Raw genomic sequence first — 228597 nt, 5'->3', positions numbered from 1 at the left:
GTGAACACCACCGCCGGCATCGCCGTCAGGTCCAGCGCCGCGTCGCCGCCGGTCATGTTGATCGCGGCGCGCGTGCCGGCCGCCGCCGCCACATAGACGAACTGCGGCTGGTCGGTGCAGTCGCCGGCAGCAAAGATGTGCGGTGCGCTCGTGCGCATGGCGCGGTCGATGACGATGGCTCCCTGCGCATTGACTTCGACGCCTGCCGCTTCAAGGTTCAGGCTGCGCGTGTTCGGCGCGCGACCGGTGGCGACCAGCAGCTTGTCGGCGCGCACTTCCCCCTGCCCGGTGGTGAGCACGAATTCCCCGCCCGCATAGGCAACGTGGCTCGCCTGGGTGTGGTCCAGCACCTCGATGCCCTCGGCGCGGAAGGCGTCTGTTACGGCTTCCCCGATGGCCGGGTCTTCTCGGAAGAACAGCGTGCTGCGCGCCAGGATCGTGACCTGGCTGCCCAGCCGGGCGAAGGCTTGCGCCAACTCGACCGCCACCACGGAGGAACCAATCACGGCCAGCCGCTCGGGGAGCGAGCTGCTTTCCAGCGCCTCGGTGGAGGTCCAGTGGGGTGTGTCCGCAAGGCCCGGGATTGGCGGAAGCGCCGGGCTCGCGCCGGTGGCAATCAGGCAGCGGTCGAAGTTCACCTCGTGCGTGCCGCCGTCAGCGGTCGCCACGGTCAGCGTGCGCGTGTCCCTGAACCGGGCCTCGCCGCGCAGCACGGTGATGGCCGGAGTGCTTGCCAGGATGCCTTCGTACTTGGCATGGCGCAGCTCCTCGACGCGGCCTTGTTGCTGGGCCAGCAGCCGCTCGCGCAGTACAGCGGGCGCTGCGGCCGGCAGGCCAGCATCGAACGGGCTTTCGCGGCGCAGGTGGACGATGTGCGCGGCGCGGATCATGATCTTGGACGGCACGCAGCCGACATTGACGCAGGTGCCGCCGATGGTGCCGCGCTCGATCAGCGTGACGCGGGCGCCTTGCTCCACGGCCTTCAAGGCAGCCGCCATCGCCGCGCCGCCGCTGCCTATCACAGCCACGTGCAGCGCTTGTTCACCGCCAACATGCTTCGTTTCGCCACCGAGCCAGCCCAGCGCCTTGTCTAGCAGGCCGGCAGGCTTGTTCGGCGTGTCGGTAAGCCGTGCGCGATAGCCGAGCGTGGCCACTGCGGCAACCAGCGGGGCCACGCTCACGCCTGCATCCGCCTCGATTTCGGCCTGCCGCTGCGGATAGGACACCGAGGCCGCGCGCACGCCGGGCACGTTCGTCAAAGCCTGCTGGACGTGCTCGGCGCACGACGTGCAGGTCATGCCTTCGATGTGGAGGGTGATCGCCTCGGCCATGATTACGCCCTCACTGCTTGACGCTGGACGGGTAACCCGCGTTTGCGGTGGCCTTGGTCAAGGCGTCGGCATTGGTCTTGGCCTCGTCGAAGGTGACGACGGCCTCCCGCTTCTCGAAGCTGACTTCGGCCTTCTCGACGCCGGCGACCTTGGACAGAGCCGTCTTGACCGTGATCGGGCACGCGGCGCAGGTCATGCCGGGCACCGACAGGGTGACGGTCTTGGTGGCAGCCCAGGCGGGCGCGCTTAGAGCGGCGGCCAGGGCGATGAGGGTGGTGAGGGTGGTGAGTTTCTTCATGGTGATCTCCTTTCAGTAGAACAGCGGCAGGACGTAGGGAAACGCGAGGGCAACCAGAACCAGGGCGGCCACGATCCAGAAGATCACCTTGTAGGCAGTCCGCACTTGGGGCACGGCGCAAACGTCGCCGGGCTTGCAGGCATGGGCTGGTCGGAAGATGCTGCGCCAGGCGAAGAACAGCGCGATGAGCGCTGCGCCGATGAAGATCGGCCGATACGGCTCCAGCACGGTCAGGTTGCCGATCCACGCGCCAGAGAAGCCGAGCGCGACCAGGACAAGGGGGCCGAGGCAGCAGGCCGAGGCGAGGACGGCCGCGACGCCGCCGGTCGCCAGTGCGCCGCAGCCGTTCTTGGGTTCCGACATAAGGTTCTCCTTCCGGGACTTCGCTTGATGCTGTAACGTTACTTCCGTAGTCAACTACGGAGTCAAGCGCCATGGAGAACGCTCAAGAGAATCTGACCATCGGGGCCTTCGCCAAGGCAGCCCGGGTCAACGTGGAGACGATCCGCTTCTATCAGCTCAAGGGCTTGCTACCCCAGCCGGAGCGGCCCTACGGTCGCATCCGCCGCTACGGGCAGGCGGACGTGGCGCGGGTGAAGTTCGTGAAGTCAGCCCAGCGCCTGGGATTCAGCCTGGATGAAGTCGGCCAGCTCCTGAAACTGGAGGACGGCACCCATTGCAGCGAGGCGGCCGAACTGGCTGCTCACCGGCTGGCCGATGTGCGCGCACGCATGGCGGACCTCACGCGGATGGAAGAGGCCCTGTCGACGCTAGTGAGAGAGTGCAACGCGCACCATGGCAATGTTTCCTGCCCGTTGATCGCAGCTTTGCATTGCTGCTAAAGGGCCCACTTCGGCTCTTAGCGTACGATTTTTTTCCGTTTTCTGAGACGACCCCTGATTGGCGATGGCTTCGGTCAGCACGGGGCGCAGGTCAGCGCCTTTGAATCGCAGTGACATGGATGAAATCTCCTGTGTGGAAGAATGAGAAAGGCCTCCATCCGATGGGATGAAGGGCCTGTAGTGCACGCGGCCGGAACGGCTGGAACGCCGTGGCGGATGCCTCGGGTCAGCCGCAGGACCGCCCGGTTTCGCTGCGGGGCGTCATGCCGGGACGGCCTGGCGCTTGCGGGCCGCTTTCGCGTCGAGGATGCTCACGTCGATCTGGCGCCAGCGCCCGTCGTCGATGAGCCTCTCCAGCACTTCGCCGAGCATGTCGAAATACACCTCGTCGTGCCGATCGACCAGTTCGACCGATTCACCGTTCTGACGGTGCAGTTCCACCACGTAGGTGTCTCCGCCGCGGTCGTAGAGGATCGTCACCCGGCCCTCGAACTTCGCGGTCGAGACCGTGAAGCTGATCGCCGGCGGGGTCTCGATGATCTTGGAGGGCGTGGGATCGACCCAGGTGAAGTCGCGGGCACCGGCATCCACCAGCATGTGGGTGATGCGCCGGAAGCGATCGGGGGCCGGCATCTCCTCCAACTGCTCGATGAGCTGGCCCAACTCCATGCACTGCGGCGTGGGAATGGGCAGCTTGGCCGGCGCCGAGCCGAGGATGTGCCTCGTGATGGTGTACGGCGTGCCGTCCGAAGTCTCCTCGGTGATGACCTCCGGCGTGTCCGCGCGCAGTCCGTCGAAGCGACGACGGGCATAGGGTTGGACATGCACCTTGGCGCCTTCGGCAGGAACCGTGGTCACCAGGCTGGGATCGAGCACCGCGAACTCGGAAGGCTTGAGCTTGACGACGATGGCATCGTCGGTCGCGGCGACCACCTTGCCGTCGAAGGGTTGGGGGTCGATGGCGAAGCCCAGCGTTGAGGACAGCGGCTGATCATCGAACACGCGGTACTTGAACGACCGCACGTTGCGGGGCACATGGCCTGCGACCAGCGAAGGCATCATGGATTTGATGAGGGAACGATCCATGGGGAAACTCCTTGAGGAAAAACAAGGGATTCCCCGCCCGCAAGGGAGAGGTCCCTTGTGGGTGGCGTGGATGGACGCGGTAGGTCCGTAGGAAGAAACGACCAGCACGGTTTCCCGCGCTTGCAGCCTCGAAGGTCTCGACTGCCTGGGCATGTGCCGGCAACGCCGACGAACATGGGGCAAGCATGGCCCTGGGGCGGTCTGCCTGCCCGCAGGAAACGGCACCGCACCACAACCGTTTTCCTGTGCTGCGGGCAAGAAAAAGCCCCTCGAAAGGGGCTGGAGGAATCAGGCTTGGTACACGAAGTAGTGCTCGCGCTGACGCGGAAAGAACACGTGTTTCCACGTGTCGCCGCTTGTGTTGCCACCGTCGAAGACGACCATTTCGTAGTCGTCCACGTCGGTGTCCACCAGGTCGGCGCTGGCGATATGGCGCATGTGCAGCGTGCCGCTCATGCGCTCGAATACCAGGATCTGGCCGATGGCATCTTCCTGGCTCATGGCGTTGACGCAGGCTCCGAGTTGGTGCTCGAAGTCGGATGCGGGTGTGATGAGGTCGGGGAACATGGGATCGCTCCTGTGAAAGTGCGCCGGCCCGGCTCTCTGGCGGGAGACCGGGCCGGCATGCGGTGAGGACAAGGAAGGCCGGGGATGTGTGTGGCAGCTATTCGCCGGCCAGCGATAGGCCCGGCAACACGGGTGCGTCGGCATCGAGGATGAGGATGCGCACGTCGGCCTGGCCGGCCAGTTCAAGGATCTGTGCCAGCTCGTCCGGCATGCCCTTGCTGCGGTGCTCCTGCCGAAGCTGCTCGGCGGCGATCCCCTCGACGTCCTGCAGGTGCTGGTCCGTCCAGGGCGTGGAGATCAGCTTGACGCCGATCGCCGGGCTGTAGGGAATCCGGAACGCGATGAACAAAAAGGCCTCCGGCGTCGCGAGGTCAGCCAGGTTGGCCAGGTACTGGCCGGTTTCGCGGCTGATGTGCGCGCTGCTGATTTCCCAGCACCGGCTGTAGTAGCCGGTCTCGAAGCTCAACCGCTGCACGACTTCCCGTGCGGCCTCGGCCGAATAGGTGTCGCCAATGTGGACGGGGCGGCCGTCGAAGTCGTCGCCGTGGATCGCGTACACCACGGCACCCACCATGCCTTCGCCGCTGCCCCCTTCAGCCGCGTCGCATTCGGCGATCAGTGCGGCGCCGACAGGTTCGGTGCCAGTCCTGACCACCGCGAAGTCGCTGGTGATGATGCAAGGAGAAGAAACCAGCGCCGCGTCGCAGAGGTGCTGCTGGCTCGGGTGGATGTTTCGCCAAACATGCGGGCTTCCGTCCTCGTAGCTGATGGACAGCGTGCGGACGATTTTCAGATTCCAGTAGCCGCGTAGAAAGGGATTGGGATTCTGGGACATGGGATTTCTCCAACAGAATAATGATGGAGCAAATCCCCGCCACCGGGAATTGACCCCGGTGGGTGGAAAGAAAGGAAACAGCGTCAGGTGACGCTGATCGTTGGCGTTTGGGCCAATCGCTCGGCGACGCGCCGGCGCAAATTCATGCGGAATGGCTCGTCGCTGACGCCCGCCAGCAGATTGATGGTCTCCAGCGCGATCAGGGCCGAAGCCTCTTCGATGTCGGCGGCCACAATGGTCTTGCGCAATTGGTCGCCGAGCTGGAGGGCCTGGGAGGAGGAGCTGATGAAGCGGACCTCGCGGCTCAGGTAGCAGCCGTTGCCGCCGAACTCGAACAGCCGCGGCTTGCTGCAGTACCAGCAGCCCTCGAACTGGATGGCGGTCAGGTGGTGCCCGTCATCGAACCGGGTGGCGATCAGAAACAATGCGTCGAGATCGGCGGTGTCCTCGAACGAATGACGGTCGATCAAGTTCCCCAGCTCTTCGTCCTCATCGGCACGGAAGTGCACGGCGAGCAGTTCGAGCAGCGGCGGGATCGACAGCCCTTCGTCGTCCGGCATCGGAATACCGAGTTGCGTGGCCAGGTCTTCCAGGCCATCGAGCACGTCCGGCCATTGCGGATTGGTGGTCTCGGCGATCTGGGCGATGTAGGCCTGCCCGTTGCCGGGGTGGCTCTCGTCCAGCGCGAAGGCGCCGAACAGCGCCTGGATGACGGGCGTCACACGGTCGAGCACGAGAACGCCGGTGGCTTCGTAGTAGTTGTTGGCCATGAAGGCTCCTTTCGATGAATGAACGGAGCCAGCCCTTGCGGACGATGGCATCCGCAGGGGAAACCGCCTGATGCCGGATGGCGCTGGGCGGGGAGAAAACGCGAGGGACATGGCCTCGAACGAGGCGCATGTCCCTCATGGGGTCCCGTGAACGCAGTGATGAAGGTGTGCCAGGGACCGGCTCACCAACCGCTGTAGTTCAGCAGCAGGTCGGCGATCACCTGGCGACGTTGCAGATCGAGACCATCGAAGTCCGACAGTCCTTGGAAGTGGCAGCGCTTGAGCATGGCACCGCCCTCGCGCGCGTTGTAGAAGCTGAACATGGCGGACAGGAACATGCGTTCCCCGCTGCTCAGGACGCCGAGTGCGTCGTTGGCACGCAGCATGTCGGGACGCAGATCCCACTTGCTCTTTGCCTGGTTCAGGCCTTCGCGCGTGCCGTCGCCAAACCATTGCGGGCCTGCGATCTCGACGCCGCGCTTCCAGACCTCGAAGAAGGCTTGGGGCGCGGCGGCGAAATGCTGCTCTTCCCGCATGATCTGATCGACGACTTCCTGGGGCAAAAGCTGGTTCATGACGTGGTTCCTCCAGTTGGATCAGGGTGTGGCGAGCTGGGACCAGCCGCCTCTTTCGAGGGCACGTTGAGCCGCGGCATAGCTGCGGAAGTACTGGCAGGATTCCCGCGAAACGGGACCTTCTGTATCGCGCGTGCCGATGTAGTGGCCGGCGGCGCTATGCAGGATTTCGAGCGGCAGGAACTTGCCGCAATGGATCAAGGCCAACTGGCCGAAAGAGGCTTGCTGGGACATGGACGGGCTCCTTGGAAAAAGCGGGGCCTCGTCCCTCACGGGATGGCAGCTCCCGCACGCGGTTGAGAAAAAAGCATCGGCGTCACGGGTGACGCGCGTCCGCAGACTCGATGCGATGGCGGACTGGCGGGTAGCGCGGAAAGAATCCGCGGCAGCCTGGAAACTCTGGCTGCTGGCATGGTGCTGACGAATCAGCGACACATGCGGGCAGCTTCATGCGCGAGGCGAGCCGCGTCAGCCGGAAATCGGCATTTGCAACAGCCCCGATTGGCGAACGCGGAAAAAAGAAAGCCCCGCAATAAGTGCGGGGCTGTCAGGAGGATGAGGCGAAACTGGGTCAGCGAGGCCTGTCGCCCAGTACATGCTGCTTCCACAGGGCGAATGCCTCGTCCGGTCCCAGCTCTGCGAGGATGACGATGGGCTGGCCCCGACGGGCACGCAGCGATGCGAAATACGCTGGCCGGTCGGCGATGGCGTTGAGCTTGATGCCCTTTAGGAACAGCAACTGGCGGGGGCGAACTTTGGTGGTAACGCAGGCATGATTGCGCTTGTTTGGGGCAAAAGGGCCAGCGAAGCGGGCGGACACGGCCAGAAAACCGCGACGAACTACTTGTACTTGCCAGGCGAGGCGAACGGGTGACATCAGCATATCGCTATGCGGTAAAGAAGACCGTCCTAAAGCTTGCAGGATCCCGGCATAGCTTCATCATCACCTCTCCGTGACGGCTCATTGGAACGAAAAAGGCCAGCATCGCCGTGATGGACTTTCATAATTGCCAGGTCAACTGGCTTGCGTGCTGTTTATTCACAGCAAGGCATTGCGACGTCGTTGCAGCAATCGCCGCCATCGCAACAGGGCGTTGCAGCAAAAGCGGCGGTGGGCGCTAGCATGAGGGCCAAGCCGCGGCCGCTCATGCTGGGGGCCGTTCTCTTCAGATTGGTGTCCTGCACCGTGTGCATTGCGAATTTCCGGATCGTCCCAATGTCACTGGGACTCCTTTGTGGCGGCCGGGTTCTCCACGCTCATGAACGACTGGGCCACCAGCGCGATCGCCCCGCCCACGATGGCCATGTCAGCGATGTTGAAGGCGGGCCAGTGCCAGCCGTGCAGGTGAAAGTCGATGTAGTCGATAACGTGCCCGCGCGTGGCGCGGTCGAACGCGTTGCCCAATGCGCCGCCCAGAATGAGGCTGTACGAAAGGCCTTCCGTTTTGCGCAGCGGCCGGGAGAGCAGCCATGCGAGCCATGCCGATATTGCGAACGCGATCGCCAGAAAAAACCACCGCTGCCAGCCGCCCGCGCCAGCAAGGAAGCTGAACGCCGCGCCGGGATTGAGAGCGTGAACTAGGTTGAAGAATGACGCCACCTCGTGCGACCAACCCAAGGGAGTTGTCGCGTCAATGTAGCTCTTAGCTGCCTGATCGCCGGCGAATATAACGATCGCGAGTGAGTACCACTGCGTCTTGCGAAGAGATGGTTCATCCATTGTTCATGCCGCCTTGAACTTCAGGAGGCGCAGCCCATTGACGACAACCAAAAGACTTGCCCCCATGTCAGCGAACACAGCCATCCACATGGTGGCATGCCCTGTGAACGTCAACGCAAGGAACACCGCCTTGATGCCAAGGGCCAGAACGATGTTCTGCGTGAGGATCGCCGCAGTGCTACGCGACAGCCGGATGAAGGCGGGGATCTTGCGCAGGTCGTCGTCCATCAGGGCGACGTCGGCTGTTTCGATCGCGGTGTCGGTGCCGGCCGCGCCCATGGCGAAGCCGATGTCGGCACGGGCGAGCGCGGGCGAATCGTTGATGCCGTCGCCCACCATGCCCACCTGGCCCTCGCCGCCGACCAGGCTTTCGATGGTCTTGAGCTTGTCTTCGGGCAGTTGGTCACCACGGGCTTCAGAGATTCCGACCTGGGCAGCGATGGCCGCGGCCGTGTGCTGGTTGTCCCCCGTCAGCATCAGCGTGCGCACACCCAGCGCCTGCAGGTCGGCCACCGCCTCACGGCTGGTTTCCTTCACGGTGTCGGCCACTGCAAAAATGCCGAGCACGGTCGCATCGTCCATCAGCAGGATCGCTGTCTTGCCTTGGCGCTCCAGGGTCTCCAGCCGAGCCTGGAGCGTCGCTTCGCTCAGGCCCAGCTCCTGGGCGAGCCTGTGGTTGCCCATGTGCAACATGCGCCCGGCGACGCGGCCGCGCACGCCGCGGCCAGGCAGCGCCGCGAAGTCGTCGACCTCGTGCAGCGCGATGCCGTCACGGTTCGCCTTGCGGGCGATGGCCTGAGACACAGGATGGTCCGAGCGTGCCGCGAGGCTTGCGGCCCAGGCGGCAACTTCCTGCGCCTCGCCGATCAGCGGCACGAAGTCGGTCTGCTCGGGCTTGCCATGTGTGAGTGTGCCGGTCTTGTCCAGGGCCAACGCCTTGAGCTTGCGCCCGCCCTCCAGGTAGACGCCACCCTTGATCAGGATGCCGCGTCGGGCGGCAGCGGCCAAGCCGCTGACGATGGTGACCGGCGTGGAGATGACCAGAGCGCAGGGGCAGGCGATCACCAGCAGTACCAGGGCCTTGTAGACCCAGTCAAACCATGCGCCGCCGAAGGCGAGCGGCGGCACGACGGCAACCAGCACGGACACCGCGAACACCGCCGGCGTGTAGACGCGGGCGAACTGGTCGACGAAGCGCTGCGTGGGCGCACGGCTGCCCTGCGCGGACTCCACGGCATGGATGATGCGCGCGAGCGTCGAGTCGCTGGCGCCTGCGGTCACCTTGTATTCGAAAGAGCCGGTCTCATTGATGGTTCCGGCGAAGACCTGGTCACCTTCGGCCTTCTCGACGGGCAGGCTCTCGCCGGTGATGGGCGCCTGGTTGATGGCCGATCGACCCGAGGTGATCAGGCCGTCCAGTGCGATGCGCTCGCCAGGACGCACGCGGACCACCGCGCCCTTTGCGACCTCCTTGGCCGGCAGCTCTGTCCATGAGCCATCGGCCTGCCGCACGGTCGCGGTCTCGGGCGCCAAGTCCATCAGCCCCCGAATGGCGTTGCGGGCGCGGTCCAGCGACTTCGCCTCGATCACTTCCGCCAACGCGAACAGGAACATGACCATGGCGGCCTCCGGCCAGTGGCCGATCGCCATGCCGCCGGTGACCGCGATGGCCATCAGGGCGTTCATGTTCAGGTTGAGGTTCTTCAGCGCGATCCAGCCCTTCTTGTAGGTGCTGAGGCCGCCGGTGAAGATCGAAACCAGTGCCAGCACGATCACGGCCCAATGATTGCCGTCGTTGACCCAGTACACGCCTTCGGCGGCCACCGCCGCAACGCCCGAAACCGCCATCGGCCACCAATTGGTCTTGTGCGCGGCCACCGGGGCATCGCGCGGCTCATCAGTCCTCTGGACCTCGGCTTCCATGCCCAGCGATTCGATGGCTTCGACTGCCGGCTTGATCGCGTCGGGTGTGTGCCGAACCGTGAGCGTGCGCTGCATCAGGTTGAAATCCATTCCCTGCACGCCCGGCATGCCTTGCAGCTTGCCGCGGATCAGACTTTCCTCGGTCGGACAGTCCATCTTCGCGATGCGAAGTACCGTGGTGGCTGTCTGCATGTCCTGCCGCGCAGCCTGCATTCCAATGGAAGCAAGCGCCTTCTCGATCGGCGCTGAGGTCGCCAGCGTGTGCTGGACTCCCAGCACACGCTGCATCAGATTGAAGTCGAGCGCGGTCACACCCGGCAGCTTGCCCAGCCGGTCGCGGATCAGCGCTTCTTCCGTCGGGCAATCCATGTTCTCGATCCGGTACGTCACCCGCTCGCCGATCGGCGGCGCGGAAACGGCAGCGGTTGGTTGCTGCTGCAGGGCCGAGGATGGGATCACAGCCGCGGCTTCGATCGGCCCCGTGTGGCCGAAGGTCTGCTCCTTGGCGCGCATGCCGATCGAGGCCAGGACCTGCTCCATCTGCGCGCGTGCCTGAGCGAGGTGTTTCACCGACAGGGTGCGCTCAGCGAGGTCGAAGTCGAGGTCCTGAATTCCCTCGACTGCCCCGAGGTGCGAGCGGATGAGTTTCTCCTCGCTCGGGCAGTCCATGTTCTCGATGCGGTAGGTGGTCGACACGGCGGCGTCTCGGACAGCCTGAGCCTTCATGCCCACCGAATTCAGCGCTTGCTCCAAGGCATCGGCCGAGACTTCGCGGTGCGAAATGGTCAACAAACGCTGCGGAAGATCGAACAGGAGCCGCTCGACACCGGGCATGCCCTCCAGCGTTCGCCGCACCAGTGCTTCCTCATTGCGGCAATCCATGTTGCTCACGTGGAAAACGGTGGTTTCAGTGCTGGCCTGCTCACTGGCGCACGCCGTCTGTTGGCCATTGCCGCCGGAGCAGGCGCATGGGCTGGAAGGTTCTTTGTTCATAGATCGCTCTTCATTGACAAGGTTTTCCCCGGATGCCATCATTAGAAAACCTCTAGTAGATATAGAGTCAAGTTTTTTATAGGAAGCAACCATGATGCGGATCGGTGAACTGGGCAAGAAGGCAGATTGCTTGGTGCAGACCGTGCGCTTTTACGAGTCAGAAGGCTTGCTGCCCGAGCCTGCACGTAGCGAGGGCAACTTCAGGCTCTATGACGAAGTCCATTTGCAGCGCTTGCTGTTCATCCGCCGCTGCCGGGCGAAGGACATGACGCTGGATGAGATCCGTCAACTGCTGAACTTACGGGATCGGCCAGAGTTGGGCTGCGGCGAGGTGAACGCGCTGGTCGACGCTCATATCGCGCAAGTGCGGACCAAGATGAAGGAATTGCGCGCCTTGGAGCGCGAGTTAATGGATCTGCGACGCTCCTGCGATAGCGCCCGAACCTCGCGCGAGTGCGGCATTCTCAACAGCTTGGCCGAGCCCGCCTGAAGCTCGAGCGTGTCATCGGTGCTGGAAGTGATCGGGTCCAGTTCTGAGAGCCACGTGCCGCGCTCCATCATGCGAAAGCGCGCGATTCTGACGTTTTGAGACGGCGTGCGACCGAGGGCGTGGCCCACAGGAGCCAGCGCGAGCCGGACGACCTGCGCGCCGCAATCTCCGCCACCTTACGGGTTCTCCAGGCCAGACCGAGCATCGCGGCGTGGCTGCGCAGGTGCAGGTGCAGGCCAAGGTAGCAGTGCGCCACGACGCGGCCCGACTCATGGGCACGCCACGCAACTCGCGATCGCTTCGCAAGAAGCCGCAAGGCCCGACTCGCGCAAGAATGCGACGTGGGCAAGATCGTATAGCCAGCAGCGCAAGCGTTTGCCGCTGCTGGCCGGCTCCGGAAGGGATAGACAAGCTGCGGGCCGTAGTCCATTGGAAAGTCCATCTTTCTTGAGTGTCACTCTTTGGCGCCCAGCGTGTGCTTTTGCGACCGGAAAGCGCTGAACAAGTGGCCCCCGGGCATCCAGAAATCGCCGTAGTTGACTTGGGCGTCTTCGTGCTCACGCTTGTGATGCCAGCGATGGGCTTCAGCCACCCCGATCAACAATCCCAACGGCCCGACCCGGTATCCCAGATTGGAGTGCTGGAAGGCCAGATGCACGACCAAGAAGCCGAGCCATGCGCCGACGGCCAACCACAGCTTGGAACGCCGCTACTGGCTCAACGGGGAGTGGAAAGGCCGCCCGCCCTCTAGCAAGGCGGCACAAGCGAGCGCGACGATCACTGTGAGTAGCTCCGTCGGAAAAGACGGCCGGCCGGTCGCGAGCTCGCCGAAGAGCACAACCGCAGTGGCGCCACGGATCAGTGGATAGCAGCCATACCGGATGACAGTCGCAATGAAGGGGGCGCATTGGTGCTCATCTGTTCTGTCCTAAAGCTCTGACTGGATTGGAAAACCTTCTAGCTACGGTAGAGTCAAGGGCGTCCGGGAAGACCCTGTGGCAAGTTCGTTGCATCTGCGCCTTGACTCTCCAGCCGCTACAGGCTTCAGCATCCATCGATTTGGAAGGAACAATGCATGGCTGAAAACCACAGAAATCACGAAAACGACGAGTTGGGCCGCCTAGATGCGAGCGATGCGAAGGACCGAAAGATTCTTCTGACTGTGTTGCTGATCAACCTGACGCAGTCCGCCGCCGGCATTGCCCTTGGCATCTGGGCTGGCTCTACGGCGCTGATGGGCGCCGGGTTGGACAACCTCGCCGATGCGTCGGTCTATGCGGTTAGCCTGTATGCCGTCGGTCGTGCGGCAACGGTCAAGGTGGGCGCGGCCCGCTTGTCGGGTTTCTTGCTAATCGGCCTGGCCGCGCTGCTGCTGTTGGAAGTCCTACGCCGCTTCGCTGGAGGGGAAGAGCCTGTCGGCCCAGCCATGATGGCCATGGCCGCGCTGAACGCGGCTTTGAACCTAGTGTGCCTCAGACTACTGCGCCGCCATCGCGGGGAAGATGTGAACTTCAAGGCGTCAGCGATCTTTACCAGCAACGACTCCATCGTCAATGGTGCGATTGTGCTGTCCGGGGTGCTGGTGATGGGGTTCGGGTCGAACATCCCGGATCTGGTGCTGGGCGTCATCGTGGCCGCAATCGCAGCGAATGGGGGGCGGGAAATCCTGCGCGAAGCATCGGAAACAGCTCGCCGTAAGGCGGGCACATAAGGCATGTTTTCGCCCAGTTCATCCCGAGGTTTACCTCTGCAAAAGAGGTAGTCCAGCCTTTGGGCTACGGCCTCGGCTGCAGCCGAGCGTACCATTGGCGATGGCCGCGCGATAGGCGGGCATGCCGTTCTCGACCTCCGTCTGCCGTACAGCAGCGGTGCGCAAGGTTGAGGGTGCATGTCGTCTCTCCTGTTCGTGTGGCCCAGGCCAATGGCCGGGCCGGGACGTTGATGGGCAGGAGAATGGCGCCGAAGGCCCAACGGCCTTCGGCTCGGGAGAAAAGAGGAACCACCCGTGGGCTGATTGGCAGGCCCGGTCGTCGCTAGAACCGTCTGCTCATCAAGCAATCACACCCGGCCCATGTCGTGGCTGGGGCCGGCATCGTCTGGCGCACATCCGCGCACAAAGGGAGCCCGTTTTTGCACCGGCGGGCACCGGCACCGATTACCGCTGACCACGAAGGGTCTCCCGGTGGCTCGTGCAGCCTGGCAAGCCACCGGGAGACCCTTCGCAGAGGGCGGAAGAAACGCAGATCAACAGAACGCGCGTGGTGCGGCTCGCAGAGAAGCTACCTTCAGGTCCCGCGGCCGGGGACGGCTGGGCGGGACGCGCACACGGATCAAGAAGGCGTTGCGCGCTGGGCGTCCCGCAGGGCATGCGGCGGAGTGCGGGACAGGGGCCACGCCGCCGAAGGCGGGCACGGCTCACGGGGAACGGGGGCGGTCAGGAGCCTTTGCGGCCGCTACGGCGCGGGCGCGAGGCGCCGCGCTTGGAGCTGCCGGATTCGACTGGCAGCGTGCCTTTGCAGTCCGGGTAGCGGCTGCACGACCAGAACGGGCCGCTCTTGCCGCTGCGCTGGCGCGTGGGTGCGCCGCACTGCGGGCATGCCGGCCCTTGGGGAACCTTGATGGACAGGGAGGCGCTGCCGTACTGCGCAATCAACTGCGAAATCCACGCGGCCTGCTTGCCGATGAACACGTCCAGGGTGAGCTGTCCGGCCTCGATCATGTCGAGCGCCTGTTCCCAGACGGCGGTGGTGCCAGGGTCGGCAATCGCCGCAGGCACGGCATCGATCAAAGTGAAAGCCGCATCCGAGGCGCGGATGGCGCGCCCCTTCTTCACGAGGTAGCCGCGAGCGATCAGGCCGCCGATGATGTTGGCCCGCGTCGCTTCGGTGCCGATGCCAACCGTATCCTTGAGCTTCTGCTTCAGGCGGGGATCGGACACCAGCTTGGCGACGCCTTTCATGGACTTGACCAACTCGCCTTGCGTGTACGGTTTGGGCGGCAGCGTCTTGAGTGCCTTGAGATCGACGTCGGCCACCTGGCATGCCAGGCCCTCATACAGTTTCGGCAGCGCGGGCAGCACCTGGGCGCGGACCGCAGTATCGCCCTCGCCATCACCGTCTTCGGCCTGCGGCTCGGCGAGCACCTGGCGCCAACCCGGGATGACAACCTGCTTGCCCGTGGCCGCCAGGTTCTGCCCCCCGCACGAAAACTTGGCCACAGTGCGGTCGAACTCGTGGTGAGGGAGGAACTGCGCCAGGTAATGCGACCGGATGAGCCTGTACACGGCCAGTTCCTTCTCGCTCATGGCGGAGAGCTTCGCCGGTTCGAGCGTCGGGATGATGCCGTGGTGCGCCGTGACCTTGCCATCGTTCCAGGCGCGCGAGCGCTGCGAGCGGTCGAGCTGGCCCATGATCGAGCGCAGCGAGGGATCGGTCTTGAGCAGGCTGTCGAGAACGGTGGGCACTTCGGCAAACATGCTCTCGGGCAGGTAGCCGGAGTCCGAGCGGGGGTACGTCGTGGCCTTGTGCGTCTCGTACAGGGCTTGGGCAATCTCCAAGGTTTCCTGCACGTCCAGCCCAAGCTGCTTGGAACACACTTCCTGCAAGGTGCCCAGGTCGAACGGCAGCGGCGGGCCTTCGCGGACACGCTCAGTCTCCACCGACACGACGTGGGCACTGCCCGCAGCGCGGATCTGCTGCATGGTCTGCTGTGCGACCGGCTGCCGCAGGCAGCGGCCTGCGTCGTCGGTGCACGCATCGGGTGGAACCCATTGCGCGGCGAAAGTCGAACCGCCTGCGAACAGGGACACGGCGATGGCCCAGTATGGTACGGACACGAAGCGCGCGATCTCGCGGTCGCGGTCCACAACGAGCTTGAGCGTCGGGGTCTGTACGCGGCCGACCGACAGCACGCCGTCGTAACCCGCCTGTCGCCCCAGCACCGTGAACAGCCGGCTCAGGTTCATGCCCACGAGCCAATCCGCACGGGAGCGCGCCAGCGCCGAGTGGTACATCGAAAGCGTCTCGGCCGAAGGCCGCAGCTTGCCCAGTGCCGCCCGAATGGACGCATCGTTGAGCGCCGACAGCCACAGGCGTTCGATGGGGCCGCGGTAGCCGCAAAGCTCCACGATCTCGCGGGCGATCAACTCGCCCTCGCGGTCGGCATCGGTGGCGATGACAAGCTGGGTCGCCTTCGCCAGGAGCGCTTTGACGACCTTGAATTGCGTGGCAGTCTTCGGTTTGACCTCGACCCGCCAATGCTGGGGAATGATGGGCAACTGCTCGATGGACCAGCGCTTGAGCTGCTCGTCGTAGGCTTCCGGTGCTGCTGCCTCTACGAGATGGCCGATGCACCAGGTGACCGTGACGCCGGAACCGTTGAGGCAGCCTTCACCGCGTTGCGTGGCGCCGAGAATTCGGCCGATGTCTTTGCCCTGGGAGGGCTTCTCGCACAAGAACAGCCGCATATCCGTCCATCCGATTCCCGTGGTTCATGAGTTGCTGGGATCGAGGATGCCGAGCGCCGTCGAGGGCGGCAGCAAACAAGCCGCATGCGGCGGCGACCGCTTTCACGCCGATGAAATGGCGTGTGCGGGGAAGGCGCGTGGCCGAAAGTGTGCGGGCCGATAGCCGCGATTTCCGGGAGCGCGTGGAACTCGGTGGACGTTGGTGGAGCTATCCCCTGGGGATAGTTCGCAGCGCATGGAGGGCGGCGAAGCACTGCGGCAACCGCCCTCCATGTCGGGTCACTTCCTGCGCTTCGTTTCCTTCGGTGTAGCCGGTTCCGGGGTGGCCTGGGGCTTCGGCTCTGCCTCCTGTGGCTTCGGACTGAGGGCCACGGACTCGATGCGGTACGGCAGGATGCCGACACTGCGCGCGTTGACCTGCCAGGTCTCGCGTGGCTGATCTTCGTTGTCCGTCCAGGGGTCGCGCTCCATGCGGCCGACGACCAGCACGCGCATGCCCTTCTGGTAGAGCTGCTGCCAGCGGTCGGCGTCGTGGTGCCAGAGTTCCACCGGCGCCCAGAAGCCGCCGCGGTCCTCGAACTCGCCGCCCTTGGTGGGGACGGGGTTGTCGAAGTACACGTTCAGCCGGAGCAGCCGGCGAGGATCGTCATTGCCGTTGGGGAATTCGCGGTACTCGGGGGGCGAGCCGATGTTGCCCTCGCCGATGAATTGTGTGCTCATGGTGCAATCTCCGTGGTGGTTGAAATACCCGTGCCTCGTTGGGCTCGGGCGCGTGCTCGGATGGCTGGCGCAATCACCGATCGCGCACTGCGGCAGGGACGGACGCGAGCCGGCGCAGGTAGGTGTTGTCTGCCTGCGCGGCCTTGCTGGCGCATTCCTGCGCTTGCCTGCCAAGGGTGTGCAGCAGGCTGATCTGCATGTTCAACGTGATGCGCTGCAGTTCGATCGCGTGCAGGTCGTGCAGCAGGTTGACCGGCGTGCTGGTCGTGGCGATCAGCTCCTGCCACAGGACCACGCCCATGGCCGATCGGTCGTGCTTGCGCCAGCGTAGAAAGGTCGTGCCTGCGCCAGTGGTCTGCTGAGCCAGCTCGACGGGAAGCAGGTGGAAGGGATGCCCGCACGCCTGTGGCAGCACCTGTCGCTGCGCCAGGGCAATCAATTCGTCGCGCATGGCGAAGCACTGGCTGGCCCAGCCCTCGAAGTCCCCTTTACCTTTAAAAGGCTTTAAAAGGCCTTTTAGAGAGGCCGCGTGTTCCAGCCGCATGAAGGCTGGCTGTTCCAGACCACGGAAGTAGCGCGGTTCGCGGTTCGGGTCGCTCATGCCTGTTCGTCCTCGCCGGTGCTGGCCTCAGCCGGATCGGCGGCAGTGCCTTCGTTGGTGGGAGGAGCGGCTGCGGCAGCGCTATCACCGCGCTGTTGCAGCCCGCGGCGTGCGATGGGCGGCGCAAACTTCGAGCGGCGCATGCCTTCGAGCACGTCCTGCGGCAGTTCGCCGAACTTCTCCAATGCTGCCCGAGCTGCGGCGTTCTTGGCCGCGAAGTCGTCGCGGGTGCAGCCCGAGTAGCGGTATTGCTGGGCCAGGCTGAACAGGCTGCGCAGCGCGTGGGCACCTTCGTTGAGCCAGCGCTCCAATGTCGAGCGATCGATCAGTGCGGTGTGATGGGCGAGGATAAGCTTGCGGGCGATGTCGTCGTAGTCGGCCAGAAGATAGACGGCGGCAAAGCCGAGCTGCGCGTTCACGAACAAGGGGAGCTTCACCGGCTGCACGTTGAGGTTCTCGCCCAGGCTCAACGCCGCAGGCACGCCGGCCAGTGCCTGGTCCACCTGCTCGCGCAGCGATTGCAGCGTGGTCTTGGTCTGGTCGAGCTTTTCCTCAATGCGCAACATCCACCAGTCGCTGTACGGGTCGTCCTGTTCCGAGCCGCGCTTCATCTTGTTCATCACGGCGATGTAGCCGTTCAGGCCGACAATGCCGGGTCGCCCCTCGGCGGCGGCGCGGCCATGCCAGATGCGCGAGGCGTGGTGGGTGTGAAGCGTCAGCGACATCGCGCTGCGCAAAGAGCCGAGATTGAGTTGCAGAGGTTCGTTGGTTGCCATGGTGTCCGCTCGCTTGGGAAAAGGAGCGGTCAGGATCGGCACGCAGCGGAAGGCAGTCAGTCAACAAACCGAAATGAACCAGTCCCCGGTTGTCCTGGCAACGGTGGCCTCTGGCACGAGCTATCCCCAGGGGATAGCTCCATCAAACGGCATGGAGCGCTGCTCGCGCGGATGGTGCGGGCCGCTCATGAAACCGACGCCATTACGGGCCCGTGGGCGGGAGTACCAGGCCGCGCCGGTCGGCGTTACACCTTGTAGTACATCTATCCCCTGGGGATAGCTCTACTGACGGCCATCGACGTCTGCTTCACGCCCTTGTCGCTCGTCGCGCTCAGCTACTGCGCAGAAGGTCGCGCAGCCGGTCGATGTGCTGCCGGGCTACCTCGGGTGGAACCACATTGCGCGGTGGCTCAGGCGGTGAATCTCGTGCAGGGGCAGGTGGCGGTGTTGACCCGGCCTGCTTGGCCCAGGCGTTGAACTCGCCACGGATGGCGCGTTGGATGATGCCGAACAGGTAGCCTGCCGGGTTGCGGATGGTGCTGCCGCGACAGCGATCCGCCCATTCGTCCAGCACGGCCTGGCGTAGCGGGGCATCGACCTGCTGCAATGCCACCATGGCGCCGGCCTGCTGCTCTTCCTTCAAGCCGAGGAAGCGATCAGGCAGACGAACTCCCGGCATCGCGCGCACCTGCCCACGCTCACGCGCGGTAGTACGTACTTCATTCATACGACTACTACGTACAGTACGGTCCTGCTTCGGATTCCGAAGAGTGCCGTCTGACGCGGGTTTCGGCCCTGCTTCGGAATCCGAAGAGGGGTCATCAGAATTCCGAAGAAGGCTCGGCGCCCCTTCTTCGGAATCGTGAACCCTATCCTCCTGTGGATAACTCTCCTGCGACCCAATGCCCTGGTTGGCGAGGCGTTCGGCAAGGACCTGCAGCCGCGAGGGCAACGTGCGGCCGGAGAGCAACGGGTCTTCGGCGATCTCCTTGAGGGTGTGCAAGCCCACGACCTGAACGGCCCTGGCCGAATGGCCCAGGGCCTGGCTGACGAGCTCCAAGTAGTCCGGGTCGAGCTGCATCGCCTCGAAAGGCGTCAGGGGCTCATCGTGCAGGACGTAGAGGTTGCCGAGGATGCGCCCGGTCTTGGGGTCACGCCTGCGGCGCACGAGACTCAACCAGCGAGTCAGGCGCAACAGCGTCAGCGCCCGTGCCACGGTCTCGTGAGAGGCCTGTCCGGCGCAGGGCATTGACGCGAGCCACGGGCGAAGTTGCTCATACGTCGGAAACGCCGTGACCCCATCCTCGTTGAGCATCATCCGAAAGACTTGCCAGGCATTGCGTTCCAGCGGCGTCAGGCGTCGGTCCAGGAACAGCCGTCGCGGCACGCTCTCGTGCCGATTGCCGCTGAACAGAAAACCGTCGCCGGTTGCGGAGACAGGAGATGTTGCGGATGCGGGAGCTGGCGCGGACGCGGGCGGGCGAGGTTTCGGTGCAAGGTCTTTCAGCGCGCTGTCGAACAGATCAGCGAGGGCGACCGGGCCTTGGCGTGGTGCTCGTGGTGCAGCGTCGTCCACGGCCATGACTCAACCCAATCCCTGATCGATCCAGTTCTTGATCGCAGCCCAGACCACCGACAGCGGCAGTTCCATGCCTTCGGCGAGGTCCATTGCCGCATCAAGAACCGAGGTCTCATCCTCCAGCTCGACATTCCTGCTGCTGGTCACGGCCTTCCAGCGTCGCCACAGCTCGGTGTCCTGCTCCTCGTCCAGAACCGGATGGCGCCCCTTGCGTTTGGGCAGGCCGAGAACTTCACGCCGTAGCGCGACTTCCTGGTGCGTCAGCCCATAAAAACGGCTCGCCATTTCCGTACTGGCCCCCAGGCGCAGCATGCGATCGACGGTGGCGATCTCCTTCTCCACGTCCTGCGCCTGTTTGAGCAATCGCCGGAGCACTTCCCGGTTCACCGAGACAGAGCACCACGAGACGTTGGCATTGGCCAGCACGCTGATCAGCGCCGGATGCTTGAGCGCATCCAGTTCTTCCTCACCGAATCCCATCGCCTTGCAGCGGCGCAGTTGCCCGTTGCGCAGATCGTAGAGCGCCTGCGCGATGACGGCCTGGTTGAGTGGGTTCGGTGCGGACATGCTGGTCTCCCTCGCTCAGGTCCCAGAGCCGACAGCGCCGGCTTCCAGATCCAGCAGGCGCCGGGCCAGCCGCAGCAGCCGAAACAGCTTGACCAGCGTGTTGTCGCTCAATCGCCGGGCCCCGTCGTCATGACGTTGGCCCTGGCCATGCAACAGCGCTGGCAGGTCGGTGACGAAGTGCCCGACGTCCAAGCCGACGTCGGCCGGCTGCTGACCGGCCAGGGAAACCAGCAGCGCGAGCACGGCACGTGCGAGCGGCGACGAAACCTGGGCCGGGGCACGACACGCGAACCCGATGCCGTCAGAACGATCCTCGACACATGCGTCCAGGTCGGCCTCGCCCGCGATCTCGCGCGCGAACTGCGCGATGTGGATGCGCAGGCGGTCGGGTGTGTCGAGGCCAGGGTCGATATGCCAGATGTCCGAGATGGGATAGAGGCCCCCGGCCTGCACGGGAATCGACTGCAATACGTTGGCCGAGAAGTCGGGCGGCAGCACATCGCCCAACTGGTCGGCGACCATGCGCTGGATGGACTGGAGACGTTCCGTCGTGGGTGCCGGAGAGATGATGTGCTCGTCAAGCAGACCGCCAGCCGCTGCCGCAGGGCTGGCCGCGGATGCCTCGCTCGGGGCCGCATCGTCCTCGGGCCTCGTCGGCGCGGCCGCAGGGTGGCCTGCAGAAGGTGCTGCTGTAGCGGGGGATGGTGCTGGTTCGATCGGCGCCCGCGCAATGGCCCCAGGCTCAGGCAATGTCGGCGGCGCCGATGGCGGGGTTGGGTCGCTGACCAGGGCGCGGTGGCGGCTCTCGGATTCGGTCAGGTCCAGGGCGAGCACGTCGTAGTCGATGCCCAGCAGCTCGGACATCTGACCGATCAACTCGTCCTGCACACGCTGCGGCGAAAACTCGTCGGCCTGGATATCGAACTGCGACAGCACTTCTTGGAAGAAACTGTCGAAGTCCAGCGGCAGGGAGCGGCCCTTGGCATACTGCTCCCACGTGCGCTCACTGGCCTTGCGCATGACCGACAGCCGCTCGACCTGGTGGCGACCGAGGCCACCATAGAGCACGGTTGGGATCGCCGGCAGCAGGTAGCGCACCGCATCGGCCATGCGGCTGATGTGCGACTGCTGCACGGGGAAGCCGTCGGCGCCCAAGCGACGGGCCAGCTCGGACTGGCTCAAGGTCGTGCTGCTTTCCGCTTCATAGAACTCGCGCGCCTTCTCGACGCCCAAGGCGCGCTCGATGAACGTGAGGCCGCCGCGCAGTTCGTTCTCGGCGAGATGCCCAGTCAGGGCGACGATCTCCCCGCGCGCAGGCCAGGGCCGGAACAGGCACGATATGCGGAAAAAGCGCTCGTCCTTGGTCTCCGCCCAGAGTTCACGCAGGATCGCCAGCCTGGTGTTGCCGCCGTTGCGGATGATGTAGTGCGCCTCGCCAGGACGGCGTGTGATGGCGGGCGCCGCATCCAGGCCGCGCTCGCGGATGGAGGCCTTGATTTCATCGTAGGCCGAGTTGCGCTTTTTGCGGGGGTCGTGGTCGTAGGGCCGCAACTGGTCCAGCGTCACGACCATCGGTGTGTCGGCGATCGGGTCGCTCAAGGCCGTGGCCGATGGCCCACCGCGCTCGAACCCGGCAGCAAGCAGCTTGCCGGCCATGTCCTGGGAGGTCATCTCAGCCATGGCCGCATCCCTCGGCGTTGGCGGGCCGGGCCATGCGGGCCTCGCGCTCGGCTCGGCGAATCTGCGCACGGGCGTTGAGGTCTGCCCGGTAATCGCTCGCGGTCGAGCTGGTGTAGATGGCGGCGCAGCCGGTCTTGGTGAATTTGAGGTGTCCACCCCGGGTGCGTTTGACGTGCCAGCCTTCGCTCACCGCAAACTCGATCAGAGCGCGCAGCCGCTTGTGGCCACGGGCAAGCTCATGTGCGTTCGCCATGGGGCCTCCCGGTTTCAAAAGAACGTGGAGGACGGCCGGACACGAGGGCGAATCTGTCTTGCCACTGAGGGAACAATTCGCCAGCAAGCGCGCGCATGGTGTCGAGCGCGGCGGGCGCAACTCTGCCTGGTGGCTGTCGATACTCGACGCGATGCACCGGCAGGCCGCGGGTCGCAGCGCGCGGATAGGCTTCGATGGCCGGCACGTCGGTGCCCAGCACGCGGATGCCGGCATGGTCCTGGAACAGGTCGCGCAGCGCCTGCTGGATCATCCGTGCATTCGCGGACACGGGGTGGACGCGATTGATGAGCAGGTCCAGCGGTGGCGGTTCGATGCCGAGGTGCCGGTACGGCGCGATGTCCTCCAGCAATTGCATGGTGCCGCGCCGCAGTTCGCGGGCCGCGAGGATTTCCGGGGTCACGGGCGATAGCGCCAGGCCGGAGGCGAGTACCGCCATCTCCAGCAGCACCGAGCGCGCGCCCTGGGTGTCGATCAGCACCAGGTCATAGAGCGGCGCCAGCGCCGGCAGCAGGTGCCGCAGTCTCAGGCGTCCGTCTGGCGCGTGCAGTAGCAACGTGTTCAGTTCACCCCGGTGATCGTTCGAGAGCACCAGGTCCAGGCCCGCGACGATGGTGCGGGACACGAGCTGGTCGACGGCGCGCTCGTTGAATGCCAGCAGCTCGTAGATGCCGCCGGGCGCACGGTGGGCAAGCTCGTAGTAAGAGGACAAGGTGGGTTGCACGTCGAGATCGAGCAGCAGCACGCGCAGCCCCGCGTCCGCGGCGAGCCCGCCGAGGTTGGCGGCCGTCGTCGTCTTGCCGACGCCACCTTTCGTTGAAATGATGGATACGACCTGCATGGCGCTCTCCGTTTGGCGATGGGAAATCCGAGGGGGAGCGGGTCAGGTGCGGTTGTTGAGGCGTTCGGCGATCCACTGGTCGATCTCGACCGAATCCCAGCCCACGGCGCGCACACCCAGGCGCAGCGCCTGTGGAAACTGGCGCTTCTTCATCAGGTTGTAGATGTGGGCGCGTTTGAAGCCGGACTTCGCTTCAACTTCATCGAGCCGCAGGATGCGGCGCTCGTAAGGGGGCAGTACAGGTGCTTGCGACATGGCGGTCACTCCTGAACGCTCAGTGGCGTTTGTTGGCGTGACCTCTATTCAATAGACATGGCTGCGGAAAGACATTGCAAATGCAATCTCCGCGACTGCACATACAAGATGGAAGAATTCACGCGGCTGCGCTACGCACATTCTTCCTGGCATTGGCGAACTTGCCGTTCAAGGTTCGCTCCGTGATGCCCATGGTGCCGCCATAGTGGGCGAGCAATGCAGTGACGATGGCCTCCTGCGTCTTGAAGCTGGAGTACGGCACGCCCGATGGGGAATGGCCCAGCATCAGCGTCAGCATCCCGCCGATGATGTTCAGGTATGTGGTCTCTGCTCGATCACTGATCGTGCACTGCTGAGACGCCAGCAGGACCGCCGACTGCTTGAGCAAGGCTTCGTGCTGCGCTTGCAGTTCGCGTGTCTCACGCCGGCTATGGTCCAGCGCAGCCTGCAGAGCCAGCCGTTCCAGTAGAAGCGCCTGCCCTGTTTCCAAGGTGATGAAGGGATGCGCCATGCGCTCGCCACGGCTGAACAGGAATCCCGGCCGATGCTCGGGATAGTGGGTGCGCATCCAGCGCTTCAGATCGACATGGCGGACGGTCAGATCGGGTGAACTCACCAGTTCGGGGTCATTGATCGTGATCCCGTCCTTGCCGAAGGGCAGCTCCGAGTTGAGGATGCCGTCGTAGATGCGTTCCGAGTACAGCCGACACTCGTTCCATCGAGGGCAGTCCAACATCTGCGGCAGGCACCGCGGTGATGCGATCGACGCGAGAATCGAAGCCTTGTACCGCAGCAACCCAGCCCACCGTATGGCAGCTTCGATGGGACGATAGAACACCTTTGATAATGGTGGCTCCTTGTGCATGTTTTCGTCTCCTTTCGGAAGCGCTACATCACCGGCTCCTTTCTCGCCCTGCCAAGGGCTGTTGTGTCGTTATGCCTGTGGCGGATGCCAGGGACGAATGCCCCGGAACGTGGGCGGACGAGATCATGGCATCCGCCACAGGTGGCCCTCTCTTGCTCAATGTGCAAGAATCGACCAGTTGCCGGCCCGTCGAGTAACAAGGAAGAAGCACGCTCGACAATGGCGCTCACGGTGCCAGCGTCATGGGGTGCGTCAGGCGTATCAAGACCGATTCGCTATGGTCTGATATCCCTACGGTTTCACAAGTCGCGCTGGGGCGCAGTCGTTGCTCAACGTCCAGAGGGACGCAGAGAAAACCGCGCGTGTGATGCTTGTTCTGGCATCCTGATATATCGACATAGCATCCAGCGATCCTGGGCTGTGGCCAGTTTGAGGCTGTTGCGCGCCGCTCCCACACGGTCGCCAGCTGACCAGGTGATGTGAACATGCGCCCCATCTTTCCTTGCTCGCCGCTTGGCCTTCATCACGAACAGCCTTGGGCTGTGGTGCGCACTGCATCAACAAACCAAGCGCGGTCTCAACGTTCGATGCTGATGCCATTCCTGACGCAAGGAGACCTGAGTGTCGAGCGGCGTTGCAGGGGCGGGCCTCTGGTAGCCGTGTATTCTGCGTCGGTTGTCAGGGGATGAAATGGCAGTCCTTGGACGCTGATGGAAGTTGTTGGATGAGTTTTGTTGCCGAGGGCGAAGAACAAGGCTATAATTCAGGCCTTCGCTGCTCACGGCGGCGAAGAATGTGATTGGGAAACAAGGATTTAGCGCCCTAGTGCCTGTCTCGTTTCCCGCTCCAGTTTGTAAGATCGCGCCGCAGAAATCATGCGGCGCCTTCGTTTTGAGGCCGGTTGGCAGAGTGGTTATGCAGCGGATTGCAAATCCGTGTACGCCGGTTCGATTCCGACATCGGCCTCCATATTGAAGAGCCCCAAGCAATTCGTTGCTTGGGGCTTTTTCTTTTGCGTCCCAGAGCGGGCGGCCACCGGTACTGCCAGTGAGTGGCGGCAAGCGATTCCGCCGCTGCTATCTATACTGCATGGGCGCCTCTCGCTCAGGAGAATAGCCATGCGACGCCTCTCAGCCTTTGCCTTCGCGATTCTGTTCAGCTCGCCACTGCTGGCGATGCATTGCCCCATGGACATGGCCAAGATCGACGAATTGCTCAAAACCAACCCACCGAAGGACGCGGCTACCCTGCAGCAGGTGCGCGAACTGCGTGCCGAAGGTGAGCAGTTGCATCAGGCCGGCAAGCACGCCGATTCGGTGCGGGTATTGGGACGAGCGCTGTACCTGCTGGGTCAGAAACCCTGATCAGCGGACGCGGCGAACGCCAACCAGCAGCCAGAACAGCAGGCCCAGCACTGGGAAGAGGGCGATACCGATCGCCCAGAGCGCCTTTGCGCCCACGCTTCGCTCGCTTTTGAACACGCTGATGATCGCCAGCAAGTTCAGCGCGATGAGCGCCACCGCGGCTGCGATAGCCAGGTAAGTCATCGAATCGGACACTTCACATCTCTCCTGACGGCTCCGTTTATGAGGCCGCGAACCGTGCAGGAGGGTTCCGTGCCGTTAAATGCATCAAATGATGCGATGAGCCACGCCCGGTTCTAGGTCAGCCCAGCAGCTGCTGGAGTTCGTCGCTGCTGGGCACCTTGCCCTCGACGAGAATATCGTCATCGACCGCCAGCGCCGGCGTGCGCATGATCCCGGCATCGATGATCGCGTTGACGTCGGTGACTTTCTCGAGCTGATATTCCAGACCGAGGCGACGTGCCGCCGCTTCGGTATTGGCAATGAGTTGCTGGCACTTGGCGCAGCCGGAACCGTAGACGGTCAATTTCATCGTCGTCCTCACATCAGTTGGCCATAGAGATAGCCGCTGAGCGTGGCCATGACCACGACCAGCGTGCAGTACACCAGCGTCTTCTGGGTGCCCAGCACCGTGCGAATCACCAGCATGTTCGGCAGGGACAACGCAGGGCCGGCGAGCAATATCGCCAGTGCCGGGCCCTTGCCCATCCCGGCGCCCAACAGACCCTCCACAATTGGCACTTCCGTCAGTGTGGAAAAGTACATGAAAGCGCCCAGCAGTGAAGCGAGGAGGGTAGAGGCGAAGCTGTTGTCACCCACTGCCCAGACCACCCATTGACTGGGGATCAGCCCTTCATGACCGGGACGGCCGAGCAGCATGCCGGCGACCATCACACCGCCCAGCAGCAGCGGCATGATCTGTTTGGTGAAGTCCCAACTCTGCCCGATCCACTCCCGTCCGGCAGCGTCCTCACGACTGGCCTGCAACATCAGCCCGCCGATACCGATGACCATCGCCAGTTCCGGCCATTCGGATCGGAGCAGGGCGCTTGCAGCGACCAACCCGGCGACGACCAGCAACGGTTGTAGCGACCAGTGCCAACGGCGTACCAACAGCGCCGCCAGCAGGATGGCGAGCGCAGCGGTGATCGGCCACTTCCAGGCGTAAACGAGCATCCATGCCGGGCTTTCCGCCCTGGCCCAGTTGGCGAACACCAGGATGCCGATCATCAGGCTGAACAGGGCGACGATGTCGCCCAGCGGATGCCCGCTGTCGTCGGCGGTGAACCCGCGGGAGCCCTTGGCGGCACGGGCGGCCTCTTCGTGACGGTAGAGCAGGTGCATAATCGCGCCGATGACCAGGGCAAAGAGGATGGCACCGACAGCCCGGGCGATACCCAGCTCGGCGCCAAGCACCTTGGCCGTCACCACGATGGCCATGACGTTGATCGCCGGCCCCGAGTAGAGAAAGGCGATGGCGGCGCCGAGCCCGGCACCGCGCCGGTAGATGCCGCCGAATAGCGGCAGTACGGTACAGGAGCACACCGCCAGCAGCGTGCCGGCAACCGAGGCAACACCGAAGGCGATCGGCTTGGGCGAGGCCGGGCCGAGGTGCTTCATCACCGCGCCCTGGCTGATATAGACGGCCATCGCGCCTGCGATGACGAAGGCCGGCAACAGGCAAAGGATGACGTGCTCGCGGGCGTACCAATGGGTCAGGCGAAGGCCTTCGAGTACGGCATTCTCGAAGCGAGGCTGACCCAGCGGCAGGAAGAAGATCAGCAGAAATGCGGCAGACATGCCAAGCAGCACCTTGGCCTCGCCAGGGCGGTCGCGCCAGAAACGCGCCAGGTGTTTCCACAGCGAAGGGGAGGCGTCAGCCGAAGGAGCCGATCGCTCGGGCGCGGAGCTGTCCATGACCATGGTCCTGCTGGGTAGTCACGACCATGGTAGTTGGCTGGCGTGCAGCGAGGCTGATCCGCGTCAAGCGCAGGGCTATGTTCGGTTAGCCGTCAGCGCGCGGTTGTACCAGTCGCGGCTGCGATTGACGCTGCGCACCAGCCAGAGCATCACCGGCACCTCGATCAGCACGCCGACCACCGTGGCCAGTGCGGCACCTGAGTTGAAGCCGTAGAGCACGATGGCGACGGCCACCGCCAGCTCGAAGAAATTCGAGGCACCGATCATGGCCGACGGCCCGGCCACATCGTGGCGTACCTGGAAGCGGCGATTGAGCCAATAGCCCAGCCCGGCGATCAGCAGCGTCTGCAGCAGGATGGGCACGGCCAGCATGGCGATGATCAGCGGCTGGGCGACGATGGCCTCTCCCTGGAAGGAGAACAACAGCACCAGGGTGGCCAGCAGCGCAACGATGGAGAATGGTTGCACTCTTGCCAGGGCGGCGTGGAATGCCTCTTCGCCGCGCTTGAGCAGGCGTGCGCGAATTATCTGGGCGATCGCCAGCGGGATGACGATGTACATCACCACCGAGAGCAGTAGCGTGTCCCAAGGCACTGGAATCGAAGACACACCGAGCAGCAGCGCGACGATCGGGGCGAAGGCGAACACCATCACCACATCGTTCAGTGCGACCTGGGTCAGGGTGAAGTTGGCGTTGCCGTTACAGAGGTTGCTCCATACGAAGACCATTGCGGTGCAGGGCGCCGCGCCCAGTAGGATCAAACCGGCCATGTAACTGTCCAGTTCGGCGGCCGGCAGCCAGGGCGCGAAGACCTGCTTGATGAACAGCCAGCCCAGCAGCGCCATGGTGAACGGCTTGATGGCCCAGTTGACGAAGAGCGTGATGCCCATGCTAGCCCGCTGCGCGTAGACCTCCCGCAGGGCGGAGAAGTCGATCTTCATCAGCATGGGGATGATCATCACCCAGATCAGCAGGCCGACCGGGATGTTCACATGGGCCACTTCCAGGGCGCCCACGGCCTTTGCCGCAGCGGGCATGCCAAGCCCGAGCAGCGTGCCGGCAATGATGCAGAGGAATACCCAGAGGGTGAGGTAACGCTCGAAGAAGCCCAGTGGCGCCCCGGCCTGCTTGCTGGTCACTTGGCATTGAGTGGACATCTGGAACCGTACCTTTTCTTTCTGTAGGTGGTGGGTTGTGTCGCCGCGCTAGCGAGATTGTGCGGACAGCGCTTCGACCACTTCGTCGACCGTACTTCGGGCGCTGCGCGTGACGCCGATCAGCGTGGCAGATGCCGTGCCGGTCCACTCGCCGTAGCCGACCAGCCAGAGATTGGGCTGTTTCACGGCTCGGGTCCCTGCTACCTGCACCTTGCCGTCGGCCTCCACCAGCCCGCACAGGTGAAGATGATCGAGCGCCGGGCGAAAGCCGGTGCACCAGACCACCGCATCGAGGCGAGTCTGACGGCCGTCCGCCCATTCGACGGCAGTTTCGTGCAAGCGCACAAACGGCGGTTGCGCTACCAGCACGCCACGTTCCCGCGCGTCGAGCACCGAGGGCACCATGACGATATCGCCGAAGCCGCCGGGCAGGTCATCGACGCTGCGGCCCTCCTGCTGAGCCTTCCAGCGCGCGGTTGCACGCTCGAACAGCACGCGACCATCGACCTCATCGGGAAGGAATGCCGGCGGGTCCTGAGTGACCCGTATGGTTTCGCCGACCTTCGAGAGTTCCGCCAGGATCTGCGCGGCTGAATTGCCGCCGCCGACCACCATCACGCGCTTGCCGGAGAAGGGCGCAGGGTCCCGGTAGTACGCTGAATGCAATTGCAGCCCCTGGAACGCCTCGCGCCCCGGATAGTCCGGAATGAAAGGCTTGCTCCAGGTGCCGGTCGCACTGATTACTGCCCGGGCCAGCCAGCGCCGATCGCTGGCCTGAACCTGCCATAGATCGTCTACGCGCCTGATCGCATCGACATGAACCGGGCGCTGAATGGGAAAGCTGTAGCGGGTCTCGTAGCGTTGCAGGTAGTCGATCACATCGTCGCGCGACGGATTGCCCGGTTCGACGGGGGTCGGCATCGGCCAGCCGGCGATAGAACTCCAGGCCGCCGGTGAGAACAGCCTCAACGAATTCCAGGCGTGGAGCCAGGCGCCACCCGGGGCGGGTTGATCGTCCAGCAGCAGGTAGGAAAGCGCCGTACGCCGCATGAAGTACGCGGTCGCCAGGGCCGACTGCTCGGCGCCGATGATGATCACATCGAGCACATGGGGGGCTGACATCAGCAGACTCTCATCCAAGACATTCGGCTCGCCTTATATACGAACTTGGGAATATACGCGGATTGCATTACGCCGAGCAAATTCGCCCCGCCCAGGGGGCTGCCTTCAGTACCTGACCGCGTAACCTGCGCTTTACTCGCATATGCGTTAAGCAATATATTCGCCGACGCATACGTTTCGCGATCATCAACCGATCGGCAAGCGTCAGAAGGGTATTTTCGTGATCGAGCACCTGACACCTACCACCGTATTCAAATGCCTGGCGGACGAGACTCGCGTGCGCATCGCCTTGCTCATCGCCCGCGAAGGCGAGTTGTGCGTGTGCGAGCTGACCTGCGCGCTGGATGAAAGCCAGCCGAAAATTTCCCGTCACCTGGCGATGCTGCGCAGCTGCGGCATGCTGGAAGATCGCCGTCAGGGCCAGTGGGTCTATTACCGTCTCCATCCGCATCTGCCTGACTGGGTCACGGACATGCTGCAACCGATTCTGGCTGCCAACAAGAACTGGCTGAGCGACAACGTGCAGCGTCTGGAGCGCATGCGCAATCGTCCCGAGCGGGCGACGGTGTGTGGCTGAATCGCATCGTTCACTCGCCACAACTTTCAGGATTACCCCATGCACGACGACCTACCCAACATCGATCCAGCGCTGCTCGATCTGCCGGATCTCGCCAAGCTGGGCCTCCCAGACGGGCCTGCGCACAAACCGCGCATCCTGCTGCTCTATGGCTCCAACCGGGAGCGCTCCTACAGTCGCTTGCTGGTTCAGGAAGCGGCGCGGCTGCTGGAGCGTTTCGGTGCCGAGACGCGCATCTTTCATCCGGCAGGGCTGCCACTGCCGGACGATGCGCCTGACAGCCATCCGAAGGTCCAGGAACTGCGCGATCTGATGCAGTGGTCGGAGGGGCAGGTGTGGTGCTCGCCGGAACGGCATGGCTCGATGAGCGCAGTGTTCAAGGCCCAGATCGACTGGGTGCCGCTGGCCATGGGCGCGCTGCGCCCGACTCAGGGCAAGACGCTGGCGATAATGCAGGTCAGCGGCGGCTCGCAGTCATTCAATGCGCTCAATCAGATGCGCGTGCTGGGTCGCTGGATGCGCATGCTCACCATCCCCAATCAGTCCTCAGTGGCCAAGGCCTATCTCGAGTTCGACGAGGCAGGGCGGATGAAGCCCTCGGCCTATTACGACCGCGTGGTGGATGTGATGGAGGAGCTGATCAAGTTCACCCTGCTGGTACGCGGTCGCGCCGATTACCTGGTCGACCGTTACTCGGAACGCAAGGAGTCGGCCGAAGCGCTGTCCCGTCGCGTCAATCAACGCTCAATCTGACTTCCAGGAGTCGCCCGCGTGTCCCACCCCTACGACATCCTCGATGTTCCCGGTTGTGCCGGTCAGCTGATCTTCACGCCGTGTCCCGGCAGCAAGGGCAGCAGCCTCGACGAGGCGCTGGGCACGCTACAGGCGGCTGGTGCCGAAGCAGTGATCACCTTGATGCCCGCCGAAGAGCTGGCCCGTAACGACGCGAGCCAGCTGCCGCAACTCTGTGCCGAACGCCACCTCGAGTGGTTTCACCTGCCCGTGGCGGACGAACAGGTGCCGCTGGCGGACTTCGATCGGGCCTGGGAAGGGGCGGCAGCTCGGATCCATGAGTTGCTGGATGCCGGCAAGCGCGTCGCCATTCACTGCAAGGGTGGTTCAGGTCGTACCGGACTGATCGCAGCACGCATCCTGATCGACCGCGAAGTGCCGCGCGCGACCGCCATCGCCTGCGTCCAGGCGCTTCGCCCCAAGGCTATCCAGCATCCGGCGCATGTCGGCTGGATCGAACGCTTCGGCGCATGACGGGCCTCTCATGCTGAATACGCTCGGCTTGTTCGTCATTACCGCGATAGCGGAGATCGTCGGCTGTTATCTGCCGTACCTCTGGCTGAAACAAGGCAAGAGTATCTGGTTGCTGGTTCCGGCGGCGCTTTCCCTGGCGCTGTTCGCCTGGCTGCTGTCACTGCACCCCACCGCCGCCGGGCGGGTCTACGCCGCCTACGGTGGCGTTTACGTCGCTGTCGCACTGGTCTGGCTGTGGCTGGTCGACGGGGTTCGCCCCACCGGGTGGGACCTGCTCGGCTGCGCCGTGGCCTTGCTGGGTATGGCGATCATCATGTTCGCGCCGCGCAATCTCTGATCCATCATTTCAGGAGCGAGTCATCCATGAGCATAAAAGTAGGCATCAACGGTTTCGGCCGCATCGGTCGCCTGGCCCTGCGTGCGGCCTGGGATTGGCCGGAGCTGGATTTCGTGCAGATCAACGATCCGGCCGGCGATGCGGCCGCCCATGCGCACCTGCTCAATTTCGACTCTGTGCATGGCCGCTGGCAGCACGAGGCGAGCGCCGACGGCGACTGCCTGGTCATCAACGGCCAACGGGTGAAGGTCAGCGCCAACAAGGCGATCGCCGACACCGATTGGTCGGGCTGCGATCTTGTCATCGAGGCGAGCGGCAAGATGAAGACCGTTGCGGTGCTGCAGCAGTATCTGGAGCAGGGGGTCAAGCGCGTGGTGGTCAGCGCGCCGGTGAAGGAGGCGGGCGCGCTGAACGTCGTCATGGGCGTCAATGACGGCCTGTACGATCCGGCGCAGCACCGCATCGTCACCGCGGCGTCGTGCACCACCAACTGCCTGGCACCGGTGGTCAAGGTTATCCATGAGCAGCTGGGCATCCGCCACGGTTCGATCACCACCATCCATGACCTGACCAACACGCAGAGCATTCTTGATCAGCCGCACAAGGATCTGCGCCGCGCCCGCGCCTCGGGCATGAGCCTGATTCCCACCACCACCGGCTCGGCCACGGCGATCGCCGAGATATTTCCCGAGCTGCGCGGCAAGCTGAACGGCCATGCCGTGCGCGTGCCGCTGGCCAATGCCTCGCTCACCGACTGCGTGTTCGAGGTGGAGCGCAGCACCGATGTCGCAGAGGTGAACCGGTTGCTGCAGGCTGCAGCGGAGGGCGAGCTCAAGGGCATTCTCGGCTACGAGGAGCGGCCGCTGGTTTCCATCGATTACCGCACCGACCCGCGCTCGTCGATCATCGATGCGCTGTCGACCATGGTGGTCAACGGCACGCAGGTGAAGATCTACGCGTGGTACGACAACGAGTGGGGCTACGCCAACCGCACCGTGGAACTGGCGCGCAAGGTCGGGCTCGTCTACGTCCGGTAGGGCAGGTTACATCCCCTTAGGGGGGTTGCAGCCCGCTCTGAGGGTTCGCGCCTGTATCAGTGATCCGTACATATCTTCGAGCCGCCGCCATGCACGCTCTCCAACGTCTCGCGCCGGAAATCCGCCAGTACCTGGTGGTGACCGGTAACTACTGGGCCTTCACACTCACCGACGGCGCATTGCGCATGTTGGTAGTGCTGCACTTCCATGCACTGGGCTACTCGCCCTTGCAGATCGCCGCGCTGTTCCTGTTCTACGAAATATTCGGCGTCGTCACCAACCTGATTGGCGGGTACCTCGGCGCGCGGCTTGGTCTGAACCGGACGATGAACCTCGGCTTGGCGCTGCAGGTCGCGGCCCTGCTGATGCTCACCGTACCGGCCTCATGGCTGACCGTGCCCTGGGTAATGGGTGCGCAGGCGCTTTCCGGCATCGCCAAAGACCTGAACAAGATGTCCGCCAAGAGCTCGATCAAGCTGTTGGTACCCGACAGCCAGCAGGGCACGCTCTATAAGTGGGTCGCGATTCTCACCGGCTCGAAGAATGCCCTCAAGGGCGTAGGTTTCTTCCTTGGCGGCGCGCTTCTTACGCTGCTGGGGTTCGCCGGTGCGGTTCTCTCGATGGCTGCCGTACTGGCGCTGGTCTGGCTGGCCAGTCTGGTGCTGCTGAAAAAGGATCTCGGCAAGGCCAAGGCCAAGCCCAAGTTTCGCGACATCCTGTCCAAGAGTCGCGCGATCAATGTGTTGTCCGCGGCGCGCCTGTTCCTGTTCGGCGCGCGAGACGTGTGGTTCGTGGTGGCCTTGCCGGTGTATCTGAGCGCGGTTTTCGGCTGGGACTTCTGGATGGTCGGCGGCTTCCTTGCGTGCTGGATCATCGGTTACGGCATTGTCCAGTCGGCCGCACCGGCGATCACCGGCAAACGCAGTGGCAAGGTCCCGGATGGTCGGGCGGCATGCCTCTGGGCCGCCTCGCTGGCGGCATTGCCTGCGGCAATTGCGATCGGGCTGGCGACGGCTGCGTCGCCACAGTGGGTGCTGATCGGAGGATTGATGTTGTTTGGCGTGCTGTTTGCGGTGAATTCATCGCTGCACAGCTATCTGATCGTCAGCTACGCCAAGGAGGACGGTGTCTCGCTGGACGTGGGTTTCTACTACATGTCCAACGCCCTGGGGCGGCTGGTGGGCACGCTGCTCTCGGGTTGGGTGTTCCAGGTCTACGGCCTGCAGGCTTGCCTGTGGGTGTCGTCCCTTTTCGTAGTGCTCGCCGCGCTTATCTCTCTGTGGTTGCCGCGACACGACGGCTAGGGCAGGGCGGGCGCCGAGCACCCGCCTGACATGATCAATAGCTGTACTGCAGCTGCGCCCAGAGCTTCTCGGTATCCACCGAGTAATCATCGGCGTCGTAGCCGGCGTACTTGACGGTGGCCACCAGTCCTTTGACCAGCGGGATGGCATGGCTGTAGGCGACGTTGATCTCCTCGCCGTATTGCTGGCTGCCGCGTTCGGCGCGGAAATCGTGGTACCAGGCCTGCAGCGTTCCACCGAACAAAGGCAGAGTGCCGCCGAGATAGACATCCTGCACACCGTCCGCAGGCGTCAGCAGGAAGGCATCGGCCCAGCCCTGAAAGGCGTGCTTGGTAGCCAATGGCGTCTGGAAGGCCCGATTGCCCGGCCCCGAGTCGCCACCCAGGACTTCCACGCCCGCTTTCAGAGTCGCACCCTTGAGGGCATAGCCCAGTTCGGCCAGGTAGTACTCACTGCTCAGCTCCTGAGGATTGCCGGCGTAGTCCTGCTGGCGTGCATATTCAAGCGCATAGCTGATGCCGTGGAGGGCACCATTCAGACGCAGGCCGGTGGTCTTGCTGGACAGGGTGCCGAGCGCGGCGGTGGGTGCGCTAGCGATGTTGTCCAGTCCCAGCAGATAGCTGTAGGCGGTGGCCGTCAGCTCCGGTGAGTGCGCGTAGCGGGCGTTGAACAGATGGCTGTGGCCTTCGATATTGGCCGGGTTGGCGCGATTGTCGAAACGGTTGTCGTCCGGGCCGAAGATCGTGTTGATGTTATCGATGTAGGCGTAGGTCAGCATCAGCTTGTCGAGCGGTTGCAGCTGGCCCAGCACGCCGTCGTAGGTCTGCTCGTTCTGGCGCCAGGCGACACCACCAACGAAGCGTTGATTGTCCAGATTGATCCGCTGCCGCCCGACCACAGCATTGCCCAGTGCATGGTCGTACCGCAGCAGCGCCTGATTGATCTCGCTGCCGTCTGGGTCCGGAACGGTCGAATAGTCGGTCTGGCCGTTGCGCGTGCTGTTGTACGCCGCGTCGCCCAGGCGGCTGACGTTGTCGGCCTCGACCAGCGCGGACAGGCCGTACCACTGACCGGTCTGGAAGCCGATGCGGGTGCGCAGCGTCTGCGCATTGGCATGTTTCAGCGCGTTGTCCTGGTCGATGTGCTCGTAGCGATAGCGCAGATCCAGAATCGGCTTGGCATCGGTGAACAGATCGCTGAAGTTCTCGCCGGCGAGGATCGCCGGACTGCAGAACAGCCCGACGCTAAGCAGGCAGGGTGTCAGATGATGTGGACGCAGCTTTCTCATGTGTCGCTCCCTTGGTTGGCATCGGAGCAAACGATAGGCTGCTTACTATTTTTGCCATTGACAGCAGTCAAGGCCGAAAAAATGCTCTGCCGCGGGCATTGCAGCCCGCTTCGGGCTGCATGTGGCTCAGAAGTCAGCGTTTCGCTTAATGCGCAATGGCAGCTTTCAACATGCCGATATCGGTTGCGGCACGCTGGATCAGCGCCGCAGCGTTCGGCCCCGTTTTTTCCTGCCCGCTGCGACGACCACGACGCCAGTGCGCCATCGGCTGCAGTGCGCTGATATCCGAACGGGTTACCAGTTCTTCGAGTGATCGCTTGCTCATCGTCGCGTCCTCACATCGTCTGTTCGGGGGGGCGTCCGTGCGCCATGGGGGAGTCCTTGAGCAAAGGATGCGCGGAGTTTGTTACACCTGGTTGGCAGTGACGCGCGTGCGGACGAGCGGCGCCGGGGTGGGCCTACGGCGAAACCTCGCCGATGGCGCTGACACTGGTAATGCCGGCGTTCCAGATCATCTCGTAATGGGCGGTCTGGACAATGGAGAGCACATTGCGCGGCGTCATGAGCGCCCAGCAATGCTGGCCAGGCTTGCGCACCGAGCGGTAGCGCAGACCTGCAAAGCCGTCCTGCCGGAGCTGACGACCGAACTGGCGCGCCGCGGAATAGTCGTTCGGATCGTAGATCGGGTCGGTCAGCGCGACGGTCGTGGCATCCAGCAGGCCTGCCTCGTCGAACTGGCACGACAATCCGCGAAAGACGAAGCGCTCGAAGTTCAGACCCACCACGCCGGACCAGTACAGCTCCTGGTGATGGCGCACTTCGGCCAGGGCCGTTTCCATGCTGTCGGCCAGGTAGAGCACGCCGTAGCTGCCATCGCTGAAACGCGAGCCTGAGGGATTCACATGGGTGAACGGAGCGGTGGCATAGGAGCAGCCGGGAATGCCGAACGGGATCTCGTCGCGGGGAATCAGCTCGAGTCGCCCGGTCTCGTTGTGCAGGCGCGGGTTCGTCAGGGCCTGAAGCTGATAAAGCATGTCGAACTCATCGGCGTCGGCCACGTCATCGAATAGCTCGATTGGCGGAAACTTCGAGTTCACCAATCGATACGCCTGCAGCTTCGCCGGTGGCCGAATTGGCAGCCGCTTCGGCACTACCACTGCGCGCCCCGCAGGCTGTCGATCCGCCGAAATGTCTCGTACAGCGAAATCATGTCGCCCTGCGCCATGACCGCCAGCGGTGAACGGCCGTTGAAAAACTCGTTGTGATTGGGCATTCCAGGGAAACCGTAGGTGTTCTCCGGATTATCGAAGATCAGTCGCAGAGCGGCGTGGATATTGAGGATGAAACTGATGCGCTGCATCTGATCCGGATCCAGGCTCACCGACCAGTCGGCATTACGCAACTTGGCGCGCGCATGAGTGCTGCGGGAGATACGCAGAATTCGACAGGCCTGTTCAGTCGTGGCCTGCCATTTGTCCAGAATATTCACCGCAGCGCGCAATCCAGTTGTGCATTGGTCCTTGGAAAAAGCGGCTACTTGAAGGGTGGCTGACATGGCAATGGTTCCGACAGTTTGTTTCTGTAGACACAGATTAGCACAAATTTATTCTACAGATTTGTAGAGACGCCGATATTGCCCGCAACTTAACGCCCAACAAACGTGAAGGGCTTGAAGTACGCACAATCGAGCGCAACCGATCTTTGAGCGGCTGATGGGATATATAGGAGGGATATTCGAATGGGCTGCGCCGGCGCCAGTTGCTGGAACCAACGGAAGTTTGGTGCCCGGAGCGGGGGTCGAACCCGCATACCCTTTCGGATGAGGGATTTTAAGTCCCTTGCGTATACCAATTTCGCCATCCGGGCGTAGGCTGCGTCGCAGCGCGCCGATGGGGAATCGGCGGCGCAGGACTATAACCAGCCTCCGAGGCCCACGCAACCAGAACGACCGGCGTTCAACCACCAGAACTGCCAGACAAGGCCCACCACCCGGGCAGCAAACGACGCACCTGCGGACGGCCAAAACGATCGTCGATCAGATGCACGACGCCCTCGTCCTGCTGTGTGCGGATCACTCGGCCGGCGGCCTGCACGACCTTTTGCAACCCTGGGTAGAGATAGGTGTAGTCGTAACCGTGGCCGCGCCCGAACAGCTCGTCGAGCCGTATCTTGAATTGTTCGTTGACCGGGTTGACCTGCGGCAGGCCAAGGGTCGCGACGAAGGCACCGATCAGGCGCTGGCCGGGCAGGTCGATACCTTCGGCGAAGGCGCCGCCAAGCACGGCGAAACCGATGCCTTCGCTGTGTTCGGTAAAGCGATCGAGAAAGGCATTGCGCGCCGCTTCCTGCATGCCGCGGGTCTGCTCCCAGAAGGGTACGTCCGGGCATTGCTCGCGCAGCAGCACGGTGACCTGTTGCAGGTAATCGAAGCTGCTGAAGAAGGCCAGGTAGTTGCCGGGACGCTCGCGATACTGACGGGCAATCAGTTCGACCACGGCGCCCAGCGAGGCCTGCCGGTGCTGATAACGGGTCGAGACATGCTCGGCCAGACAGACGCGCAGTTGCCGGCTCTGGAACGGCGACTCGACATCGATCCAGGCGCTGCCGGCGGGCAGGCCCAGCATGTCGGCGTGGAACCTGCGCGGGCTCAGCGTGGCGGAGAACAGCACACTGGAACGCGCCTGTGCCAGGCGGGGAGCCAGAAAGGGGGCGGGAACCACATTGCGCAGGCAAAGGATCGAACGACGGGCCTTGCTGCGAGCAGTCGCCGGCAACAGGCTGATGTCGAACAGCGAGTGTTCACCGAACAGCTCGGCGACACGGCAGAAATGCATGGCGTCGAAATAGGCTCGTTGCAGTTCCGCATCCAGCCCTGCGGGTTGCTCGCCCAGATAGTCGGTGATGGCGCTGACCGCCTGTTGCAGCGCGCCCAGCAGCTTGAGCGGCAACTCCGGTTGCACCTGGTAGTCCGCCAGCTGCTCGCGATGCAGCTCGTTCCAGCAGCGCTGCACGCGCCCCAGTGGCCGCTTCAAGGGTGCTGGCGCCTGGCTGGCGAGGCCGACGAAGGCGCGCTGATCGAGCTCGGCGCTGTACATGCCACGTGCCCGGTCAATCAGGTTGTGCGCCTCGTCCACCAGCAGGCAGATGCGCCAGTCGTTGGCCAGCGCCAGGCCGTGGAGGAGGGCGCTGCTATCGAAGTAATAGTTGTAGTCACCGACCACCACGTCCGCCCAGCGTGCCACCTCCTGACTGAGGTAATAGGGACAGACCTGATGGGCAAGCGCCACTTCGCGCAGGGCAGCCTGGTCGAGCAGGGGCTGCCCCAGCGCGGCGGCCCGCGCCGCGGGCAGGCGGTCGTAGAAGCCGCGGGCGAGGGGGCAGGACTCGCCATGACAGGCCTTGTCCGGGTGTTCGCAGGTCTTTTCGCGCGCCACCAGCTCCAGTACCCGCAGTCCATGGTTGGCGTTGCGTTGCAGCGTCTGCAGCGCATCCAGTGCCAGGCGTCGACCGGACGTCTTGGCGGCGAGAAAGAACAGCTTGTCCAGCCGCTGCCCCGGAAATGCCTTGAGCTGTGGGAACAGGGTGCCAAGCGTCTTGCCGATGCCGGTAGGCGCCTGCGCCATGAGCGTGGTGCCCGTGCAGGCAGCCTTGTACACCGCCTCGGCCAGTTGCCGCTGGCCGGTACGAAAGCCGTCGTGGGGAAAGCGCAGGGCGGAAAGTGCCTGGTCGCGCGCAGCGCGGTGGGCCATTTCCTGTGCGGCCCAATCGATGAACGCCTGACACTGGGTCTCGAAGAACACGCGCAGCTGTGCTGCGGTGTGACGCTCGACGAACAGCGTTTCCTTGTGGCTGGTGACGTCGAAATAGACCAGTGCCAGTTCGAGTTCATCGAGCCCGCGTGTCTGACACAGCAGCCAGCCATAGATCTTCGCCTGCGCCCAGTGCAACTGGCGATGATTGGCGGGCTGGCGTTCCAGGTCGCCGCGAAAGGTCTTGATCTCTTCCAGGCGATTGCGCGCCGGGTCGTAGCCATCGGCACGGCCGCGCACGCTCAGTTGCCCGTATTGCCCCTCCAGGGCGATCTCGCGCTCGTAGCCATCGCCACGCCTGGCGGTGACCTGGGCGTGCCCGGCGATGCCTTCCAGCGCGGTGGGCGAGGGCGTGAAGCGCAGATCCAGATCGCCGACCTTGGCGGTGAATTCGCAGAGCGCGCGCACCGCGACCCGATAGCTCACGCCATGGCCTCGGCCCACTGGACATGGCAGACCGCAATAGGCAGACCGTGCTGATGGGCGTAGTCGATCCAGCGCTTCTGGTTGTCCTGCAGGCGATCGCCTGGGCCCTTCACTTCGATCATGCGATAGCGGCGCGCTTCCGGCCACAGCTGGATCAGATCCGGCAGGCCGGTGCGATTGCCAGTGACGTCCGCCAGGATGCGCTGGAACAACAGCTTCAGGTGCGCGGCGGGAATGCAGTCCAGCGCCTGCGCCAACAGTTGTTCGTCGAGCAGGCCCCAGGCGACGAATGCGTTATGGATGCCGAGCTTCGCCTGGAAGGTGCGCCAGATGCAGTCACGGTAGTCGTCGCTGTCGAGGCAGGCCAGGCAGGCGGCGAACAGATCGGCGCGGCGCTGGTGGAAGTCCGCGCGGTTCAGGTCGGCCGGCGCCCACTGGAACGGGTGAAAGAACGCGCCCGGCAACGGCGCGAAGATCGCGTCCCAGCAGAGCAGGCCGAACAGCGAGCCGACCAGGGCGTTCTCCACGTAATACACCGGCGCATCCGGCCTCGTCAGATGCTCGCGCACCGCCTGCTCGACGCTGCAGGTAGGCCTCGGCAGGACCAGATCGAGCTGTTCCGGCTTGCGGCTGCGTGCACGTTCGGTCGGGATGCCCAGGCTGCGTTGCAGACGTGGCAGGATGCGCTGCAGCTGCTGCACTTCATGTTCGCTTTCCGGCGCGGCCCGGGCCTGAAGCAACAGATCCAGCGCCGCCGCTGGCTGGCCGCCGCGCTCCAATACACGAATTGCCCGCTCACGCGCACCGGGATAACCGTTGAACGCGTGCACGCGCAAGGCGTCGTCGAGCTGGCCGAGCCGTTCGAACTGCTGACCGATGCGCAGCAGCAGTTTGCCGCGGCGGCTTTCCAGCCAGGCATTGCCGAACGGCGCGGCCGGTACAGCCGCCAGGATCGCCGCCAGCGGCTCGCCGGCATCGAAGCGCTCGCGACAGCGATGCAGATGCAGGTAGGCGTCCAGCTCGGCACGCGAACTGAACGCTCGTGAGGCGGGGGAAAAGGACACCTGCTCGTAGCGATAAACGCCCAGATCAGCCAGCACGAACTCCGACCAGTCCTGATGGATATTGCCGAAGAACAGCAGGCGCAGCCGCTCGCAAAGTTCGTCGATGCACAGGCTGTACACCGCGTCCTCGGAGCCCGCCCACCATTGCCCGAAGGGCTTGGCCAGGTCATGGTCGGCGCGCAGCCTTTCGAACAGCTCGGCCTTGCGCAGGCCGGCCGAGTTCGTGACGCCGAACAGCTGCAGCAGTTCGCCCTTGGTGAGCAGGCCGAACAGCTGTTCCAGCGTCAGCTCACGCTCGGCATCGATCCAGCCCTGCTCGATCAATGGCGCTGCCGCCCGACGTGGACAGCCGATCTCCCCGTAGTGCAGTTTGCTGGCGCGGAACAGCGCGCCCTTGCGCATCACCATGCGCACCAGCAATGCCTGAGACGCCTGCGGCAACAGAGCGAAACGCCCGATGAAAGCGCGTTCGGCGTCGTCCAGCAGGTCGCCATGATGCTGGTCCACCCAGGCCAGGACCTGCTGAAAGTTGTCGAGATAGTAGAAGGGGTTTTCCAGGGCCTGACGCATCGCACATCCGGTAAAACTGGGGCGCGGGCGGCCCGCTCGAAAGCTGGCTATTTATACAGTTCGAGCGGTATTTGGCAATGGCCGGTGATCAGCGGAAGGGGCGGCGTGGGTGCCGCCCCGGACGCGATGGAAGGATCAGACGGTGCGCGAGAAGCGTCCGCGCTGCTCACCACCGAGGTAGGCATCGAAAGCCATGGCGACGTTGCGCATCATCAGCTGCCCCTGCGGTAGCAGAATCAGCGCATCGTCGCGCAGCTCCACCAGACCATCGGCGACCGGCTCGGCCAGTTTGGCCAGCGAGTCGGCGAAATAGCTGCCGAAGTCGATGCCGTGCTTCTGCTCGATCTGCCGGTAATCAATACGCCCATGGCACATCAACGAGACGATCACATCGCGGCGCAGGCGATCGTCGTCGCTCAGCTTGTAACCACGGTGCACCGGCAGCATGCCCTCGTTCAGTCGCGCGTAGTACTGCGAGAGCTCCTTGACGTTCTGGCTGTAGCTGTCGGCGACCTTGCCGATGGAGGAAATGCCCAGCCCGATCAGGTCGCAGTCGGCATGGGTGGAGTAGCCCTGGAAGTTGCGCTGCAGTGTGCCGTTGGCACGTGCCAGGGCCAGTTCATCTTCCGGCAGGGAGAAGTGATCCATACCGATATAGATGTAGCCGGCGGCAGTCAGGCGCTGGATGGTCAGTTCCAGCAGCTCGAGCTTGCGCTCGGGTGGCGGCATGTCTTCGGGGCGAATCAGCTTCTGTGCCCGTACCAGATCCGGCAGGTGTGCGTAGCTGTAGGCGGCGATGCGGTCCGGGCGGATATCGATGATCTTGCTCAGCGTGGCATCGAAGCTGGCCACGGTCTGCAGTGGCAGGCCGTAGATCAGGTCGACGCTGATCGACTTGAACTGCGCATCGCGGGCAGCCTGGACCAGCTCGCGGGTCTGCTCTTCGGTCTGGATGCGGTTGACGGCGATCTGCACCTGCTCGTCGAAGTCCTGCACACCGAAGCTCAGACGGTTGAAGCCCAGCTTGCGCAGGCCGTGGATCTGCTCGGGCGTGACAGTGCGCGGGTCGACTTCCAGGGAGAACTCATGGTTGTCGCTGTCATCCATGTTGAACGCCTGATGCAGACTGGCCATCAGGTCAGCCAGCTGCTCGCTGGTGAAGTAGGTCGGCGTACCGCCCCCCAGGTGCAGCTGGGTCAGCTTGCGCGAGCGGTCGAACAGCGCACCCTGCATGGCGATCTCGCGCTTGAGGTACTCGAGGTACTCGACGGCGCGCTCGGTCTTGTGGGTGATGATCTTGTTGCAGGCGCAGTAGTAGCACAGGCTCTTGCAGAACGGGATGTGGATGTACACCGACAGCGGCTTGGGCGGCTGGGCCTGATTGCTGCGCGCAGCGGCAGCGCGGTAGTCGTCCTCGGCGAAGGCCTGATGGAACTGCGGGGCAGTAGGGTAGGACGTGTAGCGTGGACCGGGACGGTCGTATTTCTCGACCAGGGCCCGGTTGAAGCTCGGCAGTTGGTCCATTGTTCGTTTCACCTAAGGGTTGAATTCGGAGTCGGAAGCGGAACGCGGTGCCACCCTCGGGTGTTTCCGGCTCAGGCAGGTCATGGGCGCGAATTATGGACGATCAGGCCTCATGCGCCGACTGTCTCAGATCAAGAATAGCGCCCCGCACCGCACCGCTGGGCGGGATGCAGGGCGCAGAAGACGCGAGACCGCGGCTGGCCTCGCGTGCGTGCTCAGAGCTTGAACTGGCCGACCAGACGGTTCAGTTCGGTAGCCAGGCGCACCAGTTCATCGCTGATCTGCGAGGTTTGTGCCGCGTCGGCCGAGGTGGTGTCGGCAATGCGGCTGATGGTGGTGATGTTGCGGTTGATCTCCTCGGCCACCGCACTCTGCTGTTCGGCAGCCGTGGCGATCTGGGTGTTCATCTCGTTGATGGTGCCCACTTCGTTGGCAATCACGCTCAGGCTCTGTGCGGCTTTCTCGACGCACTGCGAGCCGGAACGCGCACGCAGCTGCGCCTCCTTCATCGCCTGTACCGCGTTGCGCACGCCGCTTTGCAGCTGCTCGATCATGGCCTGAATTTCTTCGGTGGACTTCTGCGTGCGCGAGGCGAGGGTACGCACCTCGTCAGCCACCACCGCGAAGCCGCGGCCCTGTTCGCCGGCGCGGGCTGCTTCGATCGCGGCGTTCAGCGCCAGCAAGTTGGTCTGCTCGGCGATGCCGTTGATCACGCCGAGCACCATGTCGATGCTGGCGCTGTCGCTCTCGACCCGCTGGATCACCTCGGCGGCCTTTTCGATTTCGGCGATCAGCACTTCGATACCATCCAGCGCTTCGCTGGCGACCTTCACGCCGGCCTTCGATTCATTGTCCGCTCCGGTGGAAGCAGTTGCCGTATGGCTGGCGTTGCGCGCCACTTCCTGCACAGTGGCACTCATCTCGTTCATCGCCGAGGCGACCAGATCTGTCTCGCTGCGCTGGTCGTTGACCGCGGCCAGGGTCTTTTCCGCGACATGGGAGACGCGTTCGGACACATCGGTGAGCTGGTGCGTGACCCCGGCGACTGCTTCCAGGCTATGGCGGAACTTGCCGATCATGCGGTTGAAGGCATCGCCCATGGCGCCGATTTCATCCTTTGCACCGACCGCGACACTGCGGCTGAGGTCCTCGTCTTCGGCCATGCTGTCCATGGTGTGGCGCATGGCGTTGATACGACGCAGGATCACATGGCGGACGGTCATGCACATCACCACCACGCCGACAATCAGCAACAACAACTGGATCGCGCCGCTGACGAGGATATTGCGGTCGACCTCCTGATCCAGCGCCTTGAGGTCGTAGCTGATGCGCACGGCGCCCATGACGGCGTTCTCGGCGACCTGGTGGCAGGTCAGGCAGTTGGTTCCGCGGTAGTCGGCATGGGCAAGGATCGGGTTGATCACGGTCAGCACCCGGCCGCCATCCTTCTTGTCGATCTGAATGATCGACTCGCCCGTCAACGCCTGACGATCGAGCGCGTCGGCAGGCGCCTGATGCGCGTAACCGGGACCGAACACCTTGGTCACTTCATCGCCTCGGATGATGCGCGCATCGATGACGCCGGGGCGTGCCAGGATCTTGTTTCGCAGCACCTCGCGCTGCGCCATGGTACCGGTCAGCATCATGGTGTTGATGCTGTCGAAGTACGAGTCGGCGGCATCCTTGGTCTGCTGCTCGACCACCTGCAGAACCAGCCGCTTCTCCGTGCTGGCAGCGATGAACAGCGAGGCCGACATGATCGCCACCAGCACCAGCACCAGCGCCAGGTTGATCTTCGTCTGCACGGACATTTGTCGAGGGGCGGAGTTGTTCATGGTTTTCCTTAGTACTACTGCCACGCGGAAGGTAGCTGTCACTGCACTCTTGTTTTATTGGTTTCCCATGACGACGCAGCAACGAGCTGGGCGATCTGAAGCTCGTATCGGCTAGTAGCGTGGATTCTTGAAACTTCGAAGCCGGTGGTAGCCTTGCGCCATTATGGCGCGCGCTATGGTATTGCTTTCTGAGGAATGTGAACCACGTCGCTCGACCAATGACGGAGCAAATGCAGCTTTCACTGACTCAGGTCATGAGTTCGAGGGCAGCGGCGGCGGTCCTGGTTGGCATCTTGCTGTAACCGCGCACTGCTAAAGAACAGAAGCGGCGTCATGCATCACGCCGGTGCGAATGGGCATGAGACATAGCGCCGCTTTACAGAATGGCAAAGCGATATTAGCGTTGCCGACCCGTCTGGCAGGCGATTGGAAAGGACGTCAGTGAACGGGCATCTTTTCTGCATTCCTCCGTTGCGTTCGCTGCGAACCCCTTATGAAAACGATGGTCGTAGGCTCTACGCCGGCAAGACCGGGCAACACCGCAAGGCAGCTGCTGTTCCTACAAGCAGTGCATCGATTGGAACCTTCATTTCAAGGACTCACATGATCAAGAAATGCCTTTTTCCCGCTGCCGGATATGGCACCCGTTTTCTCCCCGCAACCAAGGCCATGCCCAAGGAAATGCTGCCGGTGGTGAACAAGCCGCTGATCCAGTACGGGGTAGAGGAGGCGCTGGCGGCAGGGCTCACGCAGATCGCCATGGTCACCGGGCGTGGCAAGCGCTCGCTCGAAGACCACTTCGATATCAGCTATGAGCTCGAGCATCAGATTCGCAACACCGACAAGGAAAAGTACCTCGTCGGTATTCGTCGCCTGATCGACGAGTGCAGCTTTTCCTACACCCGTCAGGTGGAAATGAAGGGGCTGGGCCACGCAATTCTCAGCGGCCGTCCGCTGATCGGTGACGAGCCGTTCGCCGTGGTGCTGGCAGACGACCTGTGCATCAACCTCGATGGCGACCCGGTGCTGGCGCAGATGGTCAAGCTGTACAACCAGTTCCGCTGCTCGATCGTGGCGATCCAGGAAGTACCGCCGGAAGAAACCAGCAAGTACGGCGTGATTGCCGGCGAGATGATTCGCGACGACATCTTCCGCGTCAGCCACATGGTCGAAAAGCCCAAGCCGGAAGACGCCCCGTCGAACCTGGCGATCATCGGCCGTTACATCCTCACCCCGGACATCTTCGAGCTGATCGAGCAGACCGAGCCGGGCAAGGGAGGTGAAATCCAGATCACCGACGCGCTGATGAAGCAGGCAAAGGACGGTTGCGTGCTGGCCTACAAATTCAAGGGACAGCGTTTCGACTGCGGTAGCGCCGAGGGTTACATCGAGGCGACCAACTTCTGCTACGAGAACTTCTACCTCACCGGTAAGGCGTTCTGATCCAGTCGGGCCACCTCAGGGTGGCCCGATCGTTTTATGGCGGGGGCAATTCCTCGGCGCCCGGCCCGAGCGGCTGGCCATAGCTGAACTCCACATAGTTGCCCGCCGGGTCGCGTACCCCACAGTAGTAGCCCACCGGATAGGGCTCGTCGCGCGGCTCCCAGATCAAGCAGCCATCCGCGCGCGCCAATTCGGCTACCGCATCCACTTCCTCCCGACTGGCCATGGCGAAACCGAAATGGCTGTAGTCGTTCTCCGCCAGCGAGCGATCCATGCCGCCCGGCATGATCACGAAGATGAATTCCCGCTCCTTGCCGGGCTCGGCCATCCAGACGATGCGTGAGCCTTTGCCCGGGCGTTCGTGGAACACCCGCATTCCGCAGAACCTCGTGTAGAAGGCGATACAGGCGTCCAGGTCTGGCACATGCAGCGCCAGGTGGGTGAGGGTGGGGCGCATGGGGCACTCCTTCGGTGAATCAGGCGCAAAGCCTGGGTTATGCTGTTCGCTACAGAAGGAGACAACTCTACATGGCTTACGACTTCGATCTATTCGTCATCGGTGCGGGTTCCGGTGGCGTACGTGCGGCGCGCTTCGCTGCAGGCTTTGGCGCGCAAGTGGCCGTCGCCGAGAGCCGCTACCTGGGCGGCACCTGCGTCAACGTCGGCTGTGTGCCGAAGAAGCTGCTGGTCTACGGTGCGCACTACGCTGAGGACATCGGCCAGGCGCAGGGCTACGGCTGGACCATCGACGGCGCGACCTTCGACTGGAAGACCCTGATCGCCAACAAGGATCGCGAGATTCAGCGCCTGAACGGCATCTATCGCAGCATCCTGGTGGACAGCGGCGTGACCCTGCTGCAGGCACATGCGCAACTGGTCGATGCACATACCGTCGAAGTCGAAGGCAAGCGCTACAGCGCCGAACATATCCTGATCGCTACCGGCGGCTGGCCGCACGTGCCGGAAATCCCGGGCCGCGAGCACGCCATCACCTCCAACGAAGCCTTCTATCTGGACGCCTTGCCGCGGCGGGTCCTGGTGGTTGGCGGCGGTTATATCGCGGTGGAGTTCGCCTCGATCTTCCATGGCTGCGGCGCCGACACCAAGCTGCTCTACCGTGGCGAGCTGTTCCTGCGTGGTTTCGATGGCTCGCTGCGCGACCATCTGAAGGACGAGATGATCAAGAAGGGCGTGGACCTCCAGTTCAACGCCGACATCGTCCATATCGACAAGCTTGCCGACGGCAGCCTGCTTGCCACCCTGGAAGACGGCCGCACCCTGGAAGCGGACTGCATCTTCTATGCAACCGGCCGCCGGCCGATGATCGACGGCCTGGGGCTCGAAGCGGCCGGCGTGGCACTGGATGCCCGTGGCTTCATTGCGGTAGATGACGAGTACCGCACCTCGGTGCCTTCGATTCTGGCGATCGGAGACGTGATCGGTCGCGTCCAGCTGACGCCCGTTGCGCTGGCCGAAGGTATGGCGGTGGCGCGGCGCCTGTTCAAACCGGAGCAGTATCGCAAGGTCGACTACTCGACCATCCCTACAGCGGTGTTCAGCCTGCCTAACATGGCAACCGTCGGGCTGACCGAGGAGCAGGCGCGGGAGCAGGGCTACAAGGTCTCGCTCTTCGAAAGCCGCTTCCGTCCCATGAAGCTGACCATGACCGACAGCCTCGAACGAAGCCTGATGAAGCTGGTAGTGGATGCGCATACCGACCGCGTGCTGGGCTGCCATATGGCCGGGCCGGACGCCGGCGAAATCATGCAGGGGCTGGCCGTGGCGCTGAAGGCCGGGGCAACCAAGCAGGTCTTCGACGAGACCCTGGGCATCCACCCGACGGCGGCCGAAGAGTTCGTCACCATGCGCACGCCCGCCGCTATCTGAGGGCAGACAGGCGTGCCGCCTTGCGCGGCACGCCGCTCAGCTCAGTGATGATGGCCGGTTGCGGTATTCCCGGATGCCGGCGCATCGACCTCGATGCTCACTTCGGTGGTGATCTCGCTACCGCTTTCGAACTGCAGGGTTACCGGAAAACTTTCTCCGGCCACCAGTGGCTGCTTGAGGCCGAAAAGCATCACGTGATTGCCTCCCGGTTTGAATTCCACCTTGCCCGCCGCCGGCACCTCCACCGAATCGATCTGCTGCATCTTCATCATGTCGCCCTGATGCACATGGGTATGCAGCTCGGTCTTTTCCGCGCGTGGCGTCTGCGCACCGATCAGTCGCTGCGAATGCTCGCCACGATTTTCCAGAACGAAATACACCGCACCGGTGGGCGCGCTCGGCGGCATCGCGCGCGACCAGGCCTGGCTGATAGCCAGTTCCCCGGCGACTGCGGGTGCTGCAGCGCGATGATCGTGGTGGTCCTGCGCGAAGGCAGGCATGCAAAGCATGGTGAAAGCGCCTGCGGCCAGTAAGCGAAGCAGCATGGAAAACTCCGATTATCGTGTGAAGAATGGCGCCATCTTACGCCGCTTGGCGCCAGGCGCTACGTTCGGTTGCATGACGGCCTCCGGGACGTTGATTCCGATCAAACACAAGCCGTCGATGCCGGACAAATCGGCTGGGGGCTGCACGCAAGGATGCACGTCATGAACCTCACGAAGCCGCTGTTCCTGGTGCCGCGCGCGAGAGGGTATTGCACGGCGCCAATCGACTTGCCGAAACGAACCGCAACACCCACGGCTCCGAGTGCACTGCCAGCGCGATTGTAGTCAAGAAATGCATGCAGACCGGGCAAGCGACCAATCAACCGTACTCGCTCTTCAGCGCGGCGGCGACCATAGCGCTTGAGTCGAGCACCGTCAGGCGCCGGCTGACCAGCTCAGAGGGAATACGGAACGGCGGAACGGTGTCGGTGATCACCAACTGGTCGAATACCGGGCTCTCCAGGATTTCCGGCCCGCCGGTGAACAGGCCGTGGGCCGCCGCTGCGTGGACCTGCCGCGCGCCGGCCTTGCGGCAGGCCTCGCCGGCGCGTAACAGAGTGCCGCCGGTGCTGATCAGATCATCAACGATGATCGCGATCCGCTCGTGAATGTCGCCGACCAGCATCGTTCCGGTCACGATGTCGTTGCTGCGGTACTTCTCCATGTAGGCGCTGCCAACCGCGCGCCCGATATGCCGCTCCAGCGCCCGGCGAAAGGATTCCGCGCGCTTGGCGCCGCCGGCATCGGGGGAGACCGCTACCAGCTCGACGTCACCAGGCAGCTGCGTGAAGTGCGCAGCGAACAGCTCGGCGCTCTCGATATGCCGCGTGGGGATGCGGAACGCGTTGTCGAACGCAGCCAGGTTGCGTACCTCGAAGGTCGTCAGGCGATCCACCCGACAGGCCTCGAACAGCGCCGCCACGTAGCGGGTGATGATCGGGTCCTGGAACTGGGTACGACGCTCCTTGCGTGCATAGCAGAGATAGGGTGCGACCACCTGAACGTGGCGGGCACCGGCGTCCTTCAGGGCGCCGCAGAAGAACAACAGGCGGCAGAGCTTGTCGTTCACGCTGCGCTCGTCATCGCCGTACAACGCATGGAAGACGACGACGTTGCGGCTTTCCACAGACGTCAGGGCGCGGGTCTTGTGCTCGCCGTCTTCGAAGGCGCGCTCTTCGAGCTCGGCCAGCTCGAGCGCCATGTGCCGGGCGACACGAGCGGCATATTCCTGGGTGCCATGCAGCGCGAACAACAGAGGAGGGCGGGTGTTCATGTATGACTCCTGCTTGGACGGGGACGAGCGGACGCGAGCTGCGGGTAGCCCAGGCCCAGTGCCTGGTGATCGAGCAGATAGAGGCGTGACTGTCGCAGCAACGCACGTGCCTGTTCAGCCTTGGCCTGGGCAGCTTCGGCAGTGGCCTGGCGCTGGGCGCTGCCGGCCAGGGTGAAGCTGCGAGTCGCCGCGCGAACCGATAGGAACAGTGGCAACGGTGCACACTCCTCGGCCTCGCCACTCTCGTCCAGATAGGCTCGCAAAACAGCCGGCGCCAGATCAGCCAACTGGTGGTGCTGCAGGTCCATCAGCACGAAGGCGAGGTCATGCAGGACATCGATACAGGCAATCTCGTCACTGAACTCAATGCCGTCGAACAGGGTAGGCCGCCCTTCGAACAGGCAGATGTTCGCCAATCGCATATCGCCATGGCAGCGCCGCACGCATCCATCGCGGCGCCGTCGGTCCAGCTCTGCCGACAGCTGATCGAGCAGGGCCAACTGGTCCCGGTAGAGTGCCTGCACCGCGTTTCCATCGAGCAATGCGCACTGGCGGCGCAGCTCCTGATGATTGGTCTCGATGGATCGGCGAATGCCAGCGCTGCCACCAAAGGCCGGCGTTCGCTCGGCACCGGCATGAAAACGAGCGATCTCTACGCCCAAGGTCTGCATCAGCGAGGGCGTCAGCTCGCCGGCCAGGGCCATGCGATCGAACAATGCGGACTGCGGAAAGCGCCGCATCACCACGACCCAATCCTGCACCTCGCCGTCCGCGTCGAAGGCCAGTACGCCAGCGCGATCCCGGGTGATCGCGCTCACCCCGAGGTAAAGGCGAGGTGCCGTGCGCCGGTTCAGCCGCAGCTCGGCATGGCAGGCGCGCTCGCGCTTTTCCAGCGTGAGAAAATCCAGCGACGCATAGGCGATCTCGCGCTTGAGCTTGTAAACGCGTTCGCCACACAGAAAGATCAGCGAGCCATGGGTCTCGATACGCTCGACCGTACCGCCCGGGCAGCCGTAGCTGTCAGCGCGGGAAAGAAAGCCGATGACCTCGTGCTGACCGCTCATCTGTCCCTCAGGATTCTTCGGCACGGCCCCTTGGGCGCCGTCGGCGCGGAAACAAGGGGCAGCTGTCTGCGAGTCTAGCTGCGCGACGGCAAGCTGCTCGACGCATCGCTGATGAAACTCGGGACCGCCTCGCGGTTAGTAAAGAACGAAAGAGAAGCGAGGGTGGTAGCAATCAGGAAAGTGGAGGAAGCAAGCAGTAATGCGAAGTAAATATTTAAAAAGCTAGAAAAATGTAAAGTGATTGATTATCAGTAGGTTGCCGATGATATCTAGATTTTCACAAGAATATTATCTGTCATTGACTGAGAACTTTGAAGCTATGACAGAGCGTACATGGCAGAAAGTTGCTAATGCAGTTTGGTTATAAATAATATCTTCTCTATATCATCTAATAACTCCTGCAGGCCAAGCTGACCACGGCGCTCCACGCTACATTGACTAAAGAGAAGGAGGTTTTCCATCGCAGGTTTAAGGCATTTATGAGGCAGATATCGCTCCTGCTGATGATAGGCGTCGCTGGGGCTGCTTCCTGCTTCAGCAAGCGCACGTCTGCTGAGTTGAATTAAGTCAAGATGGTAGCTATGCTAAAGAAATGGACTATTTGGAATGCCCCGAACATAAGGAATTGAGATAAGGATCAGCATATCCACAACCCATCACGGGGGTGGTTATGCCTAAAAAAAGTAAAACCTCATATTTTACAAAGCGCGGCAACTATTTCGGAAACCTATGGGCAACCTATAGTACCAAGGCAGGGTGCGTACTATTGCTAGGTAGCGACCGCCAATTAGCTCACTGGCTTTTGAAGCTAGAATTCTCTCCTCTCATAAAAAACTTCAACTTCGAACCAGGATCCAAGTCGCTTGGTGCTTCTAGCACACTTGGCTTCATAGACTATCATGTCGAAGTTCAGCCGGTGAACGGGCCGATTGAACTGCATTTTCTACGAGTCAGCGGATTCTCTGATAATTATGCGGAGAAGTCGAGTGCTGCCGAAAGTATGAAATACAAGTACGTTGAGTATAATGATGAGCATTGGATAGCAGACAAGTCTAAGATTTTTACCCTACTGAGGGCTGCGAGCTTTCTTAGCGCTGGACGACATTTGTATGTGCCCACAGGTCTCATTGAGGAATCCAAGCGATATATTCATCTCGCAAAAAAAGGAAATTTACGGGCATTTCTTTCAGCAGTTTATGTTTACGATAGAAACTTGTGCTTGCTAGTTTTCTGTCGGATGTATTCCGCAAGATTAATAGATGTTAGCTTTGAAGATAATTTTTTCTCATTGAACACATGGTGGTGGTTGAATGAAGAATAAAATATCCAGAGAGCGATTGAGCAGTGTTGGATTCGAGAAGGTCGACCCATCGTTATTAGAGCCTGCAATTAGAGAAAGCTTCGTGCGGCGCCAGCACGCAATCGAGTTAAAACTTGATGGCCTGACAGGCGCAGAAATACACCGAATAACGGGGCTTCCTGAGAGCGAAATCACGAGATTCTTCAAAAGATATACAGCACTCACGGAAGAGGGGATTTTTTGGGGCGAGTCTGCCTTAATTCCCCAGAGCCGTATCGTATCGTATCAACGAAGGAAGCCTCTTGAAAAAAAAGGAAGCGAACAAAAAGGCGGGATGTCTGGCGCGCTAAGCTATACCTTGGCGAAGTTTCCAACTATTTCAGAAAAATTTAAGGCGGCGGTTTTTCGAACAGACCTTGAATATGCTTGCGGCAGCCGTTACGACAAAAGGCAACTGTGTAACATTTTTTATGATATCTGCGCTGCAGCTGGTCTTACTGCCGAAGATTGGCCTTTTAACCAAGCTCGGGGAGCTCGCCGGACGATTACGAGATATATAGATAAGCTTCTAAACGATGACTTTCAAAGAGCCGCGCTTGCAACCGGAGGCTCAATAGCCCTAATTCATAGCAAGGTCGGAACTGGATACAGTCCGTTTCTTGAGAGTTGCGATGTGTATGACCTTATTGAAATTGACTCCTATCATGTAGATGCTTTCTTTGTACTTAATATTAGTGGCGATAAGCGTACCAAGACTAAAGACGTCATAAGCCGTATCTGGTTAATGGCGGCAATCTGTAGGAGAAGCAATGCTATTCTGGCGACCAAGTTTGTATTCGCTAGCGAAGTAAGATCGCAGGATCTGGTGGATTTAATATGTGAGGCCTACGTCGGTGGCTGGGCGCCCCGCGAAATCCTCAATGTTAAGGATCTTCGGTATAGCGAGTTATCAGGCATGCCCTGCTACTCCGTGCCGAAGCTACGCCATCATATCTGGGGCGGAATTTGCTTAGACAATGCTATGCAGCACCATGCAAATAAAGTTTATGAATTAGCCCTGCACAGCCTTGGTTTCTCCATCAACTTTGGGCCTTTAGGGCAACCGGCTCGCAGACCCAATATTGAAAGACTTTTCAAACGCATAGCTACCAAGGTAATGCACCAACTTCCATCTACCACAGGAAGCTCCCCAGCCGACGGACGGGCTGATGCCCCTGAGAAGGCTGCGATCCGCTACCAGATAGATGTTGACGATGCACTTGAAGTCATGGACGTTTATACCGCAAATTATAATGGAACACCTCAAGGCGGGATGAATAAAGCGAATAGTCCCCTTGATATACTCAGGGACTATTGTGCTAATGATGATCTCCTGATCCCAGCCACACCAGAGAGTTATATAAATAGCGTATCATTGGGGAGCTCTACTCGAGAGGTTAAGGTTACCGGAAGTATAAAGCACGGTATCCGACCGCGAATAAAACTAGACCAGGCCATATATACAAGTACGGAACTGGCAAATTCTCCGCATCTAATAGGGAAAAAATTAACCATTCGGATAAAGCCGCACGATTACCGTTACGTAGAAGCTTATATAGATGACGGAATATACTTAGGCATGCTAACTGTAGAGGCCTCTTGGCGCCATATCGCTCATAGCGTCACCACTAGAAAACTAGTAAACCGGGCCTTAGCAAAAAAAGAATTTCAAATCGCGGAAGGCCAACACCCCGTGCTTGCGTGGCAAAAACACCTGATTGCCAACGCGAGTCCAGCGAACGCTCGCGAATTAAAGCGGCTGCAAGAAGAGCGTTGTGATACCAGTCAGCTAATACCTAAGGGGCAGGTAGAAATAGTACCTGAGCAACCAAGTAATTCTGTCTCCGAACGTTGGAGATTTCTAGATATCTTCAATTGAGAGAAGCCTATGGATTTCCTGCACCCTCTTCTCAGCACTGAATATCAGTTAAATACCCCTACCTTAATGTCAGTTGTGCAGAATGCCTGTTTCAAAGTGCTGATGCGTAAAACCGGTGTTGTGTTCACTGGTGAGCCTCGGATAGGGAAGACTCGATGCTGCGAAGCCCTTGTTCACGAAATACCAAAAAAATTTCACAACGTTTACGCCTTCATGATTGCGGCGACAAATAAAGATATACACCCACAGTATTCATCAATAGTCCATCAATTGATAGAGATGGAGGAAATTAGACCCAGCACCCGCACTACATTCATTCAACGTCAAGCTATGTTGATCGAAAGGCTGAAAATAAGAGCTGCAGCTAACAACGCAAAGCAAATAGTAATGCTTATAGACGAGCTGCAAAGACTATCTGCTGGTGATTTTAACCAGCTTGCTGATTTGTATAACAAATTGCGAGCTTGCAATATCACCTTGACGGTAGTCTCCTTTGCCATGCCTTCAATTGAAAAGAGAGTGGTGGAGTTTCTTTCGAATGATGACAGACATATAATCGGACGCTTCTTAAGCGACATAAGACCGCTATATGGTGTCACTAATCAAAAACAACTATGCACTATACTATCCCTCTACGACACGGACAGTCCATTTCCCGACAATCCTCGCGATAGCTTTACCAAAGATTTACTGCCTAAGGCTTATGCTAGGAACTTTAGGCTAGCTGATTTATCAGAAGACATTTGGCGAGAAATGTCTCGCGTCGCAAGTGGTAAATACGTCAATAACTTGCCAATGCAGCATTTGACGCAAACCATTGCATATTTATTCTTGATTCTTAGTCATGAGGACTGCTCGACGCTAGTCGTGGCGGTAGACTTAATAGAGGAGGCAGTCAGGGAAAGTAATTTTCAGGAATTCTGCCGAAGCATTAATGGGGGAGGTCAATGAACGATCTTTTCTACCCTGTTCCTGAGCCGATGCCCTATGAATCAATATTATCCATTTATTTGAAGTTGTCGCATGCGAATTTCATGGGGCTACCTTCTCTTGGCCGGGTTCTAGGGAATGAATGCTTGAATATGCGCCGCATTTGGCAATGGTTTCAGCCGGACTCTATTGATACTATAAAGTTAAAGTTCCCAGAATTGGAAAAACACTTACCCTGGAACTATGCGCCCTTTGAGGGTCTAGCTGATCTGGGCAGAGGCATCGTCTTCTGCCCCTATTGCATTCGTTTCGGTTATCACTCTGTATTTAATTTGGTAGAATGGCATAAGGTGTGTGTTTTGCATAAGTGCCACTTACTAGTAGCATGTTCGCTTTGCAGTGATAATTATCTGCGAGGCTTTCAAGCTAGTAAACCGATTCCTCAGATCACAAGTCGTTGTCGAGAGTGCGGATTCTACGATATAGGTTTGGTGAGAGAGATTAAGATGCGCCGAAGTAAAGGGTTGGATAGTGCTTTGCAGCACTTTGGTGAAGCCCAGGCCTCGTGGTATACCCAAGTTAAAAAAACTCATAAGGAAGGGTCTATCCATGGCGCGTATTATTATAAATTTTCGGGTTGTCGACAGGGTTTCACAGCTCCTTTCGAACGCGCTTTTAGAATGCAGAGCCCAGAGAGAATTGCCAAAATACGCCGCGATGAACAGCCGATAGCTTGGGTGAAACTTCCAAGCTTCTCTGAGGCAGGATCTTGGGGGAAATATGAATGTCGTATCGATAATATACAAGAGGCATGCGAACGCTTGGAGTCTTCATACTTATCAGGTCATCGTTCATGCGTAGCTAGCATTAATACCGTAACTGGTTATTCGGACGGGACAGAGAAAAAAGCTAAATTGTGCCCAGTTGCCTTGGCCTACATACTGTTGCGTCTAAAGCTTGCCTACCTAAATTGGCCTGTGCCTGGAAGTATATCAGCTCTTTCCTCAGGGTTCGCATACGCTGAGGATGTAATTCCATTACTAAGCCCAGAATGGAATTATCGTGAACTACGCGTGGCATATCTATCGATCTTAGGAAGATTGCAGCTCCAAGTGTCCGAAGGTAAGGAGTTTTTAATCTTGTGCCGGTTTGGAATTTCTTTACCGTGGCGCTACCGTTCGCTAGATTTCATTCGCAAATCTTCATATGGCTTCAGAACGTTGTGCCGAACTCCAACCTGTACCTTAGAAATTTATCGCGATGGTTTTGGTGGCCCTCTACTGATAAGACCTGATAGCGATAGCAGTGAGAGCGAAACTACAACGGTGATTGAGAGACTTGTTATCTGATCGTGGCGGTGAATATAGAGTCTCGCCGATCAAGGCATTTAGCGTGAGGGGTCAATCAAACGGTTGATGCTCAAGCAGTCGTGCAGCGTGTGCGTTACAATGTCTGCTCGGTGAGGGCAATTAATTCATATTCAAGCTCGTACAGCGTAAGCTCGCCCAGCGTGGGTTTACTGGGAAAGGCGTACTAGCAAGTGTGGAAGCTTGCCCGGTTGCCACGGTGTAGGTCACCTTTAGGGAAACTCTGAAGAAGACTTCCTGATTTTGGCAAAATGCCCGGACTCCACCCGCCGAGTTCTCCGATGAAGCAAATGACCTTCGCCGACGCCGAGTACGCCGGCAAGCGCAAGCAGACCCGCAAAGAGTTGTTCCTGATCGAGATGGATCAGGTGGTGCCGTGGAAGGGTTTGATTGCCCTGATCGAGCCGCACTACCCCAAGGATGAAGGTGGTCGTCCGGCGTATCAGCTGATGGCGATGCTGCGCGTACATTTGATGCAGAACTGGTTCGGCTACAGCGATCCAGCGATGGAGGAGGCGCTGTACGAGACCACAATCTTGCGCCAGTTTGCCGGGCTGAACCTAGAGCGTATTCCCGACGAAACCACCATCCTCAATTTCCGTCGCCTGCTGGAGAAGCACGAGTTGGCGGCCGGGATTCTGGCGGTGATCAATGGTTACCTGGGCGATCGGGGCCTGTCGCTGCGCCAGGGCACCATCGTCGATGCCACGCTGATCCATGCGCCGAGTTCGACCAAGAACAAGGACGGTAAGCGTGACCCGCAAATGCACCAGACCAAGAAGGGCAATCAGTATTACTTCGGCATGAAGGCCCACATCGGCGCGGATGCCGAGTCTGGCCTGGTGCACAGCGTGGTGGGGACGGCAGCCAACGTTGCTGACGTTACCCAGGTCGACAAACTGCTGCATGGAAAGGAAAACATGGTCGGCGCCGACGCGGGTTACACCGGCGTAGAGAAACGCCCGGAACATGAAGGCCGGGAGGTGATCTGGCAGATTGCGGCCCGCCGCAGTACGTACAAGAAGCTGAGTAAGCGCAGTGCGCTGTACAAAGCCAAGCGCAAGATCGAGAAATCCAAGGCCCAGGTGCGCGCCAAAGTCGAGCACCCGTTCCGGGTGATCAAGCGCCAATTCGGCTACGTGAAGACACGCTTCCGTGGCCTGGCGAAGAACACCGCGCAGTTGGTGACACTGTTTGCGCTGTCGAACCTGTGGATGGCGCGCCGACATTTGCTGACGAATGCAGGAGAGGTGCGTCTGTAATGCGGGAAATGGCCGGCGCGAGGTGCTCGCGCCGGCTATAAATCCGGAAAGAGGGGATGATTTGATCGTTTTTTAGCCGAATCACCGTTTTGAAATCGGCAAGGGCTGGAGTCAGCCAGAAATACCTGACTACTTCAGACCATCCTTAGATTTGTCTTGCGCTCTCACTATTTTCCGTTACTACTTTCAGCTTTCAGCAGCTGGGTTGCGCTGCTATTGAGGAGCAGTCCGGTCTGAAAATAGCCCATCACTGTGGCGACGCCGCGGTGCTCGGTCATTGCCATCACCTCGCCCAGCGGTACGCCCTGACGCCCTGCCTCGGTGACGAAACCTGAGCGCAGGCTGTGCGCGGCCCAATCGCCGTCCAGACCCGCCAGCTGGGCGCGGCGCTGGACAATCCGTGCCACCTGATCGGCTGACAGGCCTTGGGTGCCTACCTTGCCGCCCCTATACATTCGACGGAACAGCGGTCCGGATTCGGCTGGCGCAACTTCCAGCCAGGCGGCCAGGGCTCGTGCAGCCGGCCCGCGTAGAGGTTTGTCGCGGCGCAGCCCGCCAGTGTCGGTTTTTGTCGTGCCCAGTGCGTAGAGCCAGGTATCAGCATCCAATCGGCGTACATCACCGACCTGCAAGCCGACCACTTCGGAGCGCCGACGGCCACCGCCACTCCAGGCTAGGAGGAGGAGCGCGCGGTCACGCTGGCCACGCACGCCATCGGTGCAGGTAGCAAGCATGGCTTCCAGAGGTTCGCGCATTACCGCAGTTTTCTTGCGCACAGACACTCCCTGCCTGACCTGTGCCTTGCCCGCGTCGCGCAGCAGCGTTTTCACCGACGCCATCTCGGTCGGGCTAGGCCAGTTGTTCAGGTCATGCCACTTGGCGAGCACCGCCAGACGATGGCGCACCGTGCTGTAACTCAGGGCGCCGAGCTTGCCTTTGACGCCTGCGTCGACCAGCGCGGCATCCAACGCCGGCGGCAGTAGGTGAGTCCAGTTTCCGTCTGTCGGACGCGCCAGATGATCAAGGATGAACTGCACTGCCACCGTGTCGGCTAGCGGCCCCGCTTCCAACGTATAGCCATAGCGCAGTTGCAACCAGCCAGCCCAATAGGCGAGGGCGCTGCGGTAACTGCGCACGGTATTGGCGGCGGTGCCGGCGGCAACGAACGCTGCCGCGGCGGAACGGGCCTCTGCATTGAGGTGATGGACGGCTAGCAGACCGCAGTCACTAGATGTTGATATTGACGTATTATTCATTACGTTCAACGTATTAAATATTCGATTTAAATTAAATTAGGTCGGATAACGTTCTTTTATCAGACCTAATATAGCGAGGAGCTGGCGATGGCGGTAGGCGTACCGGAAACCGAAGTATTCGCCGCGGCGGATGCGGTGCTGGAGCGTGGCGAGCGGCCGACGGTGGAGCGGGTGCGCCAGGAACTGGGGCGCGGCAGCCCGGCGCGGGTCGGCGCCTTGCTAGACCAGTGGTGGGAACGCCTGGCTCAGCGCCTGCGTGGCGAAACACGCTTGCCAGCGCTGCCGACGGAGATCTCGCAGGCCTTTGTCGCAGTCTGGCAACAGGCCATGCTCTTGGCGGAGGGCGTTGCCGAGCAGGCGCTGGCCGAACACCGCGCCGTGATAGAAGCCGAGCGGCTCCAAGCGGCCACAGTCGAGGATGAGGCACGACAATTGATAGCTAAGGCCAGGCAGCAGGTAGCTGCCGCGCAAGCAGCTCAGCATACTGCCGAGACCCGTCTAGCCGACTTGGAGCTGCTGCTGGTACAGCAGCAGACACAACTGGCGGACCAAAAAAGCCGCTGCACTGAGCTTGCCGAGGAGCGCAGAGTAGCGTTGCAGGAGGTGACCGTGCTGCGCCAGGAGTTGCAGGTCGCGCAGCAGCAGCTGATCCAAGAGCGTGATGCCGCAACGACTTACCTGCGCGGTACCGAAGATCGTGCCCACCGCGAGGTCGATCGAGCTCGTGAGGAAAGTAGGGTAACCGCCGCTCAACTCAAGACGGTGACAAGGCAACACGGCCAGTTGCGCCAGCGCCTAGACACAGTGTTGTCTCAACTTCTCGAGGCGCAACAGGTCGCTGCCGCTGAGAAGGCACGGGCCAGCACACTAGAGCAACAGCTGGTGAAACCTCCCCGAGCCAGGCGCGCAAAGGCTAAGCCGACCAAGTCGAAGTCCAACACGGCTGCTCAAGCCGAGACTCGCGGCTCCGGGCATTAGTACTGGCTCCTCTAGGACCCTGATTCGTCTGGTGGTTATGCTTTCACCTTGTCCCGGAGTCCATGTGCTCAACCAATTCGTCAATTCGGTCTGGAACGCGGGGAGTCTTGCTCAACACAATACAGCGGGTAGTGCCGACATACTCTTCGATGAGATAGAGGCTATCGCCGACCTCAACTCCCATTACTTGGAGGATATCGTCCGGAATCCGGATGGCGCCATCGCCGTCCCAGTCTTGAATCACTACCTGAGTTGCATTCATCTTACGATACCTCTGAGGTAGAGCAGACGCCCCTACATTGACGGGCCACCTCTGTCGTTGCGAAATTCCCTCTAAGCATTGATGTCACTCCGCCGAAGATGCATCTCGGCCGAAAAAATAACGTCGGTGACGATCAGTGCGTCCAGGTTCCTCCGGTGATGCATTGAGTAGCTGACGCCATTGGCGACTTTATAGAGGTAGCCCGGATCTCCGGAGGGCCCATCTCGAACGACGCACACTTCTTTCAGTGGTTCCATCAGCCACCTTGAGTGGCCGTTGACGTGTGCCGGTGTGACCAGCTGCACTTCTTCCGCCCAGGCCAGGTTCGACTGGTCGTCAATGATCTTTTTTAGATCATGGGCGTGATTAACCATCAGCATGCTTCGGTAGGCCTGACGGCCGTGGCGCCGAACGATTTGCAGGTAGAACCAAGGCCAGCTGATTTCCTGCTCAACATAGCTCCACAGCTGGGTGGTGGTGCCCTCTGCGGTATCCAAGTGGATCTCCGCACTCCGATAGGTCGTGAACATAGCCCTTCACCTGAAAATGAATCCTATAGATTGTAGCCCTATAGTGTTCGTAAAGGCTTCATCGATCCTTTTTCAGGATCGGCAAAATGGAGCTGAGCACAGCATTCGGACTGGTACTTAAAAGGTTGCGCAAGCAGCAGGGCCTTACCCAGGAAGACTTTTCTAGCGTCAGTAGCCGAACCTACCTGAGCAGTCTGGAGCGCGGCATCAAGGGGCCGACCATCGAGAAGGTCGATCAACTCGCCAGTGTGCTGGATGTCCACCCGGCAACCATCCTAGCCGCCGCCTATCTGATCAAAGAAAGCGGAGTAGCGCGACGTGACCTTGTTCAGCGGATTGAGACAGAGCTGAAGCGCTTTGAGAATATGAATCATTAATAATGCGACTGTAGCCGATGAGGCATTCGATAGGATTTGAAATTGAGCGCAATCCCTGAACACGATAAAACCCTTTCGAATATTACTTGTGAGGTCTGCCGGCAAAGTGCTCGGGTGGAAGGTTTTGTCCGCAGCACGGTGTTCCTAGGGCGCTAGCCCTGGCGGTCATTAAGCTCCAACGCTCTTCGCATCCATCGAGGCATTTTGCAGGTCATCAGGGTGATTTGGTCTGCAGGTTTGAGTGCGTTTTGGATGGCTGTAATGCATCCTGCAGTTGCCCCCTCTTTGCCTAGATAAAACAGGGCACTGATTGCTGTCCCAACTTCGGTTCCGGCATGCTGCATAACGAATGGCGGGGCATGTATCAGGCGGACCTCACCTTTCCCGAACTGGTATGATCGACTTGGCCCACTGGTGTAGTAAATCGGGACCAATGGCATCTGGGTGCTGAGACCAAACATTCGTACAGCATTGGCGCCGTGAATTTGGAGGGTTTGACGGTTCTGCCTAGCAATCAACTTCACAATTTCCCAAGCACTAGGCCGGTACCGCGTCACATACAGACTAGGTTTGGGGCGCATGTAGATGCCTCGATGTAGCCTCTCTAGTTCGCCTCTGTTGATCAGCAGCGCTATTGCCTTGTAAACGGCATTGCGTGTTCCAATTTGCGCAAAGCGCCTGATTGAGAACGGATGTCCTTTCGGTAGACGCTTGACCCGCTGAGCAATTCGGATAGATGTCGATTGAGATTTATTACTCGGCATTGCGGTTTCCACGTGTAGCGTGTGACCTCTATTGCAACTGCAACCTCCAGCGGTTGAGGCCGAATAGCGATTCGTCCATTTTTCAGCCTATCGCAATATTTGCGAAGCAAGCCAGGGTAAAAGGTGAAAGAGGGTGGATGGCGACAATCTCGACCACCAGCTCACCATTTGCGATAGCTGTGCTCGAGGTGGCCGTTGACGACAAAGGGGCAGTGCGCGTGCTGAGCGTGGACATGGCCATTGGCTGCGGCCCGCAGATCAATCCGGGCGGATCCGCGCTCAGCTTGAAGGTGGCACCATCATGGGTCTAAGCTTGGCACTGGGCAGCGAGATTACGTCCCCCAAGGCACGGCTCAGAGCAATTTCCATGACTCTTGAAGTATTCGGCCAGAACGCGTCGCCGCGGGTGATCCGTACCTTGGTAGTTGTACCGTCTGTAATGGACCCTAAGCGGTTACTGTTGCCCCGGGTGATGACTAGCGTGGCAAGGCTCGCCACTATCAAGCGCTTCATGGGGCTACTCGGGTAAAACGAAACGACATTGTACGGATTAGGCTGGAGGCGCCCAGCGCCTAAAGGCTTTGGTAGTAAAACGGCCTATGTAACCCCCGCTGTGCCTATAAAGAAGGGTTGTCGATTTGCTCGATCAAGTGCGCACCTTCGTTCCTCACATTCCCGACCGCCCGGTCCACTGCGTGCCATTCGAATGCTTGCACCGGCAGCGCCAAATTACTCACGATTTCCTCGGCGCGCTCAGGCGATATGCCGGGCTCTATCCATTCCCGCGCTAGATCCGGAGGCAGCACGACTGGCCGCCGGTCGTGGATGTCGAGCATCCCTTGGTCGCTGTCCGCCGTGATGATCACGAACCCGTCGCCTTCCTGCTCTTCCATCCTGTCCTCTCGCCTGAACTGCCCCAGCGCCGCGAACCACATCGGCTCGCCTGATCTCAATCGTATGTAGTAAGGCTGCTTCTTTTTCGGATCGGCCGGGTCCGTCACCCACTCGTACCAGCCGTCAGCGCCGACCAACATGCGGCCGGTGCGCCAGACATCCCGAAAGAACTTGCTGGTGGAGGCCGTCTCCACGCGAGCGTTAATTGCCGGCGGGCGTTTGCCCTTGGCCCACCAGGGCTGGTAACCCCACGGGAGCTTGGCCATGCGCAGGCCGGAAGCGGTCTCGAAGAACACTAATACTCTGGAGCGGGGCGGTACGTTGTAGCGGCCGATGGGCTCTGGGTCGATGCCGCTATCGATGGGCTTGTCGTAGCGCAGCGCCTCGAGGTACTCGATCGCTGTTCGGCACTGGCTGAATCGTCCGCACATGAACCCTCCGGTCATCGCAGTTAAATTGACCCGCGTGGCGCGTCTTTGGTATCTGTATATATATACAGTAATCGCAGAGCAGTACAACAATGCGGGTCACTATTCTGGGGCGCCTCAGCCCCGCAAAAATATTCTCTCAGTACGTGGACAGCCGGGTGCCGGCGGGTTTCCCATCACCTGCCGCTGACTACGAGGAGCTCACCCTATCGATCGACGACTTGGTCGATTTGCGGGCACCCAACGTCTATCTCGTGCGAGTGAGCGGGCCAAGTATGATTGGCGCTGGGATCTATGACGGGGATGTGCTGGTGGTCAACCGCGCCCTCGAGGCGCGGTCAGGCAACATAGTTGTCGCGTACGTGGACGGAGGGATGACGGTCAAGCGCCTGCAGATCTCCGCTGCGGGCGTGTGGCTGCAGCCTGAGAACACCGATTACAAGGCGTTGGCCGTCACCGAATCGCTGCACGTGTGGGGCGTGGCCACACACAACCTGCACAGCCTATGTTCGCGCTGATTGACTGCAACAGTTTCTACGCCAGCTGTGAACGCGTCTACCGACCTTGGCTCGACGCCGTGCCAGTCGTGGTGCTGAGCAACAACGACGGCTGCGTTATTGCTCGCACCCGCGAGGCTAAGCGCTTAGGCATCCCTATGGGCGCACCGTACTTCCAGTGGCGAGACCAGATGCGGGAGTGGGGCGTAGTCTGCTTCTCAAGTAACTACGAGCTCTATTAAGTTAGGTGGAATGCTTTTGAGCTAGGCTGAATCCGTTGACGCTCAGGGGGCGCCCATGACCACCACCCCATTGCACAAGCAAGTGTTAAGTCGTTATTCCAGTGTACAAGCTTGGCTGGAGCTCTTGGGTAATCTGGGGCGTGCGCCGGCCACCCTTGACGCCTATGGCCGTGCCCTTGCGCATTACTTATTGCATTGCGAAGGGAGTGGGCTGAAACCCGAATCCGCGACATTCGAACAAGTCACGCTCTACATCCGTGAGCTGCTACCTGGCGCAAAGAGCGCGGTGGCGAATTCAACCTTGCACCAGCGGCTTACTGCTATCCGGTTGTGGTACGACCACCTCGTTTTTCAGGGTCTTTGCGAGCACAACCCCGTGCCCCGCGGACAGCATGGTCGGCTGGCCCAAGTGCCTGGACATGGAGGGTTTGTCAGGGGCTTGCTCCCACGGCTGATTAAGTTGCCAGACATTCCCACCGATGAGCAGTGGCGACACTTTCTCAGTATTGCGGCCAGGTCGTCTATCCGTGATCGACTAATGCTGTCGTTGGCGTATTTCGGGGCTCTTCGCCGTGCCGAGTTGGTGGCCTTGCGTATTGAGGATTTAGACGTTGCACACCGACTGATCTCGGTGCGAGCGGAAACGACCAAAGGCAAACGCAGCCGCGTCGTGTGCTACAGCCCAGACATTGCACCTGTCTTGATAGAGCATCTACATGCTCTTCGCGGCGCTGGCTGGATGCGAGGTTCGTTGTTTCGATCAGCATCAGATCGTAATCGAGGCTCGCCACTGTCCCGTTGGGCGTGGAGTAAAACGGTTGAAGGGTGGGCCAAGGAAGCGAAACTATCGCACCTGAGCACTCATACCTTTCGCCACCTTCGGCTTACCCATCTGGCCCGTGCGGGCTGGAAGCTCCATGAACTGACCACGTATGCTGGACATCGAGACCCCAAAACCACTTTGATTTACCTGCACCTATCTGGCGCGGATTTAACCGCAAAGATGGCGCACTCCGTCGGCAGTCTCGATGCTCGGATGTTCTGTGAACTCTTTGGGTCTGAGGCATTGCTATGAGCACCCCCTCAGTCACCCCTTATGTTCCGTTCGACGCGAGCAAGTACGTACGTCAGAGCGATCTATCGAAAATCGAGCTGAGCATACTTTCGAATCGCTCTCACCGTTCAGACTGGGGCTACCTCCAATCAGAGATACCTGAGCTCATGAGGCCGCTAGCTGATATAGCGGCGCACAGCGGCGTTTCTCAGCGATTAGCCATTTCATCAGTGGCAGTCATTCTCTGGAATGTCAGCAAAACCGGTAAACCCTACTGGTGTTGGTCTGAGTCGCAGTGGTTGACCTTGCTCAGTAATCGAGCAGGATCACGACCATATCTCGCTTCCGTTGCTTACCATCTCGGCGATTTTCGAACCCCGCAGCGTATCGCCAAATTCCGGCAGCCGGCGATATATGCTTCTTTTATCTTCGGCCATGCCGTGTTCAGACATGAGCACGTTCGCTTGAGCCAAGCGTTGAGATCGCTGGGCTACGCTGCTCGCCATCTTGAGCAGTTCCTTTCCAACGTGCTGGGTGCCTTGATGCTGGAAAACGGCGATCCGCGGTTGGAGACATTCACCGAGGAACTGCTACTGAAGGGCCAACAGCATCGAAGCGAAGGTGTCGCGAGATCGGTCGGAAAGGTATCTCACGGCCTCGCTGCCATGGGGATTTTGGCGAAACCTTTACGCATGCGAGGCTATACCTGTTGGCGGGCGAAAAGCATCGAAGGCATCGATCCGACTTGGGCAATGTGGTGCCGTCGATGGCGAGACACTTCCACCTTGCGTCCACGCACACGTGAAAGCAATTACAGTTTTATCTTGAGGACCGGTGTCTGGCTAGCGCGCGAGCAATCAGGAATGGCGGCGCCTACCGATTGGAGCATGTCCACTTGCGCTGCATTTATTGCTGCCGTCGACCGGATGACGGTCGGTGAGTGGGCTTTGGAGTCAGCGAAGGGAACACAGCTAAAGGGGCTTGGTCAGCCTATCGCTGCCAACTCGAAGCGCGGCTTTCTACATGCCTTGCGACGATTTTTTACAGACTTTGAACTCTGGGGATGGGGTCGTTTGAAGTTCAGCCCCCGGCATCACCTCGCCACCCCGCGATCCGTGACATTCAACTCGGGTATCAACCCGCGGGTAATTGATGACTCGACCTGGCTCAAGCTGATTTGGGCGAGTCTAAATCTTGAGCGTAGTGATCTGCTTTCGGAGATTCACTATCCGCTGTCGATGGTTCAAGCCATTGCTGTAGTGTGGACGCACGCTGGTTTGCGCAGCAATGAAATCATGCGCTTGGATAAAAGATGCGCGCATCCTCAGACCAATGATGTGGTACACGAGGATGGGACCATCGTTCCAGCAAAAACTTTATGCTATCTCGATATTCCTGCCAGCAAGACGTTCAAAGCTTTCGTCAAACCTGTAGCGGTGGTCGTGAAGGAGCGCATTGACGCCTGGCTGGAGGACAGGCCTGCTAACCAGGCCGCTTTGCTGGATGAGCGAACCGGGGAAAAAGTTAGCTACCTATTTCAGTTTCGAGGCAAGCGCATAGGCTCCAGTGTCATTAATGGCACCATCATTCCAATGCTATGCGCCAAGGCGGGTGTGCCACTGGAGGACAGTCGCGGGCGAATCACCAGCCACCGGGGACGTGCCTCCGCAGTGACGGCGCTCGCCAGCGTCCCTCAGGGCATGTCGCTGATCGAGCTAATGCAGTGGTCGGGACATAGCTCGCCGAATTCGACTTTGCATTACATTCGAATTCGGCCTACCAAGCTGGCAGCATCCTTCGTTAAAGCCGATCAAATGGCCCATATGGTCTCCGTTTTGATCGATCATGACGTAATTGTTCGCCATTCAGATGCCCCCTACACCTTCTATGACTTGGGCGACTCGTATTGTTCAAATCCCTTCTGGAGCAGCTGCCCACATCGCATGGCCTGTGCGGGGTGTGACTTCAACTTGCCGAAAGCCAGCGCAAGGGCCCAAGCATTGGAAAGCAAATCGTCTATCGGACGGTACTTGGAGGCCGTGCCTTTAACTCCCGACGAGCGAGCCATTGCCGAGGGCGACTTGGAAAAGCTGGAGAGCCTCATTCGAAAGCTGGACAATGTGCCGGCTCTAGACGGCAGGATGCCGAGGAGATCGATGAGAGAAAGAGGAGGCTATAAGTAGAAAAGTTCTTAAGCGACTAGTGGCTCGCTAGACATACCTGTCGCGTTACTCCTAAGTTATGCGACACACTAGATTTTTCGGGGTTTTGCTGGGCTGCGGGTGTCGCAGGAGTGTGCCGCACGTAGATCGAAGTTAAACCTGATGCTAGGCCGGCTCATGCACTAGCCGGATGTCGATTTCTCTGTCGACATACTGCCACTCCACCGAGGCTCGGAGTTCGGCCAGAAGCCTGTTAAAGGCCGTCTCATCAGACGGGGAATATTCGAACCAAGTCAAGAAGTCGAAGGGTTCGTTCTCGCCCAGGTCCCGACAATGGTGGAGGCGGCGGGCCACAGCAGGGAGATATTGGAGCCCGATGTGAATGTGACGGGACTGTTCCTCAAAAATCTTCCGGCGTTCGTCTTGAGACAGTCCCCACCATGAGGGGTTTTTCCGGATAGGGATCAGGGCGGCGCAGGTAGCCTCTGCTCGACCCAAGCTTGGCTGCTTCGCCACGAGACGATCCTTCTCTTCACGCACGACATAGCGCTCGTTACTCGTTATCCCGCGAAGGAGCCATTTGGTGCCCGGAGGCTGCGGCGAAACAGAGCCAGCGGCTACGTTGAGCCGTGGGATTCCAGGGAGAGGGGCTCCTGCCACGGCATTCATCGCAACAACGCGCCAAACCCCCGTTTCTCCACCAGCGAACGTAAATACTCGTGTATTCATCAGGTTCCTCTCAGGCCTTTCGCCTATTTCTCAGATAACGCAAAACGCTGCACTGCCCGGCGCAACCACGGAGACAAATATGAAAGGTCCTGGACCAGAGTTCACGGCACCATGTACTTGCCCAGGTTTTGCAATGGCAATATCTCCAGCTTTAAGATGAATTTCTACGCCGTTGCCTTGATAATACTTGGCCTCACCTGAGATAACCGTCCAAGTATCTTGGCCGTGAGGATGGACATGGGCAGCTATTTCCTGCCTAGGGTAGGCGTGCCAAACTACAACGACAGAATCGTTGGTCTCCAGAACAACTGAACGGATCGGTTCGCCGTTAGACGGACGGACATATTCGTCCACCGAAAAAATCCGCGATTCCGTTTCTGCTTTCATGTTCACACTCCATTCCTGCACCGCAAGGTGACGTGCATCTGGCACTAACACCAAGACGAAGCCTTGATCTTGATGGGGGCGGAGAAGCTCGACACGCCGAACGGCATCATGAAGAGCACTTTCATGCGGCACCAACCATTTCTTTTAACGACACGAGGCTCGTATGCACATGACGATATGTACTTGAGCGCCTTTCGGAAAAGCTATGTTATAGGACGGAGACCGTCAATACTCCGTCGTGGGTAGGCATGACAGAACGGTAGGATAACGGCGACGTTTTGGTCATATGTACATGGGAGGGCGGTTCACCGCTCGGCAGGGGTGTTGTCGATGGACAGGTGTCCGCCTTCGATGTAACAGATCAGCTTTGACCGGTTACTAACAGGATGACCGGATGATCCGGTGAGCGACGGCGATCTCCTCAGAAGCTACAGCCATACCGGTTGGGTATGAGAAGCTCCAAGGGCGAGCATGGCCCGGTTCTTATTGACTTTCTATTACACATAAACGGTCAGATGAGCGCGCGCGTGATGACCACGCTTGAGGAGATGTTCCCGCGGCTGGAGGTGTACAGCATCGACGAGGCATTCGCGGATCTGACTGGTCTGCAGAGTGACTTGGTCGAGCTGGGGCGCGAGGCAAGGGCTCGGGTACTGCTGTGGACTGGCATACCAGTGGGCGTTGGCATCGGACCCACTAAGACGCTAGCCAAGCTGGCTAACTGGGCGGCCAAGACCTGGCGCAAATCGGAAGGGGTAATTGACCTGCGCGATCCATCCAGGCGCGATCGCCTGCTGCAGATGACTGATGTGAGCGAAGTGTGGGGCGTCGGCCGCCGGCTAACCGCCCGGCTGCAGCCGCTGGGCATCAAGACGGCCTGGGACCTGGCGCAGTATGACCCGGTGTCACTTCGCCGGCAGTTCAGTGTAGTGCTGGAAAAAACAGCCCGCGAACTTCGCGGGATCTCGTGGCTGCAGCTTGAGGAGGCCGTGCCGCCGCGGCAGATAATCTGCAGTAGCAAGATGTTTGGTGCTCGGGTGCGCGAGTTACCGCCGATCCGCGAGGCGGTTGCCGCCTACGTGTCCAAGGCGGCAGAAAAGATGCGCGCGCAGGGTAGCCTTGCCGGTGCCCTGCAGGTGGCCATCCGCACCGGCATGCATAACCCCGACCAGCCGCGCTACGCCAACGCAATCAACTGCCCACTGCCGTACCCCACCGACGATACTCGTGTGCTCGCCGCAGCGGCAATTCGCGGCTTGGATGCCATCTACCGCCCCGGCTACGCCTACAGCAAAGCTGAGGTGTTGCTGATGGACCTGCGCCAGCGCGGGGAATTTACAGGCGACCTATTCGCGGCCTCACCTAGCCCTGGCGCTGATCGGCTGATGGCCGTGATCGACCGTATCAACGCCCGCGAGGGCAGGGGGACAGTACGACTCGGCCGCATCCCCGCCGCCCCTGAGTGGGCAATGCGGCGCGAAATGATGTCGCAGCGGTACACGACGAGGTGGGATGAGTTAATGGTAGTGAGATGAGTGCTGCTTGGAATTGCTGAGCGACAGCGATCGGCCGATTCTGTTGAAAAAGTCCCTCTACGATTTCTGCGTGCGAAAGTAGGCCGCTGACGTTGAAATCTGAAGCAGCTCCGCACCGAGTCTGCTTCAGAATTCGCGTAGCAACGCCAAAACCGTGCGTTTTTTGAACGATTGAAAGCGGCTCCAGCAAAGACCGCCTTTTTCAACAGAATCGGCCAAGAGCGGACGGTGATTCAGCTAGCCGCTGCGAGTAGAGCCTAGCCACCGGTTTGGCGGTGAAGCTATGCTCACGGAAGATCGAATAGAGGGTGTTGGAAAGTGTCTGCTGAGTACATTCTTGAACAATTCATTATTGGCCCGCGCTTGCAGCTGAGCATCTCCGAGGAGCGCTACAAGGAGCTTGCATATGCACGAAACGTGTTGTCCGAGGCTCTGGCTTTCGAGCAACGCTACGAATTATTGATTGGTAATTTTTTGGCCATGGAACTGGCTTTCACCGAAATTTGCCTGCGTACCAAAGTGGAGCCTCAACATCGGTATGTGGATTCAGCAGAAATCCTAGAGGAAGCAAATCGCCATGTCGTGAATATGCTTACGGCTATGCGAGCCTATGCCGACCAGGTAGTGCAGGACTTCAAATGCTTGGGGCTGGTTCCTAGCTTCAGCGAGGTGGCTAAGTCGGAGCTAAATGAGGCATTTGCCCGAAGCTCGGACTATCGATTTATGTGCAGTTTAAGGAACCACGTTCAGCATAAGGCTACTGCTGTTCACGGTTTTATAGCGAACGATGATGGGACGAGAGATGCCAACGGCTGGGTCGAGACAGTCAGTTTCTATGCAAACAAAGTGACTCTTAGGGCAGATAAGGACTTCAAGCTCCGAGTTCTAGATGAGCAACCGGAGAAGATCGATATTCGGCGGCGTGCGCGACGAAGTGTGCAAGCGGTAGGCGAGGTGCATATGGCTCTACGCAACTTGTCCAAAGACCAGGTAGCGCGAGCTAGGTCAGCAATTGAGCTGGCAATCCGCGAATACAAGGAAGCTGGTGCAACGTCAGCCATCGGTCTTGGCGCTCGACGCGTCGGGGATACCAGCGCAGATGTCGCCCTATTGCTGGACTGGGATGACGTTCGACTTCGGCTTGTCGATAAGAACAGCAGCCTTCCACGGCTTTGGCCCCGCCGTAGTCATCGTGAACCGAAGATTGAGGAGATTATTGCTCTGCGTGAGGCAATGGAGCATACCCAAGCCCAAGCAGCAGCGCTGGTGTTCGTTACCGAAGATCGCTGGCGAGACTACGAAGATGGTCTGCCGATGCCGGAGGGCCTATTTCATCTTTACAAGCTTCAGGTAGGACGCCATCCGACACACACTCTCCAGCGATCGAATGCTGTCGCCGACTGAAGGAATAGCCACCACCCGGTTGTAATCCGTGTCAGTGGCTTACGTGTGCCTTTTCAAGAGCTTATGTATGGGGCAGAAGTGCTCGCCGGTCGAGGGGATAACCCGACCGATAGCAGCTGTTGGTGAGAGGAGCTATTGGCCGGCAGCAGCCCGTTGTGACCGGCAACATCTGAGCCATAAATGCCTGTGGCGGGGTAGTGGCTACCTCCAACTGCTTTCGCGGAAGAGCCATAACCGGCCAATTGATCTCCGCCACGTCGTGGACTGTTACTCATCGGCTGGTGCTAAGCTCTTCGAGCTGTGTGTGCAGCCAGTTCACAGCCGTAACGGATGGGGCGGAATGGAAACTAGTAAAAACTTAGGAGTATGGCTGTGGTTTTGACCGATGCATCTCTAGAATTTGCCCGCAATCATATAACAGCTTTTTACGATACTGATTTTTATCCGAAGCCTTTTGAGTTTTATGCATTATGGAATTCTTGGGCCGAGGTTAAAAGCTATCTTCTCGCTGCATCATTAGCTGGAGCGCACACTAGCAATCCGAGAGTTCTTCCCTGGGCTAAGGCACGTGGAGGCTACCGAATTGTTCATCAGCTTGAACCCTTAGGGACACTCTGAAGAAGACTTCCTGATTTGGCAAAATACCCCGATCCTACCCGCCGAGTAGCCCGATGAAGCAGATGACTTTCTCCGACGCCGAGTACGCCGGCAAGCGCAAGCAGACCCGCAAAGAGTTGTTCTTGATCGAAATGGATCGGGTAGTGCCATGGAAGGGTTTGGTTGCCTTGATCGAGCCCCACTACCCCAAGGGTGAAGGCGGACGTCCGGCCTATCCGCTGATGGCGATGCTGCGGGTTCATTTGATGCAGAACTGGTTTGGCTACAGCGATCCGGCGATGGAAGAGGCACTGTACGAGACCACCATCCTGCGGCAGTTCGCGGGGCTGAGCCTGGAGCGTATCCCCGACGAAACCACCATCCTCAACTTCCGTCGCCTGCTGGAGAAACACGAACTGGCTGCTGGCATCCTGGCAGTTATCAATGGCTACCTGGGTGACCGTGGCCTGTCGCTGCGCCAAGGCACCATTGTCGATGCCACATTGATCAATGCACCGAGCTCGACCAAGAACAAGGACGGCAAACGCGACCCAGAGATGCATCAGACCAAGAAGGGCAACCAGTATTACTTCGGGGCCAAGGCACACATAGGTGTCGACGATGAATCGGGTTTGGTGCACAGCGTGGTGGTCACGGCAGCCAATGTCGCGGATGTCACCCAGGTCGATAAGCTGCTGCACGGCGAGGAGAACATGGTCGGCGCAGACGCCGGTTACACCGGCGTCGAGAAGCGTCCCGAACATGAAGGCCGCGAAGTCATCTGGCAGATCGCGGCCCGCCGCAGCACTTACAAGAAGCTGGATAAGCGCAGCGCGCTGTACAAAGCCAAGCGCAAGATCGAGAAGGCCAAAGCCCAGGTGCGCGCCAAGGTCGAGCACCCGTTCCGGGTGATCAAGCGTCAGTTTGGCTACACCAAGGTGCGCTTCCGAGGCCTGGCGAAGAATACGTCGCAGATGGTTACGCTGTTTGCGCTATCGAATCTGTGGATGGCTCGCCGACATTTACTGACCTCTGCAGGAGAGGTGCGCCTGTAATGCGAGGCATAGCCGCTGCGAGGTGCTCGCAGCGGCTCAAGCATCGAATTGAGCCGGCGACTTGATCGTTTTTTGATCATTATCCCGCTTTAAAATCAGCAGTGCCTGAAGTCAGTCAGAAAAACTCGACTACTTCAGACCATCCTTAGACTCACTAATATATACAGCCCTGATTTATCTGGTGGCCGAAAAAATAGAAAATTCGCGGATGCTACCATCCATTGCATGCTCCTACCGAATTGAAGTTGATGAAAATAGTTATTTCTCGAAAGGGTCTGGCTTTCCTGCGTATAGAGAAAGCTGTGAGAGGCTGGGAGGGGTTTATGAATATGTGCTTTCTACAGATATTAGTGATTTCTATAATCAAATATATCTCCATCGAGTAGGCAACGTAATTGACTCGGTCGGAGCGCCTGCTGGCGCTGGCAGGGAGATCGAGAGTTTCTTATCTCGACTAAATAACAAAGCATCTCAAGGCATACCGGTAGGGCCTGCAGCCTCAATAATTTTGGCCGAAGCTATTCTTCTTGATGTTGACCAATTCATATCCAATCACCACGTCGAACATGTTCGTTATGTAGACGATATACGTATATTTTCGGATTCGGAGGAGCAGCTTTCAGAGATTCTTGAAAATCTTGTGGTTTATCTCCACGACCAACACAGGCTGGGTCTGGTTTCAGAGAAAACCTCCATTAGATCGTCCGCTCAGTTTTTACAAGAAGAGCTTCAAAACCAGTATCAAATGGATAAGCTTGATATCCTGAATGAAATTGAGGCTGGAAACCAATATGGCACATATGAATCAGAACAGGATAATGAGTACGAAGACCACCAGGAATATGACGAATATGGGCAGTATTGCGAGGGAAACGACGACGAAGACGATGATAGCGAAGATCTAGGAGCATCATTGTTGGATGCCCTTTTAAGGGTTCGGAATTTTGGCTATGTAGATCTCGCTGTCTTGAGAGCCATCATTAGAAGGGCTAAGCATGGACAAGTATCTGAGATAGCGAAACCTATACTAGAGGACATAGAGTTTTACAAGCCCGTGATCAATGACGTTTGCCTGTACTTGGCTTCCTTGCCAGCAGCAGAAATTAAAAAGATTTTTCCGCTACTATCAACCCTGTGCCAAACCAACAGAATAAGCAATCGAAGCATGAGGGTTTGGATGGAGTGGCTTTTCACCCGTGACGCACAGTTTCTAGCCGATCAAAACATTCGACGTTATGTCTATCAAGGTACACCTACCAGCGCGGCCGCAGCTGCCTTACTGGAAGGAAACATTGCATGGGCAAAAGAGGCGAAGCAGAAAGTTTTGACTTCAGCATCGTGGGATAGGAGAGCCTACATCCATGCGCTCAATATATTGTCAAAGGATGAAGCTGAAAAATATCTAAAATTTATTAAGCAAAATCCATCCTTAACTCATACGGATAAATGGGTGTGTACTTGGGTCTTGGCCGGATGTCCAACTTAGTCGGCTTGTTGGATATTAGAGGCGCTGCTCATCCATGATCCTGGCCGCTCCGATAGGCAGCTCTTGGCCGGATAGCGACGGTTCAGCGGTACCGCGATGGCTACGTGCCGAAAGTCTACCTTGCTGGCCCGTTCTTCACGCTCGAAGAACCCTGGGTAGTCGGGCAGGCTCGCCGGGACCTGAAAGCCATGGGCCTCGATGTCTTCTCTCCCTACCACGATGTCGGCCTGGGCACCGCAGAAGACGTTGTGAAAAAAGACTTCGAAGGATTGCGCAACTGCGATGTGCATTTTGCAATCGGCGATGGCCTCGACTCGGGCACGATTTCGAGATTGGTTACGCCCGAGCTTTGAACAAGCCCGTCGTTTTCTATGCCGAGAATGAGTCCGAGCAGGGTCAGAAAATGATTGAGGGCTCCGACTGCACCATTACTGATGACTACGTCAGTGCGGTTTATCGGCATTTTGCTTCGGCTAATATCGCTCAGGTTGTTCGCTGCCTAAGTTTGCTCGCATGGATGGCTCCAAGAGACGCGGGGCTGATAGCTTCCCATCGCGCTCTGTACGCATCGCTAGGAATGCTGCTTCTGAAATTCCATCGCGTATATGGATGTTTCCTTCACGCTGCTGGGCAACGGTGCACTCGGCAATGAGGGCGCGGTGGTGAGGTGGGTAGTCGTGGCACATCATCATCCGTACATGCGCGGGCAAACTCAGCAGACGCTGGATGGAACGATACAGTATCTTGGCGCTGCCCCCTGGGAAGTCGCAACGCGCTGTGCCGACGTCCGGTGGAAAAAGCGTGTCGCCAACGAACACAACCTCATCATTCACCAGGTAGGCAATGTCAGCGGGCGTGTGGCCCGGCACGGCGAGCGCCTGTGTCCGCAGCGGACCGATGTAGAACACCTCGTCGGTGGCGAACAGGTGGTCGTACGGCCTCTGCTGGAACGGGCCGTACCGATCGGCGAGCGTGCAGCGTACCTCCATGACGCGGCCGCTGATGCCGATACGCCCGCCAAGTTCGGCGCGCAGGTAGCTGGCGGCCGACAGGTGATCGGCATGCACATGGGTTTCCAGCAACCATTGAAGCTGCAGCCCACTGGTCTGGATATAGGCTTTCACCTGATCAGCCATTTGCGTATCGGTCAGGCGAGTGACGGGGTCGTAACCCAACACTGCATCGACCACGGCGCATTGCGCCTGGCCTGACGCATGAACTACATGGGTGAAGGTCGAAGTGACCGGATCGAAGAACGAGCGAATAACCAGACTCATGAGGGTTCCTAAGCGAGCAGGTGGATGAGGCTGCGCGCGCCCAGCGCCAGGGCCACGCCAGCGGCAAGCGCGGCGAAACCGAGCTGGAGGGTGCGCGCCCTGAACTGCGCCGCCACCAGACGCCCGGCTGCCATGCCGAGCGCGCACGCGCCGATGAATAGCCAGCCTGCCGGGGGCACGATGATCCCGGCATGCAACGCCTGTCCGACGCTGACCAGCGAAACCAGCGCGATGACCGCAAGCGAGGTGGCTACCACCCCTTGCATGCCGAGTTCGCAGTAGCGCCGCATGAACGGAACGATGACGAATCCTCCGCCGACCCCGAGTAGCCCAGTGAGCAATCCGGCCGAGGCGCCGATCGCGGCAAAATGCATGAAGCAACGGGGCGTCCAGCGGAAGCGCCCCTTGTCCAGGGCCAGCCGGCACGGCTTGAACAGGGCAGCGTCAGCGATGCCGGATGCGATCGGCTTCATGCCCTGCGACCACTGCCGCACGGCGATATTGATTAGTACGAGGCAGAACAGCAGCATCACCGCGTCGGTCGGCAGCCTTTGGGCGAGGCGGGTACCGAGCGATGCGGTGAGCACACCGATCGCCGCCATGAACAGGGCCGCCCGGTAGCGCACCAAGCCGTGGCGCAAACCATCGAGACTTCCCAGCAGCGCGGCACTGCCGATCGCGAGCAGGCCAAGCGGTACGGCCTGATGCACGTCCAGCCCCAGCACCATCGTCAGGGCCGGAACCGCCAGTACACCGCCGCCAGCCCCGGTCAGCCCCATGCTCAGGCCAACCAGCATGCCGGCGAAGCCGCCAAGCAATAGTGGATCCATACGGGTTCTCCGCTGGGCCAGGATGAACGCCGGATCGGCGCTGCAGCCGATGGCCGCGGCGCGCTGAACCTGCATACGGAAGCTCGAGGGGGTCGGAAGGCCGCGCGGTTAGTAGCTCTTGTAGGGCAAGAACTTGCCCGACAGCACCACGTTCACGCGATCGCCTTTCGGGTCCGGCTGGCGCTGGATATCCATGGAGAAATCGATGGCGCTCATGATGCCGTCGCCGAATTCCTCGTGGATCAGCTCCTTGATGGTGCTGCCATAGACATTGACGATCTCGTACCAGCGGTAGATCAGCGGGTCGGTCGGCACGGCGGTAGGCAGCGAGCCCTTGTACGGCACGATCTGCAGCCAGGCCACGGCCTCGTCGGTGAGGCCGAACAGCTTGCCAAGCGTTTCGGCCTGGGGCTTGTCGAAGGCCATCTGCCCAAGCAGGCCGGCCGTGGTCCACTCCTTGCTCTTGCCTATGGCCTCGGCGGCTTGGCTCCATTTGATGCCCTGCGTCACCTTGGCGGAGATGATCATTTGGGTAACTTGTGCGCGGTCGGTAATCATCGATCGGTTCCTTCTGTAGGTGAATTCAAACAGCGTGAATGCGGCGCAGCGGTTGCTGCGTTCGCGGGTCTGGTGGAGGTGGGTCGGTATCGTCGAGGCCTGGGCGGACGATCAGCGGCTGGTCACCGCCCAAGCCCTCGCCACCTTGCTGAATGGTCTTGGAGCGACGCACCAGGAAGTCCACGAGGTGGTTGCGGATTCGGTAGAACTGCGGGTCGTGATGAATGGTTTCGCGGGTTCGCTCGCGAGGTAGCGTGTTGATCACGATTTCGGCGATCCGGGCCTTGGGCCCATTGCTCATGAGCATTACCTTGTCGGCAAGGAGGATGGCCTCGTCGACATCGTGGGTGATCATGAACACGGTCTGCCGGGTCGCCGCGCAGATCTTCACGAGTTCGTCCTGGATCACCCCGCGGGTCAGCGCATCGAGTGCGCCGAATGGCTCGTCCATCAGCAGCATCTTCGGCTCGACGGCAAAGGCTCGGGCGATGCCGACGCGCTGTTTCATCCCGCCGGACAGCTCCGCCGGCTTCTTTTGCGCAGCGCCGGTCAGGCCGACCATCTCGATGAAGCGTGCACCATGCTCGGCAATCTGCTGGCGCGACCAGGACGGGTGCCGGGACTTCACGGCGAAGGCGATGTTCTGCTCGACCGTCAGCCAGGGCATCAGCGCATGCCCCTGAAACACCACACCGCGGTCGAGGCTGGGCCCGGCGATCTCCTTGCCGGCCATGACGACGCCGCCGCTGCTCGGCTCTTCCAGGCCGGCAAGTACGTTGAGAATGGTGCTCTTGCCGCAACCGGAGTGGCCGATCACGCAGACGAACTCGCCTTGTTCCAGGCTGAAGTTGATGTTCTCGAATACGGGAGGCTGGCTTGGCTGGTAACGCTTGCTCAGGCCTTCGACCTTGAGGAAGGTTTTAGTCGACATAGGTCACCTTCTTTTGCAGTTGTGCGAAAAGGAGATCGAGCAGCATGCCGATGACACCGATCATCAGTACCGCGAAGATCACATTGGCCAGGGAGAGGTTGTTCCATTCGTTCCAGACGAAGTAGCCGATGCCGGTGCCGCCAATGAGCATCTCGGCCGCGACGATGACCAGCCAGGCGATACCCATGGAGATGCGCATGCCGGTGATGATGGTCGGAGCCGCGGCCGGCAGGATCACGCAGAAGGCTTTGCGCAGCGGCGATACCTCCAGCGTGCGGGCGACGTTCAGCCAGTCCTTGCGCACCCCGGCTACGCCGAACGCGGTGTTGATCAGCATCGGCCAGATCGAGCAGATGAAGATCACGAACACCGCCGAAACCGATGAATCGCGGATGGTGTAGAGCGCGATCGGCATCCAGGCCAGCGGCGAGATGGGCTTGAGCACCTGAATGAAGGGGTTGAGTGCCTGATACAGGAGCGGCGACATGCCGATCACGAAGCCGAGCGGAATCGCCACGGCCAGTGCGATCAGATAGCCGAGCGCGACGCGGCCCAGCGAATGCGCAAGCTGGATACCGATGCCCTTGTCGTTCGGGCCACGGTCATAGAAGGGTTCGCTCAGCTGCTGGCCAGCCAGTTCGAAGAACTGCGCCGGCGTGGGGAAGCCGTCCTTCTTCGGCGCTTCGGCCGCTTGCCCCATGAGCGCGGCGTATTCGGCGTCAGCCGCGCTTGCCTCGGTCTGCTGGGCGGGCGTATGGGTGGCCGCGTGCCAGACCAGCAACAGCACGGCCAACAACAATACTGAGACCAGCGCCGCCTTCAGGCGAAGATGATTGTTCATGGTCGGGTCCTCATGCGTGGCGGATGTCGAAGCCGGCCAGGTAGTCGTCCGGGTCCGTCGGATCGTATGGCCTGCCCATCACCTCGAACGGCTTGTAGCCACTGGCCGGCTGAGCCTCGGCTTCGGCCATGCCCAGCGCAGCCATCTGTCGGCGGGCGTCGGTGAGCAAAAACACCTGCTCGGCCAGCGCGCTGTAATTAACATCCGTCTTCACGTAACCCCAGCGCTTCATCTGGGTCAGCATCCAGGTGGCCATGGAGTACCAGGGCATGGGATCGAAGCCGGAGCGTTGCGGCTCGTTCTGTACCTGGCCCAGGCCATCGGCATAACGCCCGGAAAGCGCCTGGAGGATCACCGTCTCCGGCTGGTTGAGGTAATTCGGCGTCGAGATCGCCTTGGCGATGGTCGGCAGCTGGGCCTTGTCCTGAGCCATGGCGGCGGCGTTGAGAATGGCGCGGTAGAGCGCGGCGAACGTGTTGGGGTTTTCCTTGATGAAGGCTTCGGATACACCGAAGGAGCAGCAGGGATGGCCATCCCAGAGATCCTTCGACAGCACGTGAATGAAGCCGACCTGGTCATACACGGCGCGCTGGTTGAACGGCTCGGGGCCGAAGAAGCCGTCGATGTTGCCGGCCCGCAGGTTGGCGATCATCTCGGCCGGCGGCGTCACCCGCAGCTGCACGTCGCGGTCCGGGTCCAGCCCGTGCTCGGCGAGGTAATAGCGCAGCAGGAAGTTGTGCATCGAATATTCGAAGGGAATGGCGAACTTGAAGCCTTTCCAGTTCTTCGGGTCGCGGTTTTCCTTGTGCTTGAGCGCCAGCACGATGGCCTGGCCGTTGATGTTCTGGATGGTGGCGACCCGCATCGGTTGCGGATTCGAGCCCAGGCCCATGCTGATCGCCAACGGCATGGGAGCGAGCATGTGTGATGCGTCCAGCTCGCCGTTGAGCATGTTGTCGCGCACCAGTGCCCAGCCGGCAGTCTTCTGCAGGCTTACCGACAGGCCCTGCTCCCGATACAGGCCGAGCGGGTCAGCCATGATCAGCGGCGTGGCGCAGTTGATCGGGATGAAGCCGATCTTCAGGTTGGTCTTTTCCAGCGGCCCGCGCTCATCGGCCATCGCCTGCAGTGACGTCAGCGGCAGCACACTGGAGATCGCGGCCATTGCCGTGCCGACACCTACCGCCTGAAGAAAGCGCCGGCGCGTCACGTCGTTGGGAAAGAGCGCGCGCACCGCCGCGGCCTCGACGAAGTCCTGAGACAGGAGATCCCGGTCGAGCGATCGCGCCAGTCGCGCCTGTTCCGCAGCGCGGTCATGCGCTTCGGGGCTTTCGTGCTTGCCGCAGGCACAACCGGTCAGCGTGGTGTGCTCCGAATAGGGGCGGAAGAAGTTATCGTCGCTCATGTCTGTACCCTCCAGTTTGGTCTGCAGTCACGCGGCGTCGGCGCGGCCAACCCGCAGCGTTGACGTACTCGTGCCATTGGTTCGTTGTTCCATGAGCAGAAAGCCCTCGGTTTCCTGCACCACATGCCACTGCCCGTCTGCACGAGGCATGCCGTGCAGGGCGATGGGCAAGGAGGCGGTCTTCAGCCTGATGACGGGGTCGCTGTGGCAGTAGGGCGCGCCCGGCACGCCGGCGATATGGGCGGCGATCGCTCGCGCCTGACGGGCGATGGGTTCGATGAAGCGGCAGGGCATACCGCCAAGGCTGATGCAGTCACCCAGCGCATAGATGTCGGGGTCACTGGTCTGCAGCGTGGCGGGGTCAACGCTGATGCCGCGTGCGAAGTCCAGGCCTGCCAGGCGCGCCAGGCGGGGTTCGGTGGCCAGGCCGGTAGCGGCGATCACCTGATCCACGTCGCGGCGCTGACCACAGCGAGTCAGCAGGCGCTTGCGGCCGTCTCCAAGCGAGGTCAGCGAGGCGATTTCGACGTTGCCAAGCAGCTCGATGCCCAACTGGCGTTGCGCGGCGTGCAGACGGCGGGCCGCCGGCTCGGGCAACAGGGTCGCCAGCGGCAGTGATTGACGATCCACCAGCGTGACCCGGTGACCCGCTCGCGCCAGATCCTCGGCGATCTCGCAGCCGATCATCCCGGCGCCGATAACCGCCACGTCCTGGGCGCTGCGCTCGGCCAGCCGCGCCTGCAGACCGGCCCAGCCGTGCAGGTGGTTGACGCGCCAGCAGAGCTCGGCCGGCAGCGCGGCCGGCAGGGCGGGGCGGGCGCCCTGAGCGAGAACCAGCCGGGTGTAGCTCAGGTTGCCGCGTGTGGTGCGCAGTTGACGGAGCCGCGGGGAAAGGCCTACGGCGAAGGTTTCCGGCAGCAGGCGCACGCCAAGCCGAACAGCGGCCTCGGCGGCGCGCTCACGTACCAGCTTGTCGGCTGACTGACCGCGGCTGAGCGCAACGGACAGTTCGGGCTTGTGATAAAGGTCGCCCTTGCAACCGCTGACCAGCGTGATGGGGGTGCTCTGATCGATGGCGCGGATGGCTTCGATGACCGACCAGCCGGCCAGACCGCCGCCGACCACGACGATGCCTGTCTCGCGGGGGCCGACCGGCATCGCCACGGCAACCGGCGCCTCGCGCATCACGTAGGGTTCGAAGTCCAGCTTGGTCACGCCGCAAAGCGGGCATTCCCAGTCATCCGGGATATCCTCGAAGCGGGTGCCGGGCGCCAGCCCGCTGTCCGGATCGCCGGTCTCTTCGTCGTAGATCAGGCCACAGGCGCGGCAGATGAACTGCCGCCAGGCTTGGGTGATTGCGCTCATGCTGGTTGGGCCTCCTGCATCAGGCGGTTCATCTGGTAGCGCAGGTGCTTGATCGCCGGGGTGACGATCGCCACGAAGTGCGCCTCGCGGATGCGCCGTTGTGGCCCGGCACTCATCAGGTAACCGCGCGCGCCCTGGTGCAGCAGGGCCGACTGGGTCGCACGCAGCGCCAGCTCGGCGCCTTGCACGCGCGCATCGAGCACGTCGAGCATGAAGTCCTTGTCGGTTTCGTAAGGGGTACGCACCAGCTCGGCGACCCGTGAATTGAGCTCTGCAAATTCGGCTTGGAGCACGTCGGGACGGTCATGAAGAAACTGGTTGACGTGCCCCAGTACCGGCTCGACCTCGTTCATTGCATCCAGGCTGGCCTGCACCAGGCCGGTCGCCATGCCGACCTGCAGGAGAATGAAGGCGGCGCGTACACGGTTGACGAAGGGCCCGGCGGGGTCGGCGATGAGCTGGTCCTCACCGATGAAGTAGTCGGTCAGGCGGATACCCCAGGTGCTGGTGCCTTCCATCCCGGAAAACTCAGGGCAATGCCTGAGCTCGACCCGCTCATCCAGATCGAGCAGGAACATGATCTCGTGGGACCGACTGCCATCGGCGCGGTCGACACCTGCGATCGCGCCGCAGTACTGCCCTGGGGCGATGTGGCTGACCCAGGGCAGCGAACCGCTCACCCGGTAGCCGCCTGGCACCCGCTGTGCGCGCAACAGCATCGGCTCGATGCCGGCCATGGCCTTCATCGGGTTGGACAGGGCGGTACCGCCGAAGCGACGGCCTTCGACGTGATCGCTCAAGCGAGCCAGCAGAGCGGGGTTCTCCGATTGCTCCATGTACAGGCCGCAGACGTTATGGCACCAGGCGAGAAAACCGGTGGAGCCACAGCTGCGGGCGATCTCGCTGGTAGCTGCCAGCGCAAGCCCAAAGTCGGCCCCGCGCCGGTCCAGATGCGCGCCGAACGCGCCCACCTTGGCGAGGCGCGCCATGATGTCCAGCGGGTAGTAACCCTCCCGGTCGATACGGCTGGCGGCCTCGGCGAGAGGCCCGCCGGCTATCTCGGATACTCGCTGGAGCATGGGTTTGTCGTTCGTGCTGGTTGTTAGCCCAGCAACGGGCGCGGCGACACTGTTCATGGCGACCTCCTGGGATGCGTGACTCAGTCGGCCAGCGCGATGCTGAACGGAATGGGGTTGCGCATGCTGTTGGCCACGGGCGAGTAGAAGTTGGCGTGCTTGACGATCTCGTCGAGCTCTTCGCGAGTGGCGTCACCCTCGACCAGGACCTTTACGCGAATCTCCTGGAAGCCCATCTGCTCGGGCTGCATCGGCGCGCCGCCGGCGCCCCACGCCGCCGGGTTGCCGATGTCGGCTTCGAGGAAGATTTCCAGCTTGCTGAGCTTGACCTGCTTCCAGGTGGCCACTGCTGTAATCCCTACGGCGAGACAGCCACCCAGCCCGGAGAGCACGATCTCCCCCGGAGCGGGCGCGGTGTCTTCGCCGAACAGGTGCAGCGGCTCGTCGACCACAACGGCCTCGTGGTCACCGACATAGCTGAGGCTGCGGTAGATGCCCTGCATGACCGTATGGACCTTGTTGGTGCCACGGCTGGCCGGGTTGTTGCGGCCTTTCTCGGCGAAGGCCAGCAGGCCGTCGCGATCGATCGGTCGCAGGTAGGATTTAACGGTGGTAGGTGCAGGTGCGTTCATGGTGTTCTCCATTCAGTTCATCAGAACCGACGCAATGTCAGCCCTGGCTGAACGGGGTATTGCAACTGCCATGCCAGCTGTCGAAATTCTCGAAAAAGTACTTTTAAATCAATCGGTTATAATTTCTGTGTTTGGCTCTCGCCCGAGCACTTACTTTGCCGAGCCGGCCTGCGACTGAACACAACGTGAACAATGTCGACATTGTGTTCGGTCTCAGCGATGGGCTACCAGCTTCTGCCAGCGATAGTGGAACTGTCGCGCGGTCATGCCCAGCAGCTGAGCGGCGCGCGTCTTGTTTCCGCCACAGCGGTCCAGCGCCTGGCGCAGCGCATCGGCCGTATGGGAGGCGACCGAGACGTAAGGTCGGATGTCCTCGATATAGGCCGGGGGGCTGGGTGGTGGAGTGGCCAGGGCAGGTGTCGGCGCAGCTTGCTCGTTCTCCCGCGGCAGGTAACGGTCGACGTCCGCTGCGCTCAACAGGGCGTGATCGGCCAGCAGCACCATTCGCTCGATGACATTGGACAGCTCGCGAATGTTGCCCGGCCACGCGTGCCGCTGCAGACGCTTGATCGCCTCGGCACTTAGGCTGACGTTTCGCTGGTTGGCCTGGTTGATCCGGTTGAGGAAGTGCAGCACCAGCACGGGGATATCAGACCGGCGTTCAGCCAGCGAGGGCAGCCGTATCGGGATAACGTTCAGCCGGTAGTACAAGTCCTGGCGGAAGGTGCCGGCAGCGACTTCGGTTTCCAGATCACGGTTGGTGGCCGCCACCAGCCGGACGTCGATGTGCAGCTCCCGCTTAGCGCCGAGGCGGGTGATGGTGCCCTCCTGCAGCGTGCGAAGCAGCTTGGTCTGCATGGCCAGCGGGAGCTCGCCAATCTCATCGAGGAAAATGGTGCCGCCATCTGCCTGCTCGAACCAGCCGGCACGGGCCGTTTGCGCCCCGGTGAAGGCGCCCCGCTCGTAGCCGAACAACTCAGACTCGAACAGCGAATCGGGAATGGCTGCGCAATTGACGCGGATAAACGGCTTGTCCCGTCTGGGGCTGGACAGGTGCAGCGCACGGGCGAACAGCTCCTTGCCGGTGCCCGACTCGCCGAGCAGCAACACGCTTGCGGTGGTATTGGCAACGCGTTCCAGTTCTGAAAGCGCGCGCAGCAGCTGGGGCGCGCTGCCGATAATCCCGTAGCGGCTGGTGCGGGTCTCCAGTGCCCGGGCCAGCAGGGCGTTGCGCTGCTCGAGCGCCTCGGTCTTTTCTCGCAGGTGCTGCTCCAAATGGAGGATCTGCCCGGCAAACGTCGCCAGGATTCGCAGGATGGTGAGGTCATCTGCCAATGGGCGTGCGCGGCTTCGGATGCGATGGCAGGCCAGTACGCCGATGGTGCGCTGGCCGATCTGGATCGGTAATGCGATATAGGAAACCGGCCCGGAGGGGAGGTTGTTACGCGCGACCATGCGGCCCAGAAACAGCGGATCGTTATCGATGTCCTGAACGATGATCAACTGACCGCGCGCCAGCACTCGCCCCGTCACGCCTTCATCGTGTGTATAGCGGCCACGACTGATTTCGTCTGCGGTCAAGCCATAGGCATAACGGATCTGGCTCGATTGCCCTGACTCGTCGAGCAGCACGATTCGCCCACGGTTCAAACCGAGGAGCTCGGACAGCAGGTGGAGCATCTCCCGCAGCACGGTGTCGGGCGAGAAATCTCGCCCCGCCAGTGCGGTTACCTGTTGCAGCAGCAACATTTCCTGAGTTCGCCAGAAAACGGGGGAGTTCTCCGGTTCCTTGTCGCCGCTGGTCATGGTCGGCGTTCCTCGTAAGGCGTTAACGATGCGTCAGTATTGGGGTTAAGCGAAGCAATGTTCGTGCTCGTCGCAAAAACCCCCCTTAGCGGACCTGCGGTATCAAGCGGGCATTTTTCGCACATCTCTTCTGACGGCCTGAGGTGGCACGCCGAATCCGCGGACAAAAACCTCGCGCATATGGCGTCGGTCGCGAAAACCCGTTTCGCGTGCAATGACGTCCAAGGGCCTGCTGTCGACACTGTGTGTGATCGTCAAGCAGCGACTGCTGCTCAAGTCCAGTTAGGAAGTCTTCAAGTCAACGACCAAACTCAGCCTTAACGGCGGGCGCTTGTCGCGCGCTTTCGGCAGCTAGGGATGGTCTGAAGTAGCCATGTATTTCCCCGGCATACCACCTGGCGCAACTTTTAAACTCGCCAAATGATCAAAAAACAATCAATTCGACGAGTATTTCTTACGTTTTCGCCACCCGGACCCCACTCCGGTGGCCATTTCCCGCATTACAGGCGCACCTCTCCTGCATTCGTCAGTAAATGTCGGCGCGCCATCCACAGGTTCGACAGAGCGAACAGTGTCACCAGTTGCGCCGTGTTTTTGGCCAAGCCGCGAAAGCGCACCTTGGTGTAACCGAACTGGCGCTTGATTACCCGGAACGGATGCTCGACCTTGGCGCGCACCTGAGCCTTGGCCTTTTCAATCTTGCGCTTGGCTTTGTACAGCACGCTGCGCTTATCGAGTTTTTTGTAGGTGCTGCGGCGTGCCGCCACCTGCCAGATAACTTCACGTCCTTCATGCTCGGGCCGCTTTTCGACACCGGTGTAGCCTGCATCGGCGCAGACCACGTTTTCGTCGCCATGCAGCAATTTGTCCACCTGGGTGACATCCGCCACATTGGCCGCCGTGCCCACTACGCTGTGCACCAGACCCGATTCGTCATCGGCGCCGATGTGGGCCTTCATGCCGAAATAATACTGGTTTCCCTTCTTGGTCTGGTGCATTTCCGGGTCGCGCTTGCCGTCCTTGTTCTTGGTCGAACTGGGCGCATTGATCAGCGTTGCATCGACGATGGTGCCCTGGCGCAGCGACAGGCCGCGGTCGCCCAGATAGCCATTGATGACAGCGAGGATGCCGGCCGCCAGCTCGTGTTTCTCCAGCAAGCGGCGGAAGTTGAGAATGGTGGTTTCGTCGGGGATGCGCTCCAGGTTCAGCCCGGCAAACTGGCACAGGATCGTGGTTTCGTACAGCGCTTCCTCCATCGCTGGATCGCTGTAGCCGAACCAGTTCTGCAGCAGATGCACACGCAGCATCGCCATCAATGGGTAGGCCGGACGGCCACCTTCACCCTTCGGATAATGTGGCTCGATCAAAGCAATCAAGCCCTTCCACGGCACCACCCGATCCATCTCGATCAGGAACAACTCCTTGCGGGTTTGCTTGCGCTTGCCAGCGTACTCGGCGTCGACGAAGGTCATCTGCTTCATCGGGAAACTCGGTGGGTGGGGTCGCGGTATTTTGCCAAATCAGAAAGTCTTTTTCAGAGTTTCCTTAGCTAGTGCCCACGACCTGCACTTCATTTGGCCGGTCAGTGGAGACGACTGCTGGAGTGATGATACTTGGCCGTGGTATGACTGTTTCTACCCCATAAATGCGGAGATCAGGGATGTCGAGTCTGGCTAACGGAGTGGTGTACGTAGACGATTTCGAAAAGTGGTTGAGCGAGCGAGGTCGCTGGCTACAGACAGCGGCAAAGAAGCTCATCGAGCAGAAGCGGCCGCCTAATGCGGAGGAGCTTGCCGAGCTAGTTCGCCTCTGCAAGCTCGAGGCTGCCAAGCAGCAGGATCCGGGATTCGCGAACGTAGCTCCGGGATCATTCTCTGCAGCAACCGTACGGCCGGTCGTTAGAGTTGAAGGGGTTAGCCAAGTCTTTGGCGTTAATGCGATCAAGCCGGGCGCGTCTCTTCAGTTCGGAGCGGGCGGCTTGACCGTGATTTACGGCCAAAATGGTTCGGGGAAGAGTGGTTATGCCCGGCTGCTCAAACAGCTCTGTGGGTCGCGCTCAAAGGATGAAATCCGTCCAAACGTCTTCAGCGATGAGGAGCACGCATGCAGTGCGCAATGCCGAATCACTATCGATGGCACCCCCCGAGATATCAACTGGCAGCCTAATGCCGAGCCGCATCCTCAACTTAAACATGCGCAGGTATTCGATTCAAAGGCCGCGTCTCAATACATGGGGAAAACAGAGTCGAGCTACGAGCCCAGCAGCATGCGGTTCATCACTCTGCTCATTCAGGTATCGGACAAAGTTTCTGCGGAGCTGGCCTCTGAGAAGGCAAAGCTTGTCAGCTCCCTTCCACAGTTTCCCGCTGATCTGGCAGACACTGCGGGAAAAGGCTGGCTGGCCTCTTTGAAGGCTTCGGTCTCCGCCGAGAAAATTGAAGCGTATTGCCAATTCCCTAAAGAGTTGGATGAAGAACGGATCAAGGCTGAAGGCCTGCTGGCGGAAAAGGACATTGCGGGCAGACTAGTTTCCATTGGAAAAGAGAAGGTTGCGACCGACAGCATTAGGCAGGCGATGCGCACTCTGAAAGAGGGCCTGTCGGATGAGAAAGCTGCTGCGCTATTCAAGTCGAAGAGTGATGCAGCGGTAGCTAGGAAGGCAGCCAATGACGTCGCGCAACAGGCCTTCGCCAATGCGCCTCTCCAGGGCGTTGGCGAGGCTGCTTGGATGCTGATGTGGGAGCAGGCGCGCAACTACTCAGTTGCTAATGCTTACCCTGCCCACGAGTTCCCTGTGACCTCGGATGGTGCGCACTGCGTGCTATGCCAACAGGTGCTTACGGCAGACGCCGCATCACGACTCAAGAGTTTCGAATCATTCGTTACTGCCGGCCTCGAGACTGCGGCAAAAACTAAAGAAAGCGCTAATGCAGCTCTTGTTGCGGAAATAGTCCAGTTACCATCCATTGAAGATTGGATCTCAAGATTGGCTCAGCTGCAGTTCGACGAACTGGTTGCTCGTAGCTGGTATGAGTCATTGAAAAGCAGGCGTGCTCAGTTTGTTGAATGTGCTGCTGCGGTCGACCTATTGAGATTCGACTGGGAAGCTATTGATAATGCCTTGGAAAAGCGCGCTGCCGATCTGCTCGTAGAGGAAGCCGACCTTACTCAACTGCAGCAAGATGGTAAGCGGCAAGAGCTCGAAACTCGGGTGAGGCAGCTCAAGGCGCTACAGTGGTTATCCGAGAACAAGCCGGCCATCCTAGCGGAGCGTCAGCGGCTGGCCTCGATGGAGCTGCTGGATAAAGCTGCGAGGCTGACCGCAACCAATGCTCTGACGACCAAGCGCAATGAGCTCGCGAAAACTGAACTTGACGCTGGCTATCAGGCTCGTTTTGCTGCCGAGTTGAAAATGCTTGGTGGTAGTCGGTTACCCGTGGCACCGCAGAGCAAGGCTCAAGGAAAGGGGGTAATCACCTTTGGACTCACTCTTGTCGGGGCTCGGGTAAATCATTCACCTGAGGTCGTACTCAGCGAGGGTGAAGCGCGAATCGTCGCATTGGCCGCGTTTCTGGCAGATACAACTGGCTCTAACCAGCTAGCTCCTTTCATCTTCGATGATCCGATTTCCTCCCTGGATCAGGACTTCGAAGAGCGGGTTGTGGCCAGGCTAGTTGAGCTGGCGAAGACTAGACAGGTCATCATCTTCACGCACCGCCTATCTTTGATCGCTCTGGTCGAATCTGCGCTCAAAAAGCATGCGGAGAACCCAGGCAACCAAAAGATCAACCACACAGTGCTATCGCTTCGGCGGTTGAATAAGGTCGCGGGAATCTTGGCGCAGCACAACTTGCGTGATGCCAGGCCCGACAAGGCTATTAATGTAATTCGAGATCAGGTTATTCCGCAGCTAAAAAAACTTCAGGCTCAGGCCGATGCGGATGGATATGACCTGGCCGTGAAGAGTGCCTGTAGTGATTTCCGGATTATCCTTGAGCGGACGGTTGAGTTCATCCTTCTGCACGATGTCGTTGCTCGATTCAGAAGGGATGTCATGACCAAAGGGAAATTAAGAGGAGTCGCCAAGGTTACGGCTGTCGACTGCGATTACCTTGATCGGCTGATGACCACTTACTCAATGTACGAGCACTCACAGGCAGATGAACTGCCTCAAGTCCCAGTTGAGCTCGACGTTTTCGAGCAAGATGTGTTGGAGCTTGTAACGTGGATGGATGAGTTCAAGGGGCGCGTTGTATAGGGTATTTGCCGATAGGTGAGCCGTGCCTGTAGTCGCGGCTCACCTGCTGTGATGGCGAAGTCAAGTTCTAAGTCTCTGGTTATCGGGGCGAATGTCCCGTTCTGGCCGCTAGTGTGCGCTCTCTTGCTTGGATGGCATTACGTTCTGGCCCAACGTTACTGTAGCGAATCCGCAGCAGTATCAATCAAAGCTTCCTGTATCCCGCGTGAAGAAAGACGCTACGTTGCGCCCGTTCTTCCACGGCTTCGCTTGCCGCCCCGCTACGGCAGATTCGAAGCATTCATCGAAATGTCATCATTTAGAAGCAGTGCGTTAACAAGGAATTTCTACCCTTTGCATCGCGAACCGCAATTGTGCGGCCAGCAATATTGCGAAAGGTGATCAAATGACGCCCCATCCGATACAGGACGCCGTGCTGCGGGTCGACCGGTTGAGCGTCGTCTACCCAGGCGGCGTGACAGCCCTACGCGATACCTCGATTGCATTTCGGCGTGGTGAGTTCACCGTGCTGCTTGGTCTCTCGGGCGCAGGCAAGTCGACCTTGCTCCGTAGCCTCAATCGACTCGTCACGCCCACTCGCGGCAGTGTCACCAGCGAGCTCGGTGAGCTCGGCAGCGGCTCGGCCTTGCGTCAGCATCGTCGGCGTACCGCCATGATCTTTCAGCACCACCAGCTAATCGAACGTCAAAGCGCACTGGCTAATGTGCTTACCGGTCGGCTGGCCTTTCACAACACGCTCCGCTCGCTGTTTCCTCTGCCGCGTGCCGATCAGGAGATTGCGCTCAGTTGCCTCGCTCGGGTCGGTCTGGCAGACAAGGCGCTAAGCCGGGTGGACAAACTGTCCGGTGGCCAGCAGCAGCGGGTAGGCATCGCGCGTGCGCTAGCGCAACAGCCCGCGATCATTCTTGCCGATGAGCCGGTAGCCAGTCTCGACCCGGCCACTTCGGTCCGTGTTCTCGGACTGCTGCGCGACATCTGCAAGGAAGACGGCATCACCGCCATCGTTTCGCTGCATCAACTCGAATATGCCCGCCGCTTCGCCGATCGCGTCGTCGGGCTGGCCGATTCTCAGATCGTTTTCGATGCCGCGCCCTCGGAACTCACCGATGCGCAGCTTGAGCGCATCTATGCAGGCCGCTCTACGACTCAGCCAGCAACTGCTCCGGCTGAAACCCCTGTCATGCTCGCACCTTCACTGGAGATGTCCCGATGAAACACTTATCCGCTCTCTTATTGACCTGTTTGCTGTCCGCTGTTTCAAGTCTGTCCGCCGTAGCGGCCGATGCCGATCCGGATGTGCTAAAGGTTGCGCTGCTGCCGGACGAAAACGCCTCGGAGTTGATCAAGCGAAACCAGCCGCTGAAGGATTATCTGGAAGAGCATCTGGACAAGAAGGTGCAGCTGATCGTAACCACCGACTATTCCTCGATGATTGAGGCGATGCGCTTTGGCCGTATCGACCTGGCGTATTTCGGTCCGCTGTCCTACGTCATGGCCAAAAGCAAAAGCGACATCGAGCCCTTCGCTGCCATGGTCATCGACGGCAAGCCGACCTATCGCTCAGTGATTATCGCCAATGTGGCGTCAGGCGTGAATGAGTATGCCGACCTTAAGGGCAAGAAGATGGCCTATGGTGACCGGGCATCGACGTCCAGCCATCTGATTCCCAAAACCGTGCTTCTTGAGACGGCCGAGCTGACGGGTGGGCAGGACTACGAACAACATTTTGTGGGCACGCATGACGCCGTTGCCGTCAACGTGGCGAACGGAAACGCCGATGCGGGTGGGCTGTCGGAGGTAATTTTCAATCAAGTAGCCGAACGTGGCCTAATCGATCCGAGCAAGGTGAAAGTACTTGGTTACAGCGGCGAATATCCCCAATACCCCTGGGCGATGCGCTCGAACCTGAGCCCCGAGCTGAAAACCAAGGTGCGGGATGTATTCGTCGGTATCGACGATCCCGAAGTGCTGCGCAACTTCAAAGCCGAGGCCTTCGCGCCAATCACCGACGCCGACTACGATGTGATTCGCAACATGGGATCGCTGCTCGGCCTCGACTTCGCCACGATGTGAGCACCGATATGTCTACTCATCATGACGTGCAGGCGCTGCCTGCAGAGCAACGCGAGCACATCCTTCGAGGCTTCGGCCTCGGTTGGTGGCGCCAGCTGGGGCAGGTGGCAATTGTACTCGGAGTGGTGCTGTTGGCCTGCTGGTACGTGGGGCTGCTGGATGCCACCACGCTGCTGAACGGGCTGCCCTCCATCGCGACCCTGGCAGGCGAGGCCATGCCGCCAGACTTTTCGGGCTATCGAAGCTGGATTCGCCCGTTGATCGACACGCTGGCGATGAGCATCGCCGGCACGGCCATCGCAGTGGTGTTCTCGCTGGTGGTGGCCTTCGTTGCAGCGCGCAATACGGCGCCGCACCCCCTTGTGTTCGGTGTTGCCCGGGTGCTGCTCAATGCCCTGCGGTCGGTGCCGGAGCTGATCATGGGCATCATCTTCGTTGCAGCCGTAGGGTTCGGCGCCTTGCCGGGCGTGCTTGCCCTGGGTCTGCATTCGATCGGCATGGTCGGCAAGTTCTTCGCCGAGGCCATCGAGCACGTCGACGAAGCGCCGGTGGAAGCCGCTCGGGCGGCGGGGGCTACGCCGATGCAAGTGCTGCTGCACGCGGTTTTGCCACAGGTGACTCCGCAGTTCGCCGACGTGGCGATCTACCGCTGGGAATACAACTTTCGCGCCTCCACCGTGATGGGCATGGTTGGCGCCGGCGGTATCGGCTTCGAACTCATGGGCTCGCTGCGCATCATGCAGTACCAGGAGGTTGCAGCAATCCTGCTGGTCATCCTGGCCATGGTCACGCTAGTAGACGCCTTCAGTGGCGTGCTGCGCAAACGTTTCAAATAGGACAAACCATGCTGCCGAAACTCGTTATAACTCACCGAGTACACGATGAGATCCTGCAACTGCTGGCGCCACATTGCGAGCTGATGACCAACCAGAGCGACAGCACGCTGACGCGCGAGGAAATTCTGCGCCGCTGCCGCGATGCTCAGGCGATGATGGCGTTCATGCCCGATCGGGTCGATGCAGAATTTCTCCAAGCCTGCCCCGAGCTGCGTGTGGTCGGCTGCGCGCTCAAGGGCTTCGACAATTTCGATGTGGACGCCTGTACTGCCCGCGGGGTCTGGTTGACCTTCGTGCCTGATCTGTTGACGGTCCCGACTGCCGAGCTGGCGATCGGACTGGCGGTGGGGCTGGGGCGGCATCTGCGCGCAGCAGATGCGTTCGTCCGCTCTGGCGAGTTCCAGGGCTGGCAACCACAGTTCTACGGCACGGGGCTGGATAACGCGACGGTCGGCATCCTTGGCATGGGCGCCATCGGACAGGCCATGGCTGAGCGCTTGCAGGGATGGGGCGCGACCCTGCAGTACCACGAGGCGAAGGCTCTGGATACACAAACCGAGCAACGGCTCGGCCTGCGCCAGGTGGCGTGCAGCGAACTCTTCGCCAGCTCGGACTTCATCCTGCTGGCGCTTCCCTTGAATGCCGATACTGAGCATCTGGTCAACGCCGAGCTGCTTGCCCTCGTACGGCCGGGCGCTCTGCTTGTAAACCCCTGTCGTGGTTCGGTAGTGGATGAAGCCGCCGTGCTCGCGGCGCTTGAGCGAGGCCAGCTCGGCGGGTATGCGGCGGATGTATTCGAAATGGAAGACTGGGCTCGCGCGGACCGGCCGCGGCTGATCGATCCTGCGCTGCTCGCGCATCCGAATACGCTCTTCACTCCGCACATAGGGTCGGCAGTGCGCGCGGTGCGCCTGGAGATTGAACGTTGTGCAGCGCAGAGCATCATCCAGGCGTTGGCAGGTGCGCGCCCAATCAACGCTGCGAACCGTCTGCCCCAGGCCGAGCCTGCCGCATGTTGAATCCGGTCTGGCTGAAGAGCCTGGTAGCGATCGTTCAAACAGGCAGTTTTCAGAGCGCGGCGAGGGCGTTGGGGCTGGCCCAGCCGACGGTGTCGCAGCACTTGCAGAAGCTTGAAGAGCAGGTCGGCGTAACGCTGGTGCAGCGCAGTCGTAGCGGCTGCCAGCCTACCACACGTGCGCTGGCCTTCATGCCGCATGCGACCGCCTTGCTCGACATGCACGCCCGGGCGCTAGAAGCCCTGCATGGAAATAGTGAGCGCGTCGGGGCCAGCTCCAACATCGGCACCTACCTTCTCCAGCCATTCGTGCGCAGCTATCTGACGACCGCAAATGAGAGGGGCGAGGTGGATCTGCGCATCGCCGCCAACCCGGATGTGGCCGACCAGCTACTGGCGGGCCAGCTCGACGCCGCGATCATGGAATGGTGGCTACCTCACCCCGACTTCGAACACCGCCTCTGGCGGGTCGAGCCGCTGGTACTTATCGTCAGCCCCGACCATCCGCTGGCTGAAGCAGGGTGCATAGAACGCGATCGTCTGGTGGACCTGCCGATGCTGGGAGGTGAACCGGGTAGCGGTACCGGACGGCTTCTGACCGAATACTTTGGCGAGCTGGGCGTGCCTCGCAGCGGTATGCAGCTAGGCAGCACCGAGGCAGTCAAACAAGCAGTCAGGGCGGGACTCGGCGTGTCGTTGGTGATGGCTTCCGCAGTACAAGACGAAGTTCGCAGTGGCGCGCTGGTAGCTCTTCCCATCCCGGGGCTTGAAAAGCGTCTCCAACTGATCTGGCGCAAACCGCCCGGAAATCTGCACCCGCCGGGATTTGTGCGGCACTTATTGGCCGGTTAGCGACGGCCTGACTTTGGCCGTCGCTACACATGGTCACACTTCGGTCTGTTCCGCCATTTCCAAGGCGTCATCGACCTCAATTCCCAGATATCGAACGGTGCTCTCCAGCTTCGTATGGCCGAGCAGCAGTTGAACGGCCCGCAGGTTCTTCGTCCTGCGATAGATCAGTGATGCCTTCGTGCGTCTCATTGTGTGAGTGCCATACATGGCTGGGTCAAGGCCAATGGCTTTCACCCAGCCTTTGACGATACGGGCGTACTGACGAGTGGATAGATGGTCTGAGTTATGCAGTCGACTCGGGAACAGGTAGTCCTCGCCGCGGAGTTGTACTTGATGTATCCAAGCCGCGAGCGCCGCCCGAGTTTGCTCAGTGATCTCGAACTGCACTGGCCGCTGTGTTTTCTGCTGCATCACTATTGCTCGTGATGACACCTGCTCACCATGGGCAACGTCCCGCACACGGAGCTTGGTTAAGTCGCAGGCTCGAAGCTTGCTGTCGATGGCCAGGTCGAAGAGAGCCAGATCCCGAGTTCTTTCTGCAATTTGAAGCCTTACTCGGATGGCCCAGATATCTCTCAGTCGGAGTGGGGTTTTCTGTCCGACCAGTTTTCCTTTGTTCCAGGGCTGGCGGCTGCAGGTAGCGATGATGTTCATAGCAAGTCCTCCACGTGTGGGAGGACAAGAATGGCTAGCCTGAACGGTGGTCGCTAACCGGCCAAAAGCAGCCGCCCGAAGCCGTCTACGAAAAGAAGGTCTACTCACAGTATCAGTCAATCCGCTTGAAACACCTTGCGACCTTTCCTCGATTGAGAAGCCACAAATGCACCTCTAGAGTTGCCTCCGCAACGCCGGGCCCCTCTGACAGCTAACCGCTGCCATGTCGGAGTTGCAGTTTGCACAACTTCGACACTTAGAGGAGGGGCTCATGACTGCCCTAGAACCGTTCTTCCTGGCCGAATTTCTCGGCACTGCCACTTGGTTGTGGCTCGTTTTTATCAGCATAGTGATTGGCCTGTTGGTCTTCGACCTAGGGGTGCTTCACCGCGAGCATCGCGAAATTGGCATTCGTGAAAGTTCATTGGCAAGATTCCATCGGTAATCTCCCTGAGTCTGCTGCTGCTGCTGGGCGGCGTGCTGCTGTCCCTTTGGAAAACCCGTGGCCAGCCGGCCCCGGCTGGCCCTCAGGTGTAAATCAAAACAGGTGGAGGTAGCTAGTCGGCTGCCTACTGTCGAATTGGCAACTTTCAACACTGGAGGCGGTAATGAAAAAAACGCTGCAATTGACAGCTATGGGGCTGTTACTGGTGGGCTTGGCCGGCTGCGACGCAGCCGAGCAATCGGCGCAGAAACTGGCCGAGAAGGCTGAGCAGGCAATGCAAGACGTAGCCCGCGAAACGGTCGATGGGACCCTGCAACAACTCAATAAGCAACTGAATGAAGTACAGCAGTCAACCAATGAGTGGCTAGGCAAGCCGCCGTCCAAGGAAACGCAGGAGGGCGAGTTGCAGGAAGGTCTGCCTGAAACTAATGAGTCAGGAGAGCCTATCGACAAAACGGCAGTTGAAACCTAGTTGGCTGGCAGAGTGCGTGGTTTGTAACCATTTGGAGCAGACTACGATACGGCTAATTATAGTTGGCCGCTTTTGGCCGAGATTTGCCCGTCTACGGTTGAAGTAAGAATGAAAAAAGCCCGGCCTTGCCGGGCTTCCCTAAGGCGAGCCTTACATGCCCAATGCGTTCGGAAGTGCGAGCGACAAGGCGGGGATATAGGTGATCAGCACCAGAAAGCCGATTAGCAACATCAGCCACGGCATGGCCGCGCGCACAACCTGAGGCACTGACATCCCCGTCACAGCTGAGGTCACGAAAAGGTTCAGGCCAACCGGCGGTGTGATGAGACCGATTTCCATGTTAACCACCATGATGATGCCAAGATGAATCGGGTCAATGCCCAGCTCCATGGCGATCGGAAACAGAATCGGAGCCAGGATCAGAATGATCGCAGAGGGCTCCATGAACGCGCCGGCCACCAGCAATACGATGTTCACCACCAGCAGGAACATCCAGGGCTGCAGACCCGCCTCGAGAACCATAGCGGTAATCTGCTGTGGGATCTGCTCAGTGGTCAGCACGTGCGCGAACAGCATGGCGTTGGCGATGATGAACATGAGCATGATCGACAACTTGCCTGACTCAAGAACGACCTTCGGGCAATCTCGTAATGTGATGTCCTTATAGACGAATACCGCGACAAAAGCCGAGTAGATCGCGGCGACCGCAGCTGCTTCGGTGGGTGTAAACATCCCCGAATAGATACCGCCCAGAATCACCACCATCAGCAGCAAACCCCAAACGGCCTTGCGGGCGGCTGACAGCCATTCGCGAAACGTCGCCCGCGGTAGAGCCGGCAGTTTTTTCTTGACGGCAATAATGTAGATCGCCGCCATCAGCACCACGCCAAGCAAAACACCGGGCACGACGCCTGCCATGAATAGCTTGCCGACCGATGTTTCCGTCGCGGCGGCATAAACCACCATCACGACCGAGGGCGGAATGAGAATGCCCAGGGTTCCGGCGTTGCAGACGATACCTGCGCCAAAGGCTTGCGGATAACCTGAGCGGACCATGCCGGCGATGGCGATGGAGCCGACCGCCGCCACAGTTGCCGGCGACGAGCCGGACAGCGCGGCGAACAGCATGCACGCCAGCACGGCGCCGATGGCCAGACCACCACGGATATGGCCGACACACGCATTGGCGAAGTCAATCAATCGGCGTGCGACACCGCCAGTGGTCATGAACGCGCCGGCGAGAAGGAAGAAGGGGATGGCCAGCAGGGTGTAGTGCTCGGATGTCTCGAACAGCTTGATCGCCAGGGAGGTTACCGAGTCAGGGCTGAACAGCAGGATTGTCAGCGAGCCGGCGAGTCCCAATGAGATAGCAACCGGCACGCCGATAAACATCAACGCGAAGAGCGCGACGAAGAGGAAAAGAATGGTCATTTACTTCAACTCCTCTGCGCCCAGCTTCACGGCTTCGGCGGCTTCATCTGCCAGGCCTAGCCCGGTTTGCTCGTTACGCAGAAGGCGTACGAAGATCTCGGCGAAACGGATGAACACCAAAGCAAAGCCGATCGGAACGATCATGCCGATGTGCCATTGCTTAACACCAAAATGTCCAAGGTCCTCGGCGCCGATGTTGGCGTTAAGCAACGCCGATATCCAGCTGAAGCTCGCCGATGCCAGCAGCCCGGCATAGCCAAGGCAAAACAGGCACGCAAGGACACCGATATAGCGCTGGACATGGCGCGGAGCGAGTTTGACCAGGGCGTCGACCCCAATGTGGCCGGCGGTGCGTACCCCATAGGCCAAGCCGAAGAAGATCAGCCAGGCAAATAGCGCTTTGGTCAGGGCGGTACTCCAGGTCATCGACTGGGCCAATCCGATGGTGAAGTCGCCCATGGCGAAGAACAGGTCTTCAGCAGAAGCGAAGCGATCGCCCAAGCTGTAAAACGCGGTGTAGAGGTTATTGAGGATGACGTAGACAAAGGTGACTAGCGTCATGGCAGCAAGCAGGAAGGCAATGAAGCCCTCTTCAAAGTGATCCCAAGCGCGCCTGAGGGCGTTCATGGATGTCTCTCCAATAGACCAGCATTGTTATGTGGCACGTGAGGTGCCGTTGATAAGCCGTGGCAGGCGTGAATAGGGATGTTCATGGCGCTTGCCATGAACGGCGGTACTCAATGACCTGTCGAGAATCTGGAGAGCAAGGCATGTGCCAGAAGGCCGCAGGTGACGCTGGGATGGCCGAGGGAGATCGACCAAATCGGGGCGCCGCGCGTAAATCCTGGGCTCGGCATGAAAGCGCTCGCTCCCAGCCGCGGAGCCAATCAGCCATGTGGAGAAGAAGCACGGCAACCCGCGGGGATAACACCTAAAGACAGGGCGGATTTCCGCCTTTACTCAGGGTGTGAGGGCGGAGTTCCGCCAGAATTGTCGCGGCGCAGACCAAGCGCAACGGACAAGACCCGCCGGTGCTGGTCGGCGTAAGTTCAGGTGAGAGAAGCGAGAAGCAGGATGAACGTTGCCGGTGGAGCATGGCGATACGAAAGCAGGCGGTGGGCCCACACCGAGTGCCACTTATCTACCAGCAGCGTTGCGCGGCTGGGACGAGCCGATGGTAGGGAGCAGAGGTGTGAAGCAGAAGACTTTCGCCGATTCGTAATAGTCTCGGCTGGACCGGTGCCCGATTGCAGGCACCGGCGTTTATTGAACAGTACGGCCGCCGATTACTCTCGAGGCAGTGCTGCCTTTTTTTGATTGGCGCGCCGCGCCAACATGTTCAGCACCTCAACGCCAGCGGAGAACGCCATGGCGGCATACACATAGCCCTTGGGGACGTGGGCACCGAAACCCTCTGCGATCAGCGTCATTCCGATCATGAGCAGGAAGCCTAGGGCAAGCATCACTACGGTCGGATTGTCGTTGATGAACTTAGCCAGCGGGTTGGCCGCGACCAGCATCACGGTTACTGCGACAACGACCGCGATGACCATGATCGCCACATGGTCAGTCATGCCTACCGCCGTGATGATGCTGTCGACCGAGAACACCAGATCGAGCAGCAGGATCTGTGCGATCGCGGCGCTAAAGCCCATCACCGCAGCGTTCTCCAAAGGCTTGCCTTCAAACATGTCCCCGCCCGGCGTAGGGTCCATGCTGTGGTGAATTTCTTTGGTGGCCTTCCAAAGTAGAAACAGACCGCCTGCAATGAGGATCATGTCTTTCCACGACAAGGCATTGCCAAACAGCTCGACTACCGGCTCGGTGAGCTGAACGATCCACGCCACTGTGCCAAGCAGGCCCAAGCGCAGGATCAGCGCGAGGCCGATACCGATGCGCCGCGCTCGCTCCCGCTGATGCTCGGGAAGCTTGTTGGTTAAAATCGAAATGAAGATCAGGTTATCAATACCGAGAACCACCTCCATCGCGATCAAGGTAGCCAGGGCCACCCAGGTGGTGGGTTCGGAGAACAGCTGGATAAGCGATTCCATCAAGGGTCTCGAGGGTTAGGATGTGATGATGACGGTCCCGAAACAGAGGACCAAGGCGGCGAGAGCATATCCGGAACCCCTCATCGCAGAGAGCAGCAAGCCTGGGCTATTTGTTTCAAGACGATTCAACTCAAACTCGACGTCACGCCGCCCGCGTCATTGCTCGAAAAACCAGTTGATCGCCGTTCGAAATAGGAGTGGGATACGCCTCGATCACTATCGATCACACCTTCTTCCTACCTCTCGTGAGCTTCTACATGAACGCCTATCACATAGTCCTTTGCACCATCCTCAGCTTGGGTGTCTTGGGTACCGGGGTCCTGCTCGACTATCGCAATGCTGAAAGAGATCGCGCTGCGCGTACAACCGACTATTCGAACCCCAACACCCTTCTGACGGGACGGGCCAAGCCACGAGACGAGGAGGCGAACGGGAAAGTCTAGTCACTGGCCATTGAGCGAGGCTCCGTTTGCTGCCCGCCCAAGCTCGACCGGAGCGGCAATAAGCCGAATGCACGGCATGGGCTTCACTCGATCTGTGGGTGGATATCCGCTTAGCCTCGCTGCTTCTTCCAAGCCTGGCTGGCGATCACCAATAACGTCACCGCAGTCAGCGGCAGTACATAGCCCATCATTGCATCGCCGAAGGTTTCAGCGAACGACTCGCCAGCGCTTGTCATGACCAGATAGGCGGTATAAGCGATGTAATAGGCCAGGAACAGCAGACCTTCCCAGCGACTGATGCTGTAGCCAGTGAAAAATATAGGCAGACACGCCAGCGCCACCGCAATCATCACCGGAAAATCGAACGCCAGGGCACTCGCCGCCACCGCAACGTCCTGCGGTGCGACTAGCGCCGACAGCCCCAGCACGCAAAGCAAATTGAAAATGTTGCTGCCAACGATGTTGCCCACCGCGATGTCCCGCTCGCCCCGAATTGCTGCAAGTATCGAGGTGGCCAGCTCCGGCAGGGAGGTGCCAACGGCAATCACCGTCAAGCCGATCACCAATTCTGACAACCCCAGCGCGCGCGCCAGCGATACGGCGCCCTCCACCAGGAAGTTGGAGCCGACCACCAACAAGACCAGGCCAACGATGACCAGACCTGCATTGATGAAGCTGGAGTAGCGCTTGGGGTGCGCGTCGGCGCTGAACTCTTTGGCAAACTCGTCGCTTGCGGCGGCCTCGGCATTCGCGCGGCGGCTGCTTTGAATGAGGAACAGCGTGTAGCCGATTATCGCGGCGAACAGCAACGTTCCATCGAGACGGCTAAGCGTGCCGTCCCACGCCAATGCATAGGTGACCAGACTGGCACCGATCATGATCGGCACATCAAGGCGGATCAATTGACGGGAGACGATCAAGGGCGCGATTAGCGCCGTGAGACCCAAAATGAACAAGACGTTGGCGATGTTACTGCCGACCACATTGCCGATTGCAATATCGCCACTGCCCGCAAGTGCCGCCTGCACGCTCACCGCGGTCTCAGGCGCACTGGTGCCGAACGCAACCACCGTTAAGCCAATAATCAGCGGGGAAATACCGAATTGGGCGGCCAGCTTTGCCGCGCCGCGCACCAATACCTCTGCGCCAAACACAAGGAGCACAAGGCCTGCGATTAGATAAGCAAACGTTATAAATGTCACGGCACGGGTCCTCTAAAATCAGCGATACAGTGTGCTGCAGTAGCAACATACTAGATCACCCTATGCGTCGTGACGTTAGCAATCATGCGTTTCAAATAATTGCTGCAGCAGTCTGTCAGCAACCACTGCTCTTGCTAGCCATCCTTGTCCTCCCTAACGTGAAGGACCCGCCATGAATACCTTTTGCCACCTGAACCGTCAGCCTGAAACGAACGAAATTGGTCGGGCAGATAACGCCGCTCCGATTGAGACATGTGGAGATACGAGTGGTTACAGTAGATAAACACCCGGATCTGGCGCTGTTCGGGTTTGCCATCGATAGCAAGCTTCGAGCCTTAGGCTTAACCGAGCTTCTTATACATGACATTGCTTATGGCGAGCATGTACAGGCACCCGCCATAGTGATGCAGCAGAAAATGCTGCGCCCAGTCCAGTTCGAGATAATAGGGTCTGCGCTCGCGGAGTGGATACATCAAGCCCAGTTGCGCATCGACGAGAGCCTTTTCACGAGCCGTATGAATATTCCAGAACAGTTATCGACTCGTCAGCATGCTCTTATCGTCAAAGGTTGAGTGAAGTCATTGGCCTCGATCCTGCCATGTATGGCACCTCACACAATCAGACGTATGAAGGATGAGAGGTAGGAAGGCATCGCTGATCTATAGCAAGACGTCAAAATGATGCGCGCTTCGCTTTATCGATTTTTCGATCTAGGTCCGAATGGCCCCCAGCTATTAATTGCCTAAAGACGACACGTTTCGCATGGGAGTGATAATGCCAAGCACCCGATATCAATGGCAGGCAGGAAACTCTTTCGAGCTCTACGAGAATGGTCCGGCGTTTTTCCCTCGCATGCTGGAGTGGCTAAGCCAGGCTGTTTACAGCATTGACCTTGAGATATACCTGATTGAGGAAGGCGCTAGCCACCTACACCGACGATGTTATCTTCTTCGCCTGTAAGCTCGTCGACTGCATCACTTCACAAGGGATTAAAGTCCGTGACCGGTATGAAAAGTTGTCTGGGGAAAAGCGTCTAATTCGGCGAATAAAAACACTTGAGGAGAACACAGGTTTGATCCCTCCCGACAGTGCTTATGAAGGCTGGATGAGGGGGTGGGAACAGGATTTTAGCGGGGCAGATAATAAGCGCTGGTGGCATCGCAAACAGACGTGATGGCATCGATGCCCATCGTTTCCTGGTACGAACTGGAACGTGTGGTTTGTGCAGCATGAGTTTTGGTCAATTTTAAGAGAAAACGATGCATTAAGTGCGACGACGCAGCTACAACGGAGAAATGCTCGGAAACGTTCGTTCAAACGGCTACTAGCAATTAAGGCCACTCAGGTGGCCGCTTTTGGCCGGTTAGCGACGGCCTGACTTCGACCGTCGCTATACATGGTCAAACCTCGGTCTGCTCTGCCATTTCCAAGGCGTCGTCGACCTCAATCCCAAGATATCGAACGGTGCTCTCCAGCTTCGTATGGCCAAGCAGAAGTTGAACGGCCCGCAAGTTCTTTGTCCTGCGATAGATCAGTGATGCCTTTGTACGTCTCATTGTGTGAGTGCCATACATGGCCGGATCAAGGCCAATGGCTTGCACCCAGCCTTTGACGATACGAGCGTATTGACGAGTGGATAGATGGTCTGAGGTGTGCAGCCTGCTCGGGAAAAGGCAGTCCTGGCTACGGAGCTGGGCTTGGTGTATCCAGGCCGCGAGAGCAGACCGTGTTTGCTCAGTAATTTCGAACTGCACTGGTCGCTTCGTTTTCTGCTGCATAACCATTGCTCGTGATGACACATGCTCGCCATGAGCAACGTCGCATACACGGAGCTTGGTTAAGTCGCAGGCTCGAAGCTTGCTGTCGATGGCCAGATCGAACAAAGCCAGATCCCGGGTTCGTTCTGCAAGCTGAAGCCTTACTCGGATGGCCCAGATATCTCTCAGCCGGAGCGGGGTTTTCTGTCCGACCAACTTTCCTTTGTTCCAGGGCCGGCGGGTGCAGGTAGCAGTGATGTTCATGGCAAGTCCTCCACATGTGGGAGGACAAGCATGGCTAGCCAGAGAAGTGGTCGCTAACCGGCCAGAAGCGGACATTCACAGTGACTGAGGAATGAGGGGCGGGTCACTTTTGCTCGGATAACCTAACGTTGGAATTCAGCGGATGCCGTAGGCAGTCCGCTGGAATGACTTGTTAGGCAACAACTCCACTGCCTATGGGTTTATAGCGGATTTACTTAGGTTGGTACTCCAATGATGAATGGTGAAGGTTAATGCGCAAATTTCCCGCATCGTCTTTAACGTAACCCCACGTTTTGTCAACGGTAGTCACTTTCCCATTTTTATCTGTGAAGTGAACTTTCCCCATAGTAATTGCGCTATTGCCATCAAGAAAAATAGCAGAAGTGACAGGCTCACATTTTCTCCAGCCTTTTAGAGCAAAACCTGTGTCGGCAGGGAAGGATGGGTCACCGCCAACGAAATAAGATAGCGCACCGGCACGTGTGGGGCGAAATGTTTGAGGGTTCACCGTGAGCGTAGGCTTAAAGAGTACTGCGCCCATTTGGTAGGCGTAAGCGGAATCTATGACTTTCTCGGCCAATGCTCTCGCTGCTACTTTTCCATCCTTTTCGTATGCGGCGTTGATATCAAGAAGAGCAGCACACCATGCTTGCTGAGCTGTTAATGCTTCCTTCTCTGTTACTGCCTGATTTACAACGATGGGCTCGTTTGCGATTGAAGCGAATTCAAACACCCATCGAATTCCGCTTTTCCTCGAACAAGGTCGAGTATCGCAGGAACGTCCGCTTTTTCTGCCTTCCTGATTTCAATAATAAGAGTACCCTCTCTATGGATGCGCATAACGCCGCCAACACGCGCAGCTTTGTAGTGAAGGCGAAGCCGCAACCGAAATGGTGTCGCTATGCTTGGATTGGTTAGTGGCAGACGCCCGTGACGTTGGCTCTTGCCCAAAGCAGGCTCCCATGAAGCGTTGGCCGCCTACATTCTCTGCGGAGTGGTTGCCTCTCTAGTTCAGGCAACCAGCAGGTGACGTCTAACCGCGTGCTGTGCATCAGTCTTTCATATTCTTCCACGCGAATACCGAGGCCAAAATAATGATACCGATGGCAGCACCAAAGTATAACGTAGCGATCGTAGCGCCAATCTCTACCGCCTGCTCAAGGAACAGAACCATCAGTAGCACAACAGCCACTTGGCTTACTGTTATCTTCAAATCATGGAAGCTCTTAATGTCCAGAGGGTTTTGGGATTCTCTGTCATCATCAGACACCGGACGGATGAACAGACGATACAGGTTAACCGCCATGATCTGAAAAGTAATAGCGATCAGCAGGAGATCCAACAGCTTCAGGAGGCGAACCGCGAGGCTCTTGCCGTCGTCAGCAGAGACAGGTATATCACGTACTACATCCAGTGCGGTATTCCAGATTATGTTAACCGAGGCACCATACAAGAGCAAAGATGACACCGCACAGATAACGACTGCCACCCACACCATAAACCGACTACTTCTGAAAACTCTCTCGATCATAATTTCTCCGGGCCGCGTCACAACGTCAGTTACAGACTCACAATTTTCTCTTAGTCGGTTTCACCGGACCATCTACTATCTCGTTAATCAACCTCTAGATTGTGCTTTCTACGGCGTTAGCCGAACACTGGAGCTGTCGGATTACTGCTGGATTACTTCAAACGTTCGTGACCCTGACATGACCTGGAGAAAAGCCACTAACAGTGATTAGACCGAACGCTCGACTAATACGCAGCCTAACATTTCGCTAACAATGTTGACTTTTCTCTTGCGGATCAGTGTTTTATGCATCTTTCACTCCCTTCTGCTGCGACGTTATATCGAACGCGGTATAAGCCAGGGCGGCCGAATGCGGCATAAGCCCGCGCTTCACAGCATGTCGCCAAAGCTAGCAGGAATGAATGCTTGTGTGAGATAAGCAAGGCATCCATGCCGCCGAAGATGGGACTGCGCGTGAGCAGTTGTTTCCATAATGCTTTTTCTGCTGTTGATTGCCAAGAAATTAGTGGCCGCTTCTGGCCGGTTAGCGACCATTGCTCCGGCCAACCATCCTTGTCCTCCCACACCAGGAGGACTTGCCATGAACACCATTGCTACCTACAGCCATCAGCCCTGGAACAAAGGAAAATTAGTCGGACAGAAGGCCCCGCTCCGCCTGAGAGATATCTGGGCAATCCGGGTGAGGCTGCAAATCGCCGAGAGAAGTCGAGATCTAGCGCTCTTCGATTTAGCCATCGACAGCAAGCTGCGAGCCTGCGATTTAACCAAGCTCCGTGTGCGCGACGTTGCCCATGGCGAAAACCTGTCATCACGAGCCATGGTGATGCAGCAGAAAACGCAGCGGCCAGTGCAGTTCGAGATCACTGAGCAAACACGGTCTGCTCTCGCGGCCTGGATACATCAAGCCCAGCTCCGCAGCGAGGACTGCCTTTTTCCGAGCCGGCTGCATACCTCTGACCATCTCTCCACTCGTCAATACGCCCGTATCGTCAAAGGCTGGGTGAAAGCCATTGGCCTTGATCCAGCCATGTATGGCACTCACACAATGAGACGTACGAAGGCATCACTGATCTATCGCAGGACGAAGAACCTGCGTGCGGTTCAATTGCTGCTCGGCCATACGAAGCTTGAGAGCACTGTCCGATACCTCGGGATTGAGGTCGATGACGCCTTGGAAATGGCGGAGCAGACCGAGGTTTGACCATGTATAGCGACGGTCGAAGTCAGACCGTCGCTAACCGGCCAAAAGCGGACGATTGCTGGCAGGTATTCAAGCTATGTCCCCAGGCCCTGGGGAAATAGCTTGGGGTTTGAGAAAGCCTGCTTAAGGTGGTCGTACACCAATCGCACCCGCTTCGATACAGGACCCTGCTGCGGGCGGTATATGAACAGATCCCATGGTGCTGGAGCGTGATCAGCCAAAACGGCAACCAGCGTTCCTGACCGCAGATGAGGCTCAGCCAGATAGGCAGGAATTTGGCCAAAACACATGCCTGCCAGGGTGGCTTCCAATTCCGTATCTGGATCATCACAGATAAGCGCTGGCTGCCTGGGCGCGAACGTTTGCCCGTCGGCAAATAGCCAAGGCCAAGGGCGGCCATTTTTCCGGTCGATCAGGACTGAAAGTGGCAGCTTAGCTAAGGCATCCAAAGATTTAGGTGGTGTCTTTTGGCCTATGAGAGACGGGCACGCGACAACGTAAAACGGCACGGGAGCTAAGGCACGTGCAACGTAGCGCCGGTCGCGAATAACCCCCACCCTGATACCAATATCGATATGCGCCTCAACAGCATCAGTCATCTGATCTTCCAAGCGGAGATCGAATTGCAGGTCAGGATGTGCAGCGGCCAGGGGCTGAAGAAACGGTATCAGGAAGCGCCTGCCAATAGCATGTGGAGCCGTAATCCCCACCCTACCTGACAGCTCAGGCTCCGTCCTGTGCGACCGGAATAGCGTATCGAAATGATCCAGAGCTGACCTGGCATCTTTGGCGTAATCCTGACCGAAAGCAGTGATGCTCACCTGGCGGGTATTGCGGTGGAACAGTGATTCGCCAAGCTCAGTTTCCAGGGCTTGAATGGCTCGAGTCACCCCTTGTGGGGAGATGCCTAATCGAGTTGCCGCTTGGCGGAAGCTACCTGCCTCTGCTGCTGTGCAAAAAATCCTAACCATCTCCATGCGGTTAAGCATGTTGCCCCTCTCATTTATTCCATTTTCAGGAATAGCATAATCTAATCATTTCCATTTATTGAGATCAATCATGGGTCTAAAGTTTGCGCACTGCCAGGTTAACCAGCCATGGCGAAGTACAAACCCGCCGATGAGGTTCTCAGCATGAGCAATAACATTTCTGGAAAAGTTGTCGTTATCACCGGTGCCAGTAGCGGCCTGGGTGAGGTTACTGCGCGCCACCTTGCTGCGCTTGGCGCTCGCGTAGTGCTGGCTGCACGTCGCAAAGATAAACTCGACGCATTGGTGGCTGAGCTGATCAATGCAGGTGGTCAGGCAATCGCGTATCAGACCGATGTTACCTCTCAGGAAGAGGTCAAAACGCTCATTCAAGGTGCCGTGGACACCTACGGTCGCATTGATGTACTGGTCAACAATGCCGGACTGATGGCGATTGCACCGCTCAGCGATGCTCGCACTGACGAGTGGGATCGCATGATCGATATCAACATCAAGGGTCTGCTGTACGGAGTCGCGGCTGCATTGCCAGTCTTCCAGAAACAAAACAGTGGTCACTTCATCAACATCGCATCGGTTGCAGGCCTGAAGGTGTTTAGCCCAGGTGGCACCGTGTACAGCGGCACCAAGTTTGCTGTGCGGGCTATCTCCGAAGGACTGCGTCACGAAGTCGGTGGCAGCATCCGCACCACGACTATCGAACCGGGCGCCGTGGACTCCGAACTGAAATTCGGCAGCACCCACCAACAGAGCCGCGATTTCGTGGTGGACTTCTACAAGCATGCAATTCCCGCCGAATCGGTCGCTCGAGCTATCGCCTTCGCAATTGAGCAGCCTGCTGACGTGGATATTAACGAGATCGTTCTGCGCCCAACCGTGCAGGAATTCTAATGAGTTGAGGGCCTGTCTCTTCGGCGTCAGGCCCCGCTTATCTGGAGTGAAAAGCGGTGAGTGCCACATGGCCCGGAAGAAAAGAAGCAAGCGCTCGATGCAGGTGCTGAATGCCCTGCAATTCTTCAGCAGCTTGCAGCTGTTCGTGGGGCTGACAACGGATTGATGGCAACGGTTATGGAGAGCTATCTACGGGAAGAGTTTCCCAGTAGCGAAATCAGGAGCGATTCGCAGAACAAGTCCATTGACGAGACCATCTCCATCGTCCGCTCCTACCTGCGGTAGAGGCACCAGGGTGCCCTCGGTGAGGGAAAATTTAGTTAGCTAGTAAAGGAAGCGACATCATGAAATCACGTGCAGCAGTTGCCTTCGGGCCTGGAAAGCCACTGGAAATCGTCGAGATCGACGTCGAGCCGCCGCGCAAGGGCGAGGTGCTTGTCAGGATCACGAATACCGGCGTTTGCCATACCGACGCCTTCACCCTGTCGGGCGAGGACCCGGAAGGCGTGTTCCCGGCGGTGCTGGGCCATGAGGGCGCCGGCATCGTGGTCGAGGTCGGCGAGGGCGTGACCTCGGTCAAGCCGGGTGACCACGTGATCCCGCTGTACACCGCCGAGTGCGGTGAGTGCCTGTTCTGCAAGAGCGGCAAGACCAACCTGTGCGTGGCGGTGCGCGCCACCCAGGGCAAGGGCGTGATGCCCGATGGCACCACCCGCTTCAGCTACAACGGCCAGCCGATCTACCACTACATGGGCTGCTCGACCTTCAGCGAATACACGGTGGTGGCCGAAGTCTCGCTGGCCAAGATCAACCCGGACGCCAATCCCGAGCATGTCTGCCTGCTGGGTTGCGGTGTGACCACCGGCATCGGCGCTGTTCACAACACGGCCAAGGTTCAGCCGGGTGACTCTGTGGCCATCTTCGGCCTCGGCGGCATCGGGCTCGCTGCAATTCAGGGGGCACGCCAGGCCAAGGCAGGTCGCATCATCGCCATCGACACCAATCCAGCGAAGTTCGAGCTGGCTCGTACCTTCGGCGCGACCGAATGCCTCAACCCGAAGGACTTCGACAAGCCGATTCACGAGGTTCTCATCGAGATGACCGGTTGGGGTGTCGATCACACCTTCGAGTGCATCGGCAACGTCAACGTGATGCGCTCGGCACTGGAAGCAGCACATCGTGGCTGGGGCCAGTCGATCGTCATCGGCGTGGCTGGTGCAGGCAAGGAAATTTCGACGCGCCCGTTCCAGTTGATCACCGGTCGCACCTGGAAGGGCTCGGCTTTCGGCGGGGTCAAGGGCCGCACTCAACTTCCCGGCATGGTGGAGGACGCAATGAAAGGCGAGATCGATCTCGCCCCGTTCGTCACCCACACCATGGGCCTCGACGACATCAACAAGGCCTTCGACCTGATGCATGAAGGCAAGTCGATTCGCACGGTGATCCACTACTGACCGCCCACTACCCATTCAACGCCAACCACCAAGGAAATTAATCATGTCCACTCCTGTCATTTCTGGCGATGGCATCTTTTCGCACATCTTTATCGGCGCTGCCGACCTTCAGAAGTCGGTCGCGTTCTACGACGCCGCTCTGGGTGCTCTTGGCATCAAGAACCTCGGTCCTTTCAACAACGGATGGGTACTTTTCGGTCGCGAAAAGCCGGCTTTCATCATCGCCCGCCCGGGCAATGGTGAAGCGCCTTCCAGTAACGGCGTGACGATCGGCTTTGCGGCCGCCACTCCCGCTGAAGTGGATGCCTTCCACGCCGCCGGCCTTGCCGCAGGCGGCACTGACGAGGGCCAACCTGGCGCACGTGGTCACCTGCCGGGTGCCTATGCGGCCTACCTGCGTGATCCGGCGGGCAACAAGGTCTGCTCGTACACCTTCGTCTGAAAGCAAGGAAGCTGAGAGCGTTCTGACAGGGTCAGCACAAGCCTCTATTATACGGCGAGCCTGTTAGACGGACTGCGTAACGCGGTGCATGCTCATGAAGATCGGCCCGCAGCCATGTGTGAAACGCATGGCTGCGGGCATTTGTTTTGAAGCGTGCTTTTCAACCAATGAGAAATGAGGTCGTTATGAAAGAGCCGGCCAATATCAATACGACGACCGTACAACCCACCCCAACCGCCACCGTGTACGGCATGCCGGCTTATGCCGATCGTGCTGCAGCCGTGGGTGAAGTGCATGCGCGCCCGCATCTGTTGCTTGAGGCCCCCCGCGGTATATTGCAGCTCGCTTTCATGACCGAAGGTGACCAGACCAGGGATCAGATGGCGATGAGCGAGTTGTCTCATCGCTTCGGCGTTGCCGAGCCCGACCACGCTACGCCGCTACACGGCATGACATGGGATGAGGGAGACCTTCACTGTGAAAAGCACACCGAGTTCTCTACGTATCTCTGGTGCGCTTCGCTGGATTCCAAGACGGGAGAGCCTTGCGGAGAAAATCCCTTCAAACATGGATTTGTTCCTCCGGGCCCGGTCATATCCGGCATCCGCTTGAGACTTCTTCCGTGGATACCAGAAACGGAGAAGGAGGCTGATCGCTTCGATCCTGCCAGCCTGTGCTACTCGTTGGTAGAGAACGGCTCTGCCGCCATCTTGACCGACTTCCGACAGGATGAGGATGGCCTGACGCAGATCCTCATCCTTGCTCGTGATTTGACCCCGGCGCGGGCAGGTGCGCTGGCTCAACTTCTATTGGAGATCGAGACGTACCGTACCTTGGCGTTGCTGTCTCTGCCGTTGACGCGATCGATGACGTCGGAGCTGCGACACATGGAGTCGCGCCTTGCTGCGATCACTGACGAGATGTGTACGAATTTGGTAGAACGCCGCGATAGCGACGTGCTGCTTTCCGAATTGACAGGTCTGGCCGCCGAACTGGAAGCTGGCGTCGCGGCAAATCTCTATCGCTTCGGCGCCAGCCGTGCCTACTACGAGATCGTCGAGGAAAGGCTGGCTGCGCTTTCAGAAGTGGCCGTATCCGGATACAGCACCTGGGCGGATTTCCTGCAGCGTCGCATCGCTCCAGCCATGCGGGAGTGCCAATCCGTAAAGGAGCGCCAGGCCAAGCTCTCCGACAAACTGACCCGAGCCATCGCGTTGCTGCGTTCGTGGATCGACGTCGAACTTGAACGCCAGAACCGCGATCTGCTGGCTTCGATGAACAACCGGGCCAAGTTGCAATTGCGCCTTCAGCAAACCGTCGAAGGCCTGTCGGTCGCGGCAATTTCTTATTACGTCGTGAGTCTTCTCGGCTACCTGCTCAAGGGCATTCCGATCGTTCACGACAGCGTGGCGCCGGTGATGGCGGTTCTGGTACCTGCGGTGATGCTGACGATCTGGTGGATCGTCCGCAGGATAAGACACGCCCACAGCGACACGGCGGCGGAAGAGAAATCTTCCTGACGAGCTGCCGTCCTGGCGCGCGATAGCTGCGCCGTCCGTTTGAACAGAGGAGAACAACATGCCAAGCAATTCTTTCGGTGAATCCTCTTGTACCGCTGCGGCCTGCATTGAAGCGTTTGTAGACCTTATTCCAGTAGCCAAACGCCTTGGGCAGGTCTCTCCAGGGACATCCCGTGCGCATGCGGTACAGCATGCCCTCCACGGTCATTCGTAGATCACGCTTGTTGTAGATGGCCTTGTGCAGCAGAATTTCCCGCAGCTTCGACCAATGCTCATCGCTGAGCAGTAATCGGGGCATTGCAAGCTCGTATCGATGTTGGGTCAGAGCTTCAACGATACGGGCTTGCTCTTATAGATCAATGGGTTAGCGCGAAATGGCAACAGACCCTAGCAAACCAGTTCAAATAACGTGGCGCAGTAGTTTTATCAGGTCCAAATGCGCCGTTTGGCCTGCGTCAGTTTCCCGGCGGTCTCCAGCTGTACATACACCAAACGCCTCTGGTCATCCACCGCGTCGCAACTCCCTGACACCCCGGCCCAGCTTGCGGCGCAACAGGGCCCGCAGGGTCACCCCATCCGAGTACCCGACCTGTGCGGCGACTTGGTCGACGCTCGCGTTTCCGGTGCGCAAGAGATGGACGGCATGCTCCACGCGCAGGTCCTGGAAATACGACAACGGTGTCTTGCCCAAAACGCTTTGCAGCCGCCGCGCCAAGGTGCGCTCGCTTGTGCCCGCGGCGCTGGCCGCCTCGGCCAGCGAGAACCCCTTCGCGAGCTGACTTCTGGCCCAGGACTCGAAGCGCTCCACCATCGGGTCGGCATGCGCAAGGTGGTCGGGAATCACGAACTCGGCTTGCGAACTGCGTGCCTCGACCAGCAGATAGCGTGCTACTAGGGCCGCCAGCGCCGGACTGCGCCCCCGGATGATGCGCAAGGCCAGGTCGACGTGGGCCAAAGCGGCACCCGCGGTAGTGAAGCGTGTCGAGTTCACGATCATGCGTGACTCGTCCAGCGTGACGTTCGGATAGCGCTGCCGAAACATCGGCCCCAGCCACCATGACGTCGTCGCACGATGCCCATCAAGCAGGCCACTCTCTGCAAGCAAGAAACTACCGGAGCAGGCGGCACCAAGGTGCGCGCCAGCGGTGGACCACTGCTGTAGCACGGCGACCGCATCGGGCACGTCGGGGCGTGTGAGCCGAGCCGAGAGCGTGTCAGGCATCTTTTCACCAAACGCGGGCACGAGCACGACGTCTGGTTCCGGCACACCACGCGCAGTGACCACGGGGACCGTCAAGCCTTGCGCAGTTCGGATGCGACGCCGCACGCCCACCAGCGTGAGCTCTATGTGCGCGGGAGCCTGTGGCAGCGAGCCCGACATCGCATTGGCCAAGCCCACTGTGTCGGTGAGCGCCGCAAGCCCCAGATCAAACACGCCATCACAAACAAGGATGTGGATTTTCATGGCAACAATGATATCAATGTTGTCATTATTGTCTATAGAGATGGCTGTCATGAAGACTTAGACTGCAGGCTCGTCGATCCATTCATCTAACCCAGTTACCCAAAGGATTACAGTATGACCAAGCTCGCCCTGTTTGTTCGCCTCGAAGCCAAACCCGGCCAGGAGGCTGCGCTTGCCGACTTCCTGGCCAGCGCACTGCCGCTCGCCAACGCCGAGTCCGGCACCACTGCCTGGTTCGCATTGAAGTTTGGCCCTTCGACGTTCGGTGTGTTCGATGCCTTTGCCGATGAGGCAGGTCGCCAAGCACATCTGAACGGCCAGATCGCCGCGGCCTTGATGGCCAACGCCGCGACCTTGCTCAGTTCTCCGCCCAATATCGAGAAGGTCGAACTGCTTGCAGCCAAACTGCCTGCATGACAACCCGGCCTTGACCCAATCAGGTCACGCTGCAGGATGGGGGGCACAAGCTCTACGCAGCGATCCCCCCCTCGATTGCACTTGCCCAGGGAGCTACCTTCCACAGCGACGGGGGGCAATATTGCAGCCAGAACTTCCAAGCTGCGTCAGCAAGCAGGGGCAACATCAGGGCTGGCTGTGATGTTCCGATTCGTCGGGTAGTTATCGAGAAGTACCGACTGTTTGCAACGTGTCGGTACCGAGAGCCGTCTGGGCGAGCCAGATTTCCGGCCCATTGGAAGTCCGCAGTCCGCAAGCGCGGATCGATCGAGCGATTTGTTGAAAATCAACGACCTAGCACCGGGCCGTTCGGGCTAGTGAGGGTTTCTGGGGGGGCGTAACGATTCGAACTCCTGCAGGGGCTCGGTGGGGTGGAACCCTGCGCCAAACCTATGTAACTCAGCGCCTTGCGACCGCTGCAAACTCCTGCGGAAAGGTGCGGAATCCGGGCCTTGATGCCCGCAATCCTACCAGTTCTGCCCTGGTCGGGTCACCAACCGAGCGCATCAGACAGGGCGCCAGTTCTATTCCCGTTTGGGAATTGAACCCGCGTCAGCATCCACTCATCCGACGTTCGATCAGGCGGTGACGAACCGCTCCCGAAATGCTCGCCGGACCTGGTCGTAAGGCACAGGGCTGGTGGCGTGCGGGACCAGCGCGCTTCTGTCGCCGATGAGGTAGTTGATCCGGTAGGTGCAGTTTCCGGAGGGGTGCAGCATGCCGGCAATCACCCGGTCGGGATTCAGAACCCGCTCCTGGATCAGGCGGTCCAGCACGCTCTGGACCTACGGCCCCAAGCCAACGAACATGGCATCTTTCAGTTCTTCGACTTCCGCCGCGAAGTGCTACAGCAGGTACTTCCTCAGCAAGGGGTGCTTGGTCATATCCGGTGAGCCACGGTAATCGTCGTCCTTTACGAATACCGGATAGCGCAGACATTGATTTTCGTGCGTTAGAGAGGGCCTCGCTGCCCAAAAGCCTCACGCGCAAACTCCAAGAAGCTGCGCAGCTTTGGAGTCATTCTTCGGTCAGGGGCATAGAGGATGTGCATTGCGGTATTCGGCACCGGGTACTGCGGCAACAGACGCACCAGTGTCCCATCGCGCAGTGCATCGCTAACCAACTCTATCGGCTGTAGAACCACGCCTAGACCAGCTACAGCCGCTGCCAGCAGTGGATCACCTTGATTGATCGTTAATTTGCTTGTAATAGGAACATCTATACGCCCCTCCGGGCTGTCGAAGCTCCAGTGTGAGCGGCCATCAGAATAGGTAAACCCCAGACATTCCTGCTGCTGTAGATCCCACGGATTGATGATGGGAGGGCGACGTGCAAGATAGGACGGCGCAGCGCATAAAACCATCTGATAGGGCTCCAGTGGCAATGCCTTCAACCCACTGCTCGCCAGCTCGCCGATGCGAAATACCACGTCGTAACCATCATCAACGATATCGACCAGTTCGTTCGATAACGTTAGGTCAACAGACACCTGAGGATACCGAACCATGTATTCCAGCAGGCGTGGCGAAAGCGTGCGGATTCCGAACGTGACCGGCGCGTTGATGCGAAGGCGGCCGCTTGGTGTGCCCCGAGTGAGGGCAGCCAGGCTCTCGGCAGACTGCATGTCTGCAAGGATCAGTTTTGCTCGCGGGTAGAACGCCCTGCCGAAGTCGGTGAGGCTTTGCCTGCGCGTAGTCCGGTGCAGCAGGGAAACACCCAGATGTTGTTCGAGCATTTTCACCTGTTTCCCTACCAATTGAGGGGACAGATTCAGGTCGTCCGCAGCGGCGCTGAATGAACCCAGCTCAACTGTTTTGACGAACGTGGCCATCTGGGTCAGGCGATCCATTATAAACACTCTGTTTCTAGTAATACGCCATCGTAGGCATTTATCTAGCGCCAACCAATGACTAAATTTTTGTCACCTTTCGAGTGCCCGGATACCTTCCGGATGTACGTCGAGGCCCATTGATAAACGAGGTATTTATGATGGCACGCATTGTCAGAATTCATGAATACGGTGACGCCAGCGTTCTGAAGCTGGAAGATCTGGAAGTATCGGCACCAGCAGCAAACGAGGTGCAAATTAGTGTTAAAGCTTTTGGCTTGAACCGAGCCGAAGTGATGTTCCGCAATCACGCATACCTACAAGAAGCGGAGTTCCCCAGCCGCTTAGGCTACGAGGCCGCAGGCATCGTAACGGCAGTTGGGAGCGACGTAACCGAGATCACGATTGGTGACTCGGTCGCTCTGATCCCACCTCTGGATATTGCTCGCTGGGGCACCTACGGCGAGTTGGCCAATGTACCGGCCCACCTGGTGGTAAAGAGCCCTGAGAACTTGTCCTTTGAAGAGGCTGCGGCGTCTTGGATGCAGTACGTCACCGCCTGGGGGGGATTGATTGAACAGGCGAAGCTACGTCAGGGCGATTTTGTCATCGTTACCGCCGCGTCAAGCAGTGTTGGCTTGGCCGCCTTCCAAATGGCTCGTATGGTCGGCGCCACATCGATTGCGATCACTCGAACTCACGCGAAGAAGCAAGCCCTACTTGATGCAGGCGCTGCGCATGTCATCGTCAGCGATGAAGAGGATATCGTCGAGCGTGTTATGACGATAACTGCCGGTCAAGGCGCTCGCGTTGTATTCGATCCTGTAGGCGGGCCGTCCTTGGAACCTCTCACGCAGAGCATGGCGCGGGGCGGAATTTTGCTGGAGTACGGCGCACTTAGCTCTGAACCGACACCATTCCCACTGTTTACCGTGCTGGGCAAAAGCCTGACTTTGAAGGGCTATCTCTACGCAGAGATTGTGGCCGACCCTGAAGCCCTAGAGAGAGCAAAGGCTTTTATTCTGCAAGGGTTGGAGTCCGGTGCGTTGCGCCCGATCATCGCAAAGACATTCACACTTAGCGACATCCAGGATGCCCATCGTTTCCTTGAAGCCAATCAGCAGATCGGCAAGATCGTGGTAACTGTCTGACCAGCAATTATGGGGCTGAGAGCGTAATCCTTCGGCCCCGACTCAAGCCAGCCCTGATGACCGCTTTTGGCCGATTCTGTGTATCCGTCCGGCCAACACACCTTCTTGGCCCCGACGCCAAAGGCGATGGTGTCCACCTGATTTAAGTGGACACCATTTCTAGCCTTTTATGCCGCTGGGCAAACCTATTTTCCCGAGGGCGTGGCGCGGCCGGGTTGGTATCAGCCAACGGACAGAGGTGTTGAGCGCAGGCTGGGAGAAAGACTCGCTTGGCTGCGCTCGCTCGATGATGAGACGCCGCCAGAGGCGGACGCCTGATCGGTCCATCCGAAACCTGCCCATCGTGATCTCACAAACTACAGGATAAGCACATGCCAGCCTCTTCTTTCGGTGAGTCCTCGGCGCATATCAGACGGAGACGCGTTGCCCACTATCTACGCACGGAGTCTGGCGCTGCGGTGCTGCTGGTGATCGTCACGGTTGTGGCGCTCGTGTGGGCGAACTCGCCGCTATCTAACGCCTATTTCGAGTTGTGGCACCTAGACGTCGGGTTCAACTTCGGGCCACTGCGCCTACACATGGATCTGCATCACTGGGTCAACGACGGCCTGATGGTCGTCTTCTTCTTCCTGATCGGACTGGAGGTGCGTCAGGAGTTCGCCCACGGATCGCTCCGTGACCGCAGCCGTGCCCGCCTCGCCCTGATCGCGGGGGTCACGGGAGTCGTGCTTCCCGCGCTGGTGTATGTCCTGATCGTGAAACTAGCCGGAAGTGAGGGCCTGCACGGGTGGGGTGCGGTGGTCGGCACCGATACGGCGTTCATGCTGGGCACCTTGGCGATCGTCGGCCCGCGGCTATCGGGTCAGTTGCGCGTGTTCCTGCTCACCCTGACCGTGGTCGATGACTTCCTCGCAGTGTCCATCATCGGCATCGTCTATAGCGAGGAGATCCGGATCGTCCCGTTGCTTATCGCCCTCGCCAGCCTCGTTGGATTGTGGTTGTTGGGGCGCACCCGCCAGTGGCGGGCGACGCCGTATGTGTTGATCGTGATCGTGCTGTGGTTCGCGACCGTGTACTCCGGCATCCATGCCTCCCTGGCCGGGATGGCTGCGGGGCTCCTGATCCCCGCCTACGCGACGCAGCGTCACAAAGTCGTCGCGGCAAGACAACTGTTCCGTGACTTCTGGCAGTCTCCGAGTGCCGCATCGGCCCACGCGGTGGACCGCGGACTATCCCGCGGTATCTCTGTGAACGAGCGGCTGCACGAGTTCCTGCGGCTTCCGGCGGCACTGCTGATCGTGCCGGTGTTCGCCTTGGCGAACGCCGGGGTGGATCTGCGTGGCGGGTTGCTCGCTGAGGCCTTCGGCTCGCCCGTGACCTGGGGCGTCATCTCGGGACTCGTGCTCGGTAAGCTTCTAGGCATCGGGCTCATCACTCTAGCCGCAGTCCGCCTCGGACTGGGGCGCCTGCCGATGGGCGTCGGGATGGGGAGCGTGTTCGGTGGTGCGGCGCTGTCCGGGATCGGTTTCACCGTGTCGCTGCTCATCATCGGGCTCGCGTTCGGTACGACCTCTAACCTGGGCCGCCAGGCGACGGTCGGGGTGCTCGTGTCGATGGTACTCGCCACGTTGCTGGGGTGGCTCATATTCAAGGTCGCCGCTCTCAAGTGGGGGGAGGAGACTGCCGATTTGCCGATGGTACTTGAGCCACCAGTCGATCCGGAGGTCGATCACATCCGCGGTCCGGAGGACGCCCAGCTCACGCTCGTGGAGTACGTTGACTTCGAGTGCGCGTACTGTGCACACGCCACCGGTTCGTGGGACGATCTGCGCGCCCACTTCGGGGACGACCTGCGGTATGTGGTGCGCCAGTTGCCGCACCACCCCCACGGGCCGATCGCCGCGCGGGCGTCCGAGGCGGCATCGAACCAGGGGATGTTCTGGCCGTGGCTGGACTTCGTGTTCACCCGTCAGCATGCGCTGGAGCGAGAGGACTTGATCGGCTACGCCGCCGAGCTGGGTCTTGACATCGATCGGTTCATCGCGGATCTCGACAGTCCCGCAGTGATAGAGCGTGTTGAGCGTGACCTCGTCAGCGCGGTCGCCAGCGGTGCGCACGTCACTCCTACGTTCTTCATCGAGGGGCGTCGTCTGCTCGGCAGTTACGACGCCCGCACTCTCACCGCAGTGCTCGAAGCCAGTCGCCGCGGCCCTCGCACTCAGGAAGTCCCGTCCTGAGCGGGGCGAACTACAGGATAAGAACATGCCAAGCAATTCTTTCGGTGAATCCTCTTGTACCGCTGCAGCCAGCGGCCTCGTGCAGGTGCGTGGCGCGCGCGAGAACAACCTCAAAGAGGTGGACGTCTCCATCCCGCGGAATGCGCTGGTGGTGTTCTCGGGTGTCTCCGGCTCCGGGAAGTCCTCGCTGGCCTTCGGCACCATCTATGCCGAGGCGCAGCGACGCTACTTTGAGTCGGTGGCCCCCTATGCACGGCGCCTGATCGACCAGGCGGGCGTGCCGGACGTAGATGCGATCGACGGCCTGCCACCAGCGGTGGCGCTGCAGCAGCAGCGGGGGTCCAGCAATGCGCGTTCCTCCGTGGGCAGTGTGACCACCCTGTCCAGCCTGGTGCGGATGATGTATTCGCGCGCCGGCGCCTATCCCGCCAACCAGCCGATGCTGTACGCCGAGGATTTTTCGCCGAACACGCCGCAGGGGGCGTGCCCGACCTGCCACGGCTTGGGTCATGTGTACGAGGTGACCGAGGCGATCATGGTGCCCGACCCCTCCCTGAGCATCCGTGAGCGGGCGATTGCTTCCTGGCCACCCGCCTGGCAGGGCCAGAACCTGCGCGACATCCTGGTCAGCATGGGCTACGACGTTGACCGGCCGTGGAAGGACCTGCCGAAAAAGGATCGCGAGTGGATTCTGTTCACCGAGGAAACACCGACGGTGCCGGTGTACGCCGGCTTCACGCCCGCCGAAACCCGCGCCGCGCTCAAGCGCAAGATGGAGCCGAGCTACATGGGCACCTTCACCGGCGCCCGGCGGTATGTGATGCACACCTTTGCCAACACCCAGAGCGCGCTGATGAGAAAGCGCGTGTCCCGGTTCATGGAGGGCAAACCGTGCCCCACCTGCCACGGCAAGCGGCTCAAGCCCGAGGCGCTGTCGGTCACCTTCGCCGGCGTGGACATCGGCGCGTTCATGCAGATGCCGCTGGACCAGTTGGCGGCCTTGCTCGAACCCATCGCCCAGGGCGATTTCCGCGCCCATGCAGCGGGGGCGGCTACGGACAAGGAAGCGACCCGACGCGACCGTGCCGAACGCGCGGCCTCCGGTCGCGCCGTCCATGCGGTATCGCCCGACGTGCGCCGCACCTCGGCGCTATCGGAAGAAAAGCGCCTCGCCGCGCAGCGCCTGGCTGGAGGCGTGATGGCGCGCCTGCGCCAACTGCGCGAGCTAGGCCTGGGCTACCTGACGCTGGACCGGGCCACGCCGACGCTTTCGGCCGGCGAGTTGCAGCGCCTGCGGCTGGCCACGCAATTGAGTTCCCTGCTGTTCGGTGTCGTGTACGTGCTCGACGAGCCCTCCGCGGGCCTGCACCCCTCCGATAGCCAGGCCCTGTACGACGCACTCGACCGGCTGCGCGACGCCGGCAACTCGGTGTTCGTGGTGGAGCACGACTTGGACCTGATGCGCCGCGCGCAATGGCTCGTGGATGTCGGGCCGGATGCTGGGGAGCGTGGCGGCCGCGTGCTCTACAGCGGCGAGCCGGATGGCCTGCGCAAGATTGCCGAATCGCGCACCGCCCGCTATCTGTTCGAGGAGATCCCCGCGCCGGGAAGCCGGGCACGCGAAGCGACCGGCTGGCTGGAACTGCAGGGCATCCACCGCCACAACCTGCATGGCGTGGATGCACGCATTCCGCTGGGCGTGCTGACGGCCGTCACCGGTATCTCCGGCTCCGGCAAGTCCAGCCTCGTCGCGCAGGCCCTGCCGGAGTTGGTGCTGCTGCACCTGGGCCACGAGCCGGAAGACGATGCGGCCGAAAGCGCCACCAGCGAAGGGCCGGCGGTGATCGAAGCGACTGGCGGTCATCTGGCGGGCGATGTGGACGCCATACAGCGCCTGGTGCAGGTGGACCAGAAGCCGATCGGGCGCACGCCGCGCTCGAACCTGGCTACCTACACGGGTCTGTTCGACCATGTGCGCAAGCTGTTCGCCGCCACGCCCGATGCTCGACGCCGCCGCTATGATGCCGGACGGTTCTCGTTCAACGTCGCCAAGGGGCGCTGCGAGACTTGCGAGGGCGAGGGTTTCGTTAGCGTGGAACTGCTGTTCATGCCCAGCGTGTACGCGCCGTGCCCGACCTGCCATGGCGCGCGCTACAACGAGGCCACGCTGAAGGTGCAGTGGAACGGGCGCAACATCGCCGAGGTGCTGCAGATGACCGTGGACGATGCCAGCGAATTCTTCGCGGGTGAAGACGCGGTGGCAAGGCCCCTGCAACTGCTGCGCGACATCGGACTGGGCTATCTGCGCCTGGGGCAACCGGCCACTGAGCTTTCCGGTGGCGAGGCGCAGCGCATCAAGCTGGCGACCGAGCTTCAGCGCAGCCAGCGCGGCCGAAGCCTGTACGTGCTCGACGAGCCGACCACCGGGCTGCACGCGTCGGATGCCGACCGGCTGCTGGTGCAGTTGCAGCGCCTGGTCGATGCCAGCAATACCGTAGTGATGATCGAGCACGACATGCGTGCGGTGGCCCAAGCCGACTGGGTGATCGACGTAGGGCCAGGCGCGGGCGCTGCCGGCGGCAGCATCGTGGTGGCGGGTTCCCCTCAGCAGGTGGCCCGAAAGTCTGGCAGCCGAACCGCTCCGTTCCTTGCACGGGAGTTGGCGCGGGTCGAGTAGCTTAGTTCGCCAAATGTTGCCAGCTTCGCGGGGCATTGATCGTCGCCACACGGTGGTGACGGTCGCTGCCCGAGTCGCGTCATCCTTCCTGAGTCAAAGCAAGATAGGGATTGTTGGGCGGTATTTCGGCGAATACCAAGGACCCATTTTCGAGGAGGTAGCCATGCAGTCGGCGGGACTTCCTCGGGCCCGTGACTTCACAGGTCCAAATGTTCAGGCCATTTGAGTGCTTGCGGTGTAGCTGCAGTTTCTCAAAGCGCTTTTGCACCCACTGCCAATCCTGTTGCTTGTCCTGCCTGGCTAGCGCATCCACCTGGGGATGTTCCTGCGCATAGCGATGGAACACGCCGGGACTGACCAGGTAGGCGGTGTCGCTCACCGTATGCACGAGCGCCTTGGCGTCGTTGATGATGAGTCGCCGCGCGGCGACTCCCTGTTGCAGCCACGTCATGAAATGCTCCCCGGATGGTATCGCGACTATTGGAGTTGATGCAGGTCCAGGCGCAGGGGTAAGTGGCAAGGGAGACGCTGCGGCTGTGGTTGGGGCAGGAACGTCAGGCTGGGCAGGGACTTTCTCCACTGGCTCTTCACTCTTCCCCATGTCGGCCGTGCCATCCAATCCAACCATCGGCAGCATGTCCTCCATGACGTCGGGCACGGGCGGGGCCGCAGTCGGCAAGGCGGTATCGCTGCGAGGGCATTCCCAAGGGGGAGTCTCCTGACCTTCGGGTGCTGGCTGCCCCACGACCGCGGGCGGTGTGCCTGGTGCACTGCCGTTGATTTCCGCTGGCGTCGTGTCGATCGCCACCGTGCCTGCGAAAAGCGCTGGCCGCTCGCCGGATTCCCAGATCAGCGCGGGCGCGAGGCGCAACAGGGTGAACGAGTAGGACCAGCCGGTCGCACTGGTCACGGTCGCGCGCCAGACCGCCTTGCCGTCTGAGGTAGGCTGGAGCATGCCGTGGTCCTGCAGCACGTTGAAGACGGCGGTGTTGTTCGCAGGAATGCCGTCGATCCCCTGAGACAGCAGGTGCGCGCGCAGCTTGTCCGAGACAGTCTTGCTCACCAGCCACAGCCCATCCTCAGTGAGCCAGCCATCGGAGGCTTCCGGCTGATTCAGCTTCAACTGTTCCTTGAGCAGGAAGCGCAGCCCGTCCAGCAGCTTGCGTTGCAGCGCGTGCCTGGGCGCGGCCATGGCGCGCGCGGGATCGCCGCCCAGTTCCTGTGCCACAGAAGCGCGATCAGCCTGCACGACCAGTTCACCCAGCACGCCGGCGTGCTCGTACTGCCCGGCCAAGACGTAGAGCAATGGTGCCCACAGAGACGGATAGCCGCTGAGCCAGTCTAGGAGCGGACCATCGAGCAATTGGCGGTAGAGCAGCCCTGTTGCGGCGCTGTGCAACCGGTACTCGCGGTCTTCGCGGTAGCGGAAGCGGTACGACTGGTGCAGCGGGCCGTGCCAGGGATGCCACAGCGAGCCGTCTGCCAGCTCGACCAGCAGATCGACGGCCACCTTGCCGATGTCGTGCAGCCACGGCGTTGTAACCGGCGTAGTCGTCGGTCATCAGGTAGCCGCGGTAGCCATCGAGCAGGCGTAGCGGCACCTCCTGCGCGCGGCTGGCTGTGTAGTCGAAAAGGATCACCGGCTTGTCCGGCGGCCCACCGCTTTGCACCCACATCCAGGATTGTGCCGAGGGGTCGCGTCCCGGTTCATGCAGCACCTGCAAGCGCGTTTCGTCGCAGTGCAACACGGGGTAGTCCAGCAGCTTGTCGCGCATCAGGTTGAGCAACGGTTGCAGTTGCTCGCCACTTTGGATCACCCAACGCGCCAGGGGCTGGCGTGGGATGTCGACGCCGTGGCGGCTGCCCCCCTAAAGAAGGTTGGCCGTAGAAGAGCACTTGAAGGGCTTCGCGTCCCTCTCTGGAGTGTGCTGTCTTTTGCGTGTACAGCCCTGGTTTCAGCGTTGTCAAGTGGCAGTTTTGCTATAGGAGCGTTTTTTCCGCGCACCGCATCACTGGTAATGCTATTCGATCACTCGAAGCTTCGGATGATCTGATCGTTATTTGGTCAGATTGCTGTTTTTGACATCGGCAAAGACTGAAATCAGTCAGAAATACAAGGGTGTGCAGCCCTAGATTCTTTCTTGCAGCGCCTTGAAGAAGGCATCGATATTCTCATCGTGGCGTTTGTAGTAGGTCCAGGGGCCGATCCGCTGCGATGTCACCAATTGCGCGCGCTGTAGAGCTGCGAGATAAAGCGATGTCGTTGACTGCGAGAGGCCCGTGCGCTCTTGGATGATACTGACGCACACGCCTACCGTTTCTGGGTCGACTTCCTGCTCGGGAAAGACTGTCCTGGGATCCTTGAGCCAATTGAGGATGGCAAGGCGCGTCGGGTTCGCCAATGCTTTCAGGGCTTCGTTGACGTCAATAGTCATGAATTTTTTGAGACCTGTTTTTTTCGATATCTAGATATCTTCCTGATTCGCGCATCAAATTGGAAGGCTTCGCCATGATCTCTGCGCGCCTGCCCGTCGCAATGACGGGCTGGTTTGGACTGGAATCCTATTGCCCTGTCAGGTAGGACTATCGGGCACCTGTGCGCCGAATTGCGGGACGATATGTTTGCCAAGTTCCTCGATAACCTCTGCTGCGGGGCGTTTACCATACTTGAGGTTCAGGATGACGTGATCTACACCGATTTCCTGAAGTGTATCCAGCAAGGCCCGCAGGTGGTTACGTCCCAGTCGGAATCCTAGATGGATAGGCGAGGGTGGCGTGGATGGGTGTTCGTCCAGGTCGATATACAGCGATTGCAAGAACGGCTTGTAGATAGTGCCACATTGTTTAGCCGTTTCCTGTCGCCAATCTTCCACGATGAGTCGCTGCATTTTTGGCGGACGTGGATAGTTGATCCATCCATGGCTTTCACGCGCGATCCAATCGAGCGGCTGGCGGCTGTGTCCGGTTACGAATAGCGGTATTTCCCGAGTCGTAGGTTTGGGAACGAGATCGGCCCCCAGTAACTCGCCGTGACTCCAGCGAATGGGCTCGAAGTGTGTTCGATGGGCTTGGCGTATCACATTGAGGTTTTCTTGAAAGGTCTCGCCACGCTGTTCTGGATCAATGCTGAATGCGGGAAACTCCACGGGACGATCGCCAGAGGCTACTCCCAGGAGCAAGCGACCTCCGCTCAACTGATCAATGCTCGCTGCGGCCTTTGCCGTGTGCAAGGGATTACGCAGAGTAAGGGCGATGGAGGCGGTGCCTAGTGCGATTTTTGTTGTATGGGCTGCCATGTAGCCCAGATACACCCAAGGGTCGAAAACCTGGCCGACATCGCCGAAGCTTGGGTCCCTGAGTGGGACGTCGCGAAACCAGAGCGCCGAAAAACCAAGTGCCTCTGCACGTTTGGCCAGCGCGACCTGATCTAGCATGCTCGGTGTATCACCTTCGAAAGCCTCCAGGGGAAAGAACAGCCCAAGGCTTAGATGACCCTGCCTGAAGGTTCGTTTGAATCCCCTATGCTCTTGGTAGGGGATCGTGCTCGGTTGGTACATGCTTAACTTCCTCGGTCAACAATCGCTGAGCCACGCCCCTGAGTTATGGGGCGTGGCATTGAGCGTTTAGGATTTGTAAGTCGGGTAGTCGGTGTAGCCCTTATCGGTACCGCCGTACATGGTGCTTGGATCAACTGGGTTAAGCGGCCAGTTGTTGGCGATACGAGCGGGCAGGTCGGGGTTCGCAATGAAGGGGCGGCCAAAAGCGATCAGATCGCCCCAGCCAGCTTTTATCACGCGATTTCCTCGTTCAGCGGTGTACTTGCCGGCATAGATAATCTTGCCGCTGAATGTCTTACGAACAGCTTCCCGGAACGTCTCAGGCAGCTCGGGTGCGTTTTCCCAATCGGCTTCGGCGAGCGACAGGTAGGCAATGCCCACTTCCTCGAGGATCTTCACTGCCTCGATGTAGGTTTGATGAGGATCTTCTTCGACCAGACCAAGGTAGACGCGGTCTTCGTCTGTGGTCGCGAACAGCGGGGCGAAGCGAACGCCAACGCGCTCCTTGCCGACCACACCAGCAACAGCGAGGGTGATTTCGCGCAGGAAGCGAAGACGGTTCTGCAGCGAACCGCCATATTCATCATCACGCTGGTTGGTATGGGCCGAAATGAACTGGTTTACCAGGTACCCGTTCGCGCAGTGAAGCTCCACCCCGTCAAAACCTGCGTCCAAAGCATTTCGGGCTGCTTGGGCGTAGAGCTCAACCAGTTCCTTTACCTCCTTGGTGGACAGGGCTCGTGGGGTCGAAGGGTCGGCCAGTGTACCCGTGCCGGGGCCAGTTTCGATGAACACCTTGACGTTGTCCGCGCGGATGGCTGATGGCGCGACGGGCGCTTCACCACCGGGTTGCAGCGATGTGTGCGACACGCGGCCCACATGCCAAAGTTGAGCAAAGATCACCCCCCCTTCGGCGTGAACAGCGTCGGTGACCTTACGCCAGCCTTGTATCTGTTCCGGGCTATGAATGCCAGGTGTCCAGGCATAACCCTGTCCTCGGGGTTCGATCTGTGTGCCCTCGGTCACCATGAAGCCAGCACCGCTGCGCTGACGGTAATATGTGGCCATTAGGTCGTTCGCAATATTGCCGGGTTGGGAGCTGCGCGAACGCGTCAGTGGCGGCAGAACGATACGGTTCTTGAGGGTGTATGGGCCCAGCTGAGTCGTTTTGAAAAGTTCTGATTGTGTCATTTTGCTTACCTGCATATCTGAAATATTCGATGTCGTAGGTCGAAAAAACATGGATCAACGAGGTCTGAAGAGTCCGAGCGGTGCAGGTCACGAAGGCGCGCTGTGCGCCCTGCACCGCGCGGGCGACGTCGGCAGCTGTGGCGTTGGGATGTTGGTGAGAATTTTTCCGTTGGCGGGGTTGATAATGTCGAGGGCTTCACCGTATTCGTCCGAAACTCATTGGTTGTCAATAAACAGGCCGTAGCTGCTGTCGGGAAGGTGATTCGGACGGGTATCGCTGGAATCTTTCATGGGAGTACCTCCTGAGGTTTCTAGCGCGGTTATGGGTAGGCTATTCTCGATATTCATATATGTCAATATATTAATATCGCTTCCGGCACGTACGCATGGTTCCACGCCCTTGCAGCTCACTTCTGGATCAGCTGGGAGCGCGCCGTGCTTCGCGCTAGGGTTGCCTATGCAGTCAGCTCCCTTGAGCTTTTCATCATGGAGGCTGGCTGCATCAGGTATGCCATTGCCGTGATTGCGTTGATGCTATTGCCCGACAACAAAGGTATTCACCTTGACGATCTGGATGACAGCGAAGTTGACGCTACGCCCGCACTTCAACCTTCTTCTCCTCAGACGCATGTATAAGGAATGTTCGCGATGATCCGAATTGTCTACTTGTTGGTAAAGCCTATGTTCCGCCAGGAATGTTTGCGTCACTATCAGATGAGTGAGGGTATCCCTGGCCTGTTTAAATATGAGGTTAGGTTGGTGGCTGAAAACCCTGCCGATACCCATGTGCCATACCTGGATGTAGGGCCGGTTCACGCGATTGGCGAATGCTGGTTCCAAAGCCCGGAGGACTACCAACGATATATCGAGTCGGCAGTGCGCAAAGCCTGGTTCGAACATGGTAAAACGTTCATTGGCCAGCTCAAGCCCTTCGTCACTGAAACACTTGTTTGAAAGCTGCTCGAAGCGGTTATCTCCGATCAGGCCACCCCTCCATTCATTCTGGAGGGGCTTTCATCTACGAGTGAACCCCTGGTTATTGATTTAACGTAAATCACTGGCAGATTCCCCAATGAACATGGGGACCCGTGCGAGTCTCAATTCGCACGAGGTGCCGTCTATGTGTCGATTTGACAGCGTGTCCAACGACTGCGCGTGGGAACCATCGATCAGGTCGCCGATGGGGTAAAACATATCGAGCGGCTGATGCCTGCAAATCTCTCAGAAATCCTGGCAAGTTGCCGGGATGGTTCAGTGACGTGCCATGCAGCAACCCCAAGATGGCCCAACTGCAGGCAGTGAAACTCATTTCGCAGGGGTACACACCGGGACACTGCCTGGACATCAGTACCATCTGGTAGCGCAAAAGGTTGTAGCCCAGCAGCACACCCCATAGCTCTTGAGCGATCATCTCTGGCGTCTTGCTTCTCAGGGTATATTCGCCGCCCAGCAGTCTCTGCTTGATCGCCCGATAGCCCAGCTCGATTTCCCAGCGTTGACTGTAAAGGTCGACGATCTCCCCACCCGGAAAGCGCAGCGGGTCGACCATCGAAGTCAGTACGCTTACCATTTTTCCCTTGATCATCTTGCGCAACAACCGCGCTCGCATTTCGAGCGGACGACAGGTGGTATGTGGTCGGTAAATACATAGCGGCCATACTGTAAGCGCGAGTAGGCGGGTCTTTGGGCTGACGCCCGGCGATATCGTCAGGGCGTCAGATCCATACAGCCGTTCGATCAGGCTGCCGGCTTCAGAATGACCTTTGTCCAACCCTCATCTCGCGCATCGAAATGCTTGTACGCATCGGGCCCTTCCGCCAATTTCAGGCTGTGAGAGATGATCTGCGAAGGCTTGGCGCGGTCGTGATGGATCAGCTCCGCAAGCCTGCGGTTATAGGCTTTGACGTTGGCTTGCCCGGTGCGTATCTGCTGGCCCTTGAACCAGAACGCGCCGAAATCGAAGGCCATTTTGCCTTCCTTCGCCAGTTCATTTTTCGCGCCCGGATCCTGAGGAACAAACACCCCGACGACGCCGATGCCACCCGTGGCCTTGGTGGAAGCTACCAGGTTGTTCATCGTCAGGTGATTGGCCTCATGGCCGTGATTGTCACAGCACTGGTACCCCACACACTCACAACCTCGATCAGTGCCTTTGCCGTGAGTCAGGTTGAGGATCTGATCAACCGCCTCTTTCTCCAGGGAGTTGATTGGCGTGGCCCCCATCTGCGCGGCCAATTTCAATCGATCCGGATGGTTGTCGACCACGAACACTTGCGAGGCGCCTTTGATCATCGCGGCATGAGCTGCCATCAGGCCCACTGGCCCTGCACCGTAAATGGCGATGCTTTCACCCGGCATCAGGCCAGCCAGTTCAGTGGCATGCCATCCGGTGGGGAATATGTCTGACAGCATGACGTAGTCGTTTTCTTTCTCTTGCGCATCCTCTGGCAGCACCAGGCAATTGAAGTCCGCATATGGCACACGCAGCAGTTCTGCTTGACCACCCTGGTATGAGCCCATATCGGCAAACCCGTAAGCAGCACCAGCACTGCCGGGGTTGGCCGTGAGGCAGAAACCGGTCAAACCTTTTTCGCAGTTTTCGCAGAAACCGCAGCCGATATTAAATGGCAAACAGACGCGATCACCTACCTTGATGCGATCTACGCCGGCGCCGACTTCGATGACTTCCCCGAGGTTCTCGTGACCGAAAACACGTCCCGTCTCCATCGAGGTGCGGCCCTCGTACATGTGCAGGTCAGAGCCGCAGATATTGGTAGTGGTGATGCGCACTACGGCGTCGGTAGGTTTTTCGATCTTGGCGTCTGGGACATTTTGCACGCTGACGTCGCGTGGCCCGTTGTAAACGATGGCTTTCATTAGACTCTCCCGTTCAAGCGACGATGAGGTGGTTTCGTCTGCTTACGAGATATCTGTTTAGATCTACGAACGTATGTTCCACAAATCGAGCTATGACCAGACGAGTGGTGATGCCGTCGCCCGCGCGTGGCGGTCCTTGAATTTGCAGCTCGTGACGAACTTAGACAGTTGAACGCCATAGAAGGAATATGGCTACGTGTAGTGGTCTACTAATCCTGGACACCCTTTTAGGGCGAGAATGCTCGCCATTCAGAGGTGTTCGATGAGCAGACAACGACGTACTTTCACCCCCGAGTTTAAGCGCGAAGCAGCCAGTCTAGTGCTCGACCAGGGTTACAGCTGTCCTGAGGCAGCCAAATCCCTTGATGTAGGTGAGACCGCACTGCGGCGCTGGGTCAACCAGTTGCAGTTGGAGCGCGGTGGCATCACCCCCACAGCCAAAGCGCTTACGCCTGAGCAGCAGACTATTCAGGAGCTTCAAGCCCGCATCAACCGGCTGGAGCTTGAGAAGAAAATCTTAAAGGAGGCCACTGCGCTCTTGATGGCCGAGGAGCACGGGCGCAGACGTTGAAGTCGATTCGGCAGTTAGCAGCACGCTACCCAGTTCAACTGCTGTGTTCAGTGTTTGAACTGCCTCGTTCCTGTTACTACGCCCATATGGCTCGGCGCCGTCGCATTGATGTTCGGCGGGTGGGTTTACGCAGCCGTATTAGCGAACTTTTCAGTCAAAGCCGTAGTTCAGCTGGCAGCCGCAGTATCGTTGCCATGCTCAAGGATGAGGGCGTCAAAGTAGGTCGCTTCAAGGTCAGGGGCCTGATGAAGGAGCAGGGTTTGATCAGTAAGCAGCCAGGTTCTCATGCGTACAAAAACGCCACTGTTGAGCGGCCTGACATTCCCATGCTTTGGTGGCTGGTTGGGAGATCTAGAGCCACGATTCGCAGCCCTTTTCCGTCGATGGCGGCCTTGAGCTTCGACCAGTCTTCAGCCGGCAGGCGGGACAGTCGGTCGATAGATTCCACCAGCAGTACATCCCCCGGGTGGGAATCGGCCAGCAGGCGCACCAACTCGGGGCGATCAGCACGAGTACCAGATGCGTTCTCAATGTATTGCGCGGCAATGGCCTTGCCATGATCGGCAGCAAACTCCTCCAGGACGGAACGGGCTCGGGCAGCGTCTTGTTCGGCAGTAGAGGCCCGAAGGTAGGCACGGACAAACATTTCTTGATCCCTATGCGTGCTGTTTCAATTTGGGCGTTGCAGAAACATCGTTACAGTTTGGGTGTTAGTTATAGAGCGGCAAGGACGAATCTGCCGCGCCTTTTCCGTATCAGTTGAGGCATACCTCTAAAAACGCTAGCGTAGATTGATTACTTTTTGGTCTGCGATGGGCCGGAGTCGTTGCCGTAGCGGAGGTCCGTTGGCAACGCGACGGTGATTTTGGAAGTTAACGCCATCTCGAGCATGAGCCTGTTGCCGCAGTGGAGGTCAAACGGCAACGGTAGCTTCACCATTTGTCGCTCCTGAGCCCGAAACAGATGCAGTAGGTTCCGGGTACGGCCATGACGACGCAGACGATTGGCCCCACGCCCACGATTTGCCCCCAGAGGCTTTTCAGCAGCGGATAAGCGAAGAACACCGCTGCCGCTTCTGCCGGTTGCATGGTGGCCAGTCTGCCGAGGATGGCGGCACTCATTCCGGAAAGAAGTAGCAGCATGCAGCCTGTTACCGCCAATACTGGTCGGAGTCGGGATTGTGGATTGTGACGATAGCCAGAAGCTGGGACGTCCAGTGGCAATGGAATCTGCCGGACGAGCCTGCTGCGCCCAATGCGTGCGTCGAGGGTCAGGGCCAGCCAGGAAATTCCGATGGCGAATGTGAGGATGAAGCTAACAACCAGTGCAAGTGGCGACATGATCAAACTCCTCTGAGTGCTGTGGCGACTGCCCGTTAGTCGAAACCGAAGGACGAAAAACTGTCTCCGAAGCTGCTTATGCCGTGATCAAACGACAGGCTGTCAGTCATCGTGTCCGTGCCGAATGCGTTACCCATGACATCGAAACAGCTGTCGAGCATGGGCATTCCGTTGGCGGGATTGAGCCAGAAGGTTTCCATGGGTTCGAAGTGGGTCGATGAGAAAGCTGAGAAAGTATCCTCGGCTTGGGTCTGGCCTACCGGGTCAAATGAATCAGCCCAGTTAGTGTGATCCTGCAGGATGCTGTCGAACGACGTACTCGTGTCCCCATCTTCCAGCGAATCGACCTGATACCACCAACGTTCCTGGCGAATACCAAGGCCGTCATGCACCACGACCGCTTTTCCCTGGCTGGGATAGATGACCGTGGTGAATGCCGCTTTTTCTGGCCGGACGACAGAGGTGATGAGATTGGCAATGTGCGTAAACAGGTTCATGGCTAGCTCCTCGGTTTAGTTGGTTTCAGCATCTCCTGAACCCCAAATATGTTGCCGCTGACCGAAAACTGACCCAGTAGAGGCTGTTCTGCCGACTGAAAACTGACCCAGGTGTTCAACTGCTTCTGCTCAATTTTTGAGCAGGAGAACACAGGGTGATCAGTATGGAAATGATGGGCAAAATCCGCCGGATGTATTTCCGCGACAAGCTGTCGCTGCATGAGATAGCCAAGCGCACCGGGTTGGCGCGCAACACGATTCGCAAGTGGGTCAGAGCACCTGAGGCCAAGCCGCCGGTCTACCAACGCCGCGCGATCTTCAACAAACTCAGCCCTTTTCACACCACGCTGGAGCAGGCGCTAAAGGCCGATTCGCTGCGGCCCAAGCAACAGCGGCGCAGTGCCAAGGCGCTGTTGGCGCAAATCAAAGCCGAAGGTTATGACGGTGGCTACAGCCAGCTCACCGCGTTTATCCGTGCCTGGCGAGGGGGACAGGGCAAGGCGTCGCAGGCCTTTGTGCCGCTGACCTTTGCTCTTGGCGAGGCGTTTCAGTTTGACTGGAGCGAGGAAGGCTTGCTGGTCGGCGGCATTTACCGGCGTATGCAGGTGGCACATCTGAAGCTGTGTGCCAGCCGTGCGTTCTGGCTTGTGGCGTATCCGAGCCAGGGCCATGAGATGTTATTTGACGCCCATACACGCTCGTTCGGCGCCTTGGGCGGCGTGCCGCGCCGGGGCATCTACGACAACATGAAGACCGCCGTCGACAAGGTCAATAAGGGCAAAGGCCGGGCGGTGAATGCACGCTTTGCGGTGATGTGCGCGCATTACCTGTTCGATCCGGACTTCTGCAACGTCGCCGCTGGTTGGGAAAAGGGCATCGTTGAAAAGAACGTGCAAGACAGCCGCAGGCGTATCTGGCTAGACGCCCAGGACTGCCAGTTTCACTCCTTCGAGGAACTCAATGCCTGGCTGGGCCAGCGCTGCCGCGCGCTTTGGAACGAGCTGACGCACCCTCAATACAGCGGTCTGAGTGTGGCCGAAGTGCTGGAGTTGGAGCGCGCTGAACTGATGCCTGTGCCAGCGCCATTCGACGGTTACGTCGAGCGGCCTGCGCGGGTCTCCAGCACCTGCTTGGTCAGCGTCGGGCGCAACCGCTACTCGGTGCCGTGTGAGTACGCGGGTAAGTGGGTCAGCAGCCGTTTGTATCCGACGCGAATCGAGGTGGTGGCTGACGACGCGCTGATCGCCAGCCATGTCCGCTTGCTGGATCGCGACCAGGTCAGCTATGACTGGCAGCACTACCTCCCGCTGATCGAACGCAAGCCCGGTGCGCTGCGCAACGGCGCGCCCTTTGCTGATCTGCCGGCGCCGCTGCGTCAGCTTAAGCACGGTCTGGGGCGTCATGCCGGCGGTGACCGGATCATGGCGCAAGTTCTGGCTGCCGTACCGGTCGCCGGGCTCGATGCCGTGCTGGTAGCCGTTGAGCTGGTACTGGAGAGCGGCAGCCTGAGCGCCGAACACATCCTCAATGTCGTGGCACGGCTGACAGCATCCGAACCACCACCCAGCGTCGAAACCCACTTGTCGCTCAAGGAAGCCCCCGTCGCTAACACGGCGCGCTACGACCGCCTGCGTGGCCAGGCCGAGGAGGTCGGTCATGCGTGATTTGATGGCGGAACTCAAGGAGCTGCGCCTGCACGGCATGGCCACGGCCTGGGCGGAGTTAACTGCTCAGGGTGAGTCGAACACAGCCTCGTCCAAGTGGCTGCTCGAACACCTGCTGGAACAAGAGCACACAGATCGCGCCATGCGCTCGGTGAGCCACCAGATGAACATGGCCAAGCTGCCGATGCACCGCGATCTGGCCGGCTTCGACTTCAGCGCCTCCAGCGCCGACGCTCGCTTGATCAGCGAGCTGGCCAATCTGAGCTTTACCGACACCGCGCAGAACGTGGTGCTGATCGGTGGGCCAGGCACCGGTAAAACCCACCTAGCCACCGCGCTGGCCGTGTCCGGCATCACCCGGCACGGTAAGCGCGTGCGCTTCTACTCCACGGTCGATCTGGTCAATCTGCTGGAGCGCGAAAAACACGACGGCAAAGCCGGGCGGATCGCCCAGGCACTGCTGCGCATGGATCTGGTCATCCTCGACGAACTGGGTTATCTGCCGTTCAGCCAGGCTGGCGGTGCGTTGCTGTTTCACCTGCTGTCCAAGCTGTACGAACACACTAGCGTGGTGATCACCACCAACCTGAGCTTCGCCGAATGGTCGAGCGTGTTCGGCGACGCCAAGATGACCACCGCCCTGCTGGATCGGCTGACCCACCACTGCCACATCGTCGAAACCGGTAACGAGTCCTATCGCCTGCAACACAGTAGCTTGGCGGCCCAGGCCAAGATCAAATCACGGGAGCGAAAGCGTAAGGGCGGCCAGGAACCGGAGGACGATGAGTCGTTCTGATTTCATGGTGACGACGGCCTGCTGCATGGCTGCATGTGGCAGGTCTTCAACAGCTGAACTGGGACAGCGAGGGAGTGGGTTCAAAAGCAGCTGCGCTGGTAGACTTATCCACAGTTGCTGGTAACAAAATCAGCAATCCGCCCTGGGTCAAATTTCAATCGGCAGGGTGGGTCAATTTTCCATCAGCGCCAACACCCAAATAACCCAAGGCATGGGTAAGATCGCATACCGCCTTGGAGACGGATCATCTATTGCAAGCTCGGGTGCGTAGAGGGGCACAAGCACGGCCCGGATCAGCAATCCATTACCGCAGCCAGGCCCTTTCCCTTCCAGGAGAAGCAGCACAGCAGGCGCGCGATGCCGGCTACCGCGCGGATACCCGCCACAATTGATCTACTCGCGTCGTGAAACTCTGGCTCATCAGCTCGCGACGCATGCTCCAGGCGGGGGCTGCTGGTACCACACCAGGTCGCAACGTTCCCCGTCCCCATTTGGCGTTGATCGAATCAAGCACGGCCATCACCTTCTCCGAATTAGCTGGCTGACTGGAGGCGAACAGGTCGTCGGTGAAGGCGTTTACGTCGGGACTAGTCATGCTTCCGCAGTCAGCGGCGAGGTAGTCCCTGAGCTCACTGGAGCCCAGGGTTTCGAAGCAGGCCGTCTTCAGCGTCTTCCTCGATGAATTGACTCTCAAGCCAGCCTTAGCCGCGCTGAGATAAGATCGTCTCGAGCAAACCAGGAAATCGATTGTTCAAATCATCCCTGCGCAACGAGTTCATATGGGTCGTGCCGATGGTTTGGGTTTGGACCAACCCGGCATCTCGCAGCACCCTGAAGTGATGGGACATGGTGGACTTTGGTCGGCCACCGTCCAATTCGCCACAGCTGGCTTCGCCCAGTTCGGCAAGGCGTCGGACGATCTCCAGGCGCACAGGATCGCTCAAGGCGTATAGCAGACGCTCGAGGACGAATTCAGTGACGGGAGGGTGTTTGTAGGGGCGCATGAACGAAGCATACACGGGTTTGCTCTATCTCCATAGTTCGAATACTATCGAATTAACGTAATAGACAACCCTCGGAGAAACCAATGTCTGCGCTGTTCCAACCCTTCACGCTTAAAGACGTCACGCTTCGCAACCGTATTGCGATTCCCCCTATGTGCATGTACTCGTCAAACGATGGCCTGATCAACGAGTGGCACAGTGTTCACTACGCCTCCCTTGCGCGTGGCGGGGCGGGGTTGGTGATTGTCGAAGCAACCGCTGTAGCGCCAGAAGGGCGGATCACTCCTGGCTGTGCGGGTATTTGGAACGATGAGCTGGCCCAGGCCTTCGTACCGGTGGTGCAGTCGATCAAGGCAGCCGGCTCGGTCCCCGGCCTGCAGATCGCCCACGCCGGTCGCAAGGCAAGCGCAAACCGTCCATGGGAAGGCGATGACCACATCGCTGAAGATGACGCCCGTGGCTGGCAGACCATCGCTCCATCGGCCATAGCTTTTGGCGGTCACCTGGCCAAGCAGCCGCAAGCCATGACGCTGGAAGACATTGCCCGTGTGCGTGAGGATTTCGTCGCAGCCGCTCGCCGTGCGCGTGACGCTGGCTTCGAGTGGCTGGAGCTGCATTTCGCCCATGGTTATCTGGCCCAGTCGTTCCTTTCCGAACACTCCAACCATCGCGATGACGCCTACGGCGGCAGTTTCGACAACCGTAGCCGCTTCCTGCTTGAAACGCTGGCGGCTGTTCGTGAGGTTTGGCCGGAGCACCTGCCGCTAACCGCTCGTCTAGGGGTTATCGAATACGACGGCCGGGACGAACAGACGCTGACCGAGGCTATCGAACTGACACGTCGATTCAAAGATGGTGGCCTGGATCTCCTGAGCGTCAGCATTGGTTTCACCATCGCTGAAACCAACATTCCCTGGGCGCCTGGCTTCATGGGCGAAGTTGCCCAGCGCGTGAAGCGTGAGGCGGGGATACCAGTGGCTTCGGCATGGGGCTTCGGCACGCCAAGCGTTGCCGAAGAAGCGGTCAAGAGCGGTCAGCTGGACTTGGCGATGATTGGGCGAGCACATCTGGCCAATCCAAATTGGTCCTATCTTGCCGCCCAAGAGCTGGGCGTAGAGCGTGCGTCCTGGACCTTGCCGGCTCCCTATGCCCACTGGCTTGAACGCTACAAGTGATCCGTCGGGGCGAAGACGGCCGTCATGGCCTAATCGCCCGCTGCCTCAGCGCCGATGTGCGCTGGTGGCTACCTGGCTGGGCCGCTCATGGCTCGGCCCTTCCGATAGATAGCTGAGGATTACGCTATGTCTCGCGTCATACGCTTTCATCGCACCGGTGGACCGGAGGTTCTCCAGATCGACGAGATCGACGTGCCGGCTCCCGGCGCGAACGAGGTTCAAATCAACGTCAGGGCGCTCGGCATCAACCGGGCTGAAGTGATGTACCGCACAGGCCAGTACGTCATCGAACCGACGTTTCCCGCCATGCTGGGCTATGAAGCGGCTGGGACCGTATCTGCAGTGGGTCCCGGTGTGGTCGGCTTCGCTGTTGGCGATGCGGTCAGCGTAGTGCCCGCGTTCTCCTTTGACGAATACGGCTTGTACGGTGAATTGGTCAACGCGCCGGCTCACGCGGTGGTCAAACACCCGGAAGTGCTCTCTTTCACGGAGGCAGCAGCGACCTGGATGAAGTTTGTCACCGCCTATGGCGCATTGATCGAGCTTGGTGGGCTGCAGGCCGGCGAGACGGTGCTAATCCGTGCGGCGTCCAGCAGCGTGGGGCTTGCCGCTATCCAGATTGCGAACATGGTGGGCGCCGTTCCTGTGGCGCTGACCCGCACCAGCGACAAGCGCGAAGCCTTGCTTCAAGCGGGGGCGGCGGCAGTCATCGCGACCCAGGAGCAGGACATGGTGGCTGAGGTCATGACGGTGACTCATGGCAAAGGCGCTCGCATGGCCTTCGATCCCGTTGGCGGACCCGAAGTGGCCTTGGTGCTCAAGGCGCTAGCGAACCACGGCATCTTCTTCCAGTACGGCGCTTTGGACACTCGGGATATCCCTGTGTCGGTCATGGACCTGCTCGGCAAGCATCTGACGCTGCGCGGTTATCAGCTGTTCGAGATCACCCAGAATCGAGAAAAACTCGAACGGGCCAAGCACTTCATCAATGAAGGGCTCGCCTCTGGACAGCTGCGTCCGGTGATCGACCGTACATTCAGCTTCGACGAGATGGCCGAGGCTCACCGGTACATGGAATCGAATGCCCAGGTGGGCAAGATTGTTGTAACGCTGTAAACCACGTTCAGGTCTTCGCGGCATGGCCGGTAGGGTCACCTTCGGTAAGCCCATGCCAGTTCGATGCGTCTTTCACACATGCACAGACAGGAGGTTCGATGACCACCCCACTCACACTGGTTGCCACATTGGTCGCCAAGGCCGGCTCCGAAGATGAGCTCCAGCAGACGCTGCAGGATCTGCAAGGCCCAAGTCGCGCCGAAGCGGACTGCATCCAATACGACTTTCATAAAGATGCAGAACAGCCTCGCACCTTCCATATGGTTGAGCAGTGGCGAGACGAAGCGGCGCTGACTGCGCACGAGGCCACCCCGCATTTCCAGGCAGCGCTGCCGGTTATCGAGCGCGCCGCCGAAAAATTCTCCGTCATGAAAATGTACCGCGTCTCCTGAGGAGCTCCGAATGAAAGCGATTGCACACTTCAAATGCCTGCCTGTTGAGAACCCTGACGCCCTCGTGGAGATCGATCTACCCGAGCCAGTGCCGGGGCCGCGCGACCTGCTGGTAGAAGTCAAGGCCGTATCGGTCAACCCGGTCGATACCAAAGTCCGCCAGGGCTACGTGCCGCATACAGACGAAACACAGCCGCGCATCCTCGGTTGGGACGCTGCCGGCGTGGTCAAGTCGGTCGGTTCCGACGTAACGCTGTTCAAGCCCGGTGACAAGGTGTGGTACGCCGGGTCGCTGATCCGCCCGGGCAGCAACAGTGAGTTGCAGCTGGTAGACGAGCGCATTGTCGGATCGATGCCACAGTCGCTGGAGTTCGCCCAGGCCGCGGCGCTTCCCCTGACGTCTCTGACCGCTTGGGAATTGCTATTTGATCGCCTCGGCGTAGCGCGCGACACCACCGACCGTGGCGAAACGCTGCTGATCATTGGCGCTGCAGGCGGGGTGGGTTCAATCATGACTCAGCTGGCGCGTCAGTTGACCGGCCTGACCGTCATTGGTACGGCTTCGCGCCCTGAAACCCAGGCCTGGGTCACCGAACTCGGCGCCCATTACGTGATCGATCACACCAAACCACTGAGCGAAGAGCTCAAGCGCATCGGCCTTCCGCAGGTCAGCTACGTCGCAAGCCTGACGCAGACCGATCGGCATTACGAGCAGATCATCGAGTCACTGAAGCCACAGGGCAGGTTGGGCCTGATCGATGACCCGGCCACGCTGGACGTCGTACCGCTCAAACGCAAGAGCCTGTCGCTGCACTGGGAGCTGATGTACACGCGCTCGCTGTACGAGACCGAGGACATGCAGGAGCAGCACAACATCCTCAATGAAGTGGCCCGCCAGATCGATGCGGGTGTGTTGCGCACCACCGTTGGCGAAAACTACGGGCGTATCAGCGCCGAAAACCTACGTCGCGCCCATGCCTTGCTGGAGAGCGGCAAGGCAAAGGGCAAGATCGTTCTGGAGGGCTTCTGACGGTATCTGGCTACCGGCTCATGCGGTAGGTAGCCAATGCTGGATTCAAGAGTAGCGCCCATGAGCGATTCAGTGAGCGCCTTGAAATGCCTCCTATTGAGATCGTCTCGCAAGACCATCACCCAGCCGTCAACGACTTCATCCGAAACGTCCAACTAATAGGAACCCCATATGAACAACGCTACCGGCTATGCCGTCGATATCTCGGGATCGAGGTAGATGACGCTTTGGAAACGGCAGAGCAGACGTTTGGCCATGCATAAAGCACTGAATCCCAAACCGCATTTACGACAAGCAGACAGAATGTTGACATTGTAGACAGTCGGTCTAATGTATTCCCATGACTACTTCAAAGCCCCAAGCCCGCCGTGGCCGACCACCCAAAGTCGCGAGAGGCTTTGACGACACTCGCGAGGCATTACTGTGTTGCGGCATGGAAGTGCTGACCGAACAGGGTTTTGCCGCCACCGGCATAGATGCCGTCCTGAAGCGCGTGCGCGTACCAAAGGGTTCGTTCTATCACTACTTCGACAGTAAGGAAGCCTTCGTCCAAGAGGTGCTGCAGCGCTATGCCGCTTATTTCGCGCGCAAACTGGATCGCTGGCTGCTGGACGATCAGGTACCGCCCCTGCAACGCCTGAGCAATTTCGTCGATGATGCCAAAGCCGGCATGGCCAAGCATGAGTTTCGCCGAGGTTGTCTGGTCGGCAACCTTGGTCAGGAGATCACGGCACTACCCGCCAGTTTTCGCCAAGCACTGGAGGATGTCCTCCTCGACTGGCAAGACCGGCTGGCCAATTGCCTGGTTCAGGCAGTCAACCACGGGCAGCTGGAGCCCGACAGCGATTGCGATGCGCTTGCCGCTTATTTCTGGATTGGCTGGGAAGGCGCAGTACTACGCGCCAAGCTGGCGCAGAACGCCCAACCACTAGACACCTTTGCCAAGGGCTTTCTGGCCGGTGCCGCGAGGTAGTGTTTTTTCGACCATTTAAAGACGATCAGTCTAAATAAGGAGAGACCATGTTCCACGCATTACTCATCGAGAAAAACGACGACAACTATCAGACGCGGCTGACCGAGCTTGATGACTCGCAGCTGCCTGAGGGCGACGTTACCGTGCGCGTCGAGTACAGCACGCTCAACTACAAGGATGGTCTCGCCATCAGCGGACGTAGTCCGGTGGTACGGCGGTTCCCCATGGTTCCTGGCATTGACCTGGCAGGCGTTGTCGAAGCCAGCGATCATGCTCGTTACAAGGTTGGCGACCGGGTGTTACTCAATGGTTGGGGCGTTGGTGAGACGCACTGGGGGGGCCTTGCTCAAAAAGCCAGGCTTAAAGGTGACTGGCTGATTCCCCAGCCCGCTCAACTGAGCGCACGGCAGGCCATGGCAATCGGTACTGCCGGTTATACCGCCATGCTGAGCCTGATCGCACTGGAGCGTCACGGCTTGTCACCAGAGAGTGGTGAAGTGCTGGTCACAGGTGCCAATGGTGGGGTTGGTAGCTTTGCCATCGCACTGCTAGCCAAGCGCGGTTATTCGGTAACCGCTTCAACCGGTCGTCCGGCCGAAGCTGACTATCTGAAGCACCTGGGTGCTAGCACAATCATCGATCGAGCCGAGCTGGGTAGCCCAGGGCGCCCCCTGGCAGCAGAGCGCTGGGCAGCAGTAATCGACTCGGTGGGTAGCTATACTCTGGCCAATGCCTGCGCCAGCACACGTGCAGATGGCGCCGTTGCGGCATGCGGCCTGGCCCAGGGCATGGATTTCCCAGCCACTGTCGCCCCCTTTATCCTGCGCGGGGTCAGCTTGCTGGGAATCAACAGTGTGACCCGCCCCTATGAGGAACGGGTAACGGCTTGGCAGCGCCTGTCCTCAGAATTGGGCTTGGCGCTACTGGATGAAATGACTCGGGAGATCGCGCTCAGCGAGGCCATTGACATGGCCCATGATCTGCTCAATGGCAAAGTCCGAGGGCGCGTTGTGGTTGATGTCAACCGTTACTGATACCCCTGCTTTTAACAAAGCCCTTCCTGGGTTCGGCTCCCCTGACCTGACCCAGGCCGCCTGATCTAGGTCGGTTGGCACTTGAAGCCGTTGCTAACCGGCCTGACGAGCCCTTCAGGAATGTCGATTTTATCGAGCCTTAACACTCGCCAACCAGCCCTGTACGGATGGTATTTCGCGACAAGCCTTGGCTTCACTGGCCCATCACACTGTTAAACCATTGTAAACGACCGCTATTGGCCGAAACCAGCCATCGCCCCCCGTCAGCGATGAACGCGCCCCTGGGGCCAAGACGGCACCGGCCGGCTCGATGCGCAGCATGCCAGCGCGACCCGGCCCAGCCGGGTGACGTCTAATCTTGCTCTTTTGCTCTTTTGCTCTTTTGCTCTTTCGCTGTTGCTCTAACTCACACCCGTCGGAGACCCCGCCCCCCACCGCGACCTCACGCACCTACTCACACCGGGCGTTTGCCGCTACAGTGCAGGCAGCCCCGTAGTCTGTTGCAAGGATCGCCGTCCGGATGGCTTCACCGTCTCAACCCAAAAGCCTGATCTTCGATCTGGAAGTCGCCCCCGGCAATGCCGACCAACCTGACCGCATCTTCATGGTCGGTGCCCTACGCCCCGACACGGGCGAGGAACTCGAACGCAAGGTCGACAAGGACCTGCCCAGCGTCCTCGATGCACTGGACAGCCTGGGGCAGGGCGCAAGCTTCGTGCTCGGCCACAACGTCATCGACCATGACCTGCCGATCCTCAAACAGCAGGCCCCAGACCTTGCCCTGCACGGGCTCCCGGTGATCGATACCCTGCGCCTATCGCCCCTGGCCTTTCCGCAAAACCCGTATCACCGCCTGGTCAAGGACTACAAACTCATTCGTGACAGCCTCAACTCACCACTGACCGACTGCCGTTCCACGCTCACCCTGTTCAACGACCAGCGCATGGCCTTCGCCGAGCTCAACACGAGCCACCAGGCCGAGCTCCTGTGCTACCAGACGCTACTGGCTCCAACACTCAAAAGTGACTTGGGCTCGTTCTTTGCCTCGCTCAGCGGCAAAAGCCCCAAACCGGTCACCGAACTACGCAGCCTCATCCCCGAGCTTCTCAGAGAAACCGACCCGACCCTGACCCGTGCCTTCAAGGTCTGCAGCACCCGCCTGGAGCAGCTGCTCGAAACCGACCTGCTGGACGAGTCCCTGCATTGGCCCCTGGCCTATGCCCTGGCCTGGCTACGGGTCTCGGGCGGCAACTCGGTGCTGGCCCCCTGGGTACGTCACCAGTTTCCAGAAGTGGGCCGCCTGATCGCCGAGCTGCGCGACACGCCCTGCGGGCAAGCGAACTGCGGTTACTGCAGCACCACCCACGACCCACGCCACGAGCTCAAGCGTTACTTCGGCTTCGACGACTTTCGTACCGAACCTGACGGCCGCACCCTGCAGCACGACGTGGTGTTGGCGGGCATGCAGGGCAAGCACGTGTTGGCCATTCTCGCGACGGGAGGGGGCAAATCGCTGTGCTACCAGCTCCCGGCGCTGAACCGTTTTCATCGCAACGGCAGTCTCACGGTGATCATCTCGCCGCTGCAGTCACTTATGAAGGACCAGGTCGATGGCCTGCTGGCCCGCAACGTCCAATGCGCCGCCACCCTCAATGGCCTGCTAACCATGCCCGAGCGGGCCGAGGTGCTGGAGAAGATTCAGCTGGGGGACGTGGGCATCTTGCTGGTCTCGCCCGAGCAATTTCGCAACAAGGCCTTCCGCCGGGCCATTGCCCAGCGCCAGGTCGGTGCCTGGATCTTCGACGAGGCCCACTGCCTGTCCAAATGGGGCGCGGACTTTCGCCCGGACTACCTCTACGTCTCGCGCTTCATCAAGCAGTTCACAGGTGACGGTGAGCTGGCCGCCATCGGTTGCTTCACCGCCACGGCCAAGCCCGATGTGCTGGAAGACATCGTGCTGCACTTCAAGGACCAGCTCGACATCACCTTCGAGCGCTTCATCGGGACCCACGAGCGCACCAATCTGCACTTCGAGGTACTGCCTTGCGCCCGAGCCGAGAAGCGCCACCACACCCAGGCGCTGCTCGAGGACGAACTGGGTCGGAACGAGGGCGGGGCAGTGGTCTTCGTCTCCAGCCGCAAGGGTGCCGAGGAACTGGCGGACTTCCTGATTGGCCATGGCTGGGCCTGCAAGTACTTTCATGCCGGGCTCGAGCCCCACGAGAAAAAGGACATTCAGGACGCATTCAAGAGCGGCGAGCTCAAGATCATCGTGGCCACCAATGCCTTCGGCATGGGCGTGGACAAGTCCGACATTCGCCTGGTCGTGCATGCCGACATTCCAGGTTCGCTGGAAAACTACCTGCAGGAAGCCGGCCGGGCGGGGCGCGACCAAGGCGAGGCGCGCTGCGTGCTGCTGTACGACGCCCAGGACATCGAAAACCAGTTCGGCATGTGCGAGGGCTCGAAACTGACCCTGCGCGACATTCAGCAGATCCTGCGCAAACTGCGTAAGGAGAGCGAGCGGCGCAAGGGCGGCAAAGTCGTCATCACCGCCGGCGAAGTGCTGATGGACGAGCAGGTCGAGACGAGCTTCGAAGCCGGTGAGCGCGACGCCGAAACGAAGGTCGTCACCGCCGTGGCGTGGCTCGAGCGTGGGCAGTTTCTAAGGCGTGAGGAAAACCAGACCCAGATCTTCCCCGCGAGCCTGAAGCTCTCGAAAGAAGAGGCCGACAAGCGCCTGGCCAATGCCAAGTTACCCGCCCGTAGGCTGGAAGAGTTCAAGGCCATTCTGAGTTTTCTCTATGACGCGAGTGCGGATGAGCGCATCAACACCGACGCGCTGATGGCCCTGACCAGCCTGACCTCCGAAGAGGTCACCGCGACCCTGCGGCAGATGGAAGATTTAGGCCTGCTGGTCAACGACTCCAAGCTCACCCTCTACGTGCGCCACGGCGTGGTCGGACCGTCCACACAGCGCCTGCAAGCCACGCTTGAGCTCGAGTCGGCGCTGTTCGATCTCTTGCAGGAGCAGGCACCCGAGGCCGAGAGCGGCGACTGGCAGGATCTGAACCTGCCGTTGCTGACCGCAGCGCTCAAAACCGCCACGGGCAATCAGGAACTCATACCGCTGCACGTACTGCGTCTGCTCCGGAGCCTGGCTCAGGATCACGACAGCGAAACGCAACTGCGCAGCAGCTTCGAGCTGCGCCAGATCAGCCAGGACTTTCTCAAGCTGCGCATCCGCGGTGGGTATAACTGGCGGGGCATTCAAGGGTTGGGGGAGCGCCGTCGCGCCCTCGCCGCGGTGGTGCTGCCGTTTCTGATCGGCAAGCTGCCGCCAGGCTCGCGCAGCAAGGATCTGTTGGTCGACACCACGTTTGGTGAACTCATGGACCTGATCGACCAGGACCTGGACCTGCGCAGCCGCATCCCGGAATCCCAGCGCCGCAAAGCCATTGAGCACGTGCTGCTCTATCTGCACAAACAAGACGTACTGACCCTCAACCACGGCATGACGGTGATGCGTCGCGCCATGACCATCGAAGTCGAGCCGGACAAGCGCACCGGGTACCTCAAAGACGACTATCAGCGCCTGGACGAGCACTACCGCGAGAAGCGCATTCAGGTGCACGTGATGCGCGAGTATGCCGAGGTTGCACTGGGCTCGATGCGCGAAGCCCGCGACCTGGTGAAGCACTACTTCACCCTGGCCAAACAGGAGTTTATCCGACGCTACTTCGCCGGGCGCGAGGAGGTGCTCAAGCTTGCCACCAGCGAAGAGTCCTGGCGCAGCATCGTCGAGAAGCTGAGCGCCGCGCAGCGGGTCATCGTCTCCGATGACGATGACGTCAACCGCCTGGTGCTGGCAGGCCCCGGCTCGGGCAAGACACGGGTCATCGTTCACCGCATTGCCTATCTGCTACGCGTACGCCGGGTTCCGGCACGCTGCATCGTGGCGCTGACCTTCAACCGGCATGCGGCCAACGAGATCAAGCAGCGCCTGCTGAGGCTGGTTGGGCCCGATGCGTTCGGGGTCAACGTCATGACCTACCACCGCATGGCCATGCGCCTAACGGGAACCCGCTTCGAACGCGGCGAGACGGTCGAGGAGGGGCGGCTCGCCCAGGTGATGAGCGAGGCCGTCGAGCTGCTCGAAGGCAAGCGTCAGGTCGAGGGCGAGGATGACCTGCGCGAACAGTTGATGCGCGGGTACCGCTACATCCTAGTCGACGAATACCAGGACATCGACGACCTGCAATACCGCCTGGTCAGTGCGCTGGCCGGGCGCAAGGCCGAGGAAGAAGGGCGCCTGTGCATCTTGGCGGTGGGCGACGACGACCAGAACATCTATGCCTGGCGCGACACCAACAACCGCTACATCGAGCGCTTTCGCGAAGACTACTCGGCGTCGACCAGCTATCTGGTCGATAACTACCGCTCCAGTGCCTGCATCATCGAAGCCGCCAACAGTGTCATCGGGCGTAACCCCGATCGCCTGAAACAGGATCACCCCATTCAGATCGACACGGCCCGTCGTGAGCGACCCAAAGGTGGCGACTGGGAGAGCCTGGATCCGGAGCGGGCAGGGTGGGTGCTGCGTTTGAGGGTCGACGCCGAAGACGACACACGCGCAAACGTTCAGGCCCAAGCAGCGATGGCCGAGCTGCAACGGCTGCTCACACTGGACCCCGAGGATTGGCAGGGCTGCGCCGTACTGGCGCGCACCCACCAGTACCTGCTCCCGGTTCAGGCGTGGTGCGAGGCGCACGGCGTGCAGTACTGCCTGGCCGCGGACAAGGACAGTGCATTGCCACTTACGGCCCAACGGGGCTTTGTGCGCGCGGTCGAAGGGCTCCGCGCGATCACCGAACCGGTCACGGCCGCCGAAGCATGGGTGCCTCTGAGCGAGACGGCCTTGGTGCCGGATTGGTACGGCTTCTTCATGACCGCATTCGAACAGCTTACTGCTGAGTTCGGGCAATGCCCGCTCGCCGCCCACACGCTGATCGACTGGCTATACGACTACGCACGCGAGCTGCGCCAACAACCAAAGCAGGGGCTGTACCTGGGCACGGTGCACTCGGCCAAGGGGCTGGAGTTTCGGCACGTGGTAGTCTTGGACGGTGGCTGGTCATCGCAGCCCGACACCCTGAGCGACGAGCGCCGACTTTATTACGTGGGCATGACCCGCGCCGAGCAGACCCTAACCCTATGTGAATTTCCGGGAGGCAATCCCTTCGTACGCAACCTAACCCAAGAGGTGATAGGTAAGCGCTTCGTCGGCGAGCCCATCCCAGAACTCGAGAAGCGCTACCTGCAGCTCTCGCTCAAGGACATCGACCTGGATTTTGCTGGACGCCAGCCATCAAGCTCGACCGTCCACAGAGCACTTGCAAGCCTCGAGCCGGGCGATCTCCTCACAATCCAGCCGCAGGACGACCGCTTCCTGATCCTGGACGCCCACGATCGAATCGTTGGCCGCACCGCCAAGTCCTTCGAGCTCGACCTCGATGTCGAGCACTGCGAAGTGGCAGCGATTCTGGTACGCCACACCGATCGGTGTGATGAGCAGTACCGGGCCTGGCACAAGTGCGAGCAGTGGGAGTTGGTGGTGCCGCTGCTTACCGCCTGGCGAAAAAAATGAACGTGGGTCGCCCTGACCCGTACCTCGTACTCACTGGAAAGATCATGCCTTCAGAGTTATTTGACCTCGCACCACACGATAACCGCTGGTTCCCTTGGGTAGAAATCGCAGAGTGCTTCTGGCCCGGCAGAGGACGACGGTCACAGACGATTAACCCGAGCTTGGCCAGCATTAAGAACGCGGCGGGTATCTATTGTATAGCTTGGGCACCTATATCCACGATTCCCGCTCCAGATGAAGCGAATTTGCAATACGTCGGGCAAACGAAAAATTTTAAAGCACGCATGGCTCAGTTTGCCTCATCGGCAGGAATCTTTTGGGATGACCGTTATGCCGGCCATTCGGCAGCCTGGCGCTGGCCGCAAGGAGAGACTGCTCAAATGCAGATTGCATTCTTTCCGATCCAGCCCGAGCCGGACCACATGCTAACTGGGCGTTTGTTTTGGTATGAAGCGTTGGCTATAAACGCCTATTTTCAGAAGCACGACAACACTCTGCCACCTCTTAACGTGATCAAAAGTCCGGACCCGGTTGTGTTTGTTTAGCAGCTTGCTACTGTGAGCATGCTCCCGGTGTTGCCAGGCTCGGAGCCGCAGCTACAAGCACATATGCGCATCATCATGACTGTAAGTCTTTCAGAGGGTAGTTGCGTCGGATCGCTGACAGTGGCGGTCGCGCAATGTAAGCCTTATGTCCAGGCGACAGCTCAAGCTCCCGAGCCGAATCAACGCCTTAAGAAATGGGCACGTCCTGTAGCAAGCAGTAGAGAATGTTAGATGTAGGCGGGAATCCTGTAGAAAACACGGGAGCAGAACAATGACGACGGTATACGAACGCACCCGTAGCGTTGTGCAGACGCGTGAGTTTTTGCAGGTTCTGTCCAAGGATAAGAGCCTTCCTGAGAGCATACGACGTCAGGCAGAAACACTGCTTAGGCACTACCCAACAGCCGAATCCATCTGGTTGGCTGGTCGGGTGGAAGAGCGATCAAAGGAAGAACTCTCGCTGTTAGCAGACAAGCATGGTCCCATGCATCCAGTGCTAGTTAGCTGGCTGCTGAGTGATCCTATTTTCTGTGGCCGCGAGGTCGACCCAAGTAGTAACACAAGGGATGGTCTGAAAAAGACTTCCCGAATCTGGTGAAATACGCCGATCCCGTTGCCCGAGTTTCCCGATGAAGCAAATGACCTTCGCCGACGCCGAGTACGCCGGCAAGCGCAAGCAGACCCGCAAAGAGTTGTTCCTGATCGAGATGGATCAGGTGGTGCCGTGGAAGGGTTTGATTGCCCTGATCGAGCCGCACTACCCCAAGGATGAAGGTGGTCGTCCGGCGTATCAGCTGATGGCGATGCTGCGCGTACATTTGATGCAGAACTGGTTCGGCTACAGCGATCCAGCGATGGAGGAGGCGCTGTACGAGACCACAATCTTGCGCCAGTTTGCCGGGCTGAACCTAGAGCGTATTCCCGACGAAACCACCATCCTCAATTTCCGTCGCCTGCTGGAGAAGCACGAGTTGGCGGCCGGGATTCTGGCGGTGATCAATGGTTACCTGGGCGATCGGGGCCTGTCGCTGCGCCAGGGCACCATCGTCGATGCCACGCTGATCCATGCGCCGAGTTCGACCAAGAACAAGGACGGTAAGCGTGACCCGCAAATGCACCAGACCAAGAAGGGCAATCAGTATTACTTCGGCATGAAGGCCCACATCGGCGCGGATGCCGAGTCTGGCCTGGTGCACAGCGTGGTGGGGACGGCAGCCAACGTTGCTGACGTTACCCAGGTCGACAAACTGCTGCATGGAAAGGAAAACATGGTCGGCGCCGACGCGGGTTACACCGGCGTAGAGAAACGCCCGGAACATGAAGGCCGGGAGGTGATCTGGCAGATTGCGGCCCGCCGCAGTATGTACAAGAAGCTGAGTAAGCGCAGTGCGCTGTACAAAGCCAAGCGCAAGATCGAGAAATCCAAGGCCCAGGTGCGCGCCAAAGTCGAGCACCCGTTCCGGGTGATCAAGCGCCAATTCGGCTACGTGAAGACACGCTTCCGTGGCCTGGCGAAGAACACCGCGCAGTTGGTGACACTGTTCGCGCTGTCGAACCTGTGGATGGCGCGCCGACATTTGCTGACGAATGCAGGAGAGGTGCGTCTGTAAAGCGGGAAATGGCCGGCGCGAGGTGCTCGCGCCGGCTATAAATCCGGAAAGAGGGGATGATTTGATCGTTTTTTAGCCGAATCACCGTTTTGAAATCGGCAAGGGCTGGAGTCAGCCAGAAATACCTGACTACTTCAGACCATCCCAAGCTAAAAAGTCCACGATATACCGAGTTTTAGTTCTGAGCGCTTTCTCACTAAACGTTATCAGGGCTTCGAATCCTGAGCCAGCGGGATCCAGGTTATTGGATTTTCACCTCCGGATACTAAGCAAAACAGGTAAAGCGTTCTCCATTTCTTGAAGACTACTGCTGGGAGTTTTCTATCCTTAATTCGGTGTGCTGGTGCTAAGGCGAAGAAATTTCGAAATTGCGCATTCTAGGGCGAGATTATCCAAAATTTGTGCTCAAACGACAGGGAGCAGTGAGAGTTTCGCAGGAAAAGTCTCGAATTTTAGCAGTCGCATGGCCAGCTGGGCCGGGGTTTTAGACTCACTACCGGCTGAGGAAGACAAGATTTAAACCGGGGCAAAATACCTAGGTTTGGATGTTTAGGTGCTTAGAATTCGGATCTTCACTTCCAGGTACTCAAGCGCCGAGGATACGGAGCTGGCAGACGCAACCTATATCAAATTTAACATAATATAGATTATGCGAACTCGCAGGATATTCCTGCAGGTGCTCGGCCAGTCACTTTTATCGCTCGTCGACTCTGCAGTTGACGTGCCGATTGCACTCGCTTCGATTGCATTCACGCTCGTCCACGGAATGCTGCGCGAAATTCGCTGGGCTTGAGGCCAGCCTGCTTTCTGAAGAATCGGCTGAAATACGCAGCGTCGGCGTAGCCCAGGTCATGGGCGATCTGCTGGATGTTCAATGCGGTATATGCAAGCTGTCGTTGTGCTTCGCGCACGATGCGTTCGTTGATGACGGCTGTCGGTGATTCGCCGAGTTCTTCGCGGCAGGCTCTGCCCAGCGTGGCCGGCGTGATGCCCAGCGCTTCGGCATACAGTGCGAGCGGCCAATGCTGCTTGAAGTGCTGATCGATCAGTTCGCGGAACTGACCCAGCAATGCCGAGCGTCTGCCGTTGGCCGGCCTTGCAGTCAGGGTCGGCTGATTGAGCCGTGTGATCTGTACCAGCAAGGCGATCAGCAAGGCATGGCCGGCCGCCACGTTGTCGCGTTCCTGGCCTTGCGCTTCGTTCTGAATCAGCTGAATCAGTGGCCAGATAGGTTCCGTGCCATCCGCAATCCAGGGCAAGGGAATCACCACCGGACGCTGCATCATTGCCAGCAGATCGCTGGAGAGAATACGTGCCATGGACTCCAGCGGCCGTTGCGCTGCGGTGATGACCGGACCATCGGTCTCCGCGCTATAGCGAAACGCATGCACGGTGCGTTGCGGCAGCAGGATCAGGCACGGCGCATGGAAAGCCATGCGACTGTTCTCCAGCGATAGCATGCTGTGGTTCGTTTCCGGCTGGCAGCACGGCTACGGCGGCGTGTTCATTGCCGCCGTGGCGGGTTGCTTCTTCGCCAGTCAGGACAACCCGGCGCCATTCATCAGGTCGTTTCTGGCCGCCACACTGGTCTCAATCAGCGCCGCCGGCATCTACCTGTTCGCGCTAATGCCCAACGTGCACGACTTCGGCAGCCTGGCCACGCTGCTCGCCGGGCCGTTGCTGCTGCTCGGTACGCTCGCCGGTCGTCCGCAGCATGCCGGAACGGTGATCCTGGTGGCGGTCCAGACGATCTCCAGCATCACCATCCAGCGTGCCTACCAGGCGGATTTTCAACTGTTCGCCGATATTGCCCTGTCCACTGCCTTGGGCGTGGTGTTCGCCCTGGTCTGGGCGCGGTTGACCCGTCCGTTCGGCACGCTCTGGGCCGCGCGTCGGCTAGTACGCCACGGCTGGCAGAATCTGGCGCAGCTCGCGGACCTGAGCCGCGGCGCCAATACGGTCGCCAGCGCATCGGCGTTCGTCGATCGTATCGCTCAGCTGCTTCCTCGACTGACACAACTCGGTGACCAGGGCCTGGCGCTGAACGATGTCACCCGCGAGCTGCGGGTCTGCTTTCGCTTGCTGGAATTGCGCGAGCTGCGCCCAAGCGGCCCCCTGCGCCAACAGCTGACGCCGGTGCTGACGATGATTCAGACCTATTTTCGCGATTGCGCCATGGCGCAGCGTGAACTGCCGCCCCCGGCCGACCTGCGCCATGCCTTGGAAAGCACCGTTGTGCGTCTGCAGCAGGAGGCCCGGCAGGCGGCGCAAGCCCTCCACGGCCTGCGGCTGGCCCTGTTCCCGGACGCGCCGGCCAGCGTGCCGTGTCGACCATCCACCGGGCCCGCTGACGCAGGTGCCTTCGCATGACGGGCCATCTCAATCTCTACGGCGTCTATGTGCCAGTCCTGCTGGTGACAATGCTGGCGGCCTATGGCCTGAAGAGCCTATTGGCCGCGCTGTTGCAGCGTGTCGGCTTCTACCGCTGGGTCTGGCACCCGCCGCTGTTCAATCTTGCCCTGTACATCATCGTGCTCGGCGCCCTGTTCTATTTCGTAGCGCGGATTTGAATCGTGAAGAACTGGATACCCACCGCCGGCTCGGTACTGCTGACCCTGCTGGCTGTAGCCATCGCCACCGTCGTCAGCCTGCACCTGTGGGACTACTACATGGAAGCGCCCTGGACCCGTGATGGGCATGTACATGCCGATATCGTCCAGGTCGCGCCGGATGTGTCCGGGCTGGTCACCGAACTGCGGGTGCGCGACAACCAGCGTGTCACGCGTGGCCAGGTACTGTTCGTGATCGATCGGGCGCGCTTCCAGCTGGCCGTCGACGAAGCGCAGGCCACCGTGCTGGAGCGCCGCGCACAGCTGGAGCAGGCGCAGCGCGAAGCCCGACGCAACCGCGTGCTGAAGGATCTGATCGCCGCCGAGACGGTGGAAATCGGCGACACCCAGGTCAAGCGGGCCGAAGCGGCACTGGCAACCGCCGAGGCGGCCCTTGGCGTGGCGCAGCTGGACCTGGAGCGCACCACCGTACTCAGTCCCGTGGACGGCTATCTGGGCGACCAGACCATGCGGGTCGGCGACTACGTGAAAACCGGCACGCCGGTGCTGTCCATCGTCGACACCAACTCCCTGCGCGTCGAAGGCTACTTCGAGGAAACCAAGCTGCACGCCATCGGGATAGGCCAGCCGGTAGACATCCACGTCATGGGCGAAACGCAGCACCTGCGCGGCCACGTGCAGAGCATCGCCGCCGGTATCGAGGATCGTGACCGGGTCCGCGGCAACTCGCTGCTGCCTAATATCGACCCGAGTTTCAACTGGGTGCGCCTGGCGCAGCGGATTCCGGTGCGGGTAGTGCTCGACGAAGGCCAGCCGAGCGACATCCGCCTCGTGGTCGGCCGCACGGCTACCCTCTCGGTGCTGCCGTGGCCGGCCGCCGACGCGAGCAGCGCGACACCATGAGCCGCTACCTGTACCCCGCCCTGCCCCTGCTCGTCACGCTGCTCGCCGCTTGCAGTGCGGTCGGCCCGGACTACCGCGTACCGGACCAGGCCGTGGTGCGCCAGGCTGCAGCGCAGGCGCCATTCGATACGCTCGGCAATCCAGAAGTCGAACAGACGCCGCTGCCGGACGGCTGGTGGCAGCTGTACGACGATCCCCTGCTCGACAGACTGGTGCGCGAGGCACTGGCGGGCAACCGTGACATACGCCAGGCCTATTACAACCTGCGTCAGGCCTATCAGGGCTTCCAGATGGCCCATCACGCCCAGGAAGTGGTGGTGGGTGGCGACGGTTCACTGGCGCGCGGCCAGCTGTCCAGCGAGGCGCTGGCGCTGGAAGAGAAGCTGCCGGTGATGAACCTGGCCGATGCCGGCCTCGCCGTGAGCTATCAGCTGGACCTGTTCGGCCGGCTGCGGCGCGGCGCCGAAGCAGCCGGTGCAACAGCCGACGCCAGTGCGTCGCTGCTCGAGGCGGCACGCATCAGTGCGGTAGCCGGCGTCGTGCGCAGCTACATGACGGCCTGTCATGCCGGCGAAGAGCTGGCCATCGCCCAACACTCGCTGGCGATCCAGCAGCGCCAGCTTGAGGTGGCCTCCCGCCTGCTCGCTGGCGGCCGCGGCAATGAAGTGGATGTTGCCCGCGCCCGAGCGCAGGTCGAGACCCTGCGCGCCGAGCTGCCTCCCTTCGAGGCGAAGAAGGCCGCGGCGCTGTATCGGCTCGCCGCCCTGCTCGGTCACACACCGGGCGAGCTGCCTGAAGCCGCCGCGGCCTGCAACCACGCCCCACAGCTGAGTCAGCCGATCCCGCTTGGTGACGGCGCCGCCCTGCTCCGCCGACGCCCCGACATTCGCGCAGCCGAACGTAGCCTGGCCGCGGCCACGGCACAGATCGGCGTGGTCACGGCGATGATGTACCCACAGATCAGTCTCGGCGGCAAGGCAGGCTACACCGGCATGCTCGAACACCTCGGCGATGCGGTGACACAGCGCTGGGCATTCGGCCCTTCGATCAGCTGGCACTTTCCAACCCAGGTCGATCGGGCTCGGGTGCGTGCCATGGAGGCCGGAGCAGACGCCGCCCTCGCCCGCTTCGACGGTGTGGTGCTGGAGGCACTGAGGGAAACCCAGACCCTGCTCAGCCGCTATGCGCATGATCTGCAGCGCGACCAGGCATTGCACGAGGCGCGTGACGCGGCTCGCAACGCCGCCGATCACACCCGCCGGCTGTACCAGGAGGGTCGCCTGGGTTATCTCGACAGCCTGGACGCCGAGCGCACCCTGGCCACCGCCCAGGCCGCGCTGGCCGCCTCGCAGGCGCAGCTTTCACTGGATCAGGTCGACCTGTTCCTTGCCCTAGGTGGAGGCTGGCGCACGAGCCAGCCTCCCGCCGCCAGCCAGGAGGACGACGGTTGATGGACATGCTGCATGCGATGCGCGCCTTCGTCCGGGTCGTCGACGCCGGTAGCTTCACCGCGGCAGCCAGGCAGACCGACACCTCCACGGCGCAGGTGTCGCGCCTGGTCAGCGAGCTGGAGAACCATCTGCACGCCCGCCTGCTGCAGCGCACCACCCGGCGTCTGGCGCTGACCGAGGTCGGTGCACGCTTTCTCGAGCGTGCCCGCGAGATACTGGCGCAGCTCGATGACGCCCGGCAGGAAGCCTGTGGCGCGCACCTCACGCCGCGCGGTCGCCTGCGGGTGCACTCCACCACCGGCCTCGGCATCCAGCTCCTGTCCGGCCTCGCCGGGCACTACTGCGAGCGCTATCCGGAGGTCAGCCTCGATCTGAGCCTGTCCCAACGCCAGCCGGACCTGCTGGAAGCCGGGCTGGACGTGATCATCACCCTGTCTCGTGACCTGCCCGACTCGGAATTGATCGCCCAGCGGCTCGGGCCGGTGTTTCACGTCGTCTGCGCCGCACCGAGCTATCTCCAGCGGCATGGCGTGCCGCGACGGCCGACCGATCTGCATAACCACCGCTGCCTGCGGCTGCTCGATCCGGTGTTCGCCGACGACTGGCACTTCGTCGGCGACGGCGTCGAAGAGGTGATCCGCCCCGGCGAGACGTTCAAGGTGAATGTCGCCGAAGCCATGGCCAGCGCCGCCGAAGCCGGCATGGGTATCTGCCTGCTGCCTGACTACGTGGCGGCGCCGGCGCTGCAGCGCGGGACGCTGGTGCGCCTGCTGCCGCAGTACCGCCTGCAGGAAAAGCAGATTCATGCGCTCTACCCCTCCCGCCGCTTTCTCGACGCGAAGATCAGGACCTGGCTGGACTTTCTCGCTCAGGCACTGCCGCGCGCCTTCGACGACTATCACCGGGTGCTGCGGGACGAGACGCATTGGGCCTGAACGATTGTTGCGCGCTCGGTAAAGGTGTTTCACCGGCGGCGCGGTTTTTCCGGCCCAGCGCGCTTCCTAGAATTGGCGGGTGGCAGCGGACGGGCAACCCTCAGTTCCGCATTGCTGGCCGAATTGCTCCGTCGGCCAGCCGTCCGGCCACCTTCAGGCTGCTCCCCTCGTGGCAGCCTTGTTTATTCCTGACGCCCGCTGCTCGGCGGGCGCCGCTTGCAAGACCTGCCAATGCCCGTCGAAGCGTCTCGGGCGTGCAGGCGTTTCTGGAGGTTACCCGTGAAAAGACTGATCTGGATCGCCGCCCTGGCTTTCAGCGCCCAGCTGGCGCATGCCGCCGATGAGCCCAAGCCCTACCAGTACGGCGACAAGCTCGACATCGCCAAGGTCGTCTCGATGGACGTGCCCGCAGGCGGCTGCGAGATCGTGCAGGCCAGGATGACGTACGTGGACTCCAAAGGCGAAACCCACGAAACCACCTACCTGCGTCAGGGTCCGGACTGCATGGACCACTGAAAACGAAGTGCGACCGCCCATCGGTTGCGCCCGCTGACGCCTCAATAGCGCTGTGTGATCGACGCGCTATTCCCGGTGCCGTTCTGGATGATGGCCGTGGCGGGCACCGGGAATTCGAACTGTGTCGTCTGATTCAGCAGCGCGACGTTGCCATCGCCAGTCTGGGCGATTGACACGGTGCTGTAGGGGGTATGCTGCACCACATCGATTTCGTTGGCCGAACCGTTCTGGGCGATGTCGAGCACCGGGCTGTCATAGCTCTGGTCGATATTGACGCGGTTGTCGTTGCCAACCGTATTGCCTCGAATGATCCCGTCACGGGTCGCCTGCCGGGCGTTCAGTTCGTTGCCGCTACCCTCCTGGGTGAAGGTGAAGCTACTGAAACCGGCCCATTGCGTTACCTGCGCGCGGTTAGCGCTACCGAGCTGTCTCAACTCGACCTGGCCGACGTAGTAGCGCCCGCCTTGCTGGTTGACCGCCGCTTCATTCGAGCCGCCGTCCTGATACACCGAGACCAATCCGCCATAAGGCAGGAAACCCTGCTCGATAGTGATCCGGTTGTTGTTGCCGAGCTGGTCGGTACGGGCGCTGCCGGCCCACTCCTGACTGATCTCGGTCAGGTTGTTCGTGCCAACGGAGCGGCTGTCGGCCTCGTTCATGTAATACAGCTGCGTAACCCGGTGAACATTGCCCGCCCCCTCTTGGTGAATGTTCGCCTGTGCGCCATTGCCATCCATCTGACTGACCTCGGCGAGGTTGTCCGTCCCAAGCTGAACGATGGATGCCGAATGTCCGGCGTAGATATCTCCGATCTGAATGACGCTTGCCTGGTTGGACGATCCGTTCTGCACCACTTCAGTCCAATTGTCGAGATTGAGCTGGTTCGTCTGCACCCGATTGTCACCGCCGTCCTGCCTGACCCGCGAATAATTGCGATCCCCTTGCTGCACCTGGCTTGCCGAGTTCCAGCCGTTCTGCTCGAGAATGATTTCGTTGTCATTTCCGGTCTGGGTGGCGGCGGTCTGTGCCAGCGCCAGTGCCGGCAGCGAGCCGAATAGAAAGCAAGCGATCAGCGGTTTATGCGAGAACATAGGGAACACTCCTTTGAAAGTCGTCGTCGGCCGACATCATGCTGACCCTATCTGGCGTGTCCCTGCCGCTGCCACTCCCTCAACGCGCCGACTGTTTTGCTTGGCGCCGCGGAGCAAGTATTGCCTGTTCGGTGCAGACGAAGCGGCGTTCGGACGGATGGCGGCTTAATCCTGTGCATGTTCGGTCCCCAACGCGCGCTACGCCCAATCCCGTACAGATTCCATCAGGTTGCGCTCCGTCCGCGGGGCACCTTTTTGCGGGCGAACCCATTGCGCTTGAGAGGTCGGCGCACCGTCGCGCTCTCCCGGGCACGCGCCGGTGACGGCGGTGCCTCGATCGCCAACCGCCCGATGGTCGGAACCCGGTCGGGCAGGTCCGCTCTACAGGCTATGCCACCCGTGAGGAGGACCCGCCAATGCCTGCCCTATCCGCAACCCCTGATTGCTGCTGGAGCGCCAGCGCGCCGCGTGGCGACTTTCCGCGCCTGACCGGCCACAGCGAATGCGACGTGGTGGTGGTCGGCGCCGGCATCGTCGGGCTGAGCGCCGCCATGACGCTATGCGAAGCCGGCAAGTCCGTCGTGGTGCTCGAAGCCCGCGAGGTCGGCGGACAGGTCACCGGGCGCTCCACCGCAAAGGTCACCACCCAGCATGCGCTGATCTATCGCTACCTGATCGATACCTTCGGCCAGGAACTGGCGCAGTGCTACGCCGACGCCAACCGCGAAGCCGTGGAGCGTATTCGTCACTGGGTCACCGAGCACGCCATCGATTGCGACTACCAGCGTCAGTCCGCCTACGCCTATGCGTGCTCGGCGGACTGGCGCCCAGCCATCGACGATGAAGCCGAAGCGGCGCGCCGCCTGGGCTTCGCCGCACGGGTCATCGACCAGCCGCCCCTGCCCTTCGCCACCGCCGGCGCACTGGAGTTTCCGGATCAGGCCCAGTTCAACCCGACACGCTATCTGATCGGCCTGGCCAACTCGCTGCACGCCCGCGGCGGGCGCATCCATCAGCACACCCGCGCGACGAGCTTCGAGCGCCAGGGGCGCTGGCAGGTTGGCTTCGATGGCGGAAGTGTGGAAGCCGATCAGGTCATACTCGCTACGCACATGCCGGTGGAAACGCCGGTAGACCTCGTCAGCCCGACCCAGCCGCGTTGCCACGTGGCCATGGCCTTTCGTCCGCAGGACGGCGCGCATCTGGACGGCATGTTCATCGGCGTCGACGAGCCGACTCATTCCATCCGCATGGGCCGTGATGACCAGGGGCCGCTGTTCATCGTGCTCGGTCCGCGCTTCAGGACCGGCCAGGACGCAGACGTCGCCAGGCGGTTCATCGAACTCGAACACTGGGCACGCGGCCACCTGCCAGTGGGTGAGGCCGTCTGGCGCTGGTGCAACGAGGATTACGACACCGCCGACCGGGTCGCCTATGCCGGCGAGCCGGACCCGGAACAATCCCCCGGCCTGTTCGTGGCCACCGGTTTCAACGGCTGGGGTATCAGCAACGGCACCGCCGTCGGGCTGGGCATGGCCCGCCAGATCATCACCGGCCGCTGCCCGTGGAAGCAGCTCTACGACCCCAACCGTCCCTCCCCTGATGACTTCAATCAGAGCAGCGATAGCCAGACCAGGGTCGACGACCTCGATGCCATCGGCCCGGGCGAAGGCGGCGTAATCACCCGCGGCGATGAACAGCTCGCGGTGTGGCGCGACGATGCCGGCACCCTGCATGCCGTGTCCGCGGCCTGCACCCACATGGGTTGTAGCGTGACCTGGAACAACGCCGACCGGACCTGGGACTGCCCCTGCCACGGCTCGATCTTCCAGGCGGATGGCGAAGTCATCCACGGCCCCGCCATCGAACCCCTGGCCGCCCGCTCGCTTTGAGCCTTTCTGCAGGGCACCGCACTGGCGGATCCCTGCGTAACGCACGTGGCATGCCGCCCAGGGACGCCGTCGGCCTAATTCAACGCGAGCCTCGACCGATGGACGGCCAACGCCGCAACAGCTGCAGGATTTCCCATGCATTCCGACGACCATGACAGCTCCCGACGCAAGCTCATCCAGGGTGCGGCCGCAACCTTCGCCGCCGGCATGGTGTTGCCGGGCTTTGCCCAGGCCGCTGATGCCGACGCCACGCCGCAGGCGGCGCCCGCACCGCTGCGCGATCCCAAGGCTCTGCATCCGCAACCGCCCTTCGACAAGCAGTCGCAGCCCTGGCCCGGCCTTGCGCGGGACATGCAGCCACCGCCGGATCATGGCGAAAAGAGCTACCGCGGCTCCAACCGGCTTGCCGGGCGCAAGGCGCTGATCACCGGCGGAGACTCGGGTATCGGGCGTGCCGCAGCGATCGCCTTTGCCCGCGAAGGCGCCGATGTCGCCATCGGTTACCTGCCGGACGAGGAGCCGGATGCACAGGCAGTGGTGGCGCTGATCCGCGACGTCGGACGCAAGGCGGTGGCGCTGCCCGGTGACATCCGCGATGAGGCCTTCTGTCGTTCGATGGTCCAGAAGGCGGTGGAGGAACTGGGCGGGCTGGACGTTCTGGTCAACAACGCCGCGCGACAGAGCAGCGAGCAATCGATCCTCGACATTTCCAACGAGGCGTTCGATTGGACGCTCAAGACCAATCTCTATGCCATGTTCTGGATCACCAAGGCCGCCGTGCCGCATATGCCGGCGGGCGCTTCGATCATCAACACCTCCTCGGTCACCACCTACGACCCACCTGCCAACCTGCTGGATTACTCACTGACCAAGGCGGCAATCACCAATTTCAGCAAGGGGCTGGCCAAGCAGCTGATCGACAAAGGCATCCGGGTGAACGCCGTGGCGCCCGGACCGTTCTGGACGCCCCTGCAGGTCAGCGGTGGGCAGACCATGGAGAACCTGCAGCGCTTCGGCGGCGATACGCCCATGAGCCGCCCGGGCCAGCCGGCCGAAATCGCCCCGCTGTACGTGCTGTTGGCGTCCACCGAGGCCAGCTACGTAACCGGCCAGGTGTTCGGCGCCTCCGGCGGCAACGGTCAGCCCTAGCGCCGGGCCTGTGCCGCCTGCTGAAGGCGGCTTCAGCGCTTGTCCTTGCGGTGTCCTGGCAGGATCGAGCCGAGCACCTGCTTGGCGGTCTGCTTGATGATGCCGGCCTGGTCCGGATCGCCATGCAGCAGCACCGAGGCGTAGGCCTTGGCCTGCTCCAGCTTGATGTGCGGCGGCAGCGGCGGCACGTTGGGATCGGTACGAAACTCCAGCAGCACCGGGCGATCGGCGGCCAGTGCCTGCTCCCAGGCGGCGGCCACCTGGTCCTCGCGGTCGCAGAAGATGCCCTGCAGCCCGATCAGCTCGGCGAAGCGGTGATACGGCACGTCGGGCAGATTCTGCGAAGCCTCGAATTTCGGATCGCCCTCCATCACACGCTGCTCCCAGGTCACCTGGTTGAGGTCTTGGTTGTTGAACACGCAGCAGATCCACTGGTGGTTCTGCCACTGGCTCCAGTACTTGGCCACCGTAATCAGCTCGGCCATGTTGTTCATCTGCATGGCGCCGTCGCCGACCAAAGCCACCACCGGGCGGTCCGGATGGGCGAACTTCGCGGCGATGGCATAGGGCACCGCGGCGCCCATGGAGGCCAGCCCGCCGGACAGGGACCCCATCATTCCACGCCGCATGCGGATATCGCGGGCATACCAGTTGGCGCAGGAGCCGGAGTCGCTGGTGATGATGGCCCGCTCCGGCAAGCGCGGCGACAGTTCCCAGGCCACACGCTGCGGGTTGATCGGGTCGGCGGCCGCCATTGCCCGCTCTTCCAGCGTGCGGTCCCAATCGGCGCGCCATGCTTCGACCTGTTGCTGCCAGCTGCGATCGCTCTTCTTCTCCAGCAGCGGCAAGAGCGCGCGCAACGTTTCGCCGGCCTCGCCGTGCAGATTCACCTCCATGGGGTAACGGATGCTCAGCATGTCGGGCTTGAGATCGATCTGCACACCCCTGGCCTGACCTTCCTCCGGCAGGAACTCGGAATAGGGAAAGCCCGAGCCGATCATCAGCAGCGTGTCGCATTCATTCATCAGCTTGTAGCTGGGCTCGGTGCCGAGCAGGCCGATGGAACCGGTGACCCAGGGCAGATCATCGGGCACTGCCGCCTTGCCCAGCAGCGCCTTGGCCACGCCGGCGCCCAGCGTCTCGGCCACGGCAATGACCTCGTCGGTGGCCTGCAGCGCGCCAGCGCCGACCAGAATGGCGACCTTGCTGCCGGCGTTGAGCACCTCGGCGGCGCGCTGCAGGTCCGCGTCATAGGGAACGATCTTCGGCCGGCTGTAGCCGATACCGGAAAGCACGGCACCGTGAGTCCTCGGCGGCTCGCTGTAGGGCGCCTCCTGCAGGTCGTTGGGCAGGATGATGGCGGCGACCTTGCGCTCGCCGATTGCGCTGCGAATGGCCCGATCCACCAGGTGGCGTACCTGTGCCGGCGCGCTGGCCTGCTGGACGAAGGCGCCCGCGACATCCTTGAACATCGCCGGCAGGTCGATCTCCTGCTGATAGTGCGCGCCCAGCGCGGTGCGGGCCTGCTGCCCGGCGATCGCGAGCACCGGCACATGATCCAGACGCGCGTCGTACAGCCCGGTCAGCAGGTGTGAGGCGCCCGGCCCCGACGTGGACAGGCAGACACCCAACCCACCGCCGAACTTGGCATCGGCCGAGGCCATGAAGGCGGCCATCTCCTCGTGCCGAGCCTGAATGAAGCGAATCTTGCCGCCCGCCCGGTTCAGCGCACCGAGCACGCCGTTGATGCCGTCGCCGGGATAACCATAGATGCGCCGCACGCCCCACTGGTAAAGCCGCTCGACCAGGTAATCTCCGACTGTCATGTCACTCATGCTGCCTCCTCTGATAGTTGCGTGCGCACTGGCGGAATGCCGATGCGGGCCCAGTCGCCGCATCAGGCGTTCAGGCGGTCGCGTATTTTTTTGGTCAGGCGCTGGCGGGTCTTGCCGATGGCCGCCCAGGGGTCGTCGTCATCCAGTTCCTGCAGGCGTTCCAGCAGGTTGCGCACCGTCCACAGGTTGGCGCCCTTGAGGTCCGCCAGCTCGTCGCGGTGGATGGGTACGGAAACCGGCAGACCCTCGCGGGCGCGTACCGAGTACGGCGCGACGGTGCTGGCGCCACGGCTGTTGCGCAGGTAGTCGATGAAGATGCGCCCGACCCGGTTCTTCGGCCCGCTGACCGCGGAGAAATGGGAGGGCAGGAGTTTTGCCAGGTGCCTGGCAATCGCCTGACTGAAGGATTTCACCTCGCTCCAGTCATGCACGGGGTCGAGCGGTACGACGATGTGCAGCCCTTTGCCGCCGCTGGTCTTGAGAAACGATGCCAGGCCGATCTCGTCCAGCAGTGTCTGGGTCAGCTGGGTCGCCTCGAGCATGCGCTTCCACGGCAGGGCCGGATCGGGGTCGAGGTCCAGCACGAAGCGGTCAGGGTGCTCCAGATCGGGCGCCACGGCGTTCCAGCTGTGCAACTCGATAGAGCCCATCTGCGCGGCGCCGACCAGCGCCTCGGCGCTGTCGATCACCAGCAGCGCGCCGTGCTTCGGATCGAGCGCCGGGTCCAGCTGCGTGATATGCGGGATGGCCAGCTTGTCGGCGTGCTTCTGGAAGAACAGCTCGCCAGTGATGCCTTCAGGCGCGCGGACCAGCGCCAGCGGCCGGTTCTGCAATTGCGGCAGCGCCCAGGGGGCGATCTGCGCGTAGAAGCGGGCCAGTTCGATCTTGGTGATGCCGCTGCTGGGGTCGATGACCCGTTCGGGGTTGGAAATCTTGATCCGACCGCTGCCGAGGGCATCGGCCTTGGCGGCGACGTTCGGCTTTGCCCTGGCGACTGGTTTGGCCCGCTCGTGGGTGATGGCCTCGGCCGGCTTGTCGGTTCGCAGGCCGTGGAACACCGAGTGGCGCACCACACCCTGACGGGTCATTTCGGCATAGGCGACTTCGCACATCAGTTCCGGCTTTAGCCACTGCGCGCCACGTGCATCGGCTGCTGGGGGTGCCTTTGCCAGCGGGCTTTTATCGGTTTCCAGCTTCTTCAGCTTCTTGTGCAGGCTCTGCAGCGTTGCATGGTTGAAGCCGGTGCCGACCTTGCCGGCGTAACGCAGCTCGCCGTTGTCGTCGTGCAGGCCGAGCAGCAGCGCGCCGAAACCGGTGCGGGTACCCTTCGGCTGGGTATAGCCGACGATGATGAATTCCTGCCGGTTGCTGCATTTGATCTTCACCCAGCTGCTACTGCGTCGCGAGGTGTAGGTGCTGCCAGCGCGCTTGCCGATCAGCCCTTCGAGTTTCATCTGGCAGGCGCTTTCCAGAATGCTGTCCGGCTGCTCGGTGAAGTCCTCGGAGAAGCGCAGCAGCTCGCTGTCACTGCGCTCCAGCACCTCGCGCAGCGCTGCGCGGCGCTGCTCCAGCGCCACCTCGCGCAGGTCCATGCCGTTCAGGTAAGGCATGTCGAACAGGTAATAGAGAATGCTGCCGCTGCGCCCCGCCTCGAAAGCGTTCTGCAAGGCCTGGAAGTCCGGCGTGCCCTCCTCGTTCGGCACCACCACCTCGCCATCCAGCCACCCGGACTCGAGCCCGAGTCCCGCAAGCGCCGCGGCCTGCTGGGGCATCTTCGCCGTCCAGTCGTGGCCGTTGCGGGTAAACAGCCTGACCTCGCCAGAGTCGATGCGCGCGAGCATCCGGTAGCCGTCGAACTTGATTTCGTACCGCCAGTCCCCGCCCGGTACCGTATCGACCAGGGTGGCCAGCTGCGGTTTGAAATGCTCCGGTAGCTCGGCCGGAACCGCCCCCTCGAGCGCGACCTTTGCCTTTCGCCTGGCCGGTGTCCGCTTCTTGGCGGGCGCCTTGACTGGCGCAGGCGGGGTTTCGGCCACGCGGGCCTTCGCGCCGCGCTTGCGCGGCACCAGGGTGCGGTCACTGAGCACGCTGTCGGGCTCGGCGGTGACGATGTCGTACTCGCTCTCCTCGCGCGCCGCCTCGTCACGGGATTTGATGAGGAACCACTGCTCCTTCTTCCCGTCCATCTGCGTGCGCACCAGGTTCCAGCTGCCGGCAAGCTTCTCGCCTTCCAGGCTGAACTTGAGCTTGCCCTTGCGATAGCCCTCGTGCGGGTCGCCCTGGGGTGTCCACACGCCACGGTCCCAGACGATCACGTCGCCGGCACCGTAATGCCCTTCGGGGATGTTCCCTTCGAAGGTGGCGTACTCCAGCGGGTGGTCTTCCACGTGTACGGCCAGCCGGCGCACGCCAGGGTCCAGGCTTGGCCCCTTGGGAATCGCCCAGCTCTTCAGGGTGCCGTCCAGTTCCAGGCGGAAGTCGTAATGCAGACGCGTGGCGTCGTGCTTCTGGATGCAGTACTGCAGTGCCTGGCTCTTGCGGGACTTCGGCCGTGCCTTGCCGGCGGGTTCCGGCGTGGCGGCGAAGTCACGCATGCGTTGGTAATCTTCGAGCGCCATGGCCAACCTCCGCGAGCTATGCCGGCGGCTATTCCAGCTTGCCGGCGTCGGTGGAAGTGTCGTTGGGGCCGCCCGGCGCCGAATGCCGGTCCGGATCGGTTGAAGGTTCCTCGCTGCCCGGCTGTGGCGCCACCAGCTGGCCGTCTTCGGTCACGGTACGGCCCTTGTGATCCTTGCGGGTTTCCACTTCTTCCTGCGGCGTGGGGTTGCCCATCGGGCTCGGACGTGACCCGGTATCGTCACGCGGAGTGCCGGCGGGAAACTGCGCCATCGCAGGCGCCGCAACCATTGCACTGAGCATTGCGCTGAGCAGCAGTCTTTTCATGTGGGATCTCCGCGTAGGCTGGGTAGTCATGGCTGTTACTTAATTTGGTCATCCCCCGCTGGTATGAGTTCAGGGGGGCGGCGACCGGTCCGCCCGACGGGTTCCGATAAGCGGCACTGGTCTGAAAAGGCTAGCTAGAGCGCCTGGGCGACTTAATCCGCTCAATGGACATATCGCCGCATTTACAAGGCGAACAGTGCTGCTACGGTTGAAGGACGTCGGAACGCCAGGGGTGCGCAGCGGATGCTGTACTGCGCTTTAGTCACCTCCTTTGCTAGGGAGGATTTATGAATACGCGTCTTCCTCTGTTCAAGATCGAAGCCATCCTGCACACCTACCTGCGGCCGTTTCAGTGTGAATGCCGCGATGCTTCCGACAGTTCGCTCAGCGTGCGCCTCTACCATGAACCGCCAGATGAGGAACTGACCGTTCTCGGCATCTCCTACGACCAATGCCGCGACGCGGCCAACCTGGTGCGTCTGGCTCAGGAACTGCGCATCGAAATGTGCGCCACCCTCAGCACGCTGCCCGCCGAAACGAATCGGAGCGTGCGCACGGAGTGACCCGGCTCAGCGCGGCGTACGCGCCGCTCGGCCCCCGGCGGCCTGCCCCCGGCCCATGTACTTGAGGAACACATCGTGGCCGTAGCTGTGGGAGTGGGTCGCCTTCTGCCGGCCGAATCGCTGCCAGGCGCGTTCGTGCAGGTAGAACACCACGGTGTTGCACAGCGGCTCGATCAGGGCGACGGCGCCACCGATGACGACGCTTCCGGTCAGCGCATAAACGACGATGAAAGCCGTGGCGAAGTGCAGCACGGCGAAGGTCAGGGTCTTGACGAGCGGTCGTGGTCTCATGGACGGCTCCCGACGGACAGGCACGGCCGTTTGCGGTCCTGCAACGGCCCTGCGAAAGAGGATGGGGAAGGCCCGGCCGAGGTGGCCGGGCAATCAGGCAAGCCGTCTCAGCGCTTGGCTTCGACGTTGGGTTCCAGCGCGCGGGTCAGGTAGGCCTGGGTCAGCTCCGCCAGGTGGTCGCGCAGCCAGTCGGCCATGGCGACCTCTTCCACCAGGATGCGCTCGCAGACTTCCTTGGTCTGCATGTCGCCGACCGCTTCGGCGGCGGCAATCAGGATCTTGTAGGAGGCGATTTCGAGATTCTCGAAGACGTAGCCCATCTGCGCGCCTTTGACGATCTCGTCATTGACCATCATGCCGCCCATGGCCTGCCCCATCGCCATCATCTTGCCGCCGAGGTCCTTGAGGCCGGAATAGGACTTGTCGTAGCGCTGCAGGCAGCCTTCGATCAGCTTGGCCTGGTTCTGCGTCTCGGTGATGTGCTGCTCGATCCGCGCCTTGAGTTCGGGGTAATGCTCGATACGGCTGGCCTGCTTGTTCAGCATGGTCTCGGCCTGCGCTTCCATGGCATGCGCATCGCGCAGCCACTCGATGAGGCGTTCGGTACGGACGTCGTTGCCGGTCTGTGCACTTTGCATGGGATCACTCCTCAGGTCTGGAAAAGTCGGGGGGCGAAGGTGGCCCGCTTGGTTTTGTGAGAGACCCTGCCAGCAAGAGTTCCCCCTACCCGACCGGCGCGCCCCCAGGCGCAACGGCCTGAACTTTTGCCAGACACAGCCTGTCACTGGCCCTGACGAACGGTTAACCGGAGCCCCCCGCCATCGAACTGCCCGCCTATCTCTTGCAATGGGACCAGTACATCAGCCAGCCAGCGCTGCGCACGCTCGCTGCAGCCTTGTTCGTGGTGCTTATCCTCAGTCTGTTCGGCCGTCTGCTGACCGCTCTGATGCTGCGCCTGGCGCGGGCCTTCCTGTTCACCCGCGAGCTGTCCGAACAGCTGGAAAAGCCCATTCGCGCACTGCTGCCACTGATGGGCCTGCAGGGCGTCTGGACTTCGGCGCCTGATGACCTGCTGCTGATCGACGGCGCACGGCATGTGACCACGCTTCTGATCATCGGCACCCTGACCTGGCTGGTGATGCGCCTGCTGCGCGGGCTTCAGCAGTTCATCCAGCTGCGCAACCCGGTGGATGTGGTCGACAACCTGCGTGCCCGGCAGATCCAGACGCAATCTCGGGTATTGCTGCGGACCCTGGCGTTCTTCGTCCTGCTGATCGGTGCCGCGGCGATGCTGATGACCTTCCCCGGCGCACGCCAGTTCGGTGCCAGCCTGCTGGCTTCGGCGGGGCTTGCGGGGCTTGCGGTGGGCTTTGCCGCGAGGCCGGTATTGGCCAACCTGATCGCCGGACTGCAGATCGCCATGACCCAGCCGATCCGCCTGGATGACGTGGTGATCGTCGAGAACGAATGGGGCCGCATTGAGGAAATCACCGGCACCTACGTGGTGGTGCGGATCTGGGACGACCGCCGGCTGGTCGTGCCGCTGCAGTATTTCATCGAAAAGCCTTTCCAGAACTGGACCCGTCGTAGCTCGAACCTGATCGGCACGGTGTTTCTCTGGGCCGACTACAGCCTGCCTCTGGAGCCGCTGCGCGAGGAGCTGCGGCGGCTCTGCAAGGACGTACCGGAATTGTGGGATGGCCGGGTCTGCGTGCTGCAGGTGACCGATGCCAGCGAGAAGTCCATCCAGCTGCGCGCCCTGGTCAGCTCCCCGGACTCGTCACGCAACTGGGACCTGCGCTGCCACATCCGCGAGAACCTGCTGGGCTTCATCCAGCGGCAGTATCCGCATTCGCTGCCGCAAGTCCGGGCCGACCTGAGCGTCGGACACAAGCAGCGCGTCGATATGTCGCAGCCACAGCACGTCGAGCCGGAACGCCAGCCTCCGGTGTAGGCGTCAGGCGCCTTCACCCTGCTCGAGCTTCTCCACCAGCTGCGCATACCTGCTCTCCAGCTGGGTCAGGCCGTGCCGCGCCGCCTGCTTGCGAACCTCGACGCGGTCGCCGTCGAACTGCACCGTTTCGCTCACCACCACCTGTCGCTCGCCCCGCATCAGTGCATAGGCGTAGCACTGCGTGCCGCCTTCATCCTCCTGATGGTCGTCGGCCACGCCGGTATTGGCCACTGCCAGCGTGGCGACACTGGCGTTCAGTGCACCGATGGCCATCTCACGGGCCACCTCTTCGCTGGTCAGGCCGAATTTCTCGATGGTCTCGAAATCCACGTTGAGCAGGCGGTTCTTGGCTTTCGGCGAGTAGACGACGAACCCGCTGTCGAGCACCTGGCCGCAGCCCGGGATGTCACCCAGCAGCGAGGCCATCAAACCGCAGGTACAGGATTCCGCGGTGGTCAGCTTGAGTTCCTCGCGCTGCAGGAATGCCACGACTCGTTCGATCTCTTGCATGTTTTTTGCTCCGCCCATCGAAGGGGCTATTTCGTTGAGGTTTTTTATTCGGAGCGGGTTGGCCTGCTGTGAGTTCCAGCGCTGGTTTTTGTTCTACTCTATATTAAGAACTTCTACCGCGATGCGGGGTCTGGTTTCCAGTAGGGCCGGCGCAGCTCTACCTGCCCTCTCGGCAGCTCCTAACAATCTTTTTGCCTGGTCGTGTTCATTGTATGTGGCGGTCATCAGATCGTTGCATAGCAGAAATATGCTCGTAGCAGGCACCGGCAACGCCGGGGCTTTTGGGGAGATCGTGATGAGTATTGCCGCTGTGAACGCCCGGCCTCTCGGGCTACCGAAGGCCCAACCCGCTGTACCCCCGGTTGCTCGCCCTGCTCTGCAGATTCGCAGTAGCCACGATGACAAACGCAAGATCCTGTTCGTGACTTCCGAACTGACCGACCTGGTCAAGACCGGCGGGCTCGCCGACGTGTCCGCCGCCCTGCCGCGAGCACTTGGCGCACGCCACGATGTGCGTGTGCTGATTCCCGGTTATTCGCAAGTGATCAACAGCGGCCACCCTATCCGCATTGTCGGTTCGCTGAGCGGTTACGCCGAGCTACCCGGCTGCCGCATCGGCCGCATCGACATGCCGGATGGCCTGATCATCTACGTGTTGATCAGCCCTGAACTCTACGAGCGCGATGGCTCACCCTACGTCGACGGACACGGCAACGACTGGCAGGACAACCCGGTCCGCTTCGCCCGCCTCGGCCTGGCCGCTGCCGAGATCGCCGCCGGCACCGCCTGCATCAGCTGGGCGCCAGAGCTGGTCCACGCCCATGACTGGCCGGCAGGTCTGGCACCGGCGTACATGCACTGGCGCGGATTGTCGACGCCCAGCGTGTTCACCATCCACAACCTCGCCTATCAGGGCAATATCGACATGTCCCAGCGGCGCCTGCTGGGCATTCCCGGCGAGGCCAGCGACCCGGAGCGCATGGAGTTCTACGGCAAGCTGTCGCTGCTCAAGGCCGGCATCGCCTATGCCAATCACGTCACCACCGTGAGCTCGACCTACGCCAGGGAGATCACCACGCCGGAGTTCGGCTGCGGCATGGAAGGGTTCCTCAGCATGAAGGCCCGCCAGGGTCTGCTCAGCGGCTTGCTCAACGGCATCGACGAAAGCTGGGAGCCGGAGAGCGACCCTTACCTCGTCAGCGGCTTCAGTGCCCGTGACTGGGCCGGCAAGCAGGCCAATGCCGCCTATGTGCGGGACGCGTTCGGGCTGGAGAAGCGCGACGCTCCGCTGTTCGCCGTGGTCTCGCGCCTGGCGTATCAGAAAGGCGTGGACCTGACCCTCGATGTGGCCCATGCCATCGTCGAAGGTGGCGGTCAGCTGGCCATCCTCGGCCAGGGCGAGAGGCAGATCGAAGCGCAGGTCCGTCAGCTGGCCGAGCAGTATCCCGGACAGGTCGGAGCGCACATCGGCTTCAACGAGACCGACGCGCGCCGTCTGTTCGCCGGCAGCGACTTCCTGCTCATGCCGTCACGCTACGAGCCCTGCGGCCTGAGCCAGATGTACGCCCAGCGCTACGCCTCGCTGCCCATCGCCCGGCGTACCGGCGGGCTGGCGGACTCCATCGAGGACGGCATCACCGGCTTCCTGTTCGATGCACCCGACGCGGCCAGCTATCGCCAGGCCGTACAGCGCGCCCTGGCGGTGCATCACCACCCTGAACTGCTCGGCGCCATGCGCTGCCGGGCCATGGCGGCCGGCTTCTTCTGGCGTCATGCGATCGAGCCATATGACCTGCTCTACCGGCAGCTGCTCACGGAGCGCCGCGAGGTTCATCTAACCATCTGAAGAGAGTGATCAATGCAGAAGCAGCGTGCCTATATTGCGCATCACGGTCCGGAGTTGCTGGATAGCGGGACCACCCGCTTCCGCCTCTGGGCACCCGACGCGCGAAGCGTCAGCCTGATTGTCGTAGGCGCACAAACGCTGCCGATGACCGCCGCCGAAGATGGCTGGTACAGCATCGATGCGCCTTACGGCGTCGGAACCCTTTACCGCTTTCTCATCGACGATGAACTCCAGGTGCCGGACCCGGCCTCGCGCGGACAGGCCGGTGACATTCAGTCACCGAGTCTGGTGGTCGACACCGGCAATGGTTATCTGTGGCGCAACAGCGAATGGCAGGGGCGGCCCTGGCACGAAACGGTGCTCTATGAAATGCATGTCGGCCTCTACGGCGGCTTCGCGGCCATGGAAAAGCACCTGTCCGATCTTGCCGAGCTGGGTGTCACGGCCATCGAGCTGATGCCGATCGCCGAGTTTCCCGGTGACCGCAACTGGGGCTACGACGGCGTGCTGCCCTACGCGCCGGAAGCCGCCTACGGCAGCCCGGAAGAGCTCAAGCACCTGATCGATACCGCCCACGGCCTGGGGCTGATGGTGTTTCTCGATGTGGTCTACAACCACTTCGGCCCGGACGGCAACTACCTACGTCGCTACGCCAAGCATTTCTTTCGCCACGATCAGCAGACCCCCTGGGGCGACGCCATCGATTTCCGCCGCCGCGAGGTGCGCGATTTCTTCATCGACAACGCCTTGATGTGGCTGATGGACTATCGCTTCGACGGGCTGCGTTTCGACGCCGTGCATGCGATCACCGACCGCAGCTTCCTGCTGGAACTGGCCGAGCGTGTGCACGCGGCCATCGAGCCTTGTCGCCATGTCCACCTGGTGCTGGAGAATGAGGACAACCGCGCCAGCCTGCTTGATCAGGGCTTCACCGCGCAGTGGAACGATGACGGCCATAACGTGCTGCACACCCTGCTAACTGCCGAGCAGCAGGGCTATTACGCCGACTACTGCCAGAACGCGACGGCGAAACTCGCGCGCTTTCTTGGTGAGGGATTCATCTACCAGGGCCAGAACAACCGCCGCGGCGAGGCGCGCGGCGAACCCAGCGGCCACCTGTCGCCGACCTCCTTCGTGCTGTTTCTGCAGAACCACGACCAGACCGGCAACCGCGCCTTCGGCGAACGCCTGGTCAGCCTGGCCGATGCCGATGCATTGCGTGCCGCTACCGCCGTGCTGCTGCTGTCGCCCATGGTGCCGCTGTTGTTCATGGGCGAGGAATGGGGGGCGCGCCAACCATTCCTGTTCTTCACCAGCCACCACGGCGAACTGGCCGATGCAGTGCGCGAAGGGCGGCGCAACGAGTTCGCCGAGTTCGCCGAGTTTGCCGACGAAGCCACCCGCGAGCGCATTCCCGACCCCAACGCGGTTTCCACCTTCGAAAATTCGCGCCCGGATTTCAGCGCCCGCCAGGAACCTGGGCATGCCGAATGGTATGCGCTGTATCGCGAGTTGCTGGGCATCCGCCACCGGGAGATCGTACCGCGCCTGCAGGGTGCGCGCTTTCTCGAATCCCGTGTGCTGGCGCAAGCGGCGGTGCTCGCCCGCTGGCAGCTCGGCGATGGCAGCCGGCTGCGTCTGGAGCTCAACCTCGGCGCCCAGGCCGTGCCCCTTCCGACGGCATCGATCAGCGGCGAGCTGCTGTTCGCCAGCCGCGAGGCCACGCATGCGCATGACCAGTTGGCACCTCGTATGGCCAGGCTGTATCTGGAGAAAGCCGCATGAGTGACGAAGCCCTGATCCGCCTGGCTGACGCTGCCGGGTTGTCCATCGACTGGGTGGACGCCGACAACCGTCAGCAGCGGGTGGAGCCGCAAGTACTGCGTGAAGTGCTCGGTTGCCTCGGACTCGAGGCAGATACCGACCAGCAGATCGAAGCCAGCCTGAAAGTCATCGCGCATCAGAACAACCACGGCGGCGTACCACCGCTGCTGACCTGCGACCAGAACGCCGTGCTGGAGCTGGCGGCCTACTTCCCGCCGTCCAGCCGTTACGAACTGGTGGCCGAACAGGGCGACGTGCTGCACGGCACGCTGGACGACCAGGCACGGCTGCATGTGCCGGACACCCCGGGCTATCACCGCCTGAGGATCGACGAAACCGAGCTGACCGTGGCGGTCGCGCCGCCCTCGTGCCCCACGGTTGCGCAACTCGCCGGCCCGAACGCCTGGGGGCTGACGGCCCAGCTGTACAGCCTGCGCCGACCGGGCGACGGCGGGCTGGGCGACACCCAGGCGCTGGAAGCCCTGCTGCGCAATGCCGCTGCCCATGGAGCCGACGCGCTAGGCATCAGCCCGGTGCATGCCATGTTCGCTGCGCATATCAATCAGTACAGTCCCTACTCGCCCTCCAGCCGACTGTTCTACAACGTGCTGCACGCGGCGCCGGGCTCCATTCTCGGCGAATGGCCGGTGCGTCAGGCCATCGAGGCGTGCGGACTCGGCGAGGAGCTGGAGCGCCTCGAGCGACTGGACCTGATCGACTGGCCTGCCGTGGCGCAATCGCGTCAGCGCCTGCTGCGCCAGCTGTTCGACGACTTCAGCCAGGGCGAGAACCCGCAACAGGCCGATTTCGACAGTTTTCGCGCCAAGGGCGGCGAAGCGCTGGAGAACCATTGCCGTTTCGAGGCGCTGCACCACCATCTGCGTGACGCCGAGGGCCATCCGCAGCATTGGCGCAACTGGCCGCAGGACTACCGCGACCCGGCCAGCCCGGCGGTGGAACGCTTCGCCCGCGAACACGCCGACGAGGTCAGCTATCACGCCTTCGGCCAGTGGCTGATGGCGCGCGGGCTCGAGCGCGCACAGGTTGCCGCGCGCAGCGCCGGCATGCGCATCGGTCTGGTCACCGACCTTGCCGTCGGCGCCGACGGCGGTGGCAGCCAGGCCTGGAGCCGTCAGGGCGAACTGCTCGCTTCGCTGAGCGTCGGCGCACCGCCGGATGTGATGAACCGCGACGGACAGAACTGGGGCATCTCCGCGTTCTCGCCCTGGGGCCTGCGCCAGCATGGCTTCCGGGCCTATATCGAAATGCTGCGCGCCAATCTCGCCCACGCCGGCGGCATGCGCATCGACCACGTGCTGGGCCTCAAGCGCCTGTGGGTGGTGCCGGCCGGCGCCGACCCCAAGCGCGGCGTGTACCTCAATTTCCCCTTCGACGACATGCTGCGCCTGCTCTGCCTGGAGGCCTGGCGGCATCAGGCGGTGATCCTCGGCGAGGATCTCGGCACCATTCCCCACGGGTTTCGTGACGTGCTCGCCGCCAAGGGCATTCTCGGCATGCGGGTACTGCTGTTCGAACAGCACGACGGCCATTTTCAGCGTGCCGACCAGTATTCCGACCAGGCCCTGGCGACCAGTACCACCCATGACATCCCGACCCTGAGGGGCTGGTGGAACGGCCATGACATCGACTGGCGCATCAAGGTCGGTCAGGTGCAGGAAGCCGATCGCGATCAGCAATGGCGTTCCCGCGAACATGAGCGCGCCGGGCTCAACCGAGCGCTCTGCGAGGATGGCGGAAAAGACCCTCATCATCTGCTGAGCGCCGAACAAGCCGTCGATGCCGCGGCCTGTTTTCTCGGCCACACCCGCGCACCGCTGGTGTTGTTTCCGGTCGAGGACGCGCTCGGCCTGGAGGAACAGACCAACATGCCGGGCATCGTCGAAACCCACCCCAACTGGCGTCGCCGCTATCCCGGCGACAGTGCAACGCTGCTCGACGGCGAAGCCAGCCGCCGGCGCCTGAAATGCCTGGCGCAGGCACGCCGTAACCATCGTGGAGCTGCGCATCGATGAAAGACCTTACCGCGACCCTGCGACTACAGTTTCACCGCAACTTCACCCTGGATCACGCCACCGCACTGGTGGATTACTTCGCCGAACTCGGCATCAGCCACATCTACGCTTCACCGCTGCTCACAGCCCGCCCGGGCTCCATGCACGGCTATGACGTGATCGACCCGACCCGCATCAACCCGGAACTGGGCGGCGAGCCGGCGCTGCAGCGTCTCGTTGAGGCCCTGCGCGGCAAGGGCATGGGACTGATCCTGGACATCGTCTCCAACCACATGGCCGTGGGTGGTTCCGGTAACGCCTGGTGGCTGGACGTGCTCGAATGGGGTCGCCGCAGCCCCTATGCGCAGTTCTTCGACATCGAATGGAATTCGCCGGACCCCCTGCTCGAAGGGCAGCTGCTGGTGCCCTTCCTGGGCAGTGACTATGGCGAGGCGCTGCAACAGGGCACCGTTAAACTGCGCCTGGATATCGACAATGGCGCCCTGTACGCCGAGCACTACGAGCATCGCTTCCCGATCACCCCGCCGAGCTACGGCGAGGTACTGCGCGCCGCCGAGCATCCGCAGCTGCGGGCGCTGGCACAGCATTTCGATGCACTGAAGACCGAGCCGGCGCCTTACCAGACCGCTCGCCTGCTGCGTGCCGACCTGGCCGAACAGCTGCAGGACGCTGAAACGCGACAGGCGCTCGAGCAGGCGCTGAACTGCTACGACTCGACCAGCGAGGATGGCTTCAAGCGCCTGCACGGCCTCCTTGAACGCCAGCATTATCGACTGGCCAGCTGGCGCACCGCCGGCGACGACATCAACTGGCGACGCTTCTTCGACATCAACGAGCTGGGCGGCCTGCGCGTCGAGCGGCCGGTGGTATTCGAGGAAACCCACGCCAAGATCTTCGAGCTGATCGGCGACGGCCTGGTCGACGGCCTGCGCATCGACCACATCGACGGTCTGGCCGACCCGCGTGGCTACTGCCGGCGCCTGCGCCGTCGTGTCGACCGGCTCAATGCCGGCCGTCCGCCGGAAGCGGTACAGGATCACGTGCCGATCTACGTCGAAAAGATCCTCGCCGGTGGCGAGCGACTGCATGACGACTGGGGCGTGGACGGCACCACCGGCTACGAGTTCATGAACCAGGTGTCGCTGCTGCAGCACGACCCGGCTGGCGAAGCGCTGCTCTGCTCGCTGTGGAGCGAGACCAGCGGGCGCACCACCGATTTCATGGAAGAGGCCCGCCAGGCCCGCCAGCTGGTGCTGACCGGCCCCTTGGCCGGCGATTTCGAAACTGTCGCTCAGGCGTTGCTACAGGTGGCCCGGGGCGACGTGATGACTCGCGACATCACCCTCGGCGCGATCCGTCGAGCGCTGCTGGAGCTGATCATTCACTTCCCGGTGTACCGCACCTATATCGCCGCGTCAGGCCGGCGCGAGGCGGACGAGCCGTTCTTCCAGCAGGCGCTGGAAGGCGCGAAGACGACCCTGAGCGAAGCGGACTGGCCGCTGCTGGAGCATCTGCAGCGCTGGCTGGGCGGCGAGAGCCTGCGTCAGCTGCCGCGCTACCTGCGCAAGATTCGCCGCTACGCCTGCACACGCTTCCAGCAGCTGACCTCGCCGGCGGCCGCCAAGGCCGTCGAAGACACCGCCTGCTACCGCTCCGGCATCCTGCTCTCGCGCAACGACGTGGGCTTCGACCCGCAACACTTCAGCGCACCCGCGCAGGTCTTTCACGATGAATGCCTGCAACGCGTCGAGCATTTCCCGCGCAACCTGCTGACCACCGCCACCCACGATCACAAGCGCGGCGAGGACACCCGTGCGCGCATCGCGGTGCTCAGCGAGCGCGCCGACTGGTTCGCCGGCAAGGTCCGCCACTGGCGAGAACTGGCAGCAGGACAGATCCGCCAGCTGGACGATGGCGCCGCGCCCTCGCCCGCCGACGAGCTGATGCTGTTCCAGATCCTGCTCGGCAGCTGGCCGCTCGACCTGCAGGCTGACGACCGACCCGCCATGGAGCAGTACAGCGCGCGCATTCTGCAATGGCAGGAAAAGGCCTTGCGCGAAGCCAAGCTGCGCACCACCTGGAGCGATCCCAACGGCGACTACGAAGGCGCCTGCCGGCAATACGTGGAGCACCTGCTGCTGGCCGCCGAAGGCGCACCATTGCGGGACGAAATCGCCGCCGCAGCCGCTGAGCTGGCGCCCGCCGGTGCATTGAACAGCCTCGCGCAAACCTTGCTGCGCATGACCACCCCCGGTGTGCCGGATCTCTACCAGGGCGCCGAGTTCTGGGACCTGAGCCTGGTGGACCCGGACAATCGCCGCCCCGTGGACTTCGCCGCGCGCCGCAACAGCCTCGAGCAGCCCGCAACGCCTGACCAGCTGCTGCAAAGCTGGCATGACGGTCGCATCAAACAGCTGGTGATCAGCCGCACGCTGCAGGCCCGTCGACGTTTTCCGCGGCTGTTCACCGAGGGCCGTTATCTGCCGCTTTCGGTGAGCGGCGAGCAGGCCGAGCGCCTGCTCGCCTTCGCTCGCGAACTGGACGGGCAATGGCTGGTGGTGGTGGTGCCGCGGCTGGCTGCCGGCCTGCTGGGCGACAGCAGACAACCTCGGATTCCAGCGCAGCGTTGGGGCGATACCCGTATCGCATTGCCCGAGGCGCTGGACGGTAGTGAGTTCGAGCGACTTTTCGACGGAACGACAGTCACATCCCAACAAGCCAGCCTCGAGGCTGCGCGCGTTCTGGACGGCTTGTCGGTGGCCGTCCTGCATACGTCTACGAGAGCAACAGGAGAATCCCAACAATGAGTGCAGAAGAAAAACGTATCCGCGAGTTCGCCTACCAGATCTGGCAGTCCGAAGGCTGCCCGCACGGCGAGGAAGAGCGTCACTGGGAGATGGCTCGCAAGCTGGTCGAGGCCGAAAAAGGGGCCCCCGTGGCCAAACCGGCGACCCGCGCGCGCAAAACCGCCACCAAGCCCACCGATGCCACACCGAAGGTCAAGGAAGCGCCGGCTGTGAAGCCCCGCGCGAGCCGTGCCAGTGCCAAGGCTGATACCGCCAAGGCGGACACCGACGCCAAGGCCGGCACACCGGAAACCATCAAGAAGACCCGTACCCCGCGCGCAAAGAAGGAAAGCTGACCGGCGGCAGGCAATCTTGTCGGCGTCGGTTCGGTCCAATGACCGTCCGCGCCGACAGGCGCTTCGCTGTGCCTTCCTGAATCCGTCCTTGGAGTTTTCATGAGTAAGAAAAAGCCCCACGCGCCACAGGTCATGACCCCTTCCAGGATTCGCGAGGGCCTGCCCTTCCCTCTCGGGGCGACCTGGGACGGCTTGGGCGTGAATTTCGCCATCTTTTCCGCACACGCCACCAAAGTGGAGCTGTGCCTGTTCGATGCCAGCGGTGAAACCGAGATCGAGCGCATCGAACTGCCCGAGTACACCGACGAGATCTGGCACGGCTACCTGCCCGACGCCCACCCCGGTCAGATCTATGGCTATCGCGTGCACGGGCCCTACGACCCGGAGAACGGTCATCGCTTCAACCCCAACAAGCTGCTGATCGACCCCTACGCCAAACAACTGGTGGGCGAGCTGAAATGGTCGGAAGCGCTGTTCGGCTACACCATCGGCCATCCCGACGGCGATCTCAGCTTCGACGAGCGCGACAGCGCACCTTTCGTGCCCAAGTGCAAAATCATCGACCCGGCCTTCACCTGGGGCCGCGACCATCCGGTGCAGGTGCCCTGGGACAAGACGATCATCTACGAGACCCATGTGCGCGGTTACACCATGCGCCACCCGTCTGTGGCCGACGATGTGCGTGGCACCTTTGCCGGCTTCAAGACGCCGGAAGTGATCGACTACATCCGCAAGCTCGGCGTCTCGTCCATCGAATTCCTGCCCATTCATGCCTTCGTCCAGGACCAGCACCTGCTGGAAAAGGGCATGACCAATTACTGGGGCTACAACAGCATCGCCTTCTTCGCGCCGCATCCGAAGTACCTGGCCAACGGCAAGATCAGCGAGTTCAAGGAGATGGTCGCGCACTTGCACAACGCCGACTTGGAGGTGATCCTCGACGTGGTCTACAACCACACGGCCGAAGGCAATGAGCTCGGCCCGACGTTGTCCATGCGCGGCATCGACAACGCCTCCTACTACCGTCTGATGCCGGACGACAAGCGCTACTACATCAACGATTCCGGCACCGGCAATACGCTGGACATGAGCCACCCCTGCGTACTGCAAATGGTCACCGATTCGCTGCGCTACTGGGCCACCGAGATGCACGTGGACGGCTTCCGCTTCGACCTGGCGACCATTCTCGGTCGCGAGCACTACGGCTTCGACGAGCGTCACGGCTTCCTCGTCGCCTGTCGCCAGGACCCGGTGCTGGCCAAGACCAAGCTGATCGCCGAACCCTGGGACTGCGGCCCCGGCGGCTATCAGGTCGGTGGCTTCCCGCCGGGCTGGGCCGAGTGGAACGACCAGTTCCGCGACACCGTGCGGTCGTTCTGGAAAGGGGATGACGGCCAGCTGGCCGACTTCGCCAGCCGCCTGACCGGCTCCGGCGACCTCTACAACCAGCGCGGGCGTCGGCCGTTCAGCTCGGTCAACTTCGTCACCGCCCACGACGGCTTCACCCTCAAGGACCTGGTGTCGTACAACCACAAGCACAACGAGGACAACGACGAGGACAACCGCGACGGCAGCGACAACAATCTGTCCTGGAACCACGGCGTGGAAGGCCACACCGACGATCCGGAGATCAACGAGCTGCGCTATCGGCAGATGCGCAACTTCCTCGCCACGCTGCTGTTCTCCCAGGGCACCCCGATGATCGTCGCCGGTGACGAGTTCGCCCGGACCCAGCACGGCAACAACAACGCCTATTGCCAGGACAGCGAGATCGGCTGGGTGAACTGGGACATCAGCGAGGACAGCTACGGCCTGCTGGGCTTCGCCCGCAAGCTGATCCGCCTGCGTCAGCGCTTCCCCATGCTGCGCCGCAGCCGTTTCCTGGTCGGCGCCTACAACGAGGAACTGGGGGTCAAGGATGTCACCTGGCTGGCGCCGAATGCCGAAGAGATGACCATCGAGCAGTGGGAAGATGCGCACAACCGCTGCATGGGCATGCTCCTCGACGGCCGTGCCCAGCCGACCGGCATCCGCCGCGCCGGTTCGGATGCGACGCTGCTGATCATCGTCAACTCGCACCACGACCTGGTGAATTTCACGCTGCCCGAGGTGCCCCAGGGCATCTACTGGAACCGCCTGATCGACACCAACCACCCCACCGCGCGGCCGGAACGTTTCGACTTCAACGACGAGTACGCCGTCACCGGCCGCTCGCTGTTGCTGCTGGAACTGATCAAGGCTGACGAGTGATGAAGCGCCCCGGACCTTGACGGGTTCGGGGCGGCGTCGCCTGGCCCGTCGCGTTCTGACGTTGTCGGCTGCCCACACCGCTGCGGCGTGGGCTCCCGCTTCGGGCCGGCCGAGGCGTCCCATCCGCATTTCTCGCGATGAAAAAATCCACCTGAAAAAACGACATGCGGCAGTGAACCTCGTCGCGTGACTCCAGTCCCAAAATCCAGCGCGGCCCCCTTAAACAACCAACGGATTCGTTCTGCTCGTCGCCGGCAGTCTTGTCTTTTCCGTGATGGATCACACGTCATGCTCTCTCTGCGACCGCTCATCTATCCCCTTCTGCTGCTGATCGGGCTGGCTCCGCTGGCTCCCAGCTTCGCCTCCAGCAAGCAAACGAAAGCAACCGACAAACCGGGCTCGGTACGGCTGCTCATCAACCGTGCCGGCAGCGGCAAGGCCATGGATGTCAGCAATACCCTGGAGGTACCGGTGGAGGTGACGCTGCGCCTGACGCGCATGGTCAACGTGGCGGGCGTCGGCAACGGCGTGATCCGCAAGACGGTGCCGGCCAACAGCCGGGTACGCGTCGCCACGCTGAGCAAGCGTCAGGCGGGCGGGCCGATCATGTTCAAGCACTCGTTCAGCTATGCGCTGATCTTCTCGCCGGAGCCGGATCAGCCTGGTGTCGTCGATGGCCCGGCCTACGCGCTGCCGTGGCAAGGAGGGCCGTTCCGGATCTCCCAGGGCGCCGGCGGCGACTTCAGTCACAACTCGCCGAGCGGCCGTTATGCGGTGGATATCGCGATGCCGGTGGGCACGCCCATCGTCGCGGCCCGCGCCGGGACCGTGGTGAAGGTTCGCGACGGCCAGGGCGGGCGGCTGCCCGACCCGGCCGGCAACCATGTGCGCATCGAGCACGACGACGGCACCCACAGCGCCTATCTGCACCTGAGCCGGGGCTCGGTGCGGGTCGAGCCGGGCCAGCGCGTGGAAGTCGGCACACTGCTCGGCAAGTCCGGCAATACGGGCCGCAGTACCGGCCCGCACCTGCATTTCGTGGTACAGAAGCCCTACGGCGCGGCGATGGTGTCGATCCCCTTCCGCTTCAACCAGCCGGTGGAATCGCTGCCCAACTTCGCGTTGAGCAGCCAGTGATGAACTAGAGCATGCGCTGCATGATGTCGTCGCGCTTCACCAGCCGGTGATACAGCGCAGCGCCGATATGCCCGATCACCAGCAGCACGGTCAGCCAGGCCAGCGGCGAGTGCAGACCACCGATCGAGGCCGCCCAGGCGATCTCAGGCCCCTTCTCCACCAGTTGCTGGCCGAACACCTTCAGACCGTACCCATTGCCGACCAGATAGAGCACGCCGGTGATCGGCATCGCCACCATGCAGGCATACAGCGCCAGGTGCCCAGCCTTGACCAGCCAGGCCGTGGCCGGGTCGTGCAGCGGCCGTCGGCTCAGCTGGCTGGCCGACCAGAAGATGCGCAGCAGCACCAGAACCAGCAGCACGGCCCCCAGGGAAACGTGCCAGGGCACCAGCGTCTGCCCGACCCAGTGCTCCCCCTCTTCGATGCGGTCACCCAGCTTGAGGAACTGCCAGACGATCAGCAGTGCCATCAGCCAGTGGAATACCCGCGAAACGGTGCCATAGCGGCTTCTGGAATCCAGCGCGCGGTTCTCGGCCGGCTGTGCGGCTGGCTCGGCACCGGTTTCGGTCTGCCAGGCGATGCCAAGCGGCTCGTCGCCGGCCATGCGCGCCAGGTGATCGGCGACCACTTTCTGCAACTGTTGCAGCTGTGCCCGATCGTTGGACTCCAATCTTGCGTCCAGCACGCCCTCGTTGGCGCGCAGGCTGCAGCGGCCGAGCGGCAGTTCGATGTCGCCGCCCTGCTCGTCCAGCTGCACGGGAAACTTGTGCCGCCAGTGATTGCACAGGCGCTTGATCAGGCGCGACGGATTGCTCGCCGTGATTCGGCTTTGTGATCGGTACATGGTGTTCCCCTCGATGAAATGTGCGCGTCAGCCAAAACGGTAGGCTGACAGCGTGGTGTGCATGACGCGGTCGCTGAAGACCTTGCGTCCGTTCGAATCACCCGCTGCGCCGGCAGCCACCAGCAGCGGGATCAGGTGTTCCTCGGCCCTCGGCGGATGACACAGGCGCGCCGCCGGAGCGTCTTCCCAGCGCTGCAGCGCCCGGTCTCGCTCGCCGGGCGGCAGTTCGACCGCAGCGGTGAGCCAATGATCGAATTCGTCCGAAATCGGAGCGAAACGCGGGTCGCCATAGCCGCGCATGTTGTGAAAGCTCATGCCGCTGCCGACGATCAGCACGCCCTCGCCGCGCAACGCCTGCAGCGCGCGACCGGCCTCGATGTGTGCCCGCGGGTCGAGGTCGCTGCGCAACGAGAGTTGCACCACCGGGATGTCCGCGTCCGGGAACATCAGCTTCAGCGGGATGAACATGCCGTGGTCGAAGCCACGCTGGGCATCCTCACGACCGCCAAGTGCCGCACCGTCGAGCAAGCCGGCGATTCGGCTGGCCAGTGCCGGATCGCCCGGTGCCGGATAGCGCAGTTCGTAGGTGTGCGGCGGAAAGCCGTGATAGTCGTAAATCAGCGTGGGGCGTGCGGCCGTGGTCACGCTGAAGGTCGGCTGCAGCCAGTGGCCGGAAACCAGGACGATGGCGGTCGGCCTCGCCGGCAGGGTCGCGGCGATGTCCTTTAGGAAGTCCGCCATGGCATTCCAGGCGGTTGGCGGGTTCCAGTCCATGAAGAAACAAGGGCCGGCACCGTGCGGTACGAACAGGGTCGGCATGGTCTGGCCGACGCCCGACGAGCTGAAAGAGGTCATCGCATGAACTCCCGGAACGGATATGCGGGCATCATGGCTTACACTCAGAGGTGCGAGAACCTGGCATTACAAGGCGACACCTTTTACTGATAGTGAGAAATACCATGCTCGATCGCATCACCGGCATGCGTGTGTTCGTTCGCGCTGCCAGCGCTGGAAGCCTGTCGGCAGCAGCGCGGCACCTGGACATGTCCCCGGCCATGGCCAGCAAGCACGTGGATGCGCTGGAACGCCGCCTGGGCGTCAAGCTCTTCCATCGCAGCACCCGCCGCCTGAGCCTGACCGAGGCAGGCGGCAACTACCTGGAGGCTTGCCAGCGCATCCTCCCGGAGATCGACGAGGCGGAAGCCAGCGTCGCCTCCCAGCGGGTGGAAGCCACCGGGCTGCTACGGATGAACGTGCCCCTGACCTTCGGCACGCAGTTCATCGCCCCGCTGATCCCCGAATTCAGCCGCCGCCATCCGGCGGTAAAGGTGGAGCTGGGCCTGACCGACAGTCAGGTCGACCTGCTCGATGGTGGCTGGGACATGGCCGTGCGCATCGGCCGACTCGAGGACAGTCCCTTGCAGGCCAGGCGTCTGGCAGATTGCCCGCTATTGGTGTGCGCCGCGCCGAGCTATCTGGACCAGCGGGGCGTACCGCGCAGTGTCGCTGACCTCGGTCAGCACAACTGCCTGGGCTACAGCCTTTCGGCGCTGGCGGGGGGCAAGCACTGGGCCTTCGGCGAGCACGCCGAGGTGCGCGTCGCCGTCAGCGGCGACCTGCTCGCCAACAACGGCGAGGCGCTGGTGGCGGCGGCCGTGGGCGGCCAGGGGGTGATCTATCAGCCGCAGTTCATCGTCGCCTCCGCCCTGCGCAGCGGCGAGCTGGTGGCGCTGGAGCTGGACCAGCCGTGCATGGGGCTGGGTGGCATTCATGTGGTCTACCCGCCTGACCGGCGGCCGCCGGCCAAGGTCCGGGTCATGATCGATTACCTGGTCGACGCCTTTGCCGGCGAGCTGCCCTGGAGCCTGCCGCCCGCCTGACCGCCCTTCCCGCCTTTCAGCCGGTCACCCTAGTCGTCCGCAGCAGCCTTACCCCCCTAGAAAGCGGCGAGCCCACGTCGCATCGAACTCGCCGCACCAGAAAAAGATGAACCGCCAACGCCGGGAAAAGTCGGAACAGATGTGCCCGGCGAATCCCGTCGTGCGCGCGAGTATTCCAGTACCCCGCGGAGCCTTCGATCCGAACATTCGCGCCGGTCTTCTTTCCCGCCGTGCAGCCTGCTCGTCCGCTCCGCCAGCATCCGTCCCGGTCCGCGAGCCGGGCCAATGGAGTGACCATGAAAGCTGTTGTCTACCACGCCGTTGGCGATATCCGTTTCGAAGACGTGCCGGAACCACGCATCCTGGCGCCCACCGATGCCATTGTGCGCATCACCGCATCGGCGATCTGCGGCACCGACCTGCACTTCGTGAGGGGCACCGTCAGCGGCATGCAGCCGGGCACCATTCTCGGCCACGAAGGTGTCGGCATCGTCGAAGCCCTGGGCGCCGATGTGCGCAACCTGCAGATCGGTGATCGGGTCGTCATCCCCTCCACCATCGCCTGCGGCAACTGTTCCTACTGCCGGGCGGGCTACTTCGCCCAGTGCGACGGTGCCAATCCCAACGGCAAGGAAGCCGGCACCTCCTTTTACGGCGGGCCGCAGACCACCGGCCCCTTTCATGGGTTGCAGGCCGAAAAGGCGCGGATTCCCTTCGCCAACATCGGCCTGGTGAAGCTGCCGCCGGAGATCAGCGATGACCAGGCGATCCTGTTGTCCGACATTTTTCCCACCGGCTACTTCGGCGCCGAGATGGCCGAGGTCGGTAGCGGCGACACCGTGGCGGTGTTCGGCTGCGGCCCGGTGGGCCAGTTCGCCATCGCCAGCGCAAAGCTGCTGGGCGCTGGCCGGGTGTTCGCCATCGACCGCCATGACGATCGTCTGCGCATGGCGCAGCGCCAGGGCGCGGAGGCGATCAACTTCGATCGCGAAGACCCCGTCGAGACGCTCAAGCGGCTCACCGGCGGTATCGGTGTGGACCGGGTGATCGATGCCGTGGGCGTGGATGCCGAACATGGATGCTGTGGCGCCGGGGCGACCGCCAGCTCGGCTCAGGGTCAGCTCTGGCAGCCCGGCGATGCTCCCTCCCAGGCGCTGGAATGGGCGGTGCAGAGCATCGCCAAGGCCGGCACGCTGTCGATCATAGGCGTCTACCCGCCAGATGCGATGACCTTCCCCATCGGCATGGCGATGAACAAGAACATCACCATCAACATGGGCAACTGCCACCACCGCAAGTACATCCCGCGGCTGATCGAGATGGTCCAGGCGCGGCGTATCGACCCGGCGAAGATCCTTACCCAGGTCAAGCCGATGACCGACGTGATCGCTGCCTTCGAAGCCTTCGACCGTCGCGAGAATGGCTGGATCAAGGTCGAACTGCAGCCTCAGCGCGGCGATACACAGGGCAGTGAGGAGCAGATTCTCGATGAGGCAGTGGCCGATACCTTCCCGGCCAGCGACCCGACTACAGTGCAGAATCCCAGGTAGCTCGCCCATGGCTGGCATCCATATCGGCATCTCGGGCTGGCGTTATGCGCCGTGGCGAGGCGACTTCTATCCCAAGGGGCTGACGCAGAAGAAGGAGCTGCGTTTCGCGTCCCGGGCGGTCGGCAGCATCGAGATCAACGGCTCGTTCTATTCGCTGCAAACGCCCGAACGCTATGCCGACTGGTACGCCGATACGCCGAAGGGCTTCGTCTTCAGCGTCAAGGGACCGCGCTACATCACCCATGTGCGCAGGCTGCGCGAGGTCGACGGGGCGCTGGCCAACTTCTTCGCCTCGGGCATCTTTCGGCTCAAGGAAAAGTTGGGGCCGATCCTCTGGCAGTTCCCACCGTCGTTCAAGTTCGATCCCGCGTTGTTCGAAGCCTTTCTGCGCCAGCTGCCCCACGACACCGAAGCGGCGCTGGCGATTGCCAGAGACTGCGAGCCACGCATGGAGGGCCGCAGCTACCTGTCCGTAGACCGCAAGCGGCGCATGCGCCACGCCGTGGAGATCCGCAACGCCAGCTTCGTCGATCCGGCATTCGTCGAGCTTCTGCGCAAGTACCAGGTAGCGCTGGTAGTGGCTGATACCGCCGGCAAATGGCCGCATCACGAAGACCTCACCAGCGACTTCGTCTACATCCGCCTGCATGGTGCCGAGGAGCTCTACACCAGTGGCTACACCGACGCCGCGCTGGATGAATGGCGCCGCCGGATCGAATCCTGGAACGCCGGCAGCCAGCCCGACGACGCACGGCTGATCAGCTCGAAGAAGCCGCGACGGCGAGCCTCGCGCCAGGTGTACTGCTACTTCGACAACGACGTGAAGGTCCGTGCGCCGTACGACGCACGCCAACTGCTGCATCGGCTCGGCCTGGATGAGCATCTGCAGGTCAGCCCCGGAAAACTGGAAGGAGCTATCGATTGACTCTGGATAAAGACCACCCGATCGCAAGCGCCGACCTCGACGCGCACATGGCTACGGCGGTCAATGCCGTCCGCATTCTCACGGTGAACACCCACAAGGGCTTCACCGCCTTCAATCGGCGATTCATCTTGCCGGAGCTGCGCGAAGCGGTCCGCAGCGTCTCGGCCGACGTCGTGTTCTTGCAGGAAGTGCTGGGTACGCACGAAAAGCACGCCTTGCGCTTTCATAACTGGCCGCAGACCCCGCAGTACGAATTTCTTGCCGACAGCATCTGGACCGATTTTGCCTACGGGCGCAATGCGGTCTATCCCGACGGCGACCATGGCAACGCCCTGCTCTCGAAATTTCCCATCATCCGCTACGAGAACCTCGACATCTCCATCGCCGGCCCCGAGCGTCGCGGCCTGCTGCACAGCGTGCTGCAGGTGCCGGGGCACGAGGAGTTCCATGCGATCTGCGTGCATCTGGGCCTGCGCGAATCGCATCGCCAGCAGCAGCTGGAACTGCTCTGCAACCTGCTCGACTCGCTGCCCGAGGGTGCGCCAGTGGTGGTCGCTGGTGACTTCAATGACTGGCGATTGAAGGCCACGCGCACGCTAGATCGCTGCGCCGGGCTGCACGAAGTCTTCGCCGTTTCCCAGGGCAAGGTCGCCAAGACATTCCCGGCGCGCTGGCCGATGCTGCGCCTGGATCGCATCTATGTGCGCAATGCCAGCAGTCACAAACCGCGAATACTCGGTAACAAACCCTGGACGCACTTGTCCGATCATCTGCCCCTGGCGGTGGAGATACACCTATGAGTTACCACTGGAGAGACGGTAATCGCCTTCAGTTGCTGGAAAATGGCGAAGAGTTCTTTCCCCGCGTGTTCGATGTCATCGCACAGGCCAAGAAAGAGGTCCTGCTGGAAACCTTCATCCTGTTTCAGGACAAGGTCGGTGCCGAGCTGCAGCAGGCGCTGATCGCCGCGGCGAACAATGGCGCCAGCGTCGACGTGACAGTCGACGGTTACGGCTCGGCCGATCTGCACGGCGAGTTCGTCAGCGCGATGACGCGGGTTGGCGTGCGCATTCACATGTTCGATCCGGGCAAGCGTTTGCTTGGCCGCCGACTGAACGTGTTCCGCCGCATGCACCGCAAGATCGTGGTGGTCGATGGCGAAGTCGCCTTCATCGGCGGGATCAACTTCTCGGCCGATCACCTGGCTGACTTCGGCCCGGCCGCCAAGCAGGACTACGCGCTGCAGGTCGAAGGCCCGGTGGTGCGGGATATCCATCATTTCGCCCTCAGCCAGATCGCGCCGAACAAACCGCCGCAGCATCGCTGGTGGCGACGCCGCGTGCGGCAGCAGACGCCCGGCTATGGCGGCGTCAGTCGCGGCGAAGCTCGAGCACTTTTCGTCACCCGCGACAATGACCAGCATCGCAATGACATCGAACAGCATTACCTGCAAGCGATTCGAGATGCTCGCTCCAGGTTGTTGATTGCAAACGCCTATTTCTTCCCCGGTTATCGCGTATTACGGGAGATCCGCAATGCCGCACGGCGTGGCGTGCGGGTGCGGCTGATCCTCCAGGGCGAACCGGACATGCCGATCGCCAAGTTCGGCGCGCGCATGCTCTACAACTACCTGATGCGTGACGGCGTGGAGATTCACGAATACTGCCGGCGCCCGCTGCATGGCAAGGTGGCGCTGGCCGACTATGAATGGTCGACGGTGGGTTCGAGCAATCTCGACCCGCTGAGCCTGTCGCTGAATCTGGAAGCCAACCTGATCATCCGCGACCACGTGTTCAACCGGCACCTGCACGAGCGGCTCGATCAGCTGCTGCAGACCGACTGCCGACGCATCCCGCTGGAACGGATCATCCGGGGCTTCTGGTGGCGCGCGCCGCTGGCATTTCTGATCTTCCATTTCCTGCGGCATTTCCCCGGTCTGGTGGACCTGTTCCCCAAACACAAGCCACGTCTGGAGCTGCTCGATGCAGATGCGCCTCCACTCGATAGCGTGCCCGCCCCCATACAGCGAGAACAACGATGAGCCACACGACCCACGGCGAGGCGAAAGGCGGCTGGCGTCGGCGCTGGCCATTGATCAAGAGGATTCTCACGTACGTCTTCTTCATCCTGGTCGCAGGGCTGTTGATCGGGCTGGCCCGCAACCTCGACTGGCAGGAGGTCTACAGCACCCTGCGCAACTACCGCGCCGAAACGCTGTGGATGGCAGGCGCGGCTGCGCTAGGCAGCTACGTCGTCTATTGCTTCTTCGACGTGCTCGGCAAGCGTTACGCGCGCCATGACCTGCCGTTGCGGCAGATCCTGCCGGTCACCTTTGTCTGTTATGCCTTCAACCTCAACCTCAGTGCCTGGGTCGGCGGCATCGCCCTGCGCTTTCGCCTGTACTCGCGCCTCGGCCTGCGCCCATCGCAGATCACCAGGGTATTCACCCTGAGCCTGCTCACCAACTGGCTGGGCTACATGTGGCTGGCCGGGTTGATCTTCGTCATGGGCTGGATCACGCCGCCAGCCAACTGGGAAATCGGCTTCACCGCGCTGCGCGTGCTAGGCGCCGGATTGTTGTTGGCGTGCGTCGTCTACCTTGGGCTCTGTGGCTTTTCCAAACGGCGTTCGTGGACCATTCGCGGTCACGAGATTCACCTGCCGTCACTGCGCCTGGCACTGATTCAGCTGGTCCTCGGCGCGGCGAACTGGTCACTGATGGCGCTGGTGGTGTACTTCATGCTGTCCAGGCAGGCGGCCTATCCCGAGGTGCTGGGCATTCTCATGATCAGCAGCATCGCCGGCGTGGTAACCCAAATTCCCGCGGGGCTCGGCGTGATCGAGGCCGTGTTCGTGGCCATGCTCGCCGACGAGATGAGCAAGGGAGCCATCGTCGCCGGGCTGATCGGCTATCGGGTGATCTACTTCCTGATCCCCCTGCTGTTCGCCACCCTTGTCTACGTGGTACTCGAGGCGCGGGCGAAGAAGCTGCGTAAAAGTAACCAGGGCGCAGAGCAGCCGACGGCTACCCAGGAGACGAGCTGAGACCTGGGTCGGCTGCAGCTCCCGCCCCCACAAGGGGCGACGCTGCAGCCTCGCCATCAGACCAGTCGGCAGCCCGCTCCACGACAGGGTTGATCGCGGCACTCGCTGGAGTGGTCTTGACCGTGACATCAGCGACTCAAGCAAACCCGCAAAGTGCATTGACCAGATGCCCCGCTTCCCCGCCCTCCAGTAAAAAAACGCCGCTCAGGTTGCCCCGAGCGGCGCTTGTCATCGCTGTAGCCTTCAGACCTGCGGTCGCATTACCAGCACGCCCAGTGGCGGCAGGGTCAGCGACAGCGAAACCTTCTCGCCGTGACTTTCCACCGGCTCGGCCAGCATGCCGCCGCCGTTGCCGGTGTTGGAACCGCCGTAGCATTCGGCGTCGCTGTTGAACACCTCCAGCCACCTGGCATCCACCGGCACACCGATGCGATAACCCTCGCGCACCACCGGCGTGAAGTTGCCGATTACCAGTAGCGGATGGCCGGTCGAACTCTTGCGCAGCCAGGCGAACACGCTGTTCGCCCTGTCGTCGCCGATCAGCCACTGGAAACCGCGGGGGTCACTGTCCAGTTCATGCAGCGCCGGCTCCTGGCTGTACAGCCGATTCAGATCGCGCACGAGGTTTTGCACGCCGCGGTGATCGGCTTCTTCGAGCAGGTGCCAATCCAGCTCGCGATCATGATTCCATTCACGCCACTGGCCGAACTCGCTGCCCATGAACAGCAGTTTCTTGCCGGGATGTGTCCACATGAACGACAGGTAGGCGCGCAGGTTGGCGAACTTCTGCCAGCGGTCGCCCGGCATCTTGTCGATCAGCGAGCCTTTGCCGTGCACCACCTCGTCATGGGAGATCGGCAGCACGAAATGCTCGGAATAGGCGTAGACCATGCCGAAGGTCAGCTTGTCGTGATGGTACTGCCGGTGGATCGGATCTTCCTGGATGTACTTGAGCGTGTCGTGCATCCAGCCCATGTTCCACTTGTAGGAAAAGCCCAGCCCACCTTCGCTGGTCGGCTTGCTGACGCCGGGAAAGGCGGTGGACTCCTCGGCGATCACCAGCGCGCCGGGGGTCTCGGTGGCCACCACATCGTTCAGGTGACGAAGGAAATCGATCGCCTCCAGGTTCTCGCGCCCGCCATGGCGGTTGGGAATCCATTCGCCATCCTTGCGCGAATAATCCCGGTAGAGCATCGAGGCCACTGCGTCGACGCGTAGCGCATCGACGTGGAACTCACGCAGCCAATGCAGCGCCGAGGCCAGCATGAAGCCGTGCACCTCGGTACGGCCGAGGTTGTAGATGTAGGTGTCCCAGTCCTGATGGAAGCCCTCGAACGGGTGCGCGTATTCGTACAGCGCGGTGCCGTCGAACTCGCCGAGGCCATGGGCGTCGGTCGGGAAATGCGCCGGCACCCAGTCGAGGATCACGCCGATACCCGCGTTGTGGCAGGCGTCGACGAACTCGGCGAAGTCGTGGGCGTTACCGTAGCGCGCACTGGGGGCGAACTGCGAGAGCAACTGGTAACCCCAGGAGCCGCCGAACGGGTGCTCCATGATCGGCATCAGCTCGATATGGGTGAAGCCCATGTCCACCACGTAAGGGATCAGCCGCTCGGCCAGCTCGTGCCAGTTGTACATTCGCCCGTCGTCGCCACCCTCGCGTCGCCACGACCCGGCATGCAGCTCGTAGATGCTCATCGGCGCCTCGAGGGACTGGCGCGCGGACCGCTGTTGCAGCCAGGCCTGGTCCTTCCACTGATAGTCCAGTGGCCGGGCGATGACCGATGCGGTTCCCGGCGGATGCTCGGTGGCGAGTGCGACGGGATCAGCCTTCAGCGGCAGGATGCCGTTGGGGCCGAGAATCTCGTACTTGTAGGTATCGCCGGGCTGCAGGCGCGGAATGAACAGCTCCCATACGCCGGACGGAAAGCGCAGCCGCATCGGGTGTCGGCGTCCGTCCCAGCCATTGAAGCTGCCGACTACCGAGACCCGCCGCGCATTGGGTGCCCAGACGGCGAAACGCACACCCTGCACGCCGTCGACCTCGATCACCTGGGAACCGAACACCCGACCGATCTGCCGATGGTTGCCCTCGGAGAACAGATGCATGTCCAGTTCGCCCAGCTGTGGACCGAAGCTGTACGGGTCTTCGGTGATCTGCTCACCACCGGCCCAGCGAATGCGCAGCAGGTAAGGTTGCTGGTGAGTCAGACGGGCGACGAAGAAGCCGGGCACCTGGCCCTGCTCCATCACCGTCAGCAATTGCTGGTTGCGGTCCAGCACTTCCGCGCCCAATGCGTTGGGCAGGTAGGCGCGCACCACCATTGCTTCGCCATCGGGGTGCGGCCCGAGAATGGAGAACGGGTTGCCATGCTCGGCTCGCACCAGAGCATCTACATCGGCGTCACTAGGCATCAGGGTTTCCCCTGGCATGGTCAGGGCCGGGCGATCAGTCATTGGAATCTCCATCGAAAAGCTGTTGTGCCAGGGCCATCAGCCCCTGTAGCGGGACGGGCAACCAGGTCGGACGGTTCTCCGCTTCGTAAACGATCTCGTACGCGCATTTCTCCAGGCTGAACAGTAGCAGTGCAGCATTCGCGCCATCCTGCTCCTGCCAGGCATGTGGCAGCTCCCGGGTGGCGTCGCGGTACGCATCGAGGAAGGCTTGTTGTGCGCTGCGCTGGTAGCTCGCGGCAATGCGCTGGCGAGCCTGATCGGCCTCCGGCGTGCTGTCGCTGACCTGTGCACCACGAATGGTCATGGCCGCGGCGTATTCGAACGAGCGCAGCAGGCCTGAGACATCCTTGAACGGGCTGTGTTTCGCTCGCCGTTCGTCTAGCGAACGGGCCGGCTCGCCCTCGAAGTCGATGAAATACGCATCGCCCTGCACCACCAAAACCTGCCCGAGGTGCAGGTCGCCATGCACGCGGGTGCGCACGCCCCCCACCGTTCTAGCTGCCAGACGTTTCACTTGTGCGAGCAGCTGATCGCGGCGCTGGAGCAGCTGCCCCACCGCGGCGGCATCCCTGCGCTCGAGAGTGGAACGGTGTTCGTCGATCCGCTGCAGTGCCTGCTCGAGCTGGGCGCTGATGCTCTGCGCCCACTGCTCGACGTTCGCCGGGCTGGTGATTTCGTAGGCAAATGCGGCATCGTCGGTGTCCGCTGCCAGGGCCATGTGCATCTCGCCCAGACGCTGCCCGAGCAGCCGGTTGAAGGCCTGCAACTCGTCGAGGGCACTGAACTGGTTCTCGTGCATCGATACACCGCCGGCGATTTCGTCGCGTACCGCGCGGTCGAGGTTGTTCAGCGTCCATTCCCAGGCGTCGCCCTGACTGTCGAGGAAATGCTGGATCACCATCAGCGCCACTGGCTCGCCCTGCTTGTTGATCCGGCTGACCTGGCCGAGCATGCCGGAAATGTGGGCGAAACCACCGGCGGTGAGAAAACCGCCCATTTCCAGCTCGGGATGGATACCCGCCGCGACGCGACGCAGCAGCTTGATCATCACCTTGTTGTCGATGATCGCTGAACTGTTGGATTGCTCGGCGGAGATGAAGCGTACCTCCGGGTGCTCCGGCAACTGCAGCTCGTCCAGCTGCGGCATCGGTACGAAGCGGATCTCGCCATCGTTGCAGGGCAGCACCAGCTCGTCGCGCAGTCCCTGGATGACCGCTGCGCTGAACTGTTCCAGCGCGAAGGCATCGGTCATGAGTCCGACCTGTGGCCCACGGCGCACGCGGGCCAGCGCCAGCTGTTGCGGCAGTGCGGTGCCAAAGTCCGCCTCGTCGAGGAAGCCCAGCGGCAACTGATAGAGATCGCTGCGCCCGGCCGACTCGACACAGAGTTCGCTCAAAAGCACCGGCCGGTTGGGATCGCCGAACGGCACGCAGTAGTTGATGCGAATCGCCTCGATCGCCACGTCCTTTGCAGCGAACCAGCGACGCTTGGGCAAGTAGGCGGGTAACGACTCGGTCTCCAGAATGCGCCGGTTGCCGCTGGTGAGCGTGTCCAGGCGCTTGAGCACCAGGGTCCGGAAGTCCGGCATGGTGTCCACCGGTTCCTGGTGCCAGCTCGGCATCTGATTGGTGGGCGCCAACAGGAACCAGTAGAAGCCGTAAGGCGGCAGGGTCAGCAGGTACGGCAGCTGGCCGATGGGCGGGAAGGCACTGCCGCCGACCATCTCCACCGGCACCATGCCGGCGTATTGCGACATTTCCAGCTCCACCGCCTGGGCCGAACGCGAAACGTTGGCGACGCAGAAGATGATCTCGGTTTCGCCATTCGGCCCGGTGAATTCGCGCAGATAGGCCAGGATGCGCCGGTTGCTCGGCGCCAGCATCTTCAGCGTGCCGCGGCCGAAGGCCTTGAACTGCTTGCGGATGGTGAGCATCCGCCGTGTCCAGTTCAGCAGCGAATGCGGGTCGCGCTGCTGCGCCTCCACGTTGATGGTGTAGTAGCCGTAGAGCGGGTCCATCACCGGCGGCAGCACCAGATTCGGCGGGTCGGCACGGGAGAAACCGCCGTTGCGGTCCACCGACCACTGCATGGGCGTGCGCACACCGTCGCGATCGCCGAGGAAGATGTTGTCGCCCATGCCGATCTCGTCACCGTAGTAGATCACCGGCGTGCCCGGCATGGAGAGCAGCAGGCTGTTGAGCAGTTCGATGCGGCGACGGTCGCGCTCCAGCAACGGGGCCAGACGCCGACGGATGCCGAGGTTGATGCGTGCCCGCTTGTCCGAGGCGTAGTAGTTCCACAGATAGTCACGCTCGCGATCAGTGACCATTTCCAGGGTCAGCTCATCGTGGTTGCGCAGGAAGATCGCCCACTGACAGTTGTCCGGGATGTCCGGCGTCTGCCGCAGGATGTCGGTGATCGGAAAGCGGTCTTCCTGGGCGATGGCCATGTACATGCGCGGCATCAGCGGGAAGTGGAACGCCATGTGGCATTCGTCGCCAGGGCCGCCGTCTTCGCCGCCGAAATACAGCTGGGTATCCTCCGGCCACTGGTTGGCCTCGGCCAGCAACATGCGATCGGGATAGTTGGCGTCGATCTCGGCGCGGATGGCCTTGAGCACCGCGTGGGTCTCGGGCAGGTTTTCGTTGTTGGTGCCGTCACGCTCGACCAGGTAGGGAATCGCGTCCAGCCGCAGGCCGTCGATGCCCATGTCCAGCCAGAAGCGCATGACGGCCAGTACCGCCTTCATCACCTGCGGGTTGTCGAAATTCAGATCCGGCTGGTGGGAATAGAAGCGGTGCCAGAAGTACTGCTTGGCCACCGGGTCCCAGGTCCAGTTGGATTTCTCGGTGTCGAGAAAGATGATCCGCGTGCCCTGGTATTTGTCGTCGGTGTCGGACCAGACGTAGAAATTGCGCGCCGCCGAGCCCTTCTTCGCCTTGCGCGCCCGCTGAAACCAGGGGTGCTGGTCCGAGGTGTGGTTGATGACCAGCTCGGTGATCACCCGCAGCCCGCGCTTGTGCGCTTCGGCAATGAAGCGCCGTGCATCGGCCATGTTGCCGTACTCGGGATGCACGCCGCGGTAGTCGGCAATGTCGTAGCCATCGTCGCGCCGCGGCGAGGGATAGAACGGCAGCAGCCAGATGGTGTTCACGCCCAGGTCGGCGATGTAATCCAGCTTCTCGATCAGCCCGACGAAGTCACCAACGCCGTCATTGTTGGAATCGTAGAAGGATTTCAGGTGCACCTGGTACACCACCGCGTCCTTGTACCAGAGCGGATCCTTGATGAATGCGGCCGGTTTGCGCGGTTTTGCCATGTTGTTCATTCCTGTCGCAATGAAGGGCCGCGGTCGTTCGCAGCCCGGGCAACGACGAAACTGCAGCTGGAACCAACATCAACAAATCAATGCAACATGCTGATTTTGTACAGACTCCAGCCACATCCGAGAAACTACTTGAGGTCGGGGTCCGGCCGCTGGGCAGTCAGGCGCCAGATTCCGAATGGCAGATGCCACGGTTCGATACGCATCCACTGGGTCTTGCCGTACCAGGTCCAGCGATGCCCGTTCATCAGGTCCTCGCCTTGGGTATGCGCGTCGTCCGGCAGGCCGAGCTCCCACAACGGCAGTTCGAAATGCGCTTCCTGCGCGTTGTGCGGGTCGAGGCTGATGGCCACCAGGATGAAGTTGGACAGGTCCGGCGAGCGCTTGCCGAAGTAGAGGATGTTGTCGTTCCACGCCAGGTAGGGCTTGAAACCCAGGTGCGTCTGCAGCGCCGGGTTCTGCCGGCGGATGCGGTTGAGCTGGGCGATCTCGGCCACGATGTTGCCCGGCGCCTGATAGTTGCGTGGCCGGATCTGATACTTCTCCGAATCCAGGTACTCCTCCTTCCCCGGAATCGCCGCCGACTCGCACAGCTCGAAGCCCGAGTACATGCCCCACAGCCCCGAGCCCATGGTTGCCAGTGCCGCGCGGATCAGAAAACCGGCACGACCGGAGTCCTGCAGGAAGAACGGGTTGATGTCCGGTGTATTGACGAAGAAGTTCGGCCGGTAGCAGTCGCGCAGCGGCGGCTCGTTCAGCTCGCTGAAGTACTCGGAAAGCTCCGCCTTGGTGTTGCGCCAGGTGAAATAGGTATAGCTCTGGCTGAAGCCGACCTTGCCGAGGCGCGCCATCATGCCCGGGCGGGTGAAGGCCTCGGAGAGGAACATCACGTCGCGGTCGCGCTCGCGGATATCGGCGATCAGCCACTCCCAGAACGGCAACGGCTTGGTGTGTGGGTTGTCGACGCGAAAGATCTTCACGCCCTGCTCCACCCAGTGCCAGACCACGTCACGTAGCGCGATCCAGAGGTCGGGCATGGCGTCCTCGGCGTAGAAGTCGACGTTGACGATGTCCTGGTATTTCTTCGGTGGGTTCTCGGCGTACTTGATGGTGCCGTCCGGGCGCCAGGAGAACCAGCCCGGATGCTCCTTGAGCCAGGGGTGGTCCTGGGAGCACTGGATGGCGAAGTCCAGAGCGATCTCCAGGCCGTGCTCGCGGGCCGCGGCCACCAGTTCGCGGAAATCGTCCAGCGTGCCGAGCTGCGGGTGGATGGCGTCGTGACCACCCTCTTCGCTGCCGATGGCATAGGGGCTGCCCGGGTCGTTCGGGCCGGCTTGCAGGCTGTTGTTCGGACCCTTGCGGTGCTGGCGCCCGATGGGGTGGATCGGCGGGAAGTACAGCACGTCGAAGCCCATGTCGCGGATCGCTGGCAGACGCTTGTGCACGTCGCGGAAGGTACCGTGTCGATTGGGGTCATCGGTCTCCGAGCGCGGGAACAGCTCGTACCAGCTGGCGAACTGGGCCAGCGGACGTTCGACATCCAGCGGATAGACCGGGCTGCGACTGCAGTGCTCGCGCGGGTCGGCCGCGGCCATGGCTGCAGCGGTTTCCGCCGCCAGCAACAGCGACACGCGTTCGTCTTCCAGGTGCGCCGAGCCCAGCCGGTGCAGCAGGTCGTCGAGGATCGCGCGGTTCTCGCCCTGGGCGCGCGCTACGGCCTTCTCCAGCAGCAGCCGGCCCTCTTCCAGCTCCAGCTGAACCGGCACGCCGGCGGTGTGCTTCTTCGACAGCTCGTAGCGATAGCTTTCGAACACGTCCCACCAGGCCTCGATGACGAACTCGTGTTCGGCCACCTGGGTCGGGGTGAACTGGCCTTGCCAGTTGTCGTTGCCGAGCAGCTTCAATCGCGCGCGGCGCCAGTTGCTCTCGCCTTTCTCGCGCCAACAGACGGCGGCGGCCAGCTGGTCGTGCCCATCGGCGAAGATCCGGCTGGTCACCATCACCGGCTGGCCGATGATCGCCTTGGCGGCAAAGCGACCGTCATCCACCACCGGCAAGGTGGATTCGATGGCGATGCGCGGCATCTGCAAGGCTTGTTCGAGTCGAGGGTGAATCGTCGCGTTGGGCTGTGCATCGCTCATCGAACGGGCTCCTGAGGCGCAAGGGTTCGGATTGCCCGAGCCGCCTCTGGATGCGTCATCGTGCGGTTCGGGTGCCGACCCGCGGATGGCGGTTTTTGTCGGCTCTATCTTCCGAGCCGAGGGGCTGGGGAAAGTTCAGCGTTTTCCGGCCGCCAGGCAGCCCGTCCGGCGGCCGGTCGGCCGGCCCGCAGGAGCGATTGCAGCCGGCTGTCGCCGGGCGCTGGAGAGCCGACGTCTGGCCGGAACCGCTGCCCTGTGGCGCCCATCAATGAAGAACGTTCAGCACTGTCGCAAACCCCAGAAAAGGAGGAGGACGACCATGACGCATGCACGCCCCGATGTGCCACAGCCCGACCCGATCGTGCACGACCAGCCGGGCGACGTGCCGCAGGTACCCTGCGCCGACGAGCTGGACGAGCACAAACCCGGCTCCCCCTATGGCAACCAGACAGTGGTGGATGCCGATAGCGCGCAGCCGGCCTGAGCGCTACTCGCCAAAGACCAGCAGGGGGTTGTAGCCGCTTCTGGCATAGACGCCCTCGTCGGCCAGCATCAGGTCCAGCGGCAGGCTGGCAAGATCGTCGGCGACCGGGTCAGCGCGGCCCTGCAGTTGCCGCAGCACGATCTTCAGGTAGCTTTCGCAGGCGCCGCAGGCTTCCGCCTGTACCGGCAGGAATGGCTCGCCCTGCTCATCGTCCAGCCCCAGATAGAGCAGCTGCCCACCCGTCTCGCAGTTGCTGCACTTGACCCGCTCCAGGTGCCATTCCGTTGCACACAGCGCGCAGTGCAGGAAGCGCACGCCGCTGCGATACGGTTCGTTGTGCACCACGCTCGCTACGGGCGGCGAGCCACAGCACGGGCACAAGGCCCGCGCCTCGGCCAGCGGTTGCGCTGGCGGACGTGGCAAGGCCGCCGCCAGGCGCACCCAGGCCACCTGCAGCGCGGCTGCCACCAGCGGCATCAGCCCGCGGATATCGGCGCTGCCGGCGCGCTGTTCCAGTACATCCTCGGCGATCGCCTGCAGTGCATCGGCATTCGCGTCACGCAGGGCTTGCAGCAGCGGTCTCTGCCGCTCACCGACGTGCAGCGCCAGCGCATCGAGGATCGAGCGCAGATCACCCTGCCAGTCCAGATCGCGGCGCAACGCACGAAAGCCCAGCGGCGGCATGCGATGCTCCAAAGCCTGATCGAAGGCATCCGGCGCCGGACGCCAGGACGGTTCGCGCCCACTCAGGACCTGATGCTGGGCCTGCGCCAGGCGCGCCATGAAGTCGAGAAACTCGTCCAGCGCCGGCACCATGACCATCAGCTCGCGCAGCCGCAGCGCACGGCGGCTGAACAACTGGTCGTCCGGCAGGACTACCTGCGGCGGTTCCATGATGGTGGTGGGTGCGCTGCCGAATTCGTGGCTCGCGGGGCCGCGTTTTCCTTTCATGCTCGATTCCCTTGTTGGTCAGTCATGTTCGGGTTCTGGACGCCGCGGCATCGCCGGGCTCGCGATGGGGCAAGGCCGTCTCGTCGCCACGTTTCTCGCCGGCCATGACCTCGTCGTACCAGAGCTTGTGGTGATGCCGGGCCCAGGCCGGGCTGACCCGGCCCTGGGTCATCGCGCGGATCGAACCCTTGACCCAGATGGCCGAGTAGACGTGGATGATCAGCGTGAGGATGGCGACGAAGGCCGTCAGCGCGTGGATCAATGCCGCCCAGCGCAGCGCCCAGATCGGCATTTCACTGGCCACCCAGGGCCGCCAGAGCACCACACCGGTTACCAGCAGCACTGGTACCGTGGCCAGGAACACCCAGTACACCAGCTTCTGCCCGGCGTTGTTCTGCCCCACCGGCGGAAGGCGCTCGTCCCGGTTGGACAACATGTCGCCGATCTGCCGCGCCCATTGCACGTCGTAGCGGCGGAACAGATTGGCGCGAAAGAAACGCACCGCCTGGATCAGGAAGAACAGCGTCATGAACACACCGATGTACGGGTGCACGATGCGCGTCGGCTCCGGCCCGCCGAACAGCGCGGTGAGGCCGAAGAACGCCGGGTAGAACAGCGCCAGTCCGCTCAGGGTGAGCAGCACGAAACAGATCGCGACGATCCAGTGATTGGCCCGCGCCCAGGGGCCATAGCGCAGGATGCCCTTGCGTACGTTGGAATGACTCATGGCCGCCGCTCCTCGTCACGCAGATCCTGTTCACGGTCCGCCGCGGCGTTTTCCGCCTCGGGGTCGTCCTCCGGTTCTTCCTTCGGTCCCTTGGTCATGTAGTGGAAGAAGCCGGCCAGCACCGAGACGCCCAGTACCGCGGACATGATCGGCTTGGTCACGCCCTTCCACAGCTCCACCGTCGGGCTGATATGCGGGTCCTTCGGCAGGCCGCTGTAGATCTCCGGCTTGTCGGCATGCTGCAGCACGTAGACCACATGGGTGCCGCCGACGCCGGCCGGGTCGTAGATGCCGGCGTTCTCGAAGCCACGCTCCTTGAGCTTCTCGACCCGATGCGCGCCGTAGTCGAGCATCTGCTCCTTGGTGCCGAACTGGATCGAGCCGGTCGGGCAGCTCTTCACGCAGGCCGGCTCCAGACCGTGATAGACGCGGTCGGAGCAGAGCGTGCACTTGTAGGCCTTGTTGTCCTTCTTCGAGATCCGCGGAATGTCGAACGGACAACCGGCCACGCAGTAGCCGCAGCCGATGCAGTGCTCGGAGTTGAAGTCGACGATACCGTTAGCGTACTGCACGATGGCGCCGGGCGACGGGCAGGCCTTCAGGCAGCCCGGCTCGGCGCAGTGCATGCAGTTGTCCTTGCGGATCAGCCACTCCAGGTCGCCCTCCTCGTTCTCGTACTCGGAAAAGCGCATGACCTCGAACGACGACGGGGTCAGGTCCTGCGGGGCATTGTAGGTGCCGTCGCATTCGCCGACCTCGTCGCGCAGGTCGTTCCATTCCATGCACGCCACCTGGCAGGCCTTGCAGCCGATGCACACCGACACGTCGATCAGCTTGGTCACCTTCTCCACGCCGCCGGAGCGGATCTGCGGCGAAGGCTCGGTGGTCGCCGAACGCGCGATGATGTTCTGCAGGTTGATCTGGTCACCTCGCATCAGGCGTCTCCTATAGCTTCTCGACGTTCACCAGGAACGACTTGAATTCCGGGGTCTGGGTGTTGCCGTCGCCCACGAAGGGGGTCAGCGTGTTGGTCAGGTGAGCCTTTCTCGCCACGCCGGTGAAGCCCCAGTGGATCGGGATACCGACCTGATGCACGGTGCGCCCGTCCACCTGCAGCGGACGCAGGCGCTTGGTCACCACCGCCACCGCATCGATATGCCCGCGCTTGGAGCGCACCCGCACCTTTTCCCCCGCGGCGATGCCCAGCTCGCCAGCCAGCACCTCGCCGATCTCGACGAACTTTTCCGGCTGGACGATGGCGTTGAGCAGCACGTGGGTCGTCCAGTAGTGGAAGTGTTCGGTGAGGCGGTAGGTGGTCGCCGCATACGGAAACTCTTCGTAGGTGCCGAAGGTATGTCGATCTTCGGCGAAGATGCGGGCAACCGGGTTGTGGTAGGCCAGCGGATTGTCGGGGTGCAGCGGATTGTTGGGGATCGGCGATTCCAGCGGCTCGTAGTGCTCGGGGAACGGCCCCTCGCCCAGCCACTCGCTGGCGAAGAAGTGCCCGGTGCCGCTCTCGGTGAGGATGAACGGCTTGACGTCATCTTCCGGCGGCGCGGCCACGGGGTAGTCCGGTACGTCGGCACCGACCCAGCGTTCGCCGTTCCACCAGACCAGCGCACGGTTCGGGTCCCACGGCGTGCCGTCAGGTCGGGCCGACGCGCGGTTGTAGAGAATCCGCCGGTTCAGCGGCCAGGCCCAGGCCCAGCCGAGGGTGACACCGATGTCGTAAGGGTCCGAGTTGTCGCGCCGATCCATCATGTTGCCCTGCTCGGTCCAGGCGCCCGAGTAGATCCAGCAGCCGCAGGACGTCGAACCGTCCGCGCGCAGCTCGCCGAAGTCGTTGAGCAGCTCGCCCTTGCGACGGATGATCCGCCCCTGGTCATCGATGTCCGCCAGCGCGCGGCCGTTGTATTCCTTGGCCAGCTCCGACGCGGCGGGATGCGCCGGGTCGCTGTAGTCCCAGGTCAGGTTGAGGATCGGCTCGGGGAAGGCGCCGCCCTCCTGCTGGTAGAGCTTCTGCAGGCGGTGGAACAATCCGGCGAGAATCGCCGTGTCGGTCTTCGCCTCGCCGGGCGGTGGTGCCGCCTGATGGTGCCATTGCAGCCAGCGCGAGCTGTTGGTGATCGAACCGTCGTCCTCGGCGAAGGTGGTGGTCGGCAGGCGGAACACCGCGGTCTGGATCTGGCTCGGATCGACGTCATTGAACTCGCCATGGTTCTTCCAGAACTCGCCGGTCTCGGTGGCCAACGGATCCATGATCACCAGCCACTTGAGCTTCGACAGCCCATCCAGCACCTTCGCCTTGTTCGGAAAGGCCGCGAGGATGTTGAAGCCCTGACAGAAGGCGCCGGTCATCTTGCCCTTGGTCATGTCGTTGACCGCGTAGAGCACGTCGTACAGCGGCTCGGACAGCTTCGGCAACCAGTCGTAGCACCAGTCGTTATCGGCTGTTGCCGCCTCGCCATAGAACGCCTTCATCATGCTGACGAAGAAACGCTCGTAGTGCTTCCAGTACGACACCTGGTTGGGCAACAGCGGCTGGCGCACCTTCTGCCGGATGTAGTCCTCATAGCGCTGGGCGCCGGCCGCCGGCAGCGTCATGTAGCCGGTCAGCAGGTTGGAGAGCAGGCCGATGTCGGTCAGCCCCTGGATGTTGGAGTGCCCGCGCAGCGCGTTGACCCCGCCTCCCGGCATGCCCATGTTGCCCAGCAGCAGCTGGACCATGGCGCCGGTGCGGATCATCTGCGCGCCGATGGAATGCTGGGTCCAGCCCAGGGCATAGAGGATGGTCATGGTCTTGTCGGGCGCCGCGCTCTGCGCCAGCAGTTCCCAAAGCTGCAGAACCTTGGCCTGCGGCATGCCACAGACACGCTCGACCATCTCCACCGTGTAACGGCTGTAATGCTTGCGCATCATCTGGAACACGCAGCGCGGGTGCTGCAGCGTTTCGTCGCGACGGACGAAGCCCTGCTCGTCCAGGTCGAAGTTCCAGGTGGCCTTGTCGTACTGGTGGCGTTCCTCGTCGTAGCCGGTGAACAGCCCGTCGTTGAATTCGAAGCCTTCACGCACCAGGTGCGCCGCATCGGTGTAGTGCAGCACGTATTCGTGGGCGTAGCGATCGTTCTCGATCAGGTAGCTGATCAGCCCGCCGAGGAAGACGATATCGGTCCCGGTACGGATCCAGGCGTGATAGTCCGCCACCGCGGTGGTGCGGTTGTAGCGCGGGTCGATGGAGATCAGGATCGCGTCGCTGCGCTCCTTGGCCTGCATGACCCAGCGGAAGCCCACCGGATGCGCTTCGGCCGAATTCCCGCCCATGGACAGGATGATGTTGGCATTGCGGATGTCGACCCAGCTGTTGGTCATGGCACCGCGACCGAATGAAGGGGCAAGACCTGCCACCGTCGGTCCGTGTCAGACGCGCGCCTGGTTGTCGAGTTTGAGAATACCCAGCGCCCGGGAGATCTTCTGCGTGAGGTAGGCCGTCTCGTTGGTGCACGCCGAGGCCGCCACCATGGAGGTGGTCATCCAACGGTTGACCAGCTGTCCCTGGTCATCGTGGGTCTCGAAGTTGCGGTCGCGGTCGTCCTTCATCAGGCGGGCGATGCGGTCGAGCGCCTCGTCCCAGCTGATGCGCTTCCACTCGTCGGTACCTGGCTCGCGCACCTGCGGGTAGCGCACCCGCGAATCGCTCTTGATGAAATCGAGCACGCCGGCGCCCCGTGGGCAGAGCGAACCGCGGCTGACCGGATGATCCGGGTCGCCCTCGACATGGAAGATATGGTCATGGCTGTTGATCGCGCCGTCGCCGCGCGCGTACAGCAGCATGCCGCAGCCCACCGAACAATAAGTGCAGATGTTGCGGGTGACCTTCGCACCGGTGAGCTTGAAATGCCGCACCGAGGCCAGCGCCTCCTGCGGGGCGAACCCCATCATCGCCATGCTGGAAGCGCCCAATCCGGCTGCGCCCAACTTGAGAAACTGCCGCCGGGATACTCGTGCCGTCATCGGTATCTCCTGTCATGAATGCTCGGCTCAACTGCTAGAGGGTCGACTGGGTACGGCTGGCAGAGGTTCAGACGGGATGACGGGCGGCTCTACCGCCGGGGATGCAAGGTGGTCGGAATGCGCTGCGTCCCGTCGGAAGCGTGACTGCGAGGATGCACAAAGGGCCGCTTAGCGGCCCTCGCGCAACCGCTCGAGCAGCTCCCTTCCCAACCGCTGGCGGGTGTTGCCGTAGTCGGACCAGGGGTCGTCGCTGCGCGTATTCAGGTAGTCGCGGACGTTGCCCAGCCGCCACTGACCGGCGCCTTCCAGGTGGCGCACCTCTTCCAGGCTCACCGGCAGCGACACCCCAAGGCCGGGCCGCGCCCGCACCGAGTAGGCGGCGACAGTACTGGCGCCCTTCTGGTTGCGCAGGTAGTCGACGAAGATGCGCCCGACACGATTCTGCGGGCCCATCTTGTCGACGATCAGCTGCGGCGACTCCCGCGCCAGCCGCTCCGTCACCGAGCGCGCGAAGCTGCGCGCACAATCCCAGTCGTGGCGCCGCTCGATCGGCACCACCACATGCATCCCGCGCCCGCCGCTGGTCTTGAGGAAGGCGCGCAACCCCAGCTCATCCAGCAGCGCCAGGGTCAGCTCGGTAGCCTCGACCATGCTCGCCCAGGGCAGTGCCGGGTCCGGATCCAGATCGAAGATCACCCGGTCCGGTCGCTCGATGCGATCGCTGCGGGCGTTCCAGGTATGGAATTCGACGCTGCCCATCTGCACCGCCTCGATGACGGCGGTGATGTTGTCGGCCTGGATCAACCGGGCGTGCTCGGGATCGAGGTTTTTCGGCAGCGCGCGCATGTGCGGCATCTTCAACCGGCCGCAATGACGCTGGAAGAAGCTCTCGCCGCCAATACCTTCCGGCGCGCGGACGATGGAAAGCGGTCGCCCGGCGAGCTGTGGCACCAGCCAGTCCGCCACCGCCAGGTAATACTCTGCCAACGCCAGCTTGGTGGTGCCGCTGGCCTCGTCGATCACCCGCTGATGGCTGCTGATGCCGACACCGCCTACCAGTGGGCGAGCGCTGTCCTTTCGCGCGGCCATGCCTCAGCTGGCCTTCTTGCTGGATTTGCTGCTCGCCGCCGGTGCCTTGCGTGTGCGTGACGAGCTGGACGACTTGCTGGTCTTGGCCTTGCTCGCAGGCTTGGATTTGGCTGGCGCCTTTTCCGGCGCATCGTCCTCTTCGTCCGCCTCGGCGGCGCGCGCCTTGCCCGGCTTGGCAGCCAGGCTGCGCTTGAGCAGCTCGGTGAGGTCGATGACATCCGCCGAGCGGCGATCCACCGCCTCTTCCGGCCCGCCCACGGCTTCCAGCTTGCCTTCGCGAGCCTTCTTCTCCACCAGGTCCATGATCTGGTCCTGGAAGGTGTCCTTGTACTGCTCCGGCTTCCACTTCTCGGTCATGTCTTCCACCAGACGCTTGGCCATGTCCAGTTCGCGCTCGGCCAGGTCCGGATCGAGCGCTTCGTCCTTCAGTTCGAGGTACTCGACGCCGCGCACCTCGTCGGCCCAGCGCAGGGTGTTCATCACCAGCGCCTTGCCCAGCGGCATCACCACCGCCAGATGCTGCTTGTTGCGCAGCACCACGTTGGCGATGCCGACCTTGCCGGTCTGGATCAGCGTCTCGCGCAAGAGCGCATAGACCTTTTCCCCACGCCGGTCCGGGGTCAGGTAGTACGGCGTGTCGATGTAGAGAAAGGAGATGTCCTTGGCATCGACGAAGGCGACGATGTCCACGGTCTGCGTGGCCTTGGGATGCGCCGCCTTGATCTCGTCGTCGCTGATGACCACGTAGTGGCCCTTCTCGTACTCGACGCCCTTGACGATGTTCTCGCTGTCGATGTCCTCGCCGGTGGTCTTGTTGATGCGCTTGTAACCGACCCGATCCATGCTGCGCTTGTCCAGCCAGTCGAAATCGATGCCCTGCCGTGTAGTGGCCGGCACCAGCGCCACCGGGATGTGTACCAGTCCGAAACTGACCGCGCCTTTCCAGATCGTGCGTGGCATACCCTGTACTCCTTCGCGTAGGTGCCGGCCCGCGGTCAGCCGTTGACCACGGTGCCGCCGTTGACGTGAATCACCTGCCCACTGACATAGGCCGCATCGCTGCTGGCCAGGTAGACGTAGGCCGGCGCCACCTCTTCAGGCTGGCCAGGCCGTTTCATCGGCACGTTGGAGCCGAATTCGGCGACCTTGTCGGCATCGAAGGTGGAGGGAATCAGGGGCGTCCAGATCGGTCCCGGCGCCACCGAGTTCACCCGGATGCCGCGCTCGGCCAGGCTCATGGCCAGGGCACGGGTGAAGGCGACGATGGCGCCCTTGGTGGAGGAATAGTCGATCAGCATCGGGTTGCCCTTGTAGGCGGTCACCGAGCTGGTGTTGATGATCGAGGCGCCTTCCTGCAGGTGCGGCAACGCCAACTGGGTCAGCTGGAACATGCCGAACACGTTGGTACGGAAGGTCTGCTCCCACTGCTCCGGTGGGATGTCCTCGAAACGATCACGGGGATGCTGCTCGGCAGCATTGTTGACCAGGATGTCCAGCTTGCCGAACTGCGCCAGCGTCTCGTCGACGACCTTGCGGCAGACATCGCGGTCGGCCACGTCACCGGCGAAGGTCAGGCAGCGCCGGCCGTGTTGCTCGACGTCCTTGCGTGTCTGCTCGGCATCCTGGTGTTGGTCGAGGTAGAGGATGGCCACGTCGGCACCTTCGCGGGCGAACAGCACCGCCACCGAGCGGCCGATACCACTGTCGCCACCGGTGATGATGGCGACCTTGCCGGCGAGCTTGCCGGCCGCCTTGTAGTCCTCACCGCGATATTCCGGGCGCGGGTTCATCAGCCCTTCCTTGCCGGGTTCCGCCTGCTTCTGTGGGGGTAGGGTCTGATTGTCGTCGGCCATGGAAAATCCTCCGTCAAGGTAGTGAGCCTGTCTTCGGAGGACTGGAACGCTGCGAGAAAAGTTTCTGCGGGGCGATGAGAGGGCCCGGCCACGGGGCCCTCGCGGATCAGGAAAGCGTCAGGACGACACGACCACGCGGGATGCCGCTTTCGACGTAACGATGGGCCTCGATGGCCTGCTCGAAAGGAAACTGCCGGTCGACCTGCGGACGCACCAGGCGGTCGACGGTCAGTTGGTTGATGTGTTGCAGCGCGCGTTCGACGGCCTCGCGGTTCTGCTCGATGCCCAGCTCCGGCTGCCCAGTGAAGTCGCAAAGGCAATGCAGGAAGAATTTGAAGTTCTTCTTGAAGGCCGCACACACCGGCAGGGCCGTTTCGTTGCCGCCGTTCATGCCATAGAGGATCAGCTTGCCCAGCGGCGCCATGACATCGCCGAGCAGTTTCATCTGCGAGCCGCCACAGGCATCCAGCACCACCTCGACACCGCGACCTTCGGTCAGCTTCTGCAGGCGACCGACCAGATCTTCTTCCTCGGTGACGATCACCGTCTCGGCACCCAGTTCACGCAGGTAGTCACGGTCCTCGCTGGTGTCACAGGTGGCGATCACCCGCCCGCCCAGCGCCTTGGCCAGCTGCACGGCAGCCGGGCCGGTGCAATGCGCGGCCTGGTTGATCAGCACGTACTGACCGGGCTCCAGCTGAGCCAGTTCGACCAGGGCGAAATAGCTCACCAGCATCGGCGTATAGTGGATCGCCGCCTCGCTGGCGCTGAGCATGTCCGGGTAATGCACCAGGGCCTGCTGCGGCAGCAGCGCGTGTTCAGCATACAGCGGGTACTGATTGAGATCGTGGGCGGGGAAACCCGCCACCTGGTCGCCGACGCTGAAGCCCTGGACACCCTCTCCCACCGCCAGCACCTCGCCCGCCACCTCGCTGCCGAGCCCGGCGGGCAGACGCGCATGGCGCGGCGCCAGGTCCTGCCGCCAGAGCACGTCGTTCCAGCTCACGCCGACGGCGCGCACGGCGATCAGGACCTCGCCCGGGCCGGCAACCGGCACCGCGCGCTCTTCCTGACGCAATACGTCGGCCGGGCCGAACTGATGAAAACGGATGATGCGGGACATTGCGACCCCTCGCTTACTACTGTGCAAACGGACTCTATCGTCAGTATCGTCACAACTCCAGCGAGCGACGCGGATTCCCATCGATAGTTGCCATGCACGGCAATGATGGGTTTGCGTATGTATCCCCGCGGGGCGCATCGCAGGTTTGTGCATTTCGAAAGCGGAATCGGGCATGCGCTCGTCTGCGCAAGCTGTCTAGAATGCAGCGACCCACCGAACCGGACCGTGGTCCGGCCACCAGGCTCGACGTGAACCAGGCATGAATCGCAACGACCTTCGCCGTGTTGACCTCAATCTGCTGATCGTCTTCGAAACGCTGATGCACGAGCGCAGCGTGACCCGCGCCGCCGAGAAGCTCTTTCTCGGCCAGCCGGCGATCAGCGCCGCGCTGGCCCGACTGCGCGCGCTGTTCGACGACCCGCTGTTCGTGCGCACCGGTCGCAGCATGGAACCCACTGCCCGCGCGCTGGACATCGCCCAGCTGTTGTCGCCGGCGCTGGACTCGATCTCCACCGCCGTCAGCCGCGCCTCCAACTTCGACCCGGCCACCAGCACCCAGGTGTTTCGCATCGGCCTGACCGATGAGGTCGAGTTCGCCCTGCTGCCGCCGCTGCTGCGCCGCCTGCGCGCCGAAGCGCCGGACGTGGTGCTGGTGGTGCGGCGCGCCAACTACCTGTTGATGCCCGGCCTGCTGGCATCCGGCGAGATTTCGGTGGGCGTCTGCTACACCGAGGAGCTGCCGGCCAACGCCAAGCGCAAGGTATTGCGCCGGCCCAAACCGATGCTGCTGCGGGCCGACAGCATTCCCGGCCGGCTGAGCATGGAGGACTACTGCAGCCGTCCGCATGCCATGGTTTCCTTTGCCGGCGACCTCAACGGCTATATCGACGAGGAGCTGGCCCTGCACGGCTGCAAGCGCAAGGTGGTGCTGGCGGTGCCGCAGTTCAACGGCCTGGCCAGCCTGCTTGCCGGCACCGACATCATCGCCACCGTCCCGGATTACGCCGCGGCCGCGCTGGCGGCGAACGGCGGCGTGCGCGCCGAGCCCCTGCCCTTCCAGACCAGCCAGGACTTCGAGCTGTCCATGGCCTGGCGCGGCGCCCAGGACAATGACCCCGCCGAGCGCTGGCTGCGCTCGCGTATCCAGATGTTCGTCGGCGATCCGGATAGTCTGTAGGGTGGAAAACGGCGCAGCCTTTTCCACGCGTATCCATACCCACGCACACTGCCTCGTGATTCCAGTGCCCTGCCCTGGCGGCTCCTTTTACCAACCGGGATAGCCCTCGATTGGTGGAAAGACCTGGCGGCCGTTATCCACCCTGCGGATATCACGTGGGCCTGATACTCGATGCCTAACCATAACCGCCAATGATATTCACCTTCGCCTCGTTCGATTTCTGCTGAACGGCTTGACCACGCAGACTCCTGCCATCAACAAATCCGACTTGCGGAGTCAAGCATGGAACGTTCGCTCAACGCCTTGCGTTTTCCCCTCATTGCCGTGGCGGTGCTGATCACCGCCGCCTGCGGCAAGGCACCGGAGGCCACCCAGTCGGGCATGCCACCGCCCGCCGTCAGCGTCGCCTGAGGTCATCGAACAACCGGTGACCGAGTGGGACGAGCTCACCGGCCGCCTGGAAGCTCCGGAGTCGGTGGAGATTCGCCCACGCGTGTCCGGTTTCATCGACAAGGTGGCCTTCGAGGAAGGTGCGCTGGTGAAGAAAGGCGATCTCTTGTTCCAGATCGACCCGCGCCCGTTCCAGGCCGAGGTCAAGCGTCTGCAGGCGCAGCTGCAACAGGCCCGCGCCACCCAGCAGCGCACCGTGGCGGAAGCCGAACGGGGTGAGCGTCTGCGGCAGAAGAATGCGATCTCCGCCGAACTGGCCGATGCCCGCGTGAGTGCCGCCAGCGAAGCGAAGTCGGCAGTCGCGGCGATCCAGGCGCAGCTGGACAAGGCCCAGCTGGACCTGTCCTTCACTCGCGTGACGGCGCCCATCGACGGCCGCGTCGGCCGCGCGCTGATCACCTCCGGCAACCTGGTCAATGCAGGCGAGGCCCTGCTGACCACGCTGGTCTCCACCGACAAGGTCTACGCCTACTTCGAAGCGGATGAGCGCACCTACCTCAAGTACCGCGAACTGGCCCGCAATGGCGACCGCGGCGAGACCACGCCGGTCTACCTCGGCCTGTCCGACGAGGATGGCCACCCGCACCTGGGCCACATGAACTTCATCGACAACCAGGTCGACCCGCGCACCGGCACCATTCGCGGCCGCGCGGTGTTCGACAACCGCGACGGCAACTTTACCCCCGGTCTGTACGCGCGCCTGAAGCTGGTCGGCAGCGCCACCTACGACGCCGTGCTGATCAAGGACGTGGCGGTCGGCACGGACCTGGGCAAGAAGTTCGTTCTGGTCCTGGCCGAGGACGGCACCGTGGCCTACCGGCCGGTGGAGCTCGGGCCCAAGCTCGAAGGCCTACGTATCGTTCGCAGCGGCCTGGCCAAGGGCGAGAGCATCGTGGTCAACGGCCTGCAGCGGGTACGCCCGGGCAGCCAGGTGCAGCCGGAGAGCGTACCGATGGCCGATGCCGAGACCCTCGCGACCCTTGATCGCCAGCGCCGCGCGATCAGCGAGGCGATGAAACCGCAGGTGGTCGAGCGCACGCTGGCCCAGCGCCCGAGCAGCTGAGCATCGTTCGACAGCTGCCCTGAACCCCGGCGCGCCAGGCGCGCCCATCCGATCGATCCGCCAGGGCGCGCCCGCCGCGCCCTACCCCGGAGTGCGCCATGAATTTCTCGCAATTCTTTATCAAGCGGCCGATTTTCGCCGCCGTGCTGTCGTTGGTGATCCTCATCGGCGGCGCCATCTCGCTGTTCCAGTTGCCGATCAGCGAATACCCGGAAGTCGTTCCACCCACCGTGGTGGTGCGGGCCAACTTCCCCGGCGCCAACCCCAAGGTGATCGGCGAGACCGTTGCCTCGCCGCTGGAACAGGCCATCACCGGCGTCGAGGGCATGCTCTACATGTCGTCCCAGGCGACCGCCGACGGCAAGCTGACGCTGACCATCACCTTCGCCCTCGGCACCGACCTGGACAACGCCCAGGTGCAGGTGCAGAACCGGGTGACGCGCACCATGCCGACCCTGCCCACCGAAGTGCAGCGCCTGGGCGTGACCGTGGACAAGGCGTCCCCCGACCTGACCATGGTGGTGCACCTGACCTCGCCGGATAACCGCTACGACATGCTCTACCTGTCCAACTACGCCGCACTCAACGTCAAGGACGAGCTGGCGCGACTGGACGGTGTGGGCGACGTGCAGCTGTTCGGCCTGGGCAACTATTCCCTTCGGGTCTGGCTCGACCCGAACAAGGTCGCCCAGCGCAACCTCACCGCCACCGACGTGGTCAACGCCATCCGCGAGCAGAACCGTCAGGTCGCCGCCGGTGCACTGGGCGCACCACCAGCGCCGGGCGCCACCGACTTCCAGCTGTCGATCAACACCCAGGGGCGCCTGGTGGACGAGGAGGAGTTCGAGAACATCATCGTGCGCGCCGGCGAGGACGGCGAGATCACCCGCCTGAAGGACATCGCCCGCATCGAACTGGGTTCCAGCCAGTACGCCCTGCGCTCGTTGCTGAACAACCAGCCGGCGGTGGCCATCCCGATCTTCCAGCGGCCGGGCTCCAATGCCATCGCCATCTCGGACCTGGTGCGCGAGCGCATGGCCGAGCTGAAGCAGAGCTTCCCCCAGGGCGTGGATTACGAGATCGTCTACGACCCGACCATCTTCGTGCGCGGCTCCATCGAGGCGGTGGTGCATACCCTGCTCGAGGCCATCGTGCTGGTGGTGCTGGTGGTGATCCTGTTCCTGCAGACCTGGCGCGCCTCGATCATTCCGCTGGCCGCCGTGCCGGTGTCGCTGATCGGCACCTTCGCGGTGATGCACCTGCTCGGTTTCTCGCTCAACGCGCTGTCGCTGTTCGGCCTGGTGCTGGCCATCGGCATCGTGGTGGATGACGCCATCGTCGTGGTGGAGAACGTCGAGCGTAACATCGGCCTCGGCAAGTCGCCGGTAGAGGCGACCCGCCAGGCCATGAAGGAAGTCACCGGGCCGATCATCGCCACCGCCCTGGTGCTCTGTGCGGTGTTCATCCCGACTGCGTTCATTTCCGGCCTCACCGGGCAGTTCTACCAGCAGTTCGCGCTGACCATCGCGATTTCGACGGTGATCTCGGCGTTCAACTCGCTGACCCTGTCGCCGGCGCTGGCCGCTACCCTGCTCAAGGCCCACGATGCGCCCAAGGACGGTTTCTCGCGGCTGCTCGACCGACTGTTCGGCGGCTGGCTGTTCCGCCCCTTCAACCGCATGTTCGACCGCGCCAGCCATGGTTACGTTGGCATGGTACGGCGCATCCTGCGCGGCAGTGCCGTGGCCCTGCTGGTCTACGTCGGCCTGGTGGGCCTGGGGTACATGGGCTTCGCCACCACCCCGACCGGCTTCGTTCCACAGCAGGACAAGCAATACCTGGTCGCCTTCGCCCAGTTGCCGGACGCCGCTACCCTGGACCGCACCGAGGACGTGATCAAGCGCATGTCGGAAATCGCCGGCAAGCATCCGGGCGTGGAAAACACCGTGGCCTTCCCGGGGCTGTCGATCAACGGTTTCACCAACAGCCCGAACAGCGGCATCGTCTTCACCCCGCTCAAGCCCTTCGATGAGCGCAAGGACCCGTCGCTCTCGGCCAACGCCATCGCGGCGGACCTGAACGGCCAGTTCGCGCAGATCCAGGATGCCTTCATCGCCATCTTCCCGCCGCCGCCCGTGCAGGGCCTGGGGACCATCGGCGGGTTCCGCGTGCAGGTGCAGGACCGCGGCAACCTGGGCTACGAGGAGCTGTACACCCAAGTGCAGAACGTCATCGCCAAGAGTGCCGACTATCCGGAGCTGGCCGGCCTGTTCACCAGCTATCAGGTCAACGTTCCGCAGGTGGACGCCGATATCGACCGCGAGAAGGCCAAGACCCACGGCGTGGCGATCGATGACATCTTCGACACCATGCAGGTCTACCTGGGCTCGCTGTATGCCAACGACTTCAACCGCTTCGGCCGCACCTATCAGGTCAACGTCCAGGCCGACCAGAAGTTCCGCCTCGTGCCCGAGCAGATCGGCCAGCTGAAGGTGCGCAACAACCGCGGCGAGATGCTCCCTCTGTCGACCTTCGTCAGCGTCACGGACAGCGCCGGCCCGGACCGGGTGATGCACTACAACGGCTTCCTCACCGCGGAGATCAACGGCGCCGCCGCACCGGGCTACAGCTCAGGGCAAGCCGAAGCAGCCATGGAACGACTGCTCCAGACCGAGCTGCCCAACGGCATGACCTACGAGTGGACCGAGCTGACCTACCAGCAGATCCTCGCCGGCAACACCGCGGTGTTCGTCTTCCCGCTCTGCGTGCTCCTGGCCTTCCTGGTGCTGGCAGCGCAGTACGAAAGCTGGAGCCTGCCGCTGGCGGTGATCCTGATCGTGCCGATGACGCTGCTCTCGGCCATCACCGGGGTGATCCTGGCCGGTAGCGACAACAACGTCTTCACCCAGATCGGCCTGATCGTGCTGGTGGGCCTGGCGTGCAAGAACGCGATCCTGATCGTCGAGTTCGCCAAGGACAAGCAGGAGGAAGGCATGGACCGGCTCGCCGCCACCCTGGAGGCCTGCCGCCTGCGCCTGCGGCCGATCCTGATGACCAGCTTCGCCTTCATCATGGGCGTGGTACCGCTGGTGCTTTCCAGCGGGGCCGGCGCCGAGATGCGCCATGCCATGGGCGTGGCGGTGTTCTCCGGGATGCTCGGGGTGACCTTCTTCGGGCTGCTGCTGACCCCGGTGTTCTATCTGGTGATTCGCGCCTTCGTCGAGAAGCGCGAAGCGCGCAAAGCGGTATTCAAGGAGGCCCGCGCATGAAGTTCTTCGCCCTTTCCCTGCTCGCCCTGACCATCACCGGTTGCGCCGTCGGCCCGGATTACCGCGCGCCGCAACCGGAGCCGGCGCGGCTGCTTCAGGCCGAGCGCGGCGACCACGACCGCTCGCGCTTCGAGGCGGCCTGGTGGCAGCAGTTCGAGGACCCGACACTGGATGCCCTGGTCGGCGAAGCACTGGCTGAAAACCGCGAGCTGCGTATCGCCTATGCCCGTCTGCGTGCGGCGCGGGCTATTCGCGATGATGTCGGCAATGATCGTCTGCCCACCGTCACCGCAGGTGCGCGCGCCGATATCGGCAAGGCCCAGCAACCCGGTTTCAGCGAAGAGCGGGTGAACGCCGAGCGTTACGATCTGGGCGTGGACATGGCCTGGGAGCTGGACCTGTTCGGCCGTATCCAGCGCAGCCTGGAGGCCAGCGAAGCGCAGGCCGAAGCTGCCGAGGCCGAGCTCTATCAGCTGCAGGTCAGCCTGATCGCCGAACTGGTGGATGCCTATGGTCAGCTGCGCGGTGCCCAGCTGCGCGAGCGGATCGCTCGCGACAACCTGGCCAACCAGCGCAATTCCCATGAACTGACCGAGCAGCTGCGCGAAGCGGGTGTCGGCAGCGAACTCGATGTGCTACGCGCCGACGCCCGTCTGGCGGCCACCGAGGCGAGCCTGCCACAGCTGCAGGCGCAGCAGACCCGCGCCCGCAACCGCATCGCCACCCTGCTCGGCCAGCGCGCCGATCAGCTCAGCGTCGACCTCTCGCCCCGCGAGCTGCCGGCGATTGCCAAGGCGCTGCCGATCGGCGACCCCGGCGAGTTGTTGCGCCGACGCCCGGACATTCGTGCGGCCGAACGCCAGCTGGCCGCCGCGACTGCAAACGTCGGCGTGGCCACAGCCGATCTGTTTCCGAGGGTGAGTCTGTCGGGCTTTCTCGGCTTCATCGCCGGACGCGGCTCGCAGATCGGCTCCAGCGCCGCACAGGCCTGGGGCGTAGCGCCCAGCATCAGCTGGGCGGCGTTCGACCTGGGCAGCGTGCGCGCCCGTCTGCGCGGTGCCGAGGCGGATGCCGACGCCGCGCTCGCCGGTTATGAGCAGCAGGTGTTGCTGGCGTTGGAGGAATCGGAAAACGCCTTCAGCGACTACGCCCGCGCTCAGGAGCGCCTGTTGTCGCTGCTGCGCCAGTCCACCGCCAGCCGCGCCGCGGCACAGCAGGCGGAAATTCGCTACCGCGAAGGCACGGCGGACTTTCTCGTACTGCTCGATGCCGAGCGCGAACGGTTGCTGGCCGAAGACGCCCAGGCCCAGGCCGAAGTCGAGCTGTATCGCGGCGTAGTTGCCATCTACAAGGCGCTCGGTGGCGGCTGGAGGCCGAGCGCCTGATATCGGCTCTCTCGTTGGATCGCCTCCTGGTCGATCACTTCTGCCCCGGGTGCTGCAACGCCGCGGGGCATTTTTTTGTCGCTCGGCAGCACCACTCTTTCGTCCGCCTCGCTCTTGAGCGAAGCACGCCGTGTCTGGACGCCTCAGTAGCGTAGACTGCCGATGAATACACCGGCTGGCGCCAGCTTCGACCCGTTTGTATTGTCGGAGGCGGACAACAATCCGGACTGACCCAGATGCCCCTAGAAGCGCTCATGAACCCATCCGTGTCCAGCCAGCTCCAGCAGGCACTGGCGCTGCTGCAGCGTCACCTGGGCGGGAACCTGCTGGCCGTGCATCTGTTCGGCTCGGCCGTTGTCGGTGGCCTGAAACCCGGCAGCGATCTCGACCTGCTCGTTACCGTCGCCGCCCCCCTGCCGAAGGACACGCGTCACTCGCTGATGCGCGAGCTGCTGATGATTTCCGCCTGGCCGGCCAACGAGCGAATGCGCCCGCTGGAAGTCACCTGGGTGGTACACCACTCGGTACGGCCCTGGCGTTATCCGGCAATGCGCGAACTGCAATTCGGCGAATGGCTGCGCGCCGATATCGAAGCCGGCCGCATCGAGCCGCCCCAGCAGGACCACGATCTGGCCATTCTTCTGCATCAGACGCGCAAGAACGGCCTCTGTCTGATCGGCCCTGGCGCGGCCGAATTGTTCGACCCGGTGCCCGAGGAGGACATGCGCCAAGCCTTGCGCGACACGCTGGCGCAATGGCGCGAGCCCGCCGACTGGCAGGGAGACGAATGCAACGTGGTGTTGGCCGTGGCGCGCGCCTGGCTCACCCTGACCACGGACGCCATCGCCCCGAAGGACGTCGCAGCGATCTGGCTGCTCGAGCGTCTGCCGGATGAGCACCGTGCCGTGCTGGAGAAAGCCAGCCAGGCCTATCGGGGCGATGCGATCAAAAAGCCTGCCCTGAACCCACAGGCGGTGGAGGCGTTCATCCGGCATGCGCAAACGCGGCTGCAGCCGTCGCAACCAACAGGAGCAGAGCGATGATGACCACTGACCAGATCGCCGCCTTCTGCCTGGCTCTGCCCGGCACCCGTGAAGATCTCAAGTGGGGCAGCAATCGGGTGTTTTCCGTGGCGGGCAACAAGATGTTCGCCGTTCTCGATTTCCTTGGCGAGAACCTGGCATTCAAGGTCCACAGCGACCTCTTCCTGGGTTTCGTGGACCGTCCCGGCATCCGCCCTGCTCCTTACCTGGCACGGGCGCACTGGATCAGCATGAGCAGTTGCCAGATCCCCATGGGTGACGACGAGCTGCGCGACCTGCTGACCCGCGCGCACCAGCTGGTGGTACGCAAGCTGCCGAAGCGCCTGCAACCCGGGCTGTTACTGGATCTGGATTGAGTCAGCGCTGGACGGGTCAGTCGCAGCGAACCGACGGCGATGCACGCAGGCGATATCGAATCCTCCTGTCATTGCAGCGGCTGCGCCGGTCTCCTCCGCCCTCGGCGCTTCAGACCTGCCGGGCCAGCCGGTGTACCCGTGGCTGCTAGGCCACGGTCGCTGGGCCACCGGCAAAATGTGACGTAGTGCCGCTCCCGTCGGCTTGGCTCGGCAAAGCGCTTTAAGTCGTCACTCATCTTTGGCATAAGGAGCGGCTGAAAGCCGAGAAGCGTCCCCGCGGTCGGTCCGCATGGATGCACTGCCAACCAACCAGAATAAAGAGTCTTTCATGAAGCCGATCATTACCCTTGCCGGGCTCGTGCTGGCTGCCGCCAGCGCCTTCGCCCAGGCAGAGCCCATCGTCATCAAGTTCTCTCATGTAGTGGCCGAGGATACCCCCAAGGGCAAGGGTGCGTTGATGTTCAAACGCCTCGCGGAGGAACGCCTGCCCGGCCAGGTCAGCGTGGAGGTCTACCCCAATTCGACGCTGTTCGGTGATGCCACCGAACTGGAAGCGTTGCGCAATAACGAAGTGCAGCTGCTCGCCCCGTCGCTGGCGAAGTTCGAGCAGTACACCAAGCAGCTGCAGGTTTTCGACCTGCCGTTCCTGTTCGACGACATCGATGCCGTCAACCGCTTTCAGAAACGCACCAAGGGCAAGCAGCTGCTGCGCTCGATGGAAGACAAGAACATCACGGGCCTGGCGTACTGGCACAACGGCATGAAGCAGCTTTCGGCCACCCGCATGCTGCGCCTGCCGGGTGATGCGTCCGGGCTGAGCTTCCGCATCCAGCCGTCCGCGGTACTCGAAGCGCAGTTCGGCGCGGTGGGTGCCACCACCCAGAAGATCGCCTTCGCCGACGTCTACGACGCGCTGCGCACCGGCACCGTACAGGGTGCGGAGAACCCCTGGTCGAATATCTACAGCAAGAAAATGCACACCGTGCAGCCCTACATCATCGAAACCGACCATGGCGTGCTGGACTACATGGTGGTGAGCAACACACGCTTCTGGATGAGCATGCCGCACAAGATCCGCTTCGAGTTGGAGGCGATTCTCGACGAGGTCAGCTTCATGGTGAACCGCGAGGCGGAGGAGCTGAACCAGGCCGATCGCGAGCGGATTCGCAAGGCGGGTACCTCCGAGATCGTCACCCTGACGCCGGAAGAGCGCGAGCGCTGGCGCGAAGCGATGCGCCCCGTCTGGAAGGAGTTCGAACCGATGATCGGCGCGGACATCATCAATGCCGCCGAGACCGTCAACCGCAAGCAGCGCGACTGACGAACATCCAGATGAAAAAGCCCCGCCAGCTGGCGGGGCTTTTTTGTGTGGCCTGCTCAGGGTTTGCCAGTGCCCGTGGATAGCAGTGAATCCTGTTCCAGCTGCTGCGCGTCCCAGCCGCCGCCCAGTGCAGCGATCAGCAGGACGCTGGCCGTCAGGCGATCCCCCAGCAGGGTCAGGTTGGTGCGCTGGTTGTTCAACGCGGTGGTCTGCACGGTGGCCACGCTGAGGAAGTCGACGGTACCTGCGCGGTACTGGTTTTCGATCAGGCGCAGGGACTCCTGTGCGGCCTCCAGCGCCTCGCGCTGCACCACCGCCTCCTGTTCCAGCACGCGCAGCTGCACCAGGTAGTTCTCCACTTCGCGGAAGCTGTCGAGCACGGTCTGGCGGTAGTTGGCGACCGTCTGGTCGTAGCTGGCCTCGGCCCGCTCCAGTTCCGCACGACGGCTACCGAAGTCGAGCAGGGTCAGCGCCAGTTGCGGCCCCAGCGACCAGAAACGGTTCGGCACGCTGAACAGGTCGCTGAAGCTGCTGTTGCGATAGCCACCGCTGGCCGACAGTGTCAGGTCCGGATACCACGCGGCTTCCGCCACGCCGATGTTGGCATTGGCGGCCATCACCTGGCGCTCGGCCGAGGCAATGTCGGGGCGCCGCTCCAGCAACTGGGACGGCACAGCCAGCGGTACATCGGGCAGCGCCGGGATGTGCTCGCGTACGGCGATCTCCAGCTCCGACGGCGCGACGCCCACCAGCACCGCGATGGCATGCTCCATCTGCGCCCGCTGCCACTTGAGGTCGATGGCTTGCGCCTGGGTACTCTTGAGCTGCGTCTGCGCCTGGCTGACATCGGACCGGGGCACGATGCCGGCGCGGTACTGGTTCTCCGTCAGCCGCAGCGAGCGCGCATAGGCTTCAACGGTCTGGTCGAGCAGCCGCTGGTGTTCGTCGATCACCCGCAGCTGCAGATAGGTCTGCACCAGCTCGGCCTGCAGGCTCAGGCGAGCCGCCGCAAGGTCCGCTGCGCTGGCCTGCATGTTCGCCCGATTGGCTTCCAGGTTGCGCCGCAGCCGCCCCCAGATGTCGGCCTCCCAGGATGCGCTCAGGCCTGCTTCGTAGGTTTCGCCGACACCACTGGCAAAACTTCCGCTGGTGGAATCCGAGCGGCTGCCACCCTGCGCCGAGCGCGTGACGCCTGCGTTGCCGGAGAGGATCGGAAACAGCTGCGAGCGCGCGCCACGAACCAGTGCCCGCGCCTGACGAAACTGCGCCTCGGTCGCGGCGAGGTTCTGGTTCGAGACATTCAGCCGCGCCACCAGCGCATCCAGTTCGGCATCGCCGTACAGCCGCCACCACTCGCCCCGTTGCAGCGCATCGGCCGGCGTGGCGGGTTTCCAGCCTTCGGCCTGCTTGAATTCGCTGGCCACAGGCAGATCCGGTCGCTGGTAGTCGGGGCCGAGCGTGCAGGCTGCCAACGACAGCGTGAGCATGGCTACCGCCAGGGGGCGCAGGACATGGTTCAGCGATGAGGGGTGCAACGACGACGAGTTCATAGCGAGTTTTCCAGGGCGGCATCGGTGCGTACACCGCGCCAGCTGTTGAAACGGTGGCGCAGACGATCCAGGTACAGATAGACCACCGGCGTGGTGTAGAGCGTGAGGATCTGGCTCAGCAGCAGACCGCCGATGATGGTCAGACCCAGCGGCTGGCGCATCTCGGCCCCTTCCGCACCGCCGAGCAGCAGCGGCAACGCACCGAGGATCGCCGCCATGGTGGTCATCAGGATCGGTCGGAACCGCAGCAGACAGGCGCGATGGATCGAATCGGCGGGCGACAGCTTGTCCTGGCGCTCGAACTGCAACGCCAGGTCGATCATCAGGATCGCGTTCTTCTTCACCACCCCGATCAGCAGGAACAGCCCGAGCAGCGAGATCAGGCTGAACTGGTCGCCGGTGAGGATGATCGCCAGCAAGGCGCCTACCCCGGCCGAGGGCAAGGTGGAGAGGATGGTCAGCGGATGGATGTAGCTCTCGTAGAGGATGCCCAGCACGATGTAGACCAGCAGCAAGGCGCCGAGAATCATCAGCGGCTGGCCTTCCTGGGTCGTCTGGAACGCGCTGCCGGTGCCACCGAGCCGCCCCTGCACCTCGCTCGGCAGTCCGATGGCCGCTACCGCGCGTTCGATCGCCAGCGTCGCCTGGTCGAGGCTGACGCCGGGGGCCAGGTCGAAGTCGATGTTCTCGGCGGCGAACTGCCCATCGTGGCTGACCCGATCTTCCTCCAGGCTGCGCTCGTAATGGGCGAAGGCCGCCAGCGGCACCCGCCGGCCATCGCCGGTGACGACGTGGATCTGCTCCAGCACCTCGGGGTACTGCGCGTAGCTCGGGTCGATCTCCATCACCACCTGATACTGGTTGAGCGATTCGTAGATGGTCGAGATCTGCCGCTGGCTGAAAGCATTGTTGAGCAGCGTGGTCACGGTGCTCATGTCGATGCCCAGGCGCTTGGCCGCGTCACGGTCGATCTTCAGGCTGATCTGCTGCGCGCCCTCGCCGTCGTTGGCGTCGATGCTGGTAAGCTCCGGCAGTTCGGATAGCGCCCGGGTTACCCGCGGTACCCAGGTACGCAGGTCGTTGAGATCGCTCGCCAACAGCGTATAGGCGTAGGCCGAGCTGCTCTGCCGGCCACCGCCAAACTGCAGGTCCTGGTCGGCCATGAGGAACATGCGTCCACCGGGCACTTTCGGCTGGTTCTTGCGGATGCGCTCGATGACCTTCTGCGCCGAAATCTTGCGCTCGCCAAGCGGTTTCAGCCGCACGATCATGAAGGCATTGTTGATGCCGCCCTGCCCGCCGATGAAGCCGGCCACGCTTTCCACCGCCGGGTCGGCGAGGACTGCCTTGCGGAAGATTTCCATCTTCGGCTGCATGACCTGGAACGACATACCGTCGTCACCGCGGATGAAACCGGTGATCTGTCCGGTGTCCTGCTGCGGCAGAAAGGTCTTGGGCACCTGCACGTAGAGCACCACGTTCAGCGCGATGGTCGCCAGCAGGCTCAGCAAGGTGATGCGCCGATGACGCAGCGCCCAGCTCAGCGAGCGATCGTAGTAGCGCAGCAGCCATTGATGGGCGTCGTGGCTCCAGCGCTGCAGACGCCCTTCCTTCTCCGGTTCGTGCGGTTTGAGCCAACGGGCGCAGAGCATCGGCGTCAGGGTCAGCGAAACCAGCAGCGACACCAGGATGGCCGCGGCCAAGGTGATGGAGAACTCGCGAAACAGCCGCTCGACGATGCCGCCCATGTAAAGGATGGAAACGAACACCACCACCAGCGACAGGTTCATCGACAACAGCGTGAAACCCACCTCGCGGGTGCCGACGTAGGCCGCCTTCAGCGGTGGCATGCCATCGTCGATATGCCGTGCGATGTTTTCCAGCACCACAATGGCGTCATCCACCACCAGCCCGGCGGCCAGGATCAATGCCATCAGCGACAGCACGTTGAGCGAAAAACCGAACAGGTACATGACGGCGAAGGTGCCCACCAGCGACACCGGCACCGCCAGCGCCGGGATCAGTGCGGTGCGCAGGCGGCCGAGGAACAGGAACACCAGCACGATGACCAGGCCCACCGCAATCAGCAGCGTGCGCTCGGCCTCGTGCAGCGTCGCGCGAATCACCGGCGAGCGGTCCATGGCAATGTTCAGGTCGACGCTGCCCGGCATGATCGCCTGCAGGGCCGGCAGCTCGCGGCGGATGCCTTCGATGGTCTCGATGATGTTGGCACCAGCCTGGCGGTTGACGATCAGCAACACCGCCTGTTCGTTGTTGAAGAAGCCGCTGTTGTAGCGGTCTTCCACCGAATCCCGCACCCGTGCCACGTCGCCGAGACGCAGCGCGGCGCCATCCTGGTAGCGGATGATCAGCGGCATGTAGTCGGCCGCCTGGTGCAGCTGGTCGTTGGCGCGCACCTGCCAGTGCTGATCGGCGTCCTCCACCATGCCCTTGGGCCGGCGCACATTGCCGTTGGCGATGGTCTGGCGCACCTCGTCCAGTGACACACCGTACTGCTCCAGCTGCTGCGGCTGCAGTTCGACCCGTACCGCGGGCAGCGAGCTGCCGCCGACCTGGATTTCGCCGACGCCGGACACCTGCGACAGCTTCTGCGCCAGGATGGTGGAGCCGATGTCGTACAGCTCGGCCTTGCCCAGCACCTCCGATGTCAGCGAAAGCACCATTATCGGTGCCTGGGACGGATTGATCTTGCGGTAGGTGGGCATGCTGCGCATGCCGCTGGGCAACAGGTTGCGCGAGGCGTTGATGGCCGCCTGCACGTCGCGGGCAGCGCCGTTGATATCGCGATCCAGATCGAACTGGATGATGATCCGGGTCGAGCCCTGGCTGCTGCGACTGGTCATCTGGCTGACACCGGCGATGCTGCCCAGCGAGCGCTCCAGTGGCGTGGCCACGCTGGAGGCCATGATTTCCGGGCTGGCGCCGGGCAGGCTGGCCTGCACGGTGATCACCGGAAAATCCATGTTCGGCAGCGGCGACACCGGTAGCAGGCCGAAGCTGACTCCACCCAGCAGCAGGATCGCCAGGCTGAGCAGCATGGTCGCCACCGGGCGGGCGATGAACGGGGCGGAAAGGTTCATGCCTGCCCCCGCGCGATTGCAGTCCGGCTCACGCTTGCGCCTCCGCCAGCGGCTCGCGACGGCGCCCGAAGCGCTGGCCGAGGCGGTCGAAGAAGAGGTAGATCACCGGTGTGGTGAACAGTGTCAGCAGCTGGCTGAGCAGCAGGCCGCCCACCAGCACCAGGCCGAGCGGCTGGCGCAGTTCAGCACCGGATCCGGATGCCAGCATCAGCGGAATCGCACCGAACAGCGCCGCCAGGGTGGTCATCAGGATCGGCCGGAAGCGCAGCAGTGCCGCGCGGTAGATCGCATCCTGCGGGCTCATGCCTTGCTGCCGTTCGGCCTCCAGGGCGAAGTCGATCATCATGATCGCGTTCTTCTTGACGATGCCGATCAACAGGATGATGCCGATGATCGCGATCAGCCCCAGGTCGTTGCCGGTCAGCAGCAAGGCGAGCAAGGCGCCTACCGCTGCCGAGGGCAGCGTGGAGAGGATGGTGATCGGGTGGATGTAGCTCTCGTAGAGCACGCCGAGCACGATGTACATGGTCACTACCGCGGCGAGAATCAGCAGCAGCGTGCTCGACAGTGAGGCGCGGAACGCTTCCGCGGCGCCCTGGAAGCGCGTCTGGATGCCGGCAGGCAGGCCGATCTCCTGCTCCACCGCCTCGATCACCTGCACCGCCTTGCCCAGCGACACGCCACTGGCCAGGTTGAACGAGAGCGTCACCGCCGGGAACTGGCCGATATGGTTGATCAGCAGCGGGGCGTTGCGCTGCTCCAGCGTCGCCAGGCTGGACAGCCGCACTGGCGTGCCACCTTCGCTTTGCACGAACAACTGTTCCAGCGCCTGCGGACCCAGGCGGTTGCCCGCCTCCGCTTCCAGCACCACGCGGTACTGGCTGGCCTGGGTGAAGATGGTGGAAATCTGCCGCTGGCCGAAGGCGTCGTACAGCGCATCGGTGATGTCCGCGACCTGGATACCCAGGCGCGCCGCCGCGTCGCGATCGATGTCCAGGTAGATCTGCAGGCCATTGCTCTGCAGGTCGCTGGCCACGTCGGTCAGTTCCGGCCTTTCGCGCAGGGCCTCGACCAGGCGCGGCGTCCACTCCTGCAGCAACTCGCTATCCGGCGTTTCCAGGCTGAACTGGAACTGCGTGCGGCTGACGCGATCCTCGATGGACAGGTCCTGTACCGGCTGCAGATACAGCTCGATACCCGGCACCTTGGCCAGCTCCGGCCGCAGGCGATCGATCACCTGACTGGCGGTCAGGTCGCGCTCGCCGTGGGGCTTGAGGTTGATCAGCAGACGCCCGCTGTTGAGCGTGACGTTGTCGCCGTCCACGCCGATATAGGACGACAGACTGTCCACCGCCGGGTCGGCGAGGATCACCCGGGCCAGTGCCTGCTGGCGCTCGCTCATGGCGCGGAAGGAGATCGATTGCGGCGCCTCGCTGATGCCCTGGATGACGCCGGTGTCCTGCACCGGGAAGAACCCCTTGGGTACGGCGAGGTAGAGCACCACCGTCAGCCCCAGCGTGGCCACCGCCACCAGCAGGGTCAGGGTCTGGTGGCGCAGCACCCAGGTCAGCCAGCGCGAGTAGCCGCCGATCAACCGCTCGACCCAGTCGGGCTTGGCCTCGGCGACACTGTGCGGCTTGAGCAGCTTGGCGCACATCATTGGCGTCAGCGTCAGCGAGACCACCAGCGAGATGAGGATGGCCACCGCCAGGGTAATGGCGAACTCGCGGAACAACCGGCCCACCACGTCCTGCATGAACAGCAGCGGGATCAGCACGGCGATCAGCGAGAAGGTCAGCGAAATCAGCGTGAAGCCGATCTGCCTGGCACCCTTGAGCGCGGCATTGAGCGGTGTCTCGCCCTCTTCCAGATGCCGCGCGATGTTCTCCAGCATGACGATGGCATCGTCCACCACGAAGCCGGTGGCGATGGTCAGCGCCATTAGCGTCAGGTTGTTCAACGAGAAGCCGCACAGGTACATCACGGCGAAGGTGCCGACCAGCGACAGCGGCACCGCGATCGACGGGATCACCGTGGCCGACAGCTTCTTGAGGAAGACAAAGGTCACCATCACCACCAGGAAGGTGGCGAGCATCAGCTCATGCTGCACGTCCCGCACTGCGGCGCGGATGGTCTGGGTGCGGTCGGTGAGCACCACCACGTCCAGCCCGGCCGGCATGCTGGCCTTCACTTCCGGCAACAGCGCCTGGATGCGCTCGACCACCTCGATGACGTTGGCGCCCGGCTGGCGCTGGATGTTCAGCAACACCGCCTGGCTGTCATTGGCCCAGGCGGCCAGGCGCTCGTTCTCGGCACCGTCGACGATATCGGCGACGTCCTTCAGGCGCAGGGCCGCACCGTCCTGGTAGGTCAGGATCAGCTCGGCGTATTCCTCCGGCGTCTTCAACTGGTCGTTGGCATCGAGCATCGACACCCGGGTCGGCCCGTCGAAGTTGCCCTTGGGCTGGTTGACGTTGGAGCTGGTGATCAGCGAACGCACGTCTGCCAGCGACAGCCCATAGGCCGCCAGCGCCTCGGGGTTGGTGCGGATACGTACCGCCGGGCGCTGACCGCCGGCGATGCTGACCATCCCCACTCCGCTGATCTGCGCCAGCTTCTGCGCCATGCGCGTATCGACCAGATCGTGCAGCTTGGGCAACGGCAGCGACTCGGAAGTCACCGCCAGCGTCAGTACCGGCGTGTCGGCCGGATTGACCTTGTTGTACACCGGCGGTGCCGGCAGGTCGTTGGGCAACAGGTTGTTCGCCCCGTTGATCGCCGCCTGCACCTCCTGCTCGGCCACATCCAGTGCGACATCCAGCGAAAAGCGCAGGGTGATCACCGAGGCGCCGCCGGAACTGGTCGACGACATCTGTGCCAGCCCCGGCATCTGGCCGAACTGGCGCTCCAGCGGCGCGGTCACGGCGCTGGTCATCACCTCCGGGCTGGCGCCCGGATATAGCGTCATCACGCGGATGGTCGGGTAATCCACCTGCGGCAGCGCAGCCACTGGCAGCAGCTTGTAGGCGATCAAACCGGCCAGCAGGATCGCGACCATGCTCAGCGTGGTCGCGACCGGGCGCAGGATGAACAGGCGGGAGATGTTCATTGCGCCTCGCGCTCCGCAGCCTCGCCGCCACCGAGCACCGGGTTCTCGGCGGCCTCTTCGGCCATGCGGCGACTGCCGACCACTTCCACCTCGGCACCGTCACGCAGTCGGTCGGTCCCCTCCATCACTACCCGCTCACCCACCTCGAGCCCCTCGAGCACCACCGTCGTCTCGCCGTTGCTCGGCCCGGCCTTGAGCAGACGCAGCTGAACCTTGCTGTCTTCGCCAACGACGTAGGCGAAGGTGCCGCGCGAGCCGAACTGCAGCGCCGCGGTCGGAATCAGCACGGCATCGCGCAGGGTTTCGACCCGCAGGCGAACATTGACGAACTGGTTGGGGATGAGCAGTTCCTGCTCGTTGTCGAAACGCGCCTTCAGCCGCAGGGTGCCGGTGGTGGCGTCGATCTGGTTGTCGATGCTCTCCAGCACGCCCTCGCCGAACATGACCTTTTCACCACGGTCCCAGATCTGCACCACGAGCTTGTCGCCCTGGCGGTAGCGGGTCAGCACCGGCAGCAGATCGCCTTCCGGCAGCGTGAAGCTGATCGACATCGGTTGTGTCTGGGTGATCACCACCAGCGGCGTGGTGTCATTGGCAGCGACCAGATTGCCGACATCGAGCTGTCGCAGACCGACGCGGCCATCGATGGGCGCGCGGATCTGGGTGAACTCCAGGTTCAGTCGTGCCTCGTTGACCGCCGCCTGATTGGCCGCCAGCGTGCCCTGATACTGGCTGACTAGCGCTTCCTGGGTATCCAGCGTCTGCTTGGCAATGCTGTCGTCGGCATACAGGCCCCGATAGCGTTCGAAATCCACCTGGGCGTTCTTCAGCTGTGCGCGATTCTGCTGCAGGGTGCCTTCCGCCTGCTGCAACGCCACCTTGTAAGGGCGCGGATCGATCACGGCGAGCAGATCGCCCTTCTTGACGCGCTGTCCCTCTTCGAAGCGCAGCTCGACCAGCTCGCCCGCCACACGGCTGCGCAGGTTCACCGTGTTGAGTGGCGTGACGCTGCCGAGTGCCTTGTTGAACACCTCGAACTCGCCCTGCTCCACCTTGGCGACTCGCACGGGAACCGCCCCGCCGAACGCACCGAAGCCAGGACGCCCGCCCGGGCGCTGCGGCGCTTCGTTGTTGGGAGCAGGCCACAGCCACCAGAGCAGCGCTGCGATGGCAATGACGACGAGGATCAGGAGCGCCCAGCGGAGGCTGGAGCGCGCGGGAGTGGGATGCGTCTCGGACATGAACGGAGTTCGCTTGAAAAGGAGCGTGAACCATAAGCAGTCGCGAACCGCTCGCAAAGTGCCTTTACGGCATTTTTACGTATCGACATGTATGCGAACGGGTCGGCGCGGCAGACCGGAACCATGCGGCAGGTCTTAAGTCTATTTAACGTTCTTCTCGCGGCTCCGCGGCGAGAAAAACGCTGTAAGCGGGCCTCGCGCCGTGCAGCACGTCGAAATCGGACATTGTCGTGTCGTTAACCGGTCATTGCATCAATGACCGCATAGGATCAAGGAATGAATGTATCGCTGGTCATTCTGGCGTTGACTGTCGCCAGTTTTCTTCTGGGTTTTCTTCGCGACCTGTTCATTGCCCGCTCTTTCGGCCTCAGCTGGGAAGCGGATCTCATCTTCGTTGCGCTCATCCTGCCGCTGTTCTTCGAGAACTTCCTGGGCCTGGCATTGCGCGACACCATGATTCCCTACCTGCAGAAGCTACGCAGCCAGTCGCAGTCTCTGTTCGAATCCGTCGCGCGCTGGCTCTACTGGCGCATCATGCTGCTCGGTGGCGCAGCCTGCGCGCTGATCCTGCTGACCAGCTACTGGGTGCTCAACGCCCTGGCGCCGGGCTGGACGCCCGAGCAGGTCGCCAACGGCCAGCTGGTTTTCTGCGTCGGCGCGCTGCTGATCGGCGTCCAGGCCGCGCTGTACTGCCAGGGCGCGCTACTGAACATGGACAACGTGTTCATCATGCCGATGACCCGCACCCTGCTGCTCAATGCCGGCGCGATCATCGGCATTCTGCTGTTCGAGCCCAGCGGCATGGTCATTTTTCTCGGCATGCTGCTGCCGCAGGTGGTGCTGATCGTCCTGCAGCATCGGCGCATCCATTACCTGCGCGGTGAGGCGATGCCGCTCGAGAAAGGCCATGGCAGCCAGTTCGGCCTGGCTTTCGCGCCCATTCTGCTGGCAGCCGGTGCGCAGCAGGCCTGCATTCTGGCCGAGCGGATGTTCGCCTCGTTCCTCGAGGAAGGCAGCATCACCATGCTGTCGTTCGCGTTCCGTATCGTCACGATCCCGCTGACCCTGTATGCCATGTCGGTGCTGTCGGTGCTGTTCCCGCAGTTCTCCTCCAGCTGGAACGACGAGGACCACAACGCCCACGCCGCGGTGATCCGCAAGGGGCTGCTGGCGACTCTGCTGTTCCTGGTGCCGGCGACCGTCGTGCTCTGCTCCTTCCCGGAGGCCGTGGTGGCGGTTCTGCTGGAACGCGGCGAATTCGGCGCTGCGCAGACCCAGGCCACCGCCTCGCTGATGGTCATCTACGCGCTCGGCCTGCCGGCGATGGGTCTCGCGCTGCTCTGGGGGCGCGCGCTGCTCGCGCAGCATCAGGCTCGCCTGTTCCTGGTCATCACATTGATCAGCTCGACCATGACCATCGCGCTCGATGCAGTGCTCTATCGGCATTACGGCGCCGCAGGGCTGGCGCTGGCGTTCTCCAGCGGCGCCGCGCTGCAGGCACTGTTCATGGGCCTGTTCGTCTATCGCGCCTCGCCGCGCGGTGCCGGCGTACCGGTGCTGGTGCGCTGGCTGGCGACAGCAACCGTGCTGGCGGTGGCGCTGCATTTCGTACCGCAGCCAGAGGGGTTCATCCAGCTGTGCCTGTATATCGGCCTGGTGCTGATAGGCTTCGCCGCTGGCGTGATGCTGCTGGGTGAGCGGGATCTGTTCAAACCTGGCTACTGGTCCATGCGCAAGGCCTGAGGGGCGTAACGGCGGTAAGCGATTGCCGCATCTTCCCGCAATCAATCGCACAAACGAAAAGGCCGCTGCAGATGCAGCGGCCTTTTGCTGTGCGCGTCGTGCTCAACCACCCAGGGCAAGCATCCCCATCGTGTTGATGCAGGGGGCCGTCCAGCCTTCCGACTTCGACTCGACTTCCACCAGCCGCGGTTTGCGCTGCTCCATGACGATATCCAGGGCGCGGCTCGGCAGGATGTCGATATCGTCGAAGGTAATGATCTGGCCAGGCTCGACGGCACGCTTGAGCGCCGTCTTGCGCAGCAGGCCGATCGGCACGTGGTCAGGATGCTGGGCCAGCTTGATCGCCTCACCGCGGAACTGGAAGCCGCCGATGCCACGCTCGATCAGCTCGCCCGGCTTCATGGCGCGCTTGGCGATGGCGGCAACCCCGAGGGTCGGCTCGGTCGAGTTGTTGAGCAGCACGCCGCCGCCGCTGAGCACGCGGCGTACGGTCTTGCCCACTTCCAGCGAGCACAGATGGAACGGCCGCACCAGCGTGTAGAACGGGCCGCGTCCGAGCTTGAAATACTCGATGGCCCGGGCCTGATCCTCGTCGTGCCTGCCTACCAGGAACACGCCGCCAGCCGGATAGCCGGAGGGGATCACGTAATCGACGATGGGCTGCCCCACCCGTTCGGCCATCATGCCGAGCAGGCTGGCGCTGTCGTCCAAATTGGTCGAGGCGAGACCTTCCATACCCTGACGGGTGATGGTCGCACCCAGCCCGTTGCCGATGATCACCTGCTCGATCTGCACCTTGGTGCCGTCGGTGAAGGAGGTCGTCTGATCGACGCTGATGCCTTGCCGGTTGGCCCAGTAGGCCATGTCCTCGGGGGAAGGGTCATGGTTCAGATAGCCCTTCATGTTGCCGTAGACCAGCGGCTGGAAGCCCATCTGCAGCGCATCCTCACGCAAGGCCGCCAGCGAACCGGGCTGATCGCCCTCGGCTTCCGTAAGGAAGCCCTTGCCCGCCAGGTACGAACCCGTCGTGACCTGCAACTCGGCGTTGACGGTCACGACCTTCAAGCCGGCTTCGAAGGCGCGCTCGATGACGGCCGTTCCGTGGAACACATCACCACTGCACTCGACGATCAGATCGGAATTGTCGATCAGCTCGTCCAGCGAATTGGTAAGGACGTCCGCCAGCGGGAAGTCGGTCATCGTCGAAAGTGGTCGGCGCGTGAGGACACGGGAAATCTGCATGTCCTGATAGTGCTGTTTGATCAACCGGACGAAGCCGTGGGCGATCATTCCGGTTCCGGATACACCGATTCTTTTGATTTCTGAGGTAGGCATAACTGAATCCATTCAATGGGCATCAGCTCTATGACAGCAGCCGTGCGAAAAGATTTTTTAAAAAAGCTGCCTAATTGCCATGTTTGTGGCGCTGCGCTCACCCTTGAAATCCTGGGCACGGGCATGACGGAAAGTAGTTGGCCACCTCGGTTTGCGCTAATTGACGACGACAGACGGTTTCGCTTGAACTGCTGGCTTTCCGTCGCCAAAAAAAAACGGCGAGCCCCATCAGGGCTCGCCGCCGAGCTGCTAGCGGTGCACTTCAGCCAAGCGAGGCGATGGCCGCCTCGTAGTTCGGCTCGCTGCCGATCTCGCTGACCAGTTCGCTGTGCAGTACGCGGTCCTGCTCATCCAGCACGATCACCGCGCGTGCGGCGACGCCTGCCAGAGGGCCGCTGGCCAGGGCCACGCCGTAGTCGCGAAGGAATTCGGCACCGCGCATGGTGGACAGGTTGACCACGTTCTCCAGCCCTTCGGCACCACAGAAACGCTTCTGCGCGAACGGCAGGTCGGCGGAAATGCAGAGCACCACGGTGTTTGCCAGGGCGCTGGCCTGGGCGTTGAACTTGCGTACCGAGGTGGCGCAGGTCGGCGTATCGACGCTTGGGAAGATGTTGAGGATCTTGCGCTTGCCGGCAAAGGCTGCCAGCTCGACGTCGGCGAGGTCGGCGCCTACCAGGCGAAACGGCTTGGCCTGCTGGCCGGCCTGCGGAAACTCGCCGGCTACCTGGACGGGGGTGCCTTTCAGGGTGACTTCTGTCATTGCTTCGCTCCTCGATGGGTGACACGAAAAGGCCGCGGGGCCATCAGCCCCACGGCCTGAAAGAGGGCCCGAGTGTAGCCTCGGACCGCCGATCGGTGAACCGCCAGCTAGGGCGATTACCGACCCAGAGTGTGTAAAAACATCCCGGTAAACCCTTGCTATGATTTCCGAGAATCTCATCGCAAGGGACGCCCATGAAACGGTTTATCCAAGGTGAACATCGAGGCCAAAGCACCTTACTTCCCGAAAGCCTCGACGATTACGTCAGCGATACCAATCCGGTTCGGGTGGTTGACGTTTTCGTCGATGAACTCGATTTGGCCAAGCTAGGTTTTGATGGCGTCATTCCAGCCGAAACCGGCAGACCTGCCTACCACCCGGCGATCCTGCTGAAGATCTACATCTACGGTTACCTAAACCGCATTCAATCGAGCCGACGTCTTGAGCGAGAAGCCCAGCGCAACGTCGAACTCATGTGGCTAACCGGGCGTTTGATGCCCGACTTCAAGACCATCGCCAACTTCCGAAAAGACAACAGCAAGGCCATTCGCGGCGCCTGCCGACAGTTCGTTTTGCTCTGCCAGCAGTTGGGGTTGTTTGGCGAAAACTTGGTTGCCATCGACGGCAGCAAATTCAAGGCAGTGAACAACCGTGACCGCAATTTCACTAGCGCCAAACTGAAGCGGCGCATGGAAGAAATCGAGGCGAGCATCAGCCGTTATTTGGCTGCGCTCGATGCGGCTGATCGACAGATTCCTAGCGCCTCCGCGCCAGACACGGCCAGCCTGGAAGATAAAATCGCCAAGCTCAAAGCGCAGATGAAAGAGCTTCAGGGGATCGAA

Annotated in this window: 197 protein-coding genes, 2 tRNA genes and 14 pseudogenes (2 of these 213 only partly in view); 97 read left to right on the top strand and 116 right to left on the bottom strand. The window is 61.6% G+C overall.

Annotated features, from left to right (window positions below; genetic code table 11):
* The 3 genes in view from merA to merT are tightly spaced (at most 12 nt apart) and all read right to left on the bottom strand, a layout consistent with a single transcriptional unit that may run on beyond the window.
* Positions 1–1331: the 5' portion of a mercury(II) reductase gene (merA, locus tag P5703_RS10095; protein ID WP_003098932.1), read on the bottom strand. Its footprint begins 358 nt before the window's first position; 1331 of the gene's 1689 nt are visible here — the first part of the coding sequence; its start codon is at positions 1329–1331; its stop codon lies beyond the left edge, outside the window.
* A 10-nt stretch (positions 1332–1341) separates the two neighbouring features.
* Positions 1342–1629, bottom strand: a complete 288-nt coding sequence (merP, locus tag P5703_RS10090; protein ID WP_003116826.1) for a mercury resistance system periplasmic binding protein MerP — start codon at positions 1627–1629, stop codon at positions 1342–1344.
* A 12-nt stretch (positions 1630–1641) separates the two neighbouring features.
* Positions 1642–1992 (bottom strand): mercuric ion transporter MerT, encoded by a 351-nt coding sequence (gene merT / locus P5703_RS10085; RefSeq protein ID WP_003116827.1) that lies wholly within the window; start codon positions 1990–1992, stop codon positions 1642–1644.
* A 71-nt stretch (positions 1993–2063) separates the two neighbouring features.
* Here merT and merR point away from each other — a divergent pair, with 71 nt between their 5' ends.
* Entirely contained in the window at positions 2064–2471 is a 408-nt protein-coding gene (gene merR / locus P5703_RS10080; RefSeq protein WP_003098939.1) for a mercury resistance transcriptional regulator MerR, read from the top strand.
* Between the two features lie 261 nt (positions 2472–2732).
* Here the strand turns inward: merR and P5703_RS10075 are convergent, their stop codons facing one another.
* The 10 genes and pseudogenes from P5703_RS10075 to P5703_RS24015 form a co-directional block, all read right to left on the bottom strand.
* Entirely contained in the window at positions 2733–3557 is an 825-nt protein-coding gene (locus P5703_RS10075; protein ID WP_003098941.1) for a hypothetical protein, read from the bottom strand.
* Between the two features lie 288 nt (positions 3558–3845).
* Positions 3846–4124, bottom strand: coding sequence for a hypothetical protein (locus P5703_RS10070; RefSeq protein ID WP_003116828.1), 279 nt, complete (start codon positions 4122–4124; stop codon positions 3846–3848).
* 97 nt (positions 4125–4221) lie between these two features.
* On the bottom strand, positions 4222–4959 hold the full coding sequence (locus P5703_RS10065) for a DUF5983 family protein (RefSeq protein WP_003116829.1): 738 nt from the start codon (positions 4957–4959) through the stop codon (positions 4222–4224).
* A gap of 83 nt (positions 4960–5042) precedes the next feature.
* Positions 5043–5729 (bottom strand): hypothetical protein, encoded by a 687-nt coding sequence (locus P5703_RS10060; protein WP_003116830.1) that lies wholly within the window; start codon positions 5727–5729, stop codon positions 5043–5045.
* A gap of 182 nt (positions 5730–5911) precedes the next feature.
* A complete protein-coding gene (locus P5703_RS10055; RefSeq protein WP_003116832.1) occupies positions 5912–6304 on the bottom strand; it encodes a hypothetical protein in 393 nt (130 codons plus the stop codon).
* Between the two features lie 21 nt (positions 6305–6325).
* Positions 6326–6538, bottom strand: coding sequence for a hypothetical protein (locus P5703_RS10050; protein ID WP_003116833.1), 213 nt, complete (start codon positions 6536–6538; stop codon positions 6326–6328).
* 337 nt (positions 6539–6875) lie between these two features.
* Entirely contained in the window at positions 6876–7181 is a 306-nt protein-coding gene (locus tag P5703_RS10045) for a hypothetical protein (protein ID WP_223656317.1), read from the bottom strand.
* A 342-nt stretch (positions 7182–7523) separates the two neighbouring features.
* Positions 7524–8024 carry a signal peptidase II gene (gene lspA, locus P5703_RS10040; RefSeq protein ID WP_003098955.1) on the bottom strand — a complete coding sequence of 167 codons (501 nt, stop codon included), beginning with the start codon at positions 8022–8024 and terminating at the stop codon, positions 7524–7526.
* A gap of 3 nt (positions 8025–8027) precedes the next feature.
* Positions 8028–10673: a heavy metal translocating P-type ATPase gene (locus tag P5703_RS10035; RefSeq protein WP_425311436.1), complete on the bottom strand. Its 2646-nt coding sequence runs from the start codon at positions 10671–10673 to the stop codon at positions 8028–8030.
* A 33-nt stretch (positions 10674–10706) separates the two neighbouring features.
* A pseudogene (locus tag P5703_RS24015) lies at positions 10707–10940 on the bottom strand (heavy-metal-associated domain-containing protein); the annotation flags it as partial.
* Between the two features lie 91 nt (positions 10941–11031).
* Here P5703_RS24015 and cadR point away from each other — a divergent pair.
* Positions 11032–11430, top strand: coding sequence for a Cd(II)/Pb(II)-responsive transcriptional regulator (cadR, locus tag P5703_RS10030; RefSeq protein WP_003098965.1), 399 nt, complete (start codon positions 11032–11034; stop codon positions 11428–11430).
* Positions 11431–11497: 67 nt separating this feature from the next.
* Here cadR and P5703_RS23925 read toward each other — a convergent pair whose 3' ends face one another.
* Together P5703_RS23925 and P5703_RS10025 are read right to left on the bottom strand one after the other, a co-directional pair.
* Positions 11498–11860 (bottom strand): DUF3703 domain-containing protein, encoded by a 363-nt coding sequence (locus tag P5703_RS23925; protein WP_196495817.1) that lies wholly within the window; start codon positions 11858–11860, stop codon positions 11498–11500.
* Positions 11861–11884: 24 nt separating this feature from the next.
* Complete coding sequence (locus tag P5703_RS10025; RefSeq protein WP_014747696.1) at positions 11885–12094, bottom strand: sterol desaturase family protein; 210 nt, start codon at positions 12092–12094, stop codon at positions 11885–11887.
* 411 nt (positions 12095–12505) lie between these two features.
* Here P5703_RS10025 and P5703_RS10020 point away from each other — a divergent pair, with 411 nt between their 5' ends.
* Entirely contained in the window at positions 12506–13141 is a 636-nt protein-coding gene (locus tag P5703_RS10020; RefSeq protein ID WP_003098972.1) for a cation efflux transmembrane domain-containing protein, read from the top strand.
* A gap of 723 nt (positions 13142–13864) precedes the next feature.
* On the opposite strand, the gene P5703_RS10015 is transcribed toward P5703_RS10020, so the two are convergent.
* The 11 genes from P5703_RS10015 to P5703_RS09965 all read right to left on the bottom strand — a co-directional run bounded on the left by P5703_RS10015 (position 13865) and on the right by P5703_RS09965 (position 24050).
* Positions 13865–15895 carry a DNA topoisomerase III gene (locus P5703_RS10015; RefSeq protein WP_169884177.1) on the bottom strand — a complete coding sequence of 677 codons (2031 nt, stop codon included), beginning with the start codon at positions 15893–15895 and terminating at the stop codon, positions 13865–13867.
* 279 nt (positions 15896–16174) lie between these two features.
* Complete coding sequence (locus tag P5703_RS10010) at positions 16175–16615, bottom strand: single-stranded DNA-binding protein (protein ID WP_073664032.1); 441 nt, start codon at positions 16613–16615, stop codon at positions 16175–16177.
* 73 nt (positions 16616–16688) lie between these two features.
* The gene (locus tag P5703_RS10005) at positions 16689–17216 is read right to left on the bottom strand and encodes a DUF3158 family protein (RefSeq protein ID WP_113933224.1); all 528 of its coding nucleotides are present in this window, start codon (positions 17214–17216) and stop codon (positions 16689–16691) included.
* Positions 17213–17992, bottom strand: a complete 780-nt coding sequence (locus P5703_RS10000; RefSeq protein WP_113933225.1) for a PFL_4669 family integrating conjugative element protein — start codon at positions 17990–17992, stop codon at positions 17213–17215. Before P5703_RS10000 ends, P5703_RS10005 begins: the two co-directional genes overlap by 4 nt.
* A 331-nt stretch (positions 17993–18323) precedes the next feature.
* Entirely contained in the window at positions 18324–19574 is a 1251-nt protein-coding gene (locus P5703_RS09995; RefSeq protein ID WP_285586467.1) for an STY4528 family pathogenicity island replication protein, read from the bottom strand.
* Between the two features lie 3 nt (positions 19575–19577).
* Positions 19578–20138, bottom strand: a complete 561-nt coding sequence (locus P5703_RS09990) for a DUF2857 domain-containing protein (protein ID WP_134539721.1) — start codon at positions 20136–20138, stop codon at positions 19578–19580.
* 15 nt (positions 20139–20153) lie between these two features.
* Positions 20154–21818: a ParB family protein gene (locus tag P5703_RS09985; protein WP_013391783.1), complete on the bottom strand. Its 1665-nt coding sequence runs from the start codon at positions 21816–21818 to the stop codon at positions 20154–20156.
* The gene (locus P5703_RS09980; protein ID WP_013391782.1) at positions 21811–22071 is read right to left on the bottom strand and encodes a hypothetical protein; all 261 of its coding nucleotides are present in this window, start codon (positions 22069–22071) and stop codon (positions 21811–21813) included. The genes P5703_RS09985 and P5703_RS09980 overlap by 8 nt, the downstream gene beginning before the upstream one ends.
* Positions 22055–22930, bottom strand: a complete 876-nt coding sequence (locus P5703_RS09975) for a ParA family protein (RefSeq protein ID WP_013391781.1) — start codon at positions 22928–22930, stop codon at positions 22055–22057. The genes P5703_RS09980 and P5703_RS09975 overlap by 17 nt, the downstream gene beginning before the upstream one ends.
* 42 nt (positions 22931–22972) lie before the next feature.
* Positions 22973–23185 (bottom strand): AlpA family transcriptional regulator, encoded by a 213-nt coding sequence (locus P5703_RS09970; RefSeq protein ID WP_013391780.1) that lies wholly within the window; start codon positions 23183–23185, stop codon positions 22973–22975.
* Between the two features lie 118 nt (positions 23186–23303).
* A complete protein-coding gene (locus P5703_RS09965; protein ID WP_013391779.1) occupies positions 23304–24050 on the bottom strand; it encodes a hypothetical protein in 747 nt (248 codons plus the stop codon).
* A gap of 895 nt (positions 24051–24945) precedes the next feature.
* Between P5703_RS09965 and P5703_RS09960 the strand changes: the two genes are divergently transcribed.
* Both P5703_RS09960 and P5703_RS09955 read left to right on the top strand, forming a co-directional pair.
* Positions 24946–25019: transfer RNA gene (locus P5703_RS09960), tRNA-Cys, on the top strand.
* 149 nt (positions 25020–25168) lie between these two features.
* On the top strand, positions 25169–25414 hold the full coding sequence (locus P5703_RS09955; protein WP_011913223.1) for a PA2433 domain-containing protein: 246 nt from the start codon (positions 25169–25171) through the stop codon (positions 25412–25414).
* On the opposite strand, the gene P5703_RS09950 is transcribed toward P5703_RS09955, so the two are convergent.
* The 5 genes from P5703_RS09950 to P5703_RS09930 form a co-directional block, all read right to left on the bottom strand.
* A complete protein-coding gene (locus P5703_RS09950) occupies positions 25415–25597 on the bottom strand; it encodes a PLDc N-terminal domain-containing protein (RefSeq protein ID WP_017245094.1) in 183 nt (60 codons plus the stop codon). It lies immediately after the preceding gene.
* Positions 25598–25715: 118 nt separating this feature from the next.
* The gene (locus P5703_RS09945) at positions 25716–25946 is read right to left on the bottom strand and encodes a thioredoxin family protein (protein WP_014596684.1); all 231 of its coding nucleotides are present in this window, start codon (positions 25944–25946) and stop codon (positions 25716–25718) included.
* An 8-nt stretch (positions 25947–25954) separates the two neighbouring features.
* Positions 25955–27331: a permease gene (locus P5703_RS09940; protein ID WP_011913226.1), complete on the bottom strand. Its 1377-nt coding sequence runs from the start codon at positions 27329–27331 to the stop codon at positions 25955–25957.
* A 78-nt stretch (positions 27332–27409) separates the two neighbouring features.
* Positions 27410–28492, bottom strand: coding sequence for an ACR3 family arsenite efflux transporter (gene arsB, locus P5703_RS09935; protein WP_011913227.1), 1083 nt, complete (start codon positions 28490–28492; stop codon positions 27410–27412).
* Between the two features lie 48 nt (positions 28493–28540).
* On the bottom strand, positions 28541–29614 hold the full coding sequence (locus P5703_RS09930; RefSeq protein ID WP_285586423.1) for an ArsO family NAD(P)H-dependent flavin-containing monooxygenase: 1074 nt from the start codon (positions 29612–29614) through the stop codon (positions 28541–28543).
* Positions 29615–29834: 220 nt separating this feature from the next.
* On the opposite strand from P5703_RS09930, the gene P5703_RS09925 reads away from it, so the two are divergent.
* The 6 genes from P5703_RS09925 to arsJ all read left to right on the top strand — a co-directional run bounded on the left by P5703_RS09925 (position 29835) and on the right by arsJ (position 34135).
* Positions 29835–30191: a metalloregulator ArsR/SmtB family transcription factor gene (locus tag P5703_RS09925; protein WP_011913229.1), complete on the top strand. Its 357-nt coding sequence runs from the start codon at positions 29835–29837 to the stop codon at positions 30189–30191.
* 39 nt (positions 30192–30230) lie between these two features.
* A complete protein-coding gene (arsH, locus tag P5703_RS09920; RefSeq protein ID WP_019406162.1) occupies positions 30231–30944 on the top strand; it encodes an arsenical resistance protein ArsH in 714 nt (237 codons plus the stop codon).
* 18 nt (positions 30945–30962) lie between these two features.
* The gene (locus P5703_RS09915; RefSeq protein ID WP_151320666.1) at positions 30963–31457 is read left to right on the top strand and encodes a phosphatase domain-containing putative toxin; all 495 of its coding nucleotides are present in this window, start codon (positions 30963–30965) and stop codon (positions 31455–31457) included.
* A 10-nt stretch (positions 31458–31467) separates the two neighbouring features.
* Positions 31468–31794 carry a YnfA family protein gene (locus P5703_RS09910; protein WP_013982778.1) on the top strand — a complete coding sequence of 109 codons (327 nt, stop codon included), beginning with the start codon at positions 31468–31470 and terminating at the stop codon, positions 31792–31794.
* A 26-nt stretch (positions 31795–31820) separates the two neighbouring features.
* Positions 31821–32831 carry an ArsJ-associated glyceraldehyde-3-phosphate dehydrogenase gene (locus P5703_RS09905; RefSeq protein ID WP_095460100.1) on the top strand — a complete coding sequence of 337 codons (1011 nt, stop codon included), beginning with the start codon at positions 31821–31823 and terminating at the stop codon, positions 32829–32831.
* A gap of 89 nt (positions 32832–32920) precedes the next feature.
* The gene (gene arsJ, locus P5703_RS09900; RefSeq protein ID WP_095460101.1) at positions 32921–34135 is read left to right on the top strand and encodes an organoarsenical effux MFS transporter ArsJ; all 1215 of its coding nucleotides are present in this window, start codon (positions 32921–32923) and stop codon (positions 34133–34135) included.
* 34 nt (positions 34136–34169) lie between these two features.
* Here the strand turns inward: arsJ and P5703_RS09895 are convergent, their stop codons facing one another.
* The 9 genes from P5703_RS09895 to P5703_RS09855 all read right to left on the bottom strand — a co-directional run bounded on the left by P5703_RS09895 (position 34170) and on the right by P5703_RS09855 (position 44651).
* Entirely contained in the window at positions 34170–35423 is a 1254-nt protein-coding gene (locus P5703_RS09895; protein ID WP_045159042.1) for an alginate export family protein, read from the bottom strand.
* Positions 35424–35568: 145 nt separating this feature from the next.
* Positions 35569–35748 carry a hypothetical protein gene (locus P5703_RS09890; protein WP_013982782.1) on the bottom strand — a complete coding sequence of 60 codons (180 nt, stop codon included), beginning with the start codon at positions 35746–35748 and terminating at the stop codon, positions 35569–35571.
* Positions 35749–35881: 133 nt separating this feature from the next.
* Positions 35882–36574, bottom strand: a complete 693-nt coding sequence (locus tag P5703_RS09885; protein WP_151320667.1) for an RES family NAD+ phosphorylase — start codon at positions 36572–36574, stop codon at positions 35882–35884.
* A complete protein-coding gene (locus tag P5703_RS09880; RefSeq protein WP_026012474.1) occupies positions 36574–36978 on the bottom strand; it encodes an antitoxin Xre-like helix-turn-helix domain-containing protein in 405 nt (134 codons plus the stop codon). Before P5703_RS09880 ends, P5703_RS09885 begins: the two co-directional genes overlap by 1 nt.
* Positions 36979–37202: 224 nt before the next feature.
* Positions 37203–37289, bottom strand: a tRNA-Leu gene (locus tag P5703_RS09875).
* 89 nt (positions 37290–37378) lie between these two features.
* Positions 37379–39658: an ATP-dependent DNA helicase gene (locus P5703_RS09870; protein ID WP_151320668.1), complete on the bottom strand. Its 2280-nt coding sequence runs from the start codon at positions 39656–39658 to the stop codon at positions 37379–37381.
* Complete coding sequence (locus P5703_RS09865; protein WP_285586411.1) at positions 39655–41292, bottom strand: VRR-NUC domain-containing protein; 1638 nt, start codon at positions 41290–41292, stop codon at positions 39655–39657. The genes P5703_RS09870 and P5703_RS09865 overlap by 4 nt, the downstream gene beginning before the upstream one ends.
* Before the next feature lie 135 nt (positions 41293–41427).
* Positions 41428–42816, bottom strand: a complete 1389-nt coding sequence (gene hemN / locus P5703_RS09860; RefSeq protein WP_285586408.1) for an oxygen-independent coproporphyrinogen III oxidase — start codon at positions 42814–42816, stop codon at positions 41428–41430.
* Between the two features lie 215 nt (positions 42817–43031).
* The gene (locus tag P5703_RS09855) at positions 43032–44651 is read right to left on the bottom strand and encodes a methyl-accepting chemotaxis protein (RefSeq protein ID WP_279641961.1); all 1620 of its coding nucleotides are present in this window, start codon (positions 44649–44651) and stop codon (positions 43032–43034) included.
* A 603-nt stretch (positions 44652–45254) separates the two neighbouring features.
* On the opposite strand from P5703_RS09855, the gene galU reads away from it, so the two are divergent.
* Positions 45255–46094, top strand: coding sequence for a UTP--glucose-1-phosphate uridylyltransferase GalU (galU, locus tag P5703_RS09850; RefSeq protein ID WP_013982788.1), 840 nt, complete (start codon positions 45255–45257; stop codon positions 46092–46094).
* Between the two features lie 34 nt (positions 46095–46128).
* Here galU and P5703_RS09845 read toward each other — a convergent pair whose 3' ends face one another.
* On the bottom strand, positions 46129–46551 hold the full coding sequence (locus tag P5703_RS09845; RefSeq protein WP_125460015.1) for a VOC family protein: 423 nt from the start codon (positions 46549–46551) through the stop codon (positions 46129–46131).
* A gap of 71 nt (positions 46552–46622) precedes the next feature.
* Here P5703_RS09845 and gorA point away from each other — a divergent pair, with 71 nt between their 5' ends.
* On the top strand, positions 46623–47981 hold the full coding sequence (gorA, locus tag P5703_RS09840) for a glutathione-disulfide reductase (protein WP_285586404.1): 1359 nt from the start codon (positions 46623–46625) through the stop codon (positions 47979–47981).
* A gap of 41 nt (positions 47982–48022) precedes the next feature.
* Here the strand turns inward: gorA and P5703_RS09835 are convergent, their stop codons facing one another.
* The 3 genes from P5703_RS09835 to P5703_RS09825 form a co-directional block, all read right to left on the bottom strand.
* The gene (locus P5703_RS09835) at positions 48023–48526 is read right to left on the bottom strand and encodes a copper chaperone PCu(A)C (protein WP_285586401.1); all 504 of its coding nucleotides are present in this window, start codon (positions 48524–48526) and stop codon (positions 48023–48025) included.
* Between the two features lie 319 nt (positions 48527–48845).
* Entirely contained in the window at positions 48846–49799 is a 954-nt protein-coding gene (locus tag P5703_RS09830; protein WP_020306415.1) for a ribose-phosphate diphosphokinase, read from the bottom strand.
* On the bottom strand, positions 49796–50863 hold the full coding sequence (locus P5703_RS09825; RefSeq protein ID WP_279639697.1) for a phosphotransferase: 1068 nt from the start codon (positions 50861–50863) through the stop codon (positions 49796–49798). The genes P5703_RS09830 and P5703_RS09825 overlap by 4 nt, the downstream gene beginning before the upstream one ends.
* Before the next feature lie 670 nt (positions 50864–51533).
* On the opposite strand from P5703_RS09825, the gene P5703_RS09820 reads away from it, so the two are divergent.
* The 5 genes from P5703_RS09820 to P5703_RS09800 all read left to right on the top strand — a co-directional run bounded on the left by P5703_RS09820 (position 51534) and on the right by P5703_RS09800 (position 57640).
* A complete protein-coding gene (locus P5703_RS09820) occupies positions 51534–52184 on the top strand; it encodes a hypothetical protein (RefSeq protein WP_023100480.1) in 651 nt (216 codons plus the stop codon).
* Complete coding sequence (locus P5703_RS09815; protein WP_023100479.1) at positions 52174–54081, top strand: Mu transposase C-terminal domain-containing protein; 1908 nt, start codon at positions 52174–52176, stop codon at positions 54079–54081. The genes P5703_RS09820 and P5703_RS09815 overlap by 11 nt, the downstream gene beginning before the upstream one ends.
* Before the next feature lie 9 nt (positions 54082–54090).
* Positions 54091–55032: an ATP-binding protein gene (locus P5703_RS09810; RefSeq protein WP_023100478.1), complete on the top strand. Its 942-nt coding sequence runs from the start codon at positions 54091–54093 to the stop codon at positions 55030–55032.
* Entirely contained in the window at positions 55029–56360 is a 1332-nt protein-coding gene (locus P5703_RS09805; protein ID WP_171894472.1) for a hypothetical protein, read from the top strand. Before P5703_RS09810 ends, P5703_RS09805 begins: the two co-directional genes overlap by 4 nt.
* Positions 56361–56659: 299 nt before the next feature.
* Complete coding sequence (locus tag P5703_RS09800; protein ID WP_058182598.1) at positions 56660–57640, top strand: IS5-like element ISPst5 family transposase; 981 nt, start codon at positions 56660–56662, stop codon at positions 57638–57640.
* Positions 57641–57807: 167 nt separating this feature from the next.
* Here the strand turns inward: P5703_RS09800 and P5703_RS09795 are convergent, their stop codons facing one another.
* On the bottom strand, positions 57808–58905 hold the full coding sequence (locus tag P5703_RS09795) for a site-specific integrase (RefSeq protein WP_370691832.1): 1098 nt from the start codon (positions 58903–58905) through the stop codon (positions 57808–57810).
* A 78-nt stretch (positions 58906–58983) separates the two neighbouring features.
* Here P5703_RS09795 and P5703_RS09790 point away from each other — a divergent pair, with 78 nt between their 5' ends.
* Entirely contained in the window at positions 58984–59874 is an 891-nt protein-coding gene (locus P5703_RS09790; RefSeq protein WP_023100474.1) for a DNA-binding protein, read from the top strand.
* Positions 59875–59917: 43 nt separating this feature from the next.
* On the opposite strand, the gene P5703_RS09785 is transcribed toward P5703_RS09790, so the two are convergent.
* Complete coding sequence (locus tag P5703_RS09785; RefSeq protein WP_023100473.1) at positions 59918–60136, bottom strand: AbrB/MazE/SpoVT family DNA-binding domain-containing protein; 219 nt, start codon at positions 60134–60136, stop codon at positions 59918–59920.
* 71 nt (positions 60137–60207) lie between these two features.
* Complete coding sequence (locus P5703_RS09780) at positions 60208–60666, bottom strand: hypothetical protein (RefSeq protein ID WP_023100472.1); 459 nt, start codon at positions 60664–60666, stop codon at positions 60208–60210.
* Between the two features lie 86 nt (positions 60667–60752).
* Between P5703_RS09780 and P5703_RS09775 the strand changes: the two genes are divergently transcribed.
* Positions 60753–61043, top strand: a complete 291-nt coding sequence (locus tag P5703_RS09775; RefSeq protein ID WP_023100471.1) for a helix-turn-helix domain-containing protein — start codon at positions 60753–60755, stop codon at positions 61041–61043.
* A gap of 152 nt (positions 61044–61195) precedes the next feature.
* On the opposite strand, the gene P5703_RS09770 is transcribed toward P5703_RS09775, so the two are convergent.
* Both P5703_RS09770 and P5703_RS09765 read right to left on the bottom strand, forming a co-directional pair.
* The gene (locus P5703_RS09770) at positions 61196–61807 is read right to left on the bottom strand and encodes a DUF6088 family protein (RefSeq protein WP_023100470.1); all 612 of its coding nucleotides are present in this window, start codon (positions 61805–61807) and stop codon (positions 61196–61198) included.
* Positions 61808–62424: 617 nt separating this feature from the next.
* Entirely contained in the window at positions 62425–63132 is a 708-nt protein-coding gene (locus P5703_RS09765) for an SOS response-associated peptidase family protein (protein ID WP_023100468.1), read from the bottom strand.
* Positions 63133–63221: 89 nt separating this feature from the next.
* Between P5703_RS09765 and P5703_RS09760 the strand changes: the two genes are divergently transcribed.
* The 4 genes and pseudogenes from P5703_RS09760 (at position 63222) to P5703_RS09745 (ending at position 67105) form a co-directional block, all read left to right on the top strand.
* On the top strand, positions 63222–63647 hold the full coding sequence (locus tag P5703_RS09760; protein WP_023100467.1) for a LexA family protein: 426 nt from the start codon (positions 63222–63224) through the stop codon (positions 63645–63647).
* A pseudogene (locus P5703_RS09755) lies at positions 63635–63865 on the top strand (Y-family DNA polymerase); the annotation flags it as partial. The gene P5703_RS09760 and the pseudogene P5703_RS09755, both read left to right, overlap by 13 nt.
* Positions 63866–63923: 58 nt before the next feature.
* Entirely contained in the window at positions 63924–64943 is a 1020-nt protein-coding gene (locus P5703_RS09750) for a tyrosine-type recombinase/integrase (RefSeq protein ID WP_011914410.1), read from the top strand.
* Positions 64940–67105 carry a site-specific integrase gene (locus tag P5703_RS09745; protein ID WP_011914409.1) on the top strand — a complete coding sequence of 722 codons (2166 nt, stop codon included), beginning with the start codon at positions 64940–64942 and terminating at the stop codon, positions 67103–67105. Before P5703_RS09750 ends, P5703_RS09745 begins: the two co-directional genes overlap by 4 nt.
* Positions 67106–67249: 144 nt before the next feature.
* On the opposite strand, the gene P5703_RS09740 is transcribed toward P5703_RS09745, so the two are convergent.
* Positions 67250–67753, bottom strand: a complete 504-nt coding sequence (locus P5703_RS09740) for a chlorite dismutase family protein (protein ID WP_011914408.1) — start codon at positions 67751–67753, stop codon at positions 67250–67252.
* A gap of 90 nt (positions 67754–67843) precedes the next feature.
* Positions 67844–68200, bottom strand: coding sequence for a cupin domain-containing protein (locus P5703_RS09735; RefSeq protein WP_285586392.1), 357 nt, complete (start codon positions 68198–68200; stop codon positions 67844–67846).
* Between the two features lie 449 nt (positions 68201–68649).
* Between P5703_RS09735 and P5703_RS09730 the strand changes: the two genes are divergently transcribed.
* From P5703_RS09730 to P5703_RS09705, 6 genes are all read left to right on the top strand, one after another.
* On the top strand, positions 68650–69735 hold the full coding sequence (locus P5703_RS09730; protein ID WP_225043465.1) for a DUF4113 domain-containing protein: 1086 nt from the start codon (positions 68650–68652) through the stop codon (positions 69733–69735).
* A gap of 318 nt (positions 69736–70053) precedes the next feature.
* A complete protein-coding gene (locus tag P5703_RS09725; protein ID WP_023100462.1) occupies positions 70054–71139 on the top strand; it encodes a hypothetical protein in 1086 nt (361 codons plus the stop codon).
* Between the two features lie 372 nt (positions 71140–71511).
* On the top strand, positions 71512–71757 hold the full coding sequence (locus P5703_RS09720; RefSeq protein WP_171894471.1) for a hypothetical protein: 246 nt from the start codon (positions 71512–71514) through the stop codon (positions 71755–71757).
* A gap of 53 nt (positions 71758–71810) precedes the next feature.
* On the top strand, positions 71811–72791 hold the full coding sequence (locus tag P5703_RS09715; protein WP_021209969.1) for an IS5-like element ISPa52 family transposase: 981 nt from the start codon (positions 71811–71813) through the stop codon (positions 72789–72791).
* Between the two features lie 181 nt (positions 72792–72972).
* Positions 72973–74277 carry an RNA-directed DNA polymerase gene (locus tag P5703_RS09710; RefSeq protein WP_171894433.1) on the top strand — a complete coding sequence of 435 codons (1305 nt, stop codon included), beginning with the start codon at positions 72973–72975 and terminating at the stop codon, positions 74275–74277.
* Positions 74278–74381: 104 nt separating this feature from the next.
* Complete coding sequence (locus P5703_RS09705; RefSeq protein WP_224965662.1) at positions 74382–74630, top strand: nucleoside 2-deoxyribosyltransferase; 249 nt, start codon at positions 74382–74384, stop codon at positions 74628–74630.
* Positions 74631–74750: 120 nt separating this feature from the next.
* Here the strand turns inward: P5703_RS09705 and P5703_RS09700 are convergent, their stop codons facing one another.
* From P5703_RS09700 to P5703_RS09660, 9 genes are all read right to left on the bottom strand, one after another.
* Positions 74751–75554 carry an MBL fold metallo-hydrolase gene (locus P5703_RS09700; protein WP_023100459.1) on the bottom strand — a complete coding sequence of 268 codons (804 nt, stop codon included), beginning with the start codon at positions 75552–75554 and terminating at the stop codon, positions 74751–74753.
* A gap of 8 nt (positions 75555–75562) precedes the next feature.
* The gene (locus P5703_RS09695) at positions 75563–76459 is read right to left on the bottom strand and encodes a sulfite exporter TauE/SafE family protein (RefSeq protein WP_023100458.1); all 897 of its coding nucleotides are present in this window, start codon (positions 76457–76459) and stop codon (positions 75563–75565) included.
* Between the two features lie 33 nt (positions 76460–76492).
* The gene (gene cynS / locus P5703_RS09690) at positions 76493–76942 is read right to left on the bottom strand and encodes a cyanase (protein WP_023100457.1); all 450 of its coding nucleotides are present in this window, start codon (positions 76940–76942) and stop codon (positions 76493–76495) included.
* A 25-nt stretch (positions 76943–76967) separates the two neighbouring features.
* Positions 76968–77873 (bottom strand): ABC transporter ATP-binding protein, encoded by a 906-nt coding sequence (locus P5703_RS09685; RefSeq protein WP_023100456.1) that lies wholly within the window; start codon positions 77871–77873, stop codon positions 76968–76970.
* The gene (ntrB, locus tag P5703_RS09680; RefSeq protein ID WP_023100455.1) at positions 77863–78714 is read right to left on the bottom strand and encodes a nitrate ABC transporter permease; all 852 of its coding nucleotides are present in this window, start codon (positions 78712–78714) and stop codon (positions 77863–77865) included. The genes P5703_RS09685 and ntrB overlap by 11 nt, the downstream gene beginning before the upstream one ends.
* A 10-nt stretch (positions 78715–78724) precedes the next feature.
* Positions 78725–80119, bottom strand: a complete 1395-nt coding sequence (locus P5703_RS09675; protein WP_023100454.1) for an ABC transporter substrate-binding protein — start codon at positions 80117–80119, stop codon at positions 78725–78727.
* Between the two features lie 27 nt (positions 80120–80146).
* Entirely contained in the window at positions 80147–81484 is a 1338-nt protein-coding gene (locus tag P5703_RS09670) for an FAD-dependent oxidoreductase (RefSeq protein ID WP_023100453.1), read from the bottom strand.
* Positions 81481–82563: an acyl-CoA dehydrogenase family protein gene (locus P5703_RS09665; protein WP_078451026.1), complete on the bottom strand. Its 1083-nt coding sequence runs from the start codon at positions 82561–82563 to the stop codon at positions 81481–81483. The genes P5703_RS09670 and P5703_RS09665 overlap by 4 nt, the downstream gene beginning before the upstream one ends.
* A gap of 80 nt (positions 82564–82643) precedes the next feature.
* On the bottom strand, positions 82644–83192 hold the full coding sequence (locus P5703_RS09660; protein ID WP_023100451.1) for an OsmC family protein: 549 nt from the start codon (positions 83190–83192) through the stop codon (positions 82644–82646).
* Here P5703_RS09660 and P5703_RS09655 point away from each other — a divergent pair.
* On the top strand, positions 83191–83370 hold the full coding sequence (locus P5703_RS09655; protein WP_162492206.1) for a hypothetical protein: 180 nt from the start codon (positions 83191–83193) through the stop codon (positions 83368–83370). The two genes, P5703_RS09660 and P5703_RS09655, sit on opposite strands and share 2 nt — an antisense overlap.
* A 35-nt stretch (positions 83371–83405) precedes the next feature.
* Here the strand turns inward: P5703_RS09655 and P5703_RS09650 are convergent, their stop codons facing one another.
* The 3 genes and pseudogenes from P5703_RS09650 to P5703_RS09640 form a co-directional block, all read right to left on the bottom strand.
* The gene (locus P5703_RS09650) at positions 83406–84941 is read right to left on the bottom strand and encodes a sigma-54 interaction domain-containing protein (protein ID WP_285590149.1); all 1536 of its coding nucleotides are present in this window, start codon (positions 84939–84941) and stop codon (positions 83406–83408) included.
* A 159-nt stretch (positions 84942–85100) separates the two neighbouring features.
* A pseudogene (locus P5703_RS09645) lies at positions 85101–85223 on the bottom strand (GlxA family transcriptional regulator); the annotation flags it as partial.
* Positions 85224–85498: 275 nt separating this feature from the next.
* A complete protein-coding gene (locus P5703_RS09640) occupies positions 85499–86479 on the bottom strand; it encodes an IS5-like element IS1384 family transposase (RefSeq protein ID WP_031691316.1) in 981 nt (326 codons plus the stop codon).
* Positions 86480–86658: 179 nt separating this feature from the next.
* On the opposite strand from P5703_RS09640, the gene P5703_RS09635 reads away from it, so the two are divergent.
* The 6 genes from P5703_RS09635 (at position 86659) to P5703_RS09610 (ending at position 94032) form a co-directional block, all read left to right on the top strand.
* A complete protein-coding gene (locus tag P5703_RS09635) occupies positions 86659–89256 on the top strand; it encodes an AAA family ATPase (RefSeq protein WP_023100447.1) in 2598 nt (865 codons plus the stop codon).
* Between the two features lie 385 nt (positions 89257–89641).
* Positions 89642–90469 (top strand): phosphonate ABC transporter ATP-binding protein, encoded by an 828-nt coding sequence (phnC, locus tag P5703_RS09630; RefSeq protein ID WP_003117867.1) that lies wholly within the window; start codon positions 89642–89644, stop codon positions 90467–90469.
* Complete coding sequence (phnD, locus tag P5703_RS09625; RefSeq protein WP_171894434.1) at positions 90466–91329, top strand: phosphate/phosphite/phosphonate ABC transporter substrate-binding protein; 864 nt, start codon at positions 90466–90468, stop codon at positions 91327–91329. Before phnC ends, phnD begins: the two co-directional genes overlap by 4 nt.
* An 8-nt stretch (positions 91330–91337) precedes the next feature.
* Positions 91338–92165 (top strand): phosphonate ABC transporter, permease protein PhnE, encoded by an 828-nt coding sequence (phnE, locus tag P5703_RS09620; RefSeq protein WP_003298907.1) that lies wholly within the window; start codon positions 91338–91340, stop codon positions 92163–92165.
* A gap of 8 nt (positions 92166–92173) precedes the next feature.
* Positions 92174–93184: a phosphonate dehydrogenase PtxD gene (gene ptxD / locus P5703_RS09615; protein ID WP_003152798.1), complete on the top strand. Its 1011-nt coding sequence runs from the start codon at positions 92174–92176 to the stop codon at positions 93182–93184.
* On the top strand, positions 93178–94032 hold the full coding sequence (locus P5703_RS09610; protein ID WP_003118389.1) for a LysR family transcriptional regulator: 855 nt from the start codon (positions 93178–93180) through the stop codon (positions 94030–94032). The genes ptxD and P5703_RS09610 overlap by 7 nt, the downstream gene beginning before the upstream one ends.
* Positions 94033–94065: 33 nt before the next feature.
* On the opposite strand, the gene P5703_RS09605 is transcribed toward P5703_RS09610, so the two are convergent.
* On the bottom strand, positions 94066–94686 hold the full coding sequence (locus tag P5703_RS09605; RefSeq protein ID WP_003118388.1) for a tyrosine-type recombinase/integrase: 621 nt from the start codon (positions 94684–94686) through the stop codon (positions 94066–94068).
* Between the two features lie 271 nt (positions 94687–94957).
* Between P5703_RS09605 and P5703_RS09600 the strand changes: the two are divergent.
* Together P5703_RS09600 and P5703_RS09595 are read left to right on the top strand one after the other, a co-directional pair.
* Positions 94958–95113: pseudogene (locus P5703_RS09600) on the top strand (TerC family protein); the annotation flags it as partial.
* A 181-nt stretch (positions 95114–95294) separates the two neighbouring features.
* Positions 95295–95603, top strand: a complete 309-nt coding sequence (locus P5703_RS09595; RefSeq protein WP_015278135.1) for a hypothetical protein — start codon at positions 95295–95297, stop codon at positions 95601–95603.
* Between the two features lie 150 nt (positions 95604–95753).
* On the opposite strand, the gene dctM is transcribed toward P5703_RS09595, so the two are convergent.
* The 4 genes from dctM to P5703_RS09575 form a co-directional block, all read right to left on the bottom strand.
* Complete coding sequence (dctM, locus tag P5703_RS09590; RefSeq protein ID WP_017244574.1) at positions 95754–97034, bottom strand: C4-dicarboxylate TRAP transporter large permease protein DctM; 1281 nt, start codon at positions 97032–97034, stop codon at positions 95754–95756.
* Positions 97035–97661 carry a TRAP transporter small permease gene (locus P5703_RS09585; protein ID WP_017244575.1) on the bottom strand — a complete coding sequence of 209 codons (627 nt, stop codon included), beginning with the start codon at positions 97659–97661 and terminating at the stop codon, positions 97035–97037.
* Between the two features lie 659 nt (positions 97662–98320).
* Positions 98321–99085, bottom strand: coding sequence for a TerC family protein (locus P5703_RS09580; protein ID WP_017244576.1), 765 nt, complete (start codon positions 99083–99085; stop codon positions 98321–98323).
* A gap of 553 nt (positions 99086–99638) precedes the next feature.
* Positions 99639–100730, bottom strand: coding sequence for a calcium/sodium antiporter (locus tag P5703_RS09575; protein ID WP_017244578.1), 1092 nt, complete (start codon positions 100728–100730; stop codon positions 99639–99641).
* Positions 100731–100996: 266 nt separating this feature from the next.
* Between P5703_RS09575 and P5703_RS09570 the strand changes: the two genes are divergently transcribed.
* The gene (locus P5703_RS09570) at positions 100997–101302 is read left to right on the top strand and encodes a site-specific integrase (protein WP_017244579.1); all 306 of its coding nucleotides are present in this window, start codon (positions 100997–100999) and stop codon (positions 101300–101302) included.
* A gap of 828 nt (positions 101303–102130) precedes the next feature.
* Here the strand turns inward: P5703_RS09570 and P5703_RS09565 are convergent.
* The 3 genes from P5703_RS09565 to P5703_RS09555 form a co-directional block, all read right to left on the bottom strand.
* The gene (locus P5703_RS09565; protein ID WP_003152807.1) at positions 102131–102751 is read right to left on the bottom strand and encodes a tyrosine-type recombinase/integrase; all 621 of its coding nucleotides are present in this window, start codon (positions 102749–102751) and stop codon (positions 102131–102133) included.
* Positions 102752–102962: 211 nt separating this feature from the next.
* Entirely contained in the window at positions 102963–103484 is a 522-nt protein-coding gene (locus tag P5703_RS09560) for a metal-independent carbonic anhydrase family protein (protein ID WP_272468214.1), read from the bottom strand.
* A gap of 318 nt (positions 103485–103802) precedes the next feature.
* The gene (locus tag P5703_RS09555; RefSeq protein ID WP_017244573.1) at positions 103803–104282 is read right to left on the bottom strand and encodes a YqhA family protein; all 480 of its coding nucleotides are present in this window, start codon (positions 104280–104282) and stop codon (positions 103803–103805) included.
* A 580-nt stretch (positions 104283–104862) separates the two neighbouring features.
* Between P5703_RS09555 and P5703_RS09550 the strand changes: the two genes are divergently transcribed.
* Positions 104863–105483, top strand: coding sequence for a tyrosine-type recombinase/integrase (locus tag P5703_RS09550; protein ID WP_015278136.1), 621 nt, complete (start codon positions 104863–104865; stop codon positions 105481–105483).
* A gap of 74 nt (positions 105484–105557) precedes the next feature.
* On the opposite strand, the gene P5703_RS09545 is transcribed toward P5703_RS09550, so the two are convergent.
* The gene (locus tag P5703_RS09545; protein ID WP_046618255.1) at positions 105558–106472 is read right to left on the bottom strand and encodes a LysR family transcriptional regulator; all 915 of its coding nucleotides are present in this window, start codon (positions 106470–106472) and stop codon (positions 105558–105560) included.
* A 144-nt stretch (positions 106473–106616) separates the two neighbouring features.
* Here P5703_RS09545 and P5703_RS09540 point away from each other — a divergent pair, with 144 nt between their 5' ends.
* From P5703_RS09540 to P5703_RS09520, 5 genes are all read left to right on the top strand, one after another.
* Complete coding sequence (locus P5703_RS09540) at positions 106617–107360, top strand: SDR family oxidoreductase (protein WP_046618274.1); 744 nt, start codon at positions 106617–106619, stop codon at positions 107358–107360.
* 60 nt (positions 107361–107420) lie between these two features.
* Positions 107421–107645 (top strand): metal-sensing transcriptional repressor, encoded by a 225-nt coding sequence (locus P5703_RS09535; RefSeq protein ID WP_013970887.1) that lies wholly within the window; start codon positions 107421–107423, stop codon positions 107643–107645.
* A gap of 59 nt (positions 107646–107704) precedes the next feature.
* On the top strand, positions 107705–108814 hold the full coding sequence (locus P5703_RS09530) for an S-(hydroxymethyl)glutathione dehydrogenase/class III alcohol dehydrogenase (RefSeq protein WP_003291553.1): 1110 nt from the start codon (positions 107705–107707) through the stop codon (positions 108812–108814).
* A 43-nt stretch (positions 108815–108857) separates the two neighbouring features.
* Positions 108858–109256: a VOC family protein gene (locus P5703_RS09525; protein ID WP_017514589.1), complete on the top strand. Its 399-nt coding sequence runs from the start codon at positions 108858–108860 to the stop codon at positions 109254–109256.
* A gap of 185 nt (positions 109257–109441) precedes the next feature.
* Positions 109442–110776: a DUF3422 family protein gene (locus P5703_RS09520; RefSeq protein WP_042927609.1), complete on the top strand. Its 1335-nt coding sequence runs from the start codon at positions 109442–109444 to the stop codon at positions 110774–110776.
* A 103-nt stretch (positions 110777–110879) separates the two neighbouring features.
* Here the strand turns inward: P5703_RS09520 and P5703_RS09515 are convergent.
* From P5703_RS09515 to P5703_RS24005, 3 genes and pseudogenes are all read right to left on the bottom strand, one after another.
* Positions 110880–111074: pseudogene (locus tag P5703_RS09515) on the bottom strand (transposase); the annotation flags it as partial.
* Positions 111075–111278: 204 nt separating this feature from the next.
* The gene (locus P5703_RS24010; RefSeq protein ID WP_374367937.1) at positions 111279–111587 is read right to left on the bottom strand and encodes a helix-turn-helix domain-containing protein; all 309 of its coding nucleotides are present in this window, start codon (positions 111585–111587) and stop codon (positions 111279–111281) included.
* A gap of 123 nt (positions 111588–111710) precedes the next feature.
* Positions 111711–112241, bottom strand: a pseudogene (locus tag P5703_RS24005) (DJ-1/PfpI family protein); the annotation flags it as partial.
* Between the two features lie 114 nt (positions 112242–112355).
* Here P5703_RS24005 and P5703_RS09505 point away from each other — a divergent pair.
* On the top strand, positions 112356–112658 hold the full coding sequence (locus P5703_RS09505) for a putative quinol monooxygenase (RefSeq protein ID WP_007182542.1): 303 nt from the start codon (positions 112356–112358) through the stop codon (positions 112656–112658).
* Between the two features lie 617 nt (positions 112659–113275).
* Here P5703_RS09505 and P5703_RS09500 read toward each other — a convergent pair.
* Both P5703_RS09500 and P5703_RS09495 read right to left on the bottom strand, forming a co-directional pair.
* Positions 113276–113473 carry a hypothetical protein gene (locus tag P5703_RS09500; protein WP_023082110.1) on the bottom strand — a complete coding sequence of 66 codons (198 nt, stop codon included), beginning with the start codon at positions 113471–113473 and terminating at the stop codon, positions 113276–113278.
* 176 nt (positions 113474–113649) lie between these two features.
* The gene (locus tag P5703_RS09495) at positions 113650–114546 is read right to left on the bottom strand and encodes a LysR family transcriptional regulator (RefSeq protein ID WP_013970892.1); all 897 of its coding nucleotides are present in this window, start codon (positions 114544–114546) and stop codon (positions 113650–113652) included.
* A 140-nt stretch (positions 114547–114686) separates the two neighbouring features.
* Here P5703_RS09495 and P5703_RS09490 point away from each other — a divergent pair, with 140 nt between their 5' ends.
* From P5703_RS09490 to P5703_RS09480, 3 genes are all read left to right on the top strand, one after another.
* A complete protein-coding gene (locus P5703_RS09490; protein WP_042927614.1) occupies positions 114687–115676 on the top strand; it encodes a zinc-dependent alcohol dehydrogenase family protein in 990 nt (329 codons plus the stop codon).
* 371 nt (positions 115677–116047) lie between these two features.
* Positions 116048–117913: a Na+/H+ antiporter NhaA gene (gene nhaA / locus P5703_RS09485; RefSeq protein ID WP_046618251.1), complete on the top strand. Its 1866-nt coding sequence runs from the start codon at positions 116048–116050 to the stop codon at positions 117911–117913.
* Between the two features lie 25 nt (positions 117914–117938).
* Positions 117939–120590 (top strand): excinuclease ABC subunit UvrA, encoded by a 2652-nt coding sequence (locus tag P5703_RS09480; protein ID WP_046618249.1) that lies wholly within the window; start codon positions 117939–117941, stop codon positions 120588–120590.
* A 79-nt stretch (positions 120591–120669) separates the two neighbouring features.
* Here the strand turns inward: P5703_RS09480 and mobH are convergent.
* The 5 genes and pseudogenes from mobH to P5703_RS09455 all read right to left on the bottom strand — a co-directional run.
* Positions 120670–122118, bottom strand: a pseudogene (gene mobH / locus P5703_RS09475) (MobH family relaxase); the annotation flags it as partial.
* Positions 122116–122452 (bottom strand): annotated as a pseudogene (locus tag P5703_RS09470) (IS66 family transposase); the annotation flags it as partial. The pseudogenes P5703_RS09470 and mobH, both read right to left, overlap by 3 nt.
* Before the next feature lie 267 nt (positions 122453–122719).
* On the bottom strand, positions 122720–123025 hold the full coding sequence (locus P5703_RS09465; RefSeq protein WP_012464920.1) for an ArsR/SmtB family transcription factor: 306 nt from the start codon (positions 123023–123025) through the stop codon (positions 122720–122722).
* Positions 123026–123163: 138 nt separating this feature from the next.
* The gene (locus P5703_RS09460) at positions 123164–124147 is read right to left on the bottom strand and encodes an LLM class oxidoreductase (protein ID WP_003291626.1); all 984 of its coding nucleotides are present in this window, start codon (positions 124145–124147) and stop codon (positions 123164–123166) included.
* A 66-nt stretch (positions 124148–124213) separates the two neighbouring features.
* On the bottom strand, positions 124214–125338 hold the full coding sequence (locus tag P5703_RS09455) for an alkene reductase (protein ID WP_034000002.1): 1125 nt from the start codon (positions 125336–125338) through the stop codon (positions 124214–124216).
* A gap of 648 nt (positions 125339–125986) precedes the next feature.
* Here P5703_RS09455 and P5703_RS09450 point away from each other — a divergent pair.
* Complete coding sequence (locus tag P5703_RS09450; RefSeq protein WP_033999990.1) at positions 125987–126292, top strand: EthD domain-containing protein; 306 nt, start codon at positions 125987–125989, stop codon at positions 126290–126292.
* A 100-nt stretch (positions 126293–126392) separates the two neighbouring features.
* Here P5703_RS09450 and P5703_RS09445 read toward each other — a convergent pair whose 3' ends face one another.
* Together P5703_RS09445 and P5703_RS09440 are read right to left on the bottom strand one after the other, a co-directional pair.
* Positions 126393–127109, bottom strand: a complete 717-nt coding sequence (locus tag P5703_RS09445; RefSeq protein ID WP_196740286.1) for a transposase — start codon at positions 127107–127109, stop codon at positions 126393–126395.
* On the bottom strand, positions 127076–128215 hold the full coding sequence (locus P5703_RS09440) for a glutathione-independent formaldehyde dehydrogenase (protein WP_033999988.1): 1140 nt from the start codon (positions 128213–128215) through the stop codon (positions 127076–127078). The genes P5703_RS09445 and P5703_RS09440 overlap by 34 nt, the downstream gene beginning before the upstream one ends.
* A gap of 262 nt (positions 128216–128477) precedes the next feature.
* Between P5703_RS09440 and P5703_RS09435 the strand changes: the two are divergent.
* Positions 128478–129118: pseudogene (locus tag P5703_RS09435) on the top strand (transposase); the annotation flags it as partial.
* Here the strand turns inward: P5703_RS09435 and P5703_RS09430 are convergent.
* The 3 genes and pseudogenes from P5703_RS09430 to P5703_RS09420 all read right to left on the bottom strand — a co-directional run.
* A pseudogene (locus tag P5703_RS09430) lies at positions 129112–129432 on the bottom strand (recombinase family protein); the annotation flags it as partial. The pseudogenes P5703_RS09435 and P5703_RS09430 overlap by 7 nt on opposite strands.
* A gap of 286 nt (positions 129433–129718) precedes the next feature.
* A complete protein-coding gene (locus P5703_RS09425) occupies positions 129719–130126 on the bottom strand; it encodes a hypothetical protein (RefSeq protein WP_042927603.1) in 408 nt (135 codons plus the stop codon).
* A 35-nt stretch (positions 130127–130161) separates the two neighbouring features.
* Positions 130162–130623, bottom strand: coding sequence for a hypothetical protein (locus tag P5703_RS09420; protein WP_032904189.1), 462 nt, complete (start codon positions 130621–130623; stop codon positions 130162–130164).
* A gap of 164 nt (positions 130624–130787) precedes the next feature.
* On the opposite strand from P5703_RS09420, the gene istA reads away from it, so the two are divergent.
* On the top strand, positions 130788–132287 hold the full coding sequence (gene istA, locus P5703_RS09415) for an IS21-like element ISPst3 family transposase (RefSeq protein WP_141239078.1): 1500 nt from the start codon (positions 130788–130790) through the stop codon (positions 132285–132287).
* Positions 132280–133083, top strand: a complete 804-nt coding sequence (istB, locus tag P5703_RS09410; RefSeq protein WP_013983152.1) for an IS21-like element ISPst3 family helper ATPase IstB — start codon at positions 132280–132282, stop codon at positions 133081–133083. Before istA ends, istB begins: the two co-directional genes overlap by 8 nt.
* A 364-nt stretch (positions 133084–133447) precedes the next feature.
* Here istB and P5703_RS09405 read toward each other — a convergent pair.
* Positions 133448–133654: pseudogene (locus tag P5703_RS09405) on the bottom strand (DUF4113 domain-containing protein); the annotation flags it as partial.
* Between the two features lie 130 nt (positions 133655–133784).
* Positions 133785–134087 carry an ArsR/SmtB family transcription factor gene (locus P5703_RS09400; protein WP_025297873.1) on the bottom strand — a complete coding sequence of 101 codons (303 nt, stop codon included), beginning with the start codon at positions 134085–134087 and terminating at the stop codon, positions 133785–133787.
* 83 nt (positions 134088–134170) lie between these two features.
* On the opposite strand from P5703_RS09400, the gene P5703_RS09395 reads away from it, so the two are divergent.
* The 10 genes from P5703_RS09395 (at position 134171) to P5703_RS09350 (ending at position 147609) form a co-directional block, all read left to right on the top strand.
* Positions 134171–135262 (top strand): NADH:flavin oxidoreductase/NADH oxidase, encoded by a 1092-nt coding sequence (locus P5703_RS09395; RefSeq protein WP_013983157.1) that lies wholly within the window; start codon positions 134171–134173, stop codon positions 135260–135262.
* 126 nt (positions 135263–135388) lie between these two features.
* The gene (locus P5703_RS09390; protein WP_033999986.1) at positions 135389–136378 is read left to right on the top strand and encodes a zinc-dependent alcohol dehydrogenase family protein; all 990 of its coding nucleotides are present in this window, start codon (positions 135389–135391) and stop codon (positions 136376–136378) included.
* Between the two features lie 98 nt (positions 136379–136476).
* Entirely contained in the window at positions 136477–136770 is a 294-nt protein-coding gene (locus P5703_RS09385; protein ID WP_033999984.1) for a putative quinol monooxygenase, read from the top strand.
* Positions 136771–136780: 10 nt separating this feature from the next.
* Entirely contained in the window at positions 136781–137800 is a 1020-nt protein-coding gene (locus tag P5703_RS09380; protein ID WP_003288728.1) for a zinc-binding alcohol dehydrogenase family protein, read from the top strand.
* Between the two features lie 340 nt (positions 137801–138140).
* Positions 138141–138773, top strand: coding sequence for an acrylate utilization transcriptional regulator AcuR (gene acuR / locus P5703_RS09375; RefSeq protein WP_078465107.1), 633 nt, complete (start codon positions 138141–138143; stop codon positions 138771–138773).
* A gap of 47 nt (positions 138774–138820) precedes the next feature.
* The gene (acuI, locus tag P5703_RS09370) at positions 138821–139807 is read left to right on the top strand and encodes an acrylyl-CoA reductase (NADPH) (RefSeq protein WP_003288722.1); all 987 of its coding nucleotides are present in this window, start codon (positions 138821–138823) and stop codon (positions 139805–139807) included.
* A gap of 520 nt (positions 139808–140327) precedes the next feature.
* Positions 140328–145454, top strand: coding sequence for a RecQ family ATP-dependent DNA helicase (locus tag P5703_RS09365; RefSeq protein ID WP_023100444.1), 5127 nt, complete (start codon positions 140328–140330; stop codon positions 145452–145454).
* 44 nt (positions 145455–145498) lie between these two features.
* Positions 145499–145999: a hypothetical protein gene (locus P5703_RS09360; RefSeq protein ID WP_124078992.1), complete on the top strand. Its 501-nt coding sequence runs from the start codon at positions 145499–145501 to the stop codon at positions 145997–145999.
* A 271-nt stretch (positions 146000–146270) separates the two neighbouring features.
* Positions 146271–146597: a BPSL0761 family protein gene (locus tag P5703_RS09355; protein ID WP_283222622.1), complete on the top strand. Its 327-nt coding sequence runs from the start codon at positions 146271–146273 to the stop codon at positions 146595–146597.
* 31 nt (positions 146598–146628) lie between these two features.
* Positions 146629–147609 carry an IS5-like element ISPst5 family transposase gene (locus P5703_RS09350; RefSeq protein WP_074198750.1) on the top strand — a complete coding sequence of 327 codons (981 nt, stop codon included), beginning with the start codon at positions 146629–146631 and terminating at the stop codon, positions 147607–147609.
* Between the two features lie 749 nt (positions 147610–148358).
* Here the strand turns inward: P5703_RS09350 and P5703_RS09345 are convergent.
* Positions 148359–149066, bottom strand: a pseudogene (locus P5703_RS09345) (helix-turn-helix domain-containing protein); the annotation flags it as partial.
* Here P5703_RS09345 and P5703_RS09340 point away from each other — a divergent pair.
* The 6 genes and pseudogenes from P5703_RS09340 to P5703_RS09315 form a co-directional block, all read left to right on the top strand.
* Positions 149065–149979 (top strand): annotated as a pseudogene (locus tag P5703_RS09340) (FUSC family protein); the annotation flags it as partial. The pseudogenes P5703_RS09345 and P5703_RS09340 sit on opposite strands and share 2 nt — an antisense overlap.
* Positions 149976–150179 carry a DUF1656 domain-containing protein gene (locus P5703_RS09335; protein ID WP_049338722.1) on the top strand — a complete coding sequence of 68 codons (204 nt, stop codon included), beginning with the start codon at positions 149976–149978 and terminating at the stop codon, positions 150177–150179. The pseudogene P5703_RS09340 and the gene P5703_RS09335, both read left to right, overlap by 4 nt.
* 3 nt (positions 150180–150182) lie before the next feature.
* Complete coding sequence (locus P5703_RS09330; RefSeq protein ID WP_108241741.1) at positions 150183–151082, top strand: efflux RND transporter periplasmic adaptor subunit; 900 nt, start codon at positions 150183–150185, stop codon at positions 151080–151082.
* Entirely contained in the window at positions 151079–152533 is a 1455-nt protein-coding gene (locus P5703_RS09325) for an efflux transporter outer membrane subunit (protein ID WP_285531424.1), read from the top strand. Before P5703_RS09330 ends, P5703_RS09325 begins: the two co-directional genes overlap by 4 nt.
* Positions 152533–153468, top strand: a complete 936-nt coding sequence (locus tag P5703_RS09320; RefSeq protein ID WP_285586296.1) for a LysR family transcriptional regulator — start codon at positions 152533–152535, stop codon at positions 153466–153468. Before P5703_RS09325 ends, P5703_RS09320 begins: the two co-directional genes overlap by 1 nt.
* 279 nt (positions 153469–153747) lie before the next feature.
* Positions 153748–153984, top strand: a complete 237-nt coding sequence (locus P5703_RS09315) for a DUF2790 domain-containing protein (RefSeq protein WP_013982800.1) — start codon at positions 153748–153750, stop codon at positions 153982–153984.
* A gap of 41 nt (positions 153985–154025) precedes the next feature.
* On the opposite strand, the gene P5703_RS09310 is transcribed toward P5703_RS09315, so the two are convergent.
* Positions 154026–155075 (bottom strand): hypothetical protein, encoded by a 1050-nt coding sequence (locus P5703_RS09310; protein ID WP_095460108.1) that lies wholly within the window; start codon positions 155073–155075, stop codon positions 154026–154028.
* A gap of 416 nt (positions 155076–155491) precedes the next feature.
* Between P5703_RS09310 and P5703_RS09305 the strand changes: the two genes are divergently transcribed.
* Both P5703_RS09305 and P5703_RS09300 read left to right on the top strand, forming a co-directional pair.
* Positions 155492–156967 carry an FAD-dependent oxidoreductase gene (locus tag P5703_RS09305; protein WP_135265828.1) on the top strand — a complete coding sequence of 492 codons (1476 nt, stop codon included), beginning with the start codon at positions 155492–155494 and terminating at the stop codon, positions 156965–156967.
* A gap of 135 nt (positions 156968–157102) precedes the next feature.
* Positions 157103–158116, top strand: coding sequence for an SDR family oxidoreductase (locus P5703_RS09300; protein ID WP_048329164.1), 1014 nt, complete (start codon positions 157103–157105; stop codon positions 158114–158116).
* A 32-nt stretch (positions 158117–158148) separates the two neighbouring features.
* On the opposite strand, the gene P5703_RS09295 is transcribed toward P5703_RS09300, so the two are convergent.
* From P5703_RS09295 to P5703_RS09285, 3 genes are all read right to left on the bottom strand, one after another.
* Positions 158149–159951 carry a thiamine pyrophosphate-requiring protein gene (locus P5703_RS09295; RefSeq protein ID WP_045159055.1) on the bottom strand — a complete coding sequence of 601 codons (1803 nt, stop codon included), beginning with the start codon at positions 159949–159951 and terminating at the stop codon, positions 158149–158151.
* Between the two features lie 62 nt (positions 159952–160013).
* On the bottom strand, positions 160014–162569 hold the full coding sequence (ligD, locus tag P5703_RS09290) for a DNA ligase D (RefSeq protein WP_285586292.1): 2556 nt from the start codon (positions 162567–162569) through the stop codon (positions 160014–160016).
* Between the two features lie 28 nt (positions 162570–162597).
* Positions 162598–162894, bottom strand: a complete 297-nt coding sequence (locus P5703_RS09285) for a hypothetical protein (RefSeq protein WP_013982806.1) — start codon at positions 162892–162894, stop codon at positions 162598–162600.
* A gap of 287 nt (positions 162895–163181) precedes the next feature.
* On the opposite strand from P5703_RS09285, the gene P5703_RS09280 reads away from it, so the two are divergent.
* A complete protein-coding gene (locus tag P5703_RS09280; RefSeq protein WP_279640334.1) occupies positions 163182–163457 on the top strand; it encodes a DUF1652 domain-containing protein in 276 nt (91 codons plus the stop codon).
* A 6-nt stretch (positions 163458–163463) separates the two neighbouring features.
* Here the strand turns inward: P5703_RS09280 and P5703_RS09275 are convergent, their stop codons facing one another.
* Together P5703_RS09275 and P5703_RS09270 are read right to left on the bottom strand one after the other, a co-directional pair.
* The gene (locus P5703_RS09275) at positions 163464–163748 is read right to left on the bottom strand and encodes a DUF2061 domain-containing protein (protein ID WP_014596715.1); all 285 of its coding nucleotides are present in this window, start codon (positions 163746–163748) and stop codon (positions 163464–163466) included.
* A gap of 107 nt (positions 163749–163855) precedes the next feature.
* The gene (locus P5703_RS09270; protein WP_013982809.1) at positions 163856–164386 is read right to left on the bottom strand and encodes a ferritin-like domain-containing protein; all 531 of its coding nucleotides are present in this window, start codon (positions 164384–164386) and stop codon (positions 163856–163858) included.
* Positions 164387–164589: 203 nt separating this feature from the next.
* Between P5703_RS09270 and P5703_RS09265 the strand changes: the two genes are divergently transcribed.
* Positions 164590–165702 carry a mechanosensitive ion channel family protein gene (locus tag P5703_RS09265; protein ID WP_285586286.1) on the top strand — a complete coding sequence of 371 codons (1113 nt, stop codon included), beginning with the start codon at positions 164590–164592 and terminating at the stop codon, positions 165700–165702.
* A 3-nt stretch (positions 165703–165705) separates the two neighbouring features.
* Here the strand turns inward: P5703_RS09265 and P5703_RS09260 are convergent, their stop codons facing one another.
* The gene (locus P5703_RS09260) at positions 165706–166212 is read right to left on the bottom strand and encodes a CinA family protein (RefSeq protein WP_011913268.1); all 507 of its coding nucleotides are present in this window, start codon (positions 166210–166212) and stop codon (positions 165706–165708) included.
* 295 nt (positions 166213–166507) lie between these two features.
* Between P5703_RS09260 and glgA the strand changes: the two genes are divergently transcribed.
* The 7 genes from glgA to P5703_RS09225 all read left to right on the top strand — a co-directional run bounded on the left by glgA (position 166508) and on the right by P5703_RS09225 (position 178444).
* Positions 166508–168058, top strand: a complete 1551-nt coding sequence (gene glgA / locus P5703_RS09255; protein ID WP_037004740.1) for a glycogen synthase GlgA — start codon at positions 166508–166510, stop codon at positions 168056–168058.
* A 12-nt stretch (positions 168059–168070) separates the two neighbouring features.
* Positions 168071–169843, top strand: a complete 1773-nt coding sequence (treZ, locus tag P5703_RS09250) for a malto-oligosyltrehalose trehalohydrolase (RefSeq protein WP_020307474.1) — start codon at positions 168071–168073, stop codon at positions 169841–169843.
* Complete coding sequence (gene malQ, locus P5703_RS09245) at positions 169840–171915, top strand: 4-alpha-glucanotransferase (RefSeq protein WP_279640332.1); 2076 nt, start codon at positions 169840–169842, stop codon at positions 171913–171915. Before treZ ends, malQ begins: the two co-directional genes overlap by 4 nt.
* The gene (locus P5703_RS09240) at positions 171912–174722 is read left to right on the top strand and encodes a malto-oligosyltrehalose synthase (RefSeq protein WP_285586271.1); all 2811 of its coding nucleotides are present in this window, start codon (positions 171912–171914) and stop codon (positions 174720–174722) included. The genes malQ and P5703_RS09240 overlap by 4 nt, the downstream gene beginning before the upstream one ends.
* A complete protein-coding gene (locus tag P5703_RS09235) occupies positions 174719–175057 on the top strand; it encodes a DUF2934 domain-containing protein (RefSeq protein WP_270066510.1) in 339 nt (112 codons plus the stop codon). The genes P5703_RS09240 and P5703_RS09235 overlap by 4 nt, the downstream gene beginning before the upstream one ends.
* 99 nt (positions 175058–175156) lie before the next feature.
* Complete coding sequence (glgX, locus tag P5703_RS09230; RefSeq protein WP_285586266.1) at positions 175157–177307, top strand: glycogen debranching protein GlgX; 2151 nt, start codon at positions 175157–175159, stop codon at positions 177305–177307.
* A 288-nt stretch (positions 177308–177595) separates the two neighbouring features.
* Positions 177596–178444 (top strand): M23 family metallopeptidase, encoded by an 849-nt coding sequence (locus P5703_RS09225; RefSeq protein WP_061373613.1) that lies wholly within the window; start codon positions 177596–177598, stop codon positions 178442–178444.
* A 4-nt stretch (positions 178445–178448) separates the two neighbouring features.
* Here P5703_RS09225 and P5703_RS09220 read toward each other — a convergent pair whose 3' ends face one another.
* Complete coding sequence (locus tag P5703_RS09220) at positions 178449–179288, bottom strand: DUF2218 domain-containing protein (protein ID WP_048329147.1); 840 nt, start codon at positions 179286–179288, stop codon at positions 178449–178451.
* 27 nt (positions 179289–179315) lie between these two features.
* A complete protein-coding gene (locus P5703_RS09215; protein ID WP_106443191.1) occupies positions 179316–180143 on the bottom strand; it encodes a DODA-type extradiol aromatic ring-opening family dioxygenase in 828 nt (275 codons plus the stop codon).
* A gap of 104 nt (positions 180144–180247) precedes the next feature.
* On the opposite strand from P5703_RS09215, the gene P5703_RS09210 reads away from it, so the two are divergent.
* From P5703_RS09210 to P5703_RS09185, 6 genes are all read left to right on the top strand, one after another.
* Positions 180248–181168: a LysR family transcriptional regulator gene (locus P5703_RS09210; RefSeq protein WP_068505963.1), complete on the top strand. Its 921-nt coding sequence runs from the start codon at positions 180248–180250 to the stop codon at positions 181166–181168.
* 296 nt (positions 181169–181464) lie between these two features.
* Positions 181465–182718 (top strand): zinc-dependent alcohol dehydrogenase, encoded by a 1254-nt coding sequence (locus tag P5703_RS09205; RefSeq protein ID WP_279642682.1) that lies wholly within the window; start codon positions 181465–181467, stop codon positions 182716–182718.
* Between the two features lie 7 nt (positions 182719–182725).
* Positions 182726–183643, top strand: coding sequence for a DUF72 domain-containing protein (locus tag P5703_RS09200; protein WP_200629871.1), 918 nt, complete (start codon positions 182726–182728; stop codon positions 183641–183643).
* Positions 183640–184443, top strand: coding sequence for an endonuclease/exonuclease/phosphatase family protein (locus tag P5703_RS09195; RefSeq protein WP_063542259.1), 804 nt, complete (start codon positions 183640–183642; stop codon positions 184441–184443). The genes P5703_RS09200 and P5703_RS09195 overlap by 4 nt, the downstream gene beginning before the upstream one ends.
* On the top strand, positions 184440–185684 hold the full coding sequence (gene clsB, locus P5703_RS09190) for a cardiolipin synthase ClsB (RefSeq protein ID WP_200629870.1): 1245 nt from the start codon (positions 184440–184442) through the stop codon (positions 185682–185684). The genes P5703_RS09195 and clsB overlap by 4 nt, the downstream gene beginning before the upstream one ends.
* Entirely contained in the window at positions 185681–186688 is a 1008-nt protein-coding gene (locus P5703_RS09185; protein ID WP_200629869.1) for a lysylphosphatidylglycerol synthase transmembrane domain-containing protein, read from the top strand. The genes clsB and P5703_RS09185 overlap by 4 nt, the downstream gene beginning before the upstream one ends.
* A 243-nt stretch (positions 186689–186931) precedes the next feature.
* On the opposite strand, the gene glgB is transcribed toward P5703_RS09185, so the two are convergent.
* The 3 genes from glgB to P5703_RS09170 all read right to left on the bottom strand — a co-directional run bounded on the left by glgB (position 186932) and on the right by P5703_RS09170 (position 194611).
* Entirely contained in the window at positions 186932–189145 is a 2214-nt protein-coding gene (gene glgB / locus P5703_RS09180; protein ID WP_285586244.1) for a 1,4-alpha-glucan branching protein GlgB, read from the bottom strand.
* Positions 189138–192464: a maltose alpha-D-glucosyltransferase gene (gene treS, locus P5703_RS09175; RefSeq protein ID WP_285586241.1), complete on the bottom strand. Its 3327-nt coding sequence runs from the start codon at positions 192462–192464 to the stop codon at positions 189138–189140. The genes glgB and treS overlap by 8 nt, the downstream gene beginning before the upstream one ends.
* A gap of 134 nt (positions 192465–192598) precedes the next feature.
* On the bottom strand, positions 192599–194611 hold the full coding sequence (locus P5703_RS09170; protein ID WP_011913286.1) for an alpha-1,4-glucan--maltose-1-phosphate maltosyltransferase: 2013 nt from the start codon (positions 194609–194611) through the stop codon (positions 192599–192601).
* A gap of 319 nt (positions 194612–194930) precedes the next feature.
* Between P5703_RS09170 and P5703_RS09165 the strand changes: the two genes are divergently transcribed.
* Complete coding sequence (locus P5703_RS09165) at positions 194931–195095, top strand: hypothetical protein (RefSeq protein ID WP_013982827.1); 165 nt, start codon at positions 194931–194933, stop codon at positions 195093–195095.
* A gap of 3 nt (positions 195096–195098) precedes the next feature.
* Here the strand turns inward: P5703_RS09165 and fdhE are convergent, their stop codons facing one another.
* The 8 genes from fdhE to P5703_RS09125 all read right to left on the bottom strand — a co-directional run bounded on the left by fdhE (position 195099) and on the right by P5703_RS09125 (position 204849).
* The gene (gene fdhE / locus P5703_RS09160; RefSeq protein ID WP_011913288.1) at positions 195099–196046 is read right to left on the bottom strand and encodes a formate dehydrogenase accessory protein FdhE; all 948 of its coding nucleotides are present in this window, start codon (positions 196044–196046) and stop codon (positions 195099–195101) included.
* Between the two features lie 22 nt (positions 196047–196068).
* A complete protein-coding gene (locus tag P5703_RS09155; RefSeq protein WP_017244541.1) occupies positions 196069–196773 on the bottom strand; it encodes a formate dehydrogenase subunit gamma in 705 nt (234 codons plus the stop codon).
* Positions 196770–197708, bottom strand: coding sequence for a formate dehydrogenase subunit beta (fdxH, locus tag P5703_RS09150; RefSeq protein WP_014596733.1), 939 nt, complete (start codon positions 197706–197708; stop codon positions 196770–196772). The genes P5703_RS09155 and fdxH overlap by 4 nt, the downstream gene beginning before the upstream one ends.
* A gap of 10 nt (positions 197709–197718) precedes the next feature.
* Entirely contained in the window at positions 197719–200784 is a 3066-nt protein-coding gene (gene fdnG, locus P5703_RS09145) for a formate dehydrogenase-N subunit alpha (RefSeq protein WP_285586237.1), read from the bottom strand.
* A 168-nt stretch (positions 200785–200952) separates the two neighbouring features.
* The gene (ligD, locus tag P5703_RS09140; RefSeq protein ID WP_285586235.1) at positions 200953–201873 is read right to left on the bottom strand and encodes a non-homologous end-joining DNA ligase; all 921 of its coding nucleotides are present in this window, start codon (positions 201871–201873) and stop codon (positions 200953–200955) included.
* 3 nt (positions 201874–201876) lie between these two features.
* Complete coding sequence (ku, locus tag P5703_RS09135) at positions 201877–202833, bottom strand: non-homologous end joining protein Ku (protein ID WP_014596735.1); 957 nt, start codon at positions 202831–202833, stop codon at positions 201877–201879.
* Positions 202834–202868: 35 nt separating this feature from the next.
* On the bottom strand, positions 202869–203726 hold the full coding sequence (locus P5703_RS09130) for an SDR family oxidoreductase (RefSeq protein ID WP_125856195.1): 858 nt from the start codon (positions 203724–203726) through the stop codon (positions 202869–202871).
* 106 nt (positions 203727–203832) lie between these two features.
* Positions 203833–204849: a zinc-dependent alcohol dehydrogenase family protein gene (locus P5703_RS09125; protein WP_045159067.1), complete on the bottom strand. Its 1017-nt coding sequence runs from the start codon at positions 204847–204849 to the stop codon at positions 203833–203835.
* 259 nt (positions 204850–205108) lie between these two features.
* On the opposite strand from P5703_RS09125, the gene P5703_RS09120 reads away from it, so the two are divergent.
* From P5703_RS09120 to P5703_RS09090, 7 genes and pseudogenes are all read left to right on the top strand, one after another.
* Positions 205109–206026 carry a LysR substrate-binding domain-containing protein gene (locus tag P5703_RS09120; protein ID WP_285586228.1) on the top strand — a complete coding sequence of 306 codons (918 nt, stop codon included), beginning with the start codon at positions 205109–205111 and terminating at the stop codon, positions 206024–206026.
* 282 nt (positions 206027–206308) lie between these two features.
* A pseudogene (gene mexE, locus P5703_RS09115) lies at positions 206309–207539 on the top strand (multidrug efflux RND transporter periplasmic adaptor subunit MexE).
* Positions 207540–207637: 98 nt separating this feature from the next.
* A complete protein-coding gene (locus P5703_RS09110; RefSeq protein ID WP_285586225.1) occupies positions 207638–210808 on the top strand; it encodes an efflux RND transporter permease subunit in 3171 nt (1056 codons plus the stop codon).
* Positions 210805–212193, top strand: coding sequence for an efflux transporter outer membrane subunit (locus P5703_RS09105; RefSeq protein WP_285586221.1), 1389 nt, complete (start codon positions 210805–210807; stop codon positions 212191–212193). Before P5703_RS09110 ends, P5703_RS09105 begins: the two co-directional genes overlap by 4 nt.
* Positions 212194–212447: 254 nt before the next feature.
* Positions 212448–213236: an aminoglycoside adenylyltransferase family protein gene (locus tag P5703_RS09100; protein ID WP_285586216.1), complete on the top strand. Its 789-nt coding sequence runs from the start codon at positions 212448–212450 to the stop codon at positions 213234–213236.
* Positions 213236–213592 carry an MmcQ/YjbR family DNA-binding protein gene (locus P5703_RS09095; protein WP_026006504.1) on the top strand — a complete coding sequence of 119 codons (357 nt, stop codon included), beginning with the start codon at positions 213236–213238 and terminating at the stop codon, positions 213590–213592. The genes P5703_RS09100 and P5703_RS09095 overlap by 1 nt, the downstream gene beginning before the upstream one ends.
* A 328-nt stretch (positions 213593–213920) precedes the next feature.
* Complete coding sequence (locus P5703_RS09090) at positions 213921–214913, top strand: TRAP transporter substrate-binding protein (protein ID WP_285586213.1); 993 nt, start codon at positions 213921–213923, stop codon at positions 214911–214913.
* Between the two features lie 56 nt (positions 214914–214969).
* Here the strand turns inward: P5703_RS09090 and P5703_RS09085 are convergent, their stop codons facing one another.
* The 4 genes from P5703_RS09085 to P5703_RS09070 are packed head-to-tail and all read right to left on the bottom strand — an operon-like array spanning position 214970 to position 223914.
* Complete coding sequence (locus P5703_RS09085) at positions 214970–216463, bottom strand: efflux transporter outer membrane subunit (RefSeq protein ID WP_285586210.1); 1494 nt, start codon at positions 216461–216463, stop codon at positions 214970–214972.
* Positions 216460–219564: an efflux RND transporter permease subunit gene (locus P5703_RS09080; RefSeq protein ID WP_011913305.1), complete on the bottom strand. Its 3105-nt coding sequence runs from the start codon at positions 219562–219564 to the stop codon at positions 216460–216462. Before P5703_RS09080 ends, P5703_RS09085 begins: the two co-directional genes overlap by 4 nt.
* 28 nt (positions 219565–219592) lie before the next feature.
* Positions 219593–222673 carry an MdtB/MuxB family multidrug efflux RND transporter permease subunit gene (locus P5703_RS09075; RefSeq protein WP_011913306.1) on the bottom strand — a complete coding sequence of 1027 codons (3081 nt, stop codon included), beginning with the start codon at positions 222671–222673 and terminating at the stop codon, positions 219593–219595.
* Positions 222670–223914, bottom strand: coding sequence for an MdtA/MuxA family multidrug efflux RND transporter periplasmic adaptor subunit (locus P5703_RS09070; RefSeq protein ID WP_095460125.1), 1245 nt, complete (start codon positions 223912–223914; stop codon positions 222670–222672). Before P5703_RS09070 ends, P5703_RS09075 begins: the two co-directional genes overlap by 4 nt.
* Before the next feature lie 276 nt (positions 223915–224190).
* Here P5703_RS09070 and murJ point away from each other — a divergent pair, with 276 nt between their 5' ends.
* Positions 224191–225657, top strand: coding sequence for a murein biosynthesis integral membrane protein MurJ (gene murJ, locus P5703_RS09065; RefSeq protein ID WP_011913308.1), 1467 nt, complete (start codon positions 224191–224193; stop codon positions 225655–225657).
* Between the two features lie 102 nt (positions 225658–225759).
* On the opposite strand, the gene P5703_RS09060 is transcribed toward murJ, so the two are convergent.
* Both P5703_RS09060 and tpx read right to left on the bottom strand, forming a co-directional pair.
* The gene (locus tag P5703_RS09060) at positions 225760–226947 is read right to left on the bottom strand and encodes an NAD(P)-dependent oxidoreductase (protein WP_011913309.1); all 1188 of its coding nucleotides are present in this window, start codon (positions 226945–226947) and stop codon (positions 225760–225762) included.
* Positions 226948–227254: 307 nt separating this feature from the next.
* Positions 227255–227755 (bottom strand): thiol peroxidase, encoded by a 501-nt coding sequence (gene tpx / locus P5703_RS09055; RefSeq protein ID WP_011913311.1) that lies wholly within the window; start codon positions 227753–227755, stop codon positions 227255–227257.
* Positions 227756–227949: 194 nt separating this feature from the next.
* Between tpx and P5703_RS09050 the strand changes: the two genes are divergently transcribed.
* Positions 227950–228597, top strand: partial view of an IS1182 family transposase gene (locus P5703_RS09050; RefSeq protein WP_285586206.1) — the 5' portion only. Its footprint extends 783 nt past the window's final position; only the first 648 of its 1431 coding nucleotides appear in the window; the start codon lies at positions 227950–227952; its stop codon lies off the right edge, out of view.

Source organism: Stutzerimonas sp. FeSN7, from assembly GCF_030263795.1.
Classification (GTDB): domain Bacteria; phylum Pseudomonadota; class Gammaproteobacteria; order Pseudomonadales; family Pseudomonadaceae; genus Stutzerimonas; species Stutzerimonas stutzeri.
Note: the sequence above shows the minus strand (reverse complement) of the source record. Positions and strands in the feature narration are given on the sequence as shown.

Bases quoted from the DNA above. Each gene is read 5' to 3' on its own strand.
- merP (WP_003116826.1), bottom strand. From the start codon at position 1,629: ATGAAGAAACTCACCACCCTCACCACCCTCATCGCCCTGGCCGCCGCT.
- merT (WP_003116827.1), bottom strand. From the start codon at position 1,992: ATGTCGGAACCCAAGAACGGCTGCGGCGCACTGGCGACCGGCGGCGTC.
- merR (WP_003098939.1), top strand. From the start codon at position 2,064: ATGGAGAACGCTCAAGAGAATCTGACCATCGGGGCCTTCGCCAAGGCA.
- P5703_RS10075 (WP_003098941.1), bottom strand. From the start codon at position 3,557: ATGGATCGTTCCCTCATCAAATCCATGATGCCTTCGCTGGTCGCAGGC.
- P5703_RS10070 (WP_003116828.1), bottom strand. From the start codon at position 4,124: ATGTTCCCCGACCTCATCACACCCGCATCCGACTTCGAGCACCAACTC.
- P5703_RS10065 (WP_003116829.1), bottom strand. From the start codon at position 4,959: ATGTCCCAGAATCCCAATCCCTTTCTACGCGGCTACTGGAATCTGAAA.
- P5703_RS10060 (WP_003116830.1), bottom strand. From the start codon at position 5,729: ATGGCCAACAACTACTACGAAGCCACCGGCGTTCTCGTGCTCGACCGT.
- P5703_RS10055 (WP_003116832.1), bottom strand. From the start codon at position 6,304: ATGAACCAGCTTTTGCCCCAGGAAGTCGTCGATCAGATCATGCGGGAA.
- P5703_RS10050 (WP_003116833.1), bottom strand. From the start codon at position 6,538: ATGTCCCAGCAAGCCTCTTTCGGCCAGTTGGCCTTGATCCATTGCGGC.
- P5703_RS10045 (WP_223656317.1), bottom strand. From the start codon at position 7,181: ATGTCACCCGTTCGCCTCGCCTGGCAAGTACAAGTAGTTCGTCGCGGT.
- lspA (WP_003098955.1), bottom strand. From the start codon at position 8,024: ATGGATGAACCATCTCTTCGCAAGACGCAGTGGTACTCACTCGCGATC.
- P5703_RS10035 (WP_425311436.1), bottom strand. From the start codon at position 10,673: ATGAAGGCTCAGGCTGTCCGAGACGCCGCCGTGTCGACCACCTACCGC.
- cadR (WP_003098965.1), top strand. From the start codon at position 11,032: ATGATGCGGATCGGTGAACTGGGCAAGAAGGCAGATTGCTTGGTGCAG.
- P5703_RS23925 (WP_196495817.1), bottom strand. From the start codon at position 11,860: ATGGACTACGGCCCGCAGCTTGTCTATCCCTTCCGGAGCCGGCCAGCA.
- P5703_RS10020 (WP_003098972.1), top strand. From the start codon at position 12,506: ATGGCTGAAAACCACAGAAATCACGAAAACGACGAGTTGGGCCGCCTA.
- P5703_RS10015 (WP_169884177.1), bottom strand. From the start codon at position 15,895: ATGCGGCTGTTCTTGTGCGAGAAGCCCTCCCAGGGCAAAGACATCGGC.
- P5703_RS10010 (WP_073664032.1), bottom strand. From the start codon at position 16,615: ATGAGCACACAATTCATCGGCGAGGGCAACATCGGCTCGCCCCCCGAG.
- P5703_RS10005 (WP_113933224.1), bottom strand. From the start codon at position 17,216: ATGAGCGACCCGAACCGCGAACCGCGCTACTTCCGTGGTCTGGAACAG.
- P5703_RS10000 (WP_113933225.1), bottom strand. From the start codon at position 17,992: ATGGCAACCAACGAACCTCTGCAACTCAATCTCGGCTCTTTGCGCAGC.
- P5703_RS09995 (WP_285586467.1), bottom strand. From the start codon at position 19,574: ATGGCCGTGGACGACGCTGCACCACGAGCACCACGCCAAGGCCCGGTC.
- P5703_RS09990 (WP_134539721.1), bottom strand. From the start codon at position 20,138: ATGTCCGCACCGAACCCACTCAACCAGGCCGTCATCGCGCAGGCGCTC.
- P5703_RS09985 (WP_013391783.1), bottom strand. From the start codon at position 21,818: ATGGCTGAGATGACCTCCCAGGACATGGCCGGCAAGCTGCTTGCTGCC.
- P5703_RS09980 (WP_013391782.1), bottom strand. From the start codon at position 22,071: ATGGCGAACGCACATGAGCTTGCCCGTGGCCACAAGCGGCTGCGCGCT.
- P5703_RS09975 (WP_013391781.1), bottom strand. From the start codon at position 22,930: ATGCAGGTCGTATCCATCATTTCAACGAAAGGTGGCGTCGGCAAGACG.
- P5703_RS09970 (WP_013391780.1), bottom strand. From the start codon at position 23,185: ATGTCGCAAGCACCTGTACTGCCCCCTTACGAGCGCCGCATCCTGCGG.
- P5703_RS09965 (WP_013391779.1), bottom strand. From the start codon at position 24,050: ATGCACAAGGAGCCACCATTATCAAAGGTGTTCTATCGTCCCATCGAA.
- P5703_RS09955 (WP_011913223.1), top strand. From the start codon at position 25,169: ATGCGACGCCTCTCAGCCTTTGCCTTCGCGATTCTGTTCAGCTCGCCA.
- P5703_RS09950 (WP_017245094.1), bottom strand. From the start codon at position 25,597: ATGACTTACCTGGCTATCGCAGCCGCGGTGGCGCTCATCGCGCTGAAC.
- P5703_RS09945 (WP_014596684.1), bottom strand. From the start codon at position 25,946: ATGAAATTGACCGTCTACGGTTCCGGCTGCGCCAAGTGCCAGCAACTC.
- P5703_RS09940 (WP_011913226.1), bottom strand. From the start codon at position 27,331: ATGGACAGCTCCGCGCCCGAGCGATCGGCTCCTTCGGCTGACGCCTCC.
- arsB (WP_011913227.1), bottom strand. From the start codon at position 28,492: ATGTCCACTCAATGCCAAGTGACCAGCAAGCAGGCCGGGGCGCCACTG.
- P5703_RS09930 (WP_285586423.1), bottom strand. From the start codon at position 29,614: ATGTCAGCCCCCCATGTGCTCGATGTGATCATCATCGGCGCCGAGCAG.
- arsH (WP_019406162.1), top strand. From the start codon at position 30,231: ATGCACGACGACCTACCCAACATCGATCCAGCGCTGCTCGATCTGCCG.
- P5703_RS09910 (WP_013982778.1), top strand. From the start codon at position 31,468: ATGCTGAATACGCTCGGCTTGTTCGTCATTACCGCGATAGCGGAGATC.
- P5703_RS09905 (WP_095460100.1), top strand. From the start codon at position 31,821: ATGAGCATAAAAGTAGGCATCAACGGTTTCGGCCGCATCGGTCGCCTG.
- arsJ (WP_095460101.1), top strand. From the start codon at position 32,921: ATGCACGCTCTCCAACGTCTCGCGCCGGAAATCCGCCAGTACCTGGTG.
- P5703_RS09895 (WP_045159042.1), bottom strand. From the start codon at position 35,423: ATGAGAAAGCTGCGTCCACATCATCTGACACCCTGCCTGCTTAGCGTC.
- P5703_RS09890 (WP_013982782.1), bottom strand. From the start codon at position 35,748: ATGAGCAAGCGATCACTCGAAGAACTGGTAACCCGTTCGGATATCAGC.
- P5703_RS09880 (WP_026012474.1), bottom strand. From the start codon at position 36,978: ATGTCAGCCACCCTTCAAGTAGCCGCTTTTTCCAAGGACCAATGCACA.
- P5703_RS09865 (WP_285586411.1), bottom strand. From the start codon at position 41,292: ATGCGTCAGGCCCTGGAAAACCCCTTCTACTATCTCGACAACTTTCAG.
- hemN (WP_285586408.1), bottom strand. From the start codon at position 42,816: ATGGACCAACTGCCGAGCTTCAACCGGGCCCTGGTCGAGAAATACGAC.
- P5703_RS09855 (WP_279641961.1), bottom strand. From the start codon at position 44,651: ATGAACAACTCCGCCCCTCGACAAATGTCCGTGCAGACGAAGATCAAC.
- galU (WP_013982788.1), top strand. From the start codon at position 45,255: ATGATCAAGAAATGCCTTTTTCCCGCTGCCGGATATGGCACCCGTTTT.
- P5703_RS09845 (WP_125460015.1), bottom strand. From the start codon at position 46,551: ATGCGCCCCACCCTCACCCACCTGGCGCTGCATGTGCCAGACCTGGAC.
- gorA (WP_285586404.1), top strand. From the start codon at position 46,623: ATGGCTTACGACTTCGATCTATTCGTCATCGGTGCGGGTTCCGGTGGC.
- P5703_RS09835 (WP_285586401.1), bottom strand. From the start codon at position 48,526: ATGCTGCTTCGCTTACTGGCCGCAGGCGCTTTCACCATGCTTTGCATG.
- P5703_RS09830 (WP_020306415.1), bottom strand. From the start codon at position 49,799: ATGAACACCCGCCCTCCTCTGTTGTTCGCGCTGCATGGCACCCAGGAA.
- P5703_RS09825 (WP_279639697.1), bottom strand. From the start codon at position 50,863: ATGAGCGGTCAGCACGAGGTCATCGGCTTTCTTTCCCGCGCTGACAGC.
- P5703_RS09820 (WP_023100480.1), top strand. From the start codon at position 51,534: ATGCCTAAAAAAAGTAAAACCTCATATTTTACAAAGCGCGGCAACTAT.
- P5703_RS09815 (WP_023100479.1), top strand. From the start codon at position 52,174: ATGAAGAATAAAATATCCAGAGAGCGATTGAGCAGTGTTGGATTCGAG.
- P5703_RS09810 (WP_023100478.1), top strand. From the start codon at position 54,091: ATGGATTTCCTGCACCCTCTTCTCAGCACTGAATATCAGTTAAATACC.
- P5703_RS09805 (WP_171894472.1), top strand. From the start codon at position 55,029: ATGAACGATCTTTTCTACCCTGTTCCTGAGCCGATGCCCTATGAATCA.
- P5703_RS09800 (WP_058182598.1), top strand. From the start codon at position 56,660: ATGAAGCAAATGACCTTCGCCGACGCCGAGTACGCCGGCAAGCGCAAG.
- P5703_RS09790 (WP_023100474.1), top strand. From the start codon at position 58,984: ATGGCGGTAGGCGTACCGGAAACCGAAGTATTCGCCGCGGCGGATGCG.
- P5703_RS09785 (WP_023100473.1), bottom strand. From the start codon at position 60,136: ATGAATGCAACTCAGGTAGTGATTCAAGACTGGGACGGCGATGGCGCC.
- P5703_RS09780 (WP_023100472.1), bottom strand. From the start codon at position 60,666: ATGTTCACGACCTATCGGAGTGCGGAGATCCACTTGGATACCGCAGAG.
- P5703_RS09775 (WP_023100471.1), top strand. From the start codon at position 60,753: ATGGAGCTGAGCACAGCATTCGGACTGGTACTTAAAAGGTTGCGCAAG.
- P5703_RS09770 (WP_023100470.1), bottom strand. From the start codon at position 61,807: ATGCCGAGTAATAAATCTCAATCGACATCTATCCGAATTGCTCAGCGG.
- P5703_RS09765 (WP_023100468.1), bottom strand. From the start codon at position 63,132: ATGTGCGGACGATTCAGCCAGTGCCGAACAGCGATCGAGTACCTCGAG.
- P5703_RS09760 (WP_023100467.1), top strand. From the start codon at position 63,222: ATGCGGGTCACTATTCTGGGGCGCCTCAGCCCCGCAAAAATATTCTCT.
- P5703_RS09750 (WP_011914410.1), top strand. From the start codon at position 63,924: ATGACCACCACCCCATTGCACAAGCAAGTGTTAAGTCGTTATTCCAGT.
- P5703_RS09745 (WP_011914409.1), top strand. From the start codon at position 64,940: ATGAGCACCCCCTCAGTCACCCCTTATGTTCCGTTCGACGCGAGCAAG.
- P5703_RS09740 (WP_011914408.1), bottom strand. From the start codon at position 67,753: ATGAATGCCGTGGCAGGAGCCCCTCTCCCTGGAATCCCACGGCTCAAC.
- P5703_RS09735 (WP_285586392.1), bottom strand. From the start codon at position 68,200: ATGAAAGCAGAAACGGAATCGCGGATTTTTTCGGTGGACGAATATGTC.
- P5703_RS09730 (WP_225043465.1), top strand. From the start codon at position 68,650: ATGAGAAGCTCCAAGGGCGAGCATGGCCCGGTTCTTATTGACTTTCTA.
- P5703_RS09715 (WP_021209969.1), top strand. From the start codon at position 71,811: ATGAAGCAGATGACTTTCTCCGACGCCGAGTACGCCGGCAAGCGCAAG.
- P5703_RS09700 (WP_023100459.1), bottom strand. From the start codon at position 75,554: ATGAGTCTGGTTATTCGCTCGTTCTTCGATCCGGTCACTTCGACCTTC.
- P5703_RS09695 (WP_023100458.1), bottom strand. From the start codon at position 76,459: ATGCAGGTTCAGCGCGCCGCGGCCATCGGCTGCAGCGCCGATCCGGCG.
- cynS (WP_023100457.1), bottom strand. From the start codon at position 76,942: ATGATTACCGACCGCGCACAAGTTACCCAAATGATCATCTCCGCCAAG.
- P5703_RS09685 (WP_023100456.1), bottom strand. From the start codon at position 77,873: ATGTCGACTAAAACCTTCCTCAAGGTCGAAGGCCTGAGCAAGCGTTAC.
- ntrB (WP_023100455.1), bottom strand. From the start codon at position 78,714: ATGAACAATCATCTTCGCCTGAAGGCGGCGCTGGTCTCAGTATTGTTG.
- P5703_RS09675 (WP_023100454.1), bottom strand. From the start codon at position 80,119: ATGAGCGACGATAACTTCTTCCGCCCCTATTCGGAGCACACCACGCTG.
- P5703_RS09670 (WP_023100453.1), bottom strand. From the start codon at position 81,484: ATGAGCGCAATCACCCAAGCCTGGCGGCAGTTCATCTGCCGCGCCTGT.
- P5703_RS09665 (WP_078451026.1), bottom strand. From the start codon at position 82,563: ATGCTCCAGCGAGTATCCGAGATAGCCGGCGGGCCTCTCGCCGAGGCC.
- P5703_RS09655 (WP_162492206.1), top strand. From the start codon at position 83,191: ATGGTGTTCTCCATTCAGTTCATCAGAACCGACGCAATGTCAGCCCTG.
- P5703_RS09660 (WP_023100451.1), bottom strand. From the start codon at position 83,192: ATGAACGCACCTGCACCTACCACCGTTAAATCCTACCTGCGACCGATC.
- P5703_RS09650 (WP_285590149.1), bottom strand. From the start codon at position 84,941: ATGTTGCTGCTGCAACAGGTAACCGCACTGGCGGGGCGAGATTTCTCG.
- P5703_RS09640 (WP_031691316.1), bottom strand. From the start codon at position 86,479: ATGAAGCAGATGACCTTCGTCGACGCCGAGTACGCTGGCAAGCGCAAG.
- P5703_RS09635 (WP_023100447.1), top strand. From the start codon at position 86,659: ATGTCGAGTCTGGCTAACGGAGTGGTGTACGTAGACGATTTCGAAAAG.
- phnC (WP_003117867.1), top strand. From the start codon at position 89,642: ATGACGCCCCATCCGATACAGGACGCCGTGCTGCGGGTCGACCGGTTG.
- phnD (WP_171894434.1), top strand. From the start codon at position 90,466: ATGAAACACTTATCCGCTCTCTTATTGACCTGTTTGCTGTCCGCTGTT.
- phnE (WP_003298907.1), top strand. From the start codon at position 91,338: ATGTCTACTCATCATGACGTGCAGGCGCTGCCTGCAGAGCAACGCGAG.
- ptxD (WP_003152798.1), top strand. From the start codon at position 92,174: ATGCTGCCGAAACTCGTTATAACTCACCGAGTACACGATGAGATCCTG.
- P5703_RS09610 (WP_003118389.1), top strand. From the start codon at position 93,178: ATGTTGAATCCGGTCTGGCTGAAGAGCCTGGTAGCGATCGTTCAAACA.
- P5703_RS09605 (WP_003118388.1), bottom strand. From the start codon at position 94,686: ATGAACATCATCGCTACCTGCAGCCGCCAGCCCTGGAACAAAGGAAAA.
- P5703_RS09595 (WP_015278135.1), top strand. From the start codon at position 95,295: ATGAAAAAAACGCTGCAATTGACAGCTATGGGGCTGTTACTGGTGGGC.
- dctM (WP_017244574.1), bottom strand. From the start codon at position 97,034: ATGACCATTCTTTTCCTCTTCGTCGCGCTCTTCGCGTTGATGTTTATC.
- P5703_RS09585 (WP_017244575.1), bottom strand. From the start codon at position 97,661: ATGAACGCCCTCAGGCGCGCTTGGGATCACTTTGAAGAGGGCTTCATT.
- P5703_RS09580 (WP_017244576.1), bottom strand. From the start codon at position 99,085: ATGGAATCGCTTATCCAGCTGTTCTCCGAACCCACCACCTGGGTGGCC.
- P5703_RS09565 (WP_003152807.1), bottom strand. From the start codon at position 102,751: ATGAACATCACTGCTACCTGCACCCGCCGGCCCTGGAACAAAGGAAAG.
- P5703_RS09555 (WP_017244573.1), bottom strand. From the start codon at position 104,282: ATGATCGAGAGAGTTTTCAGAAGTAGTCGGTTTATGGTGTGGGTGGCA.
- P5703_RS09550 (WP_015278136.1), top strand. From the start codon at position 104,863: ATGAACACCATTGCTACCTACAGCCATCAGCCCTGGAACAAAGGAAAA.
- P5703_RS09545 (WP_046618255.1), bottom strand. From the start codon at position 106,472: ATGCTTAACCGCATGGAGATGGTTAGGATTTTTTGCACAGCAGCAGAG.
- P5703_RS09540 (WP_046618274.1), top strand. From the start codon at position 106,617: ATGAGCAATAACATTTCTGGAAAAGTTGTCGTTATCACCGGTGCCAGT.
- P5703_RS09530 (WP_003291553.1), top strand. From the start codon at position 107,705: ATGAAATCACGTGCAGCAGTTGCCTTCGGGCCTGGAAAGCCACTGGAA.
- P5703_RS09525 (WP_017514589.1), top strand. From the start codon at position 108,858: ATGTCCACTCCTGTCATTTCTGGCGATGGCATCTTTTCGCACATCTTT.
- P5703_RS09520 (WP_042927609.1), top strand. From the start codon at position 109,442: ATGAAAGAGCCGGCCAATATCAATACGACGACCGTACAACCCACCCCA.
- P5703_RS24010 (WP_374367937.1), bottom strand. From the start codon at position 111,587: ATGGTGGAGCGCTTCGAGTCCTGGGCCAGAAGTCAGCTCGCGAAGGGG.
- P5703_RS09505 (WP_007182542.1), top strand. From the start codon at position 112,356: ATGACCAAGCTCGCCCTGTTTGTTCGCCTCGAAGCCAAACCCGGCCAG.
- P5703_RS09495 (WP_013970892.1), bottom strand. From the start codon at position 114,546: ATGGATCGCCTGACCCAGATGGCCACGTTCGTCAAAACAGTTGAGCTG.
- P5703_RS09490 (WP_042927614.1), top strand. From the start codon at position 114,687: ATGGCACGCATTGTCAGAATTCATGAATACGGTGACGCCAGCGTTCTG.
- nhaA (WP_046618251.1), top strand. From the start codon at position 116,048: ATGCCAGCCTCTTCTTTCGGTGAGTCCTCGGCGCATATCAGACGGAGA.
- P5703_RS09480 (WP_046618249.1), top strand. From the start codon at position 117,939: ATGCCAAGCAATTCTTTCGGTGAATCCTCTTGTACCGCTGCAGCCAGC.
- P5703_RS09465 (WP_012464920.1), bottom strand. From the start codon at position 123,025: ATGACTATTGACGTCAACGAAGCCCTGAAAGCATTGGCGAACCCGACG.
- P5703_RS09460 (WP_003291626.1), bottom strand. From the start codon at position 124,147: ATGTACCAACCGAGCACGATCCCCTACCAAGAGCATAGGGGATTCAAA.
- P5703_RS09455 (WP_034000002.1), bottom strand. From the start codon at position 125,338: ATGACACAATCAGAACTTTTCAAAACGACTCAGCTGGGCCCATACACC.
- P5703_RS09450 (WP_033999990.1), top strand. From the start codon at position 125,987: ATGATCCGAATTGTCTACTTGTTGGTAAAGCCTATGTTCCGCCAGGAA.
- P5703_RS09440 (WP_033999988.1), bottom strand. From the start codon at position 128,215: ATGAAAGCCATCGTTTACAACGGGCCACGCGACGTCAGCGTGCAAAAT.
- P5703_RS09425 (WP_042927603.1), bottom strand. From the start codon at position 130,126: ATGTCGCCACTTGCACTGGTTGTTAGCTTCATCCTCACATTCGCCATC.
- P5703_RS09420 (WP_032904189.1), bottom strand. From the start codon at position 130,623: ATGAACCTGTTTACGCACATTGCCAATCTCATCACCTCTGTCGTCCGG.
- istA (WP_141239078.1), top strand. From the start codon at position 130,788: ATGGAAATGATGGGCAAAATCCGCCGGATGTATTTCCGCGACAAGCTG.
- istB (WP_013983152.1), top strand. From the start codon at position 132,280: ATGCGTGATTTGATGGCGGAACTCAAGGAGCTGCGCCTGCACGGCATG.
- P5703_RS09400 (WP_025297873.1), bottom strand. From the start codon at position 134,087: ATGCGCCCCTACAAACACCCTCCCGTCACTGAATTCGTCCTCGAGCGT.
- P5703_RS09395 (WP_013983157.1), top strand. From the start codon at position 134,171: ATGTCTGCGCTGTTCCAACCCTTCACGCTTAAAGACGTCACGCTTCGC.
- P5703_RS09390 (WP_033999986.1), top strand. From the start codon at position 135,389: ATGTCTCGCGTCATACGCTTTCATCGCACCGGTGGACCGGAGGTTCTC.
- P5703_RS09385 (WP_033999984.1), top strand. From the start codon at position 136,477: ATGACCACCCCACTCACACTGGTTGCCACATTGGTCGCCAAGGCCGGC.
- P5703_RS09380 (WP_003288728.1), top strand. From the start codon at position 136,781: ATGAAAGCGATTGCACACTTCAAATGCCTGCCTGTTGAGAACCCTGAC.
- acuR (WP_078465107.1), top strand. From the start codon at position 138,141: ATGACTACTTCAAAGCCCCAAGCCCGCCGTGGCCGACCACCCAAAGTC.
- acuI (WP_003288722.1), top strand. From the start codon at position 138,821: ATGTTCCACGCATTACTCATCGAGAAAAACGACGACAACTATCAGACG.
- P5703_RS09365 (WP_023100444.1), top strand. From the start codon at position 140,328: ATGGCTTCACCGTCTCAACCCAAAAGCCTGATCTTCGATCTGGAAGTC.
- P5703_RS09360 (WP_124078992.1), top strand. From the start codon at position 145,499: ATGCCTTCAGAGTTATTTGACCTCGCACCACACGATAACCGCTGGTTC.
- P5703_RS09355 (WP_283222622.1), top strand. From the start codon at position 146,271: ATGACGACGGTATACGAACGCACCCGTAGCGTTGTGCAGACGCGTGAG.
- P5703_RS09350 (WP_074198750.1), top strand. From the start codon at position 146,629: ATGAAGCAAATGACCTTCGCCGACGCCGAGTACGCCGGCAAGCGCAAG.
- P5703_RS09335 (WP_049338722.1), top strand. From the start codon at position 149,976: ATGACGGGCCATCTCAATCTCTACGGCGTCTATGTGCCAGTCCTGCTG.
- P5703_RS09325 (WP_285531424.1), top strand. From the start codon at position 151,079: ATGAGCCGCTACCTGTACCCCGCCCTGCCCCTGCTCGTCACGCTGCTC.
- P5703_RS09320 (WP_285586296.1), top strand. From the start codon at position 152,533: ATGGACATGCTGCATGCGATGCGCGCCTTCGTCCGGGTCGTCGACGCC.
- P5703_RS09310 (WP_095460108.1), bottom strand. From the start codon at position 155,075: ATGTTCTCGCATAAACCGCTGATCGCTTGCTTTCTATTCGGCTCGCTG.
- P5703_RS09305 (WP_135265828.1), top strand. From the start codon at position 155,492: ATGCCTGCCCTATCCGCAACCCCTGATTGCTGCTGGAGCGCCAGCGCG.
- P5703_RS09300 (WP_048329164.1), top strand. From the start codon at position 157,103: ATGCATTCCGACGACCATGACAGCTCCCGACGCAAGCTCATCCAGGGT.
- P5703_RS09295 (WP_045159055.1), bottom strand. From the start codon at position 159,951: ATGAGTGACATGACAGTCGGAGATTACCTGGTCGAGCGGCTTTACCAG.
- ligD (WP_285586292.1), bottom strand. From the start codon at position 162,569: ATGGCGCTCGAAGATTACCAACGCATGCGTGACTTCGCCGCCACGCCG.
- P5703_RS09285 (WP_013982806.1), bottom strand. From the start codon at position 162,894: ATGAAAAGACTGCTGCTCAGCGCAATGCTCAGTGCAATGGTTGCGGCG.
- P5703_RS09280 (WP_279640334.1), top strand. From the start codon at position 163,182: ATGAATACGCGTCTTCCTCTGTTCAAGATCGAAGCCATCCTGCACACC.
- P5703_RS09275 (WP_014596715.1), bottom strand. From the start codon at position 163,748: ATGAGACCACGACCGCTCGTCAAGACCCTGACCTTCGCCGTGCTGCAC.
- P5703_RS09270 (WP_013982809.1), bottom strand. From the start codon at position 164,386: ATGCAAAGTGCACAGACCGGCAACGACGTCCGTACCGAACGCCTCATC.
- P5703_RS09260 (WP_011913268.1), bottom strand. From the start codon at position 166,212: ATGCAAGAGATCGAACGAGTCGTGGCATTCCTGCAGCGCGAGGAACTC.
- glgA (WP_037004740.1), top strand. From the start codon at position 166,508: ATGAGTATTGCCGCTGTGAACGCCCGGCCTCTCGGGCTACCGAAGGCC.
- treZ (WP_020307474.1), top strand. From the start codon at position 168,071: ATGCAGAAGCAGCGTGCCTATATTGCGCATCACGGTCCGGAGTTGCTG.
- malQ (WP_279640332.1), top strand. From the start codon at position 169,840: ATGAGTGACGAAGCCCTGATCCGCCTGGCTGACGCTGCCGGGTTGTCC.
- P5703_RS09240 (WP_285586271.1), top strand. From the start codon at position 171,912: ATGAAAGACCTTACCGCGACCCTGCGACTACAGTTTCACCGCAACTTC.
- P5703_RS09235 (WP_270066510.1), top strand. From the start codon at position 174,719: ATGAGTGCAGAAGAAAAACGTATCCGCGAGTTCGCCTACCAGATCTGG.
- glgX (WP_285586266.1), top strand. From the start codon at position 175,157: ATGAGTAAGAAAAAGCCCCACGCGCCACAGGTCATGACCCCTTCCAGG.
- P5703_RS09225 (WP_061373613.1), top strand. From the start codon at position 177,596: ATGCTCTCTCTGCGACCGCTCATCTATCCCCTTCTGCTGCTGATCGGG.
- P5703_RS09220 (WP_048329147.1), bottom strand. From the start codon at position 179,288: ATGTACCGATCACAAAGCCGAATCACGGCGAGCAATCCGTCGCGCCTG.
- P5703_RS09215 (WP_106443191.1), bottom strand. From the start codon at position 180,143: ATGACCTCTTTCAGCTCGTCGGGCGTCGGCCAGACCATGCCGACCCTG.
- P5703_RS09210 (WP_068505963.1), top strand. From the start codon at position 180,248: ATGCTCGATCGCATCACCGGCATGCGTGTGTTCGTTCGCGCTGCCAGC.
- P5703_RS09205 (WP_279642682.1), top strand. From the start codon at position 181,465: ATGAAAGCTGTTGTCTACCACGCCGTTGGCGATATCCGTTTCGAAGAC.
- P5703_RS09200 (WP_200629871.1), top strand. From the start codon at position 182,726: ATGGCTGGCATCCATATCGGCATCTCGGGCTGGCGTTATGCGCCGTGG.
- clsB (WP_200629870.1), top strand. From the start codon at position 184,440: ATGAGTTACCACTGGAGAGACGGTAATCGCCTTCAGTTGCTGGAAAAT.
- P5703_RS09185 (WP_200629869.1), top strand. From the start codon at position 185,681: ATGAGCCACACGACCCACGGCGAGGCGAAAGGCGGCTGGCGTCGGCGC.
- glgB (WP_285586244.1), bottom strand. From the start codon at position 189,145: ATGACTGATCGCCCGGCCCTGACCATGCCAGGGGAAACCCTGATGCCT.
- treS (WP_285586241.1), bottom strand. From the start codon at position 192,464: ATGGCAAAACCGCGCAAACCGGCCGCATTCATCAAGGATCCGCTCTGG.
- P5703_RS09170 (WP_011913286.1), bottom strand. From the start codon at position 194,611: ATGAGCGATGCACAGCCCAACGCGACGATTCACCCTCGACTCGAACAA.
- P5703_RS09165 (WP_013982827.1), top strand. From the start codon at position 194,931: ATGACGCATGCACGCCCCGATGTGCCACAGCCCGACCCGATCGTGCAC.
- fdhE (WP_011913288.1), bottom strand. From the start codon at position 196,046: ATGAAAGGAAAACGCGGCCCCGCGAGCCACGAATTCGGCAGCGCACCC.
- P5703_RS09155 (WP_017244541.1), bottom strand. From the start codon at position 196,773: ATGAGTCATTCCAACGTACGCAAGGGCATCCTGCGCTATGGCCCCTGG.
- fdxH (WP_014596733.1), bottom strand. From the start codon at position 197,708: ATGCGAGGTGACCAGATCAACCTGCAGAACATCATCGCGCGTTCGGCG.
- ligD (WP_285586235.1), bottom strand. From the start codon at position 201,873: ATGGCCGCGCGAAAGGACAGCGCTCGCCCACTGGTAGGCGGTGTCGGC.
- ku (WP_014596735.1), bottom strand. From the start codon at position 202,833: ATGCCACGCACGATCTGGAAAGGCGCGGTCAGTTTCGGACTGGTACAC.
- P5703_RS09130 (WP_125856195.1), bottom strand. From the start codon at position 203,726: ATGGCCGACGACAATCAGACCCTACCCCCACAGAAGCAGGCGGAACCC.
- P5703_RS09125 (WP_045159067.1), bottom strand. From the start codon at position 204,849: ATGTCCCGCATCATCCGTTTTCATCAGTTCGGCCCGGCCGACGTATTG.
- P5703_RS09120 (WP_285586228.1), top strand. From the start codon at position 205,109: ATGAATCGCAACGACCTTCGCCGTGTTGACCTCAATCTGCTGATCGTC.
- P5703_RS09110 (WP_285586225.1), top strand. From the start codon at position 207,638: ATGAATTTCTCGCAATTCTTTATCAAGCGGCCGATTTTCGCCGCCGTG.
- P5703_RS09105 (WP_285586221.1), top strand. From the start codon at position 210,805: ATGAAGTTCTTCGCCCTTTCCCTGCTCGCCCTGACCATCACCGGTTGC.
- P5703_RS09100 (WP_285586216.1), top strand. From the start codon at position 212,448: ATGAACCCATCCGTGTCCAGCCAGCTCCAGCAGGCACTGGCGCTGCTG.
- P5703_RS09095 (WP_026006504.1), top strand. From the start codon at position 213,236: ATGACCACTGACCAGATCGCCGCCTTCTGCCTGGCTCTGCCCGGCACC.
- P5703_RS09090 (WP_285586213.1), top strand. From the start codon at position 213,921: ATGAAGCCGATCATTACCCTTGCCGGGCTCGTGCTGGCTGCCGCCAGC.
- P5703_RS09085 (WP_285586210.1), bottom strand. From the start codon at position 216,463: ATGAACTCGTCGTCGTTGCACCCCTCATCGCTGAACCATGTCCTGCGC.
- P5703_RS09080 (WP_011913305.1), bottom strand. From the start codon at position 219,564: ATGAACCTTTCCGCCCCGTTCATCGCCCGCCCGGTGGCGACCATGCTG.
- P5703_RS09075 (WP_011913306.1), bottom strand. From the start codon at position 222,673: ATGAACATCTCCCGCCTGTTCATCCTGCGCCCGGTCGCGACCACGCTG.
- P5703_RS09070 (WP_095460125.1), bottom strand. From the start codon at position 223,914: ATGTCCGAGACGCATCCCACTCCCGCGCGCTCCAGCCTCCGCTGGGCG.
- murJ (WP_011913308.1), top strand. From the start codon at position 224,191: ATGAATGTATCGCTGGTCATTCTGGCGTTGACTGTCGCCAGTTTTCTT.
- P5703_RS09060 (WP_011913309.1), bottom strand. From the start codon at position 226,947: ATGATCGCCCACGGCTTCGTCCGGTTGATCAAACAGCACTATCAGGAC.
- tpx (WP_011913311.1), bottom strand. From the start codon at position 227,755: ATGACAGAAGTCACCCTGAAAGGCACCCCCGTCCAGGTAGCCGGCGAG.